The organism is Kitasatospora sp. NPDC048662, assembly GCF_055587065.1.
Genome location: NZ_JBVJHA010000003.1, coordinates 294,824 through 525,509 on the forward strand (window position 1 = coordinate 294,824; position 230,686 = coordinate 525,509).

Below are 230,686 nucleotides of genomic sequence, written 5' to 3' on the forward strand. Positions count from 1 at the left end.
CCGCCGCGCCGCCGCCGCCGGCCGAGGCACCGTCTTCCGGCGGATCCGCGACGCCCTGGAACGCGCCGCCACCGACCGGCTCCCGCCCTGGGACGGACTCGACACCCTCGCCCAGGAACTGGGCCTCACCCCGCTCCAGGACGTCGCCGACATCATGCGGATCTCCGGCGTGGACGGCGCCGCCGTCTACGACACCCTGCGGGCCCGCGCCAAGAGCCTGCGCGGCGAACTGCTCTCCGAGGAACTCGCCAAGGCCAACACCGACAGCGAACGGATGGTCGCCCCCGGCTCCGCGCTCACCCTGCTGATGACGGTCCTGATCGTCTTCCCCGCGCTCTACCAGATGCTGACCGTCCAATGACCCTCACCACCACCCCCCGCCACCATGCACCGGAGAACACACCATGACCCGAATCCGCGCCCTGGCCACGGCAGTTCTGCTGCCGCTGCTGTTCCCCGTCCACCTGCTGCGCCCCGTCCTCGAGTTCCGCCTGGTCAAGCTGCGCGCCGCCCGGGCCTCCGGTGACCGCGGCGCGATCAGCATCGAACTGGCCCTCGCCGTCATCGTGCTGGTCGCCATCGCCGGCGCCGTGGTCTACGCGATCACCCAGCTCGGCACCAACGTGAAGAACAAGATCCCGCAGAACGTGCCGGACGGGGGCCAGGCACCGTGACCTCCCGCCCGCCCCGGTCCGTCGCCCGACCCGCGCTGACGGCCCGGCAGTTCCGCGGACGCACGCTCGACGCGGGAGCGATGGCGATCAGCCTCGCCATCGTCTTCCCCGCCGTGCTGTTCGTCATCCTCCTGGTGGTGCAGGCCGGCCTCTGGTGGTACGCCGACCAGGCCGCGCTGACCGCCGCCCGGGAGGGCGTGGACGCCGGACGCGTCAACGGCGCGCGCGCGGACGACGGGCCGAGGCGGGCCCAGGACTTCACCGACCGGCTCGGCAACCTCGCCCGGCTGGAGCGCATCGACACCGACGGCGGCGACCCCGAGCTGTACCGGCTGTCCGTCACCGTCCACCCGGCGTCCGTGCTGCCGTTCTTCGACCGGCTGACGCTCACCAAGACCGCCAGCGCGCCCCGGGAGAAGTTCGTTCCGCAGGGGCAGCCGTGACGGGCCGACGGATGAGAGGCGACCGGGGGTCGTTCGCGGTCGAGGCCGCCATCGTGGTGCCCGTGGTGCTCGCCTTCGCGCTGATGGCGGTCGCCGCCGGGCGCGTCCAGAGCACCGGCGCGATCGTGGATGCCGCCGCCCGCTCCGGCGCGCGCGCCGCGTCGCTGGCCCGCACCCCCGAGGGCGCCCGGCAGGCCGCCGCGGACGCGGTGAGACAAGCCCTCGACGACCGCGGCGTGAGTTGCGCGACCGAGCCCGTGGGGGAGCCCGAGTACGGCATCCTGAACACCGACGGCGAACCGCTCACCACCATCACCGTCCGGGTTTCCTGCACCGTCGCGTTCGGCGACCTGATGGAACTGGACGGCCTGCCCGGCCACAAGACGCTCACCGGTACATTCACCTCCGTGGTGGACCGCTACCGGGGAAACTGATCACACGTCAGGGGGAGGGACCGTGAACGAACGAGGCGTGAACTGCCGTGACCGGGGCAGCATTTCGGTCATGGTCGCCGTCACCGCCGTCAGCCTGGTGGCCGTGGTCGGCCTGGTACTCGACTGCGGCGGCCGGCTGCGTGCCGTCGAACGGACCGACGCGCTCGCCCAGGAAGCCGCCCGGGCCGGCGGCCAGCAGCTCGACATCGACGCGCTGCGGGCCGGCCAGGGCTACCGCTTCGACCGGGCCGCCGCCGAACGGGCCGCCACCGCCTACCTGCGCAGCCACGGCATCAAGGGCGCCATCGGCTTCCCGAACCCGAACGACCTCCAGACGTTCAGCGTCACCGTCGAAACGGACTACCCGACCGCGCTGCTCGGCCTGGTCGGCATCACCACACTCCCCGTGCAGGGCCACGGCAAGGCCACCCTGGTGCACGGCATCACGGAAGGGACGACCGGCTGATGGCCGCGCGCGGAGCCGACGACCAGCACCGCAAGGGCCGCCAGGGGCGGCGACCGCACCCCGGCGGCACCCCGCCCGCGCAGCCCGGGCGCCCCGCCGCGCAGCTCGGGCGCCCCGCCGCGCAGCTCGGGCGCCCCGCCCGGCGGCGCGGCGCCGGCGGCTCGGTACTCGCCGCGCTCGGCTCGCTGCTGGCACTGGCCGCGCTGCTGATCGGCGTGCCCGCCCTGCTCGGCTACGGCACCGCCACCGTCGCCGCGATGGGCAACCCGCTGGGCCGCGGCCTGGTGGAGGCCCTCACCAGCCCCGACGACGGCAGCCTGTTCCTGTGGCTGCTGGTCGCCGTCGGCTGGCTCGGCTGGCTGTGCTTCCTGATCTCCGTGCTGATCGAGATCCCCGCCCAGCTGCGCGGCCGGGTGGCCCGCCGGATCCCCGCCTTCGGCTGGAGCCAGCGGATCGCCGCCGGCCTGGTCGGCTCCGTGCTCGCCCTCCTCCCGGTGGCCGGCTCGGCCTTCGCCGCCACCCCCGAACTCCCCGAACGCCCCGCCGCCGTCGCCCAGTTGACGGCCTCCCCGGCGCTCGCCGCACTGCCCGCCGCCGCCCCCGCCACCACGCCCACCGCCGACCCCCAGCAGCCCACGTACACGGTGCGCGACACCCGGCCCGCCGACAGCCTGTGGACCATCGCCGAACGCCAACTCGGCTCCGGCGAACGCTGGACCGAGATCGCCAAGCTCAACGCGGGCCGCCCGATGGACGAATCCGGCACCCGCTTCGACGCCGACCGGCCGATCCAGCCCGGCTGGCGGCTGCTGATGCCCGCCGACGCCAAGCCCGACGCGGCGGGCGGCGGGCACGGTGGCGGCGACGCGGCGGGTGGCACGGCGGGCGGCGGGAACGCCACCGCCGGTGGGGGCACGCAGAGTGCCGCCGTCACTCCGCCCGGGCTGAGCGCGCCCGCGCACGCCACCGTCACCGTGCACTCCGGGGACTCGCTGTCCGGTATCGCGCAGCGGGAGCTGGGCGACGGGGACCGCTGGCCCGAGCTGTTCGAGGCCAACAAGGGCGTCACCGCGCCCGACGGCGAGAAGCTCACCGACCCGGACGTGCTGGCGCCCGGGATGGTGCTCAGCATGCCCGGGGCTCCGGCCGCGCAGCCGCCTGCGGCGGGGCAGCCCGCCGGTCAGCCGTCGGCCGGTCAGCCGTCGGCCGGTCAACCGTCGGCCGGTCCGCCGCCCGCGTCGCAGGCCCCGGCGGTGCCGCGCAGCCACGCGCCCGAGCGGCCCGAGCGCGACGAGGTGCCCGTCGTCCAGCCGTCGGCGCCCGCTGCGCAGAGCCCGGCTGCGCAGAGCCCTGCGGCCGAGAGCCCGGCTGCGCAGAGCCCTGTGGCCGAGAGCCCGGCCGCGCAGAACCCCGCAGCGCAGAGCCCGGCGGCGCAGAGCCCGGCCGAGCAGACGCCCGCGCCGTCCGCCGGTGCCGAGACGCCCGCGCCGTCCGCCGGTGCCGAGACGCCCGCGCCGCAGGACAGCGCGCCTGCCGCCAACCTGCCGGCCGTCCGCGACCAGCAGGCCCGCCACGGCGACGACTACACCGTGCCGCTGGCGGTCTCCACCGTCGGCGTGCTGATGGCCGCCGCGCTGATCAGCCTGGTCGCCCGCCGCCGCACCGACCAGCAGCGGGCCCGCCGCCCCCGGCACCGGATCGCCCTGCCGTCCGCCCCCGCCGGCCGCTTCGAGGCCGAGCTGAAGGCCCGCCAGAACGACAGCGGCCTGGAACTGCTCAACCGCGCGCTGCGCACCCTCGGCCGCAACACCGTCCGCGGCGACAAGCGGCTGCCCGCCCTGGTCGCCGCCCGGATCACCACCGCCGGCACCGTCGAACTGCACCTGGCCGCACCCGCCGTGCCGATCGCCCCGTTCCGGGCCGCGCACGCCCCCAACGTGTGGTGGTGCCCCGACGACTCCAACGAGTTGCTGTCCGCCGGGCAGGCCGCCAAGTACAGCGCCCCCTACCCGGCGCTGGTCACCCTCGGCAACAGCCCCGACGGCTCCACCGTCCTCGCCGACCTGGAGACCGTCCGCCTGGTCCACCTCTCCGGGCACCCCGACGACGCCGACGACGTGCTGCGCACCCTCGCCGTCGAACTCGCCCACAGCCCGCTCGCCGACCGCCTCCACCTGCACCTGGTCGGCATCGCCACCGACCTGCCCGCCGCCGGACCCGCCACCGACCGGGTGCACCACCACGCCACCCTGGAGGCCGCGCTCGCCGCCCTCGGCCCGCGCACCGCCAAGGCCCGCGCCACCCTGGTCGCCGCCGAGGCCGGCAGCCCCCGCGAGGCCCGCAGCCGGGGCAGCGCCGACGAGGCCTGGGTGCCGGAGATCGTGCTCTCCGCGCAGCCGCCCGCCGGTGGCATCCCCGCCGAGCTCGGCCGCCTGCTCGACGGCCGCCCGCGCACCTGCCTGGCCGTCCTCACCCGCGCGCCCGAACGCGGCGCCGGACCGGTCGCCCGCTGGACGCTGCCCGCCACCGGCCAGACCACGTTGCCGGGCCTGCACCTGAGCGTCGAACTCCAGCGCCTGAGCCGCGAACAGTACGACCAGCTCGGCGAACTCGTCCGCGCCTCCGGTGACTTCACCCAGCACCCCGCCCCCGACTGGACCCTCGACGGCCCGCACAACGGCCCCGAGGACGAGGCCGAGATCCCGCTCCCCGCCGTCCCCGCGCTGGCCACCGTCGGCGCCGCGATCGCCGCCCACCCCGGGCCGCTCGGCTTCGAATCGGACGGTGCCGCGCCGGAACGCGCCGACACCTCGCTCGACGCCCGGCTGATCGCCCTGCTCGGCGGCCCCGGCGGCGCGCAGCAGCACGCCGGGGACGCGCCGGCACCGCTCTCACTGGCCAAGCCCGCCACTGCCTCCACCGAGGGCGACGCGGCCGGACCGCGCCTGCTGGCCCGGGTCGTGCCCACCGGCAGCAGCCCGTTCGCCGGGCTCGTCCCCACCGCGCCCACCAACCCGTACGCCGTCACCCCGGTCACCCCCGTCGCGCCCGCCGAGCCCCGGCACGCCGCCAACGGCCAGGCCCGCAAGGCGACCACTCCGCCGCACGGCACCGTGGTCGATCCGCGCCTCGGGGGGTACCCGGCGCCGGTGGACAGCTCCGTCGGCGGCTCGGTCGGCAGCCCGGTCGACAGCCCGGTCGGCAGCCCCGTCGAGCCCGAACCGGACGCGGCCGACACCGCCGAACTCCCGCCCGTGGAACCGGTGGTGGAGCCGGAGGCGGTGGTGGAGCCGGTCGCGGACGGCACCCAGTACTTCGAGCTGCCGCCGCCGGAGAGCGCCCCGGAACCTGTCACGGAACCGGTCGTGGACAGCACGCAGTACTTCGAGCTCCCGCCGGTGGAGACCGCTCCGGCCCCTGCCCCCGCGCCCGCCGTGCCGATCCCCGCCCCGGCCGTGGTACCGGCCGTGCCCGAGCCCGCGCCGATCCACGACCAGGCCGAGGCACCCGGCCCGCACGCCGCGAGCGCCGCCGCCCGGCCGTCCGCGCGGCCCGGAAGCACCGCCGCCCGGACCGACAGTGACGACCTGTTGGCGATCCTGCGCTCCCCGGAGGCGCACCACCTGCGCTCCGCGCCGCGGATCCGGCTGCTCGGCCCGGTGGACGTCCTCGGGGTGGCGGGCAGCATCGACCCGGCGGGCCGTCCCCGGCTGACCGAGCTCGCCGCGTACCTGGCGCTGCGCCCGGGCTCCGAGCACTCGGTGATCGACCGGGACATCCACCCCGGTGCCGCCCACCTCGACCCGAAGGCCACCGTGGAGCGGCTCGCCGAACCGCTGCCGGTCAAACTCGCCGCCCTGGCCGCCTGGTTGGGCACCTCCCCGGACGGTCGCGACTACCTGGCCGCCGAGCCCGCCGAGACGTACACGCTGGCGCCGACGGTCGGCTGCGACTGGGACGAGTTCCGCAGCCTGTACCGGCGCGGCATGCGCTCCACCTCCACCACCGCGGACGCGGCACTCGCCCACGCCCTCGCCCTGGTCCGTGGCGCCCCGTTCGCCGAGTCCCCGGCCGGGACGTTCGGCTGGGCGGAGACCGAGCGGCAGGACATGCTGGCGGCGATCGTCGACACCGCCCACGAACTCGCCGCCCGCCGCCTCCAGTACGGCGACCACCGCACCGCCGAGGCCGCGATCTTCCGCGCCCTCGCCGTCGCCCCGGACGTCGAACTCCTGCACCGCGACCTGTTCTACGCGTACGCCTCGGCCGGCGCCCGCGACCAGCTCGTCCGCGCCGTCAACCGCCTGGACGCGCTGAGCCGCCGCACCGGCCGCGACCTCGACCCCGACACCGTCGCCCTCCTCCGCGACCTCCTCACCGGAGGCTGAGCGGACGGTCGGCGCGGGGTGGCTTTGCTCGGGCCGTTGACGGGCGCCAAGGACGGGACGGTCCTTGGCGCCCGCGGCCCGTGGTGCTGCGTCCCACGGCGTCGGACTGGTCGGCACCTGTTCGGACGCGCCGCCGCCGTTGCGTCGGATCAGCGGCCCGCGTCGGCCGCGGCCTCCAGGGCGGCGAGGTCGAGCTTGGTCATGTCGAGCATCGCGGTCATCGTCCGCTGCGCCCGCTGCGGGTCGGGGTCGTCCAGCAGCTCGATCAGTCGGCGCGGCACGATCTGCCAGGACAGGCCGTAGCGGTCCTTCAGCCACCCGCACTGGCCGGGCTGCCCGCCGTTCGCCGTCAGCAGCTCCCAGTACCGGTCCACCTCGGCCTGGTCGTCGCAGTCCACCTGGAGCGAGATCGCCTCGTTGAAGGTGAACATCGGCCCGCCGTTCAACGCCCGGTACTCCCGCCCGAACAGTTCGAACGACACCAGCATCACGCTGCCCGCCGGGCCCGGACCGGCCTCCGAGTACCGCTTCACCCCGGTCACCCGGGCATCGCGGAACACCGACACGTAGAACTCGGCAGCCTGCTCGGCCTGGTTGTCGAACCACAGGAACGTGCTGATCTTCTCCGCCATCGGGGAACACCTTTCGTCGCTGGTCAGGGCCTTGTGCGCCCGACGCTAGCCCCGCAGGCCCGGCGAACCCGGGCGGCGCGCCACGGCGGCGGCGTGCCACGGCGTCGGCGGCGTCACGGCGTCGGTGCGCCGCGCCAGCGGTGCGCCAGCGGTGCGCCGCGCCGGTGCAGCGCCACGCCGGCGTCGCGGGGCGGGAGAGCGGGACGAGCGGGTGGGCGGCGTGGAAGAGTCGGGGCCATGACGCTTCCGGATCCCGTCGCCGCCCTGCCCACCGCCGCCGAACAGGCCGCGTCCGACCCGGCCCAACGTGCCCTCGCCGCCCCGCTGCTGGCGGAGTTCACCGCCCGCCTGCGCTCCGTCACCGCCGTCACCGCGCTGTGGGTGCACGGTTCGCTGGCGCTCGGCGACTACCGGCACGGCCGCAGCGACCTCGACCTGATCGCCGTCCTGACGACCGCGCCGGACGCCCGGCTGCGCACCGAACTGTCGGTGCTGCACCAGGAGTTGATCGCCGAGCGGCCGGGCGCGGAGAAGCTGCACTGCACGTACCTGCCGCAGGACGCGCTCGCCGACCCGGCCGCCGACCACTTCACCTTCGCCCAGGGCGAGCCGATGGACCGGCCGGTCACCCCCGTCACCCGGCGCGAACTCCTGGACGGCGGGCTGCGGTTGGCGGGCGTGGCCCCGGACGCGCTGCTGCCCCCGGTCGGCGATCCGGAGCTGCACGCCCACCTCCGCGCCGACCTGCGCGGCTACTGGTACCCGGTCACTGCCCGCCCCGCCCCCTGGCAGCGCGACATCTGGGTGGACTTCGGTCCGGTCACCGCCGCCCGCGCCACCATCGCGCTGCGCGAGAGCCGCCTGGTCACCAAGCGCGAGGCGATCGCCCGACTCCCGTCCCTCGGCGCCCCGTCGGAGCTGGTCGGGGACATCGTCGCCCGGCGCTACGGCACACCGCTGCCGCTCACCGCCGAGCGGCGCGCCCAACGCGCCGAGCAGGCCCGGCTGTTCACCCGGCACGCGATCGAACGGGCGCTGGAGTGACGGGAGTTCAGCCGAGGTCGGACAGTGCGTGGTGCAGTGGCCGGTAGCCGTCGTCCGGGTCGGTGCGCTCGCGCAGGCAGCGGTGCACGGCGGTGGTCAGCTCCAGTCGCGGGCCGATCCGGCGGTCGATCCGGGCCACCGCCAGCCGGCGCCAGGTGAGGGGGGCGACGTCCAGGTTCGCGCGCAGTGGGAGCCAGCGGGCGCCCCGGGCGCGGCAGCCGGTCTCGCCGAGGTACCAGAGCGCGCAGTCGAAGACCGGGTCGTCGAACAGGCGGAGGACGTCGGGCAGATGGCCGAGTCCGTGGCGCTCCACCGCCTCCATGACGTCCAGCTTGTCGTCCAGGGCGAGGGCGCGGACGCGCTGCCGCAGCACCTCCTCCAGCACCTCCAACGAGCGTTCGGAGAAGTCGAGTTCGCCCTCCCGGCCGGTGGCCCGCGCCCACAGCGGGAACGCCTCCTCGCGCACCGCCAGCCAGCGCGCGAGGTCCTGGCCGGGCCGGCCGGGGTCGAGCACCCCGGGCGCGTCGGGCCGGGGCCGGCTGCCCGGATTCTGCGCGGGCCGGGTGCGGGCCAGCTCCAGCGCCCGTTCGACGGCCGGTTCCCAGAACGCGTACCCCTCCAGGGTCTCCGTCAGCCGGTCGGTCGCATCCGGGCCGGCCGCCGCGATCACCGCGTCGATCGGGCCGCACAGCGGGAAGTCGTCCTCGCACAACTCCTCCGCCTCGGCCAGCTCTTCGGCCTCCTCATCGTCCAGCGCCTCCAGCGGCAGTCGAAGGAGCGGATGGACCTCCCGGCCCAGGAAAGGGCGCGGCTCGGGCGAACAGTGCCACAGCGCACCGTAGTTGCGGACATGCACCTCGCCGAGATACCACGTCGCCGCCGTCAGGAAGGGCCCGTCCCAGTTCGCGGCCGCCTGCTCCCGGTCCGGGTAGCGCTCCCGGATCGCCCGCTCCAGCCGGGGCAGCGAGTCCGTTCCGAAGTCCCAGCCCCCACCGGTGAGTTCGGACCAGGCGGGGAATGCTTCCCGCCCGGCGGTCAGCCAGTCGTTCAAGCGGGGGTTGTCGCGCCACGCGGGATCGTCGATATTGGTCACGAGGATTGACAATAGGCGGACGGTCGGACGGAGTTGACGGGGCGTCAGCGGGCGAACAGGGCGGTGAGCCCCGGCAGGCGGGCCGCGGTCTGTTCGGCCGTCCAGAGTTCGCCCACGGGTCCCGCGTTCAGCGGGCTCTCGTGGCCGTCGGCGAGCAGCGCCTCCTCCAGGCCGTCCTCCTCGCCCGTCAGTTCCTCCCAGGCACCGGCGGCGCAGTAGTCGAGCTCCTCCCAGTCGGGGACGAAGCGCTCGTCCTGGGCGGCCAGGGTGCGGAACTCGGGGAGGTCGGCGAGCGCGTCCGGGTCATGGACGGCCAGCCGGTGGGCCTCCCGGCCGAGGCCGATCAGCCAGGCGTGGAAGTACCACAGGGTGTCGTCGCTGAGGAAGCCCGGCCCGATCAGCTTCGCCAGCGCGACCGTGGCCACGGTGTCCAGCGGGGCCCGCACCTCGTCCAGGCGCAGCTGGAACTCCCGCACCTCGTCCAGCGACAGTTGCGCCAGCCGTTCGGTCAGCAGCTCGGCGCGGTCGCAGGGCGAGGTGGTCCGGGTCGACTCCACCAGGTCCCAGAAGGTGTTCACGTCCATGCCCGGCATGCTCGCACACCGCGAGGACAGGACCGCAGGCGGCCCTTGACCTCAAGGGCACTTGAACTTGCACGATGGGCGGGCGGCCGGAACGCCCGGCCGGACGAAGGGCGGAGGCGCGATGCGGGCAGTGTGGCTGCGGGAGTTCGGCGGGCCGGAGGTCCTGGTGCCGGGCGCGGCGCCGGACCCGGTGGCGGGGGAGGGGCAGGTCCTGATCGACGTCGCGCACGCCAACCTGACGTTCGTGGAGACCCAGTTCCGCGCCACCGGGTTCGGGCCGTTCACCGGTGCGCTGCCGATGATCCCCGGCAATGGCGTCGGCGGCAGCGTCGCGGCCGTCGGATCCGGCGTCGATCCCGAACTGCTGGGACGGCGCGTCATCTCCACCACCGGCGGCAGCGGCGGCTACGCGGAACGCGCCACCGTCCCCGCCGCCGGACTCCACCTCGTCCCCGACGGGCTCGCCCTGGACGCCGCGACCGCACTGCTTGCCGACGGCCGCACCGCCCGCCTGCTGCTGGAGACCGCCGCACCCGCCCCCGGCGCCCGCGTCCTGATCCTGGCGGCCGCCGGTGGCGTCGGCACCCTGCTGGTCCAACTCGCCGCCAACGCCGGCCTGCACGTGCTCGCCGCAGCCGGCGGCCCCGCCAAACTCGCGCTGGCTGCCGAACTCGGCGCCGCCGAAACCCTCGACTACCTGCGCCCCGACTGGACCGCCGGAACCGCCCCCGTCGACCTCGTCCTCGACGGCGTCGGCGGCACCCTCGGCCGCACCGCCACCACGCTGCTCCGCCCCGGCGGAAGCCTGCTCAACTACGGCCTGGCAGGCGGAAGTTGGACCGACCTGCCGGCCGAGGAGATCGAGGCCCGCCGCATCACCGTCCTCGGCCTGCGCCCCACCCCGGAGGCCATCCGCGCCGCCACCGCCCACGTCCTCACCGAAGCCGCCGCCCACCGGCTGCGCCCCGTCATCGGCCGCCGCTTCCCGCTGGCGCAGGCCGCGGACGCACACTGGGCCATCGAGTCGCGGGCCACCCTCGGCAAGACCCTGCTGGACATCTGACATTGCTGCCCGCTGTGTCCAGGAACGCAACTGACTGACGGCCCGTCAATTCCCTGCTGCTTTAGTGGCCTTGGCGTCCGAGCATGGAACGGTAGGCCGTCACCGGAAATCGGCTCGTGCACGACGGACGGCCTTGGCTAGCATCACGCCATGTCAGACCAACCGATGTACCCTCCCAAGCCCCGCCCCGGTGACAAGGTCGCCGTCCTCTCGCCGTCCTTCGCCGGGCCGGGCATGTTCCCGCTGCCCCACGAGCTCGGACTGCGCCGCCTGCGCGAGCAGTTCGGGCTGGAGCCGGTCGAGTACCCGACCACCCGCAAGCTCGGCGCGAGCCCCGAGGAGCGGGCCGCCGACCTGCACGCCGCGTTCACCGACCCGAGCATCACCGCCGTGATCGCCACCATCGGCGGCGAGGAACAGCTCAGGCTCATCCCTTACCTGGACGGGGAGTTGCTCCGGGCCCACGCCAAGCCGTTCTTCGGGTACAGCGACAACACCAACCTGCTGGACTTCCTGTGGCGGCACGGGGTGGTCTCCTACCACGGCGGCGCCGTGATGACCGAGTTCGGCCGGCCCGGCGAACTGCACCCCCTCACCGAGGCCTCGCTGCGCGCCGCACTGTTCGAACGCGGCGAGTTCGAGCTGCGCGAAGCCCAGGACGTCAGCACCGAACTCGGCCGCTGGGAGGACCCGGCGACCTTCGAGCAGCTGCCCGCCGGCGAACCCGCCACCGCCGCCCACTGGCACCGCGCCGACCGCGTGGTCGAGGGCGTCAGCTGGGGCGGCAACCTGGAGATCCTGCACTGGATGGCCGCCGCCGACCGCCTGCTGCCCGCCGAGGCGTACGCGGGCTGCGTGCTGGTGCTGGAGACCTCCGAGGAGATGCCGTCCGGCACCGAGGTCCACCGCATCCTGCGCAACCTCGGCGAACGCGGACTGCTGCGCCAGTTCCCCGCCCTGCTGTTCGGCCGCGCCATGGCCTGGTCCTTCGAGCAGCCCAACAACGCCGAGCAGCGCGCCCAGTACCGCGCCGAGCAGCGGGACGCCGTGCTGCGCGCCCTCGACGTGTACGCGCCGGACACCATGGCCGTGTTCGACGTCGATCTCGGCCACACCCAGCCGCAGCAGGTGGTCCCCTACGGCGGCCTGATCCGGGTCGACGGACCCGCCCGCCGCATCACCGTCACCTACTGAGCACCCCCGCGGCCCGCGCCCGGCACCCGCGCCGACCAGCGCGGGTCGCGGCGGGCCGCGCCACCCGCCCTGGCCCGGCCACCCGCCGAGCACGTATCGTGTCCGGGATCGGAAATGTGGTGCCAGGCACCATGGCAAGCGGGCACGACGTCGCGCAGGCGGCGGACGGGGGCGGTGACCTGACGGTGGCTGATGTGGCATCGACGACGGGGGACGGGCCGGCGGCGGCCGACCTGGAGGAGACCTTCAAGCTGCCGACCCAGCCTCCGGGCCCGAAGCAGGGCATCGAACCGCCGCCCGCGAACGACCCGTTCGCCACCTCCGTCAACCTGCGGGTCAACATGACGCCCCCGGACCTCACCCCCGGCGGCAACCGGACCGGCGCACCCACCCCGACCCCGGCGGGCGGCACCCCCGTGCCACCGCCGCCCGCGATGCCGCCCGCGCCGGTCACCACCGGCTGGACGAGCATGATCCCGGTGATCACCGCCGAGACGCCGCCGCCCACCGCGACCGCTCCCGCCGGCCCCGCCGTCCAGGCGCCCGGCACTACGTCAACTCCCGCACCGGCCAGCGGTATCGGCCGCGGCCTGCGCGGACGCATCCTGGTGATCGAGGGCGGCTACGGCGGCGGACGCCGCTGGGGCCGCGGCGGCACCGCGCACGCCTCCGTGCTGTCCGCCGCACTGGCCGGCGTCGCCCCGCAGATCCTGCTCTCCGCCGACCAGGTCGACGCCGTCCACCTGCCCGGCGCCAACGACCCGCAGACCGTGCTGGCCCACCTGCGCGCCGCCGCCCGCCACCCCGGGCCGCTGCTGATCCACCTCGGCGGCCACCTGGTCACCGACCGACGCGGCGACCAGATGTACCTGTCGCTGCGCGAGAACAAGGCGTCCGAGAGCCTCCCGTGGAGCGCCCTCGCCACCGAACTGCGGCACCGCGTCAACGAGTTCGACACCCTGGTGATCGGCGACCTGAGCGCCGACCCGGTGCTGTGGCCACAACTGGTCTCCGCCGCCGGCCAACAGCTCAGCGAGGGCGTGCCGCTGTGGGCCGTGGTCAACCACGACCCCGACCAGCTCGGCACCTTCACCCGCGCGCTGATCGAGACCCTGCACCGCGGCCGCCCCGGCGCCGACCAGCTGCTCACCCCCGAACTCGTCCGCCAGCAGGTCCACTCGGTGCTGCGCCCCGACGCCGTGGTGATCACCGCGCACCCCGGCGAGCGGCCGTGGTTCCGCAACACGGCCCGGCAGATCGGCCCCGCCGACCCCGCCACCACCCGGCCCGTCGCGCCACCGGCCCCGGCCGCCCCGCCCGCCTCCGCTGCCGTGCGCCCCGCCGAACCGGCCCGGCCCCGGCTCGCGCCCGGCTGGACGCCGCGCGTGCTGGTCTCGCTGCGCAAGGCCGGTGTCCCCGCGACGCCCGGGCGGCGTCGGATGATCGTCTCGCTGGTGCGGGGCGTGCCGATGGTTCCGGCGGACACGCCGGTGGTCGATCTCGGCAAGGGGGCCGAGCTGCCTGTTGCGCCCGAGAGCACCGTCCGACTCGGCAAGGACCTCCCTGCCGAAGCCGCCACCACGCCGCTGGTCGAGCTCGCCAAGGCCGCACCGGCCGCCGAGCCCGCGCCCGCCGCCGAGCCCGCGCTCGCCGCCGCGCCCGCACCGGCCGATCCGCGTGCCGTGCAGTTCGCCAAGGCCGCGCCCGCACCCGCTGCCGCGTCCACCGCCCTGCCCGAACCGGCCGGGGAGCGGCCCTGGTTCGACCCGCTCGCGGCGACCGTTCCGCTGCCCGGTGGGAGCGCGCTGGCCAGCACCCTGCCATTGCCCGACCTTGAGGCGACGGCCCCGACGGTGCCGCTGGAGAAGCCCCAACCTCCGGTCCAGCACGACCCGTTGGCGGCCACCGTGCCGCTGGCGAAGCCGCAGCCGGCGGTCAAGCACGACCCGTTGGCGGCGACGGTGCCGCTGGCGCAGAAGACCCCCGCGCCGGTTGCCGAAGCCGCGCCCGCCGCTGCCGCGCCGACCGCGCCCGCCGCCGGGCCCGCCGCAGTTGAGCAGGCCCCGCCCACCGACTACCTGGAGGCGATCGGCCAGATCGTCCGGGCCGCCGAGGCGGGCGACCACGCCACCGCCGCGGCGCTCGCGCTCGCCCTGGAGAACAAGGCGGTCGCCGCGCACGGCAGCCTCGCCCCGGCGGTGCTCCAAGTCCGACAGGTCCGCGCGCACGTCTCCCGGGTGGCCGGACTGCCCGTGCTGGCCGCCGAGTTGTACCGTCAGGTGGCCACCGCACTGCTGCAGACCGAGGGCCCCGATCACCCCGAGACCCAGCGCGCCGCCACCAACGCCGAGGCGTGCTGGCGCGCCGTCAAGGACCCGGCCGAGGCGATCCGCATCGCCCCCGAGATCATAGAGCTCCGCGCCCACCTGCCCGGCCCCGACGGCCGCAAGCTGCGCGCCGCCGAACGCCACCTCCAGAAACTCGCCCACGCCAAGGCCGGTGCGTGATCAAGTAGTTGACGGTGCGTCAGCACTCGGCACTCCGCTCGGCAACGGCGTCGCTCCCGCAGTCCACGACCCGTGGTCCGTGAACTCCCAGTGCTCGGCGGCCTGTTCGGACATCGGATCGGGCCGCCCACGCCACCCGTGAACTCCGGCTTCACTCCTCGCGGACGGGCAACAAGCCGCGCTCGGCGAAGACCCGCTTCGCGGCGAGGGTGGCGTTGATCGCCCGGGGGAACCCGCAGTACGCGGCGGCGTGCAGCAGGGCCTCGACGATCTGCTGAGGCGTCAGGCCGACGTTCAGCGCGGCGTTCACATGGACCTCGACCTGGGGCTCGCAGCCGCCGAGCGCGGTCAGCATGCCGAGGGTGACGAGTTGCCGGTCGCGCGGTGCCAGTGCCGGACGGGAGTAGATCTCGGCGAAGCCCCAGGCGGCGATCTGGTGCACCAGTTCGGGGGAGACGTTCGCCAGCGCCGCCACCACCCGCTCGCCCGCCTCGCCGTCGATGCGCGAGAGGACCTCCATGCCCCGCTCGAAGCGCTCGCGACGGTCGTCCGCAGCCATGCCCGCTCCCTGAGGTCCGTCCGGTGGTCGGGGCCACGGTAGTCGGCGCAGCGCGCCCGGCCGGGCCGCACCGCCCGGCGTCGTCGCCGCACACCCCGACCGGCCCAACGGGACGTGCCTGCCGCGAAAATGCCCCGCGGGAAAAATGGTGCGACGTCCGGCGTGCGGAAGCGCTACACTCGCCGCGACACCGTAGGTACGCGAATTCGCGTGGGACGAAGGACAGAGACGTGGCGGGTGACGACGACATCTCCGGGTGAGATCCGGATCTGACGGCCACCGGGCCGGCGCACAGGAGCGCTGCCGGAGTGGTCCGTTTCGTCGACCCCTTTTTTCGCCCGTCCCCCTGGGCAGTGGCCCGCTTCGCCGTGGCCGTTCCCTGCCCTCTTGCACCTTCGAGGTCTCTTCACCATGTCCGACGCCGCCGTCGTCTGCTCCAACCTGTCCTTCTCCTGGCCGGACGACACCCCGGTCTTCCACGACCTGTCGTTCACCGTGCCGACCGGCCGCACCGGCCTGGTCGCCCCGAACGGGTCCGGCAAGTCCACCCTGCTCCGGCTGATCGCCGGTGAACTCAAGCCCACCGCAGGCTCGGTGACCGTCGCCGGCACTCTCGGGTACCTGCCGCAGACCCTCCCGCTGACCGGGAAACTCACGGTCGCCGAGGTGCTCGGCATCGCCGGTGTGATCCGCGCGCTGGACGCCGTGGAGTCCGGCGACGTCGCCGAGGAGCACTTCGCCACCATCGGCGACGACTGGGACATCGAGGAGCGCACCCGCGCCCAGCTCGACCGCCTCGGTCTCGGCCACCTCGCCCTCGACCGCAGCCTGAGCACGCTCAGCGGCGGCCAGGTGATCTCCCTCGGCCTCGCCGCCCAACTGCTGCGCCGCCCCGACGTGCTGCTGCTCGACGAGCCCACCAACAACCTCGACCTGGCGGCCCGCCACCGGCTGTACGACGTGCTGTCCGAATTCAACGGATGCCTGCTTCTGGTCAGTCACGACCGCGCGCTGCTCGACCGGATGGAGCGGATCGCCGAACTCGACAGCGGCGAACTGCGGCTGTACGGCGGCGACTTCACCGCGTACGAGGAGGCCGTCCGGGGCGAGCGGGAGGTCGCCGAACGCAACGTGCGCAACGCCGAGCAGAACCTGAAGCGGGAGAAGCGCGAGCTCCAGCAGGCCCGCGAGCGCGCCGACAAGCGGGCCAGCAACGCCGCGAAGAACTTGAAGAGCGCCGGCCTGCCGAAGATCTTCGCCGGAAACATGAAGCGCGGCGCGCAGGAGGCCGCAGGCCGCTCCGGGCAGGTGCACGCCGCCCGGGTCGACGAGGCCAAGGCCCGCCTCGACGAGGCCGGGCGGGCGCTGCGCGAGGAGCAGCGCCTCAGCCTCGAACTGCCCGACACCCAGGTGCCGTCCGGCCGGACGTTGTTCCACGGCACCGGCCTGCAGGTCCGGCTCGACGGCACCGAGGTGTTCGCCCCGGGCGGCCTCGACCTGGTGGTCCGCGGCCCCGAGCGGATCGCGCTGACCGGCCCCAACGGCGCCGGGAAGACCACCCTGATGCGGCTGATCACCGGCGCGCTCACCCCGGACGGCGGCGAACTGCGGCGCGGCGAAGGCCGGATCGCCTACCTCTCGCAGCGCCTGGACCTGCTCGACGAGAACCGCACCGTCGCCGAGAACTTCGCCACCTTCGCGCCCGAGCGCCCGGAGGCGGAGCGGATGAACCTGCTCGCCCGGTTCCTGTTCCGCGGCCCGCGCGCACACCTCCCCGTCGGGGTGCTGTCCGGCGGCGAGCGGCTGCGCGCCACCCTGGCCTGCGTCCTGTGCGCCGAGCCCGCCCCGCAACTGCTGCTGCTCGACGAGCCCACCAACAACCTCGACCTGGTCGGCGTCGGTCAGTTGGAGTCCGCACTGAACGCCTACAAGGGCGCGTTCCTGGTGGTCAGCCACGACGAACGGTTCCTCGCCGAGATCGGTGTCGACCGCCGCCTCCTGCTGTCCGCCGGCACCCTCCGGGAGGCAGCGGCCCCGGCAGTCTGACGCACCGTCCGCCCCCGGCCCGCTCGCGACACCACGTCCGGGCGGGCCGGGGCGAACGCCTCGGACTGTCCCAACCTGCCCTGTCCGCCCGCGACTTGACCGGGCTCCGGTCGGCCGGTGGTTCGCGCTTCGGATGAGCGCACCGCCGTCCCGCCCGAGGACGCACCGCACAGGTGCCATGCCGTTCCTCAACCGTCGCTGCCCGTCCATGACTTGGTCTGCGTACCGGCCCGTCGGCGGGAGACGCGCGCCCGGACAGCCCACCACCGACCGAACCGGAGTTCTCCCGTGCCTCAACCCGCCCTGCTCGCCCACGACTTGGTTCGCGTAATCGGCGGTCGCCGGGTGCTCGACGGCCTGTCCCTGACCGCCGCGCCCGGCCGCCGTCTCGGCCTGATCGGGGAGAACGGCTCCGGGAAGTCGACCCTGCTGCGGGTGCTGGCCGGCGTGGACGAACCCGACGGCGGGAGTGTCAACCGGCCTGCCGACCTCGGATTCCTGCACCAGGAGATGCCGTTCGATGCCGCCGCCACCGTCGCCGCCGTCCTCGACGACGCGTTGCGCGAAGCCCGCACCGACCTCGCCGAACTCGACCGCCTCGGCGCTGAACTCGCCGAACTCCCGGACGGCGACCCGCGCCAGCCCGCCCTGCTGGCCGCCTACGGAACCCGACTGGAACAGGCCCAGGACCGCGAGGCCTGGGACGCCGACCGCCGCGCAGCCCTGCTGCTCGACGGTCTCGGCCTGGCCGCCGTCGCGCCGCAGCGCACCCTAGGTTCGCTCTCCGGCGGGCAGCGCGGCCGCCTCGCCCTCGCCGCGCTGCTGGTCCGCCGGCCGTCGGCCGTTCTGCTCGACGAGCCCACCAACCACCTCGACGACGGCGCCGCCGCCTTCCTGGAGGCCCAACTCCGCACCCTGCCCGGCACGGTGGTCGTCGCCAGCCACGACCGCGCGTTCCTCGACGCGGTCTGCACCGACCTGCTCGACCTCGACCCGGCCGCCGACGGCCCGGTCCGCTTCGGCGGCGGCTACCGCGCCTACCTGGACGACAAACGCGCCCGACGGCACCGCTGGGAACGCCAGTACGCCGACGAGCAACGGGAGTTGGCCGAGCTGCGACGCTCCGCGGAAGTCACCGCGCACCGGCTCGCCCCGGACCGCGGCCCCACCGACAACGAGAAGATGGGCTACGGTCACCGGGCGGGCCGGGTACAGCAGCAGATCTCCCGCCGGGTCCGCGACGCCGCCGGCCGGCTCGCCGACCTGGAACGCCGCCAGGTCGCCGAACCACCCGCCCCGCTGCGCTTCGTCCCACCGCACAGCCTCGCCACCGGCCCGCAGGAGCAGAACCCCGACCCGCTGGTGACGCTGCACCGGATCCACCTCCCAGGACGGCTCGCACTCGACGAACTGGAAGTCACGGCCGACGAACGCCTACTGATCACCGGCCCCAACGGGACGGGCAAGTCCACCCTGCTCGCCGTCCTCGCCGGCCGGCTCGACACCACCGGCCGGGTGCACCGGCGGCCCGGGCTGACGGTGGGCCTGCTCACCCAGGACACCGCCTTCGCGCGGCCCGACCGCACGGCCCGCGACACCTACGCCCTGACCCTCGGCCCCGACCTGGCCGAGCGCGTCCCGCTCGCCTCCCTCGGCCTGCTGGCCGCCGCCGACCTCGACCGCCCCGTCGGCCACCTCTCCGTCGGCCAGCGCCGCCGCCTCGCCCTCGCCCTGTTGGTGGCCCGCCCGCCGCAGCTGCTGCTGCTCGACGAACCCACCAACCACCTCTCGCCGCTGCTCTGCGACGAACTGGAGGAGGCCATGGGCGGCAAAGGCCCGGGCGCGATCGTGGTGGCCGGCCACGACCGCTGGCTGCGCCGCCGCTGGCAGGGCCGTGAACTCGCCCTCGGAGCGGATCGCTGACGGCCGGGTGTCGCTGGTGGCGACGGACGGCTCCGGGCCGGACGATGGACGGCGAGCGGCGCCCGCCCCGTCCCGTGGGGCACCGGACCCCGTGCCGCCGCCGGTCGAGAGACGGAGCAGGACCATGAAGGAGTTCCTGGTCGAGATCACCACCGCCGTGCCCCCGGACGTCCCCGCCGAGGAGATCGACCGGCGGCGCGCCGCCGAACGCCGGCGAGCAGGTGAACTCGCCGACGCCGGGCGCCTGTTCAGACTCTGGCGGCCGGTCGGCGAGAAGCGCAGCATCGGGATCTGGCGGGCCGAGGACGAGGCGCGACTGCGCGCGGACGTGCTCGGCACGCTGCCGATGTGGCCCTGGATGACCGCCGTGGTCACACCGCTGGAGCCGCACCCGAACGACCCGGGCACGCGCGGCTGACCCAAGGCCCGCGCGAGCCCGCCGGGGCACCCGCGCGAGCCCGCGGCGGGACTACGCGAGCCCGCAGGGGCAACCCGCGCGAGCCCGCAGGGGTCCCGCGCGAGCCCGAAGCCGGGGCGGGGCCACTGCCGGGCGCAGCGGCCCCGCCCCGGTTCGAGCTACCGCGCGCCGCCGTTGACGTACAGCGTCTGCCCGCTCACGTACGACGCGTCCTCGCTCGCCAGGAACGCCACCACCGAGGCGACCTCCTCCGGCAGACCCACCCGCCGCAGCGGGGTGCGCTGCGCGACCTCCGCCTGGTGCGCCTCCGGTGTCGCCCCGACCCGCTCGGCCGTCGCCGCCGTCATCGACGTCGCGATGTACCCCGGCGCCACCGCGTTCACATTCACGTTGAACGGGCCCAACTCGATCGCCAGCGTCGCCGTCAGCCCCTGGATGCCGGCCTTCGCCGCCGCATAGTTCGCCTGACCGCGGTTGCCCAGCGCCGAACGCGAACTCAGCGACACGATCTTGCCGTACTTCTGCTGCACGAAGTACCGCTGCGCGACGTGCGAACAGTTGTAGGCGCTGGTCAGGTTGACCGACAGCACCGTGTCCCAGTCGCTCTTCGGCATCTTGAAGAACAGGTTGTCGCGGGTGATCCCGGCGTTGTTCACCAGGATGTGCACGGCTCCCAACTCCTCGACCACGGAGGCGAACACGGCCTCCACCGCCTCGTAGTCGGCCACGTCGCAGCCGTACCCGCGCGCGGTGCCGCCCGCCGCGAGGATCTCCTTCACGGTGGATTCGGCGCGCTCCGCCGTCAGGTCGACCACGGCCACCGCCGCGCCCTCCTCGGCCAGCCGCCGCGCCGTCGCCGCCCCGATGCCCTGCGCGGCGCCGGTCACCACCGCCACCTTGCCTTCGAACCTGCCCACGGTCACACCTTTCCGACGCATCGTCATGTCAGAGAACTTCAGTCCCGCTCGACCAGGACGGCCGAGCCCTGGCCGACGCCCACGCACATCGTCGCCAGGCCGCGCCGGGCGCCGGTGCGGCGCATCCGGTGCAGCAGGGTGGTGAGGATCCGGGCACCCGAGCAGCCCAGCGGATGGCCCAGCGCGATCGCCCCGCCGGACGGGTTCACCAGCTCCGGGTCGATGCCCAACTCGCCGACGGACGCCAGCGCCTGGGCCGCGAATGCCTCGTTGAACTCGGCGGTCTCCACGTCCTGCAGCTTCCAGCCGCCGCGCTCCAGCACCCGCCGGGTCGCCGGGACCGGCCCGATGCCCATCACGTCCGGGTGCACACCCATCGACGCGCCCGCCACGTACCGGCCCAGCGGCTCCAACCCCAGTTCCGCCAGCGCCCGTTCGCTGACCAGCAACAGTGCTGCCGCGCCGTCGTTCATCGGCGAGGCGTTGCCCGCCGTGACGGTCCCGCCCGCCCGGAACACCGGCTTCAGTGCGGCGAGCTTCTCCGCCGTGGTGTCGGGCCGGATCGATTCGTCGCGCTCCACCAGCACCCCGTCCGGGCGCCGCACGGCCAGCAGTTCGGCGTCGAAGTGCCCCGACTCCCGAGCCTGCGTGGCCAGTTGGTGACTGCGCAGGGCGAACGCGTCCTGCGCCTCGCGGGTGATGCCGTAGCGGCCGGCCACCTCCTCGGCGGTCTCGCCCATCGACAGGACGCCGTGCAGCTCGCGCATGCGGGGATTGGTGAGCCGCCAGCCGAGCCGGGTGTCGAAGGTCTCCATCCGGTGCGGCAGCGCCTCGTCCGGGCGGGGCAGCACGAACGGGGCGCGGCTCATCGACTCGCAGCCGCCCGCCACCACCACGTCCGCCTCGCCGGAACCGATCGCCCGGGCCGCCGTGGTGACGGCCTCCATTCCGGACGCGCACAGCCGGTTGAGGGTCGCGCCCGGCACCGAATCGGGCAGCCCCGCCAGCAGCACCGCCATCCGGGCCAGGTTGCGGTTGTCCTCGCCGGCCTGGTTGGCGGCGCCCCAGTACACGTCGTCGATCCGCGCCGGGTCCAGCCCCGGCACCTGGTCGAGCAGTCCGCGCAGCACTGCTGCCGACAGATCGTCGGGCCGGACGGCGGACAGCGCGCCGCGCAGCCGCCCGATCGGGGTGCGGCGGGCAGCGGCGATGAAGACCGGAAGCACTTCGTCGAGCTCCTGTTCGTGACGGTCGGTCGATCGATGCGTTCGTGACGCCCGATCAGAAGGCGTTGACCCCGGTCAGGGAACGCCCGATGAGCAGCTTGTGGATCTGGCTGGTGCCCTCGTACAGCGTCATCACGCGGGCGTCGCGCAGGTACTTGCCGACGGGGTACTCATCGGTGAAGCCGTACCCGCCGAACACCTGCAGGGCGTTGTTCGCGCAGCGCACCGCCGCCTCGCTGGCGAACAGCTTGGCGACCGAGGACTCGGTGGCGAAGGGAAGCCCGCGGTCGATCAGGTCGGCGACCCGCCAGGTCAGCATCCGGGCCGCGGCCACGTCCACCGCGATGTCGGCCAGCAGCTCCTGCACCAACTGGTGGTGCGCGAGGGACTTCCCGAACTGCTCGCGCTCGCCGGCGTAGCGCACCGCCGCGTCGAGACCGGCCTGCGCGATGCCGACGCAGCCCGCCGCCACCGACATCCGGCCCTTGGCGAGCGCCGCCATGGCCACCGTGAAGCCCTTGCCCTCCTCACCGAGCCGGGCACTGTCCGGTACCCGGACGGCGTCGAAGGCCAACTCGGCGGTGGCCTGGCCGCGCAGGCCCAGCTTGCCGTGGATCGGCGTGCGGGTGAGGCCGGGCGTGTCGGTGGGCACCAGGAAAGCGCTTACCCCTCGGTGTCCTGGCTCACCCGTACGGGCGAACACCAGCGCCACCTCGGCCCACGTCCCATTGGTGATGAACATCTTCGCGCCGGAAATCAGCCAGTCGTCGCCGTCCCGCACCGCGCGAGTCGTCAGGTTCGCGGCGTCCGAACCGGTGCCGGGCTCGGTCAGCGCGAAACACGCCAGCGCCTCGCCCGAACACAGCCGGGGCAGCCACTGCCGCTTCTGCGCCTCGGTGCCGAACGCGTGGATCGACTTGCCGACCAGCCCCAGCGAGACCGACACCACCCCGCGCACCGAGGAGTCGCCGCGTCCCAGTTCCTCCAGCACCAGGCAGTACGCCAGGTGGTCGCCGCCGCTGCCGCCGTACTCCTCGGGCAGGGTCAGGCCCAGGAAGCCCAGCTCGCCGAGCTTCTTGACGATCCCCAGGTCGATCGACTCCGCCCGGTCCCACTCGGCGGCGAACGGCACGATCTCCCGGTCGGTGAACCCCGCCGCCAACTCCCGGACGGCGGCCTGCTCCTCGGTCAGCTCCAGGTTCACGCGGCGACCTCCCGACTCTACATTCCGACGGCCCGAATAAACTAGCGGTGCAAGTTTTACGGTGACTGTAGCCCGCCCCCGCCCCGCACGGAAGGGGGCGCCTGCGACAATGGGCCGGTTCCCACGGCCCGCGACCCGAGGAGACCACGATCGCCCGACCGCGCACCCCCCTGCTCAGCCGGGACCGGATCGTCGCCGCCGCACTCGCCCTGGTCGACACCGAGGGCCTGCCCGCCCTCTCCACCCGCCGCCTGGCCGCCGAACTCTCCGTCAGCGGACCGTCCCTCTACAACCACTTCGCCACCAAGGACGAACTCCTGGACGCCGTGGTCGACAGTGTGATGGGCGAGGTCGACCTCACCATGTTCGACTCGCCGGACCACTGGCGCACCGCCCTGCGCGACTGGGCCCGCTCCTACCGCGCCGCCCTGGCCTCCCACCCCCAGCTCGTCCCCGTCCTCGCCCAGGGCCCCGGCCGCCGCCCCAACGCGCTGCGCCTCGCCGACGCCGTCTTCGGCTGCCTGGTCGACGCCGGCTGGCCACGCGGCCAGGCCACCCGGATCGGCGCCCTGATGCGCTACTTCATCACCGGCTCCGCCCTCGGCTCGTTCGCCGCCGGCTTCCCCGAGGACGCCGCCCTCTACACCGCCGAGTACCCGCACCTCGCCGACGCCCACCGCCTCGCCGAACACCGCCGCACCATCGACGAAGGCGCCTTCGAGACGGGTCTCGAAGCGCTGCTCGACGGGCTCGAACTCCGCTACCGGAAGGTCGTCTGACGGGCCGCCGGAAACCGATACCGGCAGGTGTGTCGACCTCCGGAAGGGGCCCTGCCCGAGCGCCCGGACCGGGCCGTGACCGTCGACCACAGCACCTTCGAGGACACCATCCGCGTGGTGATCGGCGCCCTTCTGATCCTCGGCGGCCTCGTCGGAGTGATCATCGCCCTCGGCCACCTGCCGCCCCGCCCGCCCATCGTCGTCCCGAAGGGCGGCTCTGACCTGCCCGGCACCGACCGGGCGCCCGCGGAACGTGCCGCGCATGCCGTCCCGGGCCGCCCGGACCGGCGGTTTGACGTTCCGACAGCTGTTTGCCGCCCGTCCTGTCCGCGTCTGTCCGTTTTGCTTCCGTTTTGCATTGAGATCTCCGTTTCCGTACGGCTTCATCCGTTCGGAGCAATTCGGCAGGCGGACGCGCCGTGAACACGGCCTGCGCCGTCCGGCCGACATGCGCTCGCCCGAACGGCCGACCAGGGTTGGCCGGACGGGGCGGCACCGGTCCGCCTGCCCTGACGGTCAGGAGGACCAGACATATGGGTGGAACGGACAGGCGGGCGGTGATCGGCGAGTTCCTCGGGACGCTGCTGCTGGTTCTGCTGGCGGTGGGCGCCGCGGTGCTCGCGGGGGACGCGATCGGCCCGGTCGGCATCGCGCTCGCCTTCGGCTTCGTGCTGCTCGCCCTGGCGTACGCGCTCGGACCGATATCCGGCTGCCACGTGAACCCGGCGGTGACACTCGGCTTCCTGCTGGCCCGCCGGATCGACGGGCGCACCGCAGTCTCGTACTGGATCGCGCAGGTGCTCGGCGGCATCGCCGGCGCGGCCCTCGTCCTGCTGCTGGCCAGGCAGGTGCCGGGGCTGGAGACCCACGGCAAGCTCGGCACCAACGGCTGGGGCGAGCGCTCCCAGGTGCACATCAACGCCGGCGGCGCCTTCCTGACCGAGGTCGTCCTCACCTTCCTGCTGGTGTACGTCGTACTGGCGGTCACCCACCGACTGGCCGCGGTCGGCTTCGACGGGCTGCCGATCGGGATCGCCCTGGTGGTCGTCCACCTGGTCGGCATCCCGCTCACCGGCACCTCCGTCAACCCGGCGCGCAGCCTCGGCCCGGCACTGTTCGCGGGCGGCGAGGCGCTCACCCAGCTGTGGCTGTTCCTGCTCGCCCCGCTGGTCGGCGGCGCACTGGCAGCGGGCATGCACCTGCTGACCCACCCGCAGCCGAACCTTCCGGCGGCGGAAGCCCTGGCCACCGACGCACGGGTGTAGTCCCGGCAAACCGGCCGAGCGGCGGCCGGGACCACCACCACCACGGTCCCGGCCGCCACACCGTGTCGCAACGCGCTGCGCCTCGCCGACGCCCACCGCAACGCGGAACATCGCTACGGGTCAACTGCCGCCCGTCACCCCGGCTCTGGCCGTACTGGCCCACCCTGGCCTTGGCCGCACTTGGCCGCACTTGGCCGCACTTGGCCGCAGTTGGCCGCACTTGGCCCGCCTGGCCCCGGGCCGCACTGGCTCGCCCCCGGGCCGTGGCCACCGCCCCGCCCCGCGCTTCGCCGCGCGCACCCCGCCTGCCGTGATCAACCCGTTCGTGGGAGCCGCAGTGAGGGGGCGTCACGACGGGCCGCAACCCGAAACCCGCCGAAACCCGGTGCCCCGGTCGGCCCGATTCGTTCTGGTTCGCCCGGGCACCGCGCTGCTTCCCGGACAACGCGCCTGGTCCAGGCTCGTTTTCCTGGTCCTCTTCGCCAGGTTCGGCCTCCTCCTCACCGCGGTCGGTGTCCGCGCGCTCCGGGCCGACCCGTCGCGTCCGCCGCGCCCGCCGACCGGCCCCACCGACCCGGAAGCCTGGTTCTGACCTGGTCCTCTTCCCCGTCGCGGGCCCGGAGGCCGGCTCTTGCCGCGCGGGCCCGGCGACCCCTATTGTTCGGCGCACTCGCAGGACCTCGGGGGGACGAACGAATGAACGACGCAGTGGACACTTTCGGTACGGTCTTCAGCCTTGTCGCGGGCCTGATGGCTCTGATCGGCCTGCTGATCGCGGGCCTCGGCATCACCGGCATCGTCCTCGTCCTGCGGCGCTCCCGCCGCCGCAACCGCACCCGCACGCACGGACTCGTCGCCGAGGCCGCGGTGCTGGAGACCTATCTGACGCAGGACCGCGTCGCGGACTCGCTCACCATTCGCACCGGACGCCACATCGTCCTCGGCTTCCGCACCGCCGACGGCCAGGACATCCGCCTCAAGGACACCACGGGCATCCCGCGGATCGCCGGCGACCGCGTCACCGTCCGCTATCTCCCCGAGCGCCCCCGCGAGGCCATTCCCACCGACGTCCCCGGAACCGGCCAGAACGTCGGACACACCATCGTCCTGGTGATCTGTTCGTTCTTCACACTGTTCGGCCTGGTCTTCGCCGCCACCACCATCGGCATGGCCGTCTTCGCCAACCAGATGCCGACCGAGCCGCCCACCCCGGGCAACTGGCCGTAGCGACCCGCCCCGCGCCAGCCGGATCACGGCAGGCTCGGGCGGTTGTCAGCCGTTCGCGGGCTCGCCGTTGCCGCGACACCCCGGCGTGCACTCCGCCGGTTCCGGCAGCGGCCAGTTCCACGGCCACAGGTCCATCACGTCCTGCGAATCCGCGACCAGGCCCCACGGCCCGCCGGCCGGCGCAGCAGGCAGCGGTGCCGGACGAGCTCCTCCGCCTCGGCGACAGTCAGCCGGTCGGACTCGGCGCAGTGGTCCGACACCCGCTCGGGCCGCGGGTGGACGTTCCACCGGTCGCCCGCCGCCGCCCGGAAGTGCATCCGGTGGCTGGTGCCCCACTGCGAGCCGGAACCCCAGCCGTGCGACAGGTCGATCGGCCGCCGGTTGCGCCGCCGGTACGCCCAGTACATCGGTGAACCGTCCGCCCAGCCCGGCTCCGCCAGGTGCGCGCCCGCTCGTATCCGCACTCCCGCGCGGACGAACAGCAGCTCACCGAAGAGCAGACCCGGCAAAGCACATCCAGCAGCTCGATCGGCGCCTCCGGGTCCTCGGTCGGCACCAGCTCGGCGATCTCGTGCAGGAAACGGGTCGAACCCGTCGGCCGCGCCGGTCTCCGTCCTCCCCAGCCGGGTGAAGAACCCGAGGTACCCCTCACGGTCGGTCTCCAGCCACGCCCTGTCCCGGCCGTCCCGCCCGCCGTACGGGGGCTGGAAACCCCAGCGTCATCGATTCCGCGACCCGGCTGAGCGCATACAGCTCCGTCTCCAGCCGGTCCCGGTCGTCGGGGGACAGCGCGCAGAACGTGTCGAACCGGGACGCCGGGGCCAGCCGCGCCGGATACGCGGGCAGCGCCCGGGCCGCCCCGCGTCCGGCAGCGGCTGCGCCAGGCCGTCCGGCGCCATTCGCTCCAGCGTCAGGTAAAGGTCCCGGCCCGCCCCTCAGCGGCTCGAACTCGCTTACTGCGCCGCCCCGTTCCGCAGCGCGCGGCGCAGCGAGGCCACCGGGTCGCCCGCGTGGTAGGGGCGCTCGCTCGGCTCGATGCCGTCCAGGAACTCCTGGTAGCGCACCGCGAAGTGCAGGTGCATCAGCGGCGCGGCCGGCGCCAGTGCGCGCAGCGGGTCGCTGCCCGGGACGAGGGCCTGCCAGGCGGCGGCCCAGCGCTCGCGGACGGCGGCGCCGCGCTCGGGGGAGAGGAGCGGGGAGGGGCGCAGGCCGTCGAGGGCCGGGTGGCTCCACATCGCGTCGGAGAAGTCCAGGACCACGCCGCGCTCGCCGTCCCAGCGCCAGTTGCCCGGGTGGCAGTCGCCGTGGACCAGCGTCAACGGCAGGCCGCAGTCCGCGAGTTCGTCCACCAGGGCGGGCAGCCGGTCACCCAGGGCGAGGGCCCGGTCGTACTCCTCGGCGGTCAGCTCGGGGCGCAGCCGCTCCAGCAGCGAGGGGAACAGCGAGGCCAGCGCCGCCGGCGAGCGGTCCGTCAACCCGCCCGGCCCGTCCCCGGCGACGGCCGCCTGCACGGCCGCCCACCGGTCCACGACGCTCAGCATGCCGTCCTCCGGCAGCCCCCAGCAGTCCACGCCCGGCGCCTCGTCCAGCAGCATCCGCCGACCGTCCGCCGCCAGTACCCGCGGCACCAGCTCGGGATCCGCCTTCGCCACCCGGGCGATCACCTCGGCCTCGGCCACCGCGAACGGCGGGGTGCTCTTCAGCCAGGCCGCACCCGCGCCGGTCGGGAAGCGCGACAGCGCCGACAGGTTCCAGCTGCGCACCTGCTCCACCGGCCCGGTCCGCGGACGGCCCAGGGAGGCCAACTCGCCATCGGCCCAAGCCCATTCGGCGGCCAGCCCGTCCGCCGAGGCCCACGGCAGCCGCAGCGGCTGCTCGTCCAGCTCCACGGCCGGGGCCGCGGTAAGCGGCTGAGAGGGACGCTCCAGCGCCTGCGCCAGGTACACCACCTCGCCGCCACTGCCGGTCTCGCCGCCGTCCACGGACAGCATCCGCAGCAGCGCCACCGGCACCCCGGCCGCCTCCGACGCCGCCCGCACCACCTCCCCGATCTCCGCCCAGTAGGGCGCGGAAGCCGTGAAAGGCCCCACCGCGCCGAGGAGTTCACCCTGCCATGCGATCAGGACGGTCACCGTCCGCTGTTCAGCGTTCTGCACCCCGGCATTGTCCGGACAAGAAGGCCCGCCCGCCAGCGAATTTCCGCCGGCGGGCGGGCCGGGAAGCCACGGCTCAGTCCGCGGCGTCCGTCATCGGCCGCGACAGCGACAGGCCGAACCGGCCCTCGGAGTCCGTCCACCAGTCGCTCAACCGCAGCCCGGCGGCGAACAGTTCACGCTCCACCCGTTCCCGCCGGAACTTCGCCGACACCTCCGTGTGCAGCTCCTCGCCCTCCTCGAAGTGCACCCCGATACCCAGCTCCGTGATCTTCACGCTCTGCGTCCGCAGCGAGCGCAGCCGCATCTCGATCCACTCCTGCTCCGGATCCCAGAGCGCCACGTGCGCGAACTGCGCCGGGTCGAAGTCTGCGTCCAGCTCGCGGTTCAGCACCGCCAGCAGGTTCCGGTTGAACTCCGCCGTCACGCCCGCCGCGTCGTCGTACGCGGCGACCAGCACTGCCGGGTCCTTCACCAGGTCCGTGCCCAGCAACAGCGCGTCGCCCGGCAGCAGTTGGGACCGCAGGCCGCGCAGGAAATCCGCCCGCTCCTGCGGCACCAGATTGCCCAGCGTGCCGCCGAGGAACACCACCAGCCGGGGGCCGCCGCCCTCCTCGGGCAGACCGAGGCCGGTGGTGAAGTCCGAGAGCACCGCCGAGACTTCGAGCCCCGGGTACTCGGCGATCAGCGCCTTCGCCGCCGACTCCAGCGCACTCTCGCTGACATCGACCGGGACGTACCGCTCCAGCGTGCCGTGCGCGCGCAGCGCGTCCAGCAGCAGCCGGGTCTTCTCCGAGGAGCCGGAGCCCAGTTCGACCAGCGTGCGGGCCCCGGTCGCGGCCGCGATCTCCCCGGCCCGCGCCGTCAGGATCTCCCGCTCCGCCCGGGTCGGGTAGTACTCGGGCAGCCGGGTGATCTCCTCGAACAGCTCGGAGCCCCGGGCGTCGTAGAACCACTTCGGCGGCAGCCGTTTCGGCTTTCCGGTCAGGCCGCTGCGCACGTCCGCGCGCAGGGCGTGGTGCAGGTGGTCGGCGGGCAGAAGGCGGGTCAGCCGGTATCCGGTCACAGCGGTGCGTCCTCTCGGCTTCGCGGCCCGGTCGGGGCCAGCGGGGTGAGCGCGCTGCCGGCCGCGTCGGCCACCAGCAAGGTACGGTCGGGGACTTCGGACCAGCCCGGCCCGTCGTCGAAGGGTTCGGAGGCCACCAGCAGCGAACCGTCCGCGCCGCGGCGCTGGAACAGCGTGTCGCCCCAGGCTGTCGCGGCCAGCGAACTGCCGTCGGTGGCCAGCAGATTGATCCGGGCATCGGCCAACTCGGACGCCGCCACGCACACTTCGGCGAGCGCCTTGCCCAACTCGATGCCCGCGCGCAGCCGGTTCAGCACCACCGCCCACAGCAGCGCCGAATCGGTGCGCGCCTCCAACTCCAACAGCTCGGCGGCGGGCAGCAGTTCGGCCAGCGGCTCGAAGGTACCCGGCCAGCCCGGCAGCGCCCCGTTGTGGCTGAACAGCCAGCGCCCGGCGGCGAACGGGGCCGCCGCCTGCGGGCCCGGTGCACAGCCCGGGGTCGCCGAGCGGACGGCGCCGAGGATCGCGTGCGAGCGCACCACCCGGGCCAGGTCCGCCAGGTCGCCGTCCGCCCAGATCGGCCCCTCCCGCCGGTAACGGGCCGGACGCTCGTCGCCCTCGGCGTACCAACCAACCCCGTAGCCGTCCACATTGACGTTGCCGAAGCGCTGCAAGCGGGGCGCCCAGGACTGCCGAAGCAGCCCGAACGGCGGATCCAGCAGCACCGTCCGAAGCGCCACCGGCCGTCCCAGATAAGCGAAGTGACGGCACATCAGGAATCGCCTTCCGCGTCGCGGGCGGTGCGGAACCCGGAGAAGATCTGCCGCCGGATCGGATAGTCCCAGTTGCGGAAGGTGCCCCGGCAGGCGACCGGCGCGACCGCGAACGAGCCGCCGCGCAGCACCTTGTACTCGGGCCCGAAGAACACCTCCGAGTACTCCCGGTACGGCCACGCCCGGAACCCCGGGTAGCCGGTGAAGTCGCTGGCCGTCCACTCCCACACGTCACCGATCAACTGCCGGGCCCCGTATGGCGACTCGCCCTGCGGATAGGCGCCGACCGGGGCCGGGCGCAGGTGGCGCTGGCCCAGGTTGGCGTGCTCCGGCCCGGGCGGCTCGTCGCCCCACGGGAAGCGCCGGGAGCGGCCGCTCGCCGGGTCGTGCCGGGCCGCCTTCTCCCACTCCGCCTCGGTCGGCAGCCGCCGACCCGCCCACCGCGCGTACGCGTCCGCCTCGTACCAACTCACGTGCAGCACCGGCTCGTTCGGTGGAACCGGCTCGACGTGCCCGAAGCGGCGGCGCAGCCACTGCCCGCCCTGCTGGGTCCAGAACAGCGGCGCGGTCAGGTCGGCGGACATCCGGTGCTCCCAGCCGGCCGGTGTCCACCAGCGCGGGTCGCGGTAGCCGCCGTCGGCGATGAATGCCTGGTAGGCGGCGTTGGAGACCGGCGCGCTGTCCAGCCAGAACGCCGGCAGGTCCACCAGGTGCGCCGGGCGCTCGTTGTCCAGCGCCCACGGCTCGGTGTCGGTACCCATGGTGAACGGCCCGGCGGGGACCAGCACTTCGGGAGCGAGCGCGCCCTCCGCGGCGGGCGGCGGCGGCGCGTCCAGCACCGCCGGGCCCTTGCGCAGCTGGTGGGTGATCAGCATGGTCTCGTCGTGCTGCTGCTCGTGCTGCGCGATCATCCCGAACGCGAACCCGGCGTCCAGCAGCGGCGCCCCCTCCAGCGGCGAGGCGGCCAGCAGGTCCAGCACCCGGCCGCGCACCTCGTACGCGTACGCGCGGGCCTGGTCCGGCGGAAGCAGCGGCAGGCTGGGGCGCTCGGAACGCGGATGCTCGAACGCGTCGTACAGCGGGTCGATCTCCGGGTGCATCGGGTCGCGGCCGCCGACGTTGCGCAGCAGCCACAGCTCCTCCTGGTTGCCGATGTGCGCCAGGTCCCACACCAGCGGCGACATCAACGGTGAGTGCTGGGCGACGAGTTCGGCGTCCTCCACGGCGCCGGTGAGCAGCCCGGTGCGCTCCCGGGCGGCCAGCAGTTCGGTGGCGATCAGCTCGCGCAGCACGGCGGGGTCGGTGCGGTCGGCGTTCAGCACGGGGTGTCCTCCTGCAACGCGGGCGCGGCGCCGGTGCGCAGCGCGGCCAACTGGTCGTCGGCGGGGCAGCGGCCCCGGGCCGGATAGCGCTCGGCGAACTCCAGCAGCGCGGGCCGCAGTTGGCCGTCGCGGCGGGCCAGCGAGCGCTCGGCGGCGGAGAAACAGGCCAGCGCGGCCCGGCGCAGCTCGGCGTCGGCCATGCCGAGCGCGGCGGCGCGCCGCCACAGACCCGAGCGGGGCGCGCGCGAGCCCGCGTGGCCGAGGCGCTCCAGCGCGGCCCGGGCCTCCTCGGCGGCCAGCGGATCGTCCATCAGCGCGGACACCAGCGCCAGCGGCACCCGCCAGCCCTCGCCCGGCTGGGCGTCGATCATCCGCAGCTCCAGGTGGCCGCGCGGGCGCACCGGCGGGAACAGCGTGGTGCGGTGGTAGTCCAGGTCGGCCAGCACGGCGCCGCGTTCGCCACCGCCGCGCAGCCAGTCGCGGAAGGTCAGCCCCGCCGGGGCGTCCCACGGCAGCCCGTCCGGGCGGCGCACGCACAGCACCGTCGCGTCCAGCACGTACCGCGTCCACGCCTCGCGCGGGTCGGCGAGCGGCGGCGGGGCCAGGGTGCGTGAGGGGTCCATCCGCGACCAGACCAGCTGCCGGGTCGACTTCCAGCCCGTCGGACGGCCCTCCAGCAGCGGCGAGTTGGCGAACGCGCCCACCAGCACCGGCCCCAGCAGATGCGTCAGACGCCAGCGGTCGAGGTACGTTCCCTCGGTGCCCGCGTCCACGCAGACCTGCACCGAGGCGGTGCCCGTCATCATGATCCGGCCCCACGGGCCGCCGCGGCCGAAGTGACGTTCCATCGCCCGGTAGCGCGGGTGGGTGGCCAGCATCCGGCGCTCGCGGTCCAGCGGATCGGTGCCACTGCCCGTCAGCCGCAGGCCCTCGGCGGCCAGCGCCGCCCGCAGCACCGCCTGGTCGGCGCTCAGACCCGCCGCGCAGGCGGCCGGGTCGGCGGCGGGCGGGGAGCTGAGCTCGACCTGCCCGCCGGGTTCGTACGTCAGCCGCGAGCCCGCCGGGAACACCGGGCCGTCGGCCGAGCCGGGCAGCACCGCCAACGCGGCCGCCACCCGGGCGGGATCCACCGGGGCGGACGGACATCGGCCGTCATGGACGAACCACTCCGCCTCCACCCCGACCAGCGCCGGCGGCCCGATCTTGAAGCAGATGGCGCCCAGGTGTCGTTCGGCCGACGCCTCGGTCAACTCCGTCGGTGGGGTCACGCTCTGTGTCGAATCGGCCGGTCGATCGGCCTGCGGTGGGCGTACAGATGTCACCGGACTCACCATCCCTCGGTACGCGACTATGGCCCGGTTGTTCCTGCTCAGTCTGCCCCGGGGCAAACCTCGACGCCCGTCAGCTCGCAGTCGTGCAGGTCAAGCGGGTGAGAGCGGTGCGGAGCCGGTCCGGCGGCAGGGCGAAATTCAGCCGCAGGCAACCGGAACCGGCCGGGCCGAAATCGGAACCGTTCGCCAGTTCGACCTGACGCTGCGTGAGCAACTGCTCCCGGGTCCCCAGGCCCGAACCGTCCAGCCAGAGCAGGAACGACGCCTGCGGACGAGCCAGCACCGCATCGCCCAACGCCGCCGTCGCCGCCTCCCGGGCCGTCACCAACCGCTCCAGCAACCCCGCCAGCCACGCCTCGCCCTCCGCCAGCGCCGCCCGCTGCACCAGCGCGCCCAGCAGGCCGCCCTCCCACAGGCCGAACCCCGCCATCACCTCCGTCAGCCGCGCCCGCAACGCCGGATCCGGTACCAGCGCGAGACAACTCGGCACCCCCGACACGTTGAAGGTCTTGCCGACCGAGTTCAGCGTCACCACATTCGGCGCCCCGTCCGTCACCGCCACCGCCACCGGATGCGGCACACCCGCGTCCGGATGCCGCAGATCCCCGTGCACCTCGTCCGACACCAGCAGCCCCGGCGCCGCGGTCCGGGCCAGCGCCCGGATGTCCTCGGCCGGCCAGAGCAGGCCCGTCGGATTGTTCGGACTGCTCAGCAGCACCATGCCCGGGCGGGCGGCGGCGATCTCCTGGAGCGGCAGGCGGAAAGCGTTTTCCCGTTGGTCGGGGGAGTGCGGCAGCGATGCCGGCGATGCCAGCGGTGCCTCCGGCATCGACCGGAAAGCGTTTTCCCGTTGGTCGGGGGAGTGTGACAGCGATGCCTCCCGCACCGACCGGAAAGCGTTTTCCTGTTGGCCGGGGGAGAGCAGCGGCACCTCCCGCACCGGTACGCCCGCCGCCCGGCATGCCCGCACGAACCCGTTCCACTCCGGCGTCACGCACACCGCCGGACCGGACAGCGGGCGCGCCGCCTCCAGTAGCAGCCGTACCGCCGTACCGGGTGCGAACGGCAGCAGCATCACCCACTGCGGCGGCACCTCGACCCCGTGCCGCCGCCGGTACCAGCGGGCCACCAGCACCCGGTCCGCCTCCTCCGCCACCGGATACCCGAACGCCGGATGCCCCGCCCGCACCCGCAACGCCGCGCCCACCGCCGCCGGCCCCGGCAGATCCATGTCCGCGATCCCCATCGCGATCCGCCCCGCCCCGGCCCGCGCCCACTTCGCACTCCCCGTGCCGTCCCGCGAGAACGCCTCGCCCACGACTGTTCCTTCCGGAAGGTCGGCCCTGTTCCGGGCTAAAGAATGAGCATGCAGTCACCGAACATGTCGAACTCGTACCCGCCCTTTTCGAGGATCTCCGCATAGGACCGCATGACGAGATCCTTGCCCCCAAAGGCCGCCGTGAGCACAATGTGGCTGGAACGAGGCCGGTGCAGATTGGTCACCAGCCCCTTCACGATCCTGAACCGGAATCCCGGGTAGATGTAGAGATCCGTCCAGCCCTTCTGGGCCTGAACGGCTGCCCGGGGTCCATCCTGAACCGTGAGTGATTCGAGCGTCCGCATCACTGTTGTGCCGACCGCGATGATCCGCCGCCCGTCGGCCAGCGCCCGATTGATCTGCGCAGCCGCCTTTTCGCCGACCTCGAAGTACTCGGACCGGACCTTGTGGTTCTCGACCTCCTCCGTACTGATGTGGCGCACCGCGAGGATTTCGGTGGCGCCCACGTGCAGCGTGATGTATGCAATCTCGACACCCTTTTCGGCAATCCGCTCCAGCAGCTCCCGCGAGAAATGCAGGCCCGCCGACGGGATCTCCAGCGAACCCGCCTTCTTGGCGTAGACCGAGCGGTACGCCCCGCGTGCCGCTTGCCAGTGCGCCGGATCGAGCGGGACGGTTTCGTCGCTGCGCCGCCCGTACCGGTCGAGGGCCGGAACCAATCGCTCGGCGGGCTCGAACATCACTTTCCAGAGGTGGTCGGGCTGCGGCTCGACCAAGGTACATCGCAATTCTGGATCGTCGATCGAGGTGAGGATGGCCCCGGGCCCGAGATTCAGTCCGGTGCCAATTCTTGCGATGTTCGCACCGTCGGGCTCATGACCGAAGACGATGACGTCCATCGTCTCGCCGCCGTGCCGGAATGCCAGCGTGTTCGACATCATGTAGCTGTCGTTCAGCACCAGGAGATCGCCGGTCTGGAGATGGTCGAGGATGGAAGGGAATTCGGTGTGATCGATCGTCCCCGTCGCGCGTTCGAGCACCACCATCTTTCCGCTCTCACGATTCCGGCCGCGTAGTTCGACGGGATCGGTCGGCATGTCCTTCGCGTTGTGGTCGAACTCGAATTCTTCGGTCCTCATCGTCCGCTATCCTCTCGATACGAATCGTTGACGATCCGTGGCGCCCCCGATATCGACGAGTGGACCCGAACGGCCGCGCCGCCGCACCTCGGACCTGCCGTTCGGACCACGCGGACTGCGCGGACCGCGCGGACCATGCAGGCCCGGGGGCGGCGGCACTGCTCCGGCCGCCGGCGCCCGGCACCCCACCTCGGCCAGCGCGCTGCTCAGCCGGGCCAATGAAATCGCGAGGTCGGGCTCGACCAAGTCCCGGTCAGTGGGCATGAGTTGACGCAGAGCGCCGACCAGGCCCGCAGTCAGCCGAACCTGCAGGCGGGCAGTGGCGCGCGAGCGCTCGGGCAGCGCGGCGATCGCCGACCCGACAGCCTCGACGCCGAGCCTGGCCCCGTCCAGCGCCCCTCCCAGCGCCGCGTCCAGGACCCGCAGCACCCGGTCGCGGTCGGCGGGGGCGACCGGCGTCGGAGTCCGCGTTGGCGGCCCGCGCGAGAGCGGTGATCAGCTGCGCCTGCTGCGCCGGGACGACCGCGGCGAGCAGGGCGGACAGCGCATCGACGTCGGTGAGGGTGCGGGAGGCGTGGTACTCGGCGAGCCGGTCGGGCTGGGGCGAACCCCAGTCTGGAGCGAACCCCAGTAACGGTCGGAGCCGGCGGCCGGGTACAGCGCGGCCGGCCAGGCGGAGGCGTCCGGCACCTTGTCGGCGGGGAGGCGCCCCCCGCGCGTACGGCAGAGGGACGACGTGCCCCGGCACCTTCCCGCCGCCACCGGACCACACGCACGAACGGGTGCATCAGGACGTGAGACGGCGCTCCAGCGGGGTGCGGAAGCGTGGCGTGACGCGGGCATCGCCGAGCACCGTGCGCAGCACACCGGCCTGAGCCTCGACGGTGGCCAAGGCCTCCCGGCCGGCATCCTCCAGGAGGGCGAACACCACCTCGCCGTCCGGGCGTTGGGCCCAGCCTCCGACGACCCGGCCGTTCCACCACACCGTCGGGCCGAGATTGCCCGAGCGGTCGATCAGTTGTGGACGATGGGTGGGAGGCAGGTACCAGTCCCGGTGCTTCACGCTCATCGCGCTCGGATCCAGGGCCGGCAGCAGCGCAGCCCACGGGGCCGGCTCCGCGACCGGATCGAGATCGCCGGGGAGGACGAACCCCGCCGCGCCGCCCGCGAGTTCCGCCTCGACGGCCGCGCACCCGGCCAGTGCCGCGCGCACCTCGCGGACCCCCCAGCCGGTCCACCACACCAGGTCGTCCTCGGTCGCCGGGCCGTACGTGGCCAACCAGCGTCGCGCCAACTCCCGCTGCGCGTCGGCCCGTTCGGCGGCCGACGGTGCGGACGGGGCCGGCGGGCCCAGTGTCCAGCGGTGCTGGCTGCTGGTCCAACTGCCCACCGGGTGACGGCGAACGATGCTGCCCTCCATGCCGAGCAGTCGCAGCAGACGCATTCCGATCGGCTGCTCGGTGTGGTACGAGGTGCCCGCCCCGTAGTCGATCTTCTCGCGCAACTGCGGTACGAGGTCGCTGAGTTGACTGCCAGTCAGCTCGGAGTCGGCGAGGGCGGACCGGACGGCGGCCTCCACGCCGGCCGTCCAGGCGGCATCGCGTCCGGAGGCGGCGAAGTCCTTGAGCAGGCGGGCGCGTTCGCGGGCCACCAGCTTCGCCGTGGTGGAGGTGTACACCGTCGGGGCGAGCGCGGCGGGGACGGCGAACAGCGTGCTGCGCATGCCGTGTTGACGCAGCACAGTGCCGTCCCGGTACAGGGCCCGCTCGGTGTCGGCGATGCCGGGTGCGGCGAGCCGGGCCGAGACGGCGAGGAACAGCGTGGCGGCATCGGTGGCGTGCACGGCGACCAGATCGTCCACCACCTGCTCGGCCCGCCTCGCCTTGGCCTCCGGGGCGAGGCGGTGCCGCCGGGCCAGCCGGGCGCGGCGCTGGTCGTCGTCGAACTGCGGTCGGGCGGGCACGCGTTCCTCCTCGGACTCAGGGGCGTCCTCAGCCTGCCACGATGCGCAGCTGCCGCACGTTCGCGGCACGGGCGTGAAGTCCCCGGGGCGACCGGCCCGCCCCCGGGGCGCGGCCGGAACGGCGGCGGGGTGGTGAACTGCGCGTCCGGGTGCGGGGTCCGGTCGGGCGCACGCGGGAGCGCTCCCACGGTTTCGGCGCGACTCCTTGACGGCACCAGGAGGTCATGGCTTCATATCGGTTGTTCCCGGGCCGAGTTCGATCCCGTCCGGGCCAAGTATGGGAGCGCTCCCACAGGTTGGGGGTGCCCTCTGCCGAGTCCGTCCCCCAGTCGAAAGGACTCCGTCACTGTGTCGGCCAACCTGACACGCCGTCTTCCGACGGCGGCAGCGGCCGCGGCGCTCAGCGCCGCGACCGTGCTGCCGATCGCCGCCGCGACCCCCGCCGCCCACGCCGCGACCCCCGCCGCCCACGCCGCGACCGCCCGCGTGGACAACCCGTTCGTCGGCGCCGGGGTCTACGTGAACCCCGAGTGGTCCGCCCGCGCCGCCGCCGAACCCGGCGGTTCCGCGGTCTCCACCCAGCCCACCGCCGTCTGGATGGACCGCATCGCGGCCATCGCTGGCGGCAACGGCGTGATGGGCCTGCGCGACCACCTGAACGCCGCCGTGCAGCAGGCCGCCGGCAAGCCGTACGTGTTCCAGGTCGTCATCTACGACCTGCCGGGCCGCGACTGCTCCGCGCTGGCCTCGAACGGCGAGCTCGGCCCCACCGACCTGCCGCGCTACAAGAGCGAGTTCATCGACCCGATCGCCGCCATCCTGGCCGACCCGGCCTACACGAACCTGCGGATCGTCACCACCGTCGAGATCGACTCGCTGCCGAACCTGGTCACCAACGCGGGCGGCACCGCCACCGCCACCCCCGCCTGCGACACCATGAAGGCCAACGGCAACTACATCAACGGCGTGGGCTACGCGCTCGCCAAGCTCGGCGCGATCCCGAACGTCTACAACTACGTGGACGCCGGTCACCACGGCTGGCTCGGCTGGGACTCCAACCTCCAGCCCACCATCGACGTCATCAAGCAGGCCGCCACCGCGTCCGGCTCGACCGTCAACAACGTCCAGGGCTTCATCACCAACACCGCCAACTACTCGGCGCTGCACGAGCCCAACTTCACCGTCGGCGACTCGGTCAACGGCACCTCGGTGCGCCAGTCGAAGTGGGTGGACTGGAACAACTACGTGGACGAGGCGAGCTACGCCAAGGCGTTCCGGGCCAAGGCGGTCGCGTCCGGCTTCGACGCGGGCGTCGGCATGCTGATCGACACCTCGCGCAACGGCTGGGGCGGCGCGAGCCGTCCCGCCGGCCCGGGCCCGAAGACCTCGGTGGACGCGTACGTGGACGGCGGCCGCATCGACCGCCGCTTCCAGACCGGCAACTGGTGCAACCAGTCCGGCGCGGGCCTCGGCGAACGCCCCAAGGCCGCACCCGAGGACGGCATAGCGGCGTACGTGTGGGTGAAGCCGCCCGGCGAGTCGGACGGCGCGAGCTCGGCGATCCCGAACGACGAGGGCAAGGGCTTCGACCGGATGTGCGACCCCACCTACACCGGCAACCCGCGCAACAACAACAACATGTCGGGCGCGCTGCCGAACGCCCCGCTCGCCGGGCACTGGTTCTCCGCGCAGTTCCAGGAACTGCTGAAGAACGCCTACCCGGCCCTCGGCCCGTCCACCGGCGACACCACCCCGCCGACCGCCCCGACCGGCCTGGCCGCCACCACCACCGCCAGCAGCGTCGCGCTGAGCTGGAGCGCCGCCACCGACAACGTCGGCGTCACCGGCTACGAGATCCACCGCGGCGGCACGCTGGTCGGCTCCACCTCCGGCACCTCCTACACCGACACCGGCCTGAGCGCCTCGACCGCGTACTCGTACACCGTCCAGGCACGCGACGCCGCAGGCAACGTCTCCGCGGCCTCCGCGGCACTCGTCGCCACCGCCCAGGCATCCGGCGGCACCGGCGCCGGCTGCACCGCCACCTACAAGGTCACCAACGACTGGGGCGCGGGCTTCAACGCCGATGTCACCGTCACCGCCGGCAGCGCGGCGATCAAGACCTGGGAGGTCACCTGGAACTTCGGCGGCAACCAGCAGATCACCAACTTGTGGAACGGCCGGCTCGGCCAGTCCGGCCAGGCCGTCACCGTGACCAACCTCTCCTACAACGGCACCCTCGCCGCCGGCGCCAGCACCGCGTTCGGCTTCGGCGCCACCTACTCCGGCACCAACGCCACCCCCACCCTCACCTGCACCGCCACCGGCTGACGCCCCCACCCCGCCGCCGCCCACCCGCACCCGCGCGGGCGGGCGGCGGCCCCATTGTGACCAGTACGGCCGGTCGGACGGCGCCGCTTGCCAAGGGGATCGGAAGTATAAGAAGATCTTTACGTCCTGTTGCCATTTTTCGACCGATTGCCCGCCGGAAGGGGTGCCGTCATGGCGCGTCCGAACTGGGTGCCCGCGGGGACCGACCTCGACAAGCCCAACGCCGCCCGGGTCTACGACTACTACCTCGGCGGTTCCCACAACTTCGAGGTCGACCGGCAAATGGCACGCAAGGCCATGGAACTCTGGCCGGACCTGCCCAAGATCATGCGGGCCAACCGCGCGTTCCTGCACCGCGCCACCCAGTACGTCGCCGCCGAAGGCATCAGCCGCTTCCTCGACATCGGCTCCGGCATCCCCACCTTCGGTGCCGTCCACGAGGTCGCCCGCGAGTACCAGCCCGACGCCCGCGTCGTCTACATCGACATGGACCCGGTCGCCGTCGCCCACAGCCGCCTCATCCTCGCCGACGACGACCTGTGCCAGGTCGTCGACGCCGACCTGCGCAACACCGACGACCTGCTCTCCCGCCCCGAGGTCGAAGAGCTGCTCGCCCCCGGCGAGCCCGTCGCCGTCATCCTCAACGCCGTCATGCACTTCGTCACCGACGACGACGAGCCCGAGAAGATCCTCGCCAAACTCCGCGAAGCCCTCCCCAGCGGCAGCGCCCTGATCCTCTCGCACGCCGCCCTCGAGGGCCGCCCGGACCAGGCCGGCGCCCACCAGGACCTGTACCGCGCCACCCCCACGCCGCTCACCATGCGCAGCCGCGAACGGATCACCTCCTTCTTCGACGGCTTCGATCTCGTCGAACCCGGCGTGGTCTACCTGACCCAGTGGCGCCCCGACGACGCCGCCGCTGTTGACCCGCACCCCGAGCGGATCACCGGGATGGCCGGCGTCGGACGCCTGTCATGAACGAGGCGGCCGCCCCGGAGGACGGGTTCCGTACCGCCTGGGCCGCCATGCTGCGCACCGGACACGGCGCGGCGGTGCGCCCCGGCGTCCTCAACCCGCTGATCGCGCGGACCGCCGACCTGCTGCACCGCGCCGCCCTGGAACACCCGTTCCGCCCGGAACTCGCCGGGCAGGTCGGCGCGCTGCTGATCGACAACCACTTCACCGACCCCCAACTGCTGTCCGAAGCAGTCCAGTTGCTCCAGAGCCAACCCGTCCCCGACGAGCGCGGCCCGGCCCTGTCCGGCGCGTTCGCGGCCGGCTGGGCGGCCGCTCTGCGCGAACGCACCCTGCGCGAGCAGGAGGCGATCCGGCTGGCCGCCGACACCGCCCGCCAGGAGGTCGAGAAGGCGCTGCGGGTCTCCGAGGCCCGCTTCCGCGCCCTGTTCGAATCCGCGGCGATCGGCATCGGTCTCGGCGACACCGACGGCAACATCCTGGCCGTCAACCGGGCCCTCGGCGAGATCTTCGGCGGCGGACCCGAGGACATGCAGGGCGTCCGCGTCAACGACCTCATGCACCCCGAGGACACCCCCGGCGTGTGGGAGGCCTACGAGGAACTGATCAGCGGCAAACGCGAGTACTTCCAGTTCGACAAGCCGTACTACCGGCGCGACGGCGAAGTGGTCTGGACGCACCTGACGGTCTCGCTGATCCGCGACGACGACGGCTCGCCGCTGTACCAGGTCGCGATGCTGGAGGACGTCACCGACCGCTACCGGCTCCAGGAACGCCTGCGCCACCAGGCCACCCACGACCCGCTGACCGGCCTGCCCAACCGGGCCGCGTTCTTCGAACGGCTGGAGCGGCTCTTCGAATCGCCCGAACCGGACGCCCGGTTCGGCCTGTGCTACGTCGATCTGGACGGCTTCAAGGTCGTCAACGACAGCCTCGGCCACGACATGGGCGACCAACTGCTGACCGTGGTCGCCGGCCGCCTGGAGTCCGCGCTCAGCCCGCTCGGGCACATGGTGGCCCGGCTCGGCGGCGACGAATTCGTGGTGCTGCTGGAGAACTGCCGCGGCGAACAGGAAGCCGTCGCCGCCGCCAAGACCGTCCTCGCCGCGCTCACCAAGCCCGTGGTGATCGGCGACCACCGGCTCGCCGTCGGCGCCAGCGTCGGGGTGCTGGAGCGACGGATCTCCAGCACCACCCCCGGCGCCGCCGTCCGCGCCGCCGACCTCACGCTGTACCGCGCCAAGGAGGCCGGCCGCGGCCGCTGGACCTTGTTCGACCCGAAGGAGAACGCGCGCGCCGTCAGCCGATACGCCGTATCGGTGCGGATGCCCGCCGCGCTCGACCGCGGCGAGTTCTTCATCGACTACCAGCCGATGATCGACCTCGGCACCGGCGCGATGACGGGCGTCGAGGCGCTGGTGCGCTGGCGCGACCCGGAGCTCGGCGTCATCGGCCCCGAGCAGTTCGTCGGCGTCGCCGAGGAGACCGGCCTGATCATGCCGCTCGGCCGCTGGGTGCTGGAACAGGCCTGCGAACAGGCCGCCGACTGGGTCGCCAGGTTCGGCGACCGCGCACCCAAGCTCAGCGTCAACCTGGCCGTCCGGCAGGCCCGCAACGCCGGACTGGTCGCCGACATCGACCGGATCCTGCGCAACACCGGACTCGACCCGTCCATGCTGCAGCTGGAGATCACCGAATCGACGGTGGTCGGCCCCGAGGACGAAGCCCTCAAGGCCCTGCACGCCCTGGTCGACATGGGCGTCTCGCTGGCCGTCGACGACTTCGGCACCGGCTGGTCCAACCTCGCCTACCTGCGCGACCTGCCGGTCTCCAACCTGAAGATCGCCGGGTCGTTCGTCGGCGACCTGCACGACCCCGCCAAGGACACCCACCTCGGCTGGCGGATCGTCAGCGGCCTGGTCTCGCTCGCCCACACCCTCGGCCTGTCCGTCACCGCCGAGGGTGTGGAGAGCCGCGCCGACGCCGAACGGCTGCGGCTGATGGGCTGCGACCTCGCCCAGGGCTGGCACTTCGGCCGGCCGGTGCGGCCCGCCGAGATCGCCCGCCGGATCGCCGAGGGCGACCCCGAACGGGCCGCCGAAGCCGCGCTCGGCGAAGCACCCGGCGGTGTCGACCGCAGGCACGCCCCGGACGGCGTCCGGCTCGACAGCGTGCACCACCGTCCCCTCCCCGCACGGGAGTTGACTACCGAGCCGGAACCCGCGCCCCGGGCCGACGGCGACTCCTGAGCTCACGCCCGGCGCTTCGGCGCCCCCGTTCGGCCCACCCGCCGGCGCTCCCGTTCGGCCCACCCGTCCACGGCTACCGGCCGGTACCCCGGCAAGCTGAAGGGCGTCGGGGCTGAACCGGAGAGCAGGAAGAGGCGGGACGAGATGGTGAAGGCATTCGGGTTCGTCGCGTACGGCGGGCCGGAGCAGCAGACGTTCCTGGACCGGCCGCTGCCCGAACCCGGCCCCGGCGGGGTACGGATCGAGGTCAGGGCGGCCGGCGTCAACCCGGCCGACTGGAAGAAACGGGAAGGCTGGTTCGGAACGGCCGCCGAACCGCCCCTGGTGATGGGCAGCGAGGCCGCGGGCGTGGTGACCGCCGTGGGGGAGGAGGCCAACGGGTTCGCCGTCGGCGACGAAGTGTTCGGCATCGCGCCCGCCGGGGCGTTCGCCGAACAGGTACTGCTGTCCGCCCGCGCCACCGCGCACAAACCCGCCGCCGTCGGCTTCGACCAGGCCGCCGCGCTGCCCGTCGCCGCCGCCACCGCGTACGACGCGCTCCAGCAACTCGACCTGCGGGCCGGCGAGAGCCTGCTGATCGTCGGCATCTCCGGCGGCGTCGGCAGCGCCGCCACCCAGATCGCCCGCGCCCGCGGCATCACCGTCCTCGGCACCGCCGGCGCCGCCAGCGCCGACCACGTCCGCGCCCTCGGCGGAACACCCGTCCGCTACGGCGACGGCGTCGCCGCCCGGCTCCGGGAAGCCGCCCCCGACGGCGTGGACGCGATCCTCGACCTGGTCGGCGGAGCGGCCGTCCGCGACGTCGCCGGGGCACTGCGCCGGCCCGGGCGGCTGGTGTCCACCGCCGACCGCGCCACCGCCGAGGAACTCGGCGGCGCGTACGTGCGACGCGACGGCACCGCGACCGTGCTCACCGTCCTCGCCGAACTGGTCGCCGACGGCGCGCTCGACGCCCAAATCAGCGCCAGGTACCCACTGGAGCGCGCCGCCGAGGCGATCGCCGAGGTCGAGTCCGGGCACGCCCGCGGCAAGCTGATCCTGGAGATGAACCGCCCGTGAAAATCACCGAGTTCACGCCCGGAGCGCCCTGCTGGGTCGAACTGTCCACCAAGGACCCCATCGCGGCCAGGACCTTCTACCACGAGCTGTTCGGCTGGCGCACCGAACCCATCCCGCTGGAGAAGGCGATGGGCTACACCCGGCTGTACGCCGGAGAGCAACTCGCCGCCGGACTGGTCGGGTTGGCGAAGGCCGAGCAGCCCACCGCGTGGAACATCAGCTTCCACACCACCGACGCCGACGCCACCGCAGAGAAGATCACCGCCGGTGGCGGCAGCCTGATCGTCCCGCCGACGGACGCCTTCGACTGGGGACGGTTCACCGTCGCCCGCGACCCCGGCGGTGCGGTCTTCTGCGGCTGGCAACCCGGAACCCTGCGCGGCTGCGACGTGATCAACGAACCTGGCGCGCTCGGCTGGGTGGAACTCGCCACCCGCGACCCGCAGGGCGCCACCGAGTTCTACCCCCGGGTCTTCGGCTGGAGCGTCACCACCGGCGAGATGTACACCCAATTCGGCCTGGAGGGACGGGACTTCGGCGGCATGATGGACATGGCCGACCAGTTCCCGGCCGAAGTCCCGCCGTACTGGATGCCGTACTTCGCGGTCGCCGACGTCGACCTGAGCGCCGAGCGCGCCGCGCTGCTCGGCGCCACCGTCACGCTGCCGCCCACCGACGTCCCCGACGGCCCGCGCCTCGCCGTGCTGCGCGACCCGCAGGGCGCGGTGTTCGGCATCCACGTGGCGTACCGGGAGAGTTGAGGCCGCAGCGGGGCGGGTACGACAGACTCGCCTGCTGGGCGGGCGAGTCACGGTACGGCTGTGATTCGGCTGCGGGGTACGGGAAGCTGCGGGGTACGGGAGTTCAGACCCTGGCCGACGGCAGATCCGGCGACGGCAAGGCCGGCTCGCCCCGGCGGCGACGCTCACGCAGCCGGGGCAGCGCAGCCGCCGCCCCGGCCGTCGCCGTCACCACCAGTGCCGTCAGCGGCACCCAGTCGCCCAGCCGGACGTACCACGTCCGGGCCGCCGGATCGGCCGGCGCCACCCGGACCGTCACAGCGCCCGACTCGCCCGTGGTCAGGTGCACCAGTCGGCGGCCCTGCGCGTCGTACGCCACCGACTCGCCCGTCAACGCCGCCTGCACCACCGGGCGGCCGGTCTCCGCCGCCCGGATCGCCCCCAGCGAGGCGTGCTGCGCCGGGGCCCAGGTGGACTGGAACGTCGAGGTCGCCGACTGGTACACGATCAGCCCGGCGCCTTCTCGGGAGGCGGCGCGCGACATGTCCGGGAACGCCGACTCGAAGCAGATCAGGGTACCGACCGGCAGTGGACGGCCGTCCCGCCCCACCACCGGCAGCAGGTGCACCGAGCTGCCCGGGGCCCGGTTCTCGCCCGCCGCCGAACTCACCCCCGCGATCCAGCCCAGCAGCGGACGCAGCGGAATGTACTCGCCGAACGGCACCAGCCGGATCTTGCGGTAGCGCGCCACGATGCCCGAGGGGTCCACCAGCACCGCGTCCTTGGAGATCCGGCCGTCCGCCTTCCGGGCGTCCTCGCCGACCAGCAGCCGCGCGCCCGTCGAAGCGGACAGCGCCGTCAGCCGGCCCAGCGTCGCACCGTCCCGGTCCAGATCGGCGGTGGTCGAACTCTCGCCCCACACCACCAGATCCACCGGGCGGCCCGCCAACGACCGGGTGATCCGGACGTTCGCCTCCAACCGGGCCTGCTCGTCCGGCGTCTGGCCCGCCTGCACCAGCGCCACCGTCGCCGAACCGCGAGCGGCCGGCGCGGCCTGCGCGGCGAACGCCAACGGACCCGCCAGCACCGAGGCCAGCGCCGTCGCACCCGCCAGCAGCCGCAGCCGCACACCGCGGGCCAGCACCACGATCGTCAACGCGGTGTTGACCGTCACCAACGCCCAACTCACCAGCCACACCCCGCCGATCGAGGCCAGCCCGAGCACCGCCGGATGCTCCCACTGCGACGCGCCCAGCAGCGCCCACGGCCCGCCCAGCGCATGCCAGGACCGGGCGAACTCGGCGCTCACCCACACCGCCGGCACCACCACCAGGGCCGCCGCCGACCGGCGGAGCGTCAACTCGCCGTGCAACAACCACCACACGGCCAGGCCCACCGGCGCCTGCAACACCCCGAACACCACCGCCAGCAGCGGCAGCGCCGGGCCGATCGACGGGATCAGCCAGTACATGGCGGTCAGGATGAACCCCGCCCCGAACCACCAGCCGCGCACCGCCGCCTCGCGCGCCCCGCCCGCCGCGCGCATCAGCAACAGCCCCGGCACCAGCGCCACCCAGGCGAGGGCCGCCAGACCCGCGCCGGGGAACGTCAGAACGGGCAGCGCACCCGCGACCAGCGCGCCGTAGCGCGCCGGGCGGGTGAGGGCGATTCGCAGGCTCATGTGGAAATTGTCCGCCCGGGCGGGGTGGAAGGCACCCCTATTCGATCACCGGAACGTCAAGTGTCGCCCCGGTGTCGTCCGGCGTTGCCCCGGCGTCGTCGGGCGTTGCCCCGGCGTCGTCGGGCGTTGCCCCGGTGTGGTCCCGGTGTCGTCCGGAGTTCACGGCCCGGGTTCGGGTTCACTCGCCCTCCAGGTCGCCCTCGGTCTCCAGGAAGACCTGCCGCAGCTCCGCCAGCAGCGCCGGGTCCGGCTCCGCCCACAGGCCGCGCTCGGCGGCCTCCAGCAGGCGCTCCGAAATTCCGTGCAGCGCCCACGGGTTGGCCTCGGCGAAGAACTCGCGGTTGACCGGGTCGAGGACGTACTCCTCGGTGAGCTTCTCGTACATCCAGTCCGCGACCACGCCGGTGGTGGCGTCGTAGCCGAACAGGTAGTCCACCGTCGCGGCCATCTCGAAAGCACCCTTGTAGCCGTGTCGGCGCATCGCCTCCAGCCAGCGCGGATTCACCACCCGCGCCCGGAACACCCGGGCCGCCTCCTCGGTGAGCGTACGGGTGCGCACCGTCTCCGGGCGGGTCGAGTCGCCGATGTACGCCGCCGGGCTGCTGCCCGTCAGCGCGCGCACGGTGGCCACCATGCCGCCGTGGTACTGGAAGTAGTCGTCGGAATCGGCGATGTCGTGCTCGCGGGTGTCGGTGTTCTTGGCCGCCACCGTGATCCGCCGGTAAGCGCTTTCCATTTCCTCCCGGGCCGGTCGCCCGTCCAGTCCACGGCCGTACGCGTACCCGCCCCACACCGTGTACACCTCGGCCAGGTCCGCGTCGGTGCGCCAGTCCCGGCTGTCGATCAGCTGCAGCAGACCCGCGCCGTACGTGCCCGGACGGGAGCCGAACACCCGGACGGTGGCCCGGCGTTCGTCACCGTGCTCGGCCAGGTCCGCCTGCACGTGCGCCCGGACGAAGTTCTGCTCGGCGGGCTCCTCCTGGCGGGCCGCCAACCGCACCGCGTCGTCCAGCAGCGCCACCACGTGTGGGAACGCGTCCCGGAAGAACCCGGAGATGCGCAGCGTCACATCGATCCGGGGGCGGCCCAACTCGTCGAGCGGGATCGCCTCCAGACCCGTCACCCGGCGCGAAGCGTCGTCCCACACCGGGCGGACACCCAGCAGCGCGAGCGCCTCGGCAATGTCGTCACCCGCGGTGCGCATCGCGCTCGTACCCCACAGCGACAGGCCCACCGAGGACGGGAACTCCCCGTTGTTGTCGGCCCGATAACGCTCGATCAGGGACGCGGAAAGCGCTTGCCCGGTCTCCCAGGCGAGCCGGCTCGGCACCGCCTTCGGATCCACCGAGTAGAAATTCCGCCCCGTCGGCAGCACGTTGACCAGCCCGCGCAACGGCGACCCCGACGGCCCCGCCGGAACGAAGCCGCCCTGCAGCGCATGCAGCACCGCGTCCAACTCGTCCGTGGTGGCCGCGAGTCGGGGGACCACCTGGGCCGCCGCGAAAGCCAGCACCTCGGAGACGGCCGCGGGCAGACCGGCGGCGACCTTCTCCACGGCCGCCGGGTTCCAGTCCTCGGCCTCCATCGCCTCCACCAGCGCCCGCGCCTGAGCCTCGGCCGCGTCCGTCGCCCCCAGCGCCAGCGCCGCCTCGTCCAGACCGAGCGCCTCGCGCAGACCCGGCAGCGCACTCACACCGCCCCAGATCTGCCGCGCCCGCAGAATGGCCAGGACGATGTTGACCCGGTCCGCGCCACGCGGAGCCTGGCCGAGCACGTGCAGACCGTCACGGATCTGCGCGTCCTTCACCTCGCACAGCCAGCCGTCCACGTGCAGCAGGAAGTCGTCGAACCCCTCGTCCTCCGGCCGCTCCGCCAACCCCAGGTCGTGGTCCAGCTTCGCGGCCTGGATCAACGTCCAGATCTGCGCCCGGATCGCCGGCAGCTTCGCCGGATCCATCGCCGCGATGTTCGAGTGCTCGTCCAGCAGTTGCTCAAGACGCGCGATGTCACCGTACGAATCGGCCCGCGCCATCGGCGGCACCAGATGATCGACCAGCGTGGCATGCGCCCGGCGCTTCGCCTGCGTGCCCTCACCCGGATCGTTCACCAGGAACGGGTAGACGAGGGGCAGATCACCGAGGGCGGCATCCGGACCGCACTCCGCGGACAGCGCCGCCGTCTTGCCCGGCAGCCACTCCAGATTGCCGTGCTTGCCCAGGTGCACCACCGCGTGCGCACCGAACCCGCCGTCCTGCTGCGCCGCCGCGATCCAGCGGTACGCCGCCAGGTAGTGGTGGCTCGGCGGCAGGTCCGGGTCGTGGTAGATCGCCACCGGGTTCTCGCCGAACCCGCGCGGCGGCTGGATCAGGACCAGCAGATTGCCCGACCGGAGCGCGGCCAGCACGATGTCGCCGTCCGGGTTCTGCGACCGGTCCACGTACAGCTCGCCCGGCGCCGGACCCCAGTGCTCCTCCACCCGCTCGCGCAGCGCCGCCGGGAGAGTGGCGTACCAGCGCCGGTAGTCGGCGGCCGGGATGCGTATCGGGTTGCGGGCGAGCTGGTCCTCCGTCAGCCACGCCTGGTCGTAGCCGCCCGCCTCGATCAGGGCGTGGATCAGGGCGTCGCCGTCGTGGCCGTGGCCGGTGCCGGTGTGCAGGCCCGGGAGGCTGTCGCCCAGGTCCATGCCCTCCGCACGCAGCCGCTCCAGCAGCCGGATCGCCGAGGCCGGGGTGTCCAGACCGACCGCGTTGCCGACCCGCGCATGCTTGGTCGGATAAGCGGACAGGACGAGCGCGAGGCGCCGTTCGGACGCCGGAGTGTGACGCAACCGGGCATGCCGCACGGCGATCCCGGCCACCCGCGACGCACGTTCGGGGTCCGCTGCGTACACCGTAAGCCCGTCCTCGTCGACCTCCTTGAACGAGAACGGAACAGTGATCAGCCGACCGTCGAACTCCGGGACCGCCACCTGCGTCGCCGTGTCCAACGGCGACAGCCCGTCGTCGCTGCCCTCCCACTGCGCCCGCGACCAGGTCAGGCACAACGCCTGCAGGATCGGCCGGTCCAACGCCGCCAACGCCCCGGCGTCCCAAGCCTCTTCGTCACCACCCGCCTGCGCATCGGCCGGCCGGGTGCCGCCCGCCGCCAGCACCGTCGTCACGATCACATCGGCCGCACCCAGCTCCGCCAGCAACTCCGGCTCCGCGCCGCGCAACGAGGCGCAGAAGTACGCGCGGGCCTGCGCGCCCTCGTCCTCGATCGCCCGGCAGAGCGTCTCCACGAACGCAGTGTTGCCGCTCATGTGGTGCGCCCGGTAGTACAGCACCGCGACGGAAGGGCCTTCGCTCTGCGGGCGGGTGGGGCTTTCCAACGGGGTGCCGGCGGTGCGCTCCAGCGGCGTGCGGGCGGTGCGTTCCAACGGACCCCAGGACGGGGCCGAGGCCGGCGGCGCGAAACCGTGACCGGTCAGCAGCACCGTGTCCGACAGGAACGCACCCAGCTCCGCCAGGTTCGCCGGACCACCGTGCGCCAGGTACGCGTGCGCTTCCGCCGCGATGCCCGCCGGCACCGTCGACAACTCCATCAACTGCGCGTCCGGCGCCTGCTCACCCGTCAGCACCACCACCGGACGCGGCCCCGAGAGCAGCGCGTCCAGCCCCTCCTGCCAGGCCCGGCGCCCACCCAGCAGCCGCACCACCACCAGCTCGACACCCTCCAGCAGAGCGGGCAGCTCGGCGGGGTCCAGGCGCGCCGGATTGCCCCAACGGAAGCGCACCGGCCCGCTCGACGCCCGGGCACTCAGCAGGTCCGTGTCCGACGTGGACAGCAACAGGATCATGCGAAAGCCCTCCCGGGCGTCTCGAACAGCGCAAACAACGCGAACAGCGCAAACAACGCGAACAACGCGGACAGCCCGGTCGTCGGGGCACAGGTGCGGTCGAGGATGCGGAACGGCCCGATGGGCGGCACGGTAGACGTCGCGACGGACCACCCGGTGGGGACAGAGCCCACGGGCATCCGGGGCACCCGCCAGGATGCGGGCATGCGGCAGCGCATGGCACGGACCTTCCTCGGGGTCCTCGCCCCGGGCAGTGGAGGACGGCCGGAGTTCCTGGCTCCCACGGCTCACTGAGCCGCGGTCACAGTGGCGGGACCGCACCGGATTCGCACCGGACTTCCTCCGCTGTGCCGTCGCTGGCAGCGGACACCCCGAGGGGCGCCCGCCAGCATCGTACGGGTTGATGGCCCATCGGCGGGAGTGTGACCTGCGCCGCGCCTCCGCCCACGGCCCCGGGCATCCGCGCTGACCTGGGTACTTGGCCGGCGAGCGGGGAGGGAGGACGGTGGCTGGGTGATGGTCGGGGGCGAGGCCGGGTCGGTGGTCGGGGCGACTGCCGGGGCTGAGGCCGGGCCGGTGGTCGGGGCAACGATCGGGGCGACGGTCGGGGCAGTGGCGCGAATCGCGGCCATGGGTATGCTCGCCGCCATGCCACCCACACCCGACGCCCTTGCGGCACCCTTCGTCGGGCCCGACCGAGGCCGCGCCGACGCCTGCCCCGGCGCGCTCCGCCTGCACCCCGCCGAGGACGGTCACCTCGCCCGACTCCGGCTGCCCGGCGGCTACTTGACGCTTCGTCAGGTCCTCGCCCTGGCCGACGCGGCCGACGCGCTGGGTGACGGCGAAGTCGAGATCACCTCCCGCGGCAACCTCCAGTTGCGCGGCCTGCGCGAACAGTGCGCCACCGACCTCGCCGAACGACTGCGCACCGTCGGCCTGTTGCCCTCCGACACCCACGAACGCGTCCGCAACATCGTCGCCTCCCCGCTGTCCGGTCTCGACGGCCGCGGCTGCTTGGACCTCGATCTCCCGGGCTGGGTACGGGAGTTGGACGCTTCCCTGTGCGCCGCCCCCTGGGCTGCCCGACTCTCCGGCAAGTTCCTGTTCGCTCTCGACGACGGCCGCGGCGACATCGCCGCCCTCTCCGCCGATGTGACCTTGATCGCAATCGGTGGCGGCCGCGCCCTGCTGCGCCTCGGCCGCGCCCGCCACGCCACCACCGTCGACCACCCCGTATCCGCCGCCCTCGACGCCGCCCGCCACTTCCTCGACCTGGCCGCCGGCCGCGCCTGGCACCTGCGCGAAGTCCAGGACGAACTGCCGGTCGGTGACGTACCGCTGCCACGATTCGCGGCGGAGCGGCCCGCGCTGGGTGCTGTGCCCGGTGGCGGAGTGTCGGTCGGGCTGCGCTTCGGGCGCGCGACCAGCGCGCAGTGGCGACTGCTGGCGGACGTGCTGGCGTCGGCGGGTGGGGGAGCGGGCAACGATGGCCCGAGCGTGCGGCTCACCCCGTGGCGCGGAGTCGTGGTTCCCGGAGCCGGGGCGGACTGGTTGCCACGTCTCGCCGACGCGGGCTTTCGGGTCGAGTCCGGCGGCCCCTGGGAGGGCGTCAGTGCCTGCACCGGCCTGCCCGGTTGCGGGAAAGCGCTTGCGGACGTCCGGGCCCAGGCCGCCCGTGCGATTGCCGCGGTTCCGGTCGAGGGTCTGCCCGTGCACTGGTCCGGCTGCGAACGCCGCTGTGGACACCCCGCCGGCCGCTGGGTCGATGTACTGGCCACCGCGACCGGGTACCGGATCGCTGTGGATGGCCGGGGCCGGGAGATCGACCGGACCGCGTCGGGCGACAGCGGCGAGATCGTCCGTGCGGGGATCAACTCCGATGGGAGTGACCTCACCGGCGGGGGCGGCGCCGACGAGAACATCTACGCACAGATAGTCCGTGCGGGGATCAACTCGGTCGGCAGCAACACCGGAGACAGCAACACCGGAGGCAGCACCACCACCGAGTGCGACAGCACCGAGTACGACAGCATCGGGTACGACAGCACCGAGTACGACAGCACCGAGCGCGACAGCACCGAGTACGACAGCACCGAGTACGACAGCACCGAGCACGACACCACCGAGCACGACAGCACCGAGAACCACCTCGCCGAGGCAGTCGCCGAGGCGCGCAATGCCGAATGGCGGAGGACCGAATGATCGACTACGAGAAGGACGGCGCAGCCATCTACCGCCAGTCCTTCGCCACCATCCGCGCCGAGGCCGACCTCGCCGCGTTGCCTGCCGACGTGGCTCAGGTCGCGGTCCGGATGATTCACGCGTGCGGGATGACCGACCTGGTCGAGGACCTGCTGTGGTCGCCGAACGTGGTCGCCGACGCCCGGCGTGCCCTGCGGGCCGGCGCGCCGATCCTGTGTGACGTCAACATGGTTGCCAGTGGCGTGACCCGCAAGCGGTTGCCCGCTGACAACGAGGTGATCTGCACCCTCACGGACCCGTCGGTGCCCGAACTCGCCCGCGCCATGGGCACCACCCGCAGCGCGGCCGCGATGGAGCTCTGGTTGCCCCGGCTGGAGGGTTCCGTGGTTGCCGTCGGCAACGCGCCCACCTCGCTGTTCCGGCTGCTGGAGTTGATCGAGGCCGGCGCGCCCCGACCCGCCGCCGTGATCGGCGTCCCCGTCGGCTTCATCGGCGCCGCCGAGTCCAAGCAGGCCCTGGCCGAACACCCGGCCGCACTGGAACACCTGGTGGTCCGGGGCCGCCGGGGCGGCAGCGCGATCGCCGCTGCCGCGATCAACGCGATTGCGAGCGAACAGGAATGACGGAGCGTCAGGAATCTGTCGAGGCCGGTCGCTCGGCGACGACCGGGCGGCTGTACGGCGTCGGCGTAGGGCCGGGTGACCCGTCGCTGATCACGGTGCGCGCCGCCGAACTCATCGGCCGGGCCGATGTCATCGCCTACCACTGCGCACGCCACGGCCGCTCGCACGCCCGGGCCATCGCCGAGCGCTATCTGACTGGCCATCAGATAGAAGAGCGGCTGATGTACCCCGTCACCGTGGAGACCACCGACCACCCCGGCGGCTATCGGGGTGCGCTGGACGACTTCTACCAGGAGGCGTCCGACCGTCTGGCCGGGCACCTCGACGCCGGGCGCACTGTCGTGGTGCTCGCCGAGGGCGACCCGCTGTTCTACGGCTCCTACCAGCACATGCACAAGCGCCTCGCGCACCGCTACCCCACCGAGGTGGTGCCGGGCGTCACCTCCATCAGCGCTGCCGCTGCTCGCCTCGGCGCCCCGCTGGTGGAGGCCGAGGAGGTCCTGACGATCATCCCGGGCACCCTGCCGGAGGAGGAATTGACGGCGCGCCTTGCCGCCACCGACTCCGCCGTCATCATGAAGCTCGGCCGCACCTTCCCCACTGTTCGCCGCGCCCTGGAGCGGGCCGGGCGGCTGGACGAGGCCCGGTACGTCGAGCGCGCCACCATGGACGGCGAACGCACCGGCCGGCTCGCCGAGATCGACGCCGACAGCGTGCCGTACTTCTCGGTCGCCGTCCTGCCCAGCCGGGTCGCCGCCCTCGGCTCCGACGGCCGGCCCTTCGAGGCGCTGGCGGCACGCGGAGACGAACTCCCGGACGCCGAACCGGAGATGGGCGAGGTCGTGGTGGTCGGGACCGGCCCGGCCGGGCCGCTCTGGCTGACGCCCGAGGCGCGCGGGGCGCTCGCCAACGCGACCGACCTGGTCGGCTACACGACCTACCTGGACCGGGTGCCGGTCCGTGCGGGGCAGGTGCGGCACGGCTCCGACAACAAGGTCGAGGGCGTACGGGCCGAATTCGCTCTGGAGTTGGCGCGTCGGGGCCGCCGGGTCGCGGTCGTCTCCTCGGGCGACCCCGGCGTGTTCGCGATGGCCACCGCCGTGCTGGAGGCCGCCTGCCAGGACCCGTACCGGGACGTCGCCGTCCGGGTGCTGCCCGGGATGACGGCCGCGCACGCCGCCGCGTCCCGGGCCGGTGCGCCGCTCGGCCACGACTACGCGGTGATCTCGCTCTCCGACCGGCTCAAGCCCTGGGACGTGATCGCCCGCCGGCTGCGCGCCGCCGCGGCGGCCGACCTGGTGCTCGCGCTGTACAACCCCGGCTCCAAGTCCCGCACCACCCAGGTGGGTTCGGCGCGTGACCTGCTGCTGGAGTACCGCGACCCGGCGACGCCCGTGGTGATGGCCCGCGACGTGGGCGGCCCCACCGAGCGGGTCCGCACCGTCGCACTGGCCGAACTCGACCCCGCAGAAGTCGACATGCGCACCCTGCTGCTGATCGGCTCCACCCAGACCCAGTGGGTGCAGCGCGGCGACGACCGTGACGTGGTGTGGACGCCGCGCCGTTACCCGGACAGCTGATCCTTCATCAGTTCACCAGAGTGCCAAGCCAGTTGACCGCCCCGGCGACGTCCGGGGCGGTCCGCACGCTCTGTGGGGCGGGCGGGCGCTGGACGACGACCACCGGGAGACCGAGTTCGCGGGCGGCGGTCAGCTTGGGGGCGGTGGCGGCGCTGCCGCTGTCCTTGGTCACCAGGACGTCGATGCGGTGCGTCCGCAGCAACTCGCGTTCCCCTTCGAGGGTGAACGGCCCACGTTCCAGCAGGACTTCGAGGGACGCGGGCATCGGGGGCATCGGCGGCTCGACCGAACGGGCCAGGAACCAGAGGGTGTTGAGGTGCGCGAACGCGGCGATGCCCTGACGGCCGGTGGTCAGGAACACCCGGGAGCCGAGCGCGGGCAGGGCGTCGGCCGCAGCGGCCAGGCTCGGCACCGGATGCCAGCGGTCGCCGTCCTGCGGCAGCCAGCTGGGGCGGCGCAGCGCCAGCAGCGGGGTGCCGGTTTCGGTGACGGCCAGGGCTGCGTTGCGGCTCATGGTCTCGGCGAACGGGTGGGTGGCGTCGATCAGCGCGTCCACCTGGTGGGTGCGCAGCCAGGTGGCGAGGCCGGCCGGGCCGCCGAAGCCGCCGATCCGTACGTCCCCGGCGGGCAGCCGCGGTTGGGCCACCCGCCCGGCCAGTGAACTGGTCACCCGCAGGGCCGGGTCGGCGGCCAGCACGTCCGCCAGCCGGCGGGCTTCGCTGGTGCCGCCGAGGATCAGGACGTGCATGGCGGACTCCCGGGGCCGGTGCGGTACGGACACGGCCAGCCTAGCCGGGGCCGCCCGCGCCGCCCGAGGGGGAACCCGGTGGACGGCGCTGGGCGGGGCCGACGGGATGTCAGTCGGTGACGACGGCCTGGGCGTCGATCTCCACCAGCATGGGCTCCTGCGGGAGTTCGACGAACACGGTGGTGCGGCACGGCTTGACGCCACCCGGCTTGATGTTCTCGTCGATGAACTCGGCGTAGACCTCGTTCATCAGCGGGAAGTCGGCGCGCTTGGTGAGGTAGACGCGGAACATCACGACGTCCTCGATGGTCGCGCCGCCGGCCTCGACGATGGCCTTGACGTTCTCCAGGGTGCGGCGGGTCTGGGCCTTCACATCGCCGTGGTGGAGGTACTCGCCGGTGGCCGGGTCCTGCGGGCCCTGGCCGGAGACCTGGAGGATCGGGCCCTTGCGGACGCCCTGCGAGAACATCCAGGCCGGGGCGGGCGCGCCGTCGGTGCGGATCTCGGTCTTGTCGCTCATGTGCGGTGCTCCAGAAGGGAGGTGACGGATCGTCAGAAACGATTTGGCCGGAGACGGTGTTCGTCAGGACGGGAAGCCGCGGGCGGGAAGGCCCGCGTCGGCGGAGATCGCCCGGGTGCAGGCGAGCAGTTGGGGGAGCAGGTCGAGGACCTGCTCGTAGGGGAGGACGACGTCCGGCACGGAGATGGACGCTGCGGCGACCACCCGGCCGGAGACGTCCCGGATCGGCGCGGCCACGCAGTTGATGAACGCCTCGTGCTCGGCATGGTCCTGCGCCCAGCCCTGCGCGGCGACCTGCTCCAGTTCGGCGAGCAGGGCGTGCGGGGTGGTGAGGGTGTTGGGCGTGTGGACGGTGAACTCGATGGTGTCCACCACCCGGCGGCGCTCGGCCGGCGGCAGGTCGGCCAACAGGACCTTCGCCACGGCCGTGTTGTGCAGCGCGGCCCGCAGCCCGATCCGCGAGTACATCCGCACCGGGTGCCGCGAGTCGTACTTGTCGATGTAGACCACCTCGCCGCCCTCGTACGCGGCCAGATGCACGGTCTGGCCGGTTGCCGCGTTCAGCTCCGCCAGGTGCGGCGCGGCGGTGCGACGGATGCCGCGCTGCTCCAGCGCGAGGCTGGACAGCGCGAACAGGCCCGCGCCCAGGTGGTAGCGGTACTGGGCGTCGCGGTGGACGAACCGTTCCGCCTCCATGGTCTGCAGCAGCCGCAGCACGGTGGTCTTGTGCACGCCGATCAGGTCGGCCAGCTGGTCCAGGGAGCGTTCGCCCTCGCCGAGTTCGGTGAGCAGGCGCAGGGCGCGGGTGACGGTCTGACTCATGGGTGTCCCGATGTTCCGAGGGTTTCGAGGGCTTCGGGGAGGTTACGGGCTCCGACACCGGCCGCGGCCGCGGGGTCGGTGACAGCGGCAGTGGTGAGCGCGGGGGAGACGATGCCGGACGCGCAGACGCGGGTCGCGGCCCAGTCCCGCTCGTCGGCGGCGAGCAGCGCGGCCACCGTGCGGGCGTCCGGGAGGGTGCCGTGGTCGGTGGGCGCGGTCAGCGCGCCGGCTGCCGACAGGTGGCCGAGGCGCAGCCGGGAGCGCTGGTCGAGCCCGCGCAAGGTGCCGGCGAGGTAGCCGGCCGCGAACGCGTCGCCCGCGCCGGTGGGTTCGACCACCTCGACGGCGAGCGCGGGCTCGGTGACCGAACCACCGTTGCGGTCGAGTGCGGTGACGAGGTGTCCGGCATCCTTGACGACCAGCACGGAAGGAGAGGGAAAGCGCTTTCTCAGCGCGGTCGGATCGCCGGTGCCGAACGCGTCCTCGGCCTCGTCCGCGCCGAGCAGCAGCACATCGGCGGCGTCCAGCAGGGCGGGCAGCACCGACGGGTCGCGGCGGCGCCACAGCACGGGGCGCCAGTTGAGGTCGAAGGAGACCAGCCGGCCCGGGCGGCGGCGGGCCAGCAGGGCGCGCACCAGGGCGAGGCAGTCGTCGGAGAGCGCCGGCGTGATGCCCGTCAGGTGCAGCAGCGGGGCGCGGTCCAGCAGCGCGGCGGCCACCGGGTCGTCCAGCAGGGCGGGGGAGAGCGCGGAGGCCGCCGAGCCGGTGCGGTAGTAGTGCAGGCGGGAGCGGCCCGCGCCGAGGTCGTGCGGGAGCCCGGAGCCGCCGGTCTCCTTCAGGTACACGCCGGTCGGGCGGTGCGGGTCCACCGCGACGGCCGAGACGTCCACGCCCGCCGCCGCCAGGTCGCCGGTGAGACGGCGGCCGAAACCGTCCGCGCCGACCCGGCTGATCCAGGCGGCCGGCACGCCGAGCCCCGCGAGTGCCGCGGCGACATTGGACTCGGCGCCGCCCACCGAGGGCCGGAACGCGCCGACGGCCTCGAACGGTCCCGGCCGGTCGGGCAGCAGCGCCGCCATCGACTCGCCCAGGCACACCGCCCGGGCGACCGCCGCCCCGCCGTCCTGATCCGCCATCAATCCCGCTCCCTCACCCTCGGGCCCGCAGCCCCCGCTCCCACCAACAGCGGCCCGCGCGGCCGTCGCTCGGCGGTGAGCCCCGGTGCTGCGTACCTGGTGGGAAGGGTGGACGGGCCGCGTCGCGGTCCGTTGACCCCCGTCCGGCGTGAATGCTAGAACCGTAACACCAGCATGCGCAATAGAGGTTGCGCATGTTGCAACGTCCCAGCTCGTCGGTGGGCCGGGATCGGAACGGAGGCACGGCCATGAGCAACAGGGCGGCACACCAGCACACCGGACACCACTCCTTCGCGGACCCCGCCCACGGGCCCGGCATCGACCCCGCCGCCGTCGCCGCACTCGCCGACGAGACACTCGACTGGCGCTTCAAAGCCGTCCCCGCCGACGCCTGGGGCCACACCGTCCGCGACTGGCTCGCCACCCGCCCCACCCTCGACACCCTCGGCACCCCGCTGCTCACCCTCGACGCCGCCGCCCTCGACCACAACCTGCACACCATGGCCGCCTGGTGCCGTGACGCCGGCGTACTGCTCGCCCCGCACGGCAAAACCACCATGGCCCCCGCCCTCTGGCAGGCCCAACTCGCCGCCGGCGCCCACGCCATCACCCTCGCCAACCTGCCCCAACTGCGCGTCGCCCGCGCCTTCGGCGTCCAGCGCCTGCTGCTCGCCAACACCCTGCTCGACCCCGCCGGCCTCGCCTGGCTCGCCGCCGAACTCGACCGCGACCCCGAGTTCGCCTTCACCTCCTGGGCCGACTCCGCAGACAGCGTCCGGCAGATGGACGCCGCCCTGCGCGCCGCCGGCGCCACCCGTCCCGTCGAAGTCCTGGTCGAACTCGGCGGCCCCGGCGGCCGCACCGGCGCCCGCGGCATCCCCGCCGCCCTCGACGTCGCCGCCGCCGTGCACGCCGCCCCCACCCTCCGGCTGGCCGGCGTCGGCGGCTACGAAGGCGCCCTCGCCCACGACGCCTCCGACCGCGCCCTCGACACCGTACGCGCCTACCTGCGCGACCTCGCCGACCTGCACCGCCGCCTCGCCCCCGACTACCCCACCCCCACCCCCGTCGTCACCGCCGGCGGCAGCGCCTACTTCGACACCGTCGCCCAGGAGTTGAACCCGCTCACCGCCGACGTCCCCGGCACCCGCCTCATCGTCCGGGCCGGCGCCTACCTCGCCCACGACGACGGCTTCTACCGCGGCATCTCCCCACTCGCCCGCACCACTGGAGCCACCCCCCTGCACTCCGCCATGCACGGCTGGGCCCGCGTCGTCTCCCACCCCGAACCCCAACTCGCCCTGCTGGACGCCGGAAAGCGCGACCTACCGTTCGACGAAGGCCTGCCCGAACCGCAACTCGTCCGGGGCGCCGGAGAGTTGAGCGGAGCAGAAGTCACCGCACTCAACGACCAGCACACCTTCCTGCGCGGCGCCGGCGACGCCGCCCCGATCGGCGCCGTCGTCCGACTCGGCCTCTCCCACCCCTGCACCGCCTTCGACAAGTGGAACCTGATCCCCGTCCTCGACCACGCCGACACCGAACACCCGCGCGTGGTCGACCTGGTGAGGACCTACTTCTGATGCCCGACCTCCTGCTGCGCGGCGCCACCGTCATCGACGGCACCGGCGCCGACCGCTACCGCGCCGACGTCACCGTCACCTCCGACGGACACATCGACGCGATAGGCCACGGCCTCACCGCCCGCCGCACCATCGACGCCGACGGCCTCGTCCTCGCCCCCGGCTTCATCGACCTGCACGCCCACTCCGACCTGAGCCTGCTCGTCGAACCCGACCACCCCTCCCGGACCACCCAAGGCATCACCCTCGACGTCCTCGGCCAGGACGGACTGTCCTACGCCCCCGCCGACGACACCACCCTCGCCGCGCTGCGCCGCCAACTCGCAGGCTGGAACGGCGATCCCGACGGATTCGACTGGAACTGGCGCACCGTCGGCCAGTACCTCGACCGCCTCGACCGGGCCATCGGCGTCAACGCCTGCTACCTCGCCCCGCACGGCACCATCCGGATGCTCGCCACGGGTTGGGACAACCGTCCACCGAGCGACGCCGAACTCGACCGGATGCGAGCCCTGTTGGACCAGGCGCTGGCGGACGGCGCGGTCGGCATGTCCACCGGACTCAGCTACACCCCCGGCATGTACGCCGACACCGCCGAACTCGTCGCCCTGTGCCGGATCGTCGCCGCCCGCGGCGGCTACCACGCCCCGCACCAACGCTCGTACGGCGCAGGCGCATTGGAAGGCTACGCGGAAATGCTGGAGATCTCCCGGCGCTCCGGCTGCCCGCTGCACCTCACCCACGCCACGATGAACTTCGGCGTCAACGAAGGCCGCGCCGACGAGTTCCTCGCCCTGATCGACACCGCCCTCGCCGAGGGAATCGACGTCACCCTCGACAGCTACCCCTACCTGCCCGGATCCACCACCCTGGCCGCCCTGCTGCCCAGTTGGTCCACCGAAGGCGGCCCCGAAGCCACCCTGGCCCGCCTCGCCGACCCCGCCGCCCGCGAGCGCATCCGCGCCGACGTCGAAGAACACGGCAGCGACGGCTGCCACGGCGTGGTCACCGACTGGGACACCATCCAGATCTCCGGCGTCCGCAACACCGCCCTCGCCGCCGTCGTCGGCCGCAAGATCTCCGAACTCGCCGCCGAACAGGGCCGCACCGGCACCGAGGTGTTCTTCGAACTGCTGCTCGCCGACCAGTTGGGCACCACGATCCTCCAGCACGTCGGCCACGAGGAGAACGTCCGCGCCATCATGCGCCACCCCGCGCACACCGTCGGCAGTGACGGCCTGCTCGTCGGCGCCCGCCCCCACCCCCGCGCCTGGGGCACCTTCCCGCGGTGTCTCGGCCACTACAGCCGGGACTTGGGCGTCCTGACGCTGGAAGAGACGATCGCCCGAATGACCGGCCGCCCCGCCCGCCGCCTGCGCCTCGACCGGCGCGGACTGATCCGGCCCGGCCACCACGCCGACCTGGTCCTCTTCGACCCGCAGACCGTCCGCGACACCGCCACGTTCGACCACCCTCGCCGACCCGCCGACGGCATCGCCCACGTCCTGGTCGGCGGCATCCCCGCCCTCACCGACGGCAAGCCGACCGGCGAACTGGCGGGGCGGGCGCTGCGACGTGACGCGGACGGGCTGGTGCGGGCGGTGAACTGACGACCCGTCAGAGAGCTACTACCGGACGTCTTTCAGGAAACAGGAGTTGGGGAGCATGGGGACCGAACTGACCGACCTGCGCGCGGCGTTGGCCGCACAGCCCGTGATAGCCGTGGTGCGGGCGCCGGTGATTCCCGACGCGGTCGCGCTGTGCGAAGCACTCGCCGAGGGCGGCATCGCCTGGACCGAACTCACCTTCACCACACCGGACGTGACCCGCCACGTCGCCACCGCCGCGAAGGCCGGCTGCCGGATCGGCGTCGGCACCGTCCTCACCGCCGAGCAGGCCCACGAAGGAATCGACGCCGGAGCGCGCTTCCTGGTCACCCCCGGCCTGCGCCCCGCCGTCGCCACCGTCGCCCACGAGGCCGAAATCCCCGTCGTGATGGGCGCACTGACCCCCAGCGAGGTCGCCGACGCGCTCGACCTCGGCGCCGCCGCCGTGAAGATCTTCCCCGCGAAGGCGTTCGGCCCCGGCTACTTCAAGGACCTGCACGGCCCCTACCCCCGCATCCCTCTGGTCGCCTCCGGCGGCGTCAACGCCACCAACGCCAAGGCATTCCTCGACCACGGCGCCCTCGCCGTCTGCGCCGGCACCGACGTCGTCCCCCCGCAGACCGTCGCCGACGGCGACTGGGCCGAGATCACCCGCCGCGCCAAGGCGTTCATCGCCTCGCTCGACTGAGAGCGGCCGGGGCGGCGGTCGGGCGGCGGTCGGCGACGGTCTGCGGTGGTTGGCGACGGTCTGCGGAAGGACGGGAAAGCGCTTACCGGCTGCGGGTGGTGGAGTACAGGTGGCTGTCGCGGAACTCGGTCGCGGCCAGGGTGCGGCCGACGATGATCACGGCGGTGCGGAGCACACCTGCGGCCTTGACCTGGACGGCGATGTCGGCCAGGGTGCCGCGCAGCACCAGTTCGTCCGGGCGGCTGGCCAGCGCCACCACTGCGGCGGGGCAGTCCGGTCCGTAGTGCGGGAGGAGTTCGTCCACCACGCTGTCCACGTAGCGGGCCGCCAGGTGCAGGACGAGCAGGGCGCCGCTCCTGCCGAGGACGGCCAGCTCCTCGCCGGGCGGCATCGGCGTCGCCTGGCGGGCCACCCGGGTCAGGATCACCGTCTGGCCGACCGTCGGGACCGTCAACTCCCGCTTCAGTGCCGCCGCGGCCGCCGCGAACGCCGGGACGCCCGGGACCACCTCGTACGGAATGTCCGCCGCGTCCAGGCGGCGCATCTGCTCCGCCATCGCCGAGAACACCGAGGGGTCGCCCGAGTGCAGCCGCGCCACGTCCTGGCCCTCGGCGTGCGCGCGGACGATCTCCGCGATGATCTGGTCGAGGTCGAGGTTCGCGGTGTCCACCAGCCGCGCCCCTGGCGGGCAGTCGGCCAGCAACTCCGCCGGCACCAGGCTCCCCGCGTACAGGCACACCCCGCACGCCGCCAGCGTCCGCTGCCCGCGCACCGTGATCAGATCGGCCGCACCCGGACCGGCACCGATGAAATAGACCGTCACTTCGCTGCTCCTCCGATTTCCTCGGCCGCACCGGACACCCCGGCGCCGCCGCCCTTGACCACGCTCCACTGAGTCACCGGCATTGCCTGCCGCCACCCCGTGAACCCGCCCACCGGCACCGCGTGCGCGACGCTCAGCTTCACCAACTCCCCGCCGTGGCGCCGGTACCACTGCGTGAGCAGCGCCTCCGACTCCAGCGTCACCGTGTTCGCCACCAGTCGCCCACCGGGCCGCAGCGCTGCCCAGCAGGCCTCCAGCACACCCGGCACGGTCAGCCCGCCACCGATGAACACCGCGTCCGGGACGTCCAGTTCGGCCAGCGCCGTCGGTGCCGCGCCGTGCACCACCCGCAGCCGGGGCACCCCCAGTGCCGCCGCGTTGCGGACGATCCGCTCCGCCCGCACCTGGTCCCGCTCCACGCTCACGGCCCGGCAACTGCGGTGCGCCCTAAGCCATTCGATGCCGATCGAGCCGGAGCCGCCGCCGATGTCCCAGAGCAGCTCGCCCGGCGCCGGGCCGAGCGCCGCGAGCGTCGCCGCGCGAATATGACGCTTCGTCAACTGCCCATCGGATTCGAAGAGTTCGTCGCGCAGGCCGGAAGTCAGCTGCTGGCGCGGCGCGTTCGGATCGGCGGCCGCGCAGTCGATCGCCAGTACGTTCAGCGGATCGCCCGGCGGCAGCGACCAGCCGTCCGCCACTCCCTCGCGCACCGCCTCGGCCAGGCCACCGAGTTGCTCCAGTACCCGCACCCGGCTGGGGCCGAAGCCGCGTTCCGTCAGCAGCTCTGCGACCAGTGCCGGGGTCGAGGCGTTCGCGCTCAGCACGAGTATGCGGCGGCCCTGGTAGAGCGCGGCGTGCAGCGACTCGGGGGCGCGGCCGACCAGCGTCACCACCTCGGTCTCCTCCACCGCCCAGCCCAGCCGGGCGCACGCCAGTGACACGGAGGACAGATGCGGCAGCACCCGCAGCGACTCGGCCGGCACCCCGCACTCGATCAGCGTCCGGCCGATCCCGTAGAACATCGGATCGCCGCTCGCCAGCACCACCAACCGCCGCCCCGCGAAACGATTCAGCAGCCCCGGCACCGACGGCCGCAACGGCGACGGCCATGGCACCCGATCTGCCGTCACCTCGGCCGGCAGCAGCGCCAACTGCCGTGCCCCGCCCAGCACCGCCTCCGCCGAGTGCAAGGCATCCCGGGCCGCCTCCGACAGCCCCGACCAGCCATCCGCACCGACCCCCACCACGGTGATCGCAGACACGCGCAAACTCCTCACAGCTCGGGGGACGGGCAGCCGCAGCCTACCGGCAGCAGACCGTCATACCCCCCACGAGCTGCGGAGATCCTTCGTGCGACATTGGCCACACCGGAGCTCGCGGTGCCGCTCGGCGGGCGGTCAGTCGGGTGCGGACACCAACTGGACGGTGGGCGGCGTGGGGGAGGCCGGCGCAGTGGGCGTGGCGGGGAAGGCGCGGTGGAGGAGCAGGAGGGCGAAGATCTCCTGCTCGATCCCCTCGGGATGGCGGGAGCGCAGGGTCTGGGCCGGTTGAGGCGGCGTCAGGTGGTCGAGTGCCGTCCCGGTGCGCGACTGGTGGGTGTAGCGGGCGGCGAGGTCGGCCGCCGGGGCGACGGCGGGATCGAGCAGGCTGGTGAGCAGCCGGTGGGGCGGCGTGCTGGGACGGTCGGTGTCGAGGGTGTAGTCGATGACGCGGACCTGGGTGGGGCAAGCGCGTTCGCGCCCCGGGCCGGTGGGGCCGGTCGGTCTGGTGGGGCCGGTGGGGCCGGTGGAGCCGGTGAGGTCGGTCGCGGTGGTCGGACCGGTCAGGTGGGAGCCGTCCTCCAGCCTTGTGGCGAGCGGGAGTTGGAGGCTGATCGGTACTTGCCAGAGCAGGTCGGCGCCGCCTGCGCGGGCCGCCTGCCAGATCGCGGGATCGGTCGTGCCACGGTCGGCGAGGACGAGCATGTCGCGGGTCAGCAGCGGGTAGATGGCCTCGGCCAGGGCGCGTTCGTGGGTCGAGAGCGGTCCGACGTCGGCGGTGAGCGTGGTGTGGGTGCCGCACTCGATCAGGGCGCTGACCCGGGCCTGCGGGTAGCTGACGGGCTCCTGGGCGGCGGGCCGGACGGGCGGTCTGCCGGTGGCGCGGGGATCGGTGGCGCGGGGATCGGTGGCGCGGGGATCGGTGGCGCGGGGATCGGTGGCGCGGGGATCGGCGGCGCGGGGGCCGGTGGTGCGGACGGGCTTTCGGACGGTGCTGCCGAGGGCCCGGCCGAAGTGGGCGGCGTTCGGCGGGGTGTCCGGGACGTCGAGGATCGCGCCGTCCAGGGCGACCAGCCGTCGGCCCCGATACCAGGCGTCGGTGACGGTGCGGGAGGCCGGTGGCGGGCAGGTCCGTTCGAACAGGCGGCGCAGCGGCTCCGGTCCGAGCCGCAGCCGGGCCCGGCCGATCGCGGCGGGGGTGGGCAGTTGGCGGCCCTTCGGCCACCAGCGCTCCCGTTCCAGGTCGCTGACCAGCAGGTGGGCGACCTCCGGGTAGCTCTGTTCGGCGAACATCGCCATCGCCAGCACGAAGTACACCACCACGCGGGCCGGCAGCAGGCGGTTGCGCTGCTCGACCCGTCCGCACTCGATCAGCACCTGGTCGACCAGTTCGGGAGGGAAGGCGCGCGTCAGTATTCCCAGCGCGGCACGCTCCGCAGGCCGGATGTCCGTCGGTGCGTTGGTCTGCCCTGGTACTGGCACGACCCGTTCAACGAGCCGCCCATGGTGAGGTCACCGCGAACTCGGCCCGAGATGCCACCCTCCGCCCCGCACGGCGGCCGAGCGCCCGGGGGAGGGAGGAGGGTCGGGTGGCCGGGAGGGTCGGGTGGCCGGGGAGGGCCGGGCGGTCGGGGGCGAGTGTGCAGCGAGGGCGGGCGCTCGGAGGGGAGTGCGCAGGGAGGCCGGGCGGTCGGAGGGCTGGGGGGCGAGTGTGCAGGGAGGGCGCGGTGCTTGGCCGGGGGGCGGATGCTCCGACGGCTCGGCCGGGCGGCGGATGCTCCTGGAGGCGTCAGTCGAGGTCGTCGGCGGCGTGGCGGAGGGCGCTGGTGGCGCGGGCCAGAAGCCGGCGAAGGTAGTCGCGTTCGGCGGCGGTGAACTCCTCGGACAGGGCCTCTTCGACGGCGCTGGCGCGGTCGTCGGCGAGTTCCAGCGCGGCGCGGCCGCGGTCGGTGAGGCGGGTCTCCAGGACGTTGCGGTGCCAGCGGTGCGGGGCGCGTTCCACCAGGCCGCGTTCGGTCAGGTGCTTGAGCAGCACGGCCATCGCCTGCGGGGTGACCTGACAGGCCCGGGCGAGCGCGGCACCGCTGATGCCCGCGTTCTCGGCGAGTACGAACAGGGCCGCGTACTGGGGCACCGTCAGCCCCGCGGGTTCGACGGCGGCGCGCTTCGCGGCCAGCAGTTCCTGGACGGTGAGGTGCAGATCGATGCCGAGGCGGTCACTGGTAGGCATTCCCATGCGCCGATGTTACAAGGGCTGCTCGGTGTATCGGCGTTGACAGTCGTCAATGTGTTGATGACGATCGTGGCGTTGAGCTTGCGGGGAGGAGTGGGGCGCCGCCTGCTGCGCCGCTGTCCCCTGCGTCTGTGTTGATTTGTCGATCTGTCAGCTTGGCTGGCGCCTGTTCCGGAGGGACCGCACACCGATGACCGACCACCTCTCCTTCCTCTCCGCCCCCGGCATGGCCGCCGGTTTCATCGCGGAGACCCGCCCGAGGGCCCATGGTGCGGGCATCGACCTCCACGAGTACGACCGCGTCACCGCTTCGCTGGAGTCCCTGCTCCAGTGGCCCGACGTCTGCCGGGCGACCGCACTCCGGCACCGCGCCGCCGCCGAGCAGGCCGCCGAACGCGGCCGCACCCGGACGGCCGGCGAGCGCCACCGCCTGGCCGCCCGGTGGTTCCACCTCGCCGCCCTGATCCCCGACCCCGACCGGGTACGGGCCGAGGACAACGAACGGGAGTCGGACCGGTCGATGGAACTGTCGCTGGCCCTCCTCGAACCCCGGGCCCGCCGCCTGTCCGGCGACGGTTTCACCGGCTGGCTCCGCACCCCTGCGGACGTGATCGCGAGTACGGGTTCGGACGTGGACGTGATCGCGGACGCGGGTTCGGGTGCGAGCGGGGGTTCGGGTGTGGGCGCAGGTTCGGGCGCGGATTTGGGCGTGGGCGCAGGTTCGGGCGCGGATTTGGGCGTGGGCGTTCGTTCGGACGCAACGGGTAAGCGTTTTCCCGTTGTGCTGGTGATCCCGGGCATGGACTCCGCCAAGGAGGAGTTCCACGCCCTTGCGGACGCCCTGCTCGCCCGCGGCCTCGCCGTCCTGGCCATCGACGGACCCGGCCAGGGCGTGCTGGCCACCCGGACGGTGCTGAACGCGGAGGATCACCGGCGCGCCGCCGCCCGGGCTCTCGACGCGCTCGCCGAGGCCACCGACGAGTGGGAACTCGACCTCGACCTCGGGCGGATCGCCGTGGTCGGCCTCAGCCTGGGCGGCCACCTTGCCGCCGCGGTCGCCGCCCACGACCCCCGAGTGCGGGCGGCGGCACTGGTGAGTGGGCCGTACCGGCTGGAGTGGGACGCGCTTGTCCCGTTCGTCACCGCCACCCTCGGCCAGCGGTGCGGCAGCCCGGACGCCGCCCGCGACTTCGCCGACAGCCTGGACCTGGCTGCCCTCGCCCCACGCCTGCGCGGCCCGCTGCTCCTGGTCGAAGGCGGTGAAGACCGAATCCCCGGCGTCACCAACGCTGAGGCCCTCGCCGCCGACCTCCCGCACGCCGAAGTACTGCACGTCCCGCACGGCAACCACCTGCTCGGCAACGCGCAGGCCGACTGGCTGCGCGACACCGCCGACTGGCTGGCCGACGCGCTGCGGGCGGCATGACGGGTGCGGCATGACAGGTGCGATATGGCAGGAGCGGCAGGTGCGGCGAAGCCTCCCACCCGGGCATCATCGATCCGATGAAGTCTCAGCTGCCCCTGCTCTTTCTCGACGTCGATGGTCCGCTGATCCCGTTCGGCGGCGACCCGGCGCGCTATCGCACCCACCTGACGGGACGTCGCATTCGCGAGCTGACCGGGGAGGCCAACCCCCTGCTGTCGCGGGTCGATCCGACGCTCGGGCGTCAACTTGCCGCACTGCCATGCCGGTTGGTCTGGGCGACCACGTGGTTCGACGATGCCAATGTGTGTATCGCTCCGCTACTCGGTCTGCCGGCGCTTCCTGTTCTGCCCGACCTGCCCGACCTGCCCGACCTGCCCGACCTACCGTCCGGCCCGTCGTCCGAATCGTCGCCGGGCTCGCCGTTCGATGCAGCGTTCGATGCGGCCCAGGCTGCGTACGGTGTTCACTGGAAGACGCCGGCGATCGTTGCTCACGCGGCCGGAGGCCCGTTCGTCTGGGTCGACGACGAGATCGGTGAGCGCGATCGTGAATGGGTTGCCCACCATCACCCCGGCCCCGCCCTGCTTCATCGGGTCGATCCCGAAGTCGGGCTGGTGGAAGGCGACTTCACCGTGCTGAAGGCCTGGCTGCGCAACCCCGTCTGACGTGCGGAAAGGAACGCTGGTGCGTGCGGTGGTGCGTGCGGTGGTGTCATCGGGCGTGCGGCGGAAGACCTGGGCCGATTCGGGGGGCGGCCTACGTCCTCAGCCCGTTACGGCGGGGGTGCGGTTCTGCCTACTGTCCACGGCATGGATGTCACAGGGACTTTGGACGAGGCGCTGGAACGCCTGCACCGCTGCGGGCCCGAGCGGCTCGGGCGGCTGACCAACCATGCGCCGATGGCCGTCGAGGCGCTTGCCGCGCACGGCCGGGCGCGTGCGGTGCACCGTTGGCTCGACCTGTACGCGCGGAAGCTGGAGGAGTTCCCGTCCGGCGTCGAGCGGGTCACGGCCGACAACTGGCGTACTGCGCTGGGGGATCCGGATCGTGCGGCCGACTGGATCGGCTACTTCGAGCGCGAGGTCGCGGAACGTCCCTGGCGCGAGGTGCTCGGCGAGTGGTGGCCGCGTCTGCTGCCGGGTATCTGCGGCGGCTCGACCCACCCGGTGATTCGGGTGGGCCACGCCGTGCGCACACTGCTGTCCGGCGGTGCGGTCACCAGGCCCCGGCTGGCCGAACTCGCCCACGGCCTGGGCTACTGGGCCGCCCGGCACCGGCCCGTCACGGCTGGCACTTCGCTGCCCGGCGCCGGCAGTGCGGCCGCCGCTCTCGAACTGGTGCCGCGCATCGCCGTCCAGGACGGCGGCTTCCCGTCCCGGATCGCCCACGTCGAGGCCCTGCCGGAGTGGGCCGCCGCGTCGATGGAACCGGCCGAGGCACACCGTCAACTCGCCGAACTGGTAAGGGCGGCAACCCACCGGTACGCAACGCACGGCCACGGCGAGGAGACGATGCTCGTCCATGCCGCCACGGCTCCCAACGCCGTCCTGCGCACGCTGCCCGCACTCCCGCCCGCCCTGTGGGCGCCGAGCCTGCGGGCCGCCTGGACGGCCGCTGCGGCCGTGACCGCGATGTACTCGCCGGCCACGGCGGCCCCCCGCGTGCCATTCGGCAGCCTCACCGCCGAGGAGGTCTTCGACCGGGCCCTGTCGCACGGCGACGAACATGTCATCAAGCTGACGGACACGGCCCTGGACGTGGGCGACGGGCCCGCGCTGGCAGCGGCAGTGCGTGCCATGGAACTGACCGTTCCGATCGGATGAGCCGGAGCGGGAAGCCGGAGCGGCCGGCTTCCCGTTAGGGCGTGGCGGGGCGCGGCGGGGCGTGGCGGGGCGCGGCTCAGAGGACGAAGTAGCTCGTCCCAGCGGCCTGCTCGGACATTCCGGGATCCACCTCCGCCGTCACCGGGCCCTGGCAGTTCGCGGCGGCGTGCACCAGCACGATCGAGTCGGTGAAGTTCGTGATGGTCACCGGGGACGTGGTGCTGTAGCAGCCCCGCGCGGGGTTGTGGTGGGACACCCCGTTCACGATCAGGGTGCCCGTGGCTGCCTGGGCGGGGACGGCGAGGGCGAGCACGCCGGCGACGGCCAGCAGGCCGACTCCGATGAGACGACGCATGACTGTTCTCCCTTCCGAGGGCGCCCGACCGGTAGCGGGTGCCTCTTCGGACGGGGGATTCCCGTTGCGGCCCGCCCGCCACGGGACAGCGCGGCCAATCCCTCGAATCGGCGAGCGCGCAGACGTACGGGAGGTGGTGCCCGATGACCTGGACTCCCCGGTGGGCGGGGAACCGACGTGAGTCGGAAGTCGACGCACTCCCACCACCCTCCCATCGCCATCCCACCACCATCCCGCCGACCGCACCCGGATGGCAGAGCGCCGGGGCCCCCGGTCGCCCGCAGCGCGGGCACGTCGTGCGGGCGGACGCAGGTGGCGGGAAGCCTTCGCGGCCACGGGAGGTGACGATTCGTCGGGTCGTGGCGGAGGGCGTCGGCCCACCGGTGAAGGGGCGTCGCGGGCAGAACCGCGTCCGACGAGCGGTGGCAGACTCGCAGCTGGCTGCACGCCCCGGTGGGTGGCACCGGCGCACAACCAGCCTGGCCCGTAACCCGATTGGGTGCGGCCGGTGTCCGAGGCCCGGTGTCCGAGGACCGGTGTCCGACGGCAGGCCCCGGACGGGCCTCGCGGGCCGGGGCCGCCGGTGCGTGTGGTGAGCAGCACCCTCTCCTCCACTTCGAAGGTGATCCCATGACGAAAGGCCGTCCGCGCCGCGCCGCAAGCTCCCCGTCCGGGGACGTTCCCGCCGCTTCCGACCCTGGCCGGGGGCCGGTCCGGGCGGGCGCGAAGAAGGAGATCCTGGCCTGCCTGGGTGCCGGCACACTCGTGGCCGCCGGGCTCTGGGCGTACCAGGTGCACAGCGCGCCCACCGCAAAGGCCGAGGCCTCCGCCGCCGGGCCGGTGCAGCCGTTCACCGCCGTCACCGGCGGGTTGAACGCCAGTATCAACCCCGGCAGCGTCACCGTCGGCCTGGGCAGCGTCTCCGCCATCGTCACGTACACCTGTACCGATTCCTCGGCTCCCGGCGGCAACGCCGCGCTGCGGGTGCAGTTCGACCAGAACAACAACGATGTCAGCGGTGAGGTCGCGGTGCCGTGCGGCCCGGGCGACGTCAACAAGACGCAGACCGTGACGGCCACGCAGCTCGGCATGAGCGGCAGCCAGGAGATCACCACGTTCGCGGTGCTGGACGACGGCACGAAGACGGCCTCCAACAGCAACGTCACCCTCGTCAACAGTTCCTACCTGCACGTCGATCCGACAGCGACCTATCCGGGCAACGGCACCGTCCTGCTGACCGGCACGTACAACTGCGCCAGCGGCACGTCCACCCCGGCCACCGAGTTCGTCACCGCCGAACAGGTCAACAGCAGCAACCAGGCCGCCGCCGGAACCGTCGCGTTCACCGTCAACACCTGCAACGGCACCAATCAGACCTGGAGCAGCACGGTCACCAGCAGCACCGGTAACGGCTTCTCCAGCGGAGTGGGTACGGAGGTGAAGACCTCGCTGCCCACGGTCGGCAGCGGAGGCACGATCCAGGGTGAGGCTGTCGACTACACCCTGATCATCGGGTAGGGGAAGCTCCCCACCACGCGACGACGGCCCGCCGGCCCACCGGTGGGCTGACCGGCACGGATCGGCCCTGCCCGGCACGGCACCGACCGGCCCGGGCGACGTGGGGACGGGACCGCGCGGGCGGTCCGTCCCGATCTGTACTGCCTGTTCAATCCGTGAGCGGGCCGCCGAGGTGGCGGTTGCGCGTGTGGCGGGCGGCGAGGCGGGTGGGGGTGGGGAGTTGGGAGAGTTCGGTGAGGGCGTGGGTGATGGCGGTGGCCAGGTGGGTGCGGAGGTCGGCGGGGTCGTCGGTCTCGGGGACGACCTGGTCGATCAGCCCGGTGGCGGTGAGCGCGGTGGCGGTGATGCCCTGGGCGCGGGCGAGTTGAGGGGCGTGCTCGCCGTCGCGGTGGACGATGGCGGAGGCACCCTCGGGTGGCAGCGGGGCGAGCCAGGCGTGCTGGGCGGCGATGACACGGTCGGCGGGCAGCAGGGCGAGGGCGCCGCCGCCGCTGCCCTGGCCGAGCAGGACGGCGAGTACGGGTGTGCGCAGGCCGACCAGAGTGGTCAGGCAGTGTGCGATCTCCAGTGCCACGCCGTCGAGTTCGGCCTCGACGGAGAGTTCGGCGCCGACCGTGTCGACCACGGTGAGCAGCGGCATGCCCAACTCCTCGGCCAGCTCCGCCTGTCGGCGAACGGCCCGCAAATCGGCAGCCGTGAAGGGAAGTTCGGGCTGATCGGGGCCGGAGCGCTGCTGGGCCACCACCATCACCGGGCGCCCACCGATCAGCGCGAGGGCCCGGACGAGTGCGCTGTCACCGTCCAGCGGGAGGAACAACTCGGCGGTGTGGGCGAGGAGTTCGAGCGCGGAGAGGCGGTCGGGCCGACGGCTGCGGAGCACCGATTCCCAGGCGTCCTCGGCGGCGGGCGAAGCAGTGGGCACACCAGCGGGCACAGCGGCGGGCGGCGCGGCGGACGCGGCGGGCGGCCGTGAACCCGGCCCGGGCGGCGGTGAACCCGGCCCGGGCGGCGGTGAACTCGGCCGGGTAGGCCGGGTGGTGAGGACGGTGAGCGCGCGGGACAGGAACGCGCGCAGGCGCTCTGGCGGCACGATGGCGTCCAACCGGCCGTTGGCGGCGAGGGTTTCGGCGCGCTGGACGGTGGGTGGCAACGGCTCGCCGCGCAACTCCTCGTAGACGCGCGGGCCGAGGAAGCCCAGACGGGCGGCCGGTTCGGCGAGGACCAGGTGGCCGAGGGTGCCCCAGGACGCGAACACGCCGCCCATGGTGGGGTTGCGCAGGTAGGACAGGTACGGCAGGCCGGCGGCGCGGTGGGCGTGGATCGCGGCGGTGACCCGGACCATGCACAGGAAGGCGGCGGAGCCCTCCTGCATGCGGGTGCCGCCGGAGACCGGCAGCGCGAGCAGCGGGAGATGTTCGGCGGTGGCCCGCTCCACGGCCCGGGTGATCCGTTCGGCCGTGGCGACGCCGATCGAGCCGCCGAGGAAGCCGAACTCGCAGGCGATCAGCGCCAGCGGCCGACCGTCCAGCAGGGCGCGGCCGGTGAGCACCGCCTCGTCCATCCCGGTGCGGGCGCGGGCCCGGGCCAGGGCGTCCCGGTACTCGGGGTCGGCGGGCTCGGTGTTGATCGGCTCGTCCCAGGACGTGAAGCTGCCGGGATCGACCAGCAGATCGAGAAGCTGACGTGCCGACACCTGGGGCCTCCGTCGCGGGCAAGGGCAAGGGCAAGGACAAGGGCAAGGGCAAGGGGAGTGGGGGAGGGGCGTTGCGGCGCAGAGCCGGTGCAGAGCCTACGGGTGGACGCAGGCCGCCGCCGGGTGCGGCGCACAGTGGTGACGTGGATCACCGCCGGTGGGGCGGTCGCCTCGCGCGCCCTACCCATCGCGCACGGCCGTGGAACGTGACGCAGCACACGCCGGGCTAATTGGTATCCAGGATGCCGAATTGGCTAGAGTCGGCGCCGTGAGGCTGACCAAGAGCACCGACATCGCACTGCGCATCGCCATGCGCCTGGCGGTGCTGGGCGAGGACCAGACCCCGACCACCCGTGAGGTGGCCGAGGCGGTCGATGTCCCCTACAACCACGCGGCGAAGGTGGTCAGTCGTCTCCAGCACCTGGGCGTGGTCGAGGCCCGGCGCGGGCGCGGTGGAGGGCTTGCCCTGACTGCCGCCGGCCGCAACGGATCGCTCGGCCGGATCGTCCGGGAGCTGGAGGGCGCCGGGGACGTGGTCGGCTGCGAGGATCAGCCGCCGTGTCCGCTGCGCCACTCCTGCCGACTGCGCGGGATGCTGCGCCAGGCGCAGGAAGCGTTCTTCGCGACGCTCGACCCGATGACCGTGAACGACCTGGTCAGTCCGCCGTCCGGCCCGGTCCTGCTCGGACTGCCCGGCCGTGGCTAGCCGGGCCGGTTCGGCCGGACAGCGGGGAGCGGAGTCGGGGGCCCGGGGTGGTGGCGCGCCACCGGGAAAGCGTTTTCCGTTTGCCTGGAGCCAGCGGTGATCAACAGCAGTCGGCAATGGGCAAGTAGTAGTCAGTAGCAGTCACCTGTAGTCGTCAGCGGTCAACAGTGGGTATTCCCATACCCTAAAATACGTATATCAGATGCGAGTTTGGAGCTTCGGATGCTGTCCGAGAAGTCCGCGCAGACCGTGCGTGCCACCCTGCCCGTGGTGGGAGCGGCCATCGAGGAAATCACCGGTTCGTTCTACGGCCGGCTCTTCGCTGCTCACCCCGAGCTGCTGCGCGACCTGTTCAACCGGGGCAACCAGGCCGACGGCAGCCAGAAGTCCGCGTTGGCCGGTTCGATAGCCGCCTTCGCGACCGCCCTGGTCAACAACCCCGACCAGCGACCGGACGCCATGCTCGCCCGCATCGCCCACAAGCACGCCTCGCTGGGTGTCACCGGCCCGCAGTACCAGGTGGTCCACGACCACCTGTTCGCCGCCATCGTCGAGGTGCTCGGCGAGGCCGTCACCCCCGAGGTCGCCGAGGCCTGGGAAGAGGTGTACTGGCTGATGGCCAACGCGCTGATCGCCATCGAGGCGCGGCTGTACGAGGAGAGCGGCACCCACGGCGAGCGCCGCCCCTACACCGTGGTGTCCCGCACCGCCGAGACCGCCGACGTGGCGACCTTCCTGCTGCACCCGGCCGACGGCGGCCCCGTCCCGGCGCACAAGCCCGGCCAGTACGTCTCGGTGCAGGTCGAACTCGCGGACGGCGCGCGGCAGATCCGCCAGTACAGCCTGTCCGGCCGGCCTGACGGCGGCCTGCAGATTTCCGTCAAGCGAGTCGCCGGCGACCCGGCCGGTGAGGTCTCCAACCACCTGCACCAGCACGTCGCCCAGGGCGACACCCTGTTGGTCAGCGCCCCGTTCGGCGACGTCCAGCTGGCCGACGAGGACCGCCCGGTGGTGCTGGCCTCGGCCGGCATCGGCTGCACCCCGATCATCGGGATGCTCAACCACCTCGCCGAGACCGGCACCACCCGCAAGGTGATCGCCGTCCACGGTGACCAGCAGGAGTCCAGCCACGCCTTCCGCGAGGACTTCGCGAGCCTGGTGGCGAAGCTGCCGAACGCCGAGGCGCACGTCTGGTACGAGCGTCCCGAGGGCGAGTGGCCCGCCGACCGTACCGGCCGGGTCGACCTGAGCGGCCTGGACGTACCCGCCGGCGCCGTCGCCTACCTGTGCGGCCCGCTGCCGTTCATGCGCTCCGTGCGCACCCAGCTGCTGGAGGCGGGCGTGCCCGCCGCCGAGATCCACTATGAGGTGTTCGGCCCCGACATGTGGCTCGGCCAGAACTGACCTGCCGGGTACGGGAGTTCCGGCCCCGGCGCGGTGAAGTCCGCGCCGGGGCCGGGCCCGTCGGTCACAGCGAGGCCGTGATCGCGTCCCACAGCGCGACCCTGGCCCGCAGCGCGGTGCGGACCGTCGCCGCGCACTCCTCCCAGCGCCCGGCGTCGTCGCCGCACAGGTCGATCAGCATCTGCATCGCCATCGGGGTGTGCTGCTCGCCGTCCACCTCGATGTGCCGGACCAGGTAGTCCTTGAAGACGCCCAACCGCCCTGCGGCGTCGTCGATCCGGACCACCTGCTGGAACATCTCCGGGATCAGGTCCTCCCGGCCGAACGCGAACGCCGCGGCCTGGCAGTGCACCGGCGCGTCCTCGATGATCCCGAACGTGACGGCCGTGAACTCGGCTGCCGCCTGCGGGATTTCGGCGAGCTTCGAGGCCTCCGCCACCGACCGGCCGGAACGGATCGCCGCCAGGAAGGCCTCGACCGGGGCGGTGTCGGCGCCCGACTTCGCCATGCCGTCCAGGTACAGCTCGAAGTGGCTGATGTAGCCCTCGCCGAGCTCGTCGCTCTCCTCGACCAGCACGATCTCGTTGATCAGCCGGCGGCTCGCGGTCGGACCGTCCGGCAGCCACGGCAGGGTCACACAAGTGAGCTTCTGCTGGAGGCACTTGAGCAGGGACATGAAGTCCCATACGGCGAACACATGGGTCTGCTGGAAGGTCCGCACCTTCTCCAGGCTGTCCAGCGCGAGGTACATCGGGTGGGAGACCACCTCGCGGCGGACCTCCTCGATCGACTCGCGCAGGGCGGTCAGGCCGGGGTGGCTGCGGTCCCAGTGGTAGCGGTCGCTCATGGCTGCTCTCCTCGGATGGTGTGGTGCGGTGCGGTGTGGTGCGCGTGGTGTGGTGCGTATGGTGTTGTGCGGCGGGGAGGGTGCGTGGGCATCGCGGGCGGAGGTGCGTGCGTCGGAAGGTCTCGGGGTGGCGAGCGGTCGGCGGGACCGGTGGGCTACTTCAGGACGGCGCGGATCGCATCGCGCAGCTGCTCGGCGTCCGGCTGCAACGCCCGGTCCAGAGCGTCAGCGGCACCCGCCGGCGCCCGGTTCATCGCCTTCGCTTACGACAGCAGGGTCACAGTGCCGCTCCCGACCGGGGCCACAGCCCGCTTGCGTACAGGTGGTCGCCTGCCGTCGCCGGATCAGGGTCCGCCGAGGCTAGCGCGAACTCGACTGCACTGGAAAGGAGTTGGACGACCTCCGCGTCGATCGCGGCAGCAGCGCCGGCCAACAGTGCCGCAGCGGTGGGGACGGGCGGGTCGCGTGCGCGCCAGGCCGCCACTTCCTGCGGGGTGCGGTAGGCGAGCCGGAAGAGGCGATCCATGGTGTGGTGCGCCTCGAACCGGTACTGGACGGCGTCGCAACCGGGTTGCTGTACAGGAATGGCTGACCCTGGCGGCCGGCGGCACCCTGCCCGCACCCATTGCACCCACTCCGGTCGAGGTTGCCGAGCAGGAGAGGTCCAGTTCCGATCGACCTGGACGCCGTCACCGACCTGCTGCGCACCGCACTCGGCGCCCGCGACGTCGAAGTGGACGTCCAGGACGGCGAGTTGACGGCGACGATCGACACCGGCGGGACGGTGCTCAGCCCCGGGCAGGCACACGCCGCCGTGATGGCCGCGCTGCCCGGGCACGACACCGCGATGGCACCGCACCGCTACGTACTGGGCGATGGCAGCGGCAGCGGACGGGAGTGACGCCCACATCGGTTGGACGCGGCGCACCCGGGTGGAGCAGTCTCCCCGTCACCCGGGCGCGTCGCACCCCGACGGCGCGGCAGGCCCCGCAAGGATGGGACGCACCACCCGTCGCGACCCACCTCAGCCGGAGCGCACCATGGAACTCTTCCCGCCCCTGCCCCTGGAGTCCTGGCGGGACACCAAGGAGACCCTGCACCGATTCGCCCAGATCATCGGCAAGATCCGGCTGGCCGGCAGCCCCCGCCGCAACCACTGGTGGAACGTGCCGTTCCATCTCACCGGACGCGGCATCACCACCCGCCCCACCGGCCCGACCCGCGGCGGCGACGCCTTCACCATCGACTTCGACTTCACCGACCACCGGCTGTACATCCGCACCCTCGACGGCGCCGAGGACTCCTTCCCGCTGACCGGCCGCTCCGTCGGCGACTTCTACCGCGACACCCTGCGCGCCCTCGTCCACCTCGACATCGACATCGTCCCCGACCACCCCTACCCGTACGACCTCCCCGACTCGCACCGCCCGTTCGCCGACGACGACGAACACCGCAGCTACGACCCGGCCGCCGTCACCACCTACTGGCACATCCTCAGCCAAGTCGCCCTGCTGCTGGAGGAGTACGCCACCGGCTACTCGGGCAAGACCAGCCCCGTCCACCACTTCTGGCACACCTTCGACCTCGCCGTCACCCGCTTCTCCGACCGCGAGATCGACCAGCCCGCCGCCGACCCCGTCACCCGCGAGGCCTACTCCCGCGAAGTCATCAGCGCCGGCTTCTGGTTCGGCGACGACAGTGTCCCCGAGCCGGCCTTCTACTGCTACACCGCCCCCGAACCCGCCGACCTCACCACCCGCCCCCTGCACCCCGCCGCCGCCTCCTGGACCACAAGCCGGGGCAGCCACCTCGCCCTGCTGAAGTACCAGGACGTCCGGACCACCGCCGACCCCTGGGCGACCGCCCTCGACTTCCTCGAATCGGCCTACCGGGCAGGCGCCGGCCTGGCCGGCTGGGGCCGCAAACGCGAATGCCCGGGCGGCGTCACCGACACCGTCCTGCGCACGGCGCCCCCGGCGTAGTCGGTACCGCTCAGTAGAAGTGCCGCAACCGGGGCCAGAGTTGGGACCACGGTGCGACCGGGCCCGAGCACAGCAGGACCGGGGCGTGCTGCTCCTCGTTGGCCAGGTCGTGGCCGTTGTCGACCCGGGCCACCTCATGGCAGTCGGTAAAGGCGCGTTCGACCTGTGGGTACGACGCGGGGTGGATCAGCAGGACGGGGCCGGTCGCGGAGTCCGGCGGCGGGCCCCAGTCGGCGAAGGACATGTGGCCCGAATACGGCGTGGGGAGACCGTTGTCGGCGCCGTACCGGGCCAGGGCGCCCGCCTCGCCGTAGTTGCTCGCGAACAGCACCGCCCGGCCCCGCTGCTCGGGCGGGATCGCCGCCCAGCCCGCGCCCACCGCCTCGGCCAGCTCCGGCCAGCCGACCTGCTCCGCCGACTCCTTGTACACCCAGGCCACGGCGGGGAGTTGATGCTCGGGAAGCACCGGCAAGGTGATCGCTGTGTTCACCGCCGCCGCCAGCAGCAGCACCCCCACCAACCGCGCCCGGCGGCGCGGCACCGGCCAGGTCCGGTCCACCACCGGCTGGCACCCGGCCGCCAGCACCAGCAGCAGCGGCGGCAGCGCGTAGTACGGCTTGCCGCCGAGCAGCAGCACCAGCGCGCACAGCCCCAGGTAGCCGAACGCCAACGGCCGTGCCCAGCGCAGCTCGGGACCGTGCCGCAGACGGCGCAGGCCGCCCAGCCACACCGGCACCAACACCGGTGACAGATACAGAAGTTGCATCGGCACGAAGGTCAGCCGGTTGGTCAGGCCGTCCTGGTCGCTGATGCCCGAGGCCACCGTCACCTGCGGCCAGCCGTGCCGGGCCTGCCAGTACAGGTTCGGCGCGGCCACCAGCACCGCCAGCAGCACGCCCAGCGGCAGCCAACGCCCCTGCAGGACCTGCCGGTTGCCCGTGAACCGGACGGCCGGGAGCAGCGCCGCCGCGAGCAGCAGCGCCAGGTCCTTGTTCAGCAGCGCGACACCCACTGCCGCGCCGATCGGCAGCCACCAGCGGCGGTCACCGGTGCGCAGCAGCCGCAGCACCAGCACGCCGATCCCCATCCAGGCGAACAGGTCGAAGCTCGCCGTGGACAGCATGTGGCCCAGCGCCAGCACCATCGCCGACACCGCCGCGCCCGCCGCCGCCAGCAGCTGACCGCCCTGGCGCGCCCCCAACTCCCGTGCGGCCAGCGCCGTCAGGACGATCGTGGCGGCGGCGAGCAGCACCGCGACCACCCGCAGCCCCGCCGGGCTCTCGCCGAACAGCGCCGTGGAAAGCCGGGCCAACAGCGGTGTCAGCGGCGGCTGATCGACATAGCCCCACGCCAAGTGCCGCCCGGCGGACAGGAAGTAGAGCTCGTCCCGGTGGAAGCCGTACCGCCCCACCAGCAACAGTTCGAGCACTGCGACCCCCGCCGCGACGCCGAGCACCGGCTTGAGCGCGAACCGCGACAGCCCGACGGGCATGGCAGCGGCAGTGGATCCATCCCCCCGAAGGTCCATGGGGGGAGTGTGGCAGAAACGGCGGGCCGCGCCACCAGGTGGACGGCAAGATATCTCCGCCGGGCCGTCCGGTCGAGGGCCGGGGGCGATTGTTCGGCAGTGGCCCCACGGTTAGGCTCGGGCGCTGTGAACGGCACCCCGCACCCCAGTGACCTGCCCCTCTCGTCCGCCGCGAACCCCGACCGGCCCGGTGTCGAAGGCCTCGGCCACCCCGGTGCCACGGAGCCGGCCGCAGACCTGGCCGCGCTTGCCGGGCTGGCCACCGAGACCCGGCGGCCCGAGCACGCGGGCATCGACCTGCTGCCGACCCTGGAGATCGCCCGGCTGATGAACGCCGAGGACCGCACCGTCCCGGACGCGGTCGCCGCCGAACTGCCCGCGATCGCCGCCGCCATCGACGCGATCGCCGAACGGATGGGCCGTGGCGGCCGGTTGATCCACGCCGGCGCCGGAACCGCAGGCCGGCTCGGCGTGCTCGACGCCGCCGAATGCCCGCCCACCTTCAACACCGCGCCCGGCGAGATCGTCGCCCTGATCGCCGGCGGACCCGCCGCCTTCACCGCCGCCGTCGAGAACGCGGAGGACGACCGCGCCGCCGCCGTCGCCGACCTCGACGCCCTGCGGCTCACCACCGCCGACACCGTGGTCGGCATCTCCGCCTCCGGCCGCACCCCCTACGCCGTCGCCGCCGTCGAGCACGCCCGCGCCCTCGGCGCGCTCACCGTCGGCCTCTCCGGCAACCGTGAGTCCGCTCTCGCCGTCGCCGCCGAACACGGCATCGAGGTCGTCACCGGGCCCGAACTGCTCACCGGATCAACCCGGTTGAAGGCCGGAACGGCGCAGAAGCTGGTGCTCAACATGATCTCGACGATCACCATGATCCGGCTCGGCAAGACCTACGGAAACCTGATGGTCGACCTCCGCGCGACCAACGAGAAACTCCGCGACCGCAGCCGCCGCATCGTCGCCCTCGCCACCGACGCCGAACCGGCCGCCGCCACCGCCGCACTCGACGCCACCGGCGGCAAGGTCAAGGACGCCATTCTGCTGCTGCTCGCCGACCTCGACGCCGGCACCGCGGCCGCTCTGCTCACCGAGCACGGCGGACGCCTGCGCGAGGCCGTACAGGCCGCCCTGAAGAACTGACCAACCCACAGGCCGCGCCTCAGAGTTGCTGCTCGGCCCAGATGGTCTTGCCGCGCGGCGTGTGCCGGGTCCCCCAGTTCTGGCACAGCTGCGCCACCAGCAGCAGGCCCCGGCCGCCCTCGTCGAAGGTGCGCGCCCGGCGCAGATGCGGGGCCGTGCTGCTGCCGTCCGACACCTCGCAGATCAGCGTCCCGCCGTCCCGGATCAACCGGAGACCGATCGGCGACTGACCGTAGCGGACCGCGTTGGTGACCAGCTCGCTGACCACCAACTCGGTGATGAACGCGGCCTCTTCGAGCCCCCACTCGGCGAGCGTCGTCGCGGTCAGCTTGCGGGCCCGGGCCACCTCCGACGGGTCGTGCCGCAACTCCCAGCCGGCGACGTCCTGTTCATGCAGCGCCCGGGTGCGGGCCAGCAGCAGCGCCACGTCGTCGCTGGGCGCGGCCGAGCCCAGCGTCGCGTTCAACACCCGGTCGCACAGCACCTCCAGCGAGTCCGCGGGCTCGGCGAGCGCTGACGCCAGCCCGTCCAGGCCCAGCGCCGGATCGCCGCGCAACTCCGAGGCCCGCAGCAGGCCGTCCGTGTACAGCGCCAGTACGCTGCCCTCCGGGACGGGCAACTCCATTGCCTCGAACGGCATTCCGCCCAGACCGAGCGGCGGGCCCGGCGGCAGCTCCGGGAACGTCACCGTGCCGTCCGGGCCGACCAGTACCGGACCGGGGTGACCCGCCCGGGCCATCGTGGCGGTCCGCGCCACCGGGTCGTACACCGCGTACAGGCAGGTCGCGCCCACGCTGCCGCCCGCCCAGGTCGTGGCGCTGTCCGGCACCTCCTCCAGATCCACCCGAAGCACCAAGTCGTCCAGGTGGGTGAGGAGTTCGTCCGGTGGCATGTCGATGTCGGCCAGCGTCCGCACCGCCGTCCGCAGCCGGCCCATCGCCGCCGACGCGGGCACCCCGTGCCCCACCACGTCACCCACCACCAGCGCCACCCGGGCACCCGACAGCGCGATCACGTCGAACCAGTCGCCGCCCACCCCGTCCCGGTCGTTCACCGGCAGATAGCGGAAGGCCACCTCCACCGCCGCCTGCCGGGGCGTCCGGGCCGGCAGCAGCGACCGCTGCAACGCCAGTGCGGTGTCCCGCTGTTGGGTGTACTGCCGGGCATTGTCCACGGACAGCGCCGCCCGCGCCGTCAACTCCGTGGCCAGCACCAGATCGTCGTCGTCGAACGCCTCCGGCGAACGGTGCCGCAGGAAGATCGCCACGCCCAGCGTCACGCCGCGTGCCGTCAGCGGCACCAGCAACGAGGAATGAATCCCGAACTCCGCCGCGGACCTCTGCCGCCGCGGCTCCTGCTGCATCCACCCCTGAAGCCGCTGATCCCGCATGTCCGTCCGCACCGGCCGGCCCGAGGCCAGTACTTGCGCCATCGGCGACTCCGGAAGGATCGCATCGCGCGCCCCGGTGGCCACCGCCGACTCCGGGCAGCCCGGCAGCACCGACTGCTGCGCCACCCGGTAGAAGACCAGGCCCGCGTTGGACGACGGACCGCCGCGGAACACCGGCTCCAGCAGGTCCACGCCGACGAAATCCGCGAAGTCCTCCGTCCCGACATCCGCCAACTCCTGTGCGGTGCGCTGCACTTCGAGGGTCGAACCGATCCGCAGGCCGGCCGCGCCGAGCAGCGCCAGCCGGCGCCGGGCCAGATCCTCCGGTCGGGTCGGCCGGTCGGACACCTCGGCGATCGCCACCGGCGGCTCCCCTCCCAGTGGCTGCAAGGGCAGCGCGGACAGCACCCAGCTCTGCTCGCCGTCCGCCGTCCGCACCGGGACGATCGCCAGCTCCACCGCCACCGGATCGCGCTCCGAACGCTTCAACCGGACCATGCCGGTGAACGGCTCGCGCCGAACCACCGCGCGCAGCACGGCGATCGGCGCGTCACCGGCCAGCAGATCGAACGCGGAACGCCCCAGTACCCGGGCCGACGAGAACCCCGACATGCGCTCAGCGGCCGCCGACCACCCCGTGATCGAGCCGTCGCCGTTCACCGTCGCAGTAGCCGCACGGCCCGGTACCCGTGTCGCCATGTCCGCACATTCCCCTTCGGAGCAGCAACCCCCAGGCCATGCCTTCAGCATCGCCCCGCGACGCAGACGCCTCAAACCGCCACGCCGAGCCGCCGCCGGGGTCGCGTGCGGTTGCGCGAGGCGGCGGGCGGTGGTATCGAGGCCGCACGCGGTGGTAGCGACCTCGCGGGCGGTGGGTAGGGACGTCGCGGGTGGTGGGTAGCGACCTCGCGGGGAGTGGGTAGCTACGTCGCGGGCCAGGTGCGCGGCGACGATCGGACGATGTGATCAGCGGATCGCGCGGATGTGTGGACCAGGTACGCTGCCGCGCATGAACGGCGGTGGCGGGAGCGAACGGGAGGCCGAGGTACTGGCAGCCCTCGCAGAGCTGGACCGGATCGAACGCGAGCGGACCCATCGGATCGGGCTGCTGGACGCCCGGCACACGCTCCGGGCCGTCGCCGAGCGGGCCCGCATCGAGCACGGCTTCGAACTCGGCCTCGGCGGGCTGGTGGAGGGCCGGGACCTGGTGCTGCGGGCCTGGTCGGGGACCCTTCGGACCACCCTGCACGAGCTGCGGATCCCGCTCGGACTCGGCCTCGGCGGGCGGGTGGTGGCCCTCGGCAACGCCGTGGTGGTCCGCGACTACTACCGCTCCAGCCGGATCACCCACGACTTCGACCAGCAGGTCGGCAGCGAAGCCGTCACCGGCATGGTCGGCCTCCCGATCGGCACCGGCCCCGCGCGCGGCGTCCTCTACGGCGCCATCCGCGGCAGCGGAGAGATCGGCGACAGCGCGATCGACGGCCTGACCCGACTCGCCCACCTCGCCACCCTCGCCGTGGACGTCGCCGACGGAGCCGCCACCCTCGCCGACGCCGCCGTCACCGGCGAACGCCGCCGAATCGCCGCCGAACTGCACGACGGCCTCGGCGCGATGCTGTTCGGCATCGGCAGCTCCGTCCGCGACCTGCGCGCCGACACCACCCAGCACCCCGAACTCGCCGACCGCCTGCGCCGCCTCGAACGCGAACTCGGCGACGCCGCCGCCACCCTGCGCGCCTCCGTCGCCCGCCTGCACCACGATCGGCCCGCCGCCCCCGACGGCACCAGGTCCGACGGCGCCGGGCCTGACGGCGACCGGCTCGCAGCGGACCTCGCCGAGACACTCCGCGACTTCGAACGACGCACCGGCATCCCCGCCACGTTCGTCCCCATCGGACCCGCCCCGCGCCTGGACGCCGAACGCGCCGCCCTGCTGCGCCGCACCGTCGCCGAGGGCCTGCTGAACGTCGAGAAACACGCCCGGGCCGACTCGGTCGCCGTCACACTCACCCACGACCGGCACCGCCTCGGCCTCGCCGTCATCGACGACGGACCGGGTCCGGATCCGCACGGTGACCCCAACGGGAAACCGCTTTCCCGTTGGAATCCGGGCCCGCTCGCACCCGCACCCGCACTCGCATGCGGACCCGGAACCGCCACCGGCGCCGGCCTGCCCGCCCTGCGCGCCCGGTACGAACGCCTCGGCGGCACCCTCCACCTGCACAGCGACGAGGACGGCACCACCCTGCGCGGCGAACTCCCGCTCCCCGCCCAGCCGTCCCCGTCACACCCCGTGCCACCGCCCCCGTGCCCGAATCAAGCCCCCGCCGCGCCGCCCGCCCCGGCCTGATCGGACGCCGCGCCGCCCGCCCCGGCCTGATCGGACGCCGCGCCGCCCGCCCCGGCCTGATCGGACGCCGCGCCGGCCGCCCCGCTCAGAGCAGCTGCTCCTGCTGGGCCCGGCGGATCGCCTCCACCCGGTTGCGGGCGCCGAGCTTGTGCATCGCCGTCTGCAGGTACGTCTTCACGGTGTTCCGGGTCAGCCCGAGCTCCTCCGCAATCTCCGGGTTGGTCCGGCCGGTCGCGGCCGACCGGATCACCTCGTACTCGCGCCGGCTGAGCGACAACCGGAACAGCCGCGCCTGCAACTGGGCCGGGGCCGAACCGTTCAGCCGCGGGTCGAGCACCCGCCGTCCCGCCGCAGCCAGCCGCAGCTGGGCGACCAGGTCGGTGTCCGTGACGTCCTTCAGCAGGCAGCCGTGCGCACCCGCCGCGAGCGCCGCGGAAAGCGCATTCTGGTCCTCGAACGCGGTGAACAGCACCACCCGCGCATCCGGCGCGGCCGCCCGCAGCAGCGGCACGGTCCGCGAACCCGGCAGGTCCGGTAGCCGCAGATCCAGCAGCACCACGTCCGGACGGAGCGTCGCGGCCAGCGCCACGCCCTCGCGCGCGGTCCGGGCCGAACCGACCACGGACACGTCCTCGGCCCGCCGAATCAGCGCAGACACGCCGTCGCACACCACTGGATGGTCGTCGACCACCAGGACCCGTACCGTACGACCAGTGGAGCCATCCGCCATCCGAGCGAACTCTCCTCTCCAGGTGGGGGGACCGCAGGCCCACGGCCAGCGGAAATATTGGGTGCGACGGTAACTGAACACAGAGGGGTCAGGCCATGGGCTCAGCCGAGAACGTCCAGAACAATGAGCAGCCGCCGTCCCGGCCGGGCGACGGTGCGACCACCGGCGCGGACTCCCGGGCCGGGGCGCGGCTCGACCGCGCGGCGTCGGTGGCCAACTTCCGGGCCGCCCGCGAGGTGCTGTGGCAGCACGCCACCGACTACGACACCGCGTACCGCACCTTCCAGTGGCCCGAGTTGGGCGAGTTCAACTGGGCGCTGGACCACTTCGACCCGATGGCACGCGGCAACGACCGTCCCGCGCTGTGGGTGGTCGAGGCGGACGGCAGCGAGCGCATCCACAGCTTCGACCAGCTCGCCCGCCGCTCCGACCAGGTCGCCAACCACCTGCGCGCGCTCGGCCTCGGGCGCGGCGACCGGGTGCTGGTGATGCTCGGCAACGTCAGCGAGCTGTGGGAGGTGATGCTCGGTGCGATCAAGCTCGGTGTGGTGCTGATCCCCGCCACCCTGCTGCTGTCCGCCGAGGACCTCGCCGACCGCCTGGAACGCGGCGAGGTGCGTGCCGTGATCGCCGCCGCCGAGGTCACCGACCGCTTCGCCGATCTCCCCGGCGCCCCGCTGCGGATCGCCGTCGGCGCACCGACCCCCGAGGGCTGGCACGACTACGCGGAAGTCGACACCGCCGCCGAGGAGTTCACCCCCGAGGGCGTCACGCTCGCGGACGACCCGCTGCTGCTGTACTTCACCTCCGGCACCACCTCGAAGCCGAAGCTGGTCGAGCACACCCACGCCTCGTACCCGGTCGGCCACCTGTCCACCATGTACTGGATCGGGCTGCGCCGCGGCGACGTCCACCTCAACATCTCCTCGCCGGGCTGGGCCAAGCACGCCTGGAGCAACCTGTTCGCGCCGTGGAACGCCGAGGCCACGGTCCTGGTCTTCAACTACGGCCGGTTCGACGCCCAGCAGTTGCTGGAGGTGATCGCCCGCTGCCGGGTCACCACGCTGTGCGCCCCGCCCACCGTCTGGCGGATGCTGATCCAGGCCGACCTGGGCGCGCACCGCACCGATCTGCGCGAACTCGTCGGGGCCGGCGAGCCGTTGAACCCCGAGGTGATCGAACAGGTGCGGGCCGCCTGGGGATTGACCATCCGGGACGGCTTCGGCCAGACCGAGACCACCTGCCAGATCGGCAACAGCCCCGGCCAGCCCGTCCGCCCCGGTTCGATGGGGCGGCCGCTGCCCGGCTACCATGTCGCCCTCCTCGATCCGGACGGAAAGCCCGGCAGCGAAGGCGAGTTGAGCCTCGACCTGGCCCACCGCCCGCTCGGCCTGATGCGCGGCTACCGCGGCGACCCCGAGCGCACCGCCGACGCCATGCGCGACGGCCACTACCGCACCGGCGACGTCGCCGCGCAGGACGCCGACGGATACATCACGTACGTGGGCCGCGCCGACGACGTGTTCAAGGCCAGCGACTACCGGATCTCCCCGTTCGAGCTGGAGAGCGTCCTGATCGAACACCCCGCCGTCGCCGAGGCCGCCGTGGTCCCCTCGCCCGACCCGCTGCGCCTGGCCGTCCCCAAGGCGTACGTGGTGCTGGTCGACGGCCGCACCCCCAGCCCCGAACTCGCCCGCGATATTTTCGCGTTCACCCGGGAGAAGCTCAGCGCCTACAAGCGCATCCGCCGCCTCGAGTTCGCCGACCTGCCGAAGACCATCTCCGGCAAGATCCGCCGCGTCGAACTGCGTACCCACGAGGCCGACCGCACCGAGAACCGCAACCCGAACGAGTACTGGGACAGCGACTTCCCGGAACTCCGCCAGGGCTGAGCGCGCCCGCCGCACCGAACGGGAAACCGCTTTCCGTACGCCCGCGCCGACTTGGCGGCAGGGATGAACGGAAAGCGGTTTCCCGTTCTGTGGAGCGGCTGCGGAAAGCGCTTGCCAGTCGCCGGATGCGGAAAGCGCTTGCCGGTCGCCGGGTGCGGTCCCATAGGATCTCCTACACCTCCCGGGCGTAGCGCAGAGGCAGACGCATCGCTATCCGCATGGCGGGTCACGCCGGTTCGAATCCGGCCCCCGGGAGGCTCGGGCGACGGGCCCGTGGCGCATTGGCAGACGCGCCGTCCAGCCAAGGCGGAACACGCCGCCTCGATTCCGGCCGGGCCCGACCCCGCTGACGCACCGCCACCCGGAGGACCTGATGGGCGCGCCCGAGCTGAACGAGACAGACGGCCCGGGCGGGATTCAGGGCTCCGATGGCGCGGTCCAAAGCCTCACGGATGCCGAACTCGCAGCCTTCGACCGCACCATCGGGCAGCTGCGCACCCTCCCCGCCGACCATCCACTGCGACTGCGCGCCGAACGCGTCGCCGAGTCCTTCGTCCGTGACGGCCGCCAGCGGCGCCGCCGCGAGCGCCGCACCGAAGCCACCCTCGCCGACGCCGAACTGACCGCCGCCACCGCCACCGGCGGCACCGACCGCCGCGAGGACGCCCCGCTCCCCAGCCCGTCCGGCCACACCCCGATCGGCGAACTCCGGCGCCACCGGCGCTGCTACGTCTGCAAGCGCACCTACCGCCAACTCGACGGTTTTTACCACCGCCTGTGCCCCGACTGCGCCGCCGACCACACCACCTGGCGCGCCCTCAGCACCGACCTCACCGGCCGACGCGCGCTGCTCACCGGCGCCCGCGTCAAGATCGGCTTCCAGCTGGCGCTGATGATGCTCCGCGACGGCGCCGAGCTGACCGTCACCAGCCGCTTCCCGCACGACACGCTGCGCCGCTTCGCCGCCGCCGAGGGCAGCGAACGGTGGCTGGACCGCCTGCGGATCGTCGGCATCGACCTGCGCGACCCGCGCCAGGTCCTCGGCCTGTGCGAGCAACTGCGCGCCGAGGGACGGCCGTTGGACATCCTGGTGAACAACGCGGCACAGACCGTGCGCCGCCCGCCCGAGGCGTACGCCCAGCTCGCCGCCGGCGAACACGGTCCCGCCCCCGCGCAGGTCACCCACGCGCCCGGCTTCCGCCCGATGCCCACCCTGGCCACCGCTTGGCCCGCCGTCGAACTCGCCGCGCCGGCGCGGGAGTTGACGACGCCGGACGTGACACCGGCGCTGCCGCTCCCCGCCCCGGTGGACGAGGCCGGCCTGCTGCCCGACCGCGCCCCGCAGAACTCCTGGTCGGCGACGCTCGGCGGACTCGACCCGGCGGAGGTGCTGGAGACCCAACTGGTCAACGCACTCGCCCCCGCACTGCTCTGCGACCGACTGCTGCCCCTGCTGGAAGCGTCACCGCACCGGTCCAGGTACATCGTCAACGTGACAGCGGTGGAAGGCCGGTTCGCGGTCCGGAACAAGATGCCGGGCCACCCGCACACCAACATGGCCAAGGCCGCCCTCAACATGCTCACCCGCACCAGCGCCGCCGAACTCGCCGAGCGCGGCATCCACATGTGCGCCGTGGACACCGGCTGGATCACCGACGAGAACCCGGCCCCCAAGAAGTCCCGGATGGCCGGAGCCGGTTTCCGCACCCCGCTCGACATCGTGGACGGCGCGGCCCGGATCTACGACCCGATCGTGCGCGGCGAGGCCGGTGAGCCCTGCGTCGGCGTCTTCCTGAAGGACTATCAAGTCGCGGAGTGGTGACGGACACCAGGACCGTCCGAACCACGGCCCTTCCGGGTGCCCTGGCGGATCCATGAGCGGTCGACGGCCTGTCTGATGAAGGGGCCGACAAGCATGGACAGCATCCACAGCGCTCCGGTGGCCGGCGAGTAGAGGTAGTGCCGCCACCAGTGGGGGAGCACGCTGGGGAAGGCCCAGAGAGCGGTCAGCGGCCACGGGAGTAGAACCTGGCGCCGGTGCTGCCGCGCATCGCGAGGAGCAGGAACGGCTGGCGGCCTCGCTCGCGGCCAACCTCGGGCTGCTGTACCTGTTCGCCGCGTCCGCACCGACCACGCCGAGCCCCACCCTGGCGGTTCCGGACGCCACCGACCCGAAGGCCTACCACTGCGCCGACGACGCCATCAACCTCGACCAGGTGCCGGTGCTCCTGCCACAGGACGTCACCATCAACGGCCGGGTGCAGCCCGCCGGAACGGCGCTCGGGACGGTCAGTCTGCGCTTCTCGGTCCACTGCGCGGGGGCGTGGGCGCGGTACGACCCCGCCGAGTACGTGTTCGGCGATCCGGGCCAGGGCTCGGTGTCCACCACCACGCTGCGCACGGCCGATTCCACCTCCAGCACGTTCCACCTCGGCCACATCGACCAGAGCTACTCCGACCTGCTACTGACCGGCCTGGGCTGCATCGAGGCACACGCCAGTGTGGTGGTGGCGAACGGCGGCGTGACGGCCAACGGCAGCACCAAGTGCCTCCCCAAGAGCTGATGGATCAAAAAAGCAGGACCGCCCCGAAAGGCGGCCCCGCAAAGGACGGCAAGGCCCCACAGGAAACGTCAAGGCCCGCAAAAGACGTCAACCAGCCTTCACCGCGCCGACATCCGCAGCGCCCCGTCCATCCGGATCGTCTCGCCGTTGAGGTAGTCGTGGTCGGCGACCATGGCCACCAGCCGGGCGTACTCCTCGGGGTGGGCGAGCCGCTGCGGGAAGGTGACGGTGGCGGCCAGGCCGGCCCGGATCTCGTCGGAGAAGCTCGCCATCATCGGGGTGTCGACGATGCCGGGCGCGATGGTGACGACCCGGATGCCGAACTGGGCGAGGTCGCGGGCGGCGGTGATGGTCATCCCGGCGACGCCGGCCTTGGACGCGGCGTACGCGATCTGGCCGATCTGGCCCTCGAACGCCGCGATGGAGGCGGTGTTGACGACCAGGCCGCGCTGGCCTGCCTCGTCCGGCTCCAGGGCGGACATCGCCTCGGCGGCGAGCCGCATCACGTTGAAGGTGCCGATCAGGTTGACGTTCAGCACGGTGCGGAACAGGTCCAGGTCGTGCGGGCCGCGGCGGCCGACGATCCGGGCGGACGGGGCGATGCCCGCGCAGTTGACGGCCAGGCGCAGCGGGTGGCCGTCGAAGGCGATCCGGGCGAGCGCGTCGCGCACCGGCTGTTCCTCGGTGACGTCCGCGCCGAGCAGGGTGACGCCCTCGGGCGGGGTCGGGGCGGACTCGACGGCCTTGGGCAGGTCCAGGCCGTAGACGTGGGCGCCGAGGCCCGCCAGGTGGGCGGCGGTGGCGGCGCCGAGGCCGGAGGCGGCACCCGTGACCAGGGCGGCGGTACCGGTGAGCTGCATGCTGGAAAGCCCTTTCCGAGTGGCGTTCGGGGCCGGTGGGTGAGCAGCGGCCCCGAACGGGTGGTGACGAACCGACAGGGGGGTCGGGTCAGCGCGCGAACTGGCGGCTGATGACCAGGCGCTGGATCTGGTTGGTGCCCTCGAAGATCTGCATGATCTTCGCCTCGCGCATGTACCGCTCGACCGGGAAGTCCCGGGTGTAGCCGTAGCCGCCGAGCACCTGCACCGCGTCGGTGGTCACCTTCATCGCGGCGTCGGTGGCGATCAGCTTGGCCACGCTGGCCTGCCGGCTGAACGGGCGGCCGAGGTCGCGGCGGCGGGCCGCGTCCAGGTAGGTGGCGCGGGCGGAGTCCACGGCGGCGGCCATGTCGGCGAGCAGGAAGCCCAGGCCCTGGTGGTCGACGATCCTGCGGCCGAAGGTGGTGCGCTCGTTGGCGTACGCGACGGCGGTGTCCAGCGCGGCCTGGGCGAGGCCGGTGGCGCAGGCGGCGATGCCGAGCCGGCCCGAGTCGAGGGCGGAGAACGCGATGGACAGGCCCTGCCCCTCGGCGCCGATCAGGCGCTCCGGCCCGAGCAGCGCGCCGTCCCAGTAGGCGGCCGTGGTCGGCACGCCGTTGAGGCCCATCTTCTCCTCCGGCGCGCCGAAGGTCAGGCCCTCGGTCTGGCCGGGCGCCAGGAAGCAGGAGATGCCGTGCGCCCCGGGCGCGGTGCGGGCGAACAGGGCGTAGAAGTCGGCCTTGCCGCCGTGGGTGATCCACGCCTTGGTGCCCGTCACCCGGTACCCGCCCTCGACGGGTTCGGCCTTGCAGGTCAGCGCGGCCGCGTCGGAGCCGGCCTGCGGCTCGGACAGGCTGTAGCCGCCGATCAGTTCGCCGGCCAGCATCTGCGGAAGCCACTGCTCCTTCTGCTCCGGCGTGCCGAACGCGTTCAGCGGGTGGCAGGCCAGGGTGTGCACGCTGGTGGCGACCGCGACGGCCGCCCAGCGCGACGCCAGCTCCTCCAGCACCTGGAGGTACACCTCGTACGGCTGCCCGCCGCCGCCGAACTCCTCCGAGTACGGCAGGCCGAGCAGACCGGCCTGGCCCATCAGCGCGAACAGGCCCTCCGGGTACAGCTCCTGCTTCTCGTGGGACTCGACCTTCGGGGCGAGTTCCTTGTCGGCGAGATCACGGGTCAGCGCGATCAGGTCGGCGGCTTCCTCGGTGGGAAGCAGGCGATCCACGGCCATGTTCCGGCTCCAAGCGGTACGCAAAGCGGTACGTCAGTACCGGTGAGCGTAGCGCAGGAGGGCCCGCTGCGGGGGACCAGGGAGCGGTGAACAGGGAAAAGTCCGGGAAAGAACGGGGAAAAGCAGGGGCGCGTGGGAGGCGCGGGGGAGTGCGGAGCGGGGCCGGGGTGCGCCGGGCGGGCGGATCGGCGGCCGAGCAGAGGCCGACTGTCATACTGGCCGGGTGATCGACAGCGCCGCCGCACCCCAGCCCAGCGGACGGGGCGCCGCCCGCCGCAGCGCCCTCTTCGAGGAACTCGTCGCACTCTTCGTCGCCGAGGGCTTCGCCCAGTTCACGCTGGACGACCTCGCCGCCCGGCTGCACTGTTCGAAGCGCACGCTGTACGGGCTGGCCGGTTCCAAGGAGCAACTGGTCCGAGCAGCTGTCGTGCACTTCTTCCGGAGCGCCACCGCCCGGGTGGAGGCCGCGCTGGCCGCCGAGACCGACCCGGCCGCCCGACTGGCCGCCTACCTGCGCACCGTCTCCGCCGAACTCGCCCCCGGCTCGGCCCGGTTCTTCGACGACCTGGCGGCCTTCGAACCCGCCGCCGAGGTGTACGGCCGCAACACCCGCGCCGCCGCCCGGCAGATCCAGCGGCTGATCGACGACGGGGTCGCGGCAGGCGCCTTCCGCGAGACCCACGTGGCGTTCGCGGCGGACGTCATCAGCTCGGTGATGGTCCGCATCCAGCAACGCCAGGTCGCCGAGGCCACCGGCCTTGCCGACGCCGAGGCGTACGGGCACCTGGCCGAGCTGCTCCTGCACGGCCTGCTGCGCTGAGCGCCCCGCTCAACTCCCGTGCGGCGAGCCGGACTCGACCTCGGGTTCGCAGACCGGACAACGCCTGCCCTCCCGGACCTTGCCGCACTCCTCACAGACCAGATTCAGCCGGCAGGCGGGCTCGCCGCCCTCGCTCTCGACGCGTTCCCTGGGGTCCATGGCATCCAGTGTGCCGCCACCGGGCGGGCGGCCACGGCGGGCGGGACAGCGAACGGGCGGCGGCAGGCGGCCACGGCGGGCGGGCGACGGCGGGCGGGCGACGGAGGGCCGACGGACGACCGAGGACGGCGGGAAAATCCGCGCCGGGCAAGGGTGTTGATCGCTATCTTGTGCGCATGATCGACAAAGAACTCGTCGTTCCACCTCCCACGGTGCACCTGGCCCGGCGCGGAAAGGTCTGGCGCTCGCTGGCAGGCTCCGCGGCCGTCTTCGTGGTGGCCGCACTGGTCGTCGCAGCGCGCCTGACCCCGGTCCTGATGCTCTTCGGGGTGATCGCCCTTCCGGTCTCCGGGCTGTTTGTCGTGATCGGGCTGAACGTCCTGATCCGGCGGACTCCCCAACTGGTGCTGGATTCCGACGGGTTGCATGTTCCCCAGCTCGGACGGATCCATTGGGACGAGATCGCGGGAGTGCGGCCCTCGACGGCCGGCCCGCACGAGGTGATCCTGCTGACCGGCCACCCTGGCGCGCCCTTCCCGCCCAGGCCCCCGCTGCTCGGACGCCTGGCCGCCCGCACCAACCGCCGGACGGGCGCCCGCGAGGCGATCTTCACGGTCGCCGCCCTGCCGATGGACGCGAAGGCGCTCATCGCGGACATGCGCCGGTACCACCCCGGCCTGACGATCCTGCCGTCCGAGGACTGACCTCGCCGGGCCGCTGGGCGTGCTGCGGGGATTGCCAAATATGAAGCGGAAAACCCTCGTCGCCCAAAGGCCCGGCCGCTAGCTTGTGCGCGTGATCAACGACGCATCGGCGGTCCTGCCACCCACCGTCTACCGCTACCCGCGCGCCAAGCCGCTGGGCGTGCTGCTGGTCAGCGCGCTGTTCGTCGCGGTGGGCGTGCTGATGGTGATGACGGGCGACGCAGTGATGCCCGGCGTGGCCGGCATCCTGTTCTTCGGGCTCGGCGGCGCGGCGGTGCTGAACCAATGGATCCAGTGGGGCCCCGAACTGGTGCTGGACGCCGACGGGTTGGAGAGCCGCCAGCTGGGCCGCATCCACTGGGCGGAGATCCGGACGGTGCGGTGCAGAGTCGCGGGCAACATGTGGATGGTCGAACTGACGGGCCACCCCGGCGCGCCCTTCCCGCCCCGGCCGTCGAAGTTCGGTGCCTGGATCACCCGCGCCAACCGCAAGGCGGAGTCCGGCACGGCCTACATCCAGGCCGACGCCCTGCCCGTCAACGTGGCTACGGTCGTCGGCCGGATGCGCCTGTACCACCCCGCGTTGATGGTCCTCCCGCTCGCCGAGAGGACGGTCGAGACCGCGCTGCGCAACGCCATCTGCCGCCTGCGCAGCCGCCTGCGCAGCCGCCCCGAGGGCCGCCCCGAGGAACGCCCCGAACCCGCAGCCGAGCACAGAGCGTCGTCCGAGCCGGTTGCCCCCGAGCCGGTTGCCCCCGAGCCGGTCGCCCCTGACCGGCCGATCACGACCTTCCCGCCCGAACTTCCCTACGCCGACCGGCTGATCGCCGCCTTCCCGCCCGAACTCGCCGACGACGCCCGCGCGATGCTGGCCGTCATGCCGCCCGCCGGCCACACGACCGACCGCGGGTTCACCGTCCTGGTGAACGGCCGGCGGGTGGTCGTCCCCGTCCGGATCTACCACGACGAGCCGTCCGCCGAAGCAGCGGCCGCACTGACGCGACGTCAGCGGCAACTGCTGCACTGCCTCTACACCCGGCACCACAACGGCCGGATCCGCCAGCGCCACCTGGAACGGATCGTCGCTTCGACCGACCCGTGGGTCGTCCCGTTCGTCCTCCAACTGGCAAGCGAGTACGTGCTGGTGATCCTGTGCCTGATCCACGGGAAACTCGCCGGACTCGCTGCGCCCGGCACCGAAGGCCGCCGCGCCTACGGGCGGTTCGTCGCCGACAACCCGGCCTACTTCGCCCTCACCGGGCAGCGCGTGCTGAGCTACTGGAACTGTTATCACCGCGAGGAGTACCCGGACTTCCGGAGCTACCCGGGCAGCGCCCTCCTCGACCTCCTCCGAGCCGCAGCCGCCGACGCGACCCCCGCCCCCGACGCCGCAGCCGCCCCCGCAGCTGCCGCCGAGGAGCCGCCCGCAGGTCAGCCCTGAGCGTCAACGAGGCGGCAGGCAACCGCCGTTACCCAATCTTGATCTCCGTGGCGCGACGAACGGCCCGGGTGCGGCGTGTATCCAGAACGTTGACGAACACTTTTCCATCCGGGGGACCACATGACCGAGGGGCTCGGCTTCGACGAGTTCGCGGCCAGTCGGGCACGCCGCCTGTTCCAGCTCGCGTACCTGATGTGCGGGGACTGGCACCAGGCACAGGACCTCGTGCAGACCGCGCTGTCGAAGATGTACCCGGTCTGGGGCCGGCTGCGGCGGGCCGACGCGGACGCCGGAGTCGACGCGTACGCCCGGAAGGTGGTGCTGCGCTGCTACCTGTCGCACCGTCGGCTGCGGCGCTCCAGTGAACTCGCCGTCGCCGAATTCCCCGAGGAGCCGGTGGTCGGCGCCCACGAGGGGAGCTCCGCCGCCCTGCGGATCACCCTGATGGCCGCTCTGCGTCAACTGCCGCCCAGGAACCGGGCCGCCGTGGTCCTCCGGTACCTGGAGGACTACAGCCTGGAGCAGACGGCGGAGGCGATGGGCATCAGCGTCAGCGCCGTGAAGAGCCTCAACTCCCGTTCGATGGCCCGCCTGCGCGCGATCCTCGGCCCGGACGGCGCCCTGCTGCTCCAGGACTGACCCGGGCCAACGGCCCACCCCGGACGAACCCCCGCCTACTCTCGTGACATACACCTGCCAGTACGGAAGGCATCGGACATTGGACCTGGACCTGGAGCTCTCCCGGATGATGGAGACGAGCGTCAAGGAACTGAGCGTCCCGGTCGCCGTGATCGTCGCCGAGAGCAACCGCCGGGGCCGTCGCCGCAAACTGGCCCGGCGGCTACGGGTGGCGGGCGCCGCGCTCACCGTCGTCGCGCTGGCCGCGGTCGGCGCGAACGCCGGACTGCCCACCGTGGCCTCGAAGTTGCCCGCCCACGGCCCCGGCCCGGTCGGCCCGGCCGGCGCGGGCGGTACGGCCAATGCGGGCGTGCCCTCGCTCACCACCTCGCCGAGCCCGCTCGACTCCGCCGGGTCGAGCCCCGGGGCCGAGTTCACGCCGATGCTGAACATGCCCCCGGCGTCCGTGCTCGGTCGGCCGTCGAGCAACGACACCCCGGCCCCCGGCAGTCAGATGCCGTTCACGCCCGACAATGTGTACAGGGCGCTCAACTCCATGCTTCCCGTGTTCAGCCGGTTCCTCAAGGACGCCCAGGTCCACCCCGGCCCGCTCCCCTCCGGCACCGCCGGGGTGGTGATGCAGTTCGTCGACGGCTCCGGCGTCACCGCCAGCCTGGAGATGACGATGCGTCACTCGCAGCTGGTCTTCCCGAAGGACCGGCGCGCTCCCGCCGACCCCAGCGACCTGCCGTTCCAGTGCACGGAGAGCGTCCTGGGCAACGGAACCCGCACCACCATGGGCTGCGCGTACGGCTTCCTGCCGGACGGCACCTGGGAGATGGTGGAGAGCAACGACGCGGTGGCGCCGACCCTGTACAACTACCGGGTCCGGGTGTGGCGGATGGACGGCACCGTACTGGAGTTCACCGAGTACAGCGGGATACGCGACTTCACCGGAGGCGCCGAGCAGAAGAACACCCGCAGCACGCCGCCGATCCCGCTCGCCATCTGGCGCGGCGTCGCCGAGAGCCAGGACTGGCGCTGGTTCACTCTCCCCAAAGGCTGACACCCCAAGGCTGACACCCCAAGGCTGGCACCCCAGCGCTGACACCCCGGGCGCCGCGCCCCCGCCCGGGTTGCGGTGTCTCCCGGTCAGCGCCCCCGCCACCGCGTAGGGTTGGCGCGTGACCGAACAGACGCGCAACGTGGTGGGCGACCACGCCCGGGTGGACACCGTGGTGCAGGCGCAGCACGTCAGCACGGTGAACATCCACCAGGCGGCCGCCGTCGTCCACACCCCGGCCTTCGAACTGCCGCCCGAGCGCGCCCACTTCGTCGACCGGACCGAGGAACAGGCGCGCATCGCCGACCTCCCCGAACCCGACGGCGCGCAGCCCGCCACCCCGCAGGTGGTGACGATCAGCGGGCTGGGCGGCATCGGCAAGACCGCCCTGTGCGTGCGCCTCGGCCACCGCCTGGCCGACCGCCACCCGGACGGCGCGCACTACATCGACCTGGACGACTACCGCCGCGAGGGCGCGGCCGACCTGGCCGCCGTCCTGGCCGACCTGCTGTCCGGCCTCGGCGTCGAACGCGCCTGGCTGGCAACGGACTTCCGCTCGCTGGCCCGCCAGTACTGGGCCCGCACCCGGGGCGGCCGCCGACTCCTGGTGATCGACAACGCCCGCACCGGCGCCGAGGTCCAGCCGCTGCTGCCCGCCTCCGCCGCCAGCCTGGTGCTGGTCACCAGCCACGGCCCGCTGTACGACCTCGGCGACACCGCCCCGCTGGAGCTCGCCCTCGCTCCGCTCTCCACCGACCACATCGCCGAACTGCTGCGCCTGCTGTCCGGCGAACAGCGCTGGGCCGCCGCCGACCCCGCCACCGTGCACACCCTGGCCACCGCCTGTGCCGGACTGCCCAAGGCCGCCGAAGTGGCCGGCGAACTCGCCCGCCGCCTCCCGCACCGCAGCCTCGCCGCGCTCGCCGAACGACTCACCGCCGAACTCCACCAGCAGGGGAGCAAGCCCGTGGAGGCCGTCTGGGACGCCGCCTACGCCGAACTCGGCGCCGCCGCCGCCCAGTTGTACCGCATCCTGCCCGAGTGCCCCGGCCCGTTCGTCACCGAGCACACCGCCGCCGCACTGCTCGGCCGGAGCCTGCCGGCCACCGAGGACGCCCTCGCCGAACTCGTCGCCGCCGGACTGCTCGACTACCGCACCGGCGGCTACCGCCAGCACGCCCTGGTACGCGGCCACGCCGCCCGCCGCGCCCGGCAGGCCGACCCGGACGGCACCGAACGCGCCGACGCCCGGCGCCGCGTCCTGCACTGGCTGCGCCGCCAGAGCGCCCGCGCCGACCTGGTGATGGCCGGCACCCGCCTCACCGTCGAACCCGAGGTGCCGCCGCTGCCGGGCGTCCCCGACGCCGACCTCGGCACCGCCAAGTCCCAGGCGCTGCACTGGATGGAGGCCAACCGGCAGGCCCTGTACGGCGCGGTCGCCCTCGCCCACGACAGCGGCCGCGACCAGGACGCCGTGGCGCTCGCCGAATCGCTGTGGACGCACTTCCTCGACCACCCCCGGCACGCCGACGCCATCGACGCCTTCACCGCCGCCGTGGCCGCCGCCGACCGCGCCGACCAGCTGCCCGCCCGGATCCGCACCCGCTGCCTGCTGGCCCGGCCGCTGTGGGAGACCGCCCGGTTCGAGGAGGCCGCCACCGCCCTCGACCGGGCCCGCGCCCTCGCCGAGCTGCTCGGCGAGGAGTTCGCCGACCGCCGGCTCGCCGCCTCCGCCATCGACTTCCACGGCCAACTCGCCCTCGCCGAAGGCCAATGGGCCACCGAACGCGGGGACGCCGACACCGCCCGCGCGCACTTCGCCACCGCCCGCGCCGACTTCGACACGGCCCGCGCGATCCACCTGGCGATCGGCAACGCGTACGGCGCGGCGCTCCAGACCTACCAGTGCGCCAAAGCCGCTGCCGCCGCCGACGACCAGGCCGAGGCCGCCGAACTGTTCGCCCGGGCCCACCAGGCATTCGCCGGTATGGACGGACGCCAACGCATGACCGCCCGGGCCCGCTCCGGCCTCGGCCGGGCCCTGCTGCGGGCCGGCCGGTACCCGGACGCCGAACCCCACCTGACCGCCGCTCTCGCCGACGCCGAAGCCCGCCGCTCCACCTTCGACGAGGCCCGCATCCGCACCGACCTCGCCACCCTCGCCGACCGCACCGACCGCCCCGCCGAGGCCGCACAACACCGCACCCGCGCCGCCGAGTTGCGGGCCGCCCACGGTGCCGCGCCCGACCCCGAACCCGGCCCCGGCCCGGACCCTGACCCCGGCGCCGCGCCCGACCCCGAACCCGGCCCCGGCGCCACGCCCAACCCCGGCCCCGACGAGAGCTGACCTCCCGCCACCGCCCGTCACAGCTCCGCGTCGAGTTCCTCGGCGAGCGCCGGGCGGACGGTGAGCCGGGCGGTGAACGGGCCCAGCGCGCAGTCGAGTTCGGCGGGGAGACCGGCCGCCGGGTGGGCGCCGAGCCAGGCGTGGACGGCGGAGACCGCGGCCGTGGGATCGATCCGGTGGATGCGGCCGCCGGCCCGGCCAGGCGCGAGCTGCACGGTCAGTGGGCCGCGGTGCCGGTGCAGCAGGACGCAGCGGTCGGCGGACATCACCGCCGCTGCGGTCAGGCAGGCGGGCAGTTCGTCCAGTACGTGCGTGGCCCAACCGGACACCGTCCAGCGGCCGGAACCGGGGCGCCGCCACAGCACGGCGGCGCTGCGCACCTGAGCCAGCGCGGCCACCGGGTGCTCGGCGGACAGGTGGTGGATCGCCAGCTCGGTGGCGGCCGGGAAACGCTCCACCCGCACCCGCTGCCCGTCGACCTCGGCCCGCACCGCGAGCGTCGGCGCGGCCGACCGCGGCACCGACGGCACCGGTAGCGGCTGCGGCAGCACCACCTGCCGAGGGGGCGTCAGGTCGAGCAGCCGGTACAGCTCGGTGCGCAGCAGGCCCAGCGCCTGCCCGGGCCGGTCGAACGCGTCAGCGGCGGGGCCCCGGGCGAGGGTGGTCGCGGCCAGGTCCAGGCCGCGAACGCTCTCCAGGCCGGTGAAGCGCGGCGCGGCGGCCAGCAGCCGGGCCATCGGGGTGCCGGCGATCAACTCCCGCCCGCCGTCGTAGGCGTTCAGCACGGGGCGGCCGAGCGCGGCGGCGTACAGCGCGGTGGAGCCGTGGTCGGTGATCACCGCGTCGGCGGCGACCAGGACCGCCGCCCAGTCCTGGTGCGGGGAGGGCAGCAGCAGCCCGGCCCGCAGCTCGGGGCGGAACTGCTCGGCGAGGTCGAGGCGGCTGCGTTCGCCGATCTCGTTGGGGTGGACCAGCAGCGCGACCCGGTAGCGGTCCACCGGCAGGCCCAGCACCAACTCGCGCGGCAGTTCGGGGCGTTGGACCAGCAGACTCTCCGGCCCCCAGGTGGAGAGCACCGCCAGCAGGGTGCGGTCGCCGAGGTCGAGCGCGGCCCGGTACACCTCGCGGCGGGGGTTCGACTCCAGCATCCGGTCCAGCGTCGGATCGCCGACGACGACCGCACGGGTGGCCGCCGGCGGGCAGAACTCGGCCAGCCGGGACAGCTGTTCGGCATGACCGAGACCGTGCAGATCGGCCCACGGCGCGCCGTCGGAGAGCAGGAACGCCGGGTCGAGGCCGGACGGCAGCTCGGGCGAACCCTCCTCGCGCAGCGCCTTGTTGAAGCCCGCGCCGTGCGGCAGCAGGGCCCGGGCGCGAGCGGACAGGCTGGCCAGCGCGCCCTTCGGGCTGGTGGTCAGGACGAGGTCGAAGGGCCGTTCGGTGGCCTGCTCGAAGTCGATCACCCGGGCGCCGGAGCGGTCCAGCGCGGCCAGCGCCTCCAGGTCGAACCGGGAGCCCGGCACCAGGGTGAACCAGCGGGAGATCCGGCCGTCGCCCTCGAACACCGGCAGCACGTCCAGCAGTCGGTGCAGTGCCACCGCCGAGCGGAACGCCAGCAGCACGGAGCGCCGCTGGTCCCCGCCGGTGTCGCGCATGCGCCGATGGTATCGGTGCGCCCGCCGCCCCGCCCGCCGGGACACGGCCGCTGATGGCCGGTCGGGCAGCCCGACCTGCCGTCGGGAAGGGCTCCGGCCGGGACGGCGAAACGCCCGCCGCCGGCACCCGACTGACGAAGCATCGGGTACCGGCGGCGGGCGGTGCGAGCGTTGCGGGCGCTGTGAGTCGGTGCGGCGGTGCGAGTCGGTGCGGCTGGTCAGACGGTGTTGGCGACCTGCAGCGCGGCCTCCGTGCCGGAGGCGATCGCGCCCGAGATCCACGCGTGGTAGCGCGGCTGGCAGTGGTCGCCGGCGAAGAACAGCTTCCCTTCGACGGGCGTCGCCACGTGCGGGCCGAGGCTGAGCAACTGCCCGGGCGTCTCGATGACGGCCTCGCCCAGCGCCCAGCGGTTGCGCAGCCAGGACTGCGAGACGTGCCGGTCGGTGACGTAGCGCCGGATCCGCTCGCCGTACAGGCCGGTCAGGTGTTCCAGCGCCTCGGTGTGCCGGTCGGCGGGGGTGAGGGCGTCGAAGCGCAGCGCGTCCTCCGCCCAGTTGTAGGCGGCCAGCACCACACCGCCGGGTGCGCCGCCGTCGCTGGGGTGGGAGGGGAAGTAGACGAACCGGCCGGCCTCGTCGGAGACGCAGCCGCCGCCGACCGCGGCCACCGCGTCGCCGTGCGGGGCGGGCTTGTAGTCGTTGCCGAGCTTGTTCTTCCAGGTCGCCTCGTCCCACTCCCACCAGCGCTCGGTGAACTCCAGCAGCACCTTGTGCGCGGTGTCGTGCTTGAGTTCGTTGATCGCCCGGCGCTTGCCGTAGGGGAGCAGCGGCTCGAAGTCGACGTGCCGCAGCGCCGCGAACGGCACCGCCAGCACCACCATGTCGGCCCGGTACTCGGTGGGCTTGTTGCCGATCGCGCCGTCGCAGGCCTCGTCCTCCGGGCCGGTCTCGGGTTCGGCGGTCACCGTCACGCCGTGCTCGTCCGTGCGGACCCGGGTGGCCACCTGGCCGCGCTCGATCGACAGGCCCTTGGCGAGCGCCTCGGTGAGCGCGTCGGTGCCCGCGTCGAACTCGAAGTAGGTGACCGACGGGTTGATGTCACCGGCGTCGAACACCGAGTGCAGGAAGCCGTAGGACAGCCGGCTGGTCAGGTTCTCCAGCGTGCCGACGGCCTGGATCTGGGCGTCGCTCCAGCCCTCGCCCTCCTGCAGGTAGCGCAGCAGCGAGTAGCCGTCCATGTCGTACAGCAGGTCGGCCATGCCGGTGACCCGCTCCGCGATCGGCTTGTCGGTCCAGGTGCCGTCGGGGTTCTTGTCCATGGTGTAGGCGCGGGCGGTGTCGAGCGCCTTGTCGAAGGCCGCCGCGGTGGTCTGGTTGCTGTCCCAGCCGAAGCTCTTGTTGATCGGGCCCGGGTTCTCGGCGTACTGCTTCTTGGTGACGGTCTGTCCGTTGACGTGCACGAAGCGGCTGCCGAGACCCTTCGGCGCGACGTACGCGGGGGCTTCGCCGCTGGTGAACTCCTCACCCGTCCACGACTTGTACGCCACCCTGGAGTCGTGGGAGACCTGGTCCGGCAGCGGCGGGAGGTCCACCAGGTCGAACGGGCGGCGCGGCACCTTCAGGTGGTCGGCCAGCGCGAGGGTCAGCACGTGGCTGGACGGGATGCGCATCGCGCCGGCCTCCGCGTGCAGCCGGGAGTCCTGCCACACGTCGCCGCGGAAGGTCTTCACCCGGCCGCCCACCCGGCTGCGGTTCGCCTCCAGTACCCGCACCTTGTGACCCGCCGCCTGCAACAGCCGGGCGCACACCATTCCGGCCACGCCCGCGCCGACCACCAGCACGTCGCGCGTCTCGGTCTTCTTCACGCGCTGACGGCCGGTCAGCAGCTTCAGGTACTCCAGGGTCAGGTCGTTGTGGTCGGCGTCGGTCAGCAGGATCCGGCGCGCCATGATCAGCGCCGCCGCCTTCCGCGCCGGGTCGGGCGGGGCCGCGTCCGCCGCACGAGAGATTCCGGCCCCGGGGCCGGTCAGGGCGGCGGCGGCCGCCGCGCCGCCAGAAGCAAAGAGCAGTCCGCGTCGAGAGATCACCGCCCCACCTTGGCAGCGCCGCGCACCCCGGGACGCGCGCTCCGCCCACCTGGCCCCTTTCACCACCCGCCAGGGGGGCGCTTGCCGCACTCACCCGGCGCGCCCCGTCCCCAACTGTGCGCCGGGCGGTTTTGCGGCGAGGGGTCGTTAGGATATTCCACGAAACTTTGGATAACCGAGGAGAGCCGTGACGTCAGAGACCAGCACCACCGCGCCGCCACCTGCCGAACTCGCCGCCGACCCCGCCGTTCAGCGGCACATCCTGCGGGTCCTGGTCACCTCCCAGATCCTCAGCGGTGCCGGGCTGGCCGCCGGCATCACCGTCGGCGCGCTGCTCGCCCAGGACATGCTCGGCAGCACCGGGCTGGCCGGGCTGCCCAGTGCGCTGTTCACCGCCGGCAGCGCGCTCACGGCGATCGCGGTCAGCCGAATATCCGCGGCCCGCGGCCGCCGCCCCGGACTCGCCCTCGGGTACGCCACCGGCGCCGTCGGCAGCGTCGGCGTGATCGCCGCCGCCGCGCTCGACAGCCCCGTCCTGCTGTTCCTCGCGCTGTTCGTCTACGGCGCCGGCACCGCCACCAACCTCCAGGCCCGGTACGCCGGGGCCGACCTCGCCGCCCCCGGACACCGCGCCCGGGCGATCTCCACCGTGCTGGTCGCCACCACCCTCGGCGGCGTCCTCGGCCCCAACCTCGCCGCCCCCACCGGCGACCTCGCCGAGGCCCTGCACCTGCCCCGACTCGCCGGACCGTTCCTGCTGGGCGGCGTGGCCTACGCCGCCGCCGCGCTCGTCCTCGCCACCCGGCTGCGCCCCGACCCGCTGCTGCTCGCCCGCGCCGCCGCCGCGGCGGCCCCGGCCGCCGAGACCCCGGCGGACACCGCCGACGGCACGTCAACGGCCCGCACCCGCAATCGCGTCCTGCTCGGAGCGCAGGTGATGGTGGTCACCCAGCTCGTCATGGTCGGCGTGATGACCATGACGCCCGTCCACATGCACGACGCCGGACAGGGCACCGCCGCAGCCGGGTTCGTCATCGCCCTGCACGTCGCCGCGATGTACCTGCCCTCCCCGCTCACCGGACGCCTGGTCGACCGGCACGGCCCGCTCACCGTCGGCGCCGCCGCCGGACTCACCCTGCTCGCGGCCGGCGTGCTCGCCGCCCTCGCCCCCGCAGGCTCCCTCCCGCTGCTCGCCCTCGCACTCGTCCTGCTCGGCCTCGGCTGGAACTTCGGCCTGGTCTCCGGCACCGCGATCCTCACCGACGCCGTCCCGCTCGCCACCCGCGCCAAGACCCAGGGCAGCGTCGACGTCGCCATCGCCATCTCCGGCGCCACCGGCGGCCTCGCCTCCGGCGCCGTCGTCGACCTGGCCGGCTACCCCGTCCTCGCCTTCGGCGGCGGCCTGGTCGCCCTGCTGACCCTCCCCGCCCTCGCCACCGCAGCCACCCGGGCCCGACGATGACGGACCACCAGACCCCCCAACTCACCATCGACGGACGCGGATTGCTCTGCGTCACCCTGCTCCTGCGGCTGCGCGCCGCCATCGCCGACGCCCCCGCCGGCACCCTCGTCCACATCCACGCCACCGACCCCGCCGCCCCCCTCGACCTCCCCGCCTGGTGCCACCTCACCGGCCACCACTACCTCGGCCCCGTCACCACCGACACCTACGCCCTGCGCCTGACCGCCAACCCCACCCCCACCCGCCCCGACGCCCCCTGGCACCGCCCGACCCCCTGACCGCCCCCGGCCGGGCCGCCACTCGCGCGGCCGCCGGGTGCACCAACTGCCGTGGGCCCGACCGTCGGACGGGAGCGCTCCGGGCCTGCCACCACGTCCTGCTCCCGTCGTCGCCGAGGCCTGTGCGCTGCGACTCACGCCGCCCCGCCCCGCGTGGACGCCCCGTGGCGTCGTCCGGCAGGCTGGCGGCCCCCTTGACCGCCGGGCGGACTGAGCACCTCCGGCGGGGATATAGGCTGGTCGGGCAGCGGTTCGCACCCGTCCGAGCCAGGGCAGGGGCGTCGTAAGAGGGAACCTGGTGCGAGTCCAGGACTGCCTCGCAGCGGTGAGCGGGAACGACCGCCGTCACACGCACTGGGCCCGACCGGTCCGGGAAGCGACGGCCAGTAGGCAGGCCCTCCACGGGAGATGTCCGCGAGTCCGAAGACCTGCCGCCGCCCGCAGCGCCCACCGGTGCCGCGGATCGCCCAAGCCGCGACTCGCGAAGGAGAGTTGACGTGGCAGATCAGACCGTCGCACCCGTGGTGTCCGCCGCCAAGCCCGCGCAGGCGTCCCAGGTGACGCTCGCGCACATCATGAGTGAGCACGACACCAATCTCTACGGCACCATCCACGGCGGCGTGGTGATGAAGCTCATCGACGACGCCGCGGCCGCCGCTGCCGCCCGGCACGCCGAAGGCCCGGCCGTCACCGCCGCCGTGGACGGCATGACCTTCCTCGCCCCCGTCCGGGCCGGCGACCTGCTCACCGCGCACGCCGAGCTGGAGCGGGCCGGGCGTACCTCGATGACTGTCCACGTCACCGTCACCGCCGAGCGCTGGAACGCCACCGGCCCGGTCACCCGGGTCGCCACCGGAAGGCTCACGTTCGTCGCCATCGACGCCGACAGCCACCCGCGCCCCGTCCCGGCCCTGCTCGAACCCGCAGCTGCCTGACACCTCGTCACCACCCGAGCCCGAGCCCGAGCCCCGAGCCCGAGCCCCGAGCCCGAGCCCCGAGCCCGAGCCCCGAGCCCGAGCCCTGAGCCCCGAGCCCGGAACGCCGTCCCACCTGGCGTTCCGGGCTCGCGGCTTTGAGTGATCACCATCACGTGGGGACAAACCGCATCATTGCGGACGGCGTGTGATCGACATGTTCCGTTCAAGCTCCGATTACCCCACCATGGCAGCGTGTGCCCGCCTACGCGCGTAGCGCAGGCGCACCCGCACCCCCATGGTTCCTGTGGTTCGAGGAGATTGACAGATGATCAGAACGTGGAAGGCCGCCCGCCCGCTGGCCCTCGCCGCCACCGCACTGGTGGTCGCCGCCGGCGCGAGCGCCGTCCCGCAGCACGCCACCGCGGCCACCCCCAAGAACGCCGCCGCGGCCGCCGCCACCACCCCGAAGCGGGTGCTGTTCGACAACACCAAGGCGGAGACCGCGGGCAACGCGGACTGGATCATCTCCACCAGCCAGCCCGACCCGCTGGCGCAGAACGCCAACCCGAGCAGCGAGACCAGCTGGACCGGCGCCATCTCGGCCTGGGGCGTGGCCCTGCAGAAGACCGGCAACTACAGCCTGAAGACGCTGCCCGCCGGCAACACCATCACCTACGGCACCGGCGGCGCGCTCGACCTCGCCAACTTCGACGAGTTCGTGATCCCCGAGCCCAACATCCGCCTCAGCGCGGCCGAGAAGACCGCCGTGATGACGTTCGTCCAGAACGGTGGCGGCCTGTTCCTGATCTCCGACCACACCCAGAGCGACCGCAACAACGACGGCTGGGACTCCCCGGCCATCATCAACGACCTGCTGACCAGCAACGGCGTCAACAACAACGACCCGTTCGGCTTCTCCGTCGATCTGCTGAACATCACCACCGACAACCCGCGGGCGATCTCCGCCACCGCCGACCCGGTGATCAACGGGCCGTTCGGCACCGTCACCGGCTCGATCATCCGCAACGGCACCACCTTCACCCTCAAGCCCGCCGACAACCCGAACGTCAAGGGCCTGGTCTACCGCACCGGTTACAGCGGCAACACCGGCGCGGCGTTCGCCACTTCGACCTTCGGCAAGGGCCGGGTGGCGATCTGGGGCGACTCCTCGCCGATCGACGACGGCACCGGCCAGTCGGGCAACACCCTCTACAACGGCTGGAACGACCCGGCCGGCACCGACGCCGCGCTCGCCCTCAACGCCACCGCCTGGCTCGCCCAGGGCAGCGGCTCCGGCGGCAACACCGGCTCGGTCTCCCTCGCCAACCCGGGCGCCCGCACCGCCACCGTCGGCACCGCGACCAGCCTCCAGCTGTCCGCCACCGACACCGCCGGCGGCACCCTCGGCTACGCGGCCACCGGCTTGCCCGCCGGACTGACCGTCAACCCCGCCACCGGCCTGATCAGCGGCACCCCCACCACCGCCGGCACCAGCACGGTCACCGTCACCGCCACCGACTCCACCGGCCCGTCCGCCAGCGCCACCTTCACCTGGACGGTCACCGCGAGCGGCGGCACCACCTGCACCCCCGCCCAGCTGATCACCAACCCCGGCTTCGAGAGCGGCAGCACCTCCGGCTGGACCGAGACCAACAGCGGCGGCTCCAGCACCATCAACAGCAGCACCAGTGAGCCCGCCCACAGCGGCACTTACGACGTCTGGCTGGACGGCTACGGCGCCACCAACACCGACACCCTCGCCCAGACCGTCACCCTGCCGACCGGCTGCGCGAACTACAACCTCAGCTTCTGGCTGCACATCGACAGCGCCTCCTCCACCACCACCGTCTTCGACACCCTCACCGTCACGGCCAACGGCACCACCCTGGCCACCTACTCCAACGTCAACGCCGCCGCCGGCTACCAGCAGCGCACCTTCAACCTCGCCGCCTACGCCGGTCAGAGCGTCACCCTGAAGTTCACCGGCGCCGAGGACTACACCAAGCAGACCTCCTTCGTCCTCGACGACATCACCCTCAACGTCTCCTGACGCGACGTCGGAGCCCCGGACCGGCCCCACCCGGTCCGGGGCTTCCTCGTTCGGTCACATCTGCTTCGAGATCCGAACTGCTTTGTGAAGGTCTTGCCATGAGGATCTTCACCTTCCTAGACTGCGGCCACCATGGCCGGGCGCGTCCATGTCACAGACTTGGGGGAGGGTCGAGTTGAAGCGTTTCCGCTTACTCGTCGCGGGCAACGCGGTTTCCGCGTACGGCAGTTATCTGAACATGGTCGCGCTCAACGTCTTCGTCTACCACCTGACGGGCAGCGCTCTGACGGCCGGTCTGTACATGGCGGTGCGGCTGCTGACCAGCGTGGCGTCCGGGGTCGTCGCGGGCGCCCTCGCCTCGCGGATCCCGCGCAAACGCCTCATGGTGGGCGCGGACCTCACCCAGGCCACCGCGTTGGTCCTGCTGCTGCTGGCGCCGTCGGGCGCCCGCGTCGCGCTGCTGTTCGCGCTCGCCGTCGTCGCCGGCGCCTGCTCGACGGTCTCCGGGGTGTCGCTGCGCAGCGCGGTGCCGGAGATCGTCGGGGCGGAGCTGCGGACCAGGGCCAACAGCCTGCTGGCGACCGGCCGTTCGCTGGCGATGGTGGCCGGGTTCGGCTCCGCGGGCATCATCGTCGCCCAGCTCGGCTACCGCTGGGCCTTCGCCCTCGACGCGCTGTCGTTCGTCGTCTCGGCGAGCGTGCTGCTGTCGCTGCCGATCCGCACCGAGGCCGCGCGGAAGAGCGAGGCCGCGGCGGAGGTGGCGAAGGCGGAGCAGGACGGCGGCGGACGGTGGGCCACGCTGATGCTGCTGCGGTCGATGCCCGTCGTGGCCGTGATGGTCCTCGTCCGGGCGGTGGACGGCCTGGGCTCCTCGTCCCACAACGTGGCCCTGCCGGTCTACTCCGATGCGCTCGACCACGCCCATCCGGCCGCGTTCATCGGCCAGTTCTGGGCGACCTGGGCGATCGGCAACATCGCCATGCAGCAGATCCTGTCCCGCTGGAGCTCCCGGACGGGCCACAGCCCCGGTGAGCGGATCTTCGCGCTGGGCGCCTGCGTGATGTCGGCCGCGTTCATTCTCGTCTTCAGCGGGCTGCCGACCGTCCTCGCGGTCGTCGTGGCCCTGGTGGCCGGCATGGCGGACGGCCTGACCGAGGTCGCCTACGTCTCGCGGCTCCAGACCACCCCGGACGCGCAGCGGGCGCGGCTGTTCGGCCTGTCGGCGTCGGTGGAGAACCTGGGCTTCGGCCTCGGCATGATCCTCAGCGGCGCGTTACTGGAACACTTCTCGCCGCTGCAGGTGGTGGGCGGCCTCCACGGACTCGCGATCCTCCTCTGCGTCGGGTTCCTGCTGCTGCTGGTGCGGGGCGCGGCAGCACGCCGGGCCACCCCAGCAGCGGGACGGGCAACCCCGGCGGACGGCGCGGCGCCTGAGCCGGAGAAAGCGGCCGACGGCCGGGTTCGCGCCTCCGAGGGAGGACGGGCATGACCGCTCCCGCCGACCGCCGGGTCGCCGTCATCGGCCTCGCGCTCCGCCTGCCCGGTGCCACGACCGAGGACGCCTTCTGGCGGCTGATCCGCGACGGCGAGGACCGCATCCGGCACTTCACGGACGAGGAGCTCGCCGCCGCCGGAATCCCGCCCGAGAAGTACCGGGCACCGGATTTCGTGGGCGCGAGCGCCGTCCTGGACGACGTCTCGCATTTCGACGCACCGTTCTTCGGCATGAGCGGCCGAGAGGCCGCCTACACCGATCCGCAGCACCGCCTTTTCCTCGAAGTCGCCTACCACGCACTGGAGAACGCCGGTTACCCGCAGGAGCGGCCGGGTGAGCGCATCGGTGTCTACGCCAGTACCGGGTACGAGCTGTATTCGCTGCAGACCTACCTGCTCAACAACGTGCTCCCGGCGGCGCCCGCGGAGGACTGGCTCTCGCGCCTGCAGATGATGATCGGCAACTACCCCGATTTCACCGCCACCCGCGCCTCCTTCCGGCTGGGCCTGACCGGACCGTCCTTCAACATCCAGACGGGGTGCTCCAGTTCGCTCGTCGCGGTGCAGACCGCCGCGCAGGCGCTGCTGGGCGGTGAGACCGACCTCGCGCTGGTCGGGGCCACGGCCATTCACACGCCGCAGGTGCTGGGCTACCAGTACGTCAAGGGCTCGATCCTGTCGAGGACGGGCCGCCTGCGGGCGTTCGACGGGTCGGCGGACGGCACGGTCGGTGGCAACGGTGTGGCGGCGATCGTCCTCAAGCGGCTCGACCGTGCCGTCGCCGACCGGGACACCGTCCACGGCGTCATCAGCGGGTGGGGCGTCAGCAACGACGGCGCCGCCAAACACACCTACACCGCGCCCAGCGCGGTCGGCCAACAGGTGGCGATCCGAAGGGCGTTGGAGACGGCCGGGGTCGGCGCGGACGAGATCGGCCTGTTGGAGACCCACGGCACCGGCACGCTCAAGGGCGACCCGATCGAGTTCGACGGCGCCACCGCGGCGTTCCGCGTCGACACCGACCGCACCGGCTACTGCGCGATCGGTTCGACCAAGGCCAACATCGGTCATCTGGACGTGGCTTCGGGCCTGGTGGGCCTGATCAAGGCGATGCTCGCCGTGCGGCACGGGGTGATCCCACCGCTGGCCAACTTCGAGCACCCCAATCCGGCGATCGACCTGGTCACCAGCCCCTTCTACGTCCCCCGCGAGGCCCGGCCGTGGCCGCGGGACGGTCGCCCGCGCCGGGCCGGGGTCACCTCGCTGGGCGTGGGCGGCACGAACGTCCACGTCCTGCTGGAGGAGCCGCCGCCCGCGACCCCCGCGCCGGACGGCGACGCCCACCCCTCGCCCGGCGTCCTGCTGGTCTCCGGACGCGACCCGCAGGCGCTCACCGCCAACGCCCGCGCCTTCCGCAGCCACCTGCGCCGGCACCCGGACACGTCCCTGCCCGACCTGGTCACCACCGCCGCCCTCGGCCGCACCCACGGACGGCACCGGATCGCCGTGCGCGGCGACAGCCCGGCAGCGCTCGCCGACGCGCTCGACCGCTGGCTGACCGGCACCGCCCCCACCGTCGGCGGACGCGGCCCGGTCTGGTCCGGCCTCGCCCCGCGCGAGGGCGCGACCCCCGTCGGCTTCCTGTTCGCCGGACAGGGCAGCCCCTCCCGCGGCATGGCCGCCCCCTTCGACCGCAGGTTCCGGGCAGTGGCGGACGTCCTCGACGCGTGCGAGGCGCAGTACCGCCGCGAGTACGGCACACCGCTGCTGGACGCATTCCGCGCCGACGCCGAAGCCGCCGAGCACGAGACCTGGCCGACCGGCACCGCACAGCCCGCCCTGTTCGCCCTCCAAGCCGCCCTCACCCGCATGTGGGAGCAGGCCGGAGTGCGGCCCGCGATCGTCGCCGGACACAGCGCCGGGGAGTACGCGGCGCTGGCCGCCGCCGGTGCGCTCACCGTGGAGGACGGACTGCGGCTCACCGCCGAGCGCGGCCGGCTCATGCAGGCCTGCCCTCCCGGCGCGATGGTCGCCGTCGCCGCCGACCGGTGCACCGCCGGGCAACTGGCCGCCGAGATCCCCGGACTGGAGGTCGCCGTCGTCAACGGCGAGCGGTCGCACGTGCTGGGCGGACCGGTGGAAGCGGCCGAGAAACTGCTCGCGCTGCTCGCCGAACGCGGCATCCCCGGAGAGCGGCTCCCGGTCGACCGCGCCTTCCACACGGCGCTGACCCAACCCGCGCTCGGCGCGTTCCGCACGGTGCTGGAGGGCATCGCCTTCCACCCACTGACCGTCCCGTTCGTGAGCGGGCTGGACGGCATCCTCCGCCCCGTGGGATGGGTGCCGGACCCGGACTACTTCCTGCGGCACACCCGGGAAGCGGTGCGGTTCGACGCCGTGCTCGCGACGCTCGGGGAACAGGCGTCCGGCGAGCCCGTGCTGCTGGACCTCGGCCCGCACCACACCCTCGGCGGCCTGGCAAGGCGCGCCCTGCCCGCCGCCACCGTGGCCTCGGCGACGCGCCGCGGCGCGGGCATCGAACCCCTGTGGTCCGCGGCCGCCGCCCTGCACTGCGCGGGCGTGCCCGTGGACTGGCACCACCTGCTGGAAGGCACCGGCGGCGGCCGCACCCCGCTGCCCGCCTACCGCTTCCAGCGTCGGCACTACTGGACCGGCCCCGAACCGGCGATCAGCGCATTCGGTGAACCAACGGAAGACGAGGACGCAGTGGAACTGAGCAACACGGGCACGCTCACCGCCGACGACGTGTGCCGTCACATCGTCGAAGTGACGGTCGATCACCTGGGCGCGGAACCGGGGACGGTGACCGAGGACACCTCGTTCTTCGACCTGGGCGCCGACTCGCTGCAACTGATCCACATGCTGCGGCTCATCGAGCAGGAGCACCAGGTCAAGGTCGCCATGCGCGAGCTGTTCGAGGAGGCCGGCACGCCGCGACTGCTGGCCGAGCTGATCGTGGGCCGGATCCCGGGCGCCCCGGCTCCCGCCCCGATCCAGGCCCCTGCGCCGGTCGCGCCCGCGCCGGTTGCCCCTGCCCCTGCCCCGGCCCCCGCGCCGGTCGCGCCGGCCCCGGTCGCGCCCGCCGCGCCGGTCGCCCCTGTGGCTCAGCCTGCGGCCCCGGTGTACGCGACGCGTCAGGAGATCGAGGACCTGGCCCGTCAGATCCAGCAACTCACGCAGATCCAGCTCCAGATGATGACGCAGCTCTCCGAACTGGTGACCCGCCAGCTCGCCTCCCTGCCGGGCGGCACCTCGACCGCGGCCGGTGGCCGGTGAGCGCCCCGCAGCGCCAGGAGGGCATCGCGGCCGTCACCGCCGCCGCCGACAGCGACCTCGCCGCGATGGCGGAACTCTCGCGACGGATCGCCGAGCAACTGGCCGGGGCAGCCCAGGCGTCCGAGGCGGCGGCGCCCGCACCCTCCGGCGTCGTACCCTCGGGCGCCGCACCGAGGATGCACGGCCCGCGGGTGGCCGTGGACCGCGCCTCCGGCATGGTCGGCGGCACCGGGCCGGAGAGCCGCAAGCGGCACCTGGACGATCTCGTCCGCCGGTACACCGCGAAGACGCCGACGTCGAAGGAGTTGGCGCAGCGCCACCGCCGGGTGCTGGCCGACAGCCGGGCCGTGGTCGGCTTCCGCTCCAGCACCAAGGAGATGCTGTACCCGATCGCGGCGCGCGGTGCGTCCGGTGTGTCGATCACCGACATCGACGGCAACAGGTACACCGACATCACCATGGGCTTCGGTGTGCTGATGTTCGGCCACGAGCCGCCCTTCGTCCGCGAGGCCGTGCGCGAACACCTCTCGCGCGGTGTGCAGTTGGGGCCGCGCAACGCCGAGACGGGCGAGGCGGCCGAACTGCTCGCCGAGATCACCGGCATGGAACGGGTGGCGTTCGCCAACTCCGGGACGGAGGCCAACTCGGCCGCGATCCGGCTCGCCCGCGCCGCCACCGGACGCCGGAAGATCGTGACGTTCCACGGTTCGTACCACGGACACGCGGACAACGTCCTCGGCCGCGCGGCGGGGACGGGCGAGGAGCGCGCGACCGCACCCGTGTCGATCGGCATCCCGGACAGCGCCGTCGCCGACCTGCTCGTCCTCGACTACGGCGACCCGGCGTCGCTGCGCGTCATCGAGGAGCAGGCGCAGTCCATCGCCGCCTGCATCATCGAACCGGTACAGAGCCGCCACCCCTCCCTGCAACCGGTGGAGTTCGTCCGGGAGTTGCGCGAACTCACGCAGCGCCACGGGATCGTGCTCATGTTCGACGAAATGCTGACCGGCTTCCGCCCGGCGCTGCGCGGCGCCCAGGAGCTGTACGGAGTGACTCCGGACCTGGCCACCTACGGCAAGCTGCTCGGCGGCGGCTTCCCGATCGGCGCCATCGCCGGGCGGTCCGACATCATGGACGGCATCGACGGCGGCCACTGGAACTACGGCGACGCCAGCTACCCGCCGGGCGAGACGACCTTCTTCGGCGGCACCTACATCCAGCACCCGGTGTCGATGGTGGCCGCCCGCGCCGTCCTCACCCACCTCAAGGCGCAGGGGCCGACGCTCCAGCAGCGCCTCAACGGGCGGACGGACCGGTTCGCGGCCGACCTCAACGGCTTCTTCGAGGCCGAGGAATTCCCGCTGCGGCTCGCCCACTTCGGCTCGATGTTCCGCTTCGAACACCGCGCCGACATGGAACTGCTCTACCACCACCTGCTGCTGCGCGGAGTGTTCGTCTGGGAGTGGCGGAACTTCTTCCTGTCCACCGCGCACACGGACGAGGACCTCGCCCTCATCACGGACGCCGTCCAGGGTTCGCTGCGCGAGCTGCGCGACGCCGGCTTCTTCCCCGGCACCCGCACCCTGCCTTCGGCAGCGGCCCCCGCCACCGCCCCGGCCGCCGCCACTTCCCCCACACCGGCCGCCGCCACCGCCCCGGTTGCCGGGGCGCCCGCCGTGCCGCAGACCCCGGTGTCGGTCGCCGCTCCGGCTCCGGTTCCGGCCACCGCCCCGGTGTCAGGTCCCGTCGCCGCCCCGGTTTCGGTCGCTGCCGATGCCCTGGTTGCCGGGACGCCCGCCGCGCCGCAGACCCCGTTGCCGGTCGGGGCGATGCCCCTCTCGGCGCCGGTCGCCGCTCCGGCTCCGGTTCCGGCCACCGCCCCGGTGTCAGGTCCCGTCGCCGCCCCGGTTTCGGTCGCTGCCGATGCCCTGGTTGCCAGGACGCCCGCCGCGCCGCAGACCCCGTTGCCGGTCGGGGCGATGCCCCTCTCCGCGCCGGCTCCGGCGTCGGCCACGGCCCCCGCTCCGGTCGCCGCCTCGCCGCTGGCCCCGGCCTCGACTCCGGCCTCCGCCTCGGCCCCGGTCCCGTCCCCGTCCCCAGCTCCGGTCGCCGCCTCGGCTCCGGCCTCGGCCCCGGCCCCGGCCTCGGCCTCGGCCCCGGCCCCGGCCTCGGCCTCGGCCCCGGCCCCGGCCCCGGCCCCGGCCCCGGCCTCGGCCCCGGCCCCGGCCTCGGCCTCGGCCCCGGCCCCGGCCCCGGCCCCGGCCCCGGCCTCGGCCTCGGCCTCCGCCCCGTCCCCGGCCGCCGCCACTGCCTCGTCCCCGTCGGTCGTCCCGCCCCGTACCCCGGGCCCCGACTTCAGCATCTACTTCTTCGGCGACTACCCCCAGGAGGACGCCCCTCGCCTGGACAAGTACGCCATGATCCTGGAGACCGCCCGGTACGCCGACACCCACGGTTTCCACTCCCTCTGGATGCCCGAACGGCACTTCCACTCCTTCGGCGGCCTGTTCCCCAACCCCGCCGTACTCGGGGCGGCCCTTGCCCGGGAGACGGAACGCGTCCGCATCAACGCGGGTTCGGTCGTCCTGCCGCTCCACGACCCGATCCGGGTCGCCGAGGAGTGGTCGATGGTGGACAACCTCTCCGGCGGACGGGTCGGCATCGGCTGTGCGAGCGGCTGGAACGCCAACGACTTCGTCTTCTTCCCGGACCGCTTCGGCCGCCACCGGGAGTCGATGTTCGACCAGCTCGCCGAGGTCCGGAAGCTGTGGCGCGGCGAGGCCCTCACGCGCACCGTCGGCGACGGGAGCGAGACCGAGATACGGCTGTTCCCGCGGCCGGTCCAGGACATGCCGCCGATGTTCACGGCGGTCGTCGGCAACCCGGCCTCCTACGAGCTGGCGGCCCGCCACGACCTGGGCATCGTCACCAACCTGATGTCGCAGAGCATCGACCAGCTGCGCGACAACATCGCCCGCTACCGCCGAACCCGCGCCGCCCACGGCCTCGACCCGGCCGCCGGGCGGGTCGCCATCCTGCTGCACACCTTGCTCGGCGGCGACCACAACCGGGCGCGCGAGGCGGCGTTCGAGCCGCTCTCGCGGTACATGCGAGCCTCGCTCTCCCTGTTCGGCGGGGTGACGAACAGCCTCGGGTACAACGTCGACCTGTCGACACTGACCCAGGACGATCAGGACGTGCTGTTCGCACGTGCCTACCGGCGGTACTGCGACGACCGGGCGCTGATCGGCACGGCCGACAGCGTGCGGCCCGTCGTGGATGCCGTCAGGGCGGCCGGCGTGGACGAGATCGTGGCGCTGGTGGACTTCGGCGTCCCGCCGGCGACGCTCCGCGCCGGGCTGCCCCACCTCGACGCGCTGCGCCGCTCCTGCGCCCGGCCTGCCACCACGCAGCCCGCACGCCCGACGGCACCGGAGCCTGTCACAGCGCCGAAGCCCGCCGTGCCCGTCACAGCGCCGAAGCCCGTCGCCACCGTGGCAGCGCCCGAGCCCGCCATCCCGCCCGAGCCCGCCGCCGCCACCCCGCCCGAGCCCGTCGTCGCGGCACCGCCCCGGAGCGCCGAGCCGCAGGAGCCGGAGCTGCGGCGGCACCCGCTCTCCTTCGGCCAGCAGCGCATCTGGATGCAGGAGCAGATCCTGCCGGGCCGCACCGCCTACAACGAGTCCAAGGCCCTCCTCTTGGACGGCCCGCTGGATGTCCCCGCGCTTCGCTCCGCCGTGCGTGCGCTGGTGGCCCGCCACGAGAGCCTGCGGACCGTCTTCCGCGAGGCCGCCCCGGGCGAGCCCGTTCAGGTCGTGCTGCCGCCGGGCGAGCCGGACTTCGAGCTGATCGACCGCTCGGCGTCCACCCCGGCCGGGGCCGACCCGCATGCCGCCGTCCAGGACGTGCTCGACGCGGAGAGCGCCCGCCGCTTCGACCTCGCGGACGGCCCGCTCTTCGTCACCCGGCTGGTGAGGCTCGGCGAGCAGCGGCACGTGCTGGTGTTCTCGCTCCACCACATCGTGGTGGACGCGGAGTCGGCGGCCGTCATGACTCGTGACCTCTCCGCCTTCTATCGGGCCGAGTCGGCCGGCCGGACCGTCCCGGAGGGCGAACTGCCCGCGCTCACCCGGTCGTACGCCGACCACGCCCGTGCGCAGCGGGCCGCCGCCGGGAGCCCGAAGAGCTCGGAGGACCTCGCGTACTGGCGGGAGACCCTCGGCCGGGAACTGTCGGTGCTGGACCTGCCCACCGACCGGCCCCGCCCGCCGGTGATGACGTCCAACGGCAAGGCCTCCTTCCGCACCCTTCCCCCCGAACTCTCCGACGGCCTGCGGGCGTTGAGCCGGGGTCGGCGCGCGACGCTGTTCATGACGCTGATCGCGGGCTACGCGGCGCTGCTGCACCGCCTCACCGGCGACCAGGACGTGGTGATCGGCACGCCGATCTCCGACCGCCCCGAGGGTTCGGAGCACCTGGTCGGCTTCTTCGTCAACACCCTGGCGCTGCGCGTCGATCTGTCCGGCGACCCCGACTTCGGCACCCTGCTCGACCGGGTGCGACGCACCGCGCTGGACGCCTACGACCACGCCGACGTGCCGTTCGAGTCGGTCGTGCGGGAGCTGGCGCCGAGCCGCGCCACCGATCGCACGCCGGTCTTCCAGGTGCTCGCCGAGTTCGAGCGGGACGAGCCGTTCCGCCTCGACCTGCCGGGCGTGCGGGCCACCGCCCTGGACGCCGGGCCCGACAAGGCCCTCGCCGACCTGTGCGTGTACTTCACCGACGGCGGCCCGTCCAAGGGCATCCGCTGCCACCTGGAGTACAACACCGACCTGTTCGACCTCGCCACGATCGACAGCTGGTTCACGGCCTTCTCCGACCTCCTGCAACAGGCCGTGGCGGACGACGCCACGCCACTCTCCCAGCTAGGGTCTGTCCGGCCGATCTTGCCGGGCGCGCGACGCCGGATCATCCCGCCTGGAAGCACCGGCAAACCATCCAAGTACACCCAGTACGAGGACGGTTCGCCGGCACTCCCAGCCGGGCGCGAAATGGGGGCACCTCCCAGCCCCCAAGGGCTGGGGGAGACGCACGCTGATCCGACAAGATCGACCGGACAGACCCTGGGCGCGAGCACCGCACAGGCCGAGGCGGACGGCTGGCTCGCCGGCCCGGTGCGCGAGGTACCCGACACGACCGTGCACGCCTGGATCGCCCGGCAGGCGGCCCGCCACCCGGGGCGCCCGGCTGTCATCGACGGCGAAACCGTCCTGACGTACGGGGAGTTGGAGCGCCGGGCGGGCCGGCTCGCCGCCGTCGTCCGGGACCTGATCGGCGCGCCGGTGGCCGGCCCGCACCGGCCGGTCCCGGTGTGGCTGAACCGCTCGCCCGAGCTGATCGTGGCGATGCTCGCCGTCCTCAAGGCAGGTCACGGCTTCGCGCCGATCGACCCTGACCTCGGGCTCGCGCGGGCCAAGGCCGTGCTGGCCGACTGCGCCTCGCCGCTGCTGCTCACCACCGGGAACTCGGCGGCCGCCCTCGACCTGCCCGCCGACGTCACCGTTCTCGACGTCACCGCTCCCGCCGCCGGCGACCCCGGCAGCGCCCCCGCGCCCACCGAGGCCGAGGACCCGGCGACGTCCGCTTCCCTCTGCTACGCGCTGCACACCTCGGGGACGACCGGACGGCCCAAGGGCGTCGCCGTCCCGCACCGCAACCTGGTGTCGTTCTGCCAGTGGCATCACCAGCACTTCGCGACCACGTCCGAGGACCGGACGGCACTGCTGTCCAGCGTCAGCTTCGACGGCTCGCTGATGGAGATCTGGCCGACGCTGACGGCGGGTGCGACGCTGGTCGTCGCCGACGACGAGACCCGCAAGGACCCGCTGGCGCTGGCCCGTTGGTACGCCGTGCACGGCATCACGTTCTCCTTCCTCACCACTTCGTTCGGCGAGGCGCTGATCGGCCTCGACGAGCGCCGCCAGCCGCCGTTGCGTCAACTGGCGGTCGGCGGCGACGTGTTGAGGGTGCGGCCGCACGCGTCGGCGCCGTACCGGGTCACGAACGTGTACGGGCCGACGGAGGCCACGATCCTGTGCACGGTGGAGACCGTCGCGCCCAAGGGTTCGCAGGCGGGCCCGATTCCGATCGGCCTGCCCGTCGACAACGTCCGGGTGCGGCTGGTGGACGCCGACGGCAGGCCGGTGCCCGACGGGAAGGTCGGTGAGCTGTACGTCGCCGGAGCCGGAGTCGCGCTCGGCTACCTGGACCGGCCGGAGGAGACCGCCGCTCGGTTCCTGCCCGACCCGGCGGGTGGTCCGGGCGCGCTGATGTACCGCACGGGCGACCTGGTGCGGCGCGACCCCTCCTCCGGGGCGCTCCAGTTCTGCGGGCGCGCCGACGACCAGGTGAAGATCCGCGGTTTCCGGGTCGAACCCGGCGAGGCGACCGAGCAGTTGCGTCAGGTGTGGGGCGTGCGGGAGGCCGCCGTCCTCGCCCGGCGGGACGCACGCGGGGACGCCCACCTCGTCGGCTACCTCGTCCCGGCCGAGCCGCTGGACGGCGAGGACGGGACGGCCGCCGCGCTGCGGACGGCCTTCGCGACCCTGGCCGCCGGGGCGCTCGCGCGCCGGGTGCCGGAGTACCTGGTGCCACGGGCCTGGGCGGTCCTGCCGGCGCTGCCGCTCAACGGCATTGGCAAGCTGGACCGTTCGGCCCTGCCCGAGCCGGACATCACCGTCCCGACGACGCACGCTCCGCCGACGCTCCCGGCCGCACCGGCCCCCGGTCCGTCGCGGACCGTGCAGCGGGTGCGCGAGCTGTGGGCGGCCGAGTTCGGCATCGGCGTGGAGGCGGTCGACCCGCAGGCCTCGTTCTTCGGCCTGGGCGGGCACTCGATCACCGCGATCCGGCTGGTGAACCGGGTGCGCGAGGCGCTCGGGGTGGACGTGCCGGTGACGCGGCTCTTCCAGGAGCCGACCCCGGCGGCGATGGCCGCCTTCGTGGACGCCTCCCGCCCGCCGTCGGACAGCGCCCCGGCACCGGAGTCACCCGCGAGGTCGGCCGTCCTGCCCGATCGCCCCCCGCTCACCGCGACGCAGGCGAGGTTCGCGGACCGCATCGGCAAGCTCCCCGTGCCCGAGGTGTTCAACGTCGCGCTGCGGCTCCTCATCACCGGCCCCCTGGACGTCGCCGCGCTCCACACCGCCCTCACCGGCCTGGTGGAGCGTCACGAGTCCCTGCGCACGAGGTGCGTCCGCGGCGACAAGGCCGAGGACTGGTGGCAGGACGTCCTGCCGGTCCATCCGGTGGAGCCTCCCGTGGAGGATCTGCGGGGCCTGCCGGAGAGCGAGCGCGAGGCCGAGCTGTCGAGGATCAGCACCGAGGCGGCCAGGCACCCCTTCGACCTCGAAGCGGGCGTCCGGCCGGCGGTCCGGCTGGTGCGCACCGGCGAGGAATCCTGGGCGCTGGTGTTCGTCATGCACCACTCGATGTGCGACGGCTGGGCCGTCAGCGTGCTGCTCAAGGACTTCGCGGCCCTGTACCGGGCGGCGCTCACCGGCGAGCCGCACGGCCTGCCGGCGGCGACCCAGCAGATCGCCTACGCCCGGCACGAGCAGGCCCGCAGCGACGCCGACCGCGAGGACGACTACAGCTACTGGGAACGCCAGTTGAAGGACGCGCCGTTCAAGCACGACCTCCCGCTGGACCGGCCACGACCCGAGAAGCTCAGCGGCCAGGGCCAGGTGGCGCAGTTCACGGTGCCGGCGGAAGTGCGGGGCCGCATCGAGGAGTTGGCCAGGCGGCTGGACACCACCCCGTTCGCCGTCACCGTCACCGCCCTGGCCCGGTTCATGGGAACCCTCAACGGCCGTACGGACAACCTCCTCCAGGTCGCGTACGCCAACCGTGCACGCCGCGAGGAGGAATCGCTGCTCGCCTGCACCGTCTCCTCCCTGCTGCTGCGGCTGCGAACCGACACCTCGACACCGTTCGCCGACCAGGTACGCGCAACGGCCCGCTCCGCGAACGAGGCCCTGGACCACCTGATGCCACTGTCCCGCTCCGGCCCCCGCCTGCGCGAACGCGGCTACCCGGACGTCCCCGACCGCCTCGACCACGGCTTCCAGTACCAGAACTCCCTGGAAACCGACATCACCCTGCCCGGCCTCACCACCCACGCCCAGGACCTCACCATCCCGGCCGCCCGCAGCGAATTCAACCTAGGCCTCGTCCCCGCAGGCGACGCCCTCGCAGGCTACCTGGAATACACCACCGACCTCTGGAACCCCGAAACCATCACCTCCTGGACCACCCGCTACACAACCCTCCTGAACGACCTCGTCACCCAGGCCCTGACCGACACCCCCGACAACGCGTAGCCCCACCGAACAGCGAAAGGCCCCAGGAGAACCTGGGGCCTTTCTTCGGTGTCCGAGGGGGACTTGAACTCTCGCCTCGGGCGCCAGCCTTTGTTAGTTCTGACCTGCGGAAACGTCGTTGATCCGCCATCAACTCGGCCACTCGGCCTACCTACCTGCCTGACCTGGGCGTTTCTGACCGTCTCGGACCGCTGTTGGTCATGCGTTGGTCACGTGACCATCCCCCTCTGGCCTGCTGTTGGAGGAAGATCCTTATGCCAACACGGGAATATCACAGAGTCGGCATAGACAGCTCTGGGCGAGGCTCCCTACCTTCGTACCTGCACGGCTCAACCAGGGCCGATCATTAGGGGGTTGACATGGCTGACAAGCCGGGGCTGACGCGACTGACTGGCCTGGGGAGCGGCGACGGCAGCGGTTCGGGGGAGTGCGGTGCCGACGACTGTCCCAACGTGTACGCGACTGACCGAGGGTCGTTCGTGGTGCAGGGTGACCTCTTCGACGGCTTCAGGCCGCCGGAGGGTGAGGGTCTGGTCGAGATCCCGGAGCACATCTTGAGGGAGGCGTTCCGTGCTCTTGGATGGAAGTGACTGGCGCAAGTACTTCGACGCCATGGAGCGAGATGCGTGGCGATTGGAGACGCACCCCGTCTACACCATGCCGCAAGAAGAGGAAGCTATTCGCCGGTTCCGGGCGGGCGAGCCGGTCACGGCTGCTGACACTGCGGCATGGACCGAGCGACTTGAGGGCTACCGCAGGACCGGGCGGACGGTCGGGCGAGTCCATGTGATTACGCGTCCGCTGACCGAATATCTGCGGTTTGAATTTGCTCACTACCGGCACAACGTCGGAGCGGGCGAGGACGTCAGGATCCTCGATTTGACTGACCAGGAGAACCCGGGGCTCCCGGGGCAGGACTTCTGGATTTTCGATGATTCGCGCGTAGTCCTCATGAACTACCGCTCCGACGGAACTCAGATCAACCGCGAGGTACTCGACGGAGACCCTCGTCCTTATCTGGAGTGGAAGCAGCTTGCCCTTGCCAGGTCAGTTCCATTCCTGGAGTACGTGGAGAGCATGGGTGAGTGACAATAGATCCTGAGCAGCTTGGGCGGTCGAAATCGGACCTGGCCAAGGAGCTGCGAGAACTGCGCAAGCGAGCCGGCCTCACTGGGGTCCGGCTCGCTAGGCTTTGCTCGATGTCTCAGAGCACGATCAGCAAGATTGAGACTGGTAAGAAGATTCCGACGCTTACCGAGGTTGAGCGTATCCTCCGGGCGGTGGGCGCGCCGGCCAATATTGTGGACGAAATATCCGCCCTTGCTCGAAGTGCGAATACGCAGTGGCAGGAGGTCCGGGCGTCGTGGCGACTGGGACTGGAGAAGCGGCAGGCTGAGCTGGCTGCGCTGGAGACTGGCGCTCGTGAGCTGCGGTTCTTCCTCCCGGCCATGCTCACGGGACTGCTGGCCACGCCGGAATACGTCAGAGCGAGCCTGGAATACTCGCCAGGTGATATCTCGAAGACCGTGGCGCGAAAGTTGGAGAGACAGGAAGTTCTCTACGACACTTCGAAGTCTTTCGCTTTCATACTCACTGAGCAGGCTGTGAAATGGGCTGTGGTTGGCCCATCGGCCATGTCTGTCCAGATCGAGCGGCTTGCGGCTCTCTCTAACCTCCCGAACATTCGAATCGGTGTGATTCCATTCGGAGCGCTTCTCGGCCGCGGCCCCATGAATACCTTTACCGTCTATGATGACCGCCTGGCTACCGTTGAGACGTTCACTGGGCGGATGGTATTTCAGGACCCGAGAGATGTGGCGGAGCACCTTGAAGTATTTTCGCTGTATGAGCGTATAGCTGTCTTCGGTGAACAGGCTCGTCGGCAGCTCCTTGAGTGGGCGGAGATGTATCGAAGAGATCTTTAAGCGATCACCAGAATAATTGCGATCCTGGCTCGCTGACGGATTTAACCTGGCTTCTCGCCCAGTGAACACCGAGCGATGGAGAGCCAGGAATGTTCGCCGAATTCGAGAGAGAACCCGCCGTCGCCGGGTCGCATGCCGTGATGCGCTATGACGTGGTGGAGGTGGACGGCTCGTTCGCCCTGAAGGACCTTCTGTTGGACGGGTACTGCGCTCTGCCGGACGAGTCAGGCCGTGCGGTGCTGCTGAGGTTCGGGACCGCCTACGACGCGCGCCTGTGGCTGATGCAGGCCGACACCCGCAGGGCGTACGCGGCGAGCGTGACCAGGATCAGGGCGGAGGCCGGCGAGAAGCCGCGCCCCGAGGACGTGCCGCTGCTGGCCTTCGACCTGTACCTGCCCGGTGACGTACGTGGGTGAGGTCGGCGAGCCGGATGACCCGCCGACGGACGAGGAGCTACGGGCCGCGCGGGCGAAGGCGGGTGGACTCGCCGCGGAGCTGACTGTGTTGACCCGTGAGCGTCCCTCGATCACGTGGACGCGTGGCGGGGCGGTGAAGGTGTCCGTTCGAGTTCGCGGGACGCCCGACCTGGGCCTGACAGTGGGCCTGCTCGCGGTGCTGAGCCAGGCCGATCGGTTCGGGCACCGAAGGGCGGAGGGGTGGCAGTACGTGTGGCTTGAGATCGGCGGAACACCTACGAAGGACGAGGAATCGTCATGACCGCGTTGGTCGAGTACTACCCCCGTGACGCGTTCGGACTGCATTGGGAGGCAACCGCCGTGGACGATGACGATCGGATTCGCGGAGTCGTGATCGCAGAGGCCAACGACGGCTGGGTCGTCATGGGCCACATCGAGGACGACCGCCGTCTCCTGCGCCTCAGGCCGACGGAACTCGCCAGGCTGCGTGATGCGTTGGTGAGCGGGGAGTTCGATCACCTGATGCGCGACAACCACAAGTACCTGCGAAGGCCGACCACGGACGCCGAGGTGGCAGCCATGTGGAAGAGCCTTCGCCGTCCCTGGTATCGCAGGCTGCTGCGTACCGTCACCGGTCGCTGAGGGTGTCGCGCCGGACGCCGACGAATGAAGCCCCGACCAAACGATCGGGGCTTTGTTTGTTGCTTGGTCAGATGAGTGCGCGGAAGGGGTTGGCGGACAGCGCCGGTTCAGATCGATGAGCGGCCGGGGCCGGTGCGGTTCGGATGGGTCGTTCCCCTTGCCGGTCCCGCCGACCAAACCAGGGCAGGACGGCGCTTCCCCGGCTCGACACCTTGACCGTCTGGGCTGATGACAGCGCTCCACATGTGGGTGAGATATGGCGGCCGTGCGGGAACCGGGCCTGTGACGGCGGGCTGACTCATCACTGCCTGCGGGACGCGCCGCTGTGGACCTCGTACGCGGCCACCTCGTGCCGCCGCAGCGAAGTCCTGGGGTGGATGTGGGACCTGATCAACTGGGACGAGGGTTCCATCGAACGAACGATCTCGACGACGAGGACAACCCGGTGGAGGTCTCCGCCAACCCCGACACCACCCGTCGGGCTACGTGATGACGCGGTACGGCCGTCGTCGCGCCCGAGGAGCCAAGAAGCTTGCGGCATCCAGCGCCAACCGGATCGGCCTGTCGTCCCTGGTCTGGCCAGGGGACTTCCAGGGCTGTTGGTTACGTGGGTGGTCACGCCCGCGGCCTGAAAACAGAAAGACCCCAGGAGAACCTGGGGCCTTTCTTCGGTGTCCGAGGGGGGACTTGAACCCCCACGCCCGATAAAGGGCACTAGCACCTCAAGCTAGCGCGTCTGCCATTCCGCCACCCGGACGGGGTGTTTGTCTTTGCGGGGCGGTGTCCCGCGCTGACATGGACAACAGTAGCAAAGATCGCCTGGCAGACCCAAAACCGGGGGTCGCGGGGTGAGTCGGGCTTCGAAACCGGGGGGTGCGGGGAGCCGCGCCCTTGGGGTGGGGCGGGTGCTGGGGGGAGGATGGCGGGATGGCGCCCGCGGCTCCCGGCCGGGCCGGGGCGGTGCGGGCCGCAGCCGCGCCGGGCGGGCCGAGACTAGGTGGGAGCGATGAGTGTGGGCAGCGAGCGCGCGGTGACGGCCGAGTCGGAGGTCGCCGAGATCTGCCGTGACCTGATCCGTATCGACACCAGCAACTACGGCGACGGCTCGGGCCCGGGGGAGCGGAAGGCGGCCGAGTACGTCGCCGAGCAGCTCGCCGAGTTCGGGCTGGAACCGCAGATCTTCGAATCGGCGAAGGGCCGCGCCTCCACCGTGGTGCGGATCGAGGGCGAGGACCGCTCACGACCCGGGCTGCTGATCCACGGCCACACCGACGTGGTGCCGGCCAACGCCGCCGACTGGACGGTGCACCCGTTCTCGGGCGAGATCACCGACGGCTGCGTGTGGGGCCGCGGCGCGGTCGACATGAAGGACATGGACGCGATGACCCTCGCGGTGGTCCGCGACCGGCTGCGCACCGGCCGCAAGCCCCCGCGCGACCTGGTGCTGGCGTTCCTCGCCGACGAGGAGGCCGGCGGCACCTACGGCGCCCGGTTCCTGGTGGACCGTCACCCCGAGCTGTTCGAGGGCGTCACCGAGGCGATCGGCGAGGTCGGCGGCTTCTCGTTCACCGTCAACGACCAGACCCGGCTGTACCTGATCGAGACGGCTGAGAAGGGCATGCACTGGATGCGCCTGACCGTCGAGGGCCGGGCCGGGCACGGCTCGATGGAGAACGACGACAACGCCATCACCGAACTCTGCGAGGCGGTGGCCCGGCTCGGCCGGCACCAGTTCCCGCTGCGCATCACCAAGACCGTCCGAGCGTTCCTGGACGAGCTCTCGGACGCCCTCGGCGTCCCGCTCGACCCGGACGACATGGACGAGACCCTCCGGGTGCTCGGCGGCATCGCCAAGATGATCGGCACCACCCTGCGCAACACCGCCCAGCCCACCATGCTCGGCGCCGGCTACAAGGTGAACGTGATCCCCGGCCAGGCCACCGCGCACGTGGACGGCCGCTTCCTGCCCGGCTACGAGGAGGAGTTCCTGGCCGAGCTGGACAGCGTGCTCGGCCCGCGCGTCAAGCGGGAAAGCCTGCACTACGACAAGGCGCTGGAGACCAGCTTCGACGGCGCCCTGGTCGAGGCCATGCAGACCGCGCTGCGCGCCGAGGACCCGATCGCCCGGGCCGTCCCCTACTGCCTGTCCGGCGGCACGGACGCCAAGTCCTTCCAGGACCTGGGCATCCGCTGCTTCGGATTCGCCCCGCTCCAGCTCCCGCCCGACCTGGACTTCGCCGGCATGTTCCACGGCGTGGACGAGCGGGTGCCGGTGGACGGCCTGAAGTTCGGCGTCCGGGTGCTGGACCGCTTCATCGACCTGGCCTGAAGGCGCCAAGGGCACAGGAAGTGCGGCGCACAGGAAAGTGCGGCGCACAGGAAAGTGCGGCGTAGAGGGAAGTGCGCCCGGGAGAGTAGCTGGGAAATATGAGAAGCAGTCGAGCGTGAGAGATGCCGATCAGCTGTTCGCTTGATCGCTTCAACGGGTGAATGTCGGCCCGGCCCCGCATCCCGGGTGCCGGGCCCTCGTTCATCCGTGTGCAGCCCGGGGGAACGGGCTGGAAACGACCAGGAGGAACAGACAGATGAAGGTCAAGAAGATCGCTGCCGTCGCCGCCGCCACCGGTGGTCTGGTGCTCGCGGGTGCGGGTGCCGCCTCGGCGCACGGCGGGGCGTACGCGGAAGGCTCCGCGGTCGGCTCCCCGGGCGTGCTCTCCGGCAACCTGATCCAGATCCCGGTGCACGTCCCTGTCAACGTCTGCGGCAACACGATCAACGTGATCGGCCTGCTCAACCCGGCGTTCGGCAACGGCTGCGCGAACTTCTGAAGGGATTGCTGACCGCGTTCCGTCGAGGACCGACCGGACAGCGGCCCACGCCCTGAACTCCCGCCCCCGTACGACCTCCTGGTCGTGCGGGGGCGGACGCATGTCCGGGGGGCGGGGTGCCTCCCCGTGCGGGTGAACGTCGCGGTTCCCGGAATATCGCAGACCTCACCCGATCGGATGAACCGCCTGCAGCTGGCTCAACCTTCACCACCGGGGGTCGTTGAACGTAGTGCTGCCGCAATTGCGGCACGGAATTCCGACTATCGGATCGATGAATGGTCCCGGCCGGCGGAATGCCGAAGTCATCGGAAATCAGTTCAGTCAGTCCACCGGCATCAATCCACCGGACAGAGAAAACAAGGGGAGTCAATGCGACAGGTCGCCAGGAAAGGCCTCCTCACGGCCATGGCCACCGGCAGCGTGCTGGCCTCGACCGCGGGCTACGCCCACGCCACTGCCGACGCCCACGGCGTGGCCGCGAACTCGCCGGGCGTCGCCTCGGGGAACGCGGTACAGGTCCCTGTGGAGCTCCCCGTGAACGCGTGCGGCAACACCATCAACGTGATCGGCCTGCTCAACCCGGCCTATGGCAACAACTGCGCGAACCACAGCGGATCCGGCACAGCCGGCACCGGCGGCTCGGGCTCGCACTCCGGCTCCACGGGCTCGCACACCGGCGGCTCGGGCTCGCACACCGGCTCCACCGGCTCGCACACCGGAGGCCCGGGCTCGACCGGCTCCGGCGCCACGGGGACGTCCGGGACGGGTGCCTCGGCCAGCGGCACGGCCAGCCACTCGCCGGGCGTGATCTCGGGGAACCAGGCGCAGGCGCCGGTCGACGTGCCGGTCAACGCGTGCGGCAACAGCGTCAACGTGGTCGGCCTCGGCAACCCGGCGTTCGGCAACAACTGCGGCAACCACGTCACGCCGCCCGTGGCGCCCCCCACCCCGGTCACCGAGACGCCGCCGCCCGCCTGCACCCCGCCGAACGGCGAGTGCACGCCCCCCGGCGGCGGGACCCCTCCGCCGGTCACCCCGCCCGTCACCCCGCCCGGGACGGAGCACACCAGCACCCCGGCCGCCCCGCACGGCGGCGAGGTCAAGGCCACCGCGGGGAACACCGGCCAGCAGCTGGCCTCCACCGGCGCCTCCGGCCTGGAGATCCTCGCCCCGGCCGGCATCCTGCTGCTGCTCGGCGGTGGCGTGCTCTACCGCCGCTCCCGGGTCCTCGCCCGCCGCTGAGGCCAGACAGACCGGTAGGCAACAACCGGCAGGCAAGAACCAGTAGGCCGAAACCAGAAGGTCGAAGCCGGTAGGCCAAACCAGTAGGTCGAAACCAGTAGGCCTAGCCCGGCAGCCGACGCCGGAAAACGCCCGCGCCCGGGCCGCCCCGTCGCACGATTCGACGGGGCGGCCCGGGCGCGGGCATGTGCGCTACCAGGTGGAGCGGACCTGCCGGATGATGCGCCGCTTCAGTCGGACCGTCCGGCTGCCGTCGGGGTACAGCCGGAGCCGGTCGAGCTCCCACTGCCCGTACTCGGCGTGGTCGGTGAGCAGTTGACGCGCGGCGTTGCGAGAGGTGCCGCGCGGCAGACGAAGCGACTGGTACTCGTACTCCGGAAGCCGGACCGGTTTGGTAGGGATCAAGACTTTCCTCCGCTGCTGTGCTGCCTGCAAGCCTACGGCGCGCCGCCGGCCGGTGGCCGGTTCGGGTCCGGACCGCCCCGGGCGGCAGGACGAGCCTTTCCCGGGTCGGAGCTGACCGTCAATCAGTTTTCCCCTCCGGTACGGATACCCGCCCCGGGCCGCGCTGATGCGCGTACGAGGAGTCCCCGACAGCCGTGGGATTCGGCCGGGGAGCGCGGTGACAGAAGGGTGCGGAACGGACATCCAGGGTGAACTTGCCCAGTTTTCACGGCTGTAGGTGACAACCGCTGTGCGTGTCGTCGCCAGGTGGAGATAGCGTCTGCACCATGTCTGATGCCGCGCAGCTGACCATCACCGAGGTACGGGCCGCCGCAGAGGCGGTCAAGGCCGCCATCGACCGCCACTTGCAGGCCGTCTCCGGCTCCACCGAGCCCGGGGATCCGGTCGTCGTGCACGCCTACGAGGAGCTTGCGGCGGCCGCCATTGCCTACGACCAGATCCTGTACGAGGTCTACGACGAGGTCACCCCGTTCGAGATCCCGGGCGACGAGTCCGGGACGGGTTACCAGGGGCCCGAACAGCCCGAGGCGATCAGTGTGCTGATCCGCCGCGACTACCTGATCGCCGACCCGAAGCGCCTGCGTGCCCAGGCCGAACGGGTCGACGAGACACTCACCCCCGGCGGGGGCGGCGAGGCCGAGGTGACGGCGGCGATCGGCGTGCTGTTCGGCGAGTACGAGCCGGACGAGATCGCCGCCCGGGCCGAGGAGTTCGGCCTGGAGGAGGGCGACTCCACGCTGTGGGTGTCCGCCACCGACCCGGCCGAGCCCGGCGAGTGGCTTCCCGAGCCGTTCGACAGCGCCGACCCGGAGCTGCTGATCTGCCGTTTTGACGTCAGCGAGGTCTACGACGACGAGCTGGACGACTGACGGACCACCCGTCCCACCCGGGAAACGCCCAGGGCGAAGGGCCCGGGACGCATCGGCGTCCCGGGCCCTTCGCCGTGCACCTGCCGCCTACTACTGGTCGGTGAGGACCGACCGCAGGCGGGTGGTGCGGGGAGCGGCGGGGCGGTCGGCGACCGCCTGGGCGAGCGCCGGGCCGGCCGCGTGGACCACCGACAGGTGCCGCTCGGCCCGCCCGAACGCCGTGTACACCCACTGGCGGGTCAGCTGCCCGGCCGCGTCCTCCGGCAGCACCACGACCGCCGCCGGCCAGCGCCGGCCCACCGCCTGATGCGCCGTCATCGCCCAGCCGTGGCGCAGCTTCGCGGCCTGCTGCGGGGAGAGCGTGAGCCGCCCGCCGTCGGCCAGCTCCAGGTGCAGGCCGGTGGCGTCGCCGTCCAGCACCCGCCCGGGCAGGTTGACGCCCAGCGCGGGGGAGTACACCACCCGGTCGCCCGGGTCGAATCCGCCGAACCGGCCCGGGCCGGGGTTCAACCTGGCCTTGGCGGCGGCGTTCAGCGCCCGGGTGCCGGCCGGGCCGCCGTGGCCCGGGGTCAGCAGCACGGTCTGCTCGGACGGGATCGACAGGGCGCGCGGAATGGAGTCGGTGAGCAGCTGCACGGCGCGGTGCACCGCCTCGCCGCCGTCCTTGGCGGTGAGGATCACCACCTCCTTGTCGGGAGCGTCCACCGGCTGGAGTTCGCCGATGCCGATGCCCGAGACCAGTTCGCCGATCGGCCCGAAGTCCGGCGTGCGGGAGGCCACCGCCGGGCACACCTTGGCGGCCAGCAGGTCGGCGAAGAACCGGCCGGGACCGGCCGACCACAGGCCGCCCGGGTCGCCCGACAGGACCAGCCGGGTGCCGTCCGCGAGCGCCTCCAGCAGGGTGGCGGCGGTCTCCACGTCGAGCAGCGGGGCGTCCAGTACCACCAGCACGTCCAGCGGCAGGGTGCCGTCCACCGCGCGCGGCAGCTGCTCGCCGTGGAGCAGTTCGGCCAGGGTGCCGATCCGGTCGGCGGCGGGGGAGCCCTCCGGGAGCAGCGCGGCCAGCGAGTCGCGGCCCTGGCCCGTCCAGGTCGCCGCCCACACCCGCAGGCCGAGCCCGGCGGCGGCGTGCAGCAGCGCGGCCGGTTCGGCGCGGGCCGCCTCGCCACCGGTGTGCAGGACCAGGCCGGACCCGGCGACGGTGCGCACCAGCTCCTGCGCGGACCGGGACGGGGCGGCCGCGGCCGCCTCCTCCCACGCGGCCGGGCCGGGCTGCACGGGAGCTTCAGTAACCGGTCCCTCCTCGGCAGAAACCTCGGCAGAAACCTCGGCGGATTCCTCGGCAGCAGGCTCGGGCCCTTCGGCGGCAGGCTCGTCGGAGGGGCTCTCGGTGTCCTCGCCCGGCGCGAAGGTGGACTGCAGCCGGACCAGGCCCTCGCCGAGGCTCTCCTCCGCCAGCGCGAGGCGCTCCAGGGCGAGCAGGGTGCGGACGGGCGGCTCCTCGTCCTCGTCGTGGCTGCCGGGCGGCATCGGCAGCTCCTCCTGGAACGGCATCACCCGCCCGTCCACCAGCACCGCCTGGAGCGCGCCCGCCGGGTCGGGGACGTGCTGGGCGCGCAGCGCCTCGGAAACCTCGGCGAGCTCCTGCGCGGAGTGCCCGCGCAGCGCGGCCTGCTCCAGCAGCCAGGCCACCAGCGCCTGGGCGCGCCGCGGGTCGCCGGGCTGCGCCTTCGGGCCGAGCAGCCCGCGGGCGAAGCCGTCCGCGTGCTCGGGGCGGACGCCGGGCAGCGAGAGCACCGCCCACGGGTCCTCGCGCAGCAGCTCGGCCGCGCCCTCGCCGAGCTCGGCGACCGCGGCGGGGGCGAGCTGCGCGGGCGCGCCGCCGGCCGCCAGCACCTCGGCGACGGCGCTGAGCGCGGCCTGCCGCTGGGCGTCGCCGCCGGGGCCGTCGGCGCGCGGCGCGGCGGCCGAGCCGGCGGCGGACGGAGCGCCAGGGCCGGCCTGGCCGCCCCGGCCGACGGCCCGGATCGCTTCGGCGAGGGCGGCGACGGTACCGGCGTGCTGCTCGGCGGCCGGGGCCGGGCTCTCCTCGGGGGTGGTCATGCGGAAGGCTCCTTCAGCGGGCGGGCGGCTACAGCTCCGTCCAGCCCTGGTCCGGGTAGCGGTGCACCGGGGCCGACACGTCGTCCAGGGCAGCGCGGATCTCACTCGGAAGCGTAAGGGCCTCCACCGACAGTGATGACTGCAGCTGGGCGGCGGTGCGGGCCCCCAGCAGGGCGGCCGACACGCCGGGACGGTCGCGGACCCAGGCGAGGGCCACCTTCAGCGGTGTGGAGGCCAGGCCGTCGGCGGCGGTCGCCAGCGCGTCGACGATCCGGCGGGACGCCTCGCCCAGGTACGGCTTGACCGCGCCGGCGGGGTGCTGGGCGGTGCCGCGCGACTCCGTCGGCACACCGTGCCGGTACTTGCCGGTGAGCACGCCCCGGCCGAGCGGCGAGCCGGCCAGCAGGCCCACCCCGGCGTCCAGCGCGGCGGGCAGCGCCTCGCGTTCGATGCCGCGCTGGAGCAGCGAGTACTCGAGCTGGACGGCGGCCAGCGGGGTGCGGCCGGGCGAAGCGCGCTGCCAGGCCGCGGACTTGGCGAGCTGCCAGCCGCTGTACTGGCACACCCCGGTGTACCGGGCCCGGCCGGAGGAGACGGCCAGATCGAGCGCGTGCAGGGTCTCCTCGGTGGGTGTGGCCGGGTCGTACCCGTGCACCTGCCAGAGATCGACGTGGTCGGTGCCGAGCCGGCGCAGCGAGGCGTCCAGGGCGTTCAGCAGGTGGCCGCGGGAGGTGTTGTGGCGGCCGGAGCCGGGCAGCAGACCGGCCTTGGTGGCGATCACCAGCTCGGAGCGCGGGATCAGGCCGTCCGTCAGCCGGGACAGCAGGTATTCGGCGCCGCCGTCGGCGTACACGTCGGCGGTGTCCACCAGGGTGCCGCCGGCGTCCACGAAGGCCTTCAACTGCTCGGCGGCCTCGTGCTCGTCGGTGTCCCGGCCCCAGGTGAGGGTGCCCAGGCCGAGTCTGGAGACTCGCAGGCCGGTGCGCCCGAGCTGTCGCTGTTCCATCGCGCCCCTCCGTCAACCGTGCCGCGCCACCCGCGATGGCGCAGGTCGGGGGCGGTTCCCCCCACGTGCGTGAGAGTAGCGGCGAAACCTGCCACCGCCCGGGACGACCCGCCCGGCCGACAGGCTCAGCAGTACGTCTCGACGAACAGCAGGACGCGGCCGTCGGCGTCGGCGAACTCGTACGCCTCGGGGGCCGGCAGCTCGGCGGCGCCGAACCGGGCGCGGGCTTCGAGCCGGGCGGCGGGGCGCTCGTCCGGGGTGAGGAAACGCGGGACCCACAGCCGGGCCCGCTCGTCGTGCTCCACGCCCATCGTCATCCGGTCGGCGGTGACGGCGAGCGGCTGGGCGCGGCGGACGTTCAGCGGCCCGCGGGTGAGGCGCCAGTGGCAGCGGTCGGCGTCGGTGAAGCCGCCGTCGGTGACGGGCATCGGGTGGTGGCGGACCTCGGCCCGGTCGTCCGGCGGTGCGGGCATGGCCGCCACCAGGTCGGCGAAGGCCATGGCCTTCGGTCACTTCTTCGGCATCCGTGCAGTGTGTCAGCGGTGTGGCGGACGACACGGCTACCGGTCAGTAGCGGACGGTCGGCACGGCGGCTACTCTCACCGCACCACCGGACTGGAAGGCAGTGGGCACATGCGACTCGGGATCAACCTCGGTTACTGGGGACTCGGCCTGGACGCCGACAACATCGCCGTCGCCCAGGAGGCCGACCGGCTCGGCTACGCGGTCTGCTGGGCCGCCGAGGCGTACGGCTCGGACGCCGCCACCGTGCTGTCCTTCGTCGCCGCGAAGACCGAGCGGATCGACGTCGGCTCCGCGATCTTCCAGATCCCGGCCCGTACCCCCGCGATGACCGCGATGACCGCCGCCACCCTCGACACCCTCTCCGGCGGCCGCTTCCGGCTCGGCCTCGGCGTCTCCGGCCCGCAGGTCTCCGAGGGCTGGTACGGCGTCAGGTTCGACAAGCCGCTGGCCCGCACCCGCGAGTACGTGGAGATCATCCGCAAGGCGATGACCCGCGAGCGGCTGGTCCACGACGGCGCCAACTGGACGCTGCCGCTGCCCGGCGGGCCCGGCAAGGCCCTCAAGCTGACCGTCCACCCGGTGCGCGAGCACATCCCGCTGTACATCGCCTCGATGGGCCCGAAGAACCTCGAACTCACCGGCGAGATCGCCGACGGCTGGCTCGGCCTGTTCTTCTCCCCCGAACACGCCTCGCTCTCCGTCGAAGCCCTCGCCGCCGGCCGCGCCAAGGCCGGCCTGACCCTGGACGGCTTCGACCTCTGCCCCACCGTCAACATCGCGGTCGGCGACGACGTCCACGCCGCCGCCGACACCCTGCGCGACTACACCGCCCTCTACCTCGGCGGCATGGGCAGCAAGGAGAAGAACTTCTACAGCCAACTCGCCCGGCGGATGGGCTTCGAGCAGGCCGGCGACGAAGTCCAGACCCGCTACCTCGCCCGCGACAAGGCCGGCGCCGCGGCCGCCGTCCCGCACGACTTCATCGACGCCACCGCCCTCCTCGGCGACACCGCCCGCATCGCCGACCGCATGCAGGCCTACGCCGCCGCCGGCGTCACCACCTTGACCCTCGCCCCGGCCGGCTGGACGCTCGACGAGCGGATCGCCGCCCTGCGCACGGGAGTTGACGCCCTGGAGCGGGCCGGACTCGCCTGACGCAGCGGGGATCGCCGACGGACGGGGACTGCCCTGGAAGCGCTCCGCACGGACGCTTCCAGGGCTGCCCCGCATGGCAGTTCCGCGAGACCTGGGCCTCTACAGCTTCACGCCCCGGCGAGTCGGCTCCGGGCCGGTGGTGGGGCGGAGGTCTCGCACGTCGGCCGTCGCGCCCGAAATGCGCAGTCGGTTGCTGAGGGCGTATTGCGACAGGCCGTCAGGCATGTGAGGCATCAGGTCTGGTGCGATCCTCTCTGTCACCCCGATCGGGTCGAGGACCACGATCGGGCGGGCCGCCGTCAGGAGCATGACCGCCCTGATGGGGACGATCATGCCGATCTCTCCTCTGCATCATGCCGCTGGGACCGTCCTCGTGGCGGAGGCCGTAGGGGTCTTCCGGTTCGTCCCGGGGCTGACGGCCAGGCCGAGGTGCGGGCTCGCCCGGATCGTACGGAAAGCCACGAGCAAGAGCATCGCCGCGCCCGCCGGACTGGGTGGGGCCGTGGTAGCTGCCGCTGCCGGAGAAGGTGCCGGGCTTTCCGAACTTTGGCGGGTGGTCCTGGGTTCCGTCCGCGCCGCCATGGGTGAGATCGGGGTGCGGGCCGCCGCCGGGGCCGGGCGGGGCGCTGTGGTGCTTGGTCGAGGCGGCGCCGGCGTGCAGGCCGGCGCCCGCGCCGCCGGAGAGGCCGGAGCCGAGCAGGGTGGAGGTGTCGACCTTGCCGGTGGTCAGGTACTGGGTGGCCGCGTCGGCGCCGACCCCGGTGGCCGCACCGATCGCCGCCTTCCCGGGCAGCGACCGCGCGGCATTGCCCAGGCCGAGCCGGCCGGCCGCGCCGCCCAGCCCCTTGCCGACCAGGTGACCGGAGGCACCGCCGATCGCGCCGGCGAGGGCGTTCTGGCCCAGTTCCTTCAGGTCGATGTTCCGGCGGTGCCCCTCGGCGAGTTCGATGCCCTGGGCGAGCAGGTCGATCGCGGCCATCTGGACGGCCTGTCTGGCCGCCATCGCCAGCATCTCCTTCAGCAGTGTCTTCAGGATCCTCGAAACCGCCGTCCTGCTTGCCGCGACGAACGCCGGTATCTGCGCCATCGAAGCACCGGCGGTCACCGGGGCCTCGGCCTCGGCGGTGGCGATCTCGAACGCCAGGATGCCCAGCTGCGCGACGATCTGGATCTTCGCGGTCTCCGCCGAGTTGGCGACCTGCTCCAGCAGATCGCCCATCCCGTCCAGCGCGTTGACCACGCCACCGAGCCGGCCCGGGTCGTCCTCACTGCCCGCCCCGGCCGAGAAGCTGACCCAGTACGCGCCCAGCGCATCGGCAGCGGCACCCTGCTGCCCGTCGAGAGCACGCCGAATTGCCGAATCGGCGCCCTGCGCAGCCTCCTTGAGCCCCTCGGCCGCCGTGCGGCACTGCCCGGCCATCTCGCGCAACCGGTCCTCGTCCGCCTCCGGCCAACGGCAGCCCGCCAGCAGAAGCAGGACCCACTGAAGTGGCTCGGGAAGCTCAACGGCCACGGACTGGTACCTCCGACTGCGAACGGTCCACGACGGGGCCCGGCCGCCACCGCGCCGGAACAAGCCGTCCGGAGAAGCGGGTTCGAGCAGGAGCGAACGTATCCGGCCCGACCACCCACGTCCCGGCAGAACCACCGGCAGAAGTACGGGTTCCCGATTCCCGCCGGTGCGCGGCGCGCTGGTATGTTCCTGACGAATCATCCGCTGACGCGCCTGCAGTGTTGCCGCCGCGATCCGAGCAGGTGGCCGACAGCGTGGTGACGCGAGCGGACCGGGCACAGTCCCGCGCCGTCCTCCGCACCGGTCCCGGTGGGCCCGCCGCACCGTAAGGAGCCCGCCGTGCCGCTCACCCGCCAGATGCAGGGCGTCGTCCCCGCTGTCCGGCCGTGACCGGCCCCGGCGAGTTCGGCGCACTGCTGCGCCGACTGCGACTGCGCGCGGGCCACAGCCAGGAACACCTCGCCAACGCCGCCGGGCTCGGCGTGCGCACCCTCGCCGACCTGGAACGCGGCAGGGCCCGCGGGCCGCAGCGCCGCACCGTCGAGGCACTCACCCGGGCCCTGGCCCTGGACCCGGACGACACCCGTGCGCTGGAGGCCGCCGCGGCACTCGGCCGCCCGCGCGCCGTGCCCGCCCCGCCCACGGCACCGCTCGCCGGTACGCTCGCCCTTCCCCGCGACCTGCGGGACTTCACCGCACGCACCGAAGCGCTGGACGCAGTACGGGAGTTGGCCGCCCACGCCGCCCACGCCGCCCACGCCGCCCACGGCCCGGCGCCCGTCGCGCTGATCACCGGTCAACCGGGCCTGGGAAAGAGCGCGTTCGCCGTCCACGCGGCGCACCTGCTCGCACCCGACTACCCCGGCGGCCAACTCGCCCTCGACCTGCGCGGCACGGACGAACGGCCGACCGACCCGCGCGAGGCACTGGCCAGGCTCCTGCGCGCACTCGCCGTGGACGAGAGCGCCATACCCCGCAGCACCGAGGAACGCTCGGGCCTGTGGCGCACCCTCACGGCGGACCGACGGCTGCTCATCCTCCTCGACAACGCCGCGAACGAGGACCAGGTACGCCCGATGCTGCCCGACCGGGGCACCTCACTGACCCTGGTGACCAGCCGGAACTCGCTGGCCGGCCTGGAGTCGGCCTGCCGGACGGACCTCGCCCTGCTGCGCCGGGAGGAGGCCGTCCACCTGCTGACCCGCATCCTCGGCGCCGACCGGGTCGCCGCCGAGGAGCAGGCCGCCCGCGATCTCGCCGACCTGTGCGGCCGGCTGCCGCTGGCCCTCCGGGTGGCCGGCCAACGGCTGGCCGCGCGACCGGCCGAACGCATCGCCACCCTCGTGTCGCACCTCACCGACGAGGAAAGACGGTTGGACGCCCTCCGCGCCGGCAGCCTGGAAGTCCGTGCGGCGTTCGCCCTCTCCTACCGCCGGCTCGCGCCCGCCGCCCGCACCCTGCTGCGTCGCGCCGCGCTCGCGCAAGGACCGGACTTCAGCGCCCACACCCTCGCCCTGTTCGCCGACCTGCCCCTGCGCCAAGCCCGGCAACTGGCCGAGGACCTCGAACAGCAGGGACTGCTGCACGCCACCCCGCAGCCGGACCGCTACCGCTTCCACGACCTGCTGCGCCTGTTCGCGGCCGAGCAGCTCGCCGACGACGACCCCACCGTGATCGAACGGATCCGATCGACGGCCGCCCGCCGCCTGCTGGCCCGGGCCGAGGCCGCCGCCGCGCACTTCGACGCCGAACACGACCGCCCTGCCGGGCGCGATCCCGACCCGTCCACCGCACCGACCGACGCCGGGCAGGCCCGCGCCTGGCTGGAGGCCGAACGCGAGCAGTGGCTCTGGGCCCTGCGGCACGCCCACGACCGCGAGCTGCACCGCGAGGTCGTGGACACCGCCGAGGCCATGCACTGGTTCTCCGACCGCACCCAGCACTGGGAGCAGTGGACCGAGGTGTTCGAGCTGTCGGCGGCATCGGCCGAAGCCATCGGCTCCCGCGCCGAGCAGGCCGCCCACCTCAACTACCTGGCCTGGGCGTACAACCTGTGCAGCTACGACCACCGGCGGGCCCTGGAGACCGCCGACCGGGCCCACACCGCCGCCCTCGCCGCCGGAGACCGCCTGCAGCAGGGCTGGGCCCTCGGCTACGGCGCCGGAGCCCTGCACCGCCTCGGCCGCACGGAGGAGGCCATCGCCCGGATGCGGTCCGCCGCCGACTGCCACCGGCACAACCCCGACCCGCGCGGCCGACTCGCGGAAGTGAGCGCCTGGAACGCCCTCGGCACCCTGCTGCGCGACGCGGGCGAAACCGAACAGGCACTCACGGTCCACCGGCGCGCCGAAGCCGTCTGCCGGGCCGGGTTCCCCGGCCGGACCCCCGCGCTGCACACCGTCTACCTCGCCATCACCGAGCACCAACTCGGCTGCGACCTGGCCGCCCTGACCCGCTGGAGCGAAGCCGAGTCATCGCTGCGCCGGGCACTGGCCACCTTCGAGTCGCTCGACATGCCGGCCTGGAGCGAACCCGTCCGGCTCGACCTCGCCGTCGCCCTGCACCATCAGGGCCGCCGCGAGGAGGCCCGGGCCGAGCTGACCGCGGCCCATCGCGCGCTCGTCGACCTCAACCACCGGCGCCACACCGAAGCCGCCGACCTGCTGCACGAGTTGGCCGCGGAACCTACGGGCTGAACCCCCGACAGCCGGACCCGGCGCGGCAAAGGCCGCCGCGCTGGGGCCCGTGCGGGGCGCGGGTGCGCGGTCGTCCGGCAGAAGTACGCAGGACCGCGCTTCTGCCGGGGAAACCGCATGCTCCATGGATTCCAGGACGTCGAGGAGTTGGCCTCTCGCCTGCTCGGCGTGGTGCTGAACGGCCGTCAGGGCCGCCGCGACGGCACCGACCTGTTCAGGAGTGTGCAGCGCCCAGGGGGAGGACAGCAGCTCCGACAGGCCTTCGGCGCCTGAGCCCACGCCGAGGGTCTGCGCTGTCACGGGCGGTGCATGACCCGGCCGTTGGCAAACTCTCGGACTCACGTGATTATTCCCGGCCGATCACGAGAACGACGGAGCCCCGCGTTCGGCTGCACGAGGCGGCCATGACAGCACACACACAATCATCAGGATGTATCCTGCTAAAGGGTGAACGCCGCAGGCGGGGCGCCGTCGGTGCTGCGGTACTTATTCAGCCGCCGGTGCTGCGGTACTTGTTCAACCGAAGACTTCCACTGGACCAAGAGAGCTTCTCGGCGAGGTACCTCATGGAAGACATCACTGCACACGCCTCAGACACTTTCGTGATTCCCAACGGCGAGATTTTCGCGTACGGAGGCGAGTCGATTCAGATCAAGAAGCACGTCCTCCTGCCCGGGCACGACATACTCCGCGGCGCTATCCTGCAAGACCAGCGCACCGGCCAGCGCTTTTTCGTCACCGAGGCTGACCTGGCCCGGTACAAGTCTCCTGACCCGTCACCTGAACTCGGCTAAGTCATAAACGACTTGTCAATATAGACGGCCCAACGTTTACTCTGTCGGCAGCGTCGCCGACAGAGTAACGTCACGTATGGGTGGGCGTTGATCTCGAGTCACGAGACTCCCAGCCTGCTGTCAGTCCGTCAAAGCACCGCCGAGGTGCGATTTTCTGCTGCGGGTGCATCTGACGCCAGGGCGACGCGCCCCGGCCGGGCCGGGAACGGGCGGGTCAAGGGCTGGGAAAGTCCGCTGGTCGGTGGGGCGGGAGGTTCCGATACGATCATCGCGCCCGTCGCCGGGCCGAGAGTGCCGCGGCGACCGGCCGAGTGTCTGAACCACCGTTCCAGGGGGACATGTTGAGCATCCGTCGTTCGATCGCCGCCGCCGTCTTCGTCGCCGCGGTCGCCGCCCCGACCGCCCTCGGGGCCAACCCGGCCCTCGCCGACACCACGCCCACCGGCCAGTCCCTGCCGGACGCCCCGGCGACGGCCGACACCCCGGCGGACGCCACCCCCGCGCCCACCGGCATCACGCCCGAGGAGGAGGCCGAGCTGCGGGCCCGGCTGGCCAAGGTGATCGAGGAGCCGGGGCACAGCCGCTACTTCTACGAGCACGCCAAGGCGGCGATGGCCGGCACGGCCGAGGACGTCAAGCACTTCCTGGACGTCGAGATGCCGCAGATCATTCGCCAGGACAAGCGCGTCCGGGTCTCCCAGATCCTTCACCAGGCCGCGCCCGGCAGTCGCATGGAGGCGGCCGCGAGCAAGGCGTTGGACGGTGACGACGCGGCGATCGACCACTTCCTGGACGTCGAGTGGCCGCAGATCATCCGCGAGGACAAGCGCGTCCGGGTCTCCCAGATCCTTCACCAGGCCGCGCCCGGCAGCCGGATGGAGGCGGCCGCGAGCAAGGCGCTGGACGGTGACGACGCGGCGATCGACCACTTCCTGGAGGTCGAGTGGCCGCAGATCATTCGCCAGGACAAGCGCGTCCGGGTCTCTCAGATCCTTCACCAGGCCGCGCCCGGCAGTCGCATGGAGGCGGCCGCGAGCAAGGCGCTGGACGGTGACGACGCGGCGATCGACCACTTCCTGGACGTCGAGTGGCCGCAGATCGCCAATGACGAGCGCTGGCTGACGGTGCTCCGCCGACTGATCCAGCCGGGCAGCTCGCTCACCCTCACCGAGGCCGCCACCCAGGCGCTGAGCGCGGACGACCTCAAGGCGTTCCTGGCGGGCCTGGACAGCATCAGCGACAGCGAGACCCGCCTGCGGATCTCCCAGGCCATGTCGCTCGGCGGCCCCGAGGTCCGCAAGGCCGCCGGCGAGGCCATGGACTCGAACGACTCCGAGTTCCTGCACGTCTTCCTGACCACCGGCCTGGCCGAGGCGCAGGCCCGGGACACCGCCAACGCGCACGAGGCGGGCGGCAACGGCGGCAACACGGGCGGCAACGGCGGCAACGGCGGCAGCACCGGCAGTGGCACGGGCACCGGTGGCACCGACGGCACCGGTGGCACCGACAGCGGCACCCAGAACCAGGGCGGCCAGGGCGGCACCACCGTGACCCCGGCGTCCGACACGACCCAGACCGGCACCGGCACCACCCAGACCGGCACCGGCACCGGTACGGGTACCGGCACGGGTACCCTCGCCTCCACCGGCGTCGACGCCCCGCTCGGCACCCTGGCCGCCGCCGGCGCGGCCTCCGTGGCCCTCGGCGCCGCCCTGGTGGCCGCCCGTCGCCGCCGGCAGCAGCAGTCCTGACCCCGCTCGTCCATCGAACGCGCGGGCCGGCCGCTACAGCCAGCCCGCGCGTTTGAACAGGCGGTGCAGGACGACGCAGACGCCGCCCATGACGGAGAGCGCGGCGGGGTAGCCCCAGGGCTGGCCGAGTTCCGGCATGTGCTCGAAGTTCATGCCGTAGATACCGGCGATCATCGTGGGGACGGCGGCCAGCGCGGCCCAGGCGGAGATCTTCCGCATGTCGTCGTTCTGCTGGACGGAGACCTGCGCGAGGTTGGCGGAGAGGATGTCGGAGAGCAGGCGGTCCAGGCTCTCCACCATCTCGTTGACCTTGGCCAGGTGGTCGGCGACATCCCGGAAGTAGGGGCGCAGTTCGGCGGGGACGAAGGGCACCCAGACCTCGCCGGAGGCGGTGCCGGCCCGGGTGAGACGCAGGGCGGGCTCCATCAGCGGATAGGTGGCCTTACGGAAGTTCACCACCTGCCGTTTGAAGGAGTAGATGCGTTCGGCGGCGCCGCGGACCCGGCCGGGGGAGAAGATCTCGGCCTCCAACTCGTCCAGGTCGGTCTGGAGTTCGGTGGCCACGTCGAGGTACTGATCGACCGCCAGGTCGCAGATCGCGTACAGCACGGCGGCGGGGCCGTGCGCCAACAGCCCGGGCTGCTTCTCGAGTTCGGCCCGCAGGTCCTTGAGCGGGCTCTCCGGCCCGTGCCGGACCGTCATCACGTACGAGTCGCCCAGAAATATCATCAACTCGCCGATGGACACCGACTCGTCCTCCGGGTGGTACCCGGCGGTCTTCAGGACGGTGAACACCGAGTCCTGGTAGATGTCCACCTTCGGGCGCTGATGCGCCGTCAACGCATCCTCGATCGCCAGCGGGTGCAGGCCGAACTCCTCGGCGACATGGTCGAATTCGGCCCTCGTCGGGTCCGCCAGGCCGATCCACACGAAGCCGTCGCCGGACGCCCGGACCGCCGCCAGGGCGTCCGAGAAGTCCTCCGGTCCCTCGGTGCGCCGCCCGTCCCGGTAAGTGCCGCAATCCACGATCATGCCCGCCATTGTGACCCGAACCCGAGGGCCGCCGGGAGGGGCGCACCCCGTACGCTTGCGGTATGCCCACCCTGCTGCTCGTGCGCCACGGCCGCTCCACCGCCAACACCGCCGGAATCCTGGCCGGCTGGACGCCCGGCGTCGGGCTGGACGACACCGGCCGCGCGCAGGCCGCCGCCCTGCCCGAGCGGCTGGCCCAGCTGCCCATCGTCCGGCTGGTCAGCAGCCCGCTGGAGCGCTGCCGCCAGACCCTGGAACCGCTGGTCGCCGCCCGCCCCGAACTCGGCCCGCCCGACCTCGACGAGCGGCTCGGCGAATGCCACTACGGCGACTGGACCGGCCGCCCGCTGTCCGAACTCGCCGAAGAACCGCTCTGGCGCACCGTCCAGGACCACGCCTCGGGCGCGGCCTTCCCCGGCGGCGAGTCACTGCGCACGCTCAGCCACCGCACCGTGGACGCCGTCCGCGAGTGGAACGAGAAGATCGCCGTCGAACACGGCCCGGACGCGCTCTGGGTGGTCGCCACCCACGGCGACGTGATCAAGGCGATCGTCGCGGACGCGCTCGGCCTGCACCTCGACCACTTCCAGCGGATCTCGGTCGAGCCGTGCTCCGTCTCCGCGATCCGCTACACCCCGAACCGCCCGTACCTGCTGCGCCTCGGCGACACCGGCAGCCTGGCCTCGCTCGCCCCGCGCCCGCACGGCCACTCGGCCGGGGACGACGCGGTGATCGGCGGCGAGACCGGCACCGTCTGAGTCCGCCTGCCCGGCACGTCCGAGCAGCACCTGGCCGGCACCGTCCCCACCAGGAATCCGCGCCCCCCGCACCCCACGGCAGGCCCGTTTGGCCGTAGGGTGAGAGCGAGAAGACCGCACACCCCCGTACCGGAGCGAGCAGCGTGTCCCGTCAGGTCCACTTCTACGACCAGCCCGAGCGGTTCGTGGCCGGCACCGTCGGCCAGCCCGGTGCCCGGGCGTTCTACCTGCAGGCCTCCTCGCGTGGCCGGATCACCAGCGTGCTGCTGGAGAAGGCCCAGGTCGCCGCCCTCGCCGAACGCATCGAGGAAGTCCTCGACGAGGCGCTGCGGCGCAGCGGCGGCGAGGCCCCGATCCCGGCTGCCGCGCCCGTCGAGCTGCTCGACGCCGCCCCGCTCGACCTGCCGCTGGAACAGGAGTTCCGGGTCGGCACCATGGCGCTGGCCTGGGACGCCCGTGAGGAGTGCCTGGTGGTCGAGGCGCAGGCGTACGTCGAGGAGTCCGAGGACGAGGACGAGATCGAGGTCTTCGACAACGAGAACGGCCCCGACCTGCTGCGGGTGCGGCTCAGTGGCGCGATGGCCCGGGTGTTCGCCAAGCGCGCCCTCGACTTGGTCGCGGCGGGCCGCAAGCCCTGCCCGTTCTGCAACCTGCCGCTCGACCCCGAGGGCCACCTGTGCCCGCGCGCGAACGGCTACCGGCGCTGAGCGAGCAGCCGGCCGTGGAAGCCCCCGGCACCGACCCGGCCACCAGCGCCGCACTGGCCGCCGACACCCCCGCCGCCCTCGCCCTGCTCCGCGAGGGCGCGCTGACCGTCCACGGCCGGGTCACCGACGCCTCCAACGCCGTCCTGTACTGCACCGCCACCCTCGACGGCGTCACCGCCCCGTGCGTGTACAAGCCCGTCGCCGGTGAACGCCCGCTGTGGGACTTCCCCGACGGCACCCTGGCCGGCCGCGAGAGCGCCGCCCACGAGGTCTCCGCCGCCACCGGCTGGCAGTTGATCCCGCCGACCGTCCTGCGCGAGGGCCCCGCCGGCCCCGGCATGGTCCAGCTGTGGATCGAACCCGACCCGGACGCCCCCGAACTCCTCGACCTCCAGCCACTGGACGGGCCCGCCGACGGCTGGCTCCCCATCGTCCGCGCCGAATTCGACGCCGGCCGCCAAGCCTGGTTGGTGCACCGCGACGACGAACGGCTGCGCCGGCTCGCCGTGCTGGACGCCGTCCTCAACAACGCCGACCGCAAGGGCGGCCACTGGCTGACCGCCGCCGACGGCCGGCTCTACGGCATCGACCACGGCGTCACCTTCCACACCGAGCCCAAACTCCGCACCCTGCTGTGGGGATGGGCCGACCGCCCGCTCACCGCCGACGCCCTCGACGTCCTCGGCAAGCTCGCCACCGACCTCGACGGCACCCTCGGCGAGCGGCTGCGACCGCACCTGACAGCAGCCGAACTCGACGCGCTGCGGGCCCGGACGGGCGCGCTGCTGGCCCTGGGACGGCATCCGCTGCCGTCGGCTGACTGGCCGTCTATTCCCTGGCCGCCGGTCTGATACCGATCCGAAACAGAGAACAAGCGGAATCAAGCCGATCATGCCAGCAGGTTGGTCTTTCAAATCAGTGCACGGTTAGAGTCGGTGCCATGCATGCCTGGCCCACTTCCGAGGTTCCCGCCCTGCCCGGTCAGGGGCTTCCCCTGCGCATTTACGACACCGCCACGAGCAGTGTCCGAGAGGTCGTGCCCACCGGCCCGACCGCCCGGCTCTACGTCTGCGGCATCACTCCCTACGACGCGACCCACCTGGGCCACGCAGCCACCTACAACACCTTCGACCTGGTCCAGCGGGTCTGGAAGGACGCCGGCCACGACGTTCTGTACGTCCAGAACGTCACCGACGTCGACGATCCGCTGCTGGAGCGCGCCGTCGCCACCGGCCAGGACTGGACCGAACTCGCCGCCCGCGAAACCGCCCTGTTCCGCGAGGACATGACCGCGCTGCGGATGCTCCCGCCCGCGCACTACATCGGCGCCGTCGAATCCATCCCGTGGATCGTCCCGCTGGTGCAGCAGCTGCTCGCCTCCGGCGCCGCCTACGAGATCGACGGCGACATCTACTTCTCCGTCGAGTCCGACCCGCACTTCGGCGAGGTCTCCGGGCTCACCCGCGAACAGATGCTGCCGATCTTCGCCGAGCGCGGCGGCGACCCCGAGCGCCCCGGCAAGAAGAACCCGCTCGACGCGCTGCTCTGGCTCGCCGCCCGCCCCGGCGAACCCGCCTGGGACACCGAACTCGGCCACGGCCGGCCCGGCTGGCACATCGAGTGCGTCGCCATCGCGCTCAAGTACCTCGGCATGGAGTTCGACCTCCAGGGCGGCGGCAGCGACCTGTCCTTCCCGCACCACGAGATGGGCGCCTCGCACGCCCAGGTCGCCCTCGGCGCCCACCCCTACGCCCGCGCCTACGTGCACGCCGGCATGGTCGGCCTCGACGGCCACAAGATGTCCAAGTCGCGCGGCAACCTGGTGTTCGTCTCGGCCCTGCGACGCGACGGCATCGACCCCGCCGCGATCAGGCTCGCGCTGCTCGCCCACCACTACCGCAGCGACTGGGAATGGACGGCCGAGGACCTCGACACCGCCCTCACCCGCCTCGCCACCTGGCGCGCAGCGGTCTCCCGCCCGGACGGCCCCCCGGCCACGACGCTGCTCGCGGAGCTCCGCGAGGCCCTCGCCAACGACCTCGACGCACCCGCAGCCCTTTCGGCAGTGGACCGTTGGGCCGCGACGGCCCACGCGGTGGGCGGCGAGGACACGGGCGCCCCGGGCCTGGTCTCCCGCGCGGTGGACGCGCTGCTCGGCGTAGCGCTCTAGGGGTACGCAATCAGGGGCGCGTGGGGGTACCTCCCAGCCCTAGCGGGCCGGGAGGTACCCCCACGCGCCCCTGGTTTCGCAGCCCTCCTGCCCCGCCTACTCTTCGTCCTCGTCCTTCGGACGCTCCGTCGCGTGCCCAGTGATGGGCTTCTCGCCCTTCGGCCCCTGGTTCTCGCGCCGCCGCAGGTACCTCTCGAATTCGCGGGCGATCGCGTCCCCCGATGCCTCCGGCAACTCCGCGGTGTCCTGCGCCTCCTCCAACTGCTGGACGTACTCCGCGACTTCGGAGTCCTCCGCGGCGAGCTGGTCGACGCCGAGCTGCCAGGCGCGGGCGTCGTCGGCGAGTTCGCCCGGGGGGATGCGCAGGTCGAGGAGGTCTTCCAGCTTGTTGATCAGGGCCAGGGTGGCCTTGGGGTTGGGCGGCTGGGAGACGTAGTGCGGGACGGCGGCCCAGAAGGTGACGGCGGGGACGCCGGCGTGCGCGCAGGCCTCCTGGAGGACGCCGACGATGCCGGTGGGGCCCTCGTAGCGGCTCTCTTCGAGGTCGAGGCTGCGGGCCACCGTCGCGTCGGAGGTGACGCCGGAGACCGGGACCGGCCGGGTGTGCGGGGTGTCGCCCAGCAGCGCGCCCAGCACGACGACCAGTTCGACGCCCAACTCGTGGGCGAAGCCGAGCAGTTCGTTGCAGTAGGAGCGCCAGCGCATGCTCGGCTCGATACCGCGGACGAGCACCAGGTCACGCGGCTTGGGTTCGGTGACCCGGACCACCGAGAGTCTCGTGGTGGGCCAGGTGATCCGGCGAACCCCGCCGTCGAGCCAGATGGTGGGCCGGTTGACCTGGAAGTCGTAGTAGTCCTCGGCGTCGAGCGCGGCGAACACCTTGCCGCCCCAGGTCTCGTCGAGGTGTCCGAGCGCGGCGGAGGCCGCGTCGCCGGCGTCGTTCCAGCCTTCGAAGGCGCAGATCATCACCGGGTCGATCAACTCGGGCAGGTCTTCCAGCTCGATCACCCGGCATCTCCCTCCGTCCGTGGCGGGGGCACGGCCGCCCCCAGGTCCCTTACCTGCCCAGCCTACGGGCTTTGAATGCCACCCGTGGCCGGGCAGGGTGCCCAACCCTATCGCCGTCAGTCGACCGGTTCGGCGCAGGCGACGGTCGGGTTCATGGCGAGGGTGCCGGGCGGGGCGGGGATGGTGAAGGTGACGGTGGCGTCCTCGGGGCAGGTCTGCGCGGTGCCGCCCTTGAGGCTGACGGTCTGCTTGACGTACAGCTTGTCGACCTTGTACTCGGGCTTGTGCTCGCCCTGGCCGTCGCACCGCGTCTCGGCGACGCCCTCGGAGCCGTTCGCGTTCTTGGTGGCGTAGACGCAGTCGCCGACGACGATGCCGGTGCCGCCGCCCCCGCCGGGCTCGCCGGGGTGCGGGTCGTGCAGGTTGCGCAGGCAGGCCCAGGCGGACCGGTTGCGGGCGACGTTGGTGAGCGCGTTCTGGGTGAGGTCGAGGGCGACGTCGGTGCCGTCGGGGCAGTCCGCGCCGTGCGGGAGGGCGGCGGCGACGCCGGTCAGGGTGCCGCTGCGCTTGGTGACCTTGGCCTCGGCGTTCGGGCTGTCGCAGGGCACCATCTCGTAGTGGGAGGTGGTCCCGCTGCCGCCCGGGTTGAGCGCGCGGGCGCAGGTGCCCTCGGCGAAGTACGAGTCGTCGAGCTGCTGGGGGGTGGGGGTGCTGACGGCGGAGGTGGAGACGGTGGGGGAGGGGCTGGGCGGCGGTGAGGCCTTGGCGTGCTTGGCGGGTTCGCAGCCGACCAGGAGCAGGCCGGCGGTGAGCAGCGCCAGTGAGGTCCCGGCGGTGCGCAGGAGAGTGCGGGGCATGTCGTTCCTCCGTGCCCGGGTGGTGTGCGGTGGGCAGCGCGGCTGCCCAACCCGCCTGGAAATGACGGACTTTGGTCAACGCTACCGTGATGGTCCGTCAGGTCCGCGGGGTGGCCGGGAGCTGATCTCCGCCGGGGTCGGCGCGCCCGTTCGCGGTTCCCCGCCCGAGCCACCAGGCTGAACACAGCAGGTTGTTCCGTTTGTCGGATTTGCCGCTCTGCGAGGAGAGAAGCTCATGAAGGCAGCTGTGGTCCGGGACTTCACCCAGCCGCTGGAGATCGAGGAACGCGAGGTGCCCACCCCGGCGCCGCACCAGGTGCTGGTCCGGATCGAGTGCTCCGGCCTGTGCCACACCGACATCCACGCCGCCCGCGGCGACTGGCCGGTCAAGCCGTCCCCGCCGTTCGTGCCCGGCCACGAGGGCGTGGGCATCGTGGAGGCGGCCGGCCCGAACGTCCAGCACATCGAGGTCGGTCAGCGGGTCGCCGTCCCGTGGCTGGCCGACGCCTGCGGACGCTGCGACTACTGCGTCACCGGCTGGGAGACGCTCTGCCTGTCCCAGCACAACTCCGGCTACTCGGTGGACGGCGCCTACGCCGAGTACGCCCTCGCGCACGGCGACTACGTGGTGCCCGTCCCGGACGGTGTGGACCCGATGGACGCCGCCCCGCTGTCCTGCGCGGGCGTCACCACGTACAAGGCGGTCAAGCTGGCCGGCGCCCGACCCGGCACCCGGATGCTGATCTCCGGCATCGGCGGCCTCGGCCACCTGGCACTCCAGTACGCGCGGATCTTCGGCGCCGAAACGGTCGCGGTGGACATCACCGACGACAAACTGAAGCTCGCCGAGGACCTCGGCGCCGACCACGTGATCGACGCCCGGACCCAGGACGTCGCCCACGAGGTGCACAAGCTCGGCGGCGCGGACGGCGCCGTCTCGCTGGCCGTCAGCAACGCCTCCTTCCGTGCCGCCTACGACTCGCTGCGGCGCGGCGGCACCCTCGCACTGGTCGCGCTGCCCGCCGAGGGCGAGCTGACGCTGCCGGTGTTCGAGACGGTGCTGAACGGCACCAAGGTGATCGGCTCGATCGTCGGCACCCGCCAGGATCTCGCCGAGGTGTTCGCCGTGCACGCCCTCGGCCGCACCAAGGTGATCCGGGAGACTCGCGAACTGGAGGACGTGAACGCCTGCTTCGAGGACGTGCTCTCGGGCCGGGTGACGGCCCGCCTGGTGTTCGACCTGCGCTGACCGCAGGCGGAAGGGGGGACGGAATACCCGTCCCCCCTGCACGGCGGGTCAGCCGCTTGCCCGCCCGGTCATCAGCGCGGTGATCCCCGCGGCGAGCTCCGGGCCGAGTTCGCCCCAGCCCTCCTTGTAGCCGTACACGCCCGCCAGCGTGCGGGCCTCGTAGTCGCCGTTCAGCACCTCGATGTCCGCGGCGGTGATCAGCGACGGGTGGGCGACGCCGAGCGCCGAGGAGATCTTCGTCAACTCCTTGCGCAGGGTGCGCAGATAGACCGCCGCCCGGGCCGACTTGGAGACCGGGTCCACGCCGCGGGCCAGCCACGGGTTCTGGGTGGCGATGCCGGTCGGGCACTTGTCGGTGTGGCACTTCTGGGCCTGGATGCAGCCGATCGACAGCATCGCCTCGCGCGCCACGTTGATCATGTCGGCGCCCAGCGCGAACGCCACCGCCGCGTTCTCCGGCAGGCCGAGCTTGCCGGAGCCGATGAACGTCAGCTCGTCGGTCAGCCCCAGTTCCGCGAAGGTGCCGTAGACCCGCGAGAAGCCCATCCGGAACGGCAGCGACACCGAGTCGGCGAAGATCCGCGGCGCCGCACCGGTGCCGCCCTCGCCGCCGTCCACCGTCACGAAGTCGACGCCCCGGTCGCCGCGCGCCATCAGCGCGGCCAGCTCCTGCCAGAAGTCCAGCTCGCCGACGGCGCTCTTGATGCCGACCGGCAGGCCGGTCTCGGCGGCCAGCAGCTCGACGAAGTCCAGCATCGAGTCCACGTCGCCGAACGCCGAGTGCCGCGAGGGCGAGGCGCAGTCCTTGCCGACGGGTATGCCGCGGATCTTCGCGATCTCGGGCGTCACCTTCGCACCCGGCAGCATGCCGCCCAGGCCCGGCTTGGCGCCCTGCGACAGCTTGATCTCGATCGCCCGGACCGGCGCCCCCGCCACCACGTCCTTGAGCTTGCCGAGGTTGAAGCTGCCGTCCTCGTTGCGGCAGCCGAAGTACGAGGTGCCGAGCTGAAGCACCAGGTCGGCGCCACCCCGGTGGTACGGCGACAGGCCGCCCTCGCCGGTGTTGTGCATCGCGCCGGCCTGCGCCGCGCCCTTGTTCAGCGCGGTGATGGCCGCGCCCGAGAGCGAACCGAAGCTCATCGCGGAGACGTTCACCACGCTGCCCGGCCGGAACGCCCTGGCCCGCCCGCGCGGCCCGCCCAGCACCTTGGCCGACGGCAGCGGCGCCTGCGGGTCGTGCCCGTCCGGCAGCGGCCCGGCGAAGGTGCGCTGCTTCAGGTAGGCACGGCCCTGCGCCTGCGCGACGTCCACCTCGGTGCCGAACCCGAAGTAGTTGTTCTCCTCCTTGGCGGAGGCGTAGATCCAGCTCCGCTGGTCGCGGCTGAACGGCCGCTCCTCCTCGTTGGAGGTCACGATGTACTGCCGCAGCTCCGGCCCGATCGTCTCCAGCAGGTACCGGGCGTGCCCGAGCACCGGGAAGTTCCTCAGCAGTGCGTGCTTCTTCTGGACCAGGTCGCGGGCGGCGAGCACCGCCACCGCGGCGGCCGCGGCCGCGCCGATCTTCCGGGCTTGCATGGACGTTCCTCCTGGGTACCGGCCCCGTCCCCACACGGCGGAGCCGGACCGATGCTAGGAAACCCCGCGCACCGTCCCGCCCACCGGGGGCCGCCGGGCCGGATCGCCCGAGGTCAGAGGCACCAGCCGTCCCGGTACGCGGCCCAGTGGTCCGGGGTGGCCGCGAAGTCCACGTACAGCGCCAGCCCGAAGTTCCGCCGCGCACCCGGGCCGAGCGCGAGGCGGGCACCGCGGACGGCGGCACGGACCGTCTCGGCGTCGCCCCGGTGGGCCGGGGTGTCGTCCCAGTACGCGGGCAGGCCCATCAGCAGCTCGACACCGGGCGGGGTGTTGGCCAGCGCCAGCTCCGTCTGCCGGGCGACGTAGCCGCCGTACAGCGACTCCACCGGCATCGAGGTGTCGTAGGACATCACCGCGACCTGGTCGACCCGCCGCGCGGCCTGCGCGAAGTACCCGGCGCTCCACCACTTGCCGTGGTCGGTGAGCGCGAAGGTCACCCGGCCGATCGTCGGGACGGGCTCGATCTGCGGCGCGGCGATGGACAGCGGCGCGCCCCGGGCGGCGGTCAGCGCGTGCACCTGGTCGAGCAGCGCGAGGAAGCCGGGGGAGCCGTTGTGCACCGGCTCCAGGTCGAAGTGGACGCCGTCGAAGCCCAGGTCGAGGACCTGCTTCGCGGAGGCGGTGATCCGCTCCCGCACCTCCGGCCGGTCCAGGTGCAGGCCGACCTTCTCCGGCGCGACCACGTCGCCCAGCCAGGACTGGATCCGCACCCCCGGCATCGCGGCCCGGGCCCGCTCCAGGAACCCGGCCACCCCCGGGGCCAGCTTCGGATCGAGCGAACCGTCGTGCTCCAACGGGCCGGTGTGCACGTACAGGTCGTGGATGCCGGTGCCGCGCACCCGCGCCGCCAGCACCGTCAGATCGGCGTCGGTGCGCCGCCCGTCCACCCAGGCGTGGCCCAGCCAGATCGCGTCCCGGCCGCGGGTACGGGCATCGGCCGCCGGATCGCCCGAGTAGTACCAGCGCAGCGCCAGCCCCGCGCCCAGCACCGGCAGCACCAGCATCGCCAGCAGCGTCGCGAGGGCGGTCAGCACCCGGCGGCGCCGGGTCCAGCGGGTGCGGTGGTTCCAGCGGCGACGCGCCCGGCCCGGCACCGTCCGCCATACGGACGGCCCAAGGGCACGGACGCGGTGATGCCACCTGCTCGAACGCGGTGAAGCGGGCATGGTCGGGCTCCCTTCCGGTGGACAGGGACGCCCACGATGCGAAATGGGTTCCATGGCACCGCCGTCGGGCGGATACCCTGACCGGGTGCGCCTCCGGTCAAGGTGGGGCCGCATAGCCGACAGCCGTCGCACTCAGGGAGCAGCCTCATGGCCACCGTTGTATCCACATCCGCCCAGCAGGAGCGCGCCGACGCCTTGCGCGAGGCCCTCGCCACCCGGGTGGTGGTGGCCGACGGAGCGATGGGCACGATGCTCCAGGCCCAGGAGCCGACGCTGGAGGACTTCCAGCAGCTGGAGGGCTGCAACGAGGTCCTCAACGTGACCCGCCCCGACATCGTCCGCTCGGTGCACGAGGCGTACTTCGCGGTCGGCGTGGACTGCGTGGAGACCAACACCTTCGGCGCCAACCACTCGGCGCTCGGCGAGTACGACATCTCCGACCGGATCGGCGAACTGTCCGAGGCCGGCGCCCGGATCGCCCGCGAGGTCGCCGACGAGTACACCGCGAAGGACGGCCGTACCCGCTGGGTGCTCGGCTCGATGGGCCCCGGCACCAAGCTGCCGACGCTCGGCCACACCACCTTCGAAACGGTCCGCGAGGGCTTCCGGCAGAACGCGGCCGGCCTGATCGCCGGCGGCGCCGACGCGCTGCTGATCGAGACCAGCCAGGACCTGCTGCAGACCAAGGCCTCCGTGCTGGGCTGCCGCGACGCCCTGACCGAGGCCGGCCTGAACCTGCCGGTCCTGGCCCAGGTCACGGTCGAGACCACCGGCACCATGCTGCTCGGCTCGGAGATCGGCGCGGCGCTGACGGCGCTGGAGCCGCTCGGCATCGACTTCATCGGCCTGAACTGCGCCACCGGCCCCGAGCAGTACAGCGAGCACCTGCGCTACCTGGCGAAGAACGCCCGGATCGGCCTGTCCTGCATGCCGAACGCGGGCATGCCGGTACTCGGCAAGGACGGCGCGCACTACCCGCTGACCCCCGGCGAACTCGCCGACGCGCACGAGGCGTTCGTCCGCGACTACGGCCTGGCACTGGTCGGCGGCTGCTGCGGCACCACCCCCGAGCACCTGCGCCAGGTGGTCGAGCGGGTGCAGGGCCTGCCGATCACGCCGCGCGAGCCGAAGCCCGAGCCGGCCGCCGCCTCGCTGTACCAGACGGTGCCGTTCCGGCAGGACACCTCGTACCTGGCGATCGGCGAACGCACCAACGCCAACGGCTCGAAGAAGTTCCGCGAGGCGATGCTCGCCGCCGACTGGCAGACCTGCGTGGAGATCGCCCGCGAGCAGATCCGCGAGGGCGCGCACCTGCTCGACCTGTGCGTGGACTACGTGGGCCGCGACGGCGTCGCCGACATGAAGGAGATCGCCGGCCGCCTCGCCACCGCCTCCACCCTGCCGATCGTCCTGGACTCCACCGAGCCGCCGGTCCTGCGGGCCGGCCTGGAGGCACTCGGCGGGCGCGCGGTGCTGAACTCCGTCAACTACGAGGACGGCGACGGCCCCGACACCCGCTTCGGGAAGATCGCCGCCCTCGCCCGCGAGCACGGCGCCGGCCTGATCGCCCTCACCATCGACGAGGAGGGCCAGGCCCGCACCGCCGACAAGAAGGTCGCCATCGCCGAGCGGCTGATCGAGCAGCTCACCGGCGAGTACGGCATCGAGGAGTCCTCGATCCTGATGGACTGCCTGACCTTCACCCTGGCCACCGGCCAGGAGGAGTCCCGCCGCGACGGCATCGAGACCATCGAGGCGATCCGCGAACTCAAGCGCCGCCGCCCGAACGTGCAGACCACCCTCGGCCTGTCCAACATCTCCTTCGGCCTCAACCCGGCCGCCCGCCAGGTCGTCAACTCGGTCTTCCTGCACGAGTGCGTGGAGGCCGGCCTGGACTCGGCGATCGTGCACGCCGCCAAGATCCTGCCGATGAACCGCATCCCCGAGGACCGCCGGCAGGCCGCCCTCGACCTCGTGTACGACCGCCGCAGCGAGGGCTACGACCCGCTGCAGAAGCTGCTCCAGCTGTTCGAGGGCGTCTCCGCCGCGTCCGCCGCCGCCTCCAAGGCCGAGGAGCTCGCCGCCCTCCCGCTGGAGGAGCGCCTGCAGCGCCGCATCATCGACGGCGAACGCAACGGCCTGGAGGCCGACCTGGACGCCGCGCTGGCCGAGCGCCCGGCACTGGAGATCATCAACGACACGCTGCTGTCCGGCATGAAGGTGGTCGGCGAGCTGTTCGGCTCCGGCGAGATGCAGCTGCCGTTCGTGCTGCAGTCCGCCGAGGTGATGAAGGCCGCGGTGGCCCACCTGGAGCCGCACATGGAGAAGTCCGACAGCGAGGGCAAGGGCACCATCGTGCTGGCCACCGTCAAGGGCGACGTCCACGACATCGGCAAGAACCTGGTCGACATCATCCTGTCGAACAACGGCTACAACGTGATCAACATCGGCATCAAGCAGCCGGTGGCGGCGATCGTCGAGGCCGCCCAGGAGCACAAGGCCGACGTGATCGGCATGTCCGGCCTGCTGGTCAAGTCCACGGTGATCATGAAGGAGAACCTGGAGGAGCTCAACCAGCGCGGCCTGGCCGCCGACTTCCCGGTGATCCTCGGCGGCGCCGCCCTCACCCGCGCCTACGTCGAGCAGGACCTGCACGAGATCTACGACGGCGAGGTCCGCTACGCCCGCGACGCCTTCGAGGGCCTGCGGCTGATGGACGCCCTGATCGGCGTCAAGCGCGGCGTCCCCGGCGTGGAACTGCCGGAGCTGCGCAAGCGCCGGCACGCCCGGGTCGAGATCGAGGAGCCGGAGGAGGTCAACCTCGGCCAGATCCGCTCCGACGTGGCCGTCGACAACCGCGTCCCCACCCCGCCGTTCTGGGGCGACCGCATCATCAAGGGCGTCCCGTTCCAGGACTACGCCTCCTGGCTGGACGAGGACGCCCTGTTCAAGGGCCAGTGGGGCCTCAAGGGCGGCCGCTCCGGAGGGCCGTCGTACGAGGAACTGGTGGAGACCGAGGGCCGCCCGCGGCTGCGCGGCTGGCTGGACCGCCTCCAGACCGAGGGCTGGCTGGAGCCCGCCGTCGTGTACGGCTACTACCCGGCCAACTCCAAGGGCGACGACCTGATCCTCTACCGCGAGGACGGCTCCGAACTGACCCGGTTCACCTTCCCCCGCCAGCGCCGCGGCCGCCGCCTGTGCCTGGCCGACTTCTTCCGACCGGAGGAGAGCGGCGAGCGCGACGTGGTCGGCCTCCAGGTGGTCACCATGGGCAACCGGATCTCCGAGGCCGCGGGCGAGCTGTTCGCCGGCAACTCCTACCGCGACTACCTCGAACTGCACGGCCTGTCCGTGCAGTTGGCCGAGGCACTGGCCGAGTTCTGGCACGCCCGGGTCCGCTACGAACTCGGCTTCGGCGACGAGGACCCGCAGGACGTCAAGGACATGTTCGCGCTCAAGTACCGCGGCGCGCGCTTCTCGCTCGGCTACGGCGCCTGCCCGAACCTGGAGGACCGCGCCAAGATCGCCGAACTGCTCAGGCCCGAACGGGTCGGCGTGATCCTCTCCGAGGAGTACCAGCTGCACCCCGAGCAGTCCACCGACGCCATCGTGCTGCACCACCCCGAGGCCAAGTACTTCAACGCACGCTGAGGCTTCTGCCACGGCAGATCATCCGTTCGCCGCACCGGCGCCCGGCGCAATCCGCTCCGGCGGGCGTATTCTTGATGATCCTGAACGGGCCGGTCCGCTCACCAGCGGGCCGGCCTGTGCCATCCCCGGACGCAGCGTGCTCCGGACGACCACCCGGAAGGACGGCGCGCATGACGACGGTCTCGACCCCGATCCGTGTCGGCGGAGACGGCGACGGCAGCGGCCTGCAGGCCGTCCTGCTCGACATGGACGGCACCCTGGTCGACACCGAGGACTTCTGGTGGCAGGCCGAGGTCGACCTGTTCGCCGAACTCGGCCACCGGCTCACCGCCGAGGACCGCACCCAGGTGGTCGGCGGCCCGATGACCCGCGTCATCGACTACCTGCTCACCCGCACCGGCGCGGCGATCCGCCCCGCCGACCTCGGCGCCCAGATCAACCAGCGCTTCGTCGACCTGCTGGCCGGCGGCGTCCCGCTGATGCCCGGTGCCGAGCGCCTGCTCAACACCCTTGCCGCGCACGGCATTCCGGCCGCCCTGGTGTCCGCCTCGCACCGGCACATCATCGACATCGTGCTGCACAGCCTGGGCGCGCAGAACTTCGCCTTCACGGTGGCCGGAGACGAGGTGCCGCGCACCAAGCCCTTCCCCGACCCCTACCTGACCGCCGCGGCCCGCCTGAGCGCCGACCCGGCCCGCTGCGTGGTCGTCGAGGACACCCCCACCGGCGTCGCCGCCGCCGAGGCCGCGGGCTGCCCCGTCATCGCGGTACCGTCCATCGCCACCATCGAGCCCGGCCCCGGCCGCCTGGTGCTGCCCTCGCTCGAACAGGTCGATCTCGACCTGCTGCGCACCCTGGCCGGCGCCCGGGTGTGACCTTCGTCTCCTTCCAGCGATTTTCCGGTTCCCCTCCGCGTCCGTGGGTACGCGGACCGTATCCGGCAGCACGTGCGAAATCGGGCATTGGCTGACAACTCGTCGGTTCCCGAAGGGTAGCTTTCCGGCCGTCGCCGACCCACTGTTCGAACAGCCGGTGACCGTCCCGGTGCGATGTGGCACGCTACATCCGGTCAGTAGCCATCCCGCGCCGCCGCCCACCGCCGTCAGACCCCGGCCGGGGGCGCCCGCGCGTCGTACCAGACCTGGGCCGGCCACCCCCACCCCGCGGCCGGCCGGTTCTCCGGCGTCGGCCGGCCGCACGCAGTAAGGAAGACCACCCCGCATGACTACGCCCAACCGCCTGGCCGTGCTCAGCTGCGCCGCGCTCGTCGCCACCACGGCGGCCGGCTGCGCGTCCGTGGAGAAGGCTGCCAACGGCGGCGACAACGGTGCTGCGATCACCCTGGGCACCACCAACGGGACCACCGTGCTGGACCCGGCCGGCGCCTACGAAATCGGCTCCTGGCTGGTGCTCAACAACTCCTTCCAGTCGCTGCTGGCCTTCCCGCCCGGCGGGACCGTGCCGCAGCCCGACGCCGCCGAGTCCTGCCAGTTCACCGGCACCGACACGATGACGTACACCTGCACGCTGAAGGCCGGGCTGAAGTTCACCAACGGGCACCCGGTGACGGCCGAGGACGTCAAGTTCTCGATCGACCGCACCAAGCGGATCAACGACCCGGCCGGTCCGCTCCCGCTGCTGTCCACCATCAAGTCGGTGGAGACCAACGGCGACCGCGAGGTCACCTTCCACCTGGAGACCCCCGACGCGGTCTTCCCGGCCAAGCTGGCCTCCCCGGCCGGCGCGATCGTGGACCACCAGGTCTTCCCGGCCGACAAGCTGCTGGAGAACGACAAGCTGGTCGGCTCCGGCCGGTACCGGGTGGACGCGATCGAGAACCGCGGCAAGAGCCCGGCCAAGGTCACGCTGTCGCCGAACCCGACCTACAAGGGCAGCGCCGGCAAGCCCGAGAACAACAAGTTCACCGTCCGCTTCTACGAGAAGGCGGACGAGCTGAAGGCCGCCCTCGACAAGGGCGAGGTGGACGTCGCGGACAACAGCCTCGAACCCGCCACGGCGGCGCAGATCAAGAACGACGACCAGTCCGGCAAGGGCAACCTGCGGGTCGCCGAGGGCGACAGCGGCGAGACCTTCTACCTGGTGTTCAACACCAAGGACGAGGTCGGCGGCAACCAGGCCGTCCGGCAGGCGATGGCCCAGCTGATCGACCGCAAGGCGCTGGCCCACGACGTGTACGCGGGCACCGTGCTGCCGCTGTACTCGGTCGTCCCGGCCGGCGTGGTGGGCCACACCACCGCCTTCTTCGACAAGTACGGCGAGCCGGACGTCGCCAAGGCCAAGAAGATCCTGACCAGCGCGCACATCACCACCCCGGTCAAGCTCACCCTGACCTGGTCGCGCTCCCGGGCCGGCGCCACCGAGCTGGAGGAGGTCAAGAAGCAGCTGGACGCCAGCGGCCTGTTCCAGGTGACGGTCCAGCAGGAGCCGGACTGGAACACCTTCATCGCCAACTGGTCGAACAGCAGCTACCAGGCCTATCTGATCGGCTGGACCCCCGACTACGTGGACGCGGACAACTACATCACCCCGCTGGTGGTGGGGGGCGGCGCGTTCCACAACAACTGGGACGACCCGCAGATCAGCACCAAGCTGGTGCCGGACTCGATCAAGCTCACCGACCGCACCGGCGGCGGCAACTACGCGACGATCCAGAACCGGCTGGCCGACGCCGTGCCGATGGTCCCGCTGTACCAGAACAAGTCCTTCTACGTGTACCGGGTCGGCGTCAGCGGCGTGGACAGCACCGTGGACAACACCAGCCGCTTCCGCTTCTGGGAGATCGGCCGCACCGGCAAGAAGTAACGTTTCACCCGGTTGCCCAAGGCACCACAACGGCCCGCCACTCCCACCGGGAGTGACGGGCCGTCGGCCGTTCCAGAGAGCTCTACAGGGCGCCGGGGCGCACCAGGCCGCTCTCGTACGCGTACACCGCCGCCTGCACCCGGTCACGCAGCTGGAGCTTGGTCAGCACATGGCCGACATGGGTCTTCACCGTCGTCTCGGAGACGAACAGCTCGGCCGCGATCTCCGCGTTCGACAGCCCACGGGCCACCAGCCGCAGCACCTCCACCTCACGCTCCGTCAGCACGGTGAGCGCCTGCGGCGGCGCCTCGTCACCGGACGGCAGCTTGGTGGCGTACATGTCCAGCAACCGGCGGGTCACCGACGGGGCCAGCATCGCCGCACCGTCCGCCACCACCCGGATCGCCTGCACCAGCTCCTCCGCCGGCACGTCCTTCAGCAGGAAGCCGCTGGCGCCCGCGCGCAACGCCTCCACCACGTACTCGTCCAGGTCGAAGGTGGTCAGCACCAAGACCTTCGCCGGGCCGGTGCGGTCCGGCCCGGCGATGCGGCGGGTGGCCTCCACGCCGTCCATCCGCGGCATCCGGATGTCCATCAGCACCACGTCCGGCTGCAGCGCGCGGACCTGGTCCAGCGCCTGCTGCCCGTCGCCCGCCTCGCCGACCACCACGAGATCGGACTCCGCCTCCAGAATCATCCGGAAACCGGTACGGAGCAGCGGCTGGTCGTCCACCAGCAGCACACGGATCGTCACCTACGACTCCTTGCGGGGGTTGGTCAAAGTGGCCAGGGGCAGCGGGTACGGCGGGGGAGTGCCACCGAACTCCGGGCAGCTGGACTTGTGGTCGCACCAGTCGCACAGCCGGTTGCGGGTCGCCGGGAACTCACCGGTGGCCACGGCCGCCGAGATCGCCTCCCACAGCGCCTCCAGCTTCCGCTCCACCGCCAGCAGATCGGCCTGGTCCGGGTCGTACGTCACCACATCGCCGCCGCCGCCGAGATACACCAGCTGCAGCCGCTTGGGGAGCACGCCCTTCCACCGCCAGACCACCAGCGCGTAGAACTTCATCTGGAACATCGCCTTGCCCTCGAAGTCCCGCGAGGGCGCCCGGCCGGTCTTGTAGTCCACCAGCCGCACCTCGCCGGACGGCGCGACGTCCACCCGGTCGATGTAGCCGCGCAGCAGCAGGCCCGAGGCCAGCGCGGTCTCCACGTACAGCTCCCGCTCCACGGGGTGCAGCCGGGTCGGGTCCTCCAGCCGGAACCACTTCTCCACCAGCTTCTCGGCATCGCCCAGCCAGCCGGCCAGCTTCTCCGGCTCGTCCGGGAACAGATCCGCCAGCTCCGGCCGTTCCCCGAGCAGCCGCTCCCACTGCGGGGCCAGCAGCCCCCGGGCCCGCTCGGGGGTGCGCTCCGCCGGCGGATGGTCGAACAGCCGCTCCAGCACCGCGTGCACCAGCGTCCCCCGGGTCGCCGCCGCACTCGGCGGCTCCGGCAGCCGGTCGATCACCCGCAGCCGGTACAGCAGCGGGCAGGTCATGAAGTCACCCGCCCGGGACGGCGACAGCCCGGTCGGCGCGGCCGCCGGACGGGCAGTGGGTGTGGGGTCGGTCTGCTGCATGCCCCGACCCTATTGCACCGGACGGACAGCATGGGCGAACGGGTCGAGAAGGTGGGTATGGCAAAGGAGAGCGGGGTGCGCCGCCGCCGCGACGGGAGATCACGTAGCGTACGAGGAACCCACGTCGCGCACGCGAGATCCACGGAGCGTACGGGGGCACCAGAGGGTCGGCGGAGGGTGAAGGGAGCACGGTGAACGACACCAAGGGGCGGACACCCGGGGCACCGGACTCGCCGGACGGCGGCGAACCACCCCGCGGCGGCATCCTGATGGGCCGCCCGTTCGGCGTGCCCGTCTACGTCACCCCGTCCTGGTTCCTGGTCGCCGCCCTGATCACCTGGATCTTCGGCAGCCGGCTCGCCGACGTCCTGCCCGAGCTCGGCGCCACCCGCTACCTGCTCGCCTTCTCCTTCGCCGTCGCCTTCTACGGCTCGGTGCTGGTCCACGAACTCGCTCACACCCTGGTCGGGCTGCGCTACAAACTGGGCGTGCGCCGCATCCAGCTCCAGTTCCTCGGCGGCGTCTCCGAGATCGAGAAGGAGGCCGACCGCCCCTGGCGCGAGTTCTGGCTCGCCCTCGTCGGCCCGCTGCTCTCCCTGGTGCTGGCCGGCGCCTTCTGGGCCGGCTTCAAGGCCGTCGAACCCGCCACCGTCCCCGGCGTCCTGCTGGCCGGCCTGATGATCTCCAACCTGGTGGTCGCCGCCTTCAACCTGCTGCCCGGCCTCCCGCTGGACGGCGGCCGGATGCTGCGCGCCGTCGTCTGGGCCGCCACCGGAGACCCCATGAAGGGCACCCTCGCCGCCGTCTGGGCCGGCCGCGCCCTGGCCATCGCCGTCGTCCTCGGCCTGCCCGTCATCGGCGCCGCCCAGAACGCCCAACGCTCCACCGGCGAAGCCATGCTGGACGGCGTCCTCGCCGCCATCCTCGGCTTCATCATCTGGCAGGGCGCCGGCAACTCGCTGCGCAACGCCCGCCTCAAGGAGGTCCTGCCCGGGCTCAAGATCCGCGACCTGGCCCGCCGCAGCATCGACGTCACCGCCGACACCCCCCTCGGCGAAGCCCTCCGCCGCGCCCACGAGGCCCACGCCGGCGCGATCGTGGTCGTCGACGGCCACGGCGAACCCACCGCCCTGGTCAAGGAATCCGCGGTCAGCAACGTTCCCGAACACCGCCGCCCCTGGGTCGCCGTCTCCGCCGTCGCCCGCGACCTCGAACCCGGCCACACCATCCCCGTCGACCTGGCCGGCGAACAGATCCTGGAAACCCTGCGCCGCGCCCCCGCCTCCGAATACCTGGTGGTCCGCGCCGACGGCACCGTCTACGGCGTACTCTCCCTCGCCGACCTCGAACGCCGCCTCACCGCCGCCGTCCTCGGGCGTGCCTGACGATCTCCGTCGGGCGCGAATCGTCAGGCACGCCCGGGCGCCCGACCGGCTGAACCGATCATGTGGTCGGGACAGCCCTCCGGCTCCCGTAGGATGGCCCCCATGTCCGAACCGACCGGTGCCGCCCGCCGACGCGGGCCCTTCCAGGTCGGGGACCAGGTCCAGCTGACCGACCCCAAGGGCCGCCACTACACGTTCACGCTCCAGGCCGGGAACCAATTCCACACCCACAAGGGTGCGTTCCCGCACGACGAGCTGATCGGCGCTCCCGAGGGCACGGTCGTCCGCACCACGGGAAACGTCCCGTACCTCGCGCTGCGCCCCCTGCTCCCCGACTACGTCCTGTCCATGCCGCGCGGCGCTGCCGTGATCTACCCCAAGGACGCGGGGCAGATCCTGGCCATGGCCGACATCTTCGCCGGCGCGAGGGTGGTGGAGGCGGGCGTCGGTTCCGGCGCCCTGTCCACCTACCTGCTGCGCGCCGTCGGCGACACCGGCATGCTCGCCTCCTACGAGCGGCGTGAGGACTTCGCGGACATCGCCCGCGGCAACGTCGAACGCTACTTCGGCGGCCCGCACCCCGCGTGGAAGCTCACCGTCGGCGACCTCCAGGACAACCTGGTCGAGACCGACGTCGACCGTGTCATCCTCGACATGCTCGCCCCCTGGGAGTGCCTGGACGTCGCCTCCAAGGCGCTCGTCCCCGGCGGCCTCATCTGCTGCTACGTGGCCACCACCACGCAGATGTCCCGCACCGTCGAGGCGCTGCGCGAACACGGCACCTTCACCGAGCCGCAGGCCTGGGAGACCATGGTCCGCACCTGGCACCTCGAAGGCCTCGCCGTCCGCCCCGACCACCGCATGATCGGTCACACCGGCTTCCTGCTCACGGCTCGCCGCCTGGCCGACGGTGTCGAACCCCCGCTCCGCCGCCGCCGCCCCGCGAAGGGCGCCTACGGCGAGGACTACGACGCGGCGGAGCCCGAGCTGACGCTCGCGGAGCGGGCCGCGGTGCGCAAGGCGCAGCGGGAAGCGGCCGCGCACGACGGCCGGGACCTGAACTAGCGGATTCGCAATCACGGGCGCGTGGGGGCACCTCCCGGCCCGGCTAGGGCTGGGGGAGAACTGCGCGAGCAAGAAGTGCACGTCCGCAAGGTCGCGATCAAGTGCAGGTCATTGTCCCGCCCAGCGACCTTGCGGACTGGTTTCTTCCGTTTCGCGCAGTTCCCCGCGCCCCTGTTTATGCGCCCACCCGGTCTCGAGCGCCCATTCCCCCGTGTGCGAAAATGCCCGGACTGAGAGGGGAGTTCGTGTGCACGCACGGTCGGGGTTGAAGCACTGGGTGCTGGTCGCGGCGGGGTGTGCCGCTGTGGTGGGTGGGGCGTTGGGGGCGACGTCGGCGACCGGGGCCGTGGTGACGGGTCATCAGGCCGAGGCGGTGGTGCCGGAGGTGGACCTGGCGAAGGTCCAACTGCCCATGGAGTGCGGGCGGTTCCCGGTCGCGGTGAGTCTGAAGGCGTCGGCGGTCGTGGACGGGAAGTCGCTCGGAGTGCTCGCCGCGCACTGCCAGGCCGACATGGGGACCCCGCCGGACCAGGTGTTCGTGGTGGAGGGCGCCGGCAGGCCGGTTGAGTTGCTCTCCGACCGCGACGGGTACACGCTCACGGAGTTGACGATCCGCTCCGACGGTTCGATCCGCGGAGCGGCTCGCGGCTACTCCTCCGACGACGTGCCGCGCTTCTCGCCGGACGTGGTGGTGGAGTTGATGTGGACCCAGTCCGCTCGCGGGTGGGCGAAGACCGAGACCCGGACCCCCGCCCACACCGCCTGACGGCCCGTCAGTCCGCGTCCGGGCCGTACACCTCGACGCCGTCGGCGGCCCGGCGGACGTGGATGCAGTCGCCCGGGCAGTCCTTCACCGAGTCCACCACGTCCTGAAGGAGGGTCAGCGGGACGGGCACCGTCTCGCCGGGCTGCTGGCGCAACTCGTCGTCCTCACCCTTCACATAGGCGAGTCCGTCGATGTCGAGTTCGAAGACCTCGGGCGCGTACTGCGCGCAGATCCCGTCTCCGGTGCACAGATCCTGGTCGATCCAGACTTCGAGTGCCTCGCCCGTCCCCGCCATTGCCCCTGCCGTTTCTGCTCTGGTCGCCCCGCATTCGGGGACATTCCTGTCACGATACATCCGCGCTGCTTTGAACCGTTGAGGGGTGGGCATCTCCTCTGTCAGAGGGGAAGCGTGCAGGGCGAACATCGGACACGCCCGATCCATCTTTCTGATCTAGGGGTTTACATGACCCTGGTCCCAGGTAGGTTTGGGTCGTCCAGCTCCCCCAGGAGGAGGTGAGGACCGTGGCAGCCCACGATGACGACTACGACCGCAGCGCCGGCAGGCCCGCACGGGGGTCCGACGAGGCCGCGCAGGTCTCCTACCTCGAGCAGGAGATCGCCGTCCTTCGGCGCCGGCTCGCCGATTCTCCGCGCAGCTCAAGGGTGCTTGAGGAGCGGATCGTCGAGCTGCAGACCAACCTGGCCGGCGTGACCGCCCAGAACGAGAGGCTCGTCGCCACCCTGCGCGAGGCCCGCGACCAGATCGTGGCCCTCAAGGAGGAGGTGGACCGGCTCGCCCAGCCGCCCGCCGGATTCGGCGTCTTCCTCGAGAAGAACGAGGACGGCACGGCCGACATCTTCACCGGCGGCCGCAAGCTCCGGGTCAACGTCAGCCCCGGCGTGGAGCTGGACGAGCTGAGCCGCGGCCAGGAGGTGATGCTCAACGAGGCGCTGAACGTCGTCGAGGCGATGGCGTTCGAGCGGATCGGCGAGATCGTCACCCTCAAGGAGCTGCTGGAGGGCGGCGACCGGGCGCTGGTGGTCGGGCACACCGACGAGGAACGGGTGGTGCGCCTCGCCGAGCCGCTGCGTGAACTCACCCTGCGGGCGGGCGACGCGCTGCTGCTGGAGCCGCGCTCCGGCTACGTGTACGAGGTGGTGCCGAAGTCCGAGGTCGAGGAACTGGTCCTCGAGGAGGTCCCGGACATCGACTACCGGCAGATCGGTGGCCTGGCCAACCAGATCGAGCAGATCCGGGACGCGGTGGAGCTGCCGTACCTGCACGCCGACCTGTTCAAGGAGTTCGAGCTGCGTCCGCCCAAGGGCGTGCTGCTGTACGGTCCTCCCGGCTGCGGCAAGACGCTGATCGCCAAGGCGGTCGCCAACTCGCTGGCCAAGAAGGTCGCCGAGGTGACGGGCCGGCCGCAGGGCAAGAGCTACTTCCTCAACATCAAGGGCCCCGAGCTGCTCAACAAGTACGTGGGCGAGACCGAGCGGCAGATCCGCCTGGTCTTCCAGCGGGCCCGGGAGAAGGCGGGCGAGGGCACGCCGGTCATCGTCTTCTTCGACGAGATGGAGTCGCTGTTCCGCACCCGCGGTTCCGGCGTCAGCTCGGACGTGGAGAACACCATCGTCCCGCAGCTGCTGGCGGAGATCGACGGCGTGGAGGGCCTGGAGAACGTCATCGTGATCGGCGCCTCCAACCGGGAGGACATGATCGACCCGGCGATCCTGCGGCCCGGCCGGCTGGACGTCAAGATCAAGATCGAGCGGCCGGACGCCGAGGCGGCCAAGGACATCTTCTCCAAGTACCTCAAGGACTCGCTGCCGTTCCACCCCGACGACGTCAAGGAGCACGAGGGCTCGGTGCCCGCCACCGTGGCCGCCATGATCCAGTCGGTGGTCGAGCGGATGTACTCCGAGACCGAGGAGAACCGCTTCCTGGAGGTCACCTACGCCAACGGTGACAAGGAAGTGCTGTTCTTCAAGGACTTCAACTCCGGCGCGATGATCCAGAACATCGTCGACCGCGCGAAGAAGATGGCCATCAAGGACTTCCTCGACCACGGCCAGCGCGGTCTGCGCGTCTCCCACCTGCTCGCCGCCTGCGTGGACGAGTTCAAGGAGAACGAGGACCTGCCCAACACCACCAACCCGGACGACTGGGCCCGCATCTCCGGCAAGAAGGGCGAGCGGATCGTGTTCATCCGCACCCTCGTCACCGGCAAGCAGGGCGCCGAGTCCGGTCGCTCCATCGACACTGTCGCCAACACGGGGCAGTACCTGTAGTACGCGAACCACCCCGTCCGGCTGCGGCGCTCGCAGGGCTCCGCAGCCGGACGGCGCGTCTGCACCGGCAGTACCGACAGGGTCAGGAGGGCCGCATGACCGTACGGCGCGTGATGGGGATCGAGACCGAGTACGGCATCTCCGTGCCGGGCCACCCGAACGCCAACGCCATGCTCACCTCGTCCCAGATCGTCAACGCCTACGCGGCGGCGATGCACCGGGCGCGCCGCGCCCGCTGGGACTTCGAGGAGGAGAATCCGCTGCGCGACGCCCGGGGCTTCGACCTGGCGCGGGACGTGGCGGACGCCAGCCAGCTCACCGACGAGGACATCGGCCTGGCCAACGTCATCCTCACCAATGGCGCCCGGTTCTACGTCGACCACGCGCACCCCGAGTACTCGTCGCCCGAGGTCACCAACCCGCGCGACGCGGTGCTGTGGGACAAGGCCGGCGAGCGCATCATGGCCGAGGCCGCCGCCCGCGCGCTGGAGCTGCCCAACGGGCAGCGGATCCTGCTCTACAAGAACAACACCGACAACAAGGGCGCCTCCTACGGCACCCACGAGAACTACCTGATGCAGCGGGCCACCCCGTTCGCCGACATCGTCCGCCACCTCACGCCGTTCTTCGTCTCCCGCCAGGTGGTGTGCGGGGCCGGCCGGGTCGGGCTCGGGCAGGAGGGCGGCGGGCACGGCTTCCAGATCAGCCAGCGCGCCGACTACTTCGAGGTCGAGGTCGGCCTGGAGACCACCCTCAAGCGCCCGATCATCAACACCCGCGACGAGCCGCACGCCGACGCCGAGAAGTACCGCCGGCTGCACGTCATCATCGGCGACGCCAACCTCTCCGAGATCTCCACCTACCTCAAGCTCGGCACCACCGCGCTGGTCCTGTCGATGATCGAGGACGGCTTCATCGCCGTCGATCTCGCCGTCGACCAGCCGGTGCGCACCCTGCACCGGGTCTCGCACGACCCGGAGCTGAAGCACCTGGTGTCGCTGCGCTCGGGGCGCAAGCTCACCGCCGTCCAGTTGCAGATGGAGTACTGCGAACTGGCCCGCAAGTACGTCGAGGACCGCTTCGGGCAGGACGCCGACGACCAGACCATGGACGTGCTGGCCCGCTGGGAGGACGTGCTGGGCCGGCTGGAGCGCGACCCGATGAGCCTGTCCCGGCAGCTCGACTGGGTCGCCAAGAAGGAGATCCTGGAGGGCTACCGCCAGCGCGACGCCCTGAACTGGGAGAGCCCGCGCCTGCAGCTCGTCGATCTCCAGTACAGCGACGTGCGCCCCGACAAGGGCCTGTACAACCGTCTGGAGGCGCGCGGCCGGATGGAGCGGCTGCTCACCGAGGACGAGGTGCGCCGCGCCGTCACCCAGCCGCCCGAGGACACCCGCGCCTACTTCCGCGGCCGCTGCCTGGAGCAGTACGCCGACCACGTGGCCGCCGCGTCCTGGGATTCGGTCATCTTCGACCTGCCGGGTCGCGACACCCTCCAGCGGGTGCCCACCATGGAGCCGTTGCGCGGCACCAAGGCACACGTCAAGGAACTGCTCGACCGGTGCCGCACCGCGGAGGATCTGGTACGGGTCCTGTCCGGCGGGTAACTTTTCGATCACCACGGGTGAACATTTCCCCGACGGGGAATCATTCAGGTGAGCAGCGAGCGTTGTACCGGAACACCGAGCGAGCGGGGTGAGGAAAATGGCGGAGAAGGACACCGGAGGCGGCCAGCAGCGGGCCAGCCGCTCTTCCGAGGAGGTCGAGGAGCAGGCCGCGGAAACCCAGGCCTCGGACGACCTCAAGGAACGGCAGGAAAAGCTCAGCGACGACGTCGACGCGGTGCTGGACGAAATCGACGAAGTGCTGGAATCCAACGCCGAGGATTTTGTGCGGGGATTCGTGCAGAAGGGCGGCGAGTGAGAGGGGGGAACCCCTTTCCACCGGAAAAGAGCACGGCGAGCGCCGCAGGCATGCCCAAAGCGCGCCTGCGGTCTCGCCTTCTCTGCGGTCCGTCACCCAAGGACGTGGATCGGGCGCCCGGAGCGGGTAGGGTCCGGGACACAACTCCAACTTTGGATCTTCGATCTGGAAGGACACGTGTGGAAGCCAACCTCAGTGGCACCGGGCGTCTACCGGCTGCCTTCCTCACCCCCGGTTCCTCCTCGTTCCTCGACTTCCTCGACAGCTACGCGCCGCAGCTCCTGCCGGGGCGGCGCACCCTCCCCGAAGGGATGACCGTCGAGGCGCCGCACGGCACCACCATCGTGTCCGCGGTCTTCGAGGGCGGCGTGGTGCTCGCCGGTGACCGCCGGGCCACCATGGGCAACGTCATCGCCCAGCGCGACATGGAGAAGGTCTTCCCGGCCGACGAGTACAGCGCGGTCGGCATCGCCGGCACCGCCGGCCTCGCCATCGAGATGGTGCGGCTGTTCCAGCTGGAACTCGAGCACTACGAGAAGATCGAGGGCACCGTGCTCTCCTTGGAGGGCAAGGCCAACCGGCTCACCACCATGATCCGGTCGAACCTGGCGATGGCCATGCAGGGCCTCGCCGTCGTCCCGGTCTTCGCCGGCTACGACCTCGACCTCGGCCGCGGCCGGATCTTCACCTACGACGTCACCGGCGGCCGCTCCGAGGAGCGCGCGGGTTTCGCCGCCACCGGCTCCGGCTCGGTGTTCGCCCGCGGCGCGATGAAGAAGCTCTACCGGCCGGGGATGACGGCCGACCAGGCCGCCACCCTCACCGTCCAGGCGCTGTACGACGCCGCCGACGACGACTCGGCGACCGGCGGCCCCGACCTCGCCCGCAAGATCTTCCCGATCGTCACGCTGATCACCGAGGACGGCTTCCGCCGGCTCAGCGAGGAAGAGGTCACCGCGATCGCGGTGACCATCACCGACCAGCGGCGCGAGCACCCCAACGGCCCGCAGGCCCCGCTGCTCTGAATCCGCCTCAACCACCCGAAGGGAGACCGGCGGTGTCCACGCCGTTCTACGTCTCGCCCCAGCAGGCCATGGCGGACCGCGCGGAGTACGCCCGCAAGGGCATCGCGCGCGGACGCAGCGTGGTCGTGCTCACCTACGCCGACGGCATCGTCTTCGTCGCGGAGAACACCTCCCGCGCCCTGCACAAGGTCTCCGAGATCTACGACAAGATCGCGTTCGCCGCGGTCGGCCGCTACAACGAGTTCGAGAACCTGCGGATCGGCGGCGTGCGCTACGCCGACCTGCGCGGCTACTCCTACGACCGGGCCGACGTCACCGCCCGCGGCCTGGCCAACGTGTACGCCCAGACCCTGGGCACCATCTTCTCCTCGGTCGGGGAGAAGCCCTACGAGGTCGAGCTGATCGTCGCCGAGGTCGGCCGCACCGACGCCGACGACCAGATCTACCGGCTCACCCCCGACGGCTCGGTGGTGGACGAGAAGAACGCCGTCGTGGTCGGCGGCAACGCCGACTCCATCGGCAACTACCTCGGCCAGCGCCACCGGGCCGGGCTGACCCTCGCCGAGGCGCTCAAGCTCGCCGTCGACGGCCTGGCCCGCGACCCCAACGGCGGCAGCCCGCGCACCCTGACGCCCGAGCAGCTGGAGGTCGCCGTCCTCGACCGCCAACGCGTCCAGCAGCGCAAGTTCAAGCGCATCCTGGGCGGCCAGCTGTCCCGGCTGCTCAGCGGCGACGAGAGCGCCGCCGCCGACGAGGACGAAGGCACCACCGCCGAATGACCGCGGCAGGCGGCCCGCCCCCCTGCCGGGCGGGCCGCCTGCCGATCCATCACCGCACCGAGGGGTTTCACGGAGCTTCCCACAGAGAAGAGTCGCCATATGGACCGCCGAATTTTCGGGCTCGAGAACGAGTACGGCGTCACCTGCACCTTCCGCGGCCAGCGCCGCCTGTCGCCGGACGAAGTCGCCCGCTACCTCTTCCGCCGTGTCGTCTCCTGGGGCCGCAGCAGCAACGTCTTCCTGAAGAACGGCGCCCGCCTCTACCTCGACGTCGGTTCCCACCCCGAGTACGCGACCCCCGAGTGCGACGACGTGGTCGAGCTGGTCACCCACGACAAGTCCGGCGAGCGGATCCTCGAAGGGCTGCTGGTGGACGCCGAGCGGCGGCTGCACGAGGAAGGCATCGCCGGCGACGTCTACCTGTTCAAGAACAACACCGACTCCGCCGGGAACTCCTACGGCTGCCACGAGAACTACCTGGTCGCCCGGCACGGCGAGTTCTCCCGGCTGGCGGACGTGCTGATCCCGTTCCTGGTGACCCGCCAGCTGATCTGCGGCGCCGGCAAGGTCCTGCAGACCCCGCGCGGCGCCGTCTACTGCGTCAGCCAGCGCGCCGAGCACATCTGGGAAGGCGTCAGCTCCGCCACCACCCGCTCCCGCCCGATCATCAACACCCGCGACGAGCCGCACGCCGACGCCGAGCGCTACCGCCGCCTGCACGTCATCGTCGGCGACTCCAACATGTCGGAGACCACCACACTGCTCAAGGTCGGCGCCACCGACCTGGTGCTGCGGCTGATCGAGGCCGGCGTGGTGATGCGGGACCTGACGCTGGAGAACCCGATCCGGGCGATCCGCGAGGTCAGCCACGATTTGACGGGCACCCACCAGGTCCGGCTCGCCAACGGCCGGGAGGCCAGCGCCCTGGAGATCCAGGAGGAGTACTACACCAAAGCGCTGGAGTTCGCCGACCGCAAGGGCCTCAACGAGGGCACCGTGGCCCGCGTCCTGGACCTGTGGGGCCGCACCCTGGACGCGGTGCGCAGCGAGGACCTCGGCAAGGTCGGCACCGAGATCGACTGGATCATGAAGTACCAGCTGATCGAGAAGTACCGCGCCAAGCACCAGATGACCATGTCCAACCCGCGGGTCGCCCAGATCGACCTCGCCTACCACGACATCCACCGCCGCCGCGGCCTGTTCTACCTGCTGCAGAAGAACGGCCAGGCGCAGCGCGTCACCACCGACCTCAAGACCTTCCAGGGCAAGTCGGTGCCCCCGCAGACCACCCGGGCCCGGCTGCGCGGCGACTTCATCCGGCGCGCCCAGGAGCAGCGCCGCGACTTCACCGTCGACTGGGTGCACCTGAAGCTGAACGACCAGGCGCAGCGCACCGTGCTGTGCAAGGACCCGTTCCGGTCGGTGGACGAGCGGGTGGAGAAGCTGATCGCCGGAATGTGACGTTGACGGTCCGTCGGGGGCGCGCCCGAGTGCCTCCGACGGACCGGACGAATCGGGCCATACGCTGGCTTCATGCGTCGAATCGCCTGCCTGCTCTCCGTTCCCCTCGCCGCCGTGCTGCTGACCGCGTGCGGCAGTGACTCCGGCAAGACCTCGGGGGCGACGCCCTCCGCGGCCGCCTCCCCGGTGGAGGTGCCGAGCCCGGTGGCGTCCGCCTCGCCGATGCCCACGATCAGCGGGGAGTTCGGTTCGAAGGCGACGATCACGCTGCCCGCCGGCCAGCCGAGCGGGCAGTTCGTGGTGAGCACCGAGACCGAGGGCACCGGGGCGACCGTCAACAAGAACGACTGGGTGACCGTCAACTACACCGCCAAGGACTGGACCAGCGGCAAGGATCTGACCAGCTCCTACGACTCCGGCGGCAAGCCGCAGCTGTACCAGGCGGGCAGCGGGCAGCTGGTGCCGGCGTTCGACGTCAGTGTGGAGGGCAAGAAGGTCGGCAGCCGGCTGGTGGTGGTGGCCCCGCCGGCCGCCGGGTTCGGCACCCAGGGATCGACGGCGCTCGGCGTCGGCAAGGACGACACCGTGGTGTTCGTGCTGGACATCATGCAGTCGGTGCCGCAGGACGCCACCGTCTCCGGGCAGGTCACCGAGCCGCCCGCGAACGCGCCGCAGGTCAAGGACAACGGCAAGGCCGCGCCCACCATCACCATCCCGGCCGGTGAGCAGCCGCCCGCCGATCTGCAGCAGTACGTGCTGATCAAGGGCACCGGCCCGGAGGTGAAGTCCGGTCAGACCCTGGTGGTCCAGTACACCGGCGTGACCTGGGCCGACGGCAAGCAGTTCGACTCCTCGTGGAGCCACGGCGGGGCGCAGGCGCTGCAGGTCGGCACCGGCAGCCTGATCAAGGGCTGGGACCAGGGCCTGGTCGGCAAGACCGTCGGCAGCCGGGTGATGCTGGTCGTCCCGCCGTCGCTGGGCTACGGCGACAAGGCCAGCGGCGCGATCCCGGCGAACTCCACCCTGGTGTTCGTGATCGACATCCTGGAAGCTGTCTGATCACCACCTGACAGCGGGGCCAGGACCGGACTGACCGGCTCTCATTCCGACCTGACATACTGCTGCCCCGCACCAGTGGTACATGCGTCGTCGGGCGAGATGAATTGGGGAGTCATGTCTGAGAAGCCGTCGAGCCCGGGCGAGGCCGACAACACCGGGCAGCGCCGGCCGGGAGACCGCGAATCGATCGTGGTTCCCGCCGAGATGCTGACCCAGGCCGGCTGGGCCCCGCCGTCGCCCTCGGCGCCGGGCGCGGAGGGCAAGGCCGCCGAGGCGCCGCAGGTGTTCGCCTCCACCCAGCGCAAGGCCGACCGGTCCGAGGCGGGCTACGACGAGGACCCGGGCAGCTCCGGCCGCCTCGGCGCGATCCTCGGCACGGTGCTCGCGGTGCTGCTGATCGGCTCCGCGATCACCATGTACCAGGTCAACAAGAGCGACGACAAGCCGGCCGGCAAGTCGGACGCGGCGAAGCCCGCCGCCAGCGACACGCCCAGCCAGGAGCCGGTGCCGCCGATCAAGGACAGCGCCAAGGCGCTCCCCACGGTCACCGGTGACTTCGGCACCAAGGCGACCATCACCGTGCCGGAGGACAAGCCGGACGGCACCTTCGTGGTCAAGGAGCTGTCCGCGGGCACCGGCCCCAAGGTCGAAAAGGGCAACTGGGTGTCCGTCGACTACACCGCGATGGACTGGAACACCGGCAAGGAGATCCCCGGCTCGTACGGCGAGAAGGCCGGCAAGCCGCAGCTGTACCAGGCCGAGGCCGGCAAGCTGATCCCCGCCCTGGACAAGGCCGTCGCCGGGCACAAGGCCGGCAGCCGGGTGCTGGTGGTCGCCCCGCCCGCCGCCGCGTTCGGTTCCCAGGGCAACACCCAGCTCGGCATCGGTGCCACCGACAGCCTGGTCTTCGTGCTCGACATCCGGCAGGCCACCGCGCCCGACGCGGTGCTCACCGGCGAGATGACCCCGCCGCCGGCCGACATGCCGCAGGTCAAGGACAACGGCAAGAAGCCGTTCGACATCACGCCCGTCCCCGGCGCCGCCGACCCGACCGAGCTGAAGTCGCACGTCCTGATCAAGGGCAAGGGCCGCAAGGTCGAGAGCGGCGAGAAGGTCGTCGTCCAGTACACCGGCGCGCTGTACAAGGACGGCAAGAAGTTCGACTCCTCGCTCGACCGCGGCCAGGCGTTCACCTTCGCCACCGGCGCCGGCAGCGTCATCGAGGGCTGGGACAAGGGCGTCGTCGGCCAGACCATCGGCAGCCGCATCGAACTGGTCATCCCCGCCTCGCTGGCCTACAAGGACCAGGCCAGCAACGGCATTCCGGCGAACTCCACGCTGGTGTTCGTGATCGACATCCTGGACGCCGGCGTCGGCGGCGAGGACTGACCGGCCGCCGCTTTTGTCTAGGATGAGCAGCGTTCACGCAACCGAACGAGAAGAGCAACAGTGAGCCTGACCAAGCCGGAGATCGACTTCCCGGGCGGCGACGCCCCGACCGAGCTCCAGATCCGCGACATCGTGGTCGGCGACGGCGCCGAGGCCAAGGCCGGCGCGAACGTCGAGGTCCACTACGTCGGTGTCACCTTCGCCTCCGGCGAGGAGTTCGACGCCTCCTGGAACCGCGGCCAGACCTTCCGCTTCCCGCTCGGCAAGGGCCGCGTCATCAAGGGCTGGGACCAGGGCGTCGAGGGCATGCGCGTCGGTGGCCGCCGCGAGCTGGTCATCCCGCCGCACCTGGCGTACGGCAACCAGTCCCCGAGCCCGCTGATCCCGGCCGGCTCCACCCTGATCTTCGTGGTGGACCTGCTGGGCGTCTGACCTCGGACGCACCACCGAACCCCCGGCCGCGCACGCAGCCGGGGGTTCGGCTTTCGCGGAGCGTGTCCGTACCGGTACGGTCGGCGGGTCACCCCCCGAACGGAGGAAAGGTCAGCGATGGCGATCGCCAAGGCAGAGCGGCTGATGAACCTCGCCCTGTGCCTGATGAACACCCGGCGTCCGCTCTCCAAGAAAGAGCTGCGCGAATCCGTCGAGGCGTACCGGGAAGCCTGGCAGCAGGGCTCCGAGGACGCCTTCAACCGGATGTTCGAGCGCGACAAGGACGACCTGCGCGAACTCGGACTGATCATCGATGTGGACGAGAACGCGCTCGACGGCGAAGTGGGATACCTCGCCCGCCGTGACCGCAACCGCCTCCCCGAGATCGCCCTGGACGCCGAGGAGGCCGCCGCGCTCGCCCTCGCCGCCCGGGTCTGGCAGCAGGCCAAGATGTCCGGCGCGGCCAGCGGTGCCCTGCAGAAGCTGCGGGCCGCCGGCGTCCCGTTCGCCGAGGAGCGCGAGCACGGCGCGCTGGAGCCGCGGATCCCCGGCCGGGAGGCCGCGTTCGAGCCGCTGCTCACCGCCGCCCGCGACCGGCGTCCCGTCACCTTCGACTACCGCAAGGCCGGCGCCGCCGTCGCCGAGCCGCGCTCGGTCGAGCCGTGGGCGCTGGAGTGCTGGCGCGGCCACTGGTACCTGGCAGGCTGGGACCGCGACCGCGGCTCCGCCCGGGTGTTCCGGCTGTCCCGGATCACCGGCAAGGTCCGCTCCCGGGCCGGGGCGTTCACCGGCGAGGTTCCCGAGCACGTCGATGTGCGTGCCGTGGTCGCCCGGTTCGCCGGGGAGGGCGCGACCGCCGTGGCCGTGGTGCGGATCCGGCGGGGCGCGGCCTACCCGCTGCGCCAGCGCGCCCTGGACACCCGGCCGGTGGACGCCGACTGGGACGAGCTGGACATCCCGTACGGCAACGGCCTGGGCGCCGACCTGGCCGAGTACGGCCCCGACGTCATCGTGATCGGCCCCGAGGACCTGCGGGCCGACGTCATCGACCGGCTGCGCGCCGTCGCCGGTCTCGCGGAGGTTCAGGCATGAGTAACGCGATCGACCAGACGCGGCGGATGCTGTCGCTGGTCACCTACCTGCGCGAACGCCCCGGGGCCGAGGTCGCCGAGGTGGCGCGGGCGTTCGGGATCACCGAGCGCGAACTGATCGGCGACCTGAACGTGCTGCCGATGTGCGGGACGTCCTTCCGCGGCGGCGACCTGCTCGACATCGACACCGACGGCGAGCGGATCTGGTGGCACAACGTGGACGACGTCGCCCAGCCGCTGCGGCTGGCCGCCGACGAGGCCACCGCGCTGCTGGTCGCCGCCCGGGCGGTGGCCGGCCTGCCCGGACTGCGTGAGCGCGACCGGCAGGCGCTGACCCGGGCCGTGGCCAAGATCGAGGACGCGGCCGGCGAGAGCGCCGAGTCCGCCGCCCGGATCGGCGTCACCTTCGAGGCCGAGGGCACCGTCTTCGCCGACATCGACCGGGCGCTCAGCGAGGGCCGGCTGATCTGGCTGCGCTACTGGTCGCACGGCCGCGGCGAGCTCACCGAGCGCGAGGTCGACCCGATCCGCCTGGTCACCGAGGGCCACACCTACCTGGAAGGCTGGTGCCGCACCTCCGAGGACCGGCGCACCTTCCGGCTCGACCGGATCGCCGAGATCAAGGTCCTCGAGGAGCCCGCCAACCCGCCCCGGATGCAGCCCCGCGACCTGTCCGCCGGCCTGGTCGCGCCCGGCGCCGACGACCCCGAGGTGGTGGTCGAGGTCGGTCCCGGCGGCCGCTGGGTCGCCGAGTACTACACCCACGACAGCGCCGAGGAACTCCCCGACGGTGGCCTGCGGATCACCCTGCGCTCCGCCGAACCGTCCGGCCTGCGCACCCTCGCCCTGCGGCTCGGCCGGGACGGCCGGATCACCAAGCCGCCGCAGCTCGCCGAACAGGCCCGCACCGCCGCGCTGGCCGCGCTGGAGCACTACCGGGACGGACAGGTCTGAACCACGTGACCGAGGGCACCAGATTCAAGGTGTACTGCTCGCAGTGCCGGGAGAAGGTCGAACTCCCGGCACCCGAGTTCCGGCTGGCGCTCGGGGCGAGCAAGGAACGCACCTTCTACAGCTTCACCTGCCCGGCCTGCGGAGCGTCCGTCCGCAAGATCGCCGGGGAGCGGATCGTCGCCGCGCTCACCGCAGCCGGCGTGCACACCATGCGGCTGCTGCCGGTGGACGGATAGGAAAGGCCGCACGCACATGAACTGGACCCTGGTCGGAGCCGTCCTGCTGTCCACCGCCGGACTGCTGGTGCTCGGCGTGCTCGCCGTGCGGCTCTGGCTGGACGCGCGGGCGCTGACGCGGGAGGTGGACGGGGCGGTGGCCGCCCTGCAGCGGGCCGCGGACCGGGACTGACGGTTCGGGTGGGCCCGGTCACTGATCGTTGGGGACCGGGTTCCCGCCGCGACACCCCGAGCGGCTACCATCGCGCAGGGGGAGCCCTGCCTCCCTGACCTCCCGGACCTCCGGACCTCCCGGACCTCCCGGACAAGGAAGGCGGTGCTCCGATGCGGATTCTGTCACCCGCCTCGCTGCTGATCGTTGCGGTGTTCGCCGTGCTGCTGTTCGGCGGCAAGCGGCTGCCCGACGTGGCGCGGGGGCTCGGGCGGTCGCTGCGGATCCTCAAGAGCGAGGGCAAGGCACTGCGCGGCGAGTTCGCGGCCGGGGCGCAGGGCCCGGCGGCCGGCTCCCCGGCTGCCGCCGCCGAGCCGGAGCGGGTGGTCAAGGCCGCTCCGGGCGCCCCCGGCGCCTCCCGTACCGACCGGGTCGCCTGAGCCGGCCCGCACTTTCCGACCACCACCGACGAGCGCACGATTCGAGGACCGGGTTGAGCAAGACGACCAAAGCGCCCAAGGACCCTGAGGGGCGGATGGCGCTCGCCGACCATCTGCGCGAGCTGCGCAACCGGCTGGTCAAGTCACTGCTGGCGATCATCGTGTTCACGATCGTCGCGGCGTTCTTCCACAGGGACCTGATCGACTTCCTGATCAAGCCGCTGCCGGCGTGCAACCCGGACGGGTCGTTGCCGGGCGGTCTGAAGCACTGCGTGGAGGTCTCCACCATCGGCCTGGCCACGCCGTTCACCATCGCGCTGAAGGTCAGCCTCACGGCCGGTGTGGTGGCCGCCACCCCCGTGTGGCTGTACCAGCTGTGGAGGTTCGTGGCGCCGGGCCTGCACCGGCACGAGAAGCGCTACTCGATGTCGTTCCTGGCGCTCGGCACCCCGCTGTTCCTGGCCGGCGCGGTGCTCGCGTACGTGGTCATGCCGACCACCGCGATGATGCTGATCAGCTTCGTCGCGGACGGCGTCAAGCCGATCGTGCCGGTGGAGACCTACCTCGACCTGATCACCCGCATGGTGCTGGTCTTCGGTCTGGGCTTCGAACTGCCGCTGTTCCTGGTGATGCTGAACGTGGTCGGGGTGCTCTCCGGCAAGCGGCTGATGGGCTGGTGGCGGGGCTTCGTGATGGGCATCACGGTGTTCGCGGCCTTCGCCACCCCGTCCGCCGAACCGCTGTCGATGCTGGCGCTGGCCGCGCCGATCTGGCTGCTGTACTTCATGGCGGCCGGGTTCGCGCTGCTCAACGACAAGCGCAGGCTGGCCCGCAACCCCGACGCGCTGCTGGACGACGAGGAGGCCTCCGTGGTCGACCTGACCGTGGAGGGCGTCGCGGACGCGGAGGCGGTGGGTGCCGCCGAGCCGGTGCAGGCCTCGGCGCCGGTGCCGGCCGCGCGCCACGACCAGATCGACGACATCACCTGACGCGCGAGCGCTGAGCGCGGGCGGCCCCGGACCTGACGGTTCGGGGCCGTTCGGCGTTCTGGGGGAGCGGGGGTCCGCATGGGATTCGCTGCGCGCCTCAGCGGGTGGGCGAGCGGGTTCGGGCTGGTGGGGGGCTTGTCGGTGATTCTGAACATGTGACATATTACTGACGTGCTGAAGCGAAACCCCTACGACGTTGTGGTGGTCGGCGCCGGTGTGGTCGGTGCCGCGTGTGCCTACTACGCGGCCCGGGCCGGGCTGCGGGTCGCCGTGGTCGACCGCGGGCCGGTGGCCGGCGGCACCACGGGCGCCGGTGAGGGCAACCTGCTGGTCTCCGACAAGGAGCCCGGGCCCGAACTCGACCTCGCGCTGCTCTCCTCAGGTCTGTGGCGAGAGCTCGCGGAGGAGTTCGGCGACCGGGTCGAGTACGAGCCCAAGGGCGGCCTGGTGGTCGCCTCCGCGCCCGCCGGGCTGGATGCCCTGCACCGCTTCGCCGAGGAGCAGCGGGCGGTCCGGGTGGAGGCCGTCCCCGTCGATGCGCAGGCGCTGCGCGAGCTGGAGCCGCACCTCGCCGAGGGTCTGCCCGGCGGTGTGCTGTACCCGCAGGACGCGCAGGTGCAGCCCGCGCTGGCGGCGGCCCACCTGTTGCGGGCCTCCGGTGCCGACCGTTACCTCGGCGAGGCCGTCACCGCGCTGCGGCGTGGCCCGGGTGGCGCGATCGCCGGTGTGGTCACCGAGCGGCGGGAGCTGGCCGCGCCCGCGGTGGTCAACGCGGCCGGTACCTGGGGTGGTGCGGTGGCGGAGCTGGCCGGGGTGCGGTTGCCGGTGCTGCCGCGGCGCGGCTTCGTGCTGGTGACCGAGCCGCTGCCGCGAGTGGTGCGCCGCAAGGTGTATGCCGCCGACTACGTGGCGGACGTCGCCTCCGGGTCGGCGGACCTGCAGTCCTCGGCGGTGGTCGAGGGCACTCCGGCGGGGCCGGTGCTGATCGGTGCCAGCCGGGAGCGGGTCGGGTTCGACCGCACGCTCAGCCCCGAGGTGCTGCGGCGGCTGGCCGCGCAGGCGATGGCGCTGTTCCCGGTGCTGCGGACGGTTGCCGTGCAGCGGGCGTACCGGGGATTTCGGCCGTACCTGCCCGACCACCTGCCGGCGATCGGCGAGGACGCGAGGGTGCCCGGGCTGTACCACGCGTGCGGTCACGAGGGCGCGGGGATCGGGCTGGCGCCGGCGACCGGGCTGCTGATCAGTCGCCAACTGGTGGGTGCCGCGCCCGAGTTCGAGATGGCGCCGTTCCGTCCCGAGCGGTTCGAGGATGCGGGCGCGGATACGGGGGAGCAGTAGTGCCGGCGGTGGGGTTGCGGGTGTTCGGTGTTGGCTGGGAGGTGTGAACGTGGATCCGGTTGATCTGGTGGGTGCTGAGCCCGGGGCGGCGCGGGTGGTGCTGTTCGACGGGCGGGCGGTGACGGCGTTGCCCGGGCAGACCCTGGCGGCAGCCCTGTGGGCGGACGGTGTGATGGCGTGGCGGCGGACGCGGGTGGGCGGACGGCCGCGCGGGGCGTTCTGCGGGATCGGGCAGTGCTTCGACTGTCTGGCGACCGTCAACGGGCGTCCGAATCAGCGGCTGTGTCTGGTGACCGCCGAGGACGGCGACGTGGTGAGCACGCAGGAAGGGCACGGTCGTGGTGAACTCGCGGTCTGAGTACGACCTCGCGGTGATCGGTGCCGGCCCGGCCGGGCTGGCGGCCGCTGATGCGGCTGCCGGGTTCGGGCTGCGGGTGGCGCTGGTGGACGCGGGGGCGCGGCTCGGCGGGCAGTACTACCGGCATCCCGCGCCCGAGCTCGGGGCGGCGCGGCCGGAGAAGCTGCATCACGGGTGGGAGACGTTCGCCGGGCTGCGTGAGCGCTTGGCGGCGGCCCCGTCGGTCGAGCACCTGGCCGGACATCACGTGTGGGCCGTCGAGCGGGGCGGGGACGGGTGGACCCTGCACACGACCCGGGGGCCGGAGGGCGGCGACCGGGACACCGTCCGGGCGCGTTCCCTGCTGCTGGCCACGGGCGCGTACGAGCGTCAACTGCCGTTCCCCGGTTGGACCTTGCCCGGTGTGGTGACCGCCGGTGGGGCGCAGGCGATGCTGAAGTCGGGGCTGGTGCTGCCGGGGCGGCGGGTCGTGGTGGCGGGCAGTGGGCCGCTGCTGCTGGCGGCCGCGTCCTCGCTGGCGGCGGCCGGGGCGCGGATTCCCGCGATCGTGGAGGCGACGGCCTACCTCGGCTATGCGCGGGGGCTGCCCGTGCTGGCGGGCAACCCGGCCAAGCTCGTGGAGGGCGCCGACCACGCGGCCCGGTTGCTGCGGCACGGGGTGCGGCTGCGCCGTCGGGCCGCCGTGGTCGAGGCGCACGGTACCGACCGGGTCACCGGTGTCACCGTGGCCCGGCTGGACGCCCGCTGGCGGCCGGTGCCCGGCACCGAGCGGCGGATCGCGTGCGATGCGCTGGCGGTCGGGCACGGCCTGGTGCCGCAGATCGAGCTGGCCGTCGAACTCGGCGCGGACACCGTCACCACCGCCGACCACACCGCCGCGCTGCGGGTGGACGCCCAGCAGCGCACCAGCGTGCCCGGGCTGTGGGCGGCGGGGGAGACCTGCGGCGTCGGCGGCGCGGACCTGGCGCTCGCCGAGGGGGTGCTCGCCGCCCACTCGGTGGCCGGAAAGCCCGCTCCCGCACGGGAGTTGAGGATTCGTCGGCGGCGGCGGGAGTTTGCCGCGCTGATGGCCGCCGCGCACGCGCCCGGGCCGGACTGGACGGGCTGGGTGACCGACGACACCGACGTCTGCCGGTGCGAGGAAGTACCGGCGCGGGCCGTCCGGGAGGCCGTCACCGAACTCGGCGCCGCCGATGCGCGGACCGTCAAACTGCTCACCCGGGCCGGCATGGGCTGGTGCCAGGGCCGGATGTGCGGGACCGCCGTGGCCTGCCTGTCCGGCGGGCCGCTCGGGCGGCCCGACAGCCGGCCGCTGTCCTGTCCCGTTCCGCTGGCCCAGCTGGCGCAGCAGGACGGGACGTCGGAACTGTCGGAGTAGAGCTCCGGCGGGGGTCTTGCGCCCTCGTCGAGGATTTGTAAAATGTCACACATCATATCGAGGGAGATCCCCGTGACTCGCACCGCCCACGACCCCGCCCGCCCCTGGCGCGGCATCATGGTCGCCACCACCCTGCCGTTCCACGAGGACGGCAGCGTGGACTACGACGCCTACGCCGACCACGTCCGCTGGCTGATCGACAACGGCTGCGACGGCGTCGTCCCCAACGGCTCGCTCGGCGAGTACCAGACCCTCACCCCCGAAGAGCGCGCCAAGGTCGTCACCACCGCCGTCGAAGCCGCCGGGGACGGCTCCCGCGTGATGCCCGGCGTCGCCGCCTACGGCAGCGCCGAGTCCCGCCGCTGGGCCGAGCAGGCCGCCGAGGCCGGCGCCGGCTCCGTGCTGCTGCTCCCGCCGAACGCCTACCGCGCCGACCACGACGCCGTGCGCGCCCACTACGCCGAGGTCGCCGCCGCCGGCGTGCCGATCGTCGCCTACAACAACCCGATCGACACCAAGGTCGACCTCGTCCCCGCGCTGCTCGCCGACCTGCACTCGGCCGGGCACATCGTCGCCGTCAAGGAGTTCTCCGGCGACGTCCGCCGCGCCTACGAGATCGCCGAACTCGCCCCCGGCCTCGACCTGCTGATCGGCGCCGACGACGTCCTGCTGGAACTCGCCATCGCCGGCGCGGTCGGCTGGATCGCCGGCTACCCCAACGCGCTGCCCGCCACCAGCGCCGAGCTGTACCACGCCGCCGTCGCCGGCGACCTGGCCACCGCGCTGCCGCTCTACAAGTCGCTGCACTCGCTGCTGCGCTGGGACTCCAAGACCGAGTTCGTCCAGGCGATCAAGCTCTCGATGGACATCGCCGGCCGCACCGGCGGACCCACCCGCGCCCCGCGCCTGCCGCTGCGCCCCGAGATCGAGGCCGCCGTGCGCGCCGCGACCGAGAAGGTGCTCGCCGAGGGCCACAAGTAGGCCAGCTCCAGCAGGAGATGAAGCACCGGTCCGGATCGGCGACTGCCCGGTCCGGACCGGACCACCACCCGTCAGGAGGGAACCCCGCGATGCGGACCCGTCACGTCTTCCACGCCGTCGACTCGCACACCGAGGGCATGCCCACCCGGGTGATCACCGGCGGCTTCGGCACCATCCCCGGCGCCACCATGGCCGAGCGGCGCGCCCACTTCCAGCAGCACCTGGACCACTTCCGCACCCTGCTGATGTACGAGCCGCGCGGCCACGCCGCGATGAGCGGCGCGATCCTGCAGCCGCCCACCCGGCCGGACGCCGACTTCGGGGTGCTGTACATCGAGGTGTCCGGCCTGCTGCCGATGTGCGGACACGGAACCATCGGTGTCGCCACCGTGCTGGTCGAGACCGGCATGGTTCCGGTGGTCGAGCCCGTCACCACGGTCCGGCTCGACACCCCCGCCGGTCTGGTGGTCGCCGAGGTCCGGGTCGAGGGCGGCGCGGCCGTGGGCGTCACCATCCGGAACGTGGCCTCGTACTCGGTGGCGCTCGACCGCAAGCTCGACGTGCCCGGGTACGGCACGGTGACGTACGACCTGGCGTACGGCGGCAACTACTACGCGATCCTGCCGCTGGAGCAGTTCGGGCTGCCGTTCGAACGGGAGCGCAAGGACGAGATCCTGGCCGCCGGGCTCGCCATGATGGACGCCATCAACGCCTCCCCCGAGCACCGCCCCGTGCACCCCGAGGACCCGAACATCCACAGCTGCCACCACGTCCAGCTGCTCGCCCCCGGCTCCGACGCCGTCCACTCCCGGCACGCGATGGCCATCCACCCCGGCTGGTTCGACCGCTCCCCGTGCGGGACGGGCACCTCCGCGCGGATGGCGCAGCTGCACGCGCGCGGCGAGCTGGCGATCGGGGCGGACTTCCGCAACGACTCTTTTCTGGGTACCACGTTCGTGGGTCGTCTGGTGGAGGAGACCACGGTGGCCGGCCTGCCCGCCGTGGTGCCGACCGTCACCGGCCGCGCCTGGGTGACCGGGACGGCGCAGTACTTCCTCGACCCGACGGATCCGTTCCCGGCCGGGTTCCTGCTGTAGACGTTTTTGGCTTGAGTGAAAGGTATGTGCCTGTGAGCACCATCGACTCGTACAACCCTGCCGACCCCGGTGATCTGGTTGTCTCGGTAACTGCGGTAGGGGCGGAGGGAGTTGAGGCGTCCATCGCGCGGGCGCGGGCCGCCCAGCGGGAGTGGTGGGCGCTCGGTGCGGCCGGGCGCTCGGCAGCGCTCGGGAAGGCCGCGGCGGCGGTGGAGGCGGCCGCCGACGAGCTGGTCGCGCTGACGGTGCGCGAGGTCGGCAAGCCGGTCGCGGAGGCGCGCGGCGAGGTGGCGCGGACGGTCGCGATCTGGCGCTACTACGCGCAGGCGCCGTTCGCCGCGTCCGGCGAGGTGCACGAACCGGCCGCCGGGCAGGGCCTGCTGCTGACGCGGCGCCGGCCGTACGGCGTCGCGGGCCTGGTGACGCCGTGGAACTTCCCGCTGGCGATCCCGACCTGGAAGGCCGCGCCCGCGCTGGCCGTCGGCAACACTGTGGTGCTCAAGCCCGCCCCCGAGGCGACCGCCTGCGCGCTGCGCCTCGCCGAGCTGGCCGGCCTGCCGGACGGCGTGCTGACGGTCGTCCCCGGCGGCGGCGAGGAGGGCGCGGCGCTGGTCGCCGGGACGGACGTGGTGTCGTTCACCGGTTCGACCGCCGTCGGGCGGCAGGTGGTTGCGGCGGCGGCCGGCCGGGGCGTTCCCGTGCAGGCGGAGATGGGCGGGCTGAACGCCGCGCTGGTGCTTCCGGATGCCGACTTCGGGCAGGCGGCCGCGCAGATCGCGTCCGCGATCGCCGGGTACGCGGGGCAGAAGTGCACCGCGACCAGCCGGGTGATCGCTGTCGGTGACGCGTACGAGCCGTTCGCGGAGGCGCTCTCGAAGGCGCTGGCGCAGGTTACCGCCGCTGACCCGGCGATGGCGTCCGCGGTGTGCGGGCCGGTGATCAACCGGCAGGCGCTGGAGCGGCTCACCGACGCGATCGACGGTGCGCGGGCCGATGGTGCGAAGGTGCTGGCCGGCGGGGCCCGGGCGGAGCGGGACGGGTGGTACCTGGAGCCGACGCTGCTGGCGGACGTGCCGGCCGAACACCCGCTGGCGAGTGAGGAGTTCTTCGGGCCGGTGGCGGTGCTGCTGGCCGCCGCCGATCTGGACGAGGCGATCGCGCTGGCCAACGGGACCCGGCACAGCCTGTCGACGTCCGTCCACTCGCGGAGCCTGGACGTTGCGCTGGCCGCGGCGGATCGGCTCGACGCGGGCATGATCCGGATCAACGCGCCGTCGAGCGGGGTGGACTTCCACCTTCCGTTCGGCGGGGCGAAGGCGGCGTCGTACGGGTCGCGGGAGCAGGGGCGGGCGGCGCTGGACTTCTACACCGCCTCGCGGACGGTGAGTGTGCTGCCGGCCGGGGAGTAGCAAGGCGGCGGCGTTCGGCTGGCGCGCGAGGGGCCTCCGGCGGGTGGGCGATGCGGGCGCCGGGTGGCCCACGGGCGGGCGGCGGACGGGCGTCCGGGCCGGGGCGGCGTGGTGCGGTTGGACGCCGGCGTTGGTTGTGGCGGCCGGCGGGCGGGTGTCCGTGCCGGGCAGTCGGTGCGGCCGGTGGTGGGTGGGCGGGTGGCTCTGTGCGGGAGCCGCGCGCCCCCCGCCGGGCGCCGGGTTGCCGGGGTGCCTGCGGCGGCTGCGCGCCCCGCCCGGTCCGCCGCCGTGAGGGGGCTGGTGTGGCGTCCGCTTGGGCGTTTGTTGTTTTGTCCGTTGTCAGCGTGCTTTTTGTCGTGGAGTACTGATGAACATCACCACCACCGACTATCACACCGCCGGTGAACCGTTCCGGATCGTCACCGGTGGGCTGCCGCCGGTGCCCGGGGACAGTGTCGCCGAGCGGCGGGCGATTGCCATTGGGGCAGGGGGCACGGCGACGTCGCCGAGGCGGGGGGCGTTGGACGATGTGCGCCGGTTGCTGACGCGGGAGCCGCGGGGCCACGCGGGGATGTACGGCGGGTTCGTGGTTCCGGCGGACGACGGGGAGGCGCACTTCGGGGTGCTTTTCTGGCACAAGGACGGGTATTCGACGGCGTGCGGGCACGGGACGATGGCGCTCGGCGCGTGGGCGGTGGACACCGGTCGGGTGGCGGCGCCGGACGACGGGACGGCGCTGGTGCGGATCGATGTGCCGTCGGGCCGGGTGAGTGCGACGGTGCACCGGCGCGGTGGGCGGACCACTGCTGTGACGTTCCGCAATGTGCCGACCCGGGTGCTGGCGCGGAAGGCCGAGTTGAATGTCTTCGGTGGGACGGTGACGGTCGATCTGGCGCATTCCGGTGCGGTGTACGCCTCGCTGCCGGCTGCCGCGTTCGGGCTGTCCGTCGTCCCTGAGCGGCTGGCCGAACTGACCGCTGCCGGGCGGGAGGTCAGGGCCGCGCTGGAGGGGCATCCGGCGCTGGCGGAGGACCGGGACGGCGTCTACGGCGTCATCCTGTACGACGAGCTGCCCGACACGCCGTCGGGACCGCATCAGCGGAACGTCACGGTGTTCGCGGACGGCCAGATCGACCGCTCGCCCTGCGGGTCCGGTACCTCCGCGCGGCTGGCGCTGCTCGCCGACGAAGGGGCGCTGCGGCCGGAGCAGACGCTGCGGCACGACTCGATCATCGGCACGGTGTTCACCGGCCGGGTCCGCGGGCAGGGGCCGGACGGCGTGGTCACCGAGGTGACGGGTGCGGCGCACCGTACCGGTGAGCACCGGTTCGTGCTGGACAGTGACGACACTCTCGGCGCGGGGTTCCTGCTGTGAGGCCGACGCTGGAGTTGACGCTCGATCACCGGGCGGCCGTCGAGGCGCTGGAGCGCACGCTGCTGGACGGGCTGGACGTCGAGGGCTGCCCGCAGCGGTCCGCGGTGCCGGTGCCGGCCGGGGAGTTGCTGTTGATGCCCGCCGCCACCCGTGCGTACGCCGGGGTGAAGGTCGCCGGGGTGGCGCCCGCGAACCCGGCGGCCGGGCTGCCGCGGATCACCGGCAGTTACCTGCTGCTGGACGGGCCGACCCTGCAACCGCTGGCCCTGCTGGACGGTGCGGCCCTCACCTCGTTGCGCACGCCCGCCGTCACGGCGCTCGCGCTGCGCGCGCTGGCCGGGCCGGACGTCGCGCACCTGGTGGTGTTCGGTGCGGGCCCGCAGGCGTTCGGGCATGTGGCGGCGTTGCGTGCGGTGCTGCCGTTGGAGCGGGTGACGGTGGTGGCCCGCCGGCCCGATGCGGCGGCTCAACTGGTGCGGTACGCCGCCGAGTTGGGACTGGACGCGGCGGCCGGCGGTCCGGAGGCGGTGGCGAAGGCGGACGTGGTGGTGTGCTGCACCACGGCGCGGACCCCACTGTTCGACGGGCGGCTGGTGCCGGACGGGGCGGCGGTCGCGGCGGTCGGTTCGCACGAGCCGGACGCGCGCGAGGTGGATGCCCAACTGGTGGGCCGCGCCGATCTGTTCGTGGAGGCGCGGGCGGTGGCCCGGCGGGAGGCGGGGGACCTGCTGATGGCCCAGGCGGCGGAGGAAAGGCTGGTCAATCTGTCGGAACTGCTGGCCGGGGCGGCAGTTGTCCGCCATGATCGGCCGAGGTTCTTCAAGAGCGTCGGCATGGCCTGGCAGGATCTGGCGGTGGCGGCGGCCCAGTACGAGCTCACGGGGTCAGGTGAAAGCGGATCAAAGCGTTCACTGTGAGCAACGTGACATTGTACAATGGGGCTCTGCTGACCCCGGAGGAACCGCCATGTCCGACCTGAAGCCCCGCAACCTCATCTCCGTCCAGGAGCGGCTGCGCGACCAGGTCGCCCACGCCCTGCGTGCCGCCCTGATCTCCGGTGAACTGCGCCCCGGCGTGGTCTACTCCGCGCCCGCGCTGGCCACCGACTTCGGGGTCTCCGCCACCCCCGTCCGGGAGGCGATGCTCGACCTGGCCCGCGAGGGCCTGGTCGAGGCCGTCCGCAACAAGGGCTTCCGGGTCACCGAACTCAGCGAGCGCGACCTCGACGAGTTCACCGAGATCCGCGCACTGATCGAAGTCCCGACGGTGGGCCAGGTCGCCCGCACCGCCACCGCCGAGCAGTTGGAGGCGCTGCGCCCGCAGGCCGCGGCGATCGTCGCGGCCGCTCGCAAGCACGACCTGATCGGCTACCTGGAGGCCGACCGCAAGTTCCACCTCGACCTGCTGGCCCTCGCGGGCAACGCCCGCCTGGTGGAGACCGTCGGCGACCTGCGCAAGCGCTCGCGCCTGTACGGCCTCAACCGGCTCGACCAGGGCGGCGAACTGGTCACCTCCGCCGAGGAACACCTGGAACTGCTGGACGTGCTGCTCACCGGCGACGCCAAGGCCGCCGAGGAGTGCATGACCCGGCACCTCGGCCACATCCGCCACCTGTGGGCGGCCGGGGACCAGGCCGGCGGCTGAACGGCTGTTGGCGGCTGAACGGCTGTCGGCGGCGGGAGCCCCTGCGGCTGACGGCTGTCAGGTGCGGGGCGTACGGTTGACCGGCCGCCAGGTGCGGAGCGTGCGGCTGGCCAGCCGTCGGCCGCAGGGCATGCGACTGGCCGGCCTTCAGGTGCGGGGCGTGCGGCTGCGCGAGGAGTGGCCGAGCTCCGCGCCCAGCCCGAAGTAGTGCCGGAAGTTGTACACCAGCGGGCTCCACGCGGCCGGCTCCACGTAGTCGGTGCCCGGCACGGTGATCGACTCGGCCGCGTGCACCCGCAGCACCCGTACCTCAGCCACCAGGAACTCCCCCGTGGTGTCCGCTCGCAGGTCCGCCACCTCGGCCTCCAACTGGAGCGGGCACTCGGCGACCCGGGGCGGCGCCACCAGCTCGGCCGGCTGCGCGGTCAGCCCCGCGTGGGCGAACTTGTCGCGGACGAAGTGCGCCGCGTCCGCCCGCCCGGTGGTGTCGCCGAGCGACTCCACCTGCCGCCACAGCCCCGGGCCGGGGACGTTGACCACCAGTTCGGGGCGGGCGGCGAGGTTGCGGGAGGTCTGGCCGTCCGGGCCGAGGCCCAGGACCACGGTGCGGTCCAGCGCCCAGGCGGAGGAGATCGGCGCCAGGTTGACCGCGCCGTTGGCGTCGACCGTGCTCAGCAGCACCACCGGCGTGCCGAAGTACAGGATGTGCGGTTCCACCACGCGGTGCACCAGCGGCAGGTGGTTCGGTTCGTTCACGGGGTGCGCCAGTGGCGGGTGGTTCGGTTCGTTCACGCGGTGTGCCAGTGGCGGGTGGTTCGGTTCGTTCACGCGGTGTGCCAGTGGCGGGTGGTTCGGTTCGTTGTGCATGCCGCCGACCGTAGGCCCGGCACCCTTCGGCCACCGCCGAAGCGTCCGCGCGGCACCATGGACGGGTGGACTCCCTGCTCAGCGCCCGCCGGCTCGCCGACACCGCGGCCCTGCTCGCCGACCCGACCAGGGCCGCGATCTGCCTCGCCCTGCTGGACGGGCGGGCCTGGACGGCCGGCGAACTCGCCCGGCACGCGAAGGTCGCCGCCCCCACCGCCACCGGCCACCTCAACCGGCTGGTCGCCGCCGGGCTGCTCGCCGAGGAACGCCAGGGCCGCCACCGCCACCTGCGGCTCGCCGGGCCCACCGCCGCCGAACTCGTCGAAGTACTCGCCCAGTTCACCGGCGGACCGCCGCCCGCCGCGACCTCGCTGCGCGCCGCCCGCCGGGACGCCGAACTCGCCCGCGCCCGCACCTGCTACGACCACCTGGCCGGGGCGCTCGGCGTCACCGTCACCGAGGCGATGACCACCCGTGGCCTGCTGGACGACCGGCACGGCCTCGCCCTCACACCCGCCGGCACCGACTGGCTCGCCGCGGCGGCCATCACCGTCGCCCCCGCCCGCCGCACCGCCGTCCGCGCCTGCCTCGACTTCACCGAACGCCGCCCGCACCTGGCCGGCGCCGTCGGCGCCGCGCTGTGCGCGCACGCGCTGACGGCGGGCTGGGTGGAGCGGCGGCCCGACAGCCGGGCGGTGCGGGTGACGGCGGCGGGGGAGCGGGCGCTGGACGACCTGCTCGGCGTGCGGTGGTGAGCCGCGGCCTCAGCGGGTCGTCAGGCGGCCGTCCTGCATCTCCAGGACCCGGTCGGTGCGGCTCAGCAGGTCGCGGTCGTGGGTGACCATGACGGTGGCCGTGTTGTGGGTGCGGGTGACCTCGGCGAGGAGGTCGACGACCTGGGCGCCGCGTTCGTGGTCGAGGGCGGAGGTGGGCTCGTCGACCAGGAGAACGGAGGGGTCGCCGAACAGGGCACGGGCGATGTTCACCCGCTGGCGCTCGCCGCCGGACAGCTGGTGCGGGCGGCGCTGCTGCTTCGGGCCCGCCAGGCCCACCGACTCCAGCAGGTCCTCGGCGCGCTGCCGGGCCGCGGCCGGGCGGCGGCCGCGGACGGATTCGAGGACCAGGAGCTGCTCCACGGCGGTCAGCGAGGCCAGCAGGTTCGACTGCTGGAAGACGATGCCCAGGCGCTCGCGGCGCAGCGACGTGCGTTCCTTCTCGCTGAGCGCGCCCGCGTCCACGCCGTCGATCAGCACCTGCCCCGTGTCGGGGCGCTGGAGCGTCGCGGCGACTGCCAGCAGGCTGGACTTGCCGCAGCCCGACGGGCCCACGATGGCCGCGAACTCGCCCGGGGCGACGGACAGCTCGACGTTGTTCAGGGCCGTCAGCCGGCTCTCGCCGTCCGGGTAGGTGAGGGTGACGCCGCTCAGCGCGAGGCCGGTGCGGACGGCAGTGGTGGTCATGGCTAGGTCCTTCGGGAAGAGAGGTACGACGGTCATCGGTTGGCGCCCAGCGCGGCGAGCGGGTCCACGGCGGTGATCCGGCGCACTGCGAGAGCCGCGCCCAGCAGGCCGAGCACCACCATCGCGCCGACCGGCACCGCCACCGTGAGCACGCCCACGTCGAACGGCACCGCCGCCGAGGCGATCGCCCCGCCGATCGCGCCGATCGCCCCGCCGAGCAGCGAACCCGCCACCAGTACGGCCGCGGCCTGGGCGAGGGCGTCGCGCACCAGGTAGCCGCTGGAGGCGCCGACGGCCTTGAGCACCGCGATGTCGGGGCGGCGCTGCACCGTCCACACCGTGAAGAACGCGCCGATCACCAGGGCGCTGACCGCGAACAGGAAGCCCTGGATCATCAGCAGGCTGCCCCGCTCCGCCGAGTACCCGTTGATGCCCGCGAGTGCGTCGCTCCGGGAGACCGCCTTCAGGTCGGTGGGCAGGTCCTTCGGGGTGCCGTGCACCGCGATCGCGGTCGGCTGCTTCTGGCCGGAGACCTGCTGCCACGTCGTCGGGGTGGTCCACACGCTCGGCGCGTGCGACAGCGAACGCTCCGCGGTGACCGCGCTGACCGTCAGCCTCTCCGCGCCCAGGGTGACCTGGCTGCCGGGGGACAGGTGGTACTGCTTCGCGACGTCGGAGCCGACGGCGACCTCGCCGTCCTTGGGCGCCGCACCGGACGACACCGGCGGCAGCAGCGCCGCATCGGTGCCCAGCACGCTCACCGAGGCCGCGCCGTCGGGGGCCGTCAGCCGCGTCATCGCCACGCCCAGCGAGTGCGCGTCCCGGGTGCCCGGGGCCGCGGCGACCTTCGCCTGCTGGTCGGCCGTCACCGTGCTGGAGGCGAATGACACCTCCGGCTCCGCGCCGGCCGGCGCGCCGAACACCACGCCGTCCACGGGCAGTTCGGCGATCGTCGAGGACGCCGCCGACGAGAGGCCGCCGGTAAGGCCGTAGAGGAACACCACCAGGGTCGTGATCAGAGTGACCACCGCACCCATCAGGGCGAACCGCCCCTTGGCGAAACGGATGTCACGCAATGCGACGAACACGGGAAACCTTCCGAAAGGACACTGGACGAGACCACTCCACCTTCGCGTTTTTCGCCCGCCCTGCCATCGGCGAGATGGGCGGAGTACGCACCGTCCGAGCGGTGCAGCCGAAAATCCATCGAAAGGTTGATGCCGCGCCGTACCGACCGGCCGCCGGCGCCCCGTACCCTCGGACAGCGTGCCCCGTACCGAACCCTCCCCGTCCACGCCGCGCACCGAGCCGCGCACCGAACCGCACCGCTCACCCGTCGGCCCGACGCCCGCGCTGCGGCTGGCCAACCTCGCCGTGCACGGCCTGTTCTTCACGCTGCTCGTCGTGCTGCTGATCCGCGCCGCCGCCAACGGCGAACTCGGCGTGGCCGGCTGGGCCTGCGCCGGGGCACTCGCCGCCGCGTACGCCGCGGGCGGGTTGATGCGGCAGATTCGCGAGTCCCGCGCCCTCGGCGCCGCCTGGCTGCTCGTGGTCGCCCTGCTGTGGATCGAACTCACCCTTCACCACCCCGAGTTCAGCTACCTCGCGTTCCCGCTGTACTTCGTCTGCCTGCACGTCCTGCCCGTGCGGTTGGCGCTGCCCGCCGTCGCCGCCCTGACCGGCGCCGTGATCGCCGCACAGGCCACCACCCCCGGCGGGCTCACCACCGCCAAGGTGCTCGGCCCGCTCGCCGGCGTCGTCGTCGCCCTGCTCACCGCCTACGGCTACGCCGCCCTCTACCGGGAGAGCCGGGCCCGCCAACAGCTCATCGACGACCTGGTCCGCACCCGCGACGAACTCGCCGCCAGCCAGCGCGAAGCCGGGCGCCTCGCCGAACGTCAGCGCCTGGCCCGGGAGATCCACGACACCCTCGCCCAGGGCCTGTCCGGCATCGTGCTGATGGCCCGCGAGAGCGCCGCCGCATTGCCGCACACACCCTCGGACGCCGCCACGCTGCTGGGCGACATCGAACGGACCGCCTCCGCGAACCTCGCCGAGGCCCGCCGCTTCGTCCACGCCCTCACCCCGCCCGCGCTCGACGACACCACCCTCGCCGACGCGCTGCGCCGCCTCGCCGACGGAGCCGACGCCGCCTTCCACCTCGACGGCGAGCCCTACCCCCTGCCCGTCGAAGCCGAGGTCGCCCTGCTGCGCCTCACCCAGGAAGCCCTCGCCAACGCCGTCCGGCACGCCGCCGCCCAGCACATCGCCGTCACCCTCGGCTACCTCGACGACACCGTCACCCTCGACGTCTACGACGACGGCACCGGCTTCGACCCCGCCACCGCACCCGCCCCCGGCTCCTTCGGCCTGCACGGAATGCACGAACGCATCGCCGCGCTCGGCGGCACACTCACCGTCGAGTCCACGCCCGGGGAAGGCACCGCCGTCGCCGCGACCCTGCCGCTGCGCGCGATCGACCCGCCGGGGGGTCCGGTCGAAGAGCCGCCGGCGGGTGAACCGGCCCCGGGCGAAGCACCGCCGGACCGACCCTGGCCGTCGCCGCCGGGCACCGCGCAGCGCGTGCGACCGGCGGGGACGCGGCTGGTGGGGGTGCGGCGATGATCCGGGTGCTGGTGGTGGACGACCACCCCGTGGTGCGGCGCGGCCTGCGCGCGATGGTCGACGAGCTGCCCGACGTCACGGCCGTCGGCGAGGCTGCGGACGGGGCCGCCGCGCTCGAGCTGCTCGCCGCACTGCCGGCCGGGCAGCGCCCGCACGTCGTCCTGATGGACCTCCAGATGGGAGCGGGCATGCACGGCGTCGAGGCCACCCGCCGGATCACCGCGCTGCCCGACCCGCCCGCCGTCCTCGTCCTCACCACCTACTCCACGGACGCCGACATCCTCGCCGCCGTCGAGGCCGGCGCCACCGGCTACCTGCTCAAGGACGCCCCGCCCGAGGAGCTCGTCGCCGCCATCCACGCCACCGCGCGCGGCGAGACCGTCCTCGCCCCGCCGGTCGCCGCCCGCCTGCTCGGCCGGGTCCGGGCCGGGCGCCCCACGCTCTCCCCGCGTGAGGCCGAGATCCTCCAGCTACTCGCCGAGGGCCTCCCCAACCGGCAGATCTCCAAGCGGCTGTTCATCAGTGAGGCCACCGTCAAGACGCATCTGGTCCACGTCTACGAGAAGCTCGGCGTCGACTCGCGCACCTCGGCCGTCGCGGCGGGGCTGGCGGCCGGGCTGATCCGGCCGGTGGATCGCTGAGCCCCGCGCTTTGGCTTTTTGGACTGAGTATGATTTTGTACCCGGTCTGGATATGCTGAGCGGATGGTCGGACTACGGGAATTCAAGAAGGAACGGACCGGACGCCGGATCGCCGAGCAGGCCCTGCGCCTGTTCGGCGAACGCGGCTTCGAGGACGTGACGATGGGCGAGATCGCCCAGGCGGCCGAGGTGGCGCGGGCGACCCTGTTCGCCTACTTCCCCACCAAGGAGTCGCTGGTCCTCGACGGCGTCGCCGGTGACGACCTGGCCACGATCGTCGCCGACCGCCCCGACGGGCAGAGCGTCCTCGCCGCCCTGCGCGCCCACCACCGCGACCTGGCCGCCGGCCCCGTCGCCGCCGCCGACCTGCCCGCGCTGCTCACCCGCGTCCGGGTGATCCAGGCCAGCCCCACGCTGCGCGCCGCCGCCGACAGCCTGCGCTACCGGCAGCGGCAGGCACTCGCCGACGTCCTGGCCGAGGAGTGCGGCGAGACGGCGGGCGCGCTGATGGCCGCCCAGATCGCTGCCTCGCTGGCCGTCCTGCAGGAACGCCACTTCGCCCGGCTGGTGGCCGGCGCGGGGGCGGAGGAGGCCGGCGCGGGGGCGGAGGAGGTCGGCGCGGGGGCGGAGGAGGCCGGTCGGGTCCTTGTCGCGGACCTTGAACTCGCCTTCGACCTGCTGGAGCGTGGCCTCGGCGGGGCGGAGAGTGGCTGTGGTCGGGTGGAGGGGCAGACGGAAGGCGGCTTCGGCGGGGCGAGCGGGCTGGCGGGGGGTGGTCTCGGCGGGGCGGAGAGCGGCCTCGGCGGGGCGGGCGGGCTGGTGGAGGGTGGTCTCGGCGGGGCGGAGGGGCAGACGGAGAGCGGCTGCGGGCGGGCGGAGGGGTACTGACCGTGCGTACCCTCGGCATCACCTACGACACCGGAACCTTCACCGGCGAACGTCTCACCCGCCGCCGCTTCGACCACCCGCAGGTCCGTCGCGATCTGTCGGTGATCGCCGACGAGCTGCACTGCGACGCCGTCCGGATCACCGGCGGCGACCCCGAACGGCTCGATGTGGCCGCGCGGTTCGCCGCCGACGCCGGACTGGAGGTCTGGTACTCGCCGTTCCCCGCCGACCTGCCGCCCGCCGGGTTGCTGCCGCTGTTCGCGGACTGCGCCCGACGCGCAGAGGCCTTGCGTCGCTCCGGCGCCCGGGTGGTGTTCGTCGCAGGCGGCGAACTCAGCGTGTTCGCCGAAGGGTTCCTGCCCGGCGCCACCCACCTCGACCGGCTGCACGCCATGACCACCGCCGACCTGGACTGGTGGCTCTCGCTCGGCCCCGTCCCGGAACGGCTCAACGCCTTCCTCGCCGAGGCCGCGACCACCGTCCGGCAGGAGTTCGCCGGCCCCGTCGGCTACGCGGCCGGACCGTGGGAGCCCGTCGACTGGACCCCGTTCGACCTGGTCGGCCTCGACGCGTACCGCTCCGCGCAGAACGCCGCCGACTTCCGCGAGCAGCTGCGGGCCGCCCGCGCCCACGGCAAACCCGTCGCTGTCACCGAGTTCGGCACCTGCGCCTACCGGGGCGCCGCCGACCTCGGCGGCATGGCCTGGCAGGTGCCGCCCGGCGCCGTCCCCGACGAGAGCGAACAGGTCCGCTGTCTTGGCGAACTGCTCGACGTCTTCGAGGAGGAGGGCGTCGGGGCCGCGTTCTGGTTCACCTTCGCCTCCTACGACAAGCCCGGCCCGCGCGACCTCGGCTCGTACGGGGTGGTGCGTACCCTGGACGGCGACGGTGGGTGGGAGCGCAAGCAGGTGTTCGGGGCGATGGTGGGGCGGTACGGGGGCGCTGACGGAAAGGTCACTTGAACGCGGTGAGGTGCCGCTGCGCCCAGGCGGCGAAGGTGCGCGGGGCGTGGCCGAGGATGCGTTCGACGTCCGGGCTGATGCGTCGTTCGGCCGGGGTGGGGTCGCCGAGGATGCTCAGGGTGGTCGCGGCGACCGGCTCCGGCATGAATCGGAGCAGGTGGGCGCGTGCCTCGGCCGGGGTCAGTTCGACGAAGCGCACCGGTTCGCCGAGTGCGTCGGCGAGTGCCTCGGCCTGCTGGCGGGGGGTGATGGCTTCCGGGCCGGTCAGTTGGTAGATCTCGCCGTCGTGGCCGTGTTCGAGGAGGGCGGTCGCCGCCACCTCGGCGATGTCGTCCGGATCGACGGAGGGCAGGGCGACGTCGGCGAACGGCGCGGCGACGGTCCGCTGGGTGCGGACCGACTCGGCCCAGGCGTACGCGTTGGAGTGGAAGCCGCCCGGCCGCAGGATCGTCCACGCCAGCCCCGACCGCCGCACCGCATCCTCGAAGGCGAGGCCCGTTGCCCCGTGCGACTGCGACTCGGGACGGGTCACCACGCCCAGGGAGGACAGCAGGACGATACGGCTGATGCCGGCGGCCTTTGCGGCGTCGAGGATGTCGGCCGGGTTCAGCAGGTGGGCGCTCGGCCCGCCGTTCTGCAGGAACAGCGCGTCGGCGCCGTCGAACACGGGCCGCAGGCTCTCCGGATCGGCGAGGTCCGCGCGGAGGTGCGCGACCTGCTCCGGCACGTCCGCCGTCGAGACGTGCCGGGAGGTCGCGGTCGTCCGTGCGCCGGCCGCCGCGAGGATCCGCACCAGCGAACCGCCCACGTTGCCGGTCGCGCCCGTCACTACGATCATGAACAACTCCCGTGGTTTTTGGGGTGGTTGAAGCCGCCCGGTTGATGCGTTCAGGCGGTGGGAGGACGCTAACAAGGCCGATACAGTAGGTACCTAGAGGAAAGTGACTACCCGTGGAGTGCGCGTGGCCACCGAGACGGACTGGGCGCCGGCCGCCGACGCCGACCCCGAACTCGCCTGCCCCACCAGCGCGGTGGTGGACATCGTGTTCAGCCGGTGGACCACGCCGATCCTGTGGACCCTGCACACGCACGGCCGGCAGCGCTTCGTCGAACTGGAGCGGAGGATCGGCACGATCACGCCGAAGGTCCTGACGCAGCGGCTGCGGCAGTTGGAGCGCGACGGCATGGTGGTGCGCACGTACCACCCGGAGGTTCCGCCGCGCGTCGAGTACGAGATCAGCGAACTCGGCCGCAGCTTGGCGCCGTTGTTCGCGCAGCTCGCCGGGTGGGCGGCGGCCAACCTCGACAAGGTCGAGCGGGCTCGGCACGAGTACGACGGGCAGGCGTCCTGACGGTTCCGGCCGTTGCGCCTGCTTCTGGCTGAGGGCTCCGGGCGGGGGCGGCGAGGGTGGCGAGGTCGTCCGAGATTGTGATGGCGAGGTGTGTCGATGGCCTCGCCGCGTGCTGCGGGCCGCGTGCGGTCGGAGTCAGGTGGTGGTGGCGGTGCGAGTCGTTGCGGGTGCGGCAGCGGACAGGCGGAGGGCAGAAGGCGAAGCGCCCGCTGCAGTCCTGGTCGGCGACGGTCCGGGGTGCGGCGGTGGTGCGCGGATCGCGCTTGGGTTCGGCCGGATGCCGGTGCAGGAGCACCCGCGCGTCCACCGCGACCTGTACGACGAGGATGCGGCGGAGCAGGCCGGCGAGAGCGAGCGGCTGGTGGCGCTCGGTGCGCAACACGTCGAGTGGGACGGCTGCCCCGAGGACCCGGACTTTGTGGTGCCCGCGCTGACGCCGAGGGCAATCGCTTCTGTGTGATCGACACCAGTCACGGCTGACGGTCGGGTGGGTGGGCGAGCTCGGGAAAACCGCTGGTCGGGAGGGTGGCGGGCTGGCAGGCTGCGGGTCATGAAGACATTGCGGGTGATGGCGATGCGTCAGGTCGCCGGGCGGCTCTGGCCCGAGCACCTTCCGATGGCCGCTGCGGAGTTGCTGGCCGGCGGCCACGACTCCCCGGCCTTGCGGGAGTTGGCGGGGTGTAGCGGACGCGAGCGGCGCGACGATCTGGAACAGCTGTGGTACCAGGTGCTCGACGAACTGGGCGTGGAGCGGCTCGAGTTGCAGGAGGCCGAGCGGTGGGCGCTGCGCGACATCGCCGCGCGGCTGGTCTCGGGTGACCTTGTGTCGCTCCCCGAACTGGTCGCGGAAGTCACCGGGTTGGACATCGACAACGCGGAAGGGGAACTGGAGCTGGGGTTCTCCCTCGCGGTGCGGGCGGGCTGCTGCGAGGGGTGCGTCGCCGATGAACTCGCCGCCGGGAAGCCAGAGTTGCTCGCCGGGTGGGAGGCGGAGGTGCGGGCTGCCGCGGTGGCGCTGGTGGCGGAGGGGCGGTGAGTGGGGTGTCGAAGTTGGGGCGGGTGCGGGTGGTTGCTCTGCGGTATCGTGCCGGCGAATTGTCTACGGGTGAACTGCCCATGGCGGCAGCCGAGTTGGTGGCAGATGGGTTCGAGTCGTTGGCGCTGTACGACTTGGCCGGGCGGGGGCGGCGAGAGCCGGCGTCCGAGCTGGAGCCGTTGCTGCGGCAGGCGATGGACGAGTTGGGGGTGCCGTTTCCGGGGTGGGCGGAGAGTGAGCGCTGGCTACTGCGCGACCTGGCGGCCCGGGTGGGGGAGGGGCGTTTGACGCCTAGGGAGTTCGCGGAGGCGGTGGAGGGCGGGGAGTTCGCCAGGGCCGTGGAGGGCCGGGAGTCGGGCGGCGCGGGCCAGGACGAGGCGGCGTTGTGCAGGCTGCTGGCCGACTGCTGCTCGTGCTGTGTCGGGCATTGGGCGCCCTCGGTGTTCGCTGCGTGGGAGGCGGAGGTGCGGGTGGCTGCCGCCGCGTTGGTTGCGCGGGGGTGAGTGGGGTGCCAGAGCGTGTGGGTGGGTCGGGGTCGGGCTGATGGTGAACTGGCGTTGGTCGCTGCTGAGTTGGTGGTCGGCGGGGGCGTGCGTCCGATGTGGAGCCGCTGTTGTGGCGGGTGCTGGGCGAGTTCGGGGTGCTGAGGCGAACGTCGGGTGCCTGGGGGTGTTCGTCGCGGGGTCGAGTCGGTTTTTGGTGAACTGCCGCTGGCTGGCGCCGAGTTGATGGTCGGTGAGAGATCGCAGGTCCGGGTTGGAGCCGTTGTTGCCGTTTTCCTGGGCGCGCGGACGGTGAGTGATGGTTGCGCGCGGGCTTGCTGCCCGGGTGGGGGAGTTGGCTGAGGCGGTGATGGACCGGGGGTTGGAGGGGGCGGGCCGGGAGGAGGTGGCGCTGCCGCGGCAGGTGCCGGGCGAGTTCGGGTGCCGTTTCCGGGAGGGGTGAACGTGGCCACCCGCCGTGGCGCTCCGGGGGCGTCACGGCGGGTGGTGGGGTGTCAGGCGTACTGGCCCGGGACGTAGTCGCCCGCAGGCTGGCGGATGATCACGTTGACCCGGTTGTAGGTGTTGATCAGCGCGATCAGGCCGACCAGGGCGATCAGCTGCTCCTCGTCGTAGTGCTTGGCGGCCTCCGCCCAGGCCTCGTCGCTGACGCCGCCCGCCGCGTCGGCGATTCGGGTGCCCTGTTCGGTGAGTTCGAGCGCGGCGCGCTCGGCCTCGGTGAAGACGGTCGCCTCGCGCCAGGCGGCGACCATGTTCAGGCGCTGCTGGGTCTCGCCGGCGTGCGCGGCGTCCTTGGTGTGCATGTCGGTGCAGAACCCGCAGCCGTTGATCTGGCTGGCGCGGAGCTTCACCAACTCCTGGGTGGCGGCCGGCAGCGAGGAGCCACCGATGGCGGCGCCGGCCGAGTTGATGTGCTTGAGGATCTTCCCCGCGAGCGGGTTGCCGAAGTAGTTCAGACGTGCGTCCACGGTCGGGCTCCTTGTCGTGTGTGCCTCTGCAAGGACTGACCCCGCTGCTCCCCCGAATGTGACAGCCCCGCGGATGTGACGCCCGTCACGCTACCTGTTCATGTCTGTTCGGTCGCGCAGGCGGGCCGGGACGGTTCAGGCCGGCGTCGCCCCGACGTCGCGCACCCACACCGGGAAGGGCGGGAACTCCGGCTCGGGGGCCGATCCGTCGGGAACGTCCTCGGCATTCGCCCAGGGAACCGCGATCAGCTCCTCGTCGCGCAGGTAGCCCTCGACGACCGGGCCGAGATCGTCCACCGGCAGGTACGCGGCCCCGAAGGGCAACTGTTCGGCGGGCACCGACCCGGTCGAACACCGGAGCTGCCCGGCCTGCTCGTCGTGCCACACGTAGAAGGTCGCCACCCCGGCGAAGCCCTGCTCGCGGACGCGCCGCCGGATGCCCTCGGCGGTCCGCTCGAAGGCGGCGACGACCTCCGCCACGGACAGGGAGTGCCGGTCCTCGTCCTCCGTGCTCAGCAGCCAGGTATTGGTCCGCCACTCCACCCGCCGGTCGGCCGGCTCCAGCGCCAGCGGTTCGTCTGCCACCTCGGCGATCCAGGTCAACAGCATCCGGGGAGTATCCCGGTGCGGTGAGCGCTCCGGCAACCGGCCGACCGGACGCCGACCGACCCCGTACCGAACGACCATCAGTGGAATCGGTCGCAGACGTAGGGTGGGCGGCGAGCGGAATCGGTGCGTACGGAGGCGGAGGGAACGGCATGGCGTTCGACGTGGAGGTGCCACTGATCGCGGCGCCGATGGCCGGCGGGCCGAGCACTCCCGAACTGGTCGCGGCCGTCAACGGTGCGGGTGGCCTCGGTTTCCTCGCCGCCGGGTACCGGACGGTCGGCGCGACGCTCGAACAGATCCGCCGCACCCGCGAGCTGACGGAGCGCCCGTTCGGCGTCAACCTGTTCGTACCCGCGCCGCCCTCCGACCCCGGGCCGGTCGCCGCCTACCGCGAGCGGCTGCAGCCGGAAGCCGAACGGTGGGGCGTCGAGCTGCCCACCGAGATCCGGGCCGACCGCGACGACTGGGACGCCAAACTCGACGCGCTGCTGCGCGAGCCCGTCGCGTACGTCTCCTACACCTTCGGGCTGCCCGGCCGTGACGAGGCCGATGCGTTGCGGGCGGCCGGGATTCGCCAACTCGGTACTGTCACCAGCCCCGAGGAGGCCCGCGACGCCACTGCGCTCGGCCTCGACGCGCTGGTCGTCCAGGGGCCGGAGGCCGGCGGGCACCGTGGCACTCATCGCACCGAGGACGTCCCCGGCACTCTCCCGCTGCTCCAACTCCTGGCTGCTGTAAGGGAAGTGACCTCGCTTCCGCTCGTTGCGGCGGGCGGCCTCGGGGACGGCACCGCAATTGCCGCTGCGCTGCGAGCGGGGGCGAGTGCCGCGCAACTCGGCACCGCGTACCTGCGCACCGAGGAATCCGGCGCCACGGCCACACACCGGCGAGCGCTCGTCGAACTCCCCGAAACCACCGTCACCCGCGCCTTCACCGGCCGCCCCGCGAGGGCGCTCCGCAACGCGTTCATCGCCCGCCACGAGGCGTACGCCCCGGCGGCGTACCCGGAGGTGCACTACCTGACCCAGCCGTTGAGGGCGGCCGCTGCCCAGCGCAACGACCCTGCGGGGATGCACCTTTGGGCGGGTACGGCGCACGCCTTGGCTCGGGAGGGCGGTGCGGCGGAGGTGACGCGGGGGTTGTGGGGGGACGCGCTGCGCGCGGGGTAGGGACGCGGGGGCGTTGCTCTCGGTGACGTTGTGCGGCCTGGCGTGTGATCATGCCCGAGGACCCATCAGATCACCATCCGCGAAGAACGGAGCCATCATGGCCGAGCGGCCCTTCGTCCTGCTGAGTGTTGCGACGTCGATCGACGGGTGCATCGATGACACCTCGTCGGAGCGGCTGCTGTTGTCGAATGCGGAGGACTTCGATCGGGTGGATCAGGTGCGGGCCGAGTCGGATGCGATCCTGGTCGGCGGGAACACGTTGCGGTCGGACAATCCGCGGCTCCTCGTCAACAGTGAGAGGCGGCGGGCCGAGCGGGTGGCGGCGGGGAAGCCGGAGTATCCGTTGAAGGTGACGGTCACGGCGGGGGGCGACCTCGATCGGGGGCTGAGGTTCTGGCACTTCGGGGGCGAGAAGGTCGTCTACACCACTGATGCCGGTGCGTCGAAGCTGGGCGACACGCTGGACGGGCTGGCCGAGGTGGTGAGCACCGGCGACACCGTCGATTTCGGGGCGATGCTCGATGACCTCGCTGCCCGTGGGGTGCGGCGCCTGATGGTGGAGGGCGGCGGGCGGATTCATACGCAGTTCCTGTCGCTGGGCCTGGCCGACGAGATCCATCTGGCGGTGGCGCCGTTGCTGGTCGGCGAGGCGGAAGCGCCGCGCTTTGTGTATCCGGCCGAGTTTCCGGGCGGCAGTACGCATCGGATGAGGTTGCTGGGGGCCGAGACGGTGGGTGATGTGGTGCTGTTGCGCTACGCGCCGTGAGGGCGGCTGTCAGTCGGTGTCGGTGGCTGCGAGGACGGCGAGGCGGCGGCGGTCGGGGGTGAGGGTGGCGAGGCCGAGGTCCCAGGCGATGTGGTCGAACCAGGGGGTGGGGGCGTCGAAGGTGAACCAGTGGCAGGCGGTGGCGCGGGCTTCTGCGGTGGGGAGGGTGGCGTCGGACAGGGCGGCCACGGACTGCCAGGCGGCGAGGCGGCCGTAGGCGCCGTGCGCGCCGAGGTTGTAGGCGCCGCCGGTGGACGCGGCGGTGAACAGGATGCTCCAGGCCTCGGCCGGTGGGCAGGTGGTGACGGAGAGAGCGGAAGGTTCGGCGCCGGCCAGGCAGTCCAGGCCGAGGGCGAGGAGTGCGGCGGGGACGGACTCGACGGGCAGGGGCACGGCGAGGTCGAACACCCGGGCCTCGATGCGACCGTTGGACTCCTCGGCCCAGTTGGCGACGGCCCGGCCGAGGGCCTCGGTCAGCTCCGGGGTGGTGGTCTCGGTGGCGGGCGGGAGCGGCGCAGCGCTGCGGCGGGCCGTCAAATGCCTGCCTTCCGACGGCGGGTGGGGCAAGACGTGGCAACTGTCCTGCGGGCCGTGGCCGGGCAGGTCGGCGAGCGCCTCCAGCGGGGAGGGCGTCAGGGGCAGCGCGCCCAGCGGGTGGTGGGCGTAGTGCGGGGCGGTCGCCCAGGCAGAGAGGCGGGGAATCGCGGAGAGGTCCACGCCGCGCAGGATCAACTCGTGGACCAGGCAGGCCCGTAGCTCGTTCGAGGCGGGCCCGGCGAACACGGCGGCGAGGTCGGCCGGCCGGTGGCCGGATGCCAGCAGCGAGGCCGCGAGGCGGTCGGCGCCCCGGCTGCAGGACGGTGCGGCGGCGAGCAGACGCAGTGCCTGGCGGAGGTTCTCGGTGCCCGGCGTGGTGGCGAGCAGGCGCACCAGGTGGTTGTGGACGCTCCGGTACTGCCACACCTCCCGGGAGGAGTTCAGGTCGGCGGCGAGGGCGAGGCCGAGGTCGGCGAGGAACGCGGCGTCGCCCGCTGCGAGCCGTTCCCCGGCCACCGCCCAGATGCCGGTGACGCTCTTCAGGTCGGGGAGTTCGGCCACGATGCGGGCGATACGGACGATACGGTCGGTCACGGGAGCCGAGCCTACGCACCCGTGACCCGACCGTTCATCCGGTTGTCGGGCCGGCCGCCCGCCGATCGGGCCGGCCGCCCGCCTCAGGCCAGCAGCTCGCCCATCCAGGACTCGATGCCGTCCACGGTGCGCGGCAGCGCGCCGGACATCAGGCGGGCGCCGTCGGCGGTGATGACCAGGTCGTCCTCGATGCGGATGCCGGTGCCGCGCAGGGCGGGCGGCAGGGTGAGGTCGTCGGGCTGGAGGTAGAGGCCGGGTTCGACGGTGAGCACCATGCCCTCCTCCAGGACGCCGTCCAGGTACGTCTCGGCGCGGGCCTTCGCGCAGTCGTGGACGTCCAGGCCGAGCATGTGGCCGCTGGCGCAGAGGGTGTAGCGGCGGTACAGGCCGGAGTCCTCGCGCAGCGCCTGCTCGGCGGGGACGGGCAGCACGCCCCAGTCGGCGAGGCCTTCGGCGATCACTCGCATCGCGGCGCGGTGGAAGTCGCGGAAGGACGCGCCGGGGCGCAGCGTGGCGATGCCGGCGTTCTGGGCGGCGAGGACGAGTTCGTAGGCGTCGCGCTGCGCGGAGGAGAAGGTGCCGGACAGCGGCAGGGTGCGGGTGATGTCGGCGGTGTAGAGGGTGTCGGTCTCCACGCCGGCGTCGAGCAGCAGGAGCTGGGTGGGGTCGAGCGCGCCGTCGTTGCGGATCCAGTGCAGGACGCAGGCGTGCGCGCCGGAGGCGACGATGGTCTCGTAGCCGGTGCCGTTGCCCTCGGCGCGGGCGCGGGCGTTGAACGCGCCCTCCAGGATGCGTTCGCCGCGGTGGTGGCGCAGCGCGGCGGGCAGGGCGCGGACCACGTCGGCGAAGCCGGTGGCGGTGTGGTCCACGGAGAGCTGGAGCTGCTCGACCTCCCACGGGTCCTTGATCAGGCGCGACTCGGAGAGTGCGGCGGCGAGTTGGCCGTCGCGCACGGCGTTCTCGGCGGACGGGCGGCCGGCCAGGGCGTCCAGGACGGGGTCGACGTCGGCGAGGACGCGGGTGGGGGCGCCGGTGGTGAACAGCTTCGGCAGGTCGTCGAGGTGGGCGGTGCGCAGGCCGGTGAGGTTGGCGGCCTCGGCGAGGTCGGCGCGGCGGCCGACCCAGAACTCGCCGTAGCGGCGGTCGCGGAAGAACTCGCCGGTGCCGTTGGCCCGGTCGGAGCGGGGCCGCAGGTACAGCACGGCCTCGCCGTCGGGCTCGATCACCAGGACGTGGCCGACCTGCTCCTCGCCGGTCAGTCCGGTGAGGTGGGCGTAGGCGCTGTGCGGGCGGAAGCGGTAGTCGCAGTCGTTGCTGCGGATCTTCAGCTGCCCGGCGGGGACGAGGAGTCGCTCGCCGGGGAAGGCGGCGGCGATTCGGGCCCGGCGGGCCGGGGTGTACGCGTGGCCGGGGACGCGCAGGTCGGCGGGCAGCGGGGTGGCGGCCCACTGGTCGGCCATGAAGTCGGCCAGGGCGGGGGAGACGGGGAGGTCGTGGCTGCCGGTGTTCAGGGTGGGCTGGTCGGCCATGGAAGGGGAGTCCTCCGAGCGGGGTCGAGACGGGAACAACTGGTTTGAGCGGCAAGGAAGTTGCACTACTGAGCGGCGGGCAATGACACGGCTCGATAACGGTCCGGCCGCCTCATTGCGTAGTGCAATTTCACATTACTATGTTACGGGTCACACCTTAGAGCGGGCCAGACCCCGGCGGCACCGATCCCCGGCGGCACTGATCCCCGACGGCGCCGATCCCTCGGCAGCCCGATCCCCGTTGAGCAGCCCCCAGTTCCGGAGATACACATGAACAGGCGTACCCACGCCGCCCTCGCGGCGGCCATCGCGGCGTCCCTCACCCTCGCCCTCGGCGCGTGCAGCAGCAGCGGCAGCGGCAGTGACGACAGCGGCGACCAGCACGGTGTGACCACCGAGGGCAACGGCATCGTCGGCGGCACCCCCGTCAAGGGCGGCACCCTGACGATCCTGTCGAACCAGGACTTCGACCAGCTCGACCCCGCCCGCAACTGGACCATGCCGGTGATGGACGTCGGCGTGCGGATGCTCTACCGCACCCTGACCACCTTCAAGGCCGCCCCCGGCGCCGAGGGCCTGAAGATCGAACCCGACCTGGCCACCGACCTCGGCACTCCCAGCGACGGCGCGAAGACCTGGACCTTCCACCTGAAGGACAACCTCAAGTACGAGGACGGCACCCCGATCACCGCCGACGACATCAAGTACAACGTCGAGCGGTCGTACTCGCCGGAGCTGCCCGGCGGCCCCGACTACGCGGTGCGCTACCTCAACGCCCCGGCCGGCTACCAGGGCCCGCTGGGCGGCGAACGGCTCGGCAACGAGGCCATCGAGGTCCCCGACGCCAAGACCATCATCTTCCACCTCAAGCGCCCGGTCGCCGAGTTCGGCTACACCGCCACCCTGCCGACCTTCTCGCCCGTCCCCAAGGCCAAGGAGACCGGCGCCAACTACTCCAACCACCCGGTCTCCTCCGGCCCTTACAAGATCGAGAGCTACGACCGCGGCAAGCGCATGGTGCTGGTCCGCAACACCAACTGGGACGAGGCCACCGACCCGGTCCGCAAGGCCTACCCCGACAAGATCGTGGTTGACCAGACCCTCAAGAGCACCGGCATCGCCGACCGCCTGATCGCCGACCAGGGCGACGACAAGAGTGCCATCTCCTACGTGGACCTGACGCCCGCGAAGATCTCCGAGGTGCTCACCAACCCCGAGGTCAAGAAGCGCCTGATCAGTGAGAACGCGGGCTGCACCACCAAGCTCGACATGAACACCACCAAGGCGCCGTTCGACAACGCCAAGGTCCGCCTGGCCATGCAGTACGCGGTGGACAAGGAGTCCCTCGCCGCCGCCATGGGCGGCCCCGCGTTCAACGACATCGCCACCACCTACCTTCCCCCGGTGCTCACCGCCGGCACGCCCGTCGACCACTTCAAGATCAAGCCGGGCGGCGACCCCGAGAAGGCCAAGCAGCTGCTCGCCGAGGCGGGCTTCCCGAACGGTTTCTCCACCGACTTCGTCACCTCCACCGGCGGCAAGCCGCAGGCCGAGGCCATCCAGGCCGCACTCAAGCGGGCCGGAGTGAACGTCACCATCACCACCGTCGACCCCACCGCCGTCAACTCGATCGTCGGCGACAAGGACAAGCAGCCCGGACTCACCAGCCTCGGCTGGTGCCCCGACTACCCGTCCGCCGCCACCTTCCTGCCGATGATCTTCGACGGCCGGGCGATCAAGGACAAGGGCAACAACGGCAACATGACCCGGTTCAACGACTCGGCGGTCAACGCCGAACTCGACCGGATCGCCGGCCTGGACAACCTGCAGAAGGCCAACGAGGCCTGGCTCGCCCTGGACGGAAAGATCATGGACGCCTCGCCCGCCGTCCCGATGGTCTGGCAGAAGAAGCCCGTGCTGGTCGGCTCCAACGTGGCCGGCGCCTACGCCCACCCGGTCTGGGCCGGACAGCTCGACTACGCGGTCATCGGCCTCAAGTCCGTCAAGTAGAGCGGGAGTTCCCACCATGACCACCCCGCTCCCGACGGCCGCGGCCGAGGGGGCGGGGGCCCCGGACACCGCCGAGGCCCCCGCGTCCCCCTGGAAGCTCGCCCTGCACCGCCTGCGCCGCCAGAAGGCCGCCCTCGTCGGCGCCGGCATCATCGCCTTCTTCATCCTCGCCGCACTCCTCGCCCCGGTGCTCACCGCGATCAGCGGCACCCGCCCCGACACCGTCGACAAGAAGGCCGTCGATCCCTACCTCGGCGGCCTGCCCCGCGGCGCCCTCGGTGGCATCAGCCCCCAGCACTGGCTCGGCGTCGAACCGCTGCTCGGCCGCGACATCTTCGCCCGGCTCCTCTACGGGGCCCAGATCAGCCTGCTGGTCGCGTTCAGCGCCGCCCTGCTGATCACCCTGATCGGCACCGTCCTCGGCATCACCGCCGGCTACTTCGGCGGCCGCGTCGATGCCCTGATCAGCCGGTTCATGGACGTCATGATGTCCTTCCCCAGCCTGATCTTCATGATCGCGCTGCTCTCCGTCGCCCGGGACGTCAACCGCGTCCTGCTGCTGGTCGGCGTGATGTCGCTGTTCTCCTGGCCCTACATCGCCCGCGTGGTCCGCGGCCAGACCCTCTCCCTCAAACACCGCGAATACGTCGAGGCCGCCCGCGCCAGCGGCACCCGCAACAGCCGCATCCTGTTCGGCGAGATCCTGCCCAACCTCACCGGCACCATCATCGTCTACGTCACCCTCGCCGTCCCCGGCCTGATCGGCACCGAGGCCGCCCTCAGCTTCCTCGGCGTCGGCATCCGCCCGCCCACGCCCTCGTGGGGCCAGATGATCTCCGACGCGGTGCTCTACTACAAGGTCGACCCGATGTTCTTCATCCTCCCCAGCGCCTGCCTGTTCCTGGTGGTCCTGGCCTTCACCCTGGTCGGCGACGCCCTGCGGGACGCCCTCGACCCGAAGGGCAGCCGGACGTGATCGGATACCTGCTGCGCCGGCTCGCCGCGATGGCCGCCACCCTGCTGGTGGTCTGCGCGCTCACCTTCGCCGTCTTCTACCTGTTCCCCGCCGACCCCGCCGCCCAGTTCTGCGGCAAGGACTGCTCCACCGAACGCATCGAACTCGTCCGCCAACAGCTCGGACTGGCCGACCCCCTGATCGTCCAGTTCTGGCACTACGTCACCGGCATCTTCGCCGGCCAGACCCTCGGCACCGGCCAGTACGCCGTCCACTGCGGCTTCCCCTGCTTCGGCTACTCCTTCCAATCCGCCCAGCCCGTCTGGGACCTGATGATGGACCGGCTGCCCACCAGCATCTCCCTCGCGCTCGGCGCCGCCGCCCTCTGGCTGCTCCTCGGCGTCGGCACCGGCGTGCTCTCCGCGCTGCGCCGCGGCACCCGCCTCGACCGCACCCTGATGGTCGGCACCATCGGCATCGCCGCCCTGCCGGTCTACTTCACCGCGATGATCCTGCTCTACCTGGTCGTCACCGTCGCCGGACTGCTGCCCTACCCCCGGTACATCGCCTTCGGTGAGAACCCCGGCCAGTGGGTCGCCAACCTGATCCTGCCCTGGATCACCCTCGCCCTGCTGAACGCCGCCATCTACGCCCGGATGACCCGCAACTCCGTCATCGAGACGCTCGCCGAACCGTACGTGCGCACCGCCCGCGCCAAAGGCCTGCGCGAGCGCCGCGTCGTCGGCAAGCACGGCCTGCGCCCCGCCCTCACCCCCGTCGCCACCATGCTCGGCATGGACCTCGGCGGACTGCTGGCCGGCGCCCTGATCACCGAATCCCTGTTCAGCCTCCCCGGCGTCGGCAAACTCTTCGCCGACTCCCTCAACAAGTCCGACCAGCCCGTGGTCATGGGCGTCACCCTGCTCGCCTCCTTCTTCATCGTCAGCTCCAACCTGGTCGTGGACCTCCTCTACGCCTGGATCGACCCGAGGGCGAGGCTCGCATGACCGCACCCCTGCTGGCCGTACAGAACCTGGCCGTCACCTTCGACACCGCCGAAGGCACCGTCCACGCCGTCAAAGGAATCGACTTCACCGTCGAACGCGGACGCACCCTCGGCATCGTCGGCGAATCCGGCTCCGGAAAGTCCGTCACCTCCCTCGCCGTCATGGGACTGCACCGCGGCGCCACCGTCACCGGCTCCGCGAAACTCGACGGCACCGAACTGATCGGCGCCCCCGACGACCAGCTGCGCACCCTGCGCGGACGCAGGATGGCGATGGTGTTCCAGGACGCCCTCACCGCCCTGCACCCCTACTTCACCGTCGGCGACCAGATCGCCGAGGCCTACCGCGCCCACTTCGGCGGCACCCGGAAAGCCGCCCACGCCCGGGCCGTCGACGTCCTCGGCGACGTCGGCATCCCCGAACCCGCCCGCCGCGCCCGCGAACACCCCCACCAGTACTCCGGCGGCATGCGCCAACGCGCCATGATCGCCCTCGCGCTGTCCTGCGAACCCGACCTGATCATCGCCGACGAGCCCACCACCGCCCTCGACGTCACCGTCCAGGCCCAGGTCCTCGACCTCCTGATGCGCCTCCAGCAGGACCGCGGCCTCGGCCTCGTCCTGATCACCCACGACCTCGGCGTCATCGCCCGCGCCGCCGACGACGTCCTCGTCATGTACGGCGGCGCCGCCGTCGAACAGGCCCCCGCCGACACCCTGTTCACCACCCCCCGGCACCCCTACACCCGCGGCCTGCTCGACTCGCTGCCCCGCCTCGACGCCGAGGACGGCACCGCCCTGCGCGCCATCCCCGGCGCCCCGCCCTCGCTGCTCGCGCCACCCGCCGGCTGCCCCTTCCACCCGCGCTGCCCCGCGTACGCCGCCGCGCCCGACCCCCGCTGCACCGGCGAACGCCCGCCACTGCGCGCCGTCGCCGAGCGCCACCGCAGCGCCTGCGTCCACGACGAGGTGACCGCATGACCACCCAGACCGCCCACCGGACCGACCGCGCCCAACCCGCCGACGCCGACGCCCTGTTGAGCGTCCGCGACCTCGGCATGACCTTCCCCGGACCGCGCGGGACGCTGCGCCGGGCCCCCGGCATCCGCGCCGTGGACGGCGTCAGCTTCGACGTCCGCCCCGGCGAAACCCTCGGCCTGGTCGGCGAATCCGGCTGCGGCAAGTCCACCACCGGACGGATGCTGGTCCGCCTGCTCGACCCGACGGCCGGGCAGGTCAGCTTCCGCGGACAGGACATCACCCGCGCCCCACAGCGCCAACTGCGGCCGCTGCGAAGCAAGTTCCAGATGATCTTCCAGGACCCGTTCGCCTCGCTCAACCCGCGGCAGACCGTCCAACAGATCATCGCCGCGCCGCTGCGGGCGCAGGGCGTCCCGTCCGCGACGATCCGGGAAGAAGTCCGGGACCTGATCCGGCTGGTCGGGCTCGCCCCCGAACACCTGGAGCGCTACCCCCACCAGTTCTCCGGCGGACAGGCCCAGCGCATCGGTATCGCGCGGGCGCTCGCGACCCGGCCGGAGCTCGTCGTCGCGGACGAACCGGTCTCCGCGCTCGACGTCTCCATCCAGGCGCAGATCGTCGGCCTGATGGAACGCCTGCAGGCCGAACTCGGCGTCGCCTACGTCTTCATCGCCCACGACCTCGCCGTGGTCAAGCACCTCAGCCACCGGGTCGCCGTCATGTACCTCGGCCGGATCGTCGAACTCGGCGACAAGGCGGACGTCTACGGGAACCCCGCGCACCCCTACACCAAGGCGCTGCTCTCCGCCGTCCCGCTGCCCGACCCCGCCGCCGAGCGCACCCGCGAACGCATCGTCCTGCTCGGCGACCCGCCCAGCCCCGCCAGCCCCCCGCCCGGCTGCACCTTCCACCCCCGCTGCCCCAAGGCCCAGGCCATCTGCCGGACCGAGGCACCGACGCTCACCGCCGACAGCTCCACCCGCCAGGTCGCCTGCCACTTCCCCGAGGCATAGCGGCCCTCCGGGACGCACCAGGGACGGGAGCGGGCACAGACGTGCTCTCTCCCGTCCCGACCGGAACGAGCCCCCACCGACCACCCCCACCTCGGAGCTCCGCGAGGGACGCAAGGAACTGCGCGTCCGACCGTGAACCGGCCCGGCCCCCGACCGCCCGTCAGCCACGAGCACCGACGGGCGGCCGCCGAGCTGTGCGCACGGTCACCCACGCAGTTCCTCGCGCCCCTGACGGGGCCTGCGCAGAACGCCCCCACCCGCCCCCACCCGACGAAAGGCAGCCCCCACCGTGCGATCACCCCGCAAGACCCTGCTGGCCGCAGCCATCGCCGTGTCCCTCGCGCTGCCGGTGCTGCAGAGCACCCACGCCCTCGCCGCCGACCCGGCGCCCGCCACCCCCGCCGCCGTCCCCGCCGGCGCGCCCGCGGAGCGCACCGCCTACGACGAGGCCGAGCACCTCGGCAGCGCCACCCCGCAGGCCGGAACCGCCGCGCCCGCACCCGGCGGCGGCACCCTCGGCGGCGACCACATCCCCGGCGCCCTGCCCCAGCGGGTCGGCCAACCCGCCCCCACCGCAGCCGAGTTGGCGACCACCGCAGCGGGCGTCAACTGCGACCTGAACGGCCTGACCGGCCTGACCCCGCAGGGCCTCGCCGACTTCCTCGCCGACCCCGCCGTCACCGAGGCCTGCCTCGGCGCGACCCTGTGGACCTGGGACGCCCGGTTCGCCACCACCATGGACCCGGCGCACGTGCAGGCCGTCGCCGCCAAGGCGGAGAGCCTCGCCGGAACCAACAGCCCCGCCCTGTACCGGCTCTGGTACTTCCTGCACGCCGTCGTCTACCACGACTTCACGCAGAACAGCATCGACCTGACCACCGCGCCCACCACCGGCGCCGTCCAGCGCGCCATCGACGCCCACCTCGCCACCGGCCACGCCTTCGACGCCACCCCCGAAGCCGGCCTGGTCATGCGCGAACTGGGCATCGTGGCCGACGCCACCGGCATCCGCCAGCACAACCTGCCGCTGTTCAAGCAACTGCTGTCGCACTTCGGCCCCGGCAGCCCACTGGTCGCCGTCCCGCAGTGGGGCGGCGGCGCGCTCGCCGCGCTCACCGGCAACTACCTCGGCATCAACAACCGCGACCAGGCCTACACCACCGCCGTCGCCGCCGACCCCGCCTACCGCGCCCTGCTGCGCGGCTTCGCCACCGCCGGACACCTCAAGGGCACCCCGAACGAATGGCTGGCCCGCGACGCGATGGCCGAGTACGGCCGGCTCGGCGAACTCGACACCCTCAAGGCGCAGATCACCGCGGACATCGGCCCGCTCCTCACGGACACCAGGAACACCTTCGGCGAGTACTCCGCCCCGTGGATCAAGGCGGCCGGCTGGGCCAACACCTACGGCGTGTGCGCCCCGTTCGGGGTGTGCAAGGACACCTTCGAGGCCCGCCTCTTCCCGTACACCTACAAGTACGACAACGGCGCGATCGAGGTGCGCACCGGCCTCGACAAGGCCACCGTCGACCGGATGTACTACGCGAGCAAGCAGGTGAAGACGCAGTTCTTCCGCGTCCTCGGCACCGACACCCCGCTGGCCGGCGACACCAACTCCACCCTGCACATCCACCTCTACGCGACCCGCTCCGACTACGAGGTCTACCACCCCCTGCTGACCGGCATGGAGACCAGCAACGGCGGCATCTACATCGAGAAGGGCGCGACCTTCTACACCTACCAGCGCACCACCGCCGAGTCGTACCTGACGCTGGAAGAACTGTTCCGCCACGAGTACACGCACTACCTCAACGGCCGCTGGGCGGTGCCGGGCTTCTACAGCGAGGAACGCTGGTACGCCGGAGACCGGACCACCGCGATGGACGAGGGCACCGCCGAGTTCTTCGACGGCGCCACCCGCGACCGGGGCATCCTGGTGCGCAAGGCCCTGGTCAACAAGCTCGCCCAGGACGAGGCCGCCGGCCTGCCCCGGATGACGGTCGACCAGATCCTGCACGCCCGCTACGCCGACAAGCCCGACTTCCACTTCTACAACTACGCCGGCACCTTCTTCGAGTTCCTGTGGACCGCCCACCCGTCCCTGCTGCGCGAGATGTACGGCTACCAGCGGGCCGACGACCCGGCCGGCTTCGACGCATGGCGAGCCCGCCTCGGCGCCGACCGCAACCTCGACCGCGAGTACTCGGCGTTCCTCGACCAGCAGATCAAGAAGATCGACCAACTCGCCGTACCCAGCACCGACTTCACCCCCAACGGATACCTGGCCCAGGCCTACCCCTCCGAGGTGCGGGACGCCTTCGCCAAGGCCACCTACAACACCCCGGACTGCAAGGACAACGGCGACTGGAACAACAAGCCGATGCGCTTCGTCTGCACCGGCCGGATCACCGCCAACCTCGCCAACTCCGGCAGCCCCGACCAGGTGTTCAAGGACATGTCCGCCACCGTCGACCACTTCATCCTCGACCGCACCAAGGGCGTCACCAACAACCTCGACGACATGAACTGCTACTTCGGCAAGGTCGACATCTGGCCCAGTGGCCAGGCCGGCACCGCCGACTACACCTGCGAAGGCCCGCTGCGCCGCTGAGCCGCTGACCGGCCCGCTGCGCCGCTCAATCGCTCGCTGAGTCGCTCGCTGCGCCGCTGACCGGCGCGCGTCGCCGGGCCGACGCACCGAACACCCGCCCCGGCCGGCCGTTCTCCCGCTTCCGCGGCCGGCCGGGGCGGGACCACCCCCCGTGAAAGGAAACCCCGCGTGACCGCACTGTCCTGGGACGGCTCCGCCCCGCCGTCCGGCCGCACCGAGACCTCCCGCACCGTCGATGCCGGCCCGCTCACCGTCCGGGTGACGGCGGTCGGCAGCGAGGCCGCCCCGGCCGTGACCGTGACCGAACTCGCCGTCCCCGGCGTGCTGTTGATCGAGGCGTCCAGCACCGAGCCGGACGCCCGCCTGCGGATCGAGTGGCAGCTGCCCTGCACCGGCGCCACCGGCTACTGGACACCCAACACCAACGCCCGCTGGCTGCCCCCGAGTTGGGCGACGCCCCGGGAGGCCTCGCTGCCCAAGGGCGCGCCCGTCGGCAGCCTGGTCGGCCCGGGCGACGGCGCGCTGTGCACCTTCGCCGTCGGCGAACTCGTCCGGCCCGTCGCCATCGGCGAAGGCGCCGTCGAGGAGACCGGACGCTACAGCTGGTGGGTCGAGCAGGACGGCCCCCGGATCGCCCTGCGCCTCGACCTGAGTGGCCGTCACTTCGCCGACACCGTACGGGAATCCGCCGACTGGTGGGCCACCCTCGCGCCCGTCCGCAGCGTCCCCGACGCCGCCTTCGAGCCGGTGTTCTGCACCTGGTACGCGCTGCACCTGGCGATGGCCGCCACCGACGTCGAACGCCTCGCCGAACTCGCCGCCCCGCTCGGCTTCCGCACCCTGATCGTGGACGACGGCTGGCAGACCGACGAACGCACCCGCTCCTACGCCACCACCGGCGACTGGCAGCCCGCCCCCACCGACTTCCCGGACTTCGCCGGGCACGTCGCCCGGATCCGCGGCCTCGGCCTGAACTACCTGCTGTGGCACGCCGTCCCGTTCGTCGGCGACCGCAGCGAAGCGGCGAAGCGACTGGCCGGCCACACCCTCGCCCACCTGCCGCAGCTGGAGACCCACCTGCTCGACCCGCGCAGCGCCACCGTCCGCGCCCACCAGGTCGAACGGCTCGCCGCCGCCGTCGAGAAGTACGGCGTCGACGGCCTGAAGGTCGACTTCATCGACACCTTCGCCCGCCGGCCCGCACCCGGCGCCGCACCCCACACCGCCTCACCCGAAGCGGACTGCGCCACCGTCGCCGAAGGCGTGCGGAAACTGCTCGCCGACCTCGACGAACGACTCCGCGCCACCCGCCCCGACGTGCTGGTCGAGCACCGGCAGGACTACCTCGGCCCCGGCCTGTGGCCGTACGCCACCATGGTCCGGGCCGCCGACTGCCCGCACAACGCCGTCGAGAACCGGGTCCGCACCGCGGACCTGCGACTCACCGCCGGGCCGCTCGCCGTGCACGCCGACCCGCTGACCTGGCACCCCGAGGAGAGCCCGGAGCAGATCGCCGTACTGTTCCAGTCGGTGCTGTTCGCCACCGCCCAGGTCTCCGTCGACCTCGGCGTGCAGCGCGCCGAGCAACTGGCCGCCCTCAGGTTCTGGCTGGGCGTCATGAAGGAACACCGCGAGCTGCTCCAGCGAAGCGAACTGCGCCCGCACCGGCCCGAGTTGGCGTACCCCGTGATCGAGGCGCGGAGCGCGGACGCGCTCGCGTTCGGCCGCTACGCCCCGCTGCCGCTGCGCGCCGACGGCGACTGGCGGCTGCTGCTGGTGGCGAACGCCGACCCGGACACCCTGGTGCGGATCGACTTCGACCGGGCGCCGGGCCGCCTCGACCTGCTGGTCCAGGACTGCCTGGGCGGGGAGGTGGCGCGGGCGCAGACCCCGGTCGAGGGAACGGAACTCGCCGTCCGGGTGCCCACCGGGGGCCTGCTCACCCTCCGCAGGGCCGGGTAGCGTCAGACCTCCAGGTCGGTCTCGACCTTCTTCAGCTGGTGGCGGGCCATCGCCAGGTTCGCCCGGTTGCGGTCCAGCGCCAGGTACAGGAACAGGCCCTTGCCGGAGCGGGAGGTGAGCGGGCGGATCAGGTGGTACTGGGAGGAGAGAGTGATCAGGATGTCCTCGATCGCCTCGTTCAGGTTGAGCAGTTCCATCGCGCGCAGCTTCGCCCGGACCACGTCGGTGTTGCCGGCGGCGGCGACGTTCAGGTCCAGTTCCGGACCGCCGCCGATCAGGCCCAGGGCCATCCCGCTGTTGTAGTCGACCAGGGCGACACCGATGGTGCCGTCGATCGACCCCATGATCTCCTTGAGTGCGGATTCCACAGCAGCCATGGTGCAAGTACCTCTTCCAGTAAGTGAATTGACGGCACGTCAGATCGACGGACCGGGTGGTTCGGAGGTGAGATGAGCGTCGAAGGGGGAGGGGAGGGTCAGAGCGGGCTGCGGTCCAGGTCCGTGTCGGCGAGGGCGGCTATCCGCGCCCCGGCCCGGCGGGCCTCCAGGTGCAGGCGGCCGACGTTGGCCTGCGCGCCCGCCAGCAGCGTGAGCACGGTGTACGAGCCGGCGGCGTACGTCGCCGTGTAGCCGCGCTCGCCGCGGGTGAGCAGCTCCAGGAAGGCGCCCTGCCCGGTGGCCTCCGTCAGTCGCGCGCCGACGCCGAGCGCGGCGGCGGTCAGCGCGGCCACGCTCTCCGCCTCCAGGGCGCTGGTGTCGTGGGCCACCACCAGACCGTCGACGGTGGCGACCAGCGAACCCGTCAGGTGCGGGACGCGGGAACGCAGGCCGCGCAGTTCGGCCTGCACCTCGGCTTCGGGCAGCACGGGCGTCCTCCTCGCGGTCAGTTGACGAAAGGTGCGCTTCATGACTCGGACGGCGGGCAGGGGCGGACGGGCAGGGCGGTCACAGGGCCTCCAGGGCGGCGCGTAGACGGAGCAGCAGGCCCACCTCCGGGTCCGAGGAGTCGTAGGAGCGCGGACCGGGCGGCAACAGCACGTCCGGCGGCGCGGGCCCAGGCCCGGCGGCCGGTGGCGGGTCGGGGAGGACGGCGGGCCGGCCGGCCGCGAGCAGTCCGGCGGCGGCCAACTGCCGGACGTCCAGCAGGGTGCCGAAGGTGGAGCGGCCCAGCAGCCGGGCCAGTTCGGGCACGGTGCGGGTGCCGTCGGCGGCGGCCAGCAGCGCCTGTCGGCGGTGGCGTGGCACGGCCGTGCGGCGCACCGGGGCCGCGCCGGTGGCGATGGGCGGGGCGGAGTCGAGCTCGGCGGACGGCCAGCAGGCGTCCAGCAGGGCGCGCCGCCGGCCGACCGCGCCGCGCAGCTCCAGGACGGACAGCGGGCGGCCGAGCCGGAAGGCGGGGCGGGCGTCGGGGTCGAAGCGCAGTTCGACGTCGTGCTGGGCGAGCGCGTCCTGGGCGCCGTCCAGGGTCGCGGCGAGGCGGGCGAGTTCGAGTTCGCCGGGTCCGACCAGGCCGGTCGCGAGCAGCTGGTCGGCGGGGTGCCCGCCGCCGAGCGCCATGCTCTCCTCCCAGGCGCGGACGGTGATCCGGCCCGCGCCGGTGAGCAGGTGGCCGACGCTCGCGCCGCGCGGCGACTCGGCGTGCACCACCAGTCCGGCCGCCAGGTGCACCGCGCCGTCCGGGCCGTGCAGGACGCCGGTGACGCCCTGGGCGGCGAGGTCGGTGAGCGCCGCCTCGAAGGCGGTCGCGGGTGCGCAGCTGGAACGCCGGCGGCGCGGCAGCGGAGCGGCCTGGGCGCGTCCCGGCCGGTGCCCCAACTCCGGTGATACAGAGGTGAGGTGGGGTCCAGGGAGTGGGGACGCGACCAGCAGTGGCGGTACGGTCGGCATCGGCGGAACGGCGGCCGGAGCGAGCGCGCGGGCAGTCGGAGCGAGCTCGCGGACGGCCGGAGCGGCGTGCCGGGCGGCCTGCGGGACGACGCGCGGGGGAAGGGCGTCGAACCTCGGAGTGGGTGTCTCGGTGGGTGCGGTGAGGGTATCGGTGGGCCACATCAGGTGAGCACCAGTCGGTCGGCGATGGCGGCGAGGCGGAGCCGGGCCATCGCCAGGTTGGCGTGGTCGCGGTCCAGCCGGAGGTAGAGGAAGACGTTCGCGTCGAAGGCGGCGGGGACGAAACGGATCAGGTGGTAGTTGCCGGCCGAGGTGACGATGACGTCCTCGGCGGGCGGGGCACCGGAGTCCGGGTCGGCGAACGACGGGGTCTGGGTGACGGCCCGGGCGAGTTCGGTGGCGTCGGCGGCCCCGACCTCGTGGTCTCCGTCGGGGCCCAGTCCGGCGGTTCCGATGGCCAGGCCGTTGGTCCAGTCGACCAGGCTGACCCCCAGGGCGCCGGTGATCCCCATGGCTTCCGCAAGGCACTCCTCGATACCGGGCACGTAGCGCGTTCCCTCCCCACCGTGTGGGGCACGGTGCGTCGCTGCCACCGCCTTCACCTGCGGTAGTCTGACCGAAACGCAACGCTACCGGCGGGGTCCCCGGAGGGCGAGACTTTCGGCCATATCCATCGGGCATATGCCCGAATGCGCTAGGGTGGCCCGTTCTCCCGAGCTGTCGTCAGGCCGGCTGTTCGCTCCGTTCCCCCTGGTCAGCGGGTTCGTTCCGGTCCACCGGCCCGTCCTGGCCGGGGAGTTCGCGCAGGCGCGGGATCGGCGAGAACAGCACCCACAGCCCGGAGGCCACCGCTCCGATCGCGGCGATCCAGAGTGCGGGGCGCAGGCCCAGGGCGGAGCCGAGCAGGCCGCCGAGCAGTGAACCAAGCGGCCGCACACCGTAGTTGACGGCCTGGTAGGCGCCGAACACCCGGGAGCGCAGGGCGTCCGGGATGCAGGCGGCGAAGATCGCCCCGGCCGAGATGTCGAGGATCATCACACCGGCGCCGGACAGGAATTCGGCACCGAACAGCAGCGCGGCGGCGGTGCCGACCGAGCCGCCGGCCAGCGGGATCAGCAGCAGCGGCGCGGGGAACAGCACCAGGCCGAACAGGAAGGCCGGCCCGACGCCGATCCGGGCGGCCAGCCGTCCGGTGACCGCCGCGCCGAGCAGCGCACCGACCGCGGCGGCGGCCAGCACCGAGCCCAACAGGCCTGCGCTGAAGCCGAGTTCACGGGTGGCGTAGAGCACGAACAGTGCGCTGATGACGAAGGTGAACAGGTTGACGGTGGCGGTGCCGAGCAGCGCGGCCCGCACCACGGGGGAACGGCGGATCCAGCGCAGCCCCTGGCCGGCCGAGCCGCGCCCGGCCTCGGCGGGCGGCGGCTCCGCCGCCTCGATCCGGTGCAGGAACAGTGCGGACGTCAGAAAGGACGCCGCGTCCACCACCAACGCCAAAGGAGCGGCCAGCAGTTGGACCAGCAGGCCGCCGAGGCCCGGGCCCGCCACGCAGCTGGCCGCGCGGCTGCCGTTGATCAGCGCGTTGCCGCGCAGGTACTGGCCGGCGGGGACGAGCGCGACGAACAGCGGCAGGTTGCAGACGTTGAAGAACACCGACAGCGCGCCGACCGCGAGGACCACCGCGTACAGCTGGAACAGCGTCAACAGGCCCGCGGCCCAGGCGATCGGGACGGTCAGCAGCACCGCGGCACGGCCCAGGTCGGTGGCGATCATCACCCGGCGGCGCCGCCCGTAGCGGTCGGCCCAGCCGCCCGCGTGCAGCGACAGCAGCAGGTACGGCAGGTAACCGGCGGCGGCCAGGTAGCCCATCTGCGCGGCGTCGGCATGCAGGGCGGAGACCGCGATCAGCGGGATCACCAGCAGGGTGATCTGGTCGCCCAGCGAGGAGATGCTCTGCCCGGTCCAGTACCGGCGGAAGGCCGGCTCGCGCAGCAGCTCGGGTATGCGTGGGCGACCGGTCACGGCCGCACGTCCGTCGGGACGGCCAGTTGGATCAGCTGGACGGGGCGGGCACCCTCCGGGAGAGCGTCCGCGCGCTCCACGTAGGGGCGGGTCAACTCCTCGATCCGGGTGAGGAGTTCGGCGAGCTCCTCGGCGGTGACCCGGACCACGGTGTCGCCGAAGCCGGCCGCCTCGCGCCACTCGGGCGGATCCTCGGCGCGCTGCTCCAGCCAGGCGGTGGCGCGGGCGAAGTAGCCGTCCAGCACGGCGCGTTGCAAGGTGTCGACGGCGGCGGCCTGCTCCGGGTCGGCGGGGGAGGCGTCCCAGCTGGTGAACGTGGCCGTGGCCCGCCAGGGCTTCTCCCGGCCGCGCCCGCCGCCGGCCTCCTCGACCAGCCCGTACTTGGCGAGCTGGCGCAGGTGGAAGGAGCAACTGGCGACCGACTCGGTGCCGATCAGCTCCGCGGCGCGGGTCGCGGTCAGCGGCCCGTGCACGCGGAGCAGGCCCACCAGGGCCATCCGGGTCGGGTGGGCGTAGGCGCGCAGGGCGCGCGGATCGGTCAGCCGGACGGCCGACGGCTGTTCGCTCATGTATCTAAAGCTATCTTTGGAAAGAAGCCTTTACAAGAGGAACAGCCGCCGGCCGGTGCTGGATTCAGGAGGCCGGGCCCACCTTGACGGTGGTCAGCTTGCCGCCCTGGGTCTCACGCACGACCTCGATCCGGGTGTTGGTGTCCGGCACCTTCACCCCGAGCTGCGGGATCGCCGGGTCGCTGTACACCCCGCTGTGGTCGTTGAACACCGGCACCGCCGGCTCCGAGGGCACCTTGGTCGCCACGCCCGCCTTGTGCAGCGTGAACGCGTCGGTCTTCTTCAGCGAGAACGTCGCGTCGTAAGGCTGCGAACGCCCGTTGCTGAGCGAACCGTCCGCGAACCGCAGCGCCTTCGGGTGCGCGTCCACCGGCAGGATCAGCCCGCCGCCCAGGTGATCGACGGTGTTGTTGTCGCCGTAGGAGGTGTCCCACAGCCACACCAGCACGCCCTCCTGGTACGGGTAGGTGTCGATGACGTCGCCGCGGCCCGGGACGTCCCGGTAGCCGAAGTTGTACGGGCCGGTCTTCAGGAAGGCGCCGTACCCGACGTAGCGGCGGTTCTCCACCAGGTACGCCCGCGGGTGCTGCTTGACGGCGTCCTTGCCGTGGATGACCGAGAACCCGACGGCCGCCCAGTCGCCCGGGCCGCCCTCCGCGCCGTCGGCCAGCAGCACCGCGCCGTCCGCGGTCAGCTTCACCGCGTCCACCAGCACGCCCTTGCCGTGGGTGTTGGTGTCGGAGGTGACGTGGAAGCGCACCTGCACCTGCTTGCCGAGGTAGCCGTCCAGCGGAAGGTGCAGCTGCCGCCAGCCACCCGAACTGCCGCTCAGGCCAGGGGTGTTCGCGGGAGTGTCGCCGATCGGCTGCCCGTCGACGGTGCCGTGCAGCGGCGTCCAGCTCTTCCCGCCGTCGGCCGAGGCCTCCACCGTGAAGAAGTCGTAGTCCTGCTCGGTGTCCCACCAGGCGGCGGCGTCCAGCGCGGCCGAGCCGGTGGTACGGGTCAGGTCCACGGTGCGCGCCAGCGAGGCGTCCATGTTGTCGCCGGTGTCGCTCCACCACTGCGCGCCGCCCTCGAACGGGTCGGCCAGCGTGGTGGTGGTCGAACCCGGCGGCAGGTGCACCAGGACGGCCTGCGCCTGGTCCGTGTTGTAGCCGGAGACGCCCAGGGTGTGGCTGGAACGGGTGGCGGCCTGCGCCTCGTCGTAATTCAGCCAGCCCATCTGCAACTTGCTCCAGGCGTCCAGGTCGCCCGGGTACTCGCCGGTGCTGTTGCGCCCCTTGCCCAGGTACGAGCCCGAGGACATCAGCGACCAGAAACTGACGGAGTTGTCACCGCCGTTGGTCGAGTACAGGTCCGGCAGGCCCAGGTTGTGCCCGAACTCGTGGGAGAACAGGCCCACTCCGCTGTTCTCGCCCGCCTGCACGTAGTCGTACACGTACAGGCCGGTGTCGCCGACCGGCGCGCCGCCGATCCGGTTGCCCTCCGGGCCGGTCCGGCCGGACGGGTCGGGGAAGGTCCAACTGCGGTGCGCCCACAGGGCGTCGGCGCCCTGCGCGCCGCCGCCCCAGGTCTCGTCCACGCCGGCGTGCACCACGATCACGTTGTCGAGGTAGCCGTCCGGCTCGTCGAAGTTCCCGTCCTTGTCGTAGTCGTAGCGGTCCTGGACGTCGTACTGCGCCAGCTCCGCCTTGACGTCCGCCGCCGAGCGGCCCTTGGCGATCTCGCCGTCGTACCAGGCCTTGGTGGCGTCCCGGACGAACTCCTGCGCCTGCGTCCAGGCGCCGCCGCCCTGCGGGCCCTTGTTGGAGCCGTACCGGGCCTCGTTCCACGGCAGGGTGACCCAGTCGGTGACGGTGCCCTCGATGTCGTACCGGCCCGAGGACTGGGTGCGGTAGAAGTTGCGCATCGAGTTCGCGCCCGGCGCGTCGTCGAAGAACATCTTCTGGTAGAAGCTGCGGCTGAAGTCGCTCTGCCAGTAGGTGTGCGTGTCGTTCGAGCCCGGCTTGGCGATCTGGTTGTGCTGCGGGCCCGGGGTGCCGCCGTAGCGCGGCTTCCCGTTGTACAGCGTGGAGTTGTCGACCTGGTCGCCGAACTGGGCGAGGATCACGAAGACCTTGTCGGTGCGCTGGTGCGCGAGCTGGACGTAGTCGTTGCCGATCTTCACCTTGGCCGGGGTGGTGCCCTTGTCGCTCCTGGCGACCTTGCCCTGGTTGACCTGCTCCATGGCCTGCGCCTTGAGCGCCTGCCGGGCCCGCTCCTGCGGCGGCAGCGGGGACGACGGGGCCTCGCGGCCCTCGGACGCCGACTGCGGTGCCGGGGAGGACGGTTGGGCGGACGCCGGGACGGCGGTCAGGGCTATCGCGCCAGTGGTCAGCGCAGCCAGGAGGGCTGTGGGGAGTCTGCGCAAGTCCCGCTCCTTAGCGGAAGGGAAGGTAAAGGAATGGGGGGTAATATTTCACATGTCATGCATCACGCGGAAGGGGTCGCGCCCAACTCCCGTCGCAGGAAGTCCAGTTCCACCGCCGCCACCCGCTCCAGCTCCCCGTCCGGCAGCATGTGGCTCACTCCCGGCAGCGGAAGCACCGCGTGCGGACGGCCGGCCCGGGTCAGCGCCTGCGACAGCAGCAGCGTGTGCGAGGGGTGCACGTTGTCGTCGGCCAGCCCGTGGATCAGCAGCAGCGGACGGGTCAGTGACGGCGCGTCGGCGAGCAGGCAGTCCGCCTCGTACCCCTGCGGGTTCTCCTGCGGCAGCCCCAAGTACCGCTCGGTGTAAGCGGTGTCGTACAGCCGGAAGTCGGTCGGCGGCGCACCCGCGCTCGCCGCGTGGAACACGTCCGGCCGGCGCAGCACCGCCATCGCCGCGAAGTACCCGCCGTACGACCAGCCGCGCACGCCCACCCGGGACAGGTCCAGATCCGGGTGCGCGGCGCCCAGCGCCTGCAGGGCCGCTACCTGGTCGTCGATCGCCACCTGCGAGAAGCGGCGGAAGATCGCCCGGGTGAACTCCGGTGACACAAAGGGCGTTCCGCGGTTGTCCACGGTCACCACCGCGAAGCCCTGGTCGGCCCACCACTGCTTCAGCTGCCAGCGGCGCGGCTCGTGCGCGACCGCCTGGTAGCCCGGGCCGCCGTACACGTCCAGCAGTACCGGCAGCCGCCGGCCTGCCACGTGCCCGCGCGGGTACAGCACCGCGGAGGGCAGCCCGTGCTCGGTCACCCTGGCCAGCAACGGCGTGGGACGGTACGGGAGTTCGGCCGCAAGGTCGGGGAAGGCGGTGCGGATGCCGTGCCGGCGCAGCTCGCGCCGGACGCCGTCGAGGGTGGCCGAGGTGAGCAGCAGCACGCCCTCGCCGTGCGCGGCCACCGTGTGCACGCCAGGGCCCTCGGTGAGCCGCTCCGGGGCCCCGCCGTCCGGGTCCAGCAGGAACACGTGCTGGTCGGCCGGGTCGCCGTCGCCCGCCTCGACCAGCAGGCCGCCCTGCCACGGTCCGACCACCCGGCGCACCTGGAGCCGCTCGTCCGTCAGCGGCTTGCCGTCCAGCGCCAGGCCGCGCGCCGCAGGGGTGTCCGCCGAGGTCAGCACCCTCCCGTCGGGCAGCCGCAGCGGGGTGCCCGGCAGCGGGTCCACCCAGAACTCGTCCTCGGTGCAGGAGAGTTCACGCGTGACGCCGGTGGCCGGGTCGGCGCTCAGCAGCAGGATCCGCTGCTGGAGCCGGTCCGCGACGGTCAGCAGGATCTCTCCGTCGCCCTCCCAGCCGGCCGCCAACACGTACGGGAACTCGGCGTCGTCCCAGCGCAGTTGGGTGCGGGCGCCGGACAGGCGCAGCACCCACAGCTGGACGTCCGCGTTCGGGCCGCCGGCCTGCGGGTAGGCGAAGGTGTCCGGCTCCTGCTCCGGGTGCGCCGGATCGCCCAAGTGCCGCAGCGGCAGCGGAGATTCGTCCACCCGGGCGGTCAGCAGCGCGGTGCCGTCGGGCGACCACCAGTGGCCCCGGGTGCGGCCCAGCTCCTCGGTCGCCGCGAACTCCGCCACGCCCCAGCGCGCCCCGTCCGCCGGGCTGAGCCGGCCGCCCGGCGTCAGGTGCAGCGCGTCGTCGGCGACGTACGCGACGAGCGAGCCGTCCGGGTTCGGGCGCGGGTCGAACGCGGGCCCCGCGACCGGGAGTTCGGTGCAGGCGCCGGTCCCGGTCTCGCAGCGGAAGAGCCGGCCGTCGAGGGCGAAGATCGCCGTGGCGAGATCGGCGGTGGCGGCGAACGAGCCGATGCCGGGCGCCCAGAGCCGGATCCGCTCGCGCAGGCGGCGCTCCACCGCAGGCAGGTCCGCGATCGCGCCGGTGCGGTCGGGCGCGAGGTCCAACGGGTCGGCGATCAGGCGTTCCTGACCGTCCGCCAGGTCATAGCTCCACAGGCGCTCGACCGGGTCGGTCGGGCCGGTGGAGCGCAGGAACAGGGCGCGGCTCGCGTCGGCGGCGAGAGTGACCGCGCGGGGTGAGCCGTAGCTGAAGCGGCCGGTGGCGGCGCTCAGCGCGAGGAAGGGGTCGGTGTGGGTCACCTGCTGAATGGTGGCCCGAGGAGGCTCGATTATGCCAGATGTATGACATGTGAAATTTCACACAGCACCAGCACCAGCACCAGCACCAGCACCAGCGCCCGGCCGGTCGGCCATCGGTCGGGCGGCGCCATGTGGACCGCAACCGCCTGGACCGCCTGAAGTGCCCGAGCTGCCTGAACTGCCTGAGCTGGCTGAGCTGCCCGAACTGCCTGAACTGCCTGCACGAACACCGATGACGGGCCATCCGGGTGGGGGAGCGGGTGGCCCGTCGGGGGTGCTCAGTGGGAGGCGCGGAGCTGCTCCAGCAGCATGCCCTGGTCGGCGAGCAGCTCGGTGAGTATCCGGCGGGCGGTGCGCAGCAGTTCGGCGACGTCGGCGCCGGCCAGCGCGTAGACCACGGTGGAGCCCTCACGGGTGGCGGTGACCAGCCCGGAGCGGCGCAGGATGGCCAACTGCTGGGAGAGACTGGACGGTTCGACGTCGAGCTCGGGCAGTAGCTCGCGGACGGGCGTCGGCCCCGCCTGGAGCAGTTCGAGCACTCGGATCCGGACCGGATGGCCGAGCATCCGGAAGAAGTCGGCCTTGGCCTGGTACAGCGGTACGGGCATGCTTCCTCCCCTTCTGTCGTCGGCGGCCCACGGGCCGCCGCTCCGTACTCAGACCTCCAGGGACGACTCGATCCGCTTCAACTGGTGCCGGGCCATTGCCAGGTTGGACCGGCTGCGGTTGAGCACGAGGTAGAGGAACAGCCCGCGCCCGCCGGCCGTGGTCAGCGGGCGGATCAGGTGGTACTGCCCGGTCAGGGTGACCAGAATGTCCTCGATGCCGTCGTCGTGGAGGTTGAGCAGTTCCATCGCCCGCATCTTGGCGCGCACCAGGTCGGTGTTGGCGGCGGCGGCGACGTTCAGATCGATCTCCCCGCCGTCGCCGAGAGTGCCCAGTGCCATCCCGCTGCCGTAGTCCACCAGGGCCACCCCGATGGCACCTTCGATGGTCATGGCTTCCTTGAGCGAGGTCTCGAGATTCGCCATCGCCTGTCCTCCTGTCGTGGGGTTCGGTGGCACGACTGTAGGAACCGGACCGCACTGCGGCCATCTGCCGACCACAATCGTTCGACTCTGGTCGCAGGTTGATCTGTCGCCGCCGATTCGCCGACCACATGAAGACATTTGCAACTCTGGATGTGAACAGTTCACGTAAGTGCGATTTCTTCGGTCGGCCCTGGGGAACATCCGCGAAACCCGCCGAACGCAACCATCCCTGCACGGATCATCCCTGCGTAGATGAACTCCCTCGGAGGCCGCCCGAACACAAACGGACCCGCCCCGAGCCGGACGCACCCGCCCCGAACACGACGCACCCGCCCCGAGCCGGACGACAACCCGCCCGAAACGTGACGGAGCCCGGGAGCGGTATCCAGCTCCCGGGCCCCTGAGGTGCCACCCAATTGCTCTGCGCCGGCACATTTAAGGCCGAGGGTCACTCTCACAACGTCGTGCTTTGCCATTGAAGCTACCGCGCCGCGGAGAGGCGCAGGCGGGAGTCGAACCCGCATCCGACGTTACCGGCCCTCGACCGGTCGATCCGGCGCTCGGCGGCGAATGCTGAGACTTGAGCGAGAGTCTGAGATTGACGGGGTTTGCCTCTGCCAAGTTGGGCCACCCCGGCGCGCGTTGGTGCCGGGGGGAGGACTCGAACCTCCACCGTGTACCCCGAAGTCAGCTTCAACTTCAGTGTCAGCTTGCGCTTTTCGCGCCACCCCCGGTCTCACCCGGGGGGCTCATGGGGCTACCCGAACAGGTAGCCGAAAACGGCGTCGCCGACCCGGCGGTCGGTGACCTCCTCGGCGTTCGCCTCCTCGCGGGCGAACTGCACCGCCTGCTGGAGCTTCTCGACCCGCTCCAGCAGCTCGTTCACCCGCCGCGCGGGCAGCGCGCCGGAGAACTTCACGGTCGTCCAGTACCCGATCGCGACGTCCTCGTAGTAGACCTCGACCTGCGCCGGGTGCTTCTCCGTCGCCTCCGCCTTCACGTGGTTGCGCGGCACCTTCTTGGTGCGGATGGTGCGCACCGCCTCGGTCTTCCACGCGTCCGAGGACGGGTCGTGCGACCAGGACTCGGCGGCGTCCAGCACCGGCAGCTTGCGGACGAACGTCCGCAGGTCGGTCAACTGCTTCTCCAGGAACAGCAGGTAGGTGACGGGCACGCCGGCCACCAGCGTCCGCCCGTCCACCACCACGTCCGCCCGGGCCTCGGTATTGGCCCAGTCCTTGGTGGCCGTCACGTCGAACAGCCGGGTCAGCGTGGCGGCGGTGGCGCGCAGCACGTCCTCCGCCTTGACCTGGACCCGCGTCGACTCGGGCGGCAACTGCTCGCCCTCCTCGTCCTTCGGCTGGTACGACCGCGAGATGCCGGCCAGCAGGGCGGGCTTCTGCAGATCCTGGTGAGCCTGCGTCAGCTCCTGGAACGACTTCGACTTGACGCCTTTTTCCACGGCGATGATCTGGTTCAACTTGGCCACGGCGAGGACGCTAGCGGAACGCGAGTTCGACCCGCACCCGGTTTTCCGCACCCGGGCCGGACCCGCCAGTACCCACTCCCGCGCCCCCTTCCCGATCTCTCCCGCACGCCCTCCCTGATCCCTCCCGCACCCGCTCCCTGATCCCTCCCGCAGGCCCTCCCCGATTACCCCCGGCACCCGCCCGATCACGCTTCGCACCATTCACCGCCCATTCGCCGCCCACCCACCGCCCGCCCATTTCAGCTGCCGGAAAAGTCTGATGTTGATGTCACTCCAGACGGGTAATCTCAGGCTGAGATGCTCGATCACCACACCCCAAGCACCCGCTGCGCCCCGTCGCCCTCCAGGGCCACGGCCCCGCAGCCGCAGGCGTCGCCGTCTGCGCCCCCGTCCAGCCACACCCACGGGAAGAAAAGGTGACGCCAGTGCACGGCAGCCCCACGCCCGAAGAGCAACTCAGCCCCGCCGAGCGGTACGCGGCCTCCCGCGAGCGCGCCAAGGTGCAGGCCACGGCCCTCTACGGCTTCCAGCAGTTGTACGACTTCCCGCTCGACGACTTCCAGGTCCGCGCCTGCGAGACGCTGGAGAGCGGTAAGGGCGTCCTGGTTGCCGCCCCCACCGGCAGCGGCAAGACCATCGTCGGCGAGTTCGCCGTCCACCTGGCGCTGGCCGCCGGCCGCAAGTGCTTCTACACCACGCCGATCAAGGCGCTGTCCAACCAGAAGTACGGAGACCTGGTCAAGCGCTACGGCGCCGCCAAGGTCGGCCTGCTCACCGGCGACAACTCCGTCAACGGCGACGCACCGGTGGTCGTGATGACCACCGAGGTGCTGCGCAACATGCTGTACGCGGGCTCCAGCGCCCTCGACGGCCTCGGCTACGTGGTGATGGACGAGGTGCACTACCTCGCCGACCGCTTCCGCGGCGCCGTCTGGGAGGAGGTCATCATCCACCTACCCGAATCCGTGACGCTGGTGTCGCTGTCCGCGACCGTCTCCAACGCCGAGGAGTTCGGCGACTGGCTGGACACCGTGCGCGGCGGCACCGAAGTGATCGTCTCCGAGCACCGCCCCGTCCCACTCTGGCAGCACGTGATGGCCGGCAACCGGATGTACGACCTGTTCGCCAGCCCCGACCGGGACGGCCGCCCCAAGGGCAGCCTGAAGAACCCCGCCAAGGCCGTCAACCCCGAACTGGTGCGCCTGGCCCGCTCCGAGAGCGACCGCGGCCGGGACAGGTTCGCCCGCGGCCGCGGCCGCTCGATGCCCGCCGGCCGCCCCGGCCGGGTCTGGACGCCGGGCCGGGTCGACGTGATCGACCGGCTCGATGCCGAAGGCCTGCTGCCCGCGATCACCTTCATCTTCAGCCGGGCCGGCTGCGAGGCCGCCGTCCAGCAGTGCCTCAACTCCGGCCTGCGCCTGAACCGGGAGGCCGACCGTCTCACCGTCCGCCGCTTCGTCGAGGAACGCTGCCGCGACATCCCCGACGAAGACCTCAACGTGCTCGGCTACTTCGAGTGGCTCGACGGCCTGGAGCGCGGCATCGCCGCCCACCACGCCGGCATGCTGCCGCGGTTCAAGGAAGTCGTCGAGGAGCTCTTCGTCAAGGGCCTGGTCAAGGCGGTCTTCGCCACCGAGACGCTCGCCCTCGGCATCAACATGCCCGCCCGCTCGGTGGTCATGGAGAAGCTGGTCAAGTGGAACGGCGAAACCCACGCCGACATCACCCCCGGCGAGTACACCCAGCTCACCGGCCGGGCCGGCCGCCGCGGCATCGACATCGAGGGCCACGCCGTGGTCCTGTGGCAGCGCGGCCTCGACCCGGAGGCACTGGCCGGCCTGGCCGGCACCCGCACCTACCCGCTGAAGTCCTCCTTCCGCCCGTCCTACAACATGGCCGTCAACCTGGTCGGCCAGTTCGGACGGCACCGCTCCCGCGAACTGCTGGAGACCTCCTTCGCGCAGTTCCAGGCCGACCGCTCGGTGGTCGGCATCGCCCGCCAGGTGCAGCGCAACGAAGAAGGCCTGGACGGCTACCGCGAGTCGATGACCTGCCACCTCGGCGACTTCGACGAATACATGTCGCTGCGCCGGCAGCTCAAGGACCGCGAGAACGAACTCGCCCGCGAAGGCTCCTCGCAGCGCCGCGCCTCCGCCATCGAATCCATCGAGCAGCTCCGGCCCGGCGACATCATCCACGTCCCCACCGGCAAGTTCGCCGGCCTCGCCCTCGTCCTCGACCCCGGCCTGCCGCCGGACAGCCGGAGCGGGCACGGCCGCGGCGGCCACCGCCACCCCGACTACCAGGACGGGCCGCGCCCCGTCGTGCTCACCGCCGAACGCCAGGTCAAGCGCCTCGCGATGATCGACTTCCCGCACCCGGTCGCCGCCATGGACCGGATGCGCATCCCCAAGTCCTTCAACCCGCGCAGCCCGCAGTCCCGCCGCGACCTCGCCTCCGCACTGCGCACCAAGGCCGGCCACCTCGAACCCGAGCGCTACCGCAAGGGCCGCGCCGCCGCCGCCGACGACCCCGAGATCGCCCGGCTGCGCGCCGCCCTGCGCCAGCACCCCTGCCACGGCTGCGACGAACGCGAGGACCACGCCCGCTGGTCCGAGCGCTACCACCGCCTGCACCGCGACACCGAACTGCTGGAGCGCCGGATGCGCTCCCGCACCCACACCATCGCCCGCACCTTCGACCGGGTCTGCGGCCTGCTCACCGACCTCGGCTACCTCAGCGGCGACACCGTCACCGAGGACGGCAAGCGCCTGGCCCGCCTCTACGGCGAACTCGACCTGCTCGCCTCCGAGTGCATCCGCGAGGGCATCTGGGACGGCCTCGCCGCCGCCGAACTCGCCGCCTGCGCCTCGGCGCTGGTCTACGAGGCCCGGCAGTCCGACGACGCCACCGCCCCCCGGGTCCCCGAGGGCGGCGCCAAGGACGCGCTCGGCCGGATGGTCCGGATCTGGGGCAAGCTCGACGCCCTGGAGGAGCAGCACAAGATCTCCACCGCCGAGGGCGTCGGCCAGCGCGAACCCGACCTGGGCTTCGCCTGGCCCGCCTATCGCTGGGCACTCGGCCACGACCTGGACTCCGTCCTGCGCGACGCCGACATGCCCGCCGGCGACTTCGTCCGCTGGACCAAGCAACTCATCGACGTCCTCGGCCAGATCCAGGACGCCGCCGGCGACAACCTCGAACTCCGCCGCACCGCCCGCAAGGCCGTCGACGGCATGCGCCGCGGCATCATCGCCTACTCGTCCGTCGGGTAACGGCAGCTGACACACCCAGGGCCCGGCCGCTCCTCCCGAACGGCCGGGCCCTGCGCTGTTGTCAGGTCCGCCTTCCCCACGTGCGGCCGACGAGCTTCGGGGATCTCTGACAGGCGGGAGTTGAGGTCTGCCGGCCCATCGGATCGGGGACGGTTCGGCTTCACAACCGGCCCGCGGGCGTGACACGGTGGAAGTGCCGGGTCAGGGGCGGAACGCCACGGCTCCGTAGCAGGAGGCTTGGGCATCGCTGACCGTGACCCCGGCGGGTTCGGCGTCGGGGCGCCAGCGCGGGGTGGGCACGATTCCGGGGTCGGTCAGGTTCCAGCCGTGGAAAAAGCGGGCGAACTCGGCGCGGGCGCGGGTTTGGACGTAGGTGCCGGACTCCCGGTACGCGCGGACGCCGCGAGCCGTGTCCTCGGGCGCGAAGTCGGGGGTGACGTGGGAGAGGACCAAGGCGCTTCCGGAGGCGCGGAGCCTGCGTTTGAACGCCTCCGCTATCTCGTACACGTCGTCGTCGGACATGAAGTGCAGAAGGGCGTTCATGCTGAGCGCCACCGGTCGGCCCAGGTCGATCACCCCGGTGGTCTCGACGGCGTCAAGGACGTGTTCGGGGTCGCGCGCGTCCGCCTGGATGTAGGCGGTACGGCCCTCCGGTTTGCTGTGCAGCAGTGCCTGTGCGTGGGTGAGCACGATGGGGTCGTTGTCCGCGTAGACGACTCGGCAGGACGGGTCGACCTGCTGGGCTATCTCGTGCAGGTTGGGCGAGGTGGGAATGCCGGTCCCCACATCCAGGAACTGGGTGATGCCGTGGTGGGCCAGCATCCTGGTCGTCCGGTGCATGAATGCCCGATTGGCGCGGGCGGCGATCGGCGCGTTCGGGAACACCGCGAGGGTCTGTGCGGCCGCAGCCCGGTCCGGCTCGAAGTTGGTCGTGCCGCCGAGGAAGTAGTCGTACATTCGCGCCGAGTGCGGGCGGTGGATGTCGAGAGTCACCTCGGCCCCGGGTATGTCGCCGCTTCCCCTGGTTTCGTCCGCCATCTGCTCCCCCAGTCCTCGGCGTGACCTCCTCCCACTATGCCCACACCTCCCAATGGGCAATCAAGGGCGGTCGGAGTCCGAAACCAGGCGCCATGGTCTGCCGCCCGATGCCTTTCCAAACTGATCGCATTTGAGCGGAAGTTGATGGTCAATCAGCTGACTGAGAATCATTCACTTTGTTTCACAGTGTTGTTGTGTGATCGGCTTCACGTTCGACGATCCGATGCGCTTCCATGTCGGTGCGGGCAGTAATCAGCCCACTACAGAAGCGACTTGCGACCGGCAACGAAGCCGGCCGCTAGGAGGAATCGAGCCGTGAACCAGTACGAAAAGGCGCCGCGGTCCCACATGAGGGAAGTACTGCGACGGTCGTATATCGCGTTCTGCGACAGTCACAGCGGTGTCTGGTTCGGCCTCGCCTGCGCCATGCTCCACGACGAGGATCGCGCCCTGCGAGTGGTCGAGGAGCTGAAGCGGCAGCTCCAGTCGCAGTGGAGTGCCGTGATGCGCGCGGAGCAGCCTGTCGATGAGGTGCGCAAGCTGCTCATCAGCCTGATCGGGGACGCCGTCGCCGAGGCCTTCATCGAGACCGGACAGCTGCCCCGCAGCCCGAAGGACGACCGCTCCGAGTGCATCCGCCACTTCCTCAAGCGGGTCCAGGATGAACTGGGCGACCTCGGTGGTCGTCAGGAGGTGGCCGAGGCGCTGCGGCGTCTTACTGAACGTCAGCGCACAGTGGTGGTCCTGCGCGACCTCCTCGCGCTCGAGTACTCGCTGATCGCCGAGCACCTGGACACCACCGAGACCAACGCGCGGACCACCCACCACCAGGCGATGCGCAAGCTCCGCCGCCTGCTGGGTGTGCAGGAAACCGCGAGCGAGGAGTGAACATGGGACGCGACCGCTCGGCATCCGCACCCGCACCCACCGGACAGCGGACCGGACCGGCCGACGGGGGACGCCGTGACCCGGCGGACCTGTCGCCGCGGGACCTGGCGGCCGCGGCCCGCAGCGCCTGGCGCCGCCTGTTCGGTGCTCCGCGCCCGATGGGCACCGAGCACCGGCAGGCGGCCCACGAACTCGGCCTCGCCGTCTCGCTCGTCCTCACCCAGCCCCAGGCGGCCCCGTCGTTGGAGCAACTGGCCAACAGTCGCCGCATTCACCCCGAGGGCGCGTTGGTCCTCGGGGCTCTGCTGCAGGTGACGGGCCGCCGGGAGGCCGCGCAGTTCTGGTGGGAGTTCGCCGCCGGCGCCGGCAGCTACACGGCCGCCAGCTGCCTCAACCTGCTGCACCGCAGCCGCGGCGAGCTCCAGGACGCCGACATGTGGCGGGACCGGGCCGAGGCGATGGCCGAGGAACCCCGCCCTGCCGTCACGCCCGTCGCAGTCGGCGCCAGTCTGCTCCCCGCACATGTGCGCGACGACATCATCGCCCGCTGCCACGAAGGCCTCGACGTCCACCTTCCGCCGCGGATCGCCGCCGTCATCCACCAACTCCCGGTCGCCGTGGACGACGAGGACTACGGCGAGGTCCCCCAACCCGATCCCTCACTGCTGCCCAACCTCACCGCCGCCGGCGCCGCCCACCCTGCTCCCGAGACCGCCCGCCGCGACGAACCCATCCTCTGGTACTACCGGCACCGGCATCCCTCGGAGGGCATCCTCACCGCCACCCGGAACCCGTGCGGCTGACGCGTTCCTAGCGGGCCGCCAGTACCTCCAGCACCCGGGTCAGCGACGTGCCCAGGCCCCAGCGGGCGGCGAGCGATTCCAGGGCCATCGGGTCGCGGGGCTCGCGGGGCAACTGGGGGTCGAAGGGCGGGAGTTGGATGTCGGTGGCGACTCGGACCACGGTCGGGGCGACGTCCAGGTACGGGGCCGCCTCCAGGAGGTTCTTGCGGCGGGCCGGGGTGAGCTTGGAGGCGGGGTCGGCGGCGGCCGCGCGGACGGCCGCCAAGTCGCCGTAGGTCTGGATCAGTTGGGTGGCGGTCTTCTCGCCGATGCCCTTCACGCCCGGCAGGCCGTCGCTCGCGTCACCGCGCAGGGCGGCGAGGTCGGCGTAGGAGGAGCCGGGGACGCCGTACTTTGCCAGCAGCGCCGCGTCGTCCATGCGCTGCGCCGCGCCGATGCC

At 72.5% G+C, this 230,686-nt stretch carries 196 protein-coding genes, 3 tRNA genes and 2 riboswitches (2 of these 201 cut by a window edge); of the genes, 126 read left to right on the forward strand and 73 right to left on the reverse strand.

Translation table 11 applies throughout. From position 1 onward, the window contains the following. From ACZ6R9_RS11920 to ACZ6R9_RS11945, 6 genes are all read left to right on the forward strand, one after another. Positions 1–361 carry the 3' end of a hypothetical protein gene (locus ACZ6R9_RS11920; RefSeq protein WP_465538072.1) on the forward strand. It extends 527 nt beyond the left edge of the window, so only the last 361 of its 888 coding nucleotides appear in the window; the start codon falls outside the window, past its left edge; the stop codon is at positions 359–361. Between the two features lie 43 nt (positions 362–404). Further along, a complete protein-coding gene (locus ACZ6R9_RS11925) occupies positions 405–674 on the forward strand; it encodes a hypothetical protein (protein ID WP_035868447.1) in 270 nt (89 codons plus the stop codon). Then, positions 671–1,117, forward strand: a complete 447-nt coding sequence (locus ACZ6R9_RS11930) for a TadE family protein (protein ID WP_465538073.1) — start codon at positions 671–673, stop codon at positions 1,115–1,117. Before ACZ6R9_RS11925 ends, ACZ6R9_RS11930 begins: the two co-directional genes overlap by 4 nt. Positions 1,118–1,128: 11 nt before the next feature. Further along, positions 1,129–1,551, forward strand: coding sequence for a TadE/TadG family type IV pilus assembly protein (locus ACZ6R9_RS11935; RefSeq protein WP_380483916.1), 423 nt, complete (start codon positions 1,129–1,131; stop codon positions 1,549–1,551). Between the two features lie 70 nt (positions 1,552–1,621). Beyond that, positions 1,622–2,017 carry a hypothetical protein gene (locus ACZ6R9_RS11940; protein WP_380483918.1) on the forward strand — a complete coding sequence of 132 codons (396 nt, stop codon included), beginning with the start codon at positions 1,622–1,624 and terminating at the stop codon, positions 2,015–2,017. Next, positions 2,017–6,405: a BTAD domain-containing putative transcriptional regulator gene (locus ACZ6R9_RS11945; RefSeq protein ID WP_465538074.1), complete on the forward strand. Its 4,389-nt coding sequence runs from the start codon at positions 2,017–2,019 to the stop codon at positions 6,403–6,405. Before ACZ6R9_RS11940 ends, ACZ6R9_RS11945 begins: the two co-directional genes overlap by 1 nt. Before the next feature lie 149 nt (positions 6,406–6,554). On the opposite strand, the gene ACZ6R9_RS11950 is transcribed toward ACZ6R9_RS11945, so the two are convergent. After that, positions 6,555–7,037, reverse strand: a complete 483-nt coding sequence (locus ACZ6R9_RS11950; RefSeq protein ID WP_380483923.1) for a VOC family protein — start codon at positions 7,035–7,037, stop codon at positions 6,555–6,557. 237 nt (positions 7,038–7,274) lie between these two features. Here ACZ6R9_RS11950 and ACZ6R9_RS11955 point away from each other — a divergent pair, with 237 nt between their 5' ends. Then, positions 7,275–8,081 carry a nucleotidyltransferase domain-containing protein gene (locus ACZ6R9_RS11955; protein ID WP_465538075.1) on the forward strand — a complete coding sequence of 269 codons (807 nt, stop codon included), beginning with the start codon at positions 7,275–7,277 and terminating at the stop codon, positions 8,079–8,081. A 7-nt stretch (positions 8,082–8,088) separates the two neighbouring features. On the opposite strand, the gene ACZ6R9_RS11960 is transcribed toward ACZ6R9_RS11955, so the two are convergent. Beyond that, positions 8,089–9,174, reverse strand: a complete 1,086-nt coding sequence (locus tag ACZ6R9_RS11960) for a hypothetical protein (RefSeq protein WP_465538076.1) — start codon at positions 9,172–9,174, stop codon at positions 8,089–8,091. A gap of 44 nt (positions 9,175–9,218) precedes the next feature. Beyond that, a complete protein-coding gene (locus ACZ6R9_RS11965) occupies positions 9,219–9,758 on the reverse strand; it encodes a DUF4240 domain-containing protein (protein ID WP_465538077.1) in 540 nt (179 codons plus the stop codon). 121 nt (positions 9,759–9,879) lie between these two features. Here ACZ6R9_RS11965 and ACZ6R9_RS11970 point away from each other — a divergent pair, with 121 nt between their 5' ends. From ACZ6R9_RS11970 to ACZ6R9_RS11980, 3 genes are all read left to right on the forward strand, one after another. Further along, complete coding sequence (locus ACZ6R9_RS11970; RefSeq protein WP_465538078.1) at positions 9,880–10,821, forward strand: zinc-binding dehydrogenase; 942 nt, start codon at positions 9,880–9,882, stop codon at positions 10,819–10,821. Between the two features lie 150 nt (positions 10,822–10,971). Next, positions 10,972–12,015, forward strand: coding sequence for a S66 family peptidase (locus ACZ6R9_RS11975; protein WP_465538079.1), 1,044 nt, complete (start codon positions 10,972–10,974; stop codon positions 12,013–12,015). A gap of 131 nt (positions 12,016–12,146) precedes the next feature. Then, on the forward strand, positions 12,147–14,522 hold the full coding sequence (locus ACZ6R9_RS11980; RefSeq protein ID WP_465538080.1) for a hypothetical protein: 2,376 nt from the start codon (positions 12,147–12,149) through the stop codon (positions 14,520–14,522). A 151-nt stretch (positions 14,523–14,673) separates the two neighbouring features. Here ACZ6R9_RS11980 and ACZ6R9_RS11985 read toward each other — a convergent pair whose 3' ends face one another. Further along, entirely contained in the window at positions 14,674–15,081 is a 408-nt protein-coding gene (locus ACZ6R9_RS11985) for a carboxymuconolactone decarboxylase family protein (protein WP_465538081.1), read from the reverse strand. Positions 15,082–15,492: 411 nt separating this feature from the next. Here ACZ6R9_RS11985 and ACZ6R9_RS11990 point away from each other — a divergent pair, with 411 nt between their 5' ends. From ACZ6R9_RS11990 to ACZ6R9_RS12000, 3 genes are all read left to right on the forward strand, one after another. Further along, positions 15,493–17,127 carry an ABC-F family ATP-binding cassette domain-containing protein gene (locus ACZ6R9_RS11990; protein ID WP_465538082.1) on the forward strand — a complete coding sequence of 545 codons (1,635 nt, stop codon included), beginning with the start codon at positions 15,493–15,495 and terminating at the stop codon, positions 17,125–17,127. A gap of 288 nt (positions 17,128–17,415) precedes the next feature. Next, entirely contained in the window at positions 17,416–19,050 is a 1,635-nt protein-coding gene (locus tag ACZ6R9_RS11995) for an ABC-F family ATP-binding cassette domain-containing protein (protein WP_465538083.1), read from the forward strand. Between the two features lie 124 nt (positions 19,051–19,174). After that, on the forward strand, positions 19,175–19,468 hold the full coding sequence (locus ACZ6R9_RS12000; RefSeq protein WP_465538084.1) for a muconolactone Delta-isomerase family protein: 294 nt from the start codon (positions 19,175–19,177) through the stop codon (positions 19,466–19,468). Positions 19,469–19,626: 158 nt separating this feature from the next. Here the strand turns inward: ACZ6R9_RS12000 and fabG are convergent, their stop codons facing one another. The 3 genes from fabG to ACZ6R9_RS12015 are packed head-to-tail and all read right to left on the reverse strand — an operon-like array spanning position 19,627 to position 22,815. Further along, the gene (fabG, locus tag ACZ6R9_RS12005) at positions 19,627–20,385 is read right to left on the reverse strand and encodes a 3-oxoacyl-ACP reductase FabG (protein WP_465538085.1); all 759 of its coding nucleotides are present in this window, start codon (positions 20,383–20,385) and stop codon (positions 19,627–19,629) included. A 38-nt stretch (positions 20,386–20,423) separates the two neighbouring features. After that, positions 20,424–21,611 carry a thiolase family protein gene (locus tag ACZ6R9_RS12010; protein WP_465538086.1) on the reverse strand — a complete coding sequence of 396 codons (1,188 nt, stop codon included), beginning with the start codon at positions 21,609–21,611 and terminating at the stop codon, positions 20,424–20,426. Positions 21,612–21,666: 55 nt separating this feature from the next. Beyond that, positions 21,667–22,815, reverse strand: a complete 1,149-nt coding sequence (locus tag ACZ6R9_RS12015) for an acyl-CoA dehydrogenase family protein (protein WP_465538087.1) — start codon at positions 22,813–22,815, stop codon at positions 21,667–21,669. 149 nt (positions 22,816–22,964) lie between these two features. Between ACZ6R9_RS12015 and ACZ6R9_RS12020 the strand changes: the two genes are divergently transcribed. The 4 genes from ACZ6R9_RS12020 (at position 22,965) to ACZ6R9_RS12035 (ending at position 26,086) form a co-directional block, all read left to right on the forward strand. Continuing rightward, positions 22,965–23,594, forward strand: a complete 630-nt coding sequence (locus tag ACZ6R9_RS12020; RefSeq protein WP_380484135.1) for a TetR/AcrR family transcriptional regulator — start codon at positions 22,965–22,967, stop codon at positions 23,592–23,594. A gap of 75 nt (positions 23,595–23,669) precedes the next feature. Then, the gene (locus ACZ6R9_RS12025; RefSeq protein WP_465538088.1) at positions 23,670–24,017 is read left to right on the forward strand and encodes a hypothetical protein; all 348 of its coding nucleotides are present in this window, start codon (positions 23,670–23,672) and stop codon (positions 24,015–24,017) included. Positions 24,018–24,127: 110 nt separating this feature from the next. After that, positions 24,128–24,859 (forward strand): MIP family channel protein, encoded by a 732-nt coding sequence (locus ACZ6R9_RS12030; protein WP_380483950.1) that lies wholly within the window; start codon positions 24,128–24,130, stop codon positions 24,857–24,859. Positions 24,860–25,555: 696 nt separating this feature from the next. Next, entirely contained in the window at positions 25,556–26,086 is a 531-nt protein-coding gene (locus ACZ6R9_RS12035; RefSeq protein WP_465538089.1) for a DUF3592 domain-containing protein, read from the forward strand. Between the two features lie 134 nt (positions 26,087–26,220). On the opposite strand, the gene ACZ6R9_RS12040 is transcribed toward ACZ6R9_RS12035, so the two are convergent. The 9 genes from ACZ6R9_RS12040 to ACZ6R9_RS12080 all read right to left on the reverse strand — a co-directional run bounded on the left by ACZ6R9_RS12040 (position 26,221) and on the right by ACZ6R9_RS12080 (position 37,112). Beyond that, entirely contained in the window at positions 26,221–26,595 is a 375-nt protein-coding gene (locus ACZ6R9_RS12040) for a hypothetical protein (RefSeq protein WP_465538090.1), read from the reverse strand. Positions 26,596–27,039: 444 nt separating this feature from the next. Further along, on the reverse strand, positions 27,040–28,242 hold the full coding sequence (locus ACZ6R9_RS12045) for an aminoglycoside phosphotransferase family protein (protein ID WP_465538091.1): 1,203 nt from the start codon (positions 28,240–28,242) through the stop codon (positions 27,040–27,042). Between the two features lie 73 nt (positions 28,243–28,315). Further along, the gene (egtD, locus tag ACZ6R9_RS12050) at positions 28,316–29,305 is read right to left on the reverse strand and encodes an L-histidine N(alpha)-methyltransferase (protein WP_380483958.1); all 990 of its coding nucleotides are present in this window, start codon (positions 29,303–29,305) and stop codon (positions 28,316–28,318) included. Next, positions 29,302–30,078: an ergothioneine biosynthesis protein EgtC gene (gene egtC, locus ACZ6R9_RS12055; RefSeq protein WP_465538092.1), complete on the reverse strand. Its 777-nt coding sequence runs from the start codon at positions 30,076–30,078 to the stop codon at positions 29,302–29,304. Before egtC ends, egtD begins: the two co-directional genes overlap by 4 nt. Then, positions 30,078–31,400: an ergothioneine biosynthesis protein EgtB gene (gene egtB, locus ACZ6R9_RS12060; RefSeq protein WP_465538093.1), complete on the reverse strand. Its 1,323-nt coding sequence runs from the start codon at positions 31,398–31,400 to the stop codon at positions 30,078–30,080. Before egtB ends, egtC begins: the two co-directional genes overlap by 1 nt. After that, positions 31,394–32,734, reverse strand: a complete 1,341-nt coding sequence (gene egtA / locus ACZ6R9_RS12065) for an ergothioneine biosynthesis glutamate--cysteine ligase EgtA (RefSeq protein WP_380483964.1) — start codon at positions 32,732–32,734, stop codon at positions 31,394–31,396. The genes egtB and egtA overlap by 7 nt, the downstream gene beginning before the upstream one ends. Positions 32,735–32,801: 67 nt before the next feature. Next, on the reverse strand, positions 32,802–33,977 hold the full coding sequence (locus tag ACZ6R9_RS12070; RefSeq protein WP_465538261.1) for an aminotransferase class I/II-fold pyridoxal phosphate-dependent enzyme: 1,176 nt from the start codon (positions 33,975–33,977) through the stop codon (positions 32,802–32,804). Between the two features lie 107 nt (positions 33,978–34,084). Continuing rightward, positions 34,085–35,149, reverse strand: a complete 1,065-nt coding sequence (locus tag ACZ6R9_RS12075; protein WP_465538094.1) for an S-adenosylmethionine:tRNA ribosyltransferase-isomerase — start codon at positions 35,147–35,149, stop codon at positions 34,085–34,087. A 787-nt stretch (positions 35,150–35,936) separates the two neighbouring features. Next, on the reverse strand, positions 35,937–37,112 hold the full coding sequence (locus ACZ6R9_RS12080) for a winged helix DNA-binding domain-containing protein (protein ID WP_465538095.1): 1,176 nt from the start codon (positions 37,110–37,112) through the stop codon (positions 35,937–35,939). Between the two features lie 348 nt (positions 37,113–37,460). Here ACZ6R9_RS12080 and ACZ6R9_RS12085 point away from each other — a divergent pair, with 348 nt between their 5' ends. The 5 genes from ACZ6R9_RS12085 (at position 37,461) to ACZ6R9_RS12105 (ending at position 44,487) form a co-directional block, all read left to right on the forward strand. Then, positions 37,461–39,443 carry a glycoside hydrolase family 6 protein gene (locus tag ACZ6R9_RS12085; RefSeq protein WP_465538096.1) on the forward strand — a complete coding sequence of 661 codons (1,983 nt, stop codon included), beginning with the start codon at positions 37,461–37,463 and terminating at the stop codon, positions 39,441–39,443. A 171-nt stretch (positions 39,444–39,614) separates the two neighbouring features. Beyond that, positions 39,615–40,421: an SAM-dependent methyltransferase gene (locus tag ACZ6R9_RS12090; protein ID WP_380483972.1), complete on the forward strand. Its 807-nt coding sequence runs from the start codon at positions 39,615–39,617 to the stop codon at positions 40,419–40,421. After that, the gene (locus ACZ6R9_RS12095; protein WP_465538097.1) at positions 40,418–42,667 is read left to right on the forward strand and encodes a putative bifunctional diguanylate cyclase/phosphodiesterase; all 2,250 of its coding nucleotides are present in this window, start codon (positions 40,418–40,420) and stop codon (positions 42,665–42,667) included. The genes ACZ6R9_RS12090 and ACZ6R9_RS12095 overlap by 4 nt, the downstream gene beginning before the upstream one ends. A gap of 144 nt (positions 42,668–42,811) precedes the next feature. Then, positions 42,812–43,726: an NADP-dependent oxidoreductase gene (locus tag ACZ6R9_RS12100; RefSeq protein ID WP_380483975.1), complete on the forward strand. Its 915-nt coding sequence runs from the start codon at positions 42,812–42,814 to the stop codon at positions 43,724–43,726. Continuing rightward, the gene (locus ACZ6R9_RS12105) at positions 43,723–44,487 is read left to right on the forward strand and encodes a VOC family protein (protein ID WP_380483977.1); all 765 of its coding nucleotides are present in this window, start codon (positions 43,723–43,725) and stop codon (positions 44,485–44,487) included. The genes ACZ6R9_RS12100 and ACZ6R9_RS12105 overlap by 4 nt, the downstream gene beginning before the upstream one ends. 103 nt (positions 44,488–44,590) lie before the next feature. On the opposite strand, the gene lnt is transcribed toward ACZ6R9_RS12105, so the two are convergent. Next, positions 44,591–46,147, reverse strand: a complete 1,557-nt coding sequence (lnt, locus tag ACZ6R9_RS12110; protein ID WP_465538098.1) for an apolipoprotein N-acyltransferase — start codon at positions 46,145–46,147, stop codon at positions 44,591–44,593. Between the two features lie 178 nt (positions 46,148–46,325). After that, positions 46,326–49,985, reverse strand: a complete 3,660-nt coding sequence (gene cobN, locus ACZ6R9_RS12115; protein WP_465538099.1) for a cobaltochelatase subunit CobN — start codon at positions 49,983–49,985, stop codon at positions 46,326–46,328. A gap of 262 nt (positions 49,986–50,247) precedes the next feature. Then, a riboswitch (cobalamin riboswitch) is annotated at positions 50,248–50,356 on the reverse strand. A 277-nt stretch (positions 50,357–50,633) separates the two neighbouring features. On the opposite strand from cobN, the gene ACZ6R9_RS12120 reads away from it, so the two are divergent. Genes ACZ6R9_RS12120 through ACZ6R9_RS12130 form a run of 3 tightly spaced genes read left to right on the forward strand, consistent with a single transcriptional unit; the run spans position 50,634 to position 54,390 of the window. Then, positions 50,634–52,187 carry a hypothetical protein gene (locus tag ACZ6R9_RS12120; protein WP_465538100.1) on the forward strand — a complete coding sequence of 518 codons (1,554 nt, stop codon included), beginning with the start codon at positions 50,634–50,636 and terminating at the stop codon, positions 52,185–52,187. Further along, positions 52,184–52,810, forward strand: coding sequence for a precorrin-8X methylmutase (locus ACZ6R9_RS12125; protein WP_465538101.1), 627 nt, complete (start codon positions 52,184–52,186; stop codon positions 52,808–52,810). The genes ACZ6R9_RS12120 and ACZ6R9_RS12125 overlap by 4 nt, the downstream gene beginning before the upstream one ends. Further along, on the forward strand, positions 52,807–54,390 hold the full coding sequence (locus ACZ6R9_RS12130) for a precorrin-2 C(20)-methyltransferase (protein ID WP_465538102.1): 1,584 nt from the start codon (positions 52,807–52,809) through the stop codon (positions 54,388–54,390). The genes ACZ6R9_RS12125 and ACZ6R9_RS12130 overlap by 4 nt, the downstream gene beginning before the upstream one ends. A gap of 7 nt (positions 54,391–54,397) precedes the next feature. On the opposite strand, the gene ACZ6R9_RS12135 is transcribed toward ACZ6R9_RS12130, so the two are convergent. The 4 genes from ACZ6R9_RS12135 to ACZ6R9_RS12150 form a co-directional block, all read right to left on the reverse strand. Beyond that, positions 54,398–55,138 (reverse strand): cobalt-precorrin-6A reductase, encoded by a 741-nt coding sequence (locus ACZ6R9_RS12135; RefSeq protein WP_465538103.1) that lies wholly within the window; start codon positions 55,136–55,138, stop codon positions 54,398–54,400. A gap of 109 nt (positions 55,139–55,247) precedes the next feature. Continuing rightward, the gene (locus ACZ6R9_RS12140) at positions 55,248–55,658 is read right to left on the reverse strand and encodes a RidA family protein (RefSeq protein WP_380483990.1); all 411 of its coding nucleotides are present in this window, start codon (positions 55,656–55,658) and stop codon (positions 55,248–55,250) included. A gap of 63 nt (positions 55,659–55,721) precedes the next feature. After that, on the reverse strand, positions 55,722–56,480 hold the full coding sequence (locus tag ACZ6R9_RS12145) for an IclR family transcriptional regulator (RefSeq protein ID WP_465538104.1): 759 nt from the start codon (positions 56,478–56,480) through the stop codon (positions 55,722–55,724). After that, positions 56,477–57,616: a sugar kinase gene (locus ACZ6R9_RS12150; protein WP_465538105.1), complete on the reverse strand. Its 1,140-nt coding sequence runs from the start codon at positions 57,614–57,616 to the stop codon at positions 56,477–56,479. Before ACZ6R9_RS12150 ends, ACZ6R9_RS12145 begins: the two co-directional genes overlap by 4 nt. A gap of 248 nt (positions 57,617–57,864) precedes the next feature. On the opposite strand from ACZ6R9_RS12150, the gene ACZ6R9_RS12155 reads away from it, so the two are divergent. The 3 genes from ACZ6R9_RS12155 to ACZ6R9_RS12165 are packed head-to-tail and all read left to right on the forward strand — an operon-like array spanning position 57,865 to position 61,494. Then, on the forward strand, positions 57,865–59,199 hold the full coding sequence (locus ACZ6R9_RS12155; RefSeq protein ID WP_465538106.1) for a type III PLP-dependent enzyme domain-containing protein: 1,335 nt from the start codon (positions 57,865–57,867) through the stop codon (positions 59,197–59,199). Next, positions 59,199–60,809, forward strand: coding sequence for an N-acyl-D-amino-acid deacylase family protein (locus ACZ6R9_RS12160; RefSeq protein WP_465538107.1), 1,611 nt, complete (start codon positions 59,199–59,201; stop codon positions 60,807–60,809). Before ACZ6R9_RS12155 ends, ACZ6R9_RS12160 begins: the two co-directional genes overlap by 1 nt. A gap of 55 nt (positions 60,810–60,864) precedes the next feature. Next, positions 60,865–61,494, forward strand: a complete 630-nt coding sequence (locus ACZ6R9_RS12165; RefSeq protein WP_465538108.1) for a bifunctional 4-hydroxy-2-oxoglutarate aldolase/2-dehydro-3-deoxy-phosphogluconate aldolase — start codon at positions 60,865–60,867, stop codon at positions 61,492–61,494. An 82-nt stretch (positions 61,495–61,576) separates the two neighbouring features. Here the strand turns inward: ACZ6R9_RS12165 and cobM are convergent, their stop codons facing one another. The 4 genes from cobM to ACZ6R9_RS12185 form a co-directional block, all read right to left on the reverse strand. Further along, complete coding sequence (cobM, locus tag ACZ6R9_RS12170; protein ID WP_380484002.1) at positions 61,577–62,317, reverse strand: precorrin-4 C(11)-methyltransferase; 741 nt, start codon at positions 62,315–62,317, stop codon at positions 61,577–61,579. Continuing rightward, the gene (cbiE, locus tag ACZ6R9_RS12175) at positions 62,314–63,579 is read right to left on the reverse strand and encodes a precorrin-6y C5,15-methyltransferase (decarboxylating) subunit CbiE (RefSeq protein WP_465538109.1); all 1,266 of its coding nucleotides are present in this window, start codon (positions 63,577–63,579) and stop codon (positions 62,314–62,316) included. The genes cobM and cbiE overlap by 4 nt, the downstream gene beginning before the upstream one ends. 135 nt (positions 63,580–63,714) lie before the next feature. After that, on the reverse strand, positions 63,715–65,058 hold the full coding sequence (locus tag ACZ6R9_RS12180; RefSeq protein WP_465538110.1) for a transposase domain-containing protein: 1,344 nt from the start codon (positions 65,056–65,058) through the stop codon (positions 63,715–63,717). Between the two features lie 307 nt (positions 65,059–65,365). Beyond that, positions 65,366–65,812: a MarR family winged helix-turn-helix transcriptional regulator gene (locus ACZ6R9_RS12185; RefSeq protein ID WP_465538111.1), complete on the reverse strand. Its 447-nt coding sequence runs from the start codon at positions 65,810–65,812 to the stop codon at positions 65,366–65,368. Positions 65,813–65,999: 187 nt separating this feature from the next. Between ACZ6R9_RS12185 and ACZ6R9_RS12190 the strand changes: the two genes are divergently transcribed. The 3 genes from ACZ6R9_RS12190 (at position 66,000) to ACZ6R9_RS12200 (ending at position 69,058) form a co-directional block, all read left to right on the forward strand. Next, on the forward strand, positions 66,000–67,235 hold the full coding sequence (locus ACZ6R9_RS12190) for an alpha/beta hydrolase family protein (RefSeq protein ID WP_465538112.1): 1,236 nt from the start codon (positions 66,000–66,002) through the stop codon (positions 67,233–67,235). 77 nt (positions 67,236–67,312) lie between these two features. After that, positions 67,313–67,900, forward strand: coding sequence for a hypothetical protein (locus ACZ6R9_RS12195; protein WP_465538113.1), 588 nt, complete (start codon positions 67,313–67,315; stop codon positions 67,898–67,900). A 144-nt stretch (positions 67,901–68,044) separates the two neighbouring features. Continuing rightward, positions 68,045–69,058 carry a questin oxidase family protein gene (locus ACZ6R9_RS12200; RefSeq protein ID WP_465538114.1) on the forward strand — a complete coding sequence of 338 codons (1,014 nt, stop codon included), beginning with the start codon at positions 68,045–68,047 and terminating at the stop codon, positions 69,056–69,058. A 76-nt stretch (positions 69,059–69,134) separates the two neighbouring features. Here the strand turns inward: ACZ6R9_RS12200 and ACZ6R9_RS12205 are convergent, their stop codons facing one another. After that, positions 69,135–69,413 carry a hypothetical protein gene (locus ACZ6R9_RS12205; RefSeq protein WP_465538115.1) on the reverse strand — a complete coding sequence of 93 codons (279 nt, stop codon included), beginning with the start codon at positions 69,411–69,413 and terminating at the stop codon, positions 69,135–69,137. Positions 69,414–70,043: 630 nt separating this feature from the next. Between ACZ6R9_RS12205 and ACZ6R9_RS12210 the strand changes: the two genes are divergently transcribed. Then, positions 70,044–70,931 (forward strand): DUF6299 family protein, encoded by an 888-nt coding sequence (locus tag ACZ6R9_RS12210; protein ID WP_465538116.1) that lies wholly within the window; start codon positions 70,044–70,046, stop codon positions 70,929–70,931. Positions 70,932–71,079: 148 nt separating this feature from the next. Here ACZ6R9_RS12210 and ACZ6R9_RS12215 read toward each other — a convergent pair whose 3' ends face one another. After that, a complete protein-coding gene (locus ACZ6R9_RS12215) occupies positions 71,080–72,624 on the reverse strand; it encodes a carboxyl transferase domain-containing protein (protein ID WP_465538117.1) in 1,545 nt (514 codons plus the stop codon). A gap of 268 nt (positions 72,625–72,892) precedes the next feature. Here ACZ6R9_RS12215 and ACZ6R9_RS12220 point away from each other — a divergent pair, with 268 nt between their 5' ends. Together ACZ6R9_RS12220 and ACZ6R9_RS12225 are read left to right on the forward strand one after the other, a co-directional pair. Continuing rightward, positions 72,893–73,330 (forward strand): RrF2 family transcriptional regulator, encoded by a 438-nt coding sequence (locus tag ACZ6R9_RS12220; RefSeq protein ID WP_380484022.1) that lies wholly within the window; start codon positions 72,893–72,895, stop codon positions 73,328–73,330. A gap of 222 nt (positions 73,331–73,552) precedes the next feature. Further along, entirely contained in the window at positions 73,553–74,734 is a 1,182-nt protein-coding gene (locus ACZ6R9_RS12225; RefSeq protein ID WP_465538118.1) for a globin domain-containing protein, read from the forward strand. Positions 74,735–74,798: 64 nt separating this feature from the next. Here ACZ6R9_RS12225 and ACZ6R9_RS12230 read toward each other — a convergent pair whose 3' ends face one another. Together ACZ6R9_RS12230 and ACZ6R9_RS12235 are read right to left on the reverse strand one after the other, a co-directional pair. Beyond that, a complete protein-coding gene (locus ACZ6R9_RS12230; protein ID WP_465538119.1) occupies positions 74,799–75,581 on the reverse strand; it encodes a DUF3050 domain-containing protein in 783 nt (260 codons plus the stop codon). 277 nt (positions 75,582–75,858) lie between these two features. Beyond that, positions 75,859–76,107 carry a hypothetical protein gene (locus ACZ6R9_RS12235; protein WP_465538120.1) on the reverse strand — a complete coding sequence of 83 codons (249 nt, stop codon included), beginning with the start codon at positions 76,105–76,107 and terminating at the stop codon, positions 75,859–75,861. A gap of 120 nt (positions 76,108–76,227) precedes the next feature. On the opposite strand from ACZ6R9_RS12235, the gene ACZ6R9_RS12240 reads away from it, so the two are divergent. Then, positions 76,228–76,482, forward strand: coding sequence for a hypothetical protein (locus tag ACZ6R9_RS12240; RefSeq protein ID WP_465538121.1), 255 nt, complete (start codon positions 76,228–76,230; stop codon positions 76,480–76,482). A gap of 139 nt (positions 76,483–76,621) precedes the next feature. After that, entirely contained in the window at positions 76,622–77,563 is a 942-nt protein-coding gene (locus ACZ6R9_RS12245; RefSeq protein ID WP_465538122.1) for a DUF5996 family protein, read from the forward strand. Positions 77,564–77,573: 10 nt separating this feature from the next. Here the strand turns inward: ACZ6R9_RS12245 and ACZ6R9_RS12250 are convergent, their stop codons facing one another. Further along, positions 77,574–79,055, reverse strand: coding sequence for an ArnT family glycosyltransferase (locus tag ACZ6R9_RS12250; protein ID WP_465538123.1), 1,482 nt, complete (start codon positions 79,053–79,055; stop codon positions 77,574–77,576). Between the two features lie 273 nt (positions 79,056–79,328). Between ACZ6R9_RS12250 and murQ the strand changes: the two genes are divergently transcribed. Continuing rightward, positions 79,329–80,237: an N-acetylmuramic acid 6-phosphate etherase gene (gene murQ / locus ACZ6R9_RS12255; protein WP_465538262.1), complete on the forward strand. Its 909-nt coding sequence runs from the start codon at positions 79,329–79,331 to the stop codon at positions 80,235–80,237. Between the two features lie 19 nt (positions 80,238–80,256). Here murQ and ACZ6R9_RS12260 read toward each other — a convergent pair whose 3' ends face one another. Continuing rightward, positions 80,257–82,326, reverse strand: coding sequence for an ATP-binding SpoIIE family protein phosphatase (locus tag ACZ6R9_RS12260; protein ID WP_465538124.1), 2,070 nt, complete (start codon positions 82,324–82,326; stop codon positions 80,257–80,259). A 310-nt stretch (positions 82,327–82,636) separates the two neighbouring features. On the opposite strand from ACZ6R9_RS12260, the gene ACZ6R9_RS12265 reads away from it, so the two are divergent. Further along, complete coding sequence (locus tag ACZ6R9_RS12265) at positions 82,637–83,980, forward strand: GAF domain-containing sensor histidine kinase (protein WP_465538125.1); 1,344 nt, start codon at positions 82,637–82,639, stop codon at positions 83,978–83,980. 85 nt (positions 83,981–84,065) lie between these two features. Here ACZ6R9_RS12265 and ACZ6R9_RS12270 read toward each other — a convergent pair whose 3' ends face one another. Next, positions 84,066–84,710 (reverse strand): response regulator, encoded by a 645-nt coding sequence (locus tag ACZ6R9_RS12270; RefSeq protein WP_380484040.1) that lies wholly within the window; start codon positions 84,708–84,710, stop codon positions 84,066–84,068. Positions 84,711–84,805: 95 nt separating this feature from the next. Between ACZ6R9_RS12270 and ACZ6R9_RS12275 the strand changes: the two genes are divergently transcribed. From ACZ6R9_RS12275 to ACZ6R9_RS12295, 5 genes are all read left to right on the forward strand, one after another. After that, a complete protein-coding gene (locus ACZ6R9_RS12275; RefSeq protein WP_465538126.1) occupies positions 84,806–86,602 on the forward strand; it encodes an AMP-binding protein in 1,797 nt (598 codons plus the stop codon). 180 nt (positions 86,603–86,782) lie between these two features. After that, positions 86,783–86,857 (forward strand) — tRNA-Arg (locus ACZ6R9_RS12280). A gap of 12 nt (positions 86,858–86,869) precedes the next feature. Next, positions 86,870–86,942, forward strand: a tRNA-Gly gene (locus ACZ6R9_RS12285). Between the two features lie 33 nt (positions 86,943–86,975). Beyond that, entirely contained in the window at positions 86,976–88,424 is a 1,449-nt protein-coding gene (locus ACZ6R9_RS12290) for an SDR family NAD(P)-dependent oxidoreductase (protein ID WP_465538127.1), read from the forward strand. A gap of 394 nt (positions 88,425–88,818) precedes the next feature. Continuing rightward, positions 88,819–89,166: a hypothetical protein gene (locus ACZ6R9_RS12295; RefSeq protein WP_465538128.1), complete on the forward strand. Its 348-nt coding sequence runs from the start codon at positions 88,819–88,821 to the stop codon at positions 89,164–89,166. Positions 89,167–89,264: 98 nt separating this feature from the next. Here ACZ6R9_RS12295 and ACZ6R9_RS12300 read toward each other — a convergent pair whose 3' ends face one another. Both ACZ6R9_RS12300 and ACZ6R9_RS12305 read right to left on the reverse strand, forming a co-directional pair. Continuing rightward, on the reverse strand, positions 89,265–90,026 hold the full coding sequence (locus tag ACZ6R9_RS12300) for an SDR family NAD(P)-dependent oxidoreductase (RefSeq protein WP_465538129.1): 762 nt from the start codon (positions 90,024–90,026) through the stop codon (positions 89,265–89,267). Positions 90,027–90,114: 88 nt separating this feature from the next. Continuing rightward, positions 90,115–91,254: an acyl-CoA dehydrogenase family protein gene (locus ACZ6R9_RS12305; RefSeq protein WP_380484052.1), complete on the reverse strand. Its 1,140-nt coding sequence runs from the start codon at positions 91,252–91,254 to the stop codon at positions 90,115–90,117. Between the two features lie 223 nt (positions 91,255–91,477). Here ACZ6R9_RS12305 and ACZ6R9_RS12310 point away from each other — a divergent pair, with 223 nt between their 5' ends. Continuing rightward, positions 91,478–92,074, forward strand: a complete 597-nt coding sequence (locus ACZ6R9_RS12310) for a TetR/AcrR family transcriptional regulator (RefSeq protein ID WP_380484054.1) — start codon at positions 91,478–91,480, stop codon at positions 92,072–92,074. A gap of 9 nt (positions 92,075–92,083) precedes the next feature. Here the strand turns inward: ACZ6R9_RS12310 and ACZ6R9_RS12315 are convergent, their stop codons facing one another. After that, entirely contained in the window at positions 92,084–92,233 is a 150-nt protein-coding gene (locus ACZ6R9_RS12315) for a hypothetical protein (protein WP_380484056.1), read from the reverse strand. Positions 92,234–92,409: 176 nt separating this feature from the next. Between ACZ6R9_RS12315 and ACZ6R9_RS12320 the strand changes: the two genes are divergently transcribed. The 5 genes from ACZ6R9_RS12320 (at position 92,410) to ACZ6R9_RS12340 (ending at position 98,406) form a co-directional block, all read left to right on the forward strand. After that, complete coding sequence (locus tag ACZ6R9_RS12320) at positions 92,410–92,937, forward strand: hypothetical protein (RefSeq protein ID WP_380484058.1); 528 nt, start codon at positions 92,410–92,412, stop codon at positions 92,935–92,937. Between the two features lie 91 nt (positions 92,938–93,028). Beyond that, positions 93,029–94,378 (forward strand): STM3941 family protein, encoded by a 1,350-nt coding sequence (locus ACZ6R9_RS12325; RefSeq protein WP_465538130.1) that lies wholly within the window; start codon positions 93,029–93,031, stop codon positions 94,376–94,378. Positions 94,379–94,498: 120 nt separating this feature from the next. Continuing rightward, complete coding sequence (locus ACZ6R9_RS12330) at positions 94,499–95,017, forward strand: SigE family RNA polymerase sigma factor (protein ID WP_465538131.1); 519 nt, start codon at positions 94,499–94,501, stop codon at positions 95,015–95,017. A 79-nt stretch (positions 95,018–95,096) separates the two neighbouring features. Next, positions 95,097–96,062, forward strand: coding sequence for a hypothetical protein (locus tag ACZ6R9_RS12335; protein ID WP_465538132.1), 966 nt, complete (start codon positions 95,097–95,099; stop codon positions 96,060–96,062). 118 nt (positions 96,063–96,180) lie between these two features. Next, on the forward strand, positions 96,181–98,406 hold the full coding sequence (locus tag ACZ6R9_RS12340) for a hypothetical protein (protein ID WP_465538133.1): 2,226 nt from the start codon (positions 96,181–96,183) through the stop codon (positions 98,404–98,406). Positions 98,407–98,423: 17 nt separating this feature from the next. On the opposite strand, the gene ACZ6R9_RS12345 is transcribed toward ACZ6R9_RS12340, so the two are convergent. Next, entirely contained in the window at positions 98,424–100,061 is a 1,638-nt protein-coding gene (locus ACZ6R9_RS12345; RefSeq protein ID WP_465538134.1) for a translation initiation factor 2, read from the reverse strand. 218 nt (positions 100,062–100,279) lie between these two features. Continuing rightward, positions 100,280–102,148, reverse strand: coding sequence for a flavin monoamine oxidase family protein (locus ACZ6R9_RS12350; protein ID WP_380484073.1), 1,869 nt, complete (start codon positions 102,146–102,148; stop codon positions 100,280–100,282). A gap of 187 nt (positions 102,149–102,335) precedes the next feature. On the opposite strand from ACZ6R9_RS12350, the gene ACZ6R9_RS12355 reads away from it, so the two are divergent. The 12 genes from ACZ6R9_RS12355 to ACZ6R9_RS12410 all read left to right on the forward strand — a co-directional run bounded on the left by ACZ6R9_RS12355 (position 102,336) and on the right by ACZ6R9_RS12410 (position 123,010). Further along, a complete protein-coding gene (locus ACZ6R9_RS12355; protein WP_465538135.1) occupies positions 102,336–103,610 on the forward strand; it encodes an MFS transporter in 1,275 nt (424 codons plus the stop codon). Continuing rightward, positions 103,607–103,888: a sulfurtransferase TusA family protein gene (locus tag ACZ6R9_RS12360; protein WP_380484077.1), complete on the forward strand. Its 282-nt coding sequence runs from the start codon at positions 103,607–103,609 to the stop codon at positions 103,886–103,888. The genes ACZ6R9_RS12355 and ACZ6R9_RS12360 overlap by 4 nt, the downstream gene beginning before the upstream one ends. A gap of 231 nt (positions 103,889–104,119) precedes the next feature. Further along, positions 104,120–104,338: riboswitch (cobalamin riboswitch) on the forward strand. A gap of 47 nt (positions 104,339–104,385) precedes the next feature. After that, on the forward strand, positions 104,386–104,823 hold the full coding sequence (locus ACZ6R9_RS12365) for an acyl-CoA thioesterase (RefSeq protein WP_380484079.1): 438 nt from the start codon (positions 104,386–104,388) through the stop codon (positions 104,821–104,823). 307 nt (positions 104,824–105,130) lie between these two features. Next, positions 105,131–106,855 carry a putative Ig domain-containing protein gene (locus ACZ6R9_RS12370; protein WP_465538136.1) on the forward strand — a complete coding sequence of 575 codons (1,725 nt, stop codon included), beginning with the start codon at positions 105,131–105,133 and terminating at the stop codon, positions 106,853–106,855. 175 nt (positions 106,856–107,030) lie between these two features. Continuing rightward, entirely contained in the window at positions 107,031–108,344 is a 1,314-nt protein-coding gene (locus ACZ6R9_RS12375; protein WP_465538137.1) for an MFS transporter, read from the forward strand. Then, positions 108,341–111,646 (forward strand): type I polyketide synthase, encoded by a 3,306-nt coding sequence (locus ACZ6R9_RS12380; RefSeq protein ID WP_465538138.1) that lies wholly within the window; start codon positions 108,341–108,343, stop codon positions 111,644–111,646. The genes ACZ6R9_RS12375 and ACZ6R9_RS12380 overlap by 4 nt, the downstream gene beginning before the upstream one ends. 65 nt (positions 111,647–111,711) lie before the next feature. Beyond that, positions 111,712–120,027, forward strand: a complete 8,316-nt coding sequence (locus tag ACZ6R9_RS12385; protein ID WP_465538263.1) for a MupA/Atu3671 family FMN-dependent luciferase-like monooxygenase — start codon at positions 111,712–111,714, stop codon at positions 120,025–120,027. 359 nt (positions 120,028–120,386) lie between these two features. Continuing rightward, on the forward strand, positions 120,387–120,617 hold the full coding sequence (locus tag ACZ6R9_RS12390; RefSeq protein WP_465538139.1) for a hypothetical protein: 231 nt from the start codon (positions 120,387–120,389) through the stop codon (positions 120,615–120,617). Continuing rightward, entirely contained in the window at positions 120,598–121,116 is a 519-nt protein-coding gene (locus ACZ6R9_RS12395) for a DUF6879 family protein (protein ID WP_465538140.1), read from the forward strand. Before ACZ6R9_RS12390 ends, ACZ6R9_RS12395 begins: the two co-directional genes overlap by 20 nt. Then, entirely contained in the window at positions 121,113–121,952 is an 840-nt protein-coding gene (locus ACZ6R9_RS12400; RefSeq protein ID WP_465538141.1) for a helix-turn-helix domain-containing protein, read from the forward strand. The genes ACZ6R9_RS12395 and ACZ6R9_RS12400 overlap by 4 nt, the downstream gene beginning before the upstream one ends. Before the next feature lie 89 nt (positions 121,953–122,041). Continuing rightward, positions 122,042–122,368: a hypothetical protein gene (locus tag ACZ6R9_RS12405; protein WP_380484093.1), complete on the forward strand. Its 327-nt coding sequence runs from the start codon at positions 122,042–122,044 to the stop codon at positions 122,366–122,368. A 297-nt stretch (positions 122,369–122,665) separates the two neighbouring features. After that, positions 122,666–123,010, forward strand: coding sequence for a hypothetical protein (locus tag ACZ6R9_RS12410; RefSeq protein ID WP_465538142.1), 345 nt, complete (start codon positions 122,666–122,668; stop codon positions 123,008–123,010). A 672-nt stretch (positions 123,011–123,682) separates the two neighbouring features. Here ACZ6R9_RS12410 and ACZ6R9_RS12415 read toward each other — a convergent pair. Then, positions 123,683–123,767, reverse strand: a tRNA-Leu gene (locus ACZ6R9_RS12415). Between the two features lie 249 nt (positions 123,768–124,016). Here ACZ6R9_RS12415 and ACZ6R9_RS12420 point away from each other — a divergent pair. The 3 genes from ACZ6R9_RS12420 to ACZ6R9_RS12430 all read left to right on the forward strand — a co-directional run bounded on the left by ACZ6R9_RS12420 (position 124,017) and on the right by ACZ6R9_RS12430 (position 127,080). Further along, positions 124,017–125,339 (forward strand): M20/M25/M40 family metallo-hydrolase, encoded by a 1,323-nt coding sequence (locus ACZ6R9_RS12420; RefSeq protein ID WP_380484097.1) that lies wholly within the window; start codon positions 124,017–124,019, stop codon positions 125,337–125,339. Between the two features lie 256 nt (positions 125,340–125,595). After that, positions 125,596–125,838: a chaplin gene (locus ACZ6R9_RS12425; protein WP_380484099.1), complete on the forward strand. Its 243-nt coding sequence runs from the start codon at positions 125,596–125,598 to the stop codon at positions 125,836–125,838. A 405-nt stretch (positions 125,839–126,243) separates the two neighbouring features. Continuing rightward, complete coding sequence (locus ACZ6R9_RS12430; RefSeq protein WP_380484101.1) at positions 126,244–127,080, forward strand: chaplin; 837 nt, start codon at positions 126,244–126,246, stop codon at positions 127,078–127,080. Positions 127,081–127,272: 192 nt separating this feature from the next. On the opposite strand, the gene ACZ6R9_RS12435 is transcribed toward ACZ6R9_RS12430, so the two are convergent. Next, a complete protein-coding gene (locus tag ACZ6R9_RS12435) occupies positions 127,273–127,482 on the reverse strand; it encodes a DUF5703 family protein (protein WP_043912690.1) in 210 nt (69 codons plus the stop codon). 329 nt (positions 127,483–127,811) lie between these two features. Between ACZ6R9_RS12435 and ACZ6R9_RS12440 the strand changes: the two genes are divergently transcribed. Beyond that, positions 127,812–128,414, forward strand: a complete 603-nt coding sequence (locus tag ACZ6R9_RS12440; protein WP_380484103.1) for a hypothetical protein — start codon at positions 127,812–127,814, stop codon at positions 128,412–128,414. A gap of 90 nt (positions 128,415–128,504) precedes the next feature. Here the strand turns inward: ACZ6R9_RS12440 and ACZ6R9_RS12445 are convergent, their stop codons facing one another. The 3 genes from ACZ6R9_RS12445 to ACZ6R9_RS12455 all read right to left on the reverse strand — a co-directional run bounded on the left by ACZ6R9_RS12445 (position 128,505) and on the right by ACZ6R9_RS12455 (position 132,023). Continuing rightward, on the reverse strand, positions 128,505–130,517 hold the full coding sequence (locus tag ACZ6R9_RS12445) for a helix-hairpin-helix domain-containing protein (protein WP_465538143.1): 2,013 nt from the start codon (positions 130,515–130,517) through the stop codon (positions 128,505–128,507). Between the two features lie 28 nt (positions 130,518–130,545). After that, positions 130,546–131,523, reverse strand: coding sequence for an aldo/keto reductase (locus tag ACZ6R9_RS12450; protein WP_465538144.1), 978 nt, complete (start codon positions 131,521–131,523; stop codon positions 130,546–130,548). A 125-nt stretch (positions 131,524–131,648) separates the two neighbouring features. After that, positions 131,649–132,023 carry a hypothetical protein gene (locus ACZ6R9_RS12455; RefSeq protein WP_465538145.1) on the reverse strand — a complete coding sequence of 125 codons (375 nt, stop codon included), beginning with the start codon at positions 132,021–132,023 and terminating at the stop codon, positions 131,649–131,651. Between the two features lie 133 nt (positions 132,024–132,156). Here ACZ6R9_RS12455 and ACZ6R9_RS12460 point away from each other — a divergent pair, with 133 nt between their 5' ends. Further along, a complete protein-coding gene (locus ACZ6R9_RS12460; RefSeq protein WP_465538146.1) occupies positions 132,157–133,203 on the forward strand; it encodes an LLM class F420-dependent oxidoreductase in 1,047 nt (348 codons plus the stop codon). Between the two features lie 217 nt (positions 133,204–133,420). Here the strand turns inward: ACZ6R9_RS12460 and ACZ6R9_RS12465 are convergent, their stop codons facing one another. Further along, entirely contained in the window at positions 133,421–134,995 is a 1,575-nt protein-coding gene (locus tag ACZ6R9_RS12465) for a WXG100 family type VII secretion target (RefSeq protein WP_465538147.1), read from the reverse strand. Positions 134,996–135,102: 107 nt separating this feature from the next. On the opposite strand from ACZ6R9_RS12465, the gene ACZ6R9_RS12470 reads away from it, so the two are divergent. The 4 genes from ACZ6R9_RS12470 to ACZ6R9_RS12485 all read left to right on the forward strand — a co-directional run bounded on the left by ACZ6R9_RS12470 (position 135,103) and on the right by ACZ6R9_RS12485 (position 139,957). After that, positions 135,103–137,412: a helix-turn-helix domain-containing protein gene (locus ACZ6R9_RS12470; protein ID WP_465538148.1), complete on the forward strand. Its 2,310-nt coding sequence runs from the start codon at positions 135,103–135,105 to the stop codon at positions 137,410–137,412. Positions 137,413–137,529: 117 nt separating this feature from the next. Continuing rightward, positions 137,530–137,685: a hypothetical protein gene (locus ACZ6R9_RS12475; RefSeq protein WP_380484116.1), complete on the forward strand. Its 156-nt coding sequence runs from the start codon at positions 137,530–137,532 to the stop codon at positions 137,683–137,685. Positions 137,686–137,978: 293 nt separating this feature from the next. After that, on the forward strand, positions 137,979–138,206 hold the full coding sequence (locus tag ACZ6R9_RS12480) for a hypothetical protein (RefSeq protein ID WP_380484118.1): 228 nt from the start codon (positions 137,979–137,981) through the stop codon (positions 138,204–138,206). Positions 138,207–138,544: 338 nt separating this feature from the next. Then, a complete protein-coding gene (locus ACZ6R9_RS12485; RefSeq protein WP_465538149.1) occupies positions 138,545–139,957 on the forward strand; it encodes an ALF repeat-containing protein in 1,413 nt (470 codons plus the stop codon). A 33-nt stretch (positions 139,958–139,990) separates the two neighbouring features. On the opposite strand, the gene ACZ6R9_RS12490 is transcribed toward ACZ6R9_RS12485, so the two are convergent. Beyond that, complete coding sequence (locus ACZ6R9_RS12490) at positions 139,991–140,989, reverse strand: magnesium and cobalt transport protein CorA (protein ID WP_380484122.1); 999 nt, start codon at positions 140,987–140,989, stop codon at positions 139,991–139,993. 62 nt (positions 140,990–141,051) lie between these two features. On the opposite strand from ACZ6R9_RS12490, the gene ACZ6R9_RS12495 reads away from it, so the two are divergent. The 4 genes from ACZ6R9_RS12495 to mshC all read left to right on the forward strand — a co-directional run bounded on the left by ACZ6R9_RS12495 (position 141,052) and on the right by mshC (position 144,624). After that, a complete protein-coding gene (locus tag ACZ6R9_RS12495) occupies positions 141,052–141,747 on the forward strand; it encodes a histidine phosphatase family protein (protein ID WP_465538150.1) in 696 nt (231 codons plus the stop codon). A gap of 143 nt (positions 141,748–141,890) precedes the next feature. Then, positions 141,891–142,454 carry a DUF3090 domain-containing protein gene (locus ACZ6R9_RS12500; RefSeq protein WP_380484126.1) on the forward strand — a complete coding sequence of 188 codons (564 nt, stop codon included), beginning with the start codon at positions 141,891–141,893 and terminating at the stop codon, positions 142,452–142,454. Between the two features lie 14 nt (positions 142,455–142,468). Next, entirely contained in the window at positions 142,469–143,305 is an 837-nt protein-coding gene (locus ACZ6R9_RS12505) for an SCO1664 family protein (RefSeq protein WP_465538151.1), read from the forward strand. 89 nt (positions 143,306–143,394) lie between these two features. Continuing rightward, a complete protein-coding gene (gene mshC / locus ACZ6R9_RS12510; protein WP_465538152.1) occupies positions 143,395–144,624 on the forward strand; it encodes a cysteine--1-D-myo-inosityl 2-amino-2-deoxy-alpha-D-glucopyranoside ligase in 1,230 nt (409 codons plus the stop codon). 96 nt (positions 144,625–144,720) lie between these two features. Here mshC and ACZ6R9_RS12515 read toward each other — a convergent pair whose 3' ends face one another. Further along, positions 144,721–145,632: a PAC2 family protein gene (locus ACZ6R9_RS12515; protein WP_380488826.1), complete on the reverse strand. Its 912-nt coding sequence runs from the start codon at positions 145,630–145,632 to the stop codon at positions 144,721–144,723. Between the two features lie 116 nt (positions 145,633–145,748). Then, a complete protein-coding gene (locus tag ACZ6R9_RS12520; RefSeq protein ID WP_465538153.1) occupies positions 145,749–146,489 on the reverse strand; it encodes a hypothetical protein in 741 nt (246 codons plus the stop codon). A 235-nt stretch (positions 146,490–146,724) separates the two neighbouring features. Between ACZ6R9_RS12520 and adhP the strand changes: the two genes are divergently transcribed. Beyond that, a complete protein-coding gene (gene adhP, locus ACZ6R9_RS12525; protein ID WP_465538154.1) occupies positions 146,725–147,738 on the forward strand; it encodes an alcohol dehydrogenase AdhP in 1,014 nt (337 codons plus the stop codon). 48 nt (positions 147,739–147,786) lie between these two features. Here adhP and ACZ6R9_RS12530 read toward each other — a convergent pair whose 3' ends face one another. Both ACZ6R9_RS12530 and ACZ6R9_RS12535 read right to left on the reverse strand, forming a co-directional pair. Further along, positions 147,787–149,313 carry an FMN-binding glutamate synthase family protein gene (locus ACZ6R9_RS12530; protein WP_465538155.1) on the reverse strand — a complete coding sequence of 509 codons (1,527 nt, stop codon included), beginning with the start codon at positions 149,311–149,313 and terminating at the stop codon, positions 147,787–147,789. Between the two features lie 113 nt (positions 149,314–149,426). Next, complete coding sequence (locus ACZ6R9_RS12535) at positions 149,427–150,467, reverse strand: glycoside hydrolase family 18 protein (RefSeq protein WP_380488832.1); 1,041 nt, start codon at positions 150,465–150,467, stop codon at positions 149,427–149,429. Positions 150,468–150,686: 219 nt separating this feature from the next. Between ACZ6R9_RS12535 and metH the strand changes: the two genes are divergently transcribed. The 3 genes from metH to ACZ6R9_RS12550 all read left to right on the forward strand — a co-directional run bounded on the left by metH (position 150,687) and on the right by ACZ6R9_RS12550 (position 157,013). Beyond that, positions 150,687–154,190: a methionine synthase gene (gene metH, locus ACZ6R9_RS12540; RefSeq protein ID WP_380488833.1), complete on the forward strand. Its 3,504-nt coding sequence runs from the start codon at positions 150,687–150,689 to the stop codon at positions 154,188–154,190. 170 nt (positions 154,191–154,360) lie between these two features. Next, positions 154,361–155,065 carry an HAD family hydrolase gene (locus tag ACZ6R9_RS12545; RefSeq protein ID WP_465538156.1) on the forward strand — a complete coding sequence of 235 codons (705 nt, stop codon included), beginning with the start codon at positions 154,361–154,363 and terminating at the stop codon, positions 155,063–155,065. 346 nt (positions 155,066–155,411) lie between these two features. Further along, a complete protein-coding gene (locus ACZ6R9_RS12550; protein ID WP_465538157.1) occupies positions 155,412–157,013 on the forward strand; it encodes an ABC transporter substrate-binding protein in 1,602 nt (533 codons plus the stop codon). Positions 157,014–157,095: 82 nt separating this feature from the next. Here the strand turns inward: ACZ6R9_RS12550 and ACZ6R9_RS12555 are convergent, their stop codons facing one another. Further along, the gene (locus tag ACZ6R9_RS12555; RefSeq protein WP_380488839.1) at positions 157,096–157,767 is read right to left on the reverse strand and encodes a response regulator; all 672 of its coding nucleotides are present in this window, start codon (positions 157,765–157,767) and stop codon (positions 157,096–157,098) included. Then, positions 157,768–158,634: a RecB family exonuclease gene (locus ACZ6R9_RS12560; RefSeq protein WP_380488840.1), complete on the reverse strand. Its 867-nt coding sequence runs from the start codon at positions 158,632–158,634 to the stop codon at positions 157,768–157,770. Positions 158,635–158,825: 191 nt separating this feature from the next. On the opposite strand from ACZ6R9_RS12560, the gene ACZ6R9_RS12565 reads away from it, so the two are divergent. From ACZ6R9_RS12565 to ACZ6R9_RS12575, 3 genes are all read left to right on the forward strand, one after another. Continuing rightward, positions 158,826–160,019 carry a site-2 protease family protein gene (locus ACZ6R9_RS12565; protein WP_465538158.1) on the forward strand — a complete coding sequence of 398 codons (1,194 nt, stop codon included), beginning with the start codon at positions 158,826–158,828 and terminating at the stop codon, positions 160,017–160,019. A 102-nt stretch (positions 160,020–160,121) separates the two neighbouring features. Beyond that, positions 160,122–161,084 carry a tRNA (adenine-N1)-methyltransferase gene (locus ACZ6R9_RS12570; protein ID WP_380488842.1) on the forward strand — a complete coding sequence of 321 codons (963 nt, stop codon included), beginning with the start codon at positions 160,122–160,124 and terminating at the stop codon, positions 161,082–161,084. A gap of 247 nt (positions 161,085–161,331) precedes the next feature. Continuing rightward, positions 161,332–161,850: a hypothetical protein gene (locus ACZ6R9_RS12575; RefSeq protein ID WP_465538159.1), complete on the forward strand. Its 519-nt coding sequence runs from the start codon at positions 161,332–161,334 to the stop codon at positions 161,848–161,850. Positions 161,851–161,857: 7 nt separating this feature from the next. Here ACZ6R9_RS12575 and ACZ6R9_RS12580 read toward each other — a convergent pair whose 3' ends face one another. Next, complete coding sequence (locus ACZ6R9_RS12580) at positions 161,858–162,145, reverse strand: ferredoxin (RefSeq protein ID WP_285737743.1); 288 nt, start codon at positions 162,143–162,145, stop codon at positions 161,858–161,860. 227 nt (positions 162,146–162,372) lie between these two features. Here ACZ6R9_RS12580 and arc point away from each other — a divergent pair, with 227 nt between their 5' ends. The 24 genes from arc (at position 162,373) to ACZ6R9_RS12700 (ending at position 185,648) form a co-directional block, all read left to right on the forward strand. Next, a complete protein-coding gene (gene arc, locus ACZ6R9_RS12585; protein ID WP_380488844.1) occupies positions 162,373–164,139 on the forward strand; it encodes a proteasome ATPase in 1,767 nt (588 codons plus the stop codon). Positions 164,140–164,234: 95 nt separating this feature from the next. Then, positions 164,235–165,746: a depupylase/deamidase Dop gene (gene dop, locus ACZ6R9_RS12590; protein ID WP_380488845.1), complete on the forward strand. Its 1,512-nt coding sequence runs from the start codon at positions 164,235–164,237 to the stop codon at positions 165,744–165,746. A gap of 97 nt (positions 165,747–165,843) precedes the next feature. Continuing rightward, a complete protein-coding gene (locus ACZ6R9_RS12595; RefSeq protein WP_035868822.1) occupies positions 165,844–166,062 on the forward strand; it encodes a ubiquitin-like protein Pup in 219 nt (72 codons plus the stop codon). A gap of 179 nt (positions 166,063–166,241) precedes the next feature. After that, positions 166,242–167,087 carry a proteasome subunit beta gene (gene prcB / locus ACZ6R9_RS12600; RefSeq protein WP_380488846.1) on the forward strand — a complete coding sequence of 282 codons (846 nt, stop codon included), beginning with the start codon at positions 166,242–166,244 and terminating at the stop codon, positions 167,085–167,087. Between the two features lie 32 nt (positions 167,088–167,119). Next, positions 167,120–167,866, forward strand: coding sequence for a proteasome subunit alpha (gene prcA, locus ACZ6R9_RS12605; protein ID WP_380488847.1), 747 nt, complete (start codon positions 167,120–167,122; stop codon positions 167,864–167,866). Positions 167,867–167,965: 99 nt separating this feature from the next. Next, on the forward strand, positions 167,966–169,327 hold the full coding sequence (pafA, locus tag ACZ6R9_RS12610; RefSeq protein ID WP_380485913.1) for a Pup--protein ligase: 1,362 nt from the start codon (positions 167,966–167,968) through the stop codon (positions 169,325–169,327). 72 nt (positions 169,328–169,399) lie between these two features. Then, a complete protein-coding gene (locus tag ACZ6R9_RS12615) occupies positions 169,400–170,386 on the forward strand; it encodes an FKBP-type peptidyl-prolyl cis-trans isomerase (RefSeq protein WP_380485911.1) in 987 nt (328 codons plus the stop codon). A 114-nt stretch (positions 170,387–170,500) separates the two neighbouring features. Continuing rightward, complete coding sequence (locus ACZ6R9_RS12620; RefSeq protein WP_380485909.1) at positions 170,501–171,775, forward strand: FKBP-type peptidyl-prolyl cis-trans isomerase; 1,275 nt, start codon at positions 170,501–170,503, stop codon at positions 171,773–171,775. Between the two features lie 60 nt (positions 171,776–171,835). Continuing rightward, positions 171,836–172,207: an FKBP-type peptidyl-prolyl cis-trans isomerase gene (locus ACZ6R9_RS12625; protein ID WP_189273557.1), complete on the forward strand. Its 372-nt coding sequence runs from the start codon at positions 171,836–171,838 to the stop codon at positions 172,205–172,207. A gap of 117 nt (positions 172,208–172,324) precedes the next feature. Continuing rightward, positions 172,325–173,299: a helix-turn-helix transcriptional regulator gene (locus tag ACZ6R9_RS12630; RefSeq protein WP_380485907.1), complete on the forward strand. Its 975-nt coding sequence runs from the start codon at positions 172,325–172,327 to the stop codon at positions 173,297–173,299. Further along, positions 173,296–174,252, forward strand: coding sequence for a helix-turn-helix transcriptional regulator (locus ACZ6R9_RS12635; RefSeq protein WP_380485906.1), 957 nt, complete (start codon positions 173,296–173,298; stop codon positions 174,250–174,252). The genes ACZ6R9_RS12630 and ACZ6R9_RS12635 overlap by 4 nt, the downstream gene beginning before the upstream one ends. A 5-nt stretch (positions 174,253–174,257) precedes the next feature. Continuing rightward, complete coding sequence (locus ACZ6R9_RS12640; RefSeq protein WP_380485904.1) at positions 174,258–174,488, forward strand: CpXC domain-containing protein; 231 nt, start codon at positions 174,258–174,260, stop codon at positions 174,486–174,488. A gap of 16 nt (positions 174,489–174,504) precedes the next feature. Then, the gene (locus ACZ6R9_RS12645; protein ID WP_380485902.1) at positions 174,505–174,660 is read left to right on the forward strand and encodes a hypothetical protein; all 156 of its coding nucleotides are present in this window, start codon (positions 174,505–174,507) and stop codon (positions 174,658–174,660) included. Positions 174,661–174,812: 152 nt separating this feature from the next. Beyond that, entirely contained in the window at positions 174,813–175,079 is a 267-nt protein-coding gene (tatA, locus tag ACZ6R9_RS12650) for a Sec-independent protein translocase subunit TatA (RefSeq protein ID WP_465538160.1), read from the forward strand. A gap of 95 nt (positions 175,080–175,174) precedes the next feature. Next, entirely contained in the window at positions 175,175–176,068 is an 894-nt protein-coding gene (gene tatC, locus ACZ6R9_RS12655) for a twin-arginine translocase subunit TatC (protein WP_380485923.1), read from the forward strand. Positions 176,069–176,239: 171 nt separating this feature from the next. Beyond that, positions 176,240–177,406, forward strand: a complete 1,167-nt coding sequence (locus ACZ6R9_RS12660; RefSeq protein WP_380485898.1) for an NAD(P)/FAD-dependent oxidoreductase — start codon at positions 176,240–176,242, stop codon at positions 177,404–177,406. A 67-nt stretch (positions 177,407–177,473) separates the two neighbouring features. After that, positions 177,474–177,764: a (2Fe-2S)-binding protein gene (locus ACZ6R9_RS12665; protein ID WP_465538161.1), complete on the forward strand. Its 291-nt coding sequence runs from the start codon at positions 177,474–177,476 to the stop codon at positions 177,762–177,764. Further along, positions 177,745–179,142 (forward strand): FAD-dependent oxidoreductase, encoded by a 1,398-nt coding sequence (locus ACZ6R9_RS12670; protein WP_465538162.1) that lies wholly within the window; start codon positions 177,745–177,747, stop codon positions 179,140–179,142. Before ACZ6R9_RS12665 ends, ACZ6R9_RS12670 begins: the two co-directional genes overlap by 20 nt. Before the next feature lie 42 nt (positions 179,143–179,184). Next, on the forward strand, positions 179,185–180,123 hold the full coding sequence (locus ACZ6R9_RS12675; RefSeq protein ID WP_465538163.1) for a dihydrodipicolinate synthase family protein: 939 nt from the start codon (positions 179,185–179,187) through the stop codon (positions 180,121–180,123). A gap of 89 nt (positions 180,124–180,212) precedes the next feature. Beyond that, entirely contained in the window at positions 180,213–181,220 is a 1,008-nt protein-coding gene (locus ACZ6R9_RS12680) for a proline racemase family protein (protein WP_465538164.1), read from the forward strand. A 32-nt stretch (positions 181,221–181,252) separates the two neighbouring features. Continuing rightward, positions 181,253–182,629 (forward strand): aldehyde dehydrogenase family protein, encoded by a 1,377-nt coding sequence (locus ACZ6R9_RS12685; RefSeq protein WP_465538165.1) that lies wholly within the window; start codon positions 181,253–181,255, stop codon positions 182,627–182,629. Between the two features lie 367 nt (positions 182,630–182,996). Further along, entirely contained in the window at positions 182,997–184,004 is a 1,008-nt protein-coding gene (locus ACZ6R9_RS12690; protein WP_380485888.1) for a proline racemase family protein, read from the forward strand. Next, positions 184,001–184,921: an ornithine cyclodeaminase family protein gene (locus ACZ6R9_RS12695; protein ID WP_465538166.1), complete on the forward strand. Its 921-nt coding sequence runs from the start codon at positions 184,001–184,003 to the stop codon at positions 184,919–184,921. The genes ACZ6R9_RS12690 and ACZ6R9_RS12695 overlap by 4 nt, the downstream gene beginning before the upstream one ends. Before the next feature lie 49 nt (positions 184,922–184,970). Then, positions 184,971–185,648 (forward strand): GntR family transcriptional regulator, encoded by a 678-nt coding sequence (locus ACZ6R9_RS12700; protein ID WP_380485884.1) that lies wholly within the window; start codon positions 184,971–184,973, stop codon positions 185,646–185,648. 147 nt (positions 185,649–185,795) lie between these two features. Here ACZ6R9_RS12700 and ACZ6R9_RS12705 read toward each other — a convergent pair whose 3' ends face one another. Then, positions 185,796–186,404 carry a flavin reductase family protein gene (locus ACZ6R9_RS12705; RefSeq protein WP_465538167.1) on the reverse strand — a complete coding sequence of 203 codons (609 nt, stop codon included), beginning with the start codon at positions 186,402–186,404 and terminating at the stop codon, positions 185,796–185,798. A 176-nt stretch (positions 186,405–186,580) separates the two neighbouring features. Here ACZ6R9_RS12705 and ACZ6R9_RS12710 point away from each other — a divergent pair, with 176 nt between their 5' ends. Then, a complete protein-coding gene (locus tag ACZ6R9_RS12710) occupies positions 186,581–187,270 on the forward strand; it encodes an ArsR/SmtB family transcription factor (RefSeq protein WP_465538168.1) in 690 nt (229 codons plus the stop codon). Positions 187,271–187,279: 9 nt separating this feature from the next. Here ACZ6R9_RS12710 and ACZ6R9_RS12715 read toward each other — a convergent pair whose 3' ends face one another. Then, complete coding sequence (locus tag ACZ6R9_RS12715; RefSeq protein WP_465538169.1) at positions 187,280–187,975, reverse strand: ABC transporter ATP-binding protein; 696 nt, start codon at positions 187,973–187,975, stop codon at positions 187,280–187,282. A gap of 32 nt (positions 187,976–188,007) precedes the next feature. Next, positions 188,008–189,063, reverse strand: a complete 1,056-nt coding sequence (locus ACZ6R9_RS12720) for an ABC transporter permease (RefSeq protein ID WP_380485877.1) — start codon at positions 189,061–189,063, stop codon at positions 188,008–188,010. 178 nt (positions 189,064–189,241) lie between these two features. Between ACZ6R9_RS12720 and ACZ6R9_RS12725 the strand changes: the two genes are divergently transcribed. The 4 genes from ACZ6R9_RS12725 to ACZ6R9_RS12740 all read left to right on the forward strand — a co-directional run bounded on the left by ACZ6R9_RS12725 (position 189,242) and on the right by ACZ6R9_RS12740 (position 193,091). Continuing rightward, complete coding sequence (locus tag ACZ6R9_RS12725; RefSeq protein ID WP_465538170.1) at positions 189,242–190,600, forward strand: sensor histidine kinase; 1,359 nt, start codon at positions 189,242–189,244, stop codon at positions 190,598–190,600. Then, complete coding sequence (locus ACZ6R9_RS12730) at positions 190,597–191,241, forward strand: response regulator (RefSeq protein WP_465538171.1); 645 nt, start codon at positions 190,597–190,599, stop codon at positions 191,239–191,241. The genes ACZ6R9_RS12725 and ACZ6R9_RS12730 overlap by 4 nt, the downstream gene beginning before the upstream one ends. Before the next feature lie 63 nt (positions 191,242–191,304). After that, complete coding sequence (locus ACZ6R9_RS12735; protein WP_465538172.1) at positions 191,305–192,129, forward strand: TetR family transcriptional regulator; 825 nt, start codon at positions 191,305–191,307, stop codon at positions 192,127–192,129. Positions 192,130–192,131: 2 nt separating this feature from the next. Further along, entirely contained in the window at positions 192,132–193,091 is a 960-nt protein-coding gene (locus ACZ6R9_RS12740; protein WP_465538173.1) for a hypothetical protein, read from the forward strand. On the opposite strand, the gene ACZ6R9_RS12745 is transcribed toward ACZ6R9_RS12740, so the two are convergent. Continuing rightward, the gene (locus ACZ6R9_RS12745; RefSeq protein WP_465538174.1) at positions 193,084–193,929 is read right to left on the reverse strand and encodes an NAD(P)H-binding protein; all 846 of its coding nucleotides are present in this window, start codon (positions 193,927–193,929) and stop codon (positions 193,084–193,086) included. The genes ACZ6R9_RS12740 and ACZ6R9_RS12745 overlap by 8 nt on opposite strands. Positions 193,930–194,053: 124 nt before the next feature. Here ACZ6R9_RS12745 and ACZ6R9_RS12750 point away from each other — a divergent pair, with 124 nt between their 5' ends. The 4 genes from ACZ6R9_RS12750 (at position 194,054) to ACZ6R9_RS12765 (ending at position 195,982) form a co-directional block, all read left to right on the forward strand. Continuing rightward, a complete protein-coding gene (locus tag ACZ6R9_RS12750; RefSeq protein WP_380485866.1) occupies positions 194,054–194,443 on the forward strand; it encodes a winged helix-turn-helix transcriptional regulator in 390 nt (129 codons plus the stop codon). 283 nt (positions 194,444–194,726) lie between these two features. Next, entirely contained in the window at positions 194,727–194,903 is a 177-nt protein-coding gene (locus tag ACZ6R9_RS12755) for a hypothetical protein (RefSeq protein WP_465538175.1), read from the forward strand. A gap of 90 nt (positions 194,904–194,993) precedes the next feature. Continuing rightward, the gene (locus ACZ6R9_RS12760) at positions 194,994–195,479 is read left to right on the forward strand and encodes a hypothetical protein (RefSeq protein ID WP_465538176.1); all 486 of its coding nucleotides are present in this window, start codon (positions 194,994–194,996) and stop codon (positions 195,477–195,479) included. An 80-nt stretch (positions 195,480–195,559) separates the two neighbouring features. Further along, entirely contained in the window at positions 195,560–195,982 is a 423-nt protein-coding gene (locus ACZ6R9_RS12765; RefSeq protein ID WP_465538177.1) for a hypothetical protein, read from the forward strand. A gap of 494 nt (positions 195,983–196,476) precedes the next feature. On the opposite strand, the gene ACZ6R9_RS12770 is transcribed toward ACZ6R9_RS12765, so the two are convergent. Next, positions 196,477–196,950 (reverse strand): carboxymuconolactone decarboxylase family protein, encoded by a 474-nt coding sequence (locus ACZ6R9_RS12770; RefSeq protein WP_380485859.1) that lies wholly within the window; start codon positions 196,948–196,950, stop codon positions 196,477–196,479. Between the two features lie 135 nt (positions 196,951–197,085). Beyond that, entirely contained in the window at positions 197,086–197,559 is a 474-nt protein-coding gene (locus ACZ6R9_RS12775; protein WP_380485858.1) for a hypothetical protein, read from the reverse strand. Between the two features lie 149 nt (positions 197,560–197,708). Here ACZ6R9_RS12775 and ACZ6R9_RS12780 point away from each other — a divergent pair, with 149 nt between their 5' ends. Then, a complete protein-coding gene (locus ACZ6R9_RS12780; protein WP_465538178.1) occupies positions 197,709–198,728 on the forward strand; it encodes a nitronate monooxygenase in 1,020 nt (339 codons plus the stop codon). A gap of 97 nt (positions 198,729–198,825) precedes the next feature. Further along, the gene (locus ACZ6R9_RS12785; RefSeq protein ID WP_465538179.1) at positions 198,826–199,494 is read left to right on the forward strand and encodes a RibD family protein; all 669 of its coding nucleotides are present in this window, start codon (positions 198,826–198,828) and stop codon (positions 199,492–199,494) included. A gap of 9 nt (positions 199,495–199,503) precedes the next feature. On the opposite strand, the gene ACZ6R9_RS12790 is transcribed toward ACZ6R9_RS12785, so the two are convergent. Both ACZ6R9_RS12790 and ACZ6R9_RS12795 read right to left on the reverse strand, forming a co-directional pair. Further along, on the reverse strand, positions 199,504–200,625 hold the full coding sequence (locus tag ACZ6R9_RS12790; RefSeq protein ID WP_465538180.1) for a DUF6183 family protein: 1,122 nt from the start codon (positions 200,623–200,625) through the stop codon (positions 199,504–199,506). 83 nt (positions 200,626–200,708) lie between these two features. Beyond that, a complete protein-coding gene (locus ACZ6R9_RS12795) occupies positions 200,709–202,154 on the reverse strand; it encodes an aminopeptidase P family protein (protein ID WP_465538181.1) in 1,446 nt (481 codons plus the stop codon). 270 nt (positions 202,155–202,424) lie between these two features. On the opposite strand from ACZ6R9_RS12795, the gene ACZ6R9_RS12800 reads away from it, so the two are divergent. From ACZ6R9_RS12800 to ACZ6R9_RS12830, 7 genes are all read left to right on the forward strand, one after another. Then, complete coding sequence (locus tag ACZ6R9_RS12800) at positions 202,425–204,164, forward strand: ABC transporter substrate-binding protein (protein WP_380485848.1); 1,740 nt, start codon at positions 202,425–202,427, stop codon at positions 204,162–204,164. A gap of 16 nt (positions 204,165–204,180) precedes the next feature. Next, positions 204,181–205,140, forward strand: a complete 960-nt coding sequence (locus ACZ6R9_RS12805) for an ABC transporter permease (protein ID WP_465538182.1) — start codon at positions 204,181–204,183, stop codon at positions 205,138–205,140. Further along, positions 205,137–206,126, forward strand: coding sequence for an ABC transporter permease (locus ACZ6R9_RS12810; RefSeq protein WP_380485845.1), 990 nt, complete (start codon positions 205,137–205,139; stop codon positions 206,124–206,126). The genes ACZ6R9_RS12805 and ACZ6R9_RS12810 overlap by 4 nt, the downstream gene beginning before the upstream one ends. Further along, positions 206,123–207,106, forward strand: a complete 984-nt coding sequence (locus tag ACZ6R9_RS12815; protein ID WP_465538183.1) for an ABC transporter ATP-binding protein — start codon at positions 206,123–206,125, stop codon at positions 207,104–207,106. The genes ACZ6R9_RS12810 and ACZ6R9_RS12815 overlap by 4 nt, the downstream gene beginning before the upstream one ends. Beyond that, on the forward strand, positions 207,103–208,119 hold the full coding sequence (locus ACZ6R9_RS12820) for an ABC transporter ATP-binding protein (protein ID WP_465538184.1): 1,017 nt from the start codon (positions 207,103–207,105) through the stop codon (positions 208,117–208,119). Before ACZ6R9_RS12815 ends, ACZ6R9_RS12820 begins: the two co-directional genes overlap by 4 nt. A 289-nt stretch (positions 208,120–208,408) precedes the next feature. Further along, a complete protein-coding gene (locus tag ACZ6R9_RS12825) occupies positions 208,409–210,730 on the forward strand; it encodes a collagenase (protein WP_465538185.1) in 2,322 nt (773 codons plus the stop codon). Positions 210,731–210,898: 168 nt separating this feature from the next. After that, positions 210,899–212,692 carry a glycoside hydrolase family 36 protein gene (locus tag ACZ6R9_RS12830; protein WP_465538186.1) on the forward strand — a complete coding sequence of 598 codons (1,794 nt, stop codon included), beginning with the start codon at positions 210,899–210,901 and terminating at the stop codon, positions 212,690–212,692. 2 nt (positions 212,693–212,694) lie between these two features. Here the strand turns inward: ACZ6R9_RS12830 and ACZ6R9_RS12835 are convergent, their stop codons facing one another. The 11 genes from ACZ6R9_RS12835 to ACZ6R9_RS12885 form a co-directional block, all read right to left on the reverse strand. Then, a complete protein-coding gene (locus ACZ6R9_RS12835) occupies positions 212,695–213,069 on the reverse strand; it encodes a hypothetical protein (protein ID WP_380485836.1) in 375 nt (124 codons plus the stop codon). Between the two features lie 98 nt (positions 213,070–213,167). Further along, entirely contained in the window at positions 213,168–213,599 is a 432-nt protein-coding gene (locus tag ACZ6R9_RS12840; protein WP_380485834.1) for a roadblock/LC7 domain-containing protein, read from the reverse strand. 37 nt (positions 213,600–213,636) lie between these two features. Next, positions 213,637–214,740: a hypothetical protein gene (locus ACZ6R9_RS12845; protein WP_465538187.1), complete on the reverse strand. Its 1,104-nt coding sequence runs from the start codon at positions 214,738–214,740 to the stop codon at positions 213,637–213,639. After that, positions 214,740–215,123 (reverse strand): hypothetical protein, encoded by a 384-nt coding sequence (locus ACZ6R9_RS12850; RefSeq protein WP_100584651.1) that lies wholly within the window; start codon positions 215,121–215,123, stop codon positions 214,740–214,742. Before ACZ6R9_RS12850 ends, ACZ6R9_RS12845 begins: the two co-directional genes overlap by 1 nt. Before the next feature lie 178 nt (positions 215,124–215,301). Continuing rightward, on the reverse strand, positions 215,302–216,600 hold the full coding sequence (locus ACZ6R9_RS12855) for an MFS transporter (protein WP_465538188.1): 1,299 nt from the start codon (positions 216,598–216,600) through the stop codon (positions 215,302–215,304). After that, positions 216,597–217,169, reverse strand: a complete 573-nt coding sequence (locus tag ACZ6R9_RS12860) for a helix-turn-helix domain-containing protein (protein ID WP_380485828.1) — start codon at positions 217,167–217,169, stop codon at positions 216,597–216,599. The genes ACZ6R9_RS12855 and ACZ6R9_RS12860 overlap by 4 nt, the downstream gene beginning before the upstream one ends. A gap of 64 nt (positions 217,170–217,233) precedes the next feature. Next, a complete protein-coding gene (locus tag ACZ6R9_RS12865) occupies positions 217,234–219,579 on the reverse strand; it encodes an immune inhibitor A domain-containing protein (protein ID WP_465538189.1) in 2,346 nt (781 codons plus the stop codon). Positions 219,580–219,641: 62 nt separating this feature from the next. Next, positions 219,642–221,723 (reverse strand): S9 family peptidase, encoded by a 2,082-nt coding sequence (locus tag ACZ6R9_RS12870; protein WP_465538190.1) that lies wholly within the window; start codon positions 221,721–221,723, stop codon positions 219,642–219,644. 278 nt (positions 221,724–222,001) lie between these two features. Beyond that, complete coding sequence (locus ACZ6R9_RS12875) at positions 222,002–222,331, reverse strand: ArsR/SmtB family transcription factor (protein ID WP_380485822.1); 330 nt, start codon at positions 222,329–222,331, stop codon at positions 222,002–222,004. Positions 222,332–222,379: 48 nt separating this feature from the next. Then, complete coding sequence (locus ACZ6R9_RS12880) at positions 222,380–222,754, reverse strand: hypothetical protein (protein WP_380485821.1); 375 nt, start codon at positions 222,752–222,754, stop codon at positions 222,380–222,382. 757 nt (positions 222,755–223,511) lie between these two features. Beyond that, positions 223,512–224,243 carry a DUF7873 family protein gene (locus ACZ6R9_RS12885; RefSeq protein WP_465538191.1) on the reverse strand — a complete coding sequence of 244 codons (732 nt, stop codon included), beginning with the start codon at positions 224,241–224,243 and terminating at the stop codon, positions 223,512–223,514. Between the two features lie 425 nt (positions 224,244–224,668). On the opposite strand from ACZ6R9_RS12885, the gene ACZ6R9_RS12890 reads away from it, so the two are divergent. Further along, complete coding sequence (locus ACZ6R9_RS12890) at positions 224,669–227,518, forward strand: DEAD/DEAH box helicase (RefSeq protein ID WP_380485817.1); 2,850 nt, start codon at positions 224,669–224,671, stop codon at positions 227,516–227,518. 201 nt (positions 227,519–227,719) lie between these two features. Here the strand turns inward: ACZ6R9_RS12890 and ACZ6R9_RS12895 are convergent, their stop codons facing one another. Next, positions 227,720–228,556, reverse strand: coding sequence for an SAM-dependent methyltransferase (locus tag ACZ6R9_RS12895; RefSeq protein ID WP_465538192.1), 837 nt, complete (start codon positions 228,554–228,556; stop codon positions 227,720–227,722). Positions 228,557–228,871: 315 nt separating this feature from the next. On the opposite strand from ACZ6R9_RS12895, the gene ACZ6R9_RS12900 reads away from it, so the two are divergent. Beyond that, entirely contained in the window at positions 228,872–229,444 is a 573-nt protein-coding gene (locus ACZ6R9_RS12900; RefSeq protein ID WP_380485814.1) for an RNA polymerase sigma factor, read from the forward strand. A gap of 2 nt (positions 229,445–229,446) precedes the next feature. Then, positions 229,447–230,247, forward strand: coding sequence for a hypothetical protein (locus tag ACZ6R9_RS12905; RefSeq protein WP_380485812.1), 801 nt, complete (start codon positions 229,447–229,449; stop codon positions 230,245–230,247). A 7-nt stretch (positions 230,248–230,254) separates the two neighbouring features. Here ACZ6R9_RS12905 and ACZ6R9_RS12910 read toward each other — a convergent pair whose 3' ends face one another. After that, positions 230,255–230,686, reverse strand: partial view of a 5'-3' exonuclease gene (locus ACZ6R9_RS12910; RefSeq protein WP_465538264.1) — the 3' portion only. 471 nt of this gene lie beyond the right edge of the window; only the last 432 of its 903 coding nucleotides appear in the window; its start codon lies off the right edge, out of view — the gene reads right to left on this strand; its stop codon occupies positions 230,255–230,257.

Excerpts from the sequence above, each read along its gene's own strand:
- ACZ6R9_RS11925 (WP_035868447.1), top strand. The coding sequence starts at position 405 with ATGACCCGAATCCGCGCCCTGGCCACGGCAGTTCTGCTGCCGCTGCTG.
- ACZ6R9_RS11935 (WP_380483916.1), top strand. The coding sequence starts at position 1,129 with ATGAGAGGCGACCGGGGGTCGTTCGCGGTCGAGGCCGCCATCGTGGTG.
- ACZ6R9_RS11940 (WP_380483918.1), top strand. The coding sequence starts at position 1,622 with ATGGTCGCCGTCACCGCCGTCAGCCTGGTGGCCGTGGTCGGCCTGGTA.
- ACZ6R9_RS11945 (WP_465538074.1), top strand. The coding sequence starts at position 2,017 with ATGGCCGCGCGCGGAGCCGACGACCAGCACCGCAAGGGCCGCCAGGGG.
- ACZ6R9_RS11950 (WP_380483923.1), bottom strand. The coding sequence starts at position 7,037 with ATGGCGGAGAAGATCAGCACGTTCCTGTGGTTCGACAACCAGGCCGAG.
- ACZ6R9_RS11955 (WP_465538075.1), top strand. The coding sequence starts at position 7,275 with ATGACGCTTCCGGATCCCGTCGCCGCCCTGCCCACCGCCGCCGAACAG.
- ACZ6R9_RS11965 (WP_465538077.1), bottom strand. The coding sequence starts at position 9,758 with ATGGACGTGAACACCTTCTGGGACCTGGTGGAGTCGACCCGGACCACC.
- ACZ6R9_RS11970 (WP_465538078.1), top strand. The coding sequence starts at position 9,880 with ATGCGGGCAGTGTGGCTGCGGGAGTTCGGCGGGCCGGAGGTCCTGGTG.
- ACZ6R9_RS11975 (WP_465538079.1), top strand. The coding sequence starts at position 10,972 with ATGTCAGACCAACCGATGTACCCTCCCAAGCCCCGCCCCGGTGACAAG.
- ACZ6R9_RS11980 (WP_465538080.1), top strand. The coding sequence starts at position 12,147 with ATGGCAAGCGGGCACGACGTCGCGCAGGCGGCGGACGGGGGCGGTGAC.
- ACZ6R9_RS11985 (WP_465538081.1), bottom strand. The coding sequence starts at position 15,081 with ATGGCTGCGGACGACCGTCGCGAGCGCTTCGAGCGGGGCATGGAGGTC.
- ACZ6R9_RS11990 (WP_465538082.1), top strand. The coding sequence starts at position 15,493 with ATGTCCGACGCCGCCGTCGTCTGCTCCAACCTGTCCTTCTCCTGGCCG.
- ACZ6R9_RS12000 (WP_465538084.1), top strand. The coding sequence starts at position 19,175 with ATGAAGGAGTTCCTGGTCGAGATCACCACCGCCGTGCCCCCGGACGTC.
- ACZ6R9_RS12030 (WP_380483950.1), top strand. The coding sequence starts at position 24,128 with ATGGGTGGAACGGACAGGCGGGCGGTGATCGGCGAGTTCCTCGGGACG.
- ACZ6R9_RS12035 (WP_465538089.1), top strand. The coding sequence starts at position 25,556 with ATGAACGACGCAGTGGACACTTTCGGTACGGTCTTCAGCCTTGTCGCG.
- egtC (WP_465538092.1), bottom strand. The coding sequence starts at position 30,078 with ATGTGCCGTCACTTCGCTTATCTGGGACGGCCGGTGGCGCTTCGGACG.
- egtA (WP_380483964.1), bottom strand. The coding sequence starts at position 32,734 with ATGGTGAGTCCGGTGACATCTGTACGCCCACCGCAGGCCGATCGACCG.
- ACZ6R9_RS12070 (WP_465538261.1), bottom strand. The coding sequence starts at position 33,977 with ATGGGGATCGCGGACATGGATCTGCCGGGGCCGGCGGCGGTGGGCGCG.
- ACZ6R9_RS12075 (WP_465538094.1), bottom strand. The coding sequence starts at position 35,149 with ATGAGGACCGAAGAATTCGAGTTCGACCACAACGCGAAGGACATGCCG.
- ACZ6R9_RS12090 (WP_380483972.1), top strand. The coding sequence starts at position 39,615 with ATGGCGCGTCCGAACTGGGTGCCCGCGGGGACCGACCTCGACAAGCCC.
- ACZ6R9_RS12095 (WP_465538097.1), top strand. The coding sequence starts at position 40,418 with ATGAACGAGGCGGCCGCCCCGGAGGACGGGTTCCGTACCGCCTGGGCC.
- ACZ6R9_RS12100 (WP_380483975.1), top strand. The coding sequence starts at position 42,812 with ATGGTGAAGGCATTCGGGTTCGTCGCGTACGGCGGGCCGGAGCAGCAG.
- lnt (WP_465538098.1), bottom strand. The coding sequence starts at position 46,147 with ATGAGCCTGCGAATCGCCCTCACCCGCCCGGCGCGCTACGGCGCGCTG.
- cobN (WP_465538099.1), bottom strand. The coding sequence starts at position 49,985 with ATGATCCTGTTGCTGTCCACGTCGGACACGGACCTGCTGAGTGCCCGG.
- ACZ6R9_RS12120 (WP_465538100.1), top strand. The coding sequence starts at position 50,634 with ATGCCACCCACACCCGACGCCCTTGCGGCACCCTTCGTCGGGCCCGAC.
- ACZ6R9_RS12125 (WP_465538101.1), top strand. The coding sequence starts at position 52,184 with ATGATCGACTACGAGAAGGACGGCGCAGCCATCTACCGCCAGTCCTTC.
- ACZ6R9_RS12130 (WP_465538102.1), top strand. The coding sequence starts at position 52,807 with ATGACGGAGCGTCAGGAATCTGTCGAGGCCGGTCGCTCGGCGACGACC.
- ACZ6R9_RS12135 (WP_465538103.1), bottom strand. The coding sequence starts at position 55,138 with ATGCACGTCCTGATCCTCGGCGGCACCAGCGAAGCCCGCCGGCTGGCG.
- ACZ6R9_RS12140 (WP_380483990.1), bottom strand. The coding sequence starts at position 55,658 with ATGAGCGACAAGACCGAGATCCGCACCGACGGCGCGCCCGCCCCGGCC.
- ACZ6R9_RS12145 (WP_465538104.1), bottom strand. The coding sequence starts at position 56,480 with ATGAGTCAGACCGTCACCCGCGCCCTGCGCCTGCTCACCGAACTCGGC.
- ACZ6R9_RS12150 (WP_465538105.1), bottom strand. The coding sequence starts at position 57,616 with ATGGCGGATCAGGACGGCGGGGCGGCGGTCGCCCGGGCGGTGTGCCTG.
- ACZ6R9_RS12155 (WP_465538106.1), top strand. The coding sequence starts at position 57,865 with ATGAGCAACAGGGCGGCACACCAGCACACCGGACACCACTCCTTCGCG.
- ACZ6R9_RS12160 (WP_465538107.1), top strand. The coding sequence starts at position 59,199 with ATGCCCGACCTCCTGCTGCGCGGCGCCACCGTCATCGACGGCACCGGC.
- ACZ6R9_RS12165 (WP_465538108.1), top strand. The coding sequence starts at position 60,865 with ATGGGGACCGAACTGACCGACCTGCGCGCGGCGTTGGCCGCACAGCCC.
- ACZ6R9_RS12185 (WP_465538111.1), bottom strand. The coding sequence starts at position 65,812 with ATGGGAATGCCTACCAGTGACCGCCTCGGCATCGATCTGCACCTCACC.
- ACZ6R9_RS12190 (WP_465538112.1), top strand. The coding sequence starts at position 66,000 with ATGACCGACCACCTCTCCTTCCTCTCCGCCCCCGGCATGGCCGCCGGT.
- ACZ6R9_RS12195 (WP_465538113.1), top strand. The coding sequence starts at position 67,313 with ATGAAGTCTCAGCTGCCCCTGCTCTTTCTCGACGTCGATGGTCCGCTG.
- ACZ6R9_RS12200 (WP_465538114.1), top strand. The coding sequence starts at position 68,045 with ATGGATGTCACAGGGACTTTGGACGAGGCGCTGGAACGCCTGCACCGC.
- ACZ6R9_RS12205 (WP_465538115.1), bottom strand. The coding sequence starts at position 69,413 with ATGCGTCGTCTCATCGGAGTCGGCCTGCTGGCCGTCGCCGGCGTGCTC.
- ACZ6R9_RS12210 (WP_465538116.1), top strand. The coding sequence starts at position 70,044 with ATGACGAAAGGCCGTCCGCGCCGCGCCGCAAGCTCCCCGTCCGGGGAC.
- ACZ6R9_RS12225 (WP_465538118.1), top strand. The coding sequence starts at position 73,553 with ATGCTGTCCGAGAAGTCCGCGCAGACCGTGCGTGCCACCCTGCCCGTG.
- ACZ6R9_RS12230 (WP_465538119.1), bottom strand. The coding sequence starts at position 75,581 with ATGAGCGACCGCTACCACTGGGACCGCAGCCACCCCGGCCTGACCGCC.
- ACZ6R9_RS12235 (WP_465538120.1), bottom strand. The coding sequence starts at position 76,107 with ATGGATCGCCTCTTCCGGCTCGCCTACCGCACCCCGCAGGAAGTGGCG.
- ACZ6R9_RS12245 (WP_465538122.1), top strand. The coding sequence starts at position 76,622 with ATGGAACTCTTCCCGCCCCTGCCCCTGGAGTCCTGGCGGGACACCAAG.
- ACZ6R9_RS12250 (WP_465538123.1), bottom strand. The coding sequence starts at position 79,055 with ATGCCCGTCGGGCTGTCGCGGTTCGCGCTCAAGCCGGTGCTCGGCGTC.
- ACZ6R9_RS12260 (WP_465538124.1), bottom strand. The coding sequence starts at position 82,326 with ATGGCGACACGGGTACCGGGCCGTGCGGCTACTGCGACGGTGAACGGC.
- ACZ6R9_RS12265 (WP_465538125.1), top strand. The coding sequence starts at position 82,637 with ATGAACGGCGGTGGCGGGAGCGAACGGGAGGCCGAGGTACTGGCAGCC.
- ACZ6R9_RS12270 (WP_380484040.1), bottom strand. The coding sequence starts at position 84,710 with ATGGCGGATGGCTCCACTGGTCGTACGGTACGGGTCCTGGTGGTCGAC.
- ACZ6R9_RS12275 (WP_465538126.1), top strand. The coding sequence starts at position 84,806 with ATGGGCTCAGCCGAGAACGTCCAGAACAATGAGCAGCCGCCGTCCCGG.
- ACZ6R9_RS12290 (WP_465538127.1), top strand. The coding sequence starts at position 86,976 with ATGGGCGCGCCCGAGCTGAACGAGACAGACGGCCCGGGCGGGATTCAG.
- ACZ6R9_RS12300 (WP_465538129.1), bottom strand. The coding sequence starts at position 90,026 with ATGCAGCTCACCGGTACCGCCGCCCTGGTCACGGGTGCCGCCTCCGGC.
- ACZ6R9_RS12305 (WP_380484052.1), bottom strand. The coding sequence starts at position 91,254 with ATGGCCGTGGATCGCCTGCTTCCCACCGAGGAAGCCGCCGACCTGATC.
- ACZ6R9_RS12315 (WP_380484056.1), bottom strand. The coding sequence starts at position 92,233 with ATGGACCCCAGGGAACGCGTCGAGAGCGAGGGCGGCGAGCCCGCCTGC.
- ACZ6R9_RS12320 (WP_380484058.1), top strand. The coding sequence starts at position 92,410 with ATGATCGACAAAGAACTCGTCGTTCCACCTCCCACGGTGCACCTGGCC.
- ACZ6R9_RS12330 (WP_465538131.1), top strand. The coding sequence starts at position 94,499 with ATGACCGAGGGGCTCGGCTTCGACGAGTTCGCGGCCAGTCGGGCACGC.
- ACZ6R9_RS12345 (WP_465538134.1), bottom strand. The coding sequence starts at position 100,061 with ATGCGCGACACCGGCGGGGACCAGCGGCGCTCCGTGCTGCTGGCGTTC.
- ACZ6R9_RS12360 (WP_380484077.1), top strand. The coding sequence starts at position 103,607 with ATGACGGACCACCAGACCCCCCAACTCACCATCGACGGACGCGGATTG.
- ACZ6R9_RS12370 (WP_465538136.1), top strand. The coding sequence starts at position 105,131 with ATGATCAGAACGTGGAAGGCCGCCCGCCCGCTGGCCCTCGCCGCCACC.
- ACZ6R9_RS12380 (WP_465538138.1), top strand. The coding sequence starts at position 108,341 with ATGACCGCTCCCGCCGACCGCCGGGTCGCCGTCATCGGCCTCGCGCTC.
- ACZ6R9_RS12385 (WP_465538263.1), top strand. The coding sequence starts at position 111,712 with ATGGCGGAACTCTCGCGACGGATCGCCGAGCAACTGGCCGGGGCAGCC.
- ACZ6R9_RS12390 (WP_465538139.1), top strand. The coding sequence starts at position 120,387 with ATGGCTGACAAGCCGGGGCTGACGCGACTGACTGGCCTGGGGAGCGGC.
- ACZ6R9_RS12405 (WP_380484093.1), top strand. The coding sequence starts at position 122,042 with ATGTTCGCCGAATTCGAGAGAGAACCCGCCGTCGCCGGGTCGCATGCC.
- ACZ6R9_RS12410 (WP_465538142.1), top strand. The coding sequence starts at position 122,666 with ATGACCGCGTTGGTCGAGTACTACCCCCGTGACGCGTTCGGACTGCAT.
- ACZ6R9_RS12420 (WP_380484097.1), top strand. The coding sequence starts at position 124,017 with ATGAGTGTGGGCAGCGAGCGCGCGGTGACGGCCGAGTCGGAGGTCGCC.
- ACZ6R9_RS12425 (WP_380484099.1), top strand. The coding sequence starts at position 125,596 with ATGAAGGTCAAGAAGATCGCTGCCGTCGCCGCCGCCACCGGTGGTCTG.
- ACZ6R9_RS12430 (WP_380484101.1), top strand. The coding sequence starts at position 126,244 with ATGGCCACCGGCAGCGTGCTGGCCTCGACCGCGGGCTACGCCCACGCC.
- ACZ6R9_RS12440 (WP_380484103.1), top strand. The coding sequence starts at position 127,812 with ATGTCTGATGCCGCGCAGCTGACCATCACCGAGGTACGGGCCGCCGCA.
- ACZ6R9_RS12445 (WP_465538143.1), bottom strand. The coding sequence starts at position 130,517 with ATGACCACCCCCGAGGAGAGCCCGGCCCCGGCCGCCGAGCAGCACGCC.
- ACZ6R9_RS12450 (WP_465538144.1), bottom strand. The coding sequence starts at position 131,523 with ATGGAACAGCGACAGCTCGGGCGCACCGGCCTGCGAGTCTCCAGACTC.
- ACZ6R9_RS12455 (WP_465538145.1), bottom strand. The coding sequence starts at position 132,023 with ATGGCCTTCGCCGACCTGGTGGCGGCCATGCCCGCACCGCCGGACGAC.
- ACZ6R9_RS12460 (WP_465538146.1), top strand. The coding sequence starts at position 132,157 with ATGCGACTCGGGATCAACCTCGGTTACTGGGGACTCGGCCTGGACGCC.
- ACZ6R9_RS12475 (WP_380484116.1), top strand. The coding sequence starts at position 137,530 with ATGCTCCATGGATTCCAGGACGTCGAGGAGTTGGCCTCTCGCCTGCTC.
- ACZ6R9_RS12480 (WP_380484118.1), top strand. The coding sequence starts at position 137,979 with ATGGAAGACATCACTGCACACGCCTCAGACACTTTCGTGATTCCCAAC.
- ACZ6R9_RS12485 (WP_465538149.1), top strand. The coding sequence starts at position 138,545 with ATGTTGAGCATCCGTCGTTCGATCGCCGCCGCCGTCTTCGTCGCCGCG.
- ACZ6R9_RS12490 (WP_380484122.1), bottom strand. The coding sequence starts at position 140,989 with ATGATCGTGGATTGCGGCACTTACCGGGACGGGCGGCGCACCGAGGGA.
- ACZ6R9_RS12495 (WP_465538150.1), top strand. The coding sequence starts at position 141,052 with ATGCCCACCCTGCTGCTCGTGCGCCACGGCCGCTCCACCGCCAACACC.
- mshC (WP_465538152.1), top strand. The coding sequence starts at position 143,395 with ATGCATGCCTGGCCCACTTCCGAGGTTCCCGCCCTGCCCGGTCAGGGG.
- ACZ6R9_RS12520 (WP_465538153.1), bottom strand. The coding sequence starts at position 146,489 with ATGCCCCGCACTCTCCTGCGCACCGCCGGGACCTCACTGGCGCTGCTC.
- adhP (WP_465538154.1), top strand. The coding sequence starts at position 146,725 with ATGAAGGCAGCTGTGGTCCGGGACTTCACCCAGCCGCTGGAGATCGAG.
- ACZ6R9_RS12530 (WP_465538155.1), bottom strand. The coding sequence starts at position 149,313 with ATGCAAGCCCGGAAGATCGGCGCGGCCGCGGCCGCCGCGGTGGCGGTG.
- metH (WP_380488833.1), top strand. The coding sequence starts at position 150,687 with ATGGCCACCGTTGTATCCACATCCGCCCAGCAGGAGCGCGCCGACGCC.
- ACZ6R9_RS12545 (WP_465538156.1), top strand. The coding sequence starts at position 154,361 with ATGACGACGGTCTCGACCCCGATCCGTGTCGGCGGAGACGGCGACGGC.
- ACZ6R9_RS12550 (WP_465538157.1), top strand. The coding sequence starts at position 155,412 with ATGACTACGCCCAACCGCCTGGCCGTGCTCAGCTGCGCCGCGCTCGTC.
- ACZ6R9_RS12560 (WP_380488840.1), bottom strand. The coding sequence starts at position 158,634 with ATGCAGCAGACCGACCCCACACCCACTGCCCGTCCGGCGGCCGCGCCG.
- ACZ6R9_RS12570 (WP_380488842.1), top strand. The coding sequence starts at position 160,122 with ATGTCCGAACCGACCGGTGCCGCCCGCCGACGCGGGCCCTTCCAGGTC.
- ACZ6R9_RS12580 (WP_285737743.1), bottom strand. The coding sequence starts at position 162,145 with ATGGCGGGGACGGGCGAGGCACTCGAAGTCTGGATCGACCAGGATCTG.
- dop (WP_380488845.1), top strand. The coding sequence starts at position 164,235 with ATGACCGTACGGCGCGTGATGGGGATCGAGACCGAGTACGGCATCTCC.
- ACZ6R9_RS12595 (WP_035868822.1), top strand. The coding sequence starts at position 165,844 with ATGGCGGAGAAGGACACCGGAGGCGGCCAGCAGCGGGCCAGCCGCTCT.
- pafA (WP_380485913.1), top strand. The coding sequence starts at position 167,966 with ATGGACCGCCGAATTTTCGGGCTCGAGAACGAGTACGGCGTCACCTGC.
- ACZ6R9_RS12615 (WP_380485911.1), top strand. The coding sequence starts at position 169,400 with ATGCGTCGAATCGCCTGCCTGCTCTCCGTTCCCCTCGCCGCCGTGCTG.
- ACZ6R9_RS12620 (WP_380485909.1), top strand. The coding sequence starts at position 170,501 with ATGTCTGAGAAGCCGTCGAGCCCGGGCGAGGCCGACAACACCGGGCAG.
- ACZ6R9_RS12630 (WP_380485907.1), top strand. The coding sequence starts at position 172,325 with ATGGCGATCGCCAAGGCAGAGCGGCTGATGAACCTCGCCCTGTGCCTG.
- ACZ6R9_RS12635 (WP_380485906.1), top strand. The coding sequence starts at position 173,296 with ATGAGTAACGCGATCGACCAGACGCGGCGGATGCTGTCGCTGGTCACC.
- ACZ6R9_RS12645 (WP_380485902.1), top strand. The coding sequence starts at position 174,505 with ATGAACTGGACCCTGGTCGGAGCCGTCCTGCTGTCCACCGCCGGACTG.
- tatA (WP_465538160.1), top strand. The coding sequence starts at position 174,813 with ATGCGGATTCTGTCACCCGCCTCGCTGCTGATCGTTGCGGTGTTCGCC.
- tatC (WP_380485923.1), top strand. The coding sequence starts at position 175,175 with ATGGCGCTCGCCGACCATCTGCGCGAGCTGCGCAACCGGCTGGTCAAG.
- ACZ6R9_RS12675 (WP_465538163.1), top strand. The coding sequence starts at position 179,185 with ATGTCACACATCATATCGAGGGAGATCCCCGTGACTCGCACCGCCCAC.
- ACZ6R9_RS12680 (WP_465538164.1), top strand. The coding sequence starts at position 180,213 with ATGCGGACCCGTCACGTCTTCCACGCCGTCGACTCGCACACCGAGGGC.
- ACZ6R9_RS12690 (WP_380485888.1), top strand. The coding sequence starts at position 182,997 with ATGAACATCACCACCACCGACTATCACACCGCCGGTGAACCGTTCCGG.
- ACZ6R9_RS12700 (WP_380485884.1), top strand. The coding sequence starts at position 184,971 with ATGTCCGACCTGAAGCCCCGCAACCTCATCTCCGTCCAGGAGCGGCTG.
- ACZ6R9_RS12715 (WP_465538169.1), bottom strand. The coding sequence starts at position 187,975 with ATGACCACCACTGCCGTCCGCACCGGCCTCGCGCTGAGCGGCGTCACC.
- ACZ6R9_RS12730 (WP_465538171.1), top strand. The coding sequence starts at position 190,597 with ATGATCCGGGTGCTGGTGGTGGACGACCACCCCGTGGTGCGGCGCGGC.
- ACZ6R9_RS12735 (WP_465538172.1), top strand. The coding sequence starts at position 191,305 with ATGGTCGGACTACGGGAATTCAAGAAGGAACGGACCGGACGCCGGATC.
- ACZ6R9_RS12745 (WP_465538174.1), bottom strand. The coding sequence starts at position 193,929 with ATGATCGTAGTGACGGGCGCGACCGGCAACGTGGGCGGTTCGCTGGTG.
- ACZ6R9_RS12760 (WP_465538176.1), top strand. The coding sequence starts at position 194,994 with ATGAAGACATTGCGGGTGATGGCGATGCGTCAGGTCGCCGGGCGGCTC.
- ACZ6R9_RS12765 (WP_465538177.1), top strand. The coding sequence starts at position 195,560 with ATGGCGGCAGCCGAGTTGGTGGCAGATGGGTTCGAGTCGTTGGCGCTG.
- ACZ6R9_RS12775 (WP_380485858.1), bottom strand. The coding sequence starts at position 197,559 with ATGCTGTTGACCTGGATCGCCGAGGTGGCAGACGAACCGCTGGCGCTG.
- ACZ6R9_RS12780 (WP_465538178.1), top strand. The coding sequence starts at position 197,709 with ATGGCGTTCGACGTGGAGGTGCCACTGATCGCGGCGCCGATGGCCGGC.
- ACZ6R9_RS12785 (WP_465538179.1), top strand. The coding sequence starts at position 198,826 with ATGGCCGAGCGGCCCTTCGTCCTGCTGAGTGTTGCGACGTCGATCGAC.
- ACZ6R9_RS12795 (WP_465538181.1), bottom strand. The coding sequence starts at position 202,154 with ATGGCCGACCAGCCCACCCTGAACACCGGCAGCCACGACCTCCCCGTC.
- ACZ6R9_RS12800 (WP_380485848.1), top strand. The coding sequence starts at position 202,425 with ATGAACAGGCGTACCCACGCCGCCCTCGCGGCGGCCATCGCGGCGTCC.
- ACZ6R9_RS12805 (WP_465538182.1), top strand. The coding sequence starts at position 204,181 with ATGACCACCCCGCTCCCGACGGCCGCGGCCGAGGGGGCGGGGGCCCCG.
- ACZ6R9_RS12815 (WP_465538183.1), top strand. The coding sequence starts at position 206,123 with ATGACCGCACCCCTGCTGGCCGTACAGAACCTGGCCGTCACCTTCGAC.
- ACZ6R9_RS12820 (WP_465538184.1), top strand. The coding sequence starts at position 207,103 with ATGACCACCCAGACCGCCCACCGGACCGACCGCGCCCAACCCGCCGAC.
- ACZ6R9_RS12835 (WP_380485836.1), bottom strand. The coding sequence starts at position 213,069 with ATGGCTGCTGTGGAATCCGCACTCAAGGAGATCATGGGGTCGATCGAC.
- ACZ6R9_RS12840 (WP_380485834.1), bottom strand. The coding sequence starts at position 213,599 with ATGAAGCGCACCTTTCGTCAACTGACCGCGAGGAGGACGCCCGTGCTG.
- ACZ6R9_RS12845 (WP_465538187.1), bottom strand. The coding sequence starts at position 214,740 with ATGTGGCCCACCGATACCCTCACCGCACCCACCGAGACACCCACTCCG.
- ACZ6R9_RS12860 (WP_380485828.1), bottom strand. The coding sequence starts at position 217,169 with ATGAGCGAACAGCCGTCGGCCGTCCGGCTGACCGATCCGCGCGCCCTG.
- ACZ6R9_RS12875 (WP_380485822.1), bottom strand. The coding sequence starts at position 222,331 with ATGCCCGTACCGCTGTACCAGGCCAAGGCCGACTTCTTCCGGATGCTC.
- ACZ6R9_RS12880 (WP_380485821.1), bottom strand. The coding sequence starts at position 222,754 with ATGGCGAATCTCGAGACCTCGCTCAAGGAAGCCATGACCATCGAAGGT.
- ACZ6R9_RS12895 (WP_465538192.1), bottom strand. The coding sequence starts at position 228,556 with ATGGCGGACGAAACCAGGGGAAGCGGCGACATACCCGGGGCCGAGGTG.
- ACZ6R9_RS12905 (WP_380485812.1), top strand. The coding sequence starts at position 229,447 with ATGGGACGCGACCGCTCGGCATCCGCACCCGCACCCACCGGACAGCGG.